Here is a 230,686-nt window from a genome sequence, read left to right as displayed (position 1 = left end):
CGGGAGAAAGTATGGCTAAGGCGCCGACACCAATGCTGGCAATCAATATCAGCCCGACAAATCCGGTAATGCCGCCAAGCACCGTATATTTCGCGGCACGGCGACCGTAATTTACCCCGTGAGTCAGGGCGAGAATGCCATTTGGGCCGGGGGCTAAGCTCACCCCAATCACTGCTACCAGATAGACAAGCCACATCTCAAATTGCATTACGTTCTCCCATTCATTGTTAACTTGATAGCCTGACGATAGCGTCAATCTTGTATTGTGACTTGGTAAAATTTGGACGTGATAAGTGAAAATATTACTTGATCGTTTATAGTGGTAGGAAGATTGCTTAGCGGAATACACACATGATCACCACTCCGAAAGTTCGATTTTTAATCTTGCCCTGCGAAAGCTTTTCCTTGCTGGCATTAGGCGGGTTTATCGACAAACTGCGCTTTACCGCAGATGAAGCCGATCTGAGTGAACAGAAACTGTGTTCGTGGACAGTGGTAGGTCATGAGCATCGCCAGCTTGCTAGCTGTGGCATTCATATCGAAGTCGATCACCTGATCGATGACATAGAGCTTCAACACTTTGACTATTTGGTTTTGTTTGGCTCACGCACCGCCAGACAAGCTCATCAGTGTGCCTCCCTGTATGCGAGTTGGTTGCGAAAAGCCGCCGCTCACAACATGCCGCTAGTTGCGATTGATAACGCAACCTTTACCCTTGCCAAGCTTGGCTTACTTGAAGGGTACGAAGCAACGATCCACTGGCGCCACGAACAAGAGTTTCGTGACCTGTACCCTAAGATACAGGTGCACTCAGACCGATTATTCAGTTTTGATCGCAAGCGAATTACCTGTAGCGGTGGCAGTACCAGTGTCGATCTGGCGGCGGAGATCCTCTCGCGTCACTTTGACAAATCTCGTGCGCTGAAAGGCCTAGCAGACATGCTGATTGATGAGAGCCGAGAACCATTCCACCAGCTTCGTTCAGACAAAGATGAGCAATATCATCACCCCATTCTTAACCGAGCTATCCGAACCATGCGACAGCAACTGGATAGGAAGCAGACCATTGAACAGATAGCCGATTCAGTAGGCCTGAGTCGACGCCAGTTAGACCGCTTGTTCGAAGTGCAAACTCAGCAGACTGCGCATCAGTACTGGCTTGAAATGAAGCTTCAGTATGTCTACTGGCGACTGCTCAACTCCAGCACACCACTGATCACAATCGCCGATGAAGTCGCGATCTGCGATACCAGTTATCTGAGCAAACTGATAACAAAACGCTTCGGCGACTCACCGAGTCACATCCGCTCAGGTAGAAAAAATAACGCCCTGGGACAAATCAGGGCGTACAGGGAAAGTTAGAGGCGCAAAGTTCACCGTTAAAACTCGTCACTCACCTCATAAGAATCCTGCAAAGTATGGAATCGTATTATTCGGTAATTCCGCGAATTCGGGCATTGCGCCTGCGTAACATTTCCAATGTCAGCAACAGCATAACGGACATCAAAATAAGCAAGCTGGCAACGGCCAGAATGGTTGGGCTAATTTGTTCTCGGATACCTGACCACATCTGACGAGGAACGGTTCTTTGTTCAACACCAGTGATAAACAGCGCCACCACCACTTCATCAAACGAGGTTGCAAACGCAAACAGGCCGCCGGAAATCATTCCCGGGCGAATCAGAGGGAACGTGACATGGCGAAAGGTATAAACCGGACTCGCGCCCAAACTGTAAGCAGCTCTCACCAGTGAGTGATCAAACCCACTGAGTGTGGCGGTCACGGAAATCACCACAAAAGGCGTCCCAAGTGCCGCGTGAGCAAGAACGATTCCGATGAAGGTTTGAGATAAGTCGAGCCGAGTGTAAAAGAAGTACATCGCGGCAGCGGAAATGATCACCGGAACAATCATCGGCGAAATCAAAAATGCCATGATGGTATTGCGAAACGGAACATTGTTAGCTGCCAATCCCATCGCAGCCAAAGTACCGAGCGCGGTCGCGACCAAAGTGGCGCAAACGGCTATCAAGGTACTGTTCTTCAGCGCCGACAGCCACTGACTGTTGGTAAACATATCCGCATACCAACGAACTGAGTACGCGTCTGGATCGAGATTGAGCATGCCTTCCGTAAAAGTGAAGTAAGGCGTCGCGTTAAACGATAACGGCACAATGATCAAAATAGGCGCAATCAGGAACAAGAAGACGAGTGTGCAAAACAGCAAGTAACCCCAATAGCCGATGCGCTCGGTTTTGCTGCAATATACAGGTAACGCCATGATCAACCTCCAACCTTAATGTTATTGATGCCAACCACGCGGTTAAACAGATAGAACAGTGCTAGAACCACGGCAAGCAGCAAGCCTCCCAACGCCGCCGCCATGCCCCAGTTCAACGAGGTTTGCATGTGGTACGCAATCATATTGGAAATCATCTGCCCACTGCGCCCACCGACCAGAGCAGGAGTAATGTAGAAGCCAATCGACAGAATAAATGTCAGTAACGCGCCAGCCCCAACGCCGGGCATCGTCAGTGGCATATACACTTTGGCAAAGGCTTTAGCGGGCGTCGCTCCCAGAGATCGCGCGGCGCGAAAGTAGCTCGGGCTGATGCCTTTCATCACGCTATACAGTGGCAAAATCATAAACGGCAGCAGAATGTGCACCATTGCCACAATAGTGCCGAAGGTATTGTGGATCATGGCAAGACGTTCCGTTGCAATGCCCGACCACAACAAGAGATCGTTAATCACACCTTGATTTTGCAGTAACACAATCCACGACGTCGTCCTCACCAATAGTGAGGTCCAGAAAGGCAATAGCACCACAATCAACAGCAAATTGGCCTGCTTGTCAGGGAGATTCGCCAGCATGTAAGCCACCGGATACGCCATAACCAAACAGATAATGGTGATCGCCAGTGACATGCCGAAGGTTTTGGTAAACAGATCGACGTAAACCTGTCGAGTTTCTGGTTGCTGAACGACCTGACCTTGCTCATCAAAACGCAGGTCCAGCGCCGCCAGATAATAGCTTAGGGTGTAAGGCTGGCTAAGGTTCTTTATCGCCGCCCAGTATTGCGGTTTTGCCCAGCGTCTATCCAGTTTAGCCACTTCTTGAGTTGATTGAGGAAGGCTTTCCAACTTGCTCAGCTTACGACCGGATTTCATCAGCAGGCTACGCATCCCAGACACTTCGATGTTCATCCGATTCGCTAGTTTGGGCAACGATTTATCCTGATATCGCACCAGCAGCTCGCTCATAAAGGTTTGCTGAATTTCAAGAGGAGGCAACTGCTGATAATCCCAACTCTCCATCGCCTCCACGGTTTGAGGAAAGGCTTTCGGGATGGCGTGATTATCGACGCTGCGATACAGCATTTCGACGATAGGAAAAGCAAACGTCACGCAGATAAAACAGACCAAAGGAAGAGTGAGTAAAAGGGAGCGGATCTGTTTATGGCGTTCAGCTCGTTTTAGCTGAGATCTAAGATCATTGTTTGAGCGCGAGAGCTTTCTCTGCAATGCGAGTACCGAGCCCAAACCTGTCAGTTCGCGGCTCATGCGGCTTCTCCTTCCACTCTCAGCGGCTCTTGACCATCAAGCGCATGGCAATCGTAACTGTGCCAACCCAACTGGCAAGTTTGTCCGGGGGTAAAACTGCGGGCATGACGGCTATCGTTAGGCACCTTTACAATCAGCTCACCCATCTCATCCACATCAATGACTAGTCGGTAATGATCGCCATGATAAATTAGCTCGCGCAGCAGGCCTGAGACATGGTTGTCGCATTCTGTTTGATTGGGTTCGACCATGATCTTTTCAGGACGAATAGACAAGGTTGTTTCCTGATACACTGCCGATACTTTCACCGCTTTTGCGTGTATCTGGTGGCCCCCGACCTCCACTTGGCAAATATCCCCTTGAAGCGATATCACCTGCCCTGTTATCTGATTATTCTCACCAATAAACTGCGCCACAAACGCATTGCTGGGAGCTTCATAAAGCTCAGATGGTGATGCTAACTGCTGGACAGCCCCATGATTGAATACGGCTATCCTGTCCGACATCGTCAACGCCTCATCCTGATCATGAGTCACATACAGCACAGTAATGCCAAGTTTCTCATGCAGGCGTTTAATCTCTAGCTGCATTTGCTCTCTGAGCTGTTTGTCCAATGCCCCCAGAGGCTCATCCATCAGCACCAGCTTAGGTTCAAACACCAATGCTCGCGCTAAGGCCACACGCTGCTGCTGACCACCAGACAGTTGCTTGGGGTAGCGAGTCGCAACGTGTTCCAGTTCCACCATTTGTAAAGCGGTAGCCACTTTTTGCTCGATCTCTTCTTCACTCATATGGCGAACCTTGAGCGGAAAGGCGAGATTCTCGGCAATGGTCATATGGGGAAACAAAGCGTAGTTCTGAAACACCATGCCAATGTCCCGCTTGTGCGGCGCAAGGTTGTTCACGGGTGTTCCATCAATGTAGATTTCGCCGCGTGTCGCGGTTTCAAACCCAGCTAACATCATCAAACAAGTTGTTTTGCCTGAGCCTGATGGGCCAAGCATGGTGACAAACTCACCGGGCTTTATCGACAGGTTGAAGTCCTTAACCACCAGATTCTCGCCATCATAGGTTTTCTGGACATGCTGAAAACTGACATATTCCTTTTGCGCAGTCATGATTTATCCCTTTGGTTGCTGTAAATGCGAAAGCAATCCAGCTAAGTAAAGGATTTAACATCTTCATAAGCCGCTTACGTAACTGGATTAAATGGGCGGTTTATACCGCCCAATTTAGAGTTAGAGTTGGTATTTAGTCAGGTCCGGACGCGTAGCAATGGCGTGCTCAACCATAGCGATCACTTTGGCGCGCTCTTCTCCTTTTAGATTCTGTCGAGGTGCTCGAACCTGCTCAGATCCCCGGCCGCAAACCTGTTCAGCCAATTTAATGCACTGAACCAGAGTCGGAATCGTATCCAGACGCAATAACGGCAGGAACCAACGGTAGATTTCCAGCGCTTCCGCGTAACGGCCTTGGCTGGCTAACTTATAGATCGCTACCGACTCTTCTGGGAATGCGTTTGTCAGACCAGAGATCCAACCAGTAGCCCCCAGCATCAACGACTCTAGTGCAATGTCATCGACACCACTGAACACTGTGAATCTGTCATCAAATCGATTGTAGAGTTCAGTAATGCGGCGCGTGTCTGTCGTTGACTCTTTTACTGCAACAATGCTGTCGTACTCAGCAAGTTTCTCCATCAAATCTAGGTTGACATCTACGCCGTAAGAGACCGGGTTGTTGTAGATCATGATGGGCATTTCCGGAGTCGCTTGCGCTAAAGTGGAATAGTAATCGACAGTTTCACTGTCTGAAGTACGGTACACCATGGCAGGCATCACCATACAACCGTCGATTCCTATCTTTTGTGCATCCTGCATGTAATCAATTGATGCCGATGTAATCGACTCCGCAGTGCCCGCAATCAGGGGCACTCGACCTGCAACCACTTCGTGTGCTGCTGCAAGCACCTGACGTTTTTCATCCGGGTACAGCGCACAGTTCTCACCCACGGTTCCAAGGCAGATAATGCCATTGACACCATCATTAATCTGATTGTCGATCACCGTTTGTGTCGCATCTAAGTCAATGCTCTGATCTTTGCGAAACTGAGTACTTACTGCCGGGTATACACCTTTCCAATCTACATTCATCAATAACCTTCCACTTGTATATTGTATGCAATTTAAAATAGCGGCCGAAACCACGTGATGAGTAGTCATGCCACTCAGAGTTAAAAAACTTGTTTCTGCGTTAAAACAAACTTCACTGCCGCCAAATCCGCCAATGCACTGCCCACGGATTTATAGAGCGTGATTTGCTGCGAGTCTTCACGTCCAACATGATGCCCGCTGCACAGCTCAGGCAGTTCCGCACTTATCTGTTGCTCACTGAAGACGCCTTCTTCAATAGGGATTAATAGGTCGCCAGCTTCCGCCAGTACGTTGATTCTGCTATCGACAAATACTGTGGAGCGAGTGACCGCTTGCGTATCACACTCTCGTTTGTCTTTGTCGTGGTTGCCAATCAGATCGATGTGTGTGCCAGCTCGAACATTGCTTCCATTAAACAGCGGCTGACTCGCGCCTGTTACACACGTCACCATATCCACTTCACTCAGCGCTTGATCAACGGAGTCAACCACTTCAACACTAAAACGTTTTGATTCAGGCAGCGCCTGATATTCACCAGCGGATAAGATCTCATCCATCGTTTGACGAGCTTTTGCTTCATCGCGCCCCCAAACCAATACCTTGCTCAAAGGTCGTACCGCTGCGTATGCCCACGCCATGTATGGGGCGAGATTTCCAGTGCCGCAAATCAGCAGCCTGCTTGCATCCTGTCTGGCCAGATAATCCGCTGCGAGCGCTGACGCCGCCGCTGTGCGCCAGAAGGTCAACACTTTGCCATCGAGTAGCGCAAGCGGCTCACCGTTAGCGCGATCAAAGGCGAGAATTTTCGACGCCAGACTGTCTTTGCCTTGCTCGGCATTGTTAGGGAAATACGTGAACGCTTTAACGGTGATCAGCGACTCGCTCCATGCAGGAAGCAGAGCAAAAGCGTCATAACTACCGTCTTCAAGCGGCATCACTCGACGCTGCGGAATGGTTGCCTGCTCAGTGTAGGTTTGGCGCATCGATTCGATAAGTCCTCGCATCGAAAGACAATTGACGATTTGCTGCGCGTCGATATTAATCATAGATCCTCCAGAAATGGTCAGAGGCCATAGCCTCTGACCTGCACGTTAGTTAAGTAGCCAAGTATTAAACTCTTCGTTGAGTTCATCGGCATAGTCAGACCACCACTCATCATCAATTAAAAATGCGGTTTTAAAGTTGTTTGGTGCGGTTGGCAGGCTGGCTAATATCTCCGGGCTGATCTGTGCAGAGGATGACTTGCGGGTTGGGCCATAAGCAACGTACTTAGCTTGATCGGCCAATGGTTTAGTCCCGGAAGAAAACTTAATGAAATCTAAGGCTTGTTGGGTATTCGGGCTGCCTTTTGGAATCGCCCAACCATTCATATAACCAAGTTGATGATCCCAGATGATTTTGAACGGCTGGCCTTCTTCTTCTGTCGCACTATGGATACGACCATTAAACGCTGACGCCATGATCACTTCTTTATCAGCCAACATCTGAGGCGGTTGTGCGCCTGTCGTCCACCAAACCACGTAAGGCTTGATGCTATCAAGTTTGGCAAATGCGCGGTGTCGGCCTTCGCGTGTCTCCAGCATCTGGTATACATTTTCTGGCTTTACACCATCCGCAATCAGTGCCCATTCTAAATTGCCCTGTGGCATTTTTTGTAAAGCACGTCGACCCGGGTATTTTTGCAAATCGAAAAGATCCACCAGCTTGGTAGGTGCCGACTTACCTTTGAAAGCATCTTCGTTGATGGTAAGTACTGTAGATACGACGATGGTGTTCACTGCGCACTCATGGATCGCACCGGGAATAAAGTCCGCTTGCGCTGGAGTACCATCTGCGCCCGCTGGCAAAATGCTTGGATCAACGGGTTCGAGCAACCCTTCCGCACAGCCGCGAACGATATCTGGTTTATCCAGAGACACCAGATCCCAACGAACGTTATCCGCTTCTACTTGGGCTTTGATTTCCGCCAAACCGCCACTGAAGTCTTCGGACACCAGTTCGACCCCAGTTTTCTCAATGTATGGCTTGTGATAGGCCTCTACCTGACTCTTTGTAAACGCGCCTCCCCATGAAACGATCGTCAACTTATCCCCCGCCACGGCAGAACCAGCCGTACCTAACAGCGTTGTGGTTATCAATAAAGCCAGTAGTGTAAATGTCTTGCTTGACATGATGTTGTGCTCCTTTGTTGTTGTCTTATCGGGTTTAACCCGAGTTTTTCAGACGCCTGAATACCGCTGTTAGGCACCAAATTCACATTAACTTTTTATTAACATAATACGACAGTATATTTTATACAATATTAAATTTTAAAATTTTTTAGCCAAATCGATTTAGGCAGAATGGCGCTAAATTTATATGTGGTTGCTCGCCACGATGAAGTTGAACAATTAAATCTGCAGTCACCGCTGCTTGAGTCAGCCCCAGATGTTGATGACCAAAAGCAAACAGCATTTTTCCGTTTTTCAGGCTATCAATCACAGGTAAAGAATCCGGTAATGAAGGTCGATTTCCCATCCAGGATGTTCCTGTATTTTCCAGATTACATTCTGGATTAAGCACCGATTTCGCGAGATCTTTTAGCATGGTTGCGCGGCGCATATTGGCTGGTGAATTCAGGTCGGCATACTCGACAGTACCCGCTAATCTCAACCCATTCTGCATGGGCGTCATGATGAACTTTCTGTCGGCTGAGCTCACCGGAAACGGCAGAGTTTTCGCCAGATCTGGCATCATTAGATGGTAGCCGCGTTCCGCTTGTAGTGGCACTTTTATTCCCGTCATTTGCTTAACCAGGGAAGCGGATTCTGCCCCTGTGGCAACAATGACCTTATCAAAACTCTGCGAATGTTCCTGAACAGTGACGACCATTTTCTCGTCCTTTTCTTGGATGTTTTCGACCTCTCCTTTTCTCCACTCCCCCGATAAACTTTGAAAGTAAGACTTAAGCTCAACGCACATATCATAAGGGCTCAAGCTATGTGAGGTTTTTGGAAAGAACACACCGTGATTCACCGAACGAGAAAGTTTAGGCACTTTTTCTCGTACCGTATTTCTATCCCAAACCTGATAACTCACTCCTTGCTCATCCATAGTATTCAAAGTGGATTGGTAAGCCGAAAATAGCTGAGAGTCTTCGAAAACAAGTAGTGAGCCTTCATCCACGATCAGATGACTCAGCCCAATCTCTTCTAACAAGCGTTGCCAACTTTTCATCGCCGAATGATTAAGTTCAGTCAATGCTTGAGTCGCATGTTCAGTGGCTGATTTTCTCGCTTTCATCAGAAAGCGAATCATCCATGGCAGCGTTTTGTGGATGTCTTGAAAACGGATAGAAACCGGACTTGATGGGCTCAATAACATCTTAGGAAGTTGCGGGATAAGTGCCGGTGTTGCTAATGGGAAAATTTGCTCCGTTGCGAAGTGGCCAGCGTTGCCTTTGGAGCATCCTTCTCCCGCATTGTCTTTCTCAAATATCGTGACTTTTTCACCATTCATTTGCAGCTTGAGCGCAATACAAAGTCCAATAATACCACCACCAATGACCGCAATTTTTTGCGCTTGTGAGGAATTTTTGTTCACCATTTATTTTGCTCCTTATCACGTTTCAAAAAAGAAATTGTATAAAATATACTTAACATCACGATAACATCCCTCCAAAGCAGTTCAACCAATTTCGTATCCAAGGAGCGAGAAATGAGACAAGGAACCTTCTTCTGCATTGATGCACACACCTGTGGTAACCCAGTGCGTCTGGTTGCGGGTGGCGTACCGCCACTGCAGGGCGAAACAATGAGTGAGAAAAGGCAGTTCTTCCTTAAGCATTATGATTGGATCCGCCAATCCTTAATGTTTGAGCCACGCGGTCACGCCATGATGTCTGGTTCTGTTGTCCTGCCACCCTGTAGCGAAAACGCTGATGCTTCGATCTTGTTTATCGAAACCAGTGGCTGCCTGCCCATGTGTGGGCACGGTACGATCGGTACAGTCACCTCAGCATTAGAACAAAAATTGATTACTCCACGAGAAGAAGGCCGACTGCTCCTTGACGTTCCAGCAGGTCAGATAGAAGTGCACTACCAACGCGATGGCGAAAAGATCACTTCTGTGAAGATCTTCAATGTGCCTGCCTATCTTGCTCATCAAGATGTCACCGTCGATGTGGAAGGCCTTGGCGAGATCACCGTTGACGTCTCTTATGGCGGTAATTACTACGTTATCGTTGATCCTCAGGAAAACTATCTGGGGCTGGAGCATTACACCTCAGACGAAATCCTGATGTTTAGCCCTCGGGTACGTAAAGCCGTATCCGATGCCGTTGAATGCATCCACCCCGACGATCCAACAGTATGTGGTGTCTCACACGTACTCTGGACTGGCTCACCAACTCAGCCCCAAGCTACCGCTCGCAACGCCGTCTTCTATGGTGAGAAAGCACTCGATCGTTCCCCTTGCGGCACAGGTACCAGCGCCCGAATGGCACAATGGCACGCCAAAGGAAAACTAAAGCAAGGTGATGATTTTATTCATGAAAGCATCATTGGCAGCCTGTTTACTGGCCGCATCGAAGGCATTACGGAAGTCAATGGGAAAGCAGCCATCTTACCCAGTATTGAAGGCTGGGCGCAGGTTACCGGACACAACACCATCTGGGTGGATGATAACGACCCATATGCATTTGGATTTGAACTTAAATAGCCCAAGATCAACAGGACACGACCATGAATAAAACCAGCACTTTTTCTGCCCTCAATCCTGCAAACGAGCAGGTATTGGAAGGACAATTTCCAGAGCATCAGCAATCTAATGTCGACTTTGCGGCCAATGCAGCGGCTGAGGTGGCTAAATCATTTCGCCAAACCTCCCCAGTGATTCGAGCTCAGCTGTTACACAGTATCGCCGACCAACTGGAGCAAGCCAGAGAAGGTATTGTGGAACGAGCTCATCTTGAATCAGCCCTGCCGCATGCAAGGCTTAATGGTGAGCTAAGCCGTACAACTGCGCAGCTTAAGTTGTTCGCCAATGTCGTAGAAAGTGGCTTGTGGCAGGAAGCAATTTTCGACACTGCAGATCCTCAACGTTCGCCACTACCAAAACCGGATATTCGCCGTCAGAACATTGCTCTTGGCCCGGTTGCGGTTTTCGGTGCCTCTAACTTTCCTCTCGCTTTTTCCACGGCCGGCGGGGATAGTGCATCAGCATTGGCAGCGGGTTGTCCAGTGGTCGTCAAAGGGCACCCTGCACACCCTGGCACCAGTGAAAAAGTCGCTGAATGTATTGCCAAAGCATTGGATGAGATGAGTTTGCCTCAAGCGGTGTTTACTCTGCTGCAAGGAACCAGCCATGAGTTAGGTCAGTCCGTGGTTTCTCATCCTAAAATCAAGGCGGTCGGTTTTACCGGATCGATTGTTGGTGGACGTGCACTGTATGATATTGCGCAGCAGCGCCCAGAGCCAATTCCGTTTTACGGTGAACTGGGCGCTTCCAACCCTGTCTTCATCCTCCCCCAACGTATGGCGCAGCATGGTCAGTCTTTAGCCGAAGAATACCTGCTGTCGATGAATATGGGCTGCGGTCAGTTCTGTACTAAGCCTGCGGTGGTGTTCATCGTCGATGATAACGCTGGCACGCAATTCCTATCGTCGGTACGCCAAGGGATTCAAAACCAGCCTGGGCAGATCATGCTTACAGAAGGGATCAAACAGGGTTACCTGCAACAAAGTGAGCTGCGATCTCGCGAGCAAGGGCTAACACTCACCCAATCCCAGCCTGAACAAGGTGTACCCGCGTATCTATTTGAAACCACCAGTGAACAGTGGCGACGCAACCCACAATGGCAGGAAGAAATTTTTGGTCCTCAATCGATTATCGTCAAATGTGAAAGCGCCGAAGACATGCTTGAGTTGAGCCAGAATCTGGCCGGTAGCCTGACGGCCACCATTCAGGCAGAAGAGGCAGATTATGCACTCGCATCGACACTGGTGACTGAGCTTGAAGAAGTCTCTGGTCGCTTAGTGTTTAATGGCTGGCCCACCGGAGTTGAAGTCAGCTATGCCATGGTGCACGGCGGTCCTTACCCAGCTTCAACCATGCCTGCAAGCACATCAGTGGGGGCGGAAGCGATAAAACGTTGGTTGCGTCCGGTCGCTTATCAGTCCATGCCGGACGAGTTATTGCCTCAGGCTCTACAGCAAGCAAACCCACTTAACGTGCGTCGGACTATAGATGGCCAGTAGTCACTGTTCAAAAAGGTACCAGCTGGTACCTTTTTGTTTTGACCCATCCCAAAAAACAAACAGGTGAACGGCTGCAAGGGTCGCAATGCCGGACGCTAATGGTATATTGAATAAAATATTGAATAAGAATGATGTGAGCGGAGACTTGGATGTCGCAAAAACCTGTTTTTAAAACTCGAACGCAGTTGGTCGAAGAAGCGATCCGAACCAAGATCCTCAAAGGGGAATTAAAGACGGGCCAACCCCTACGTCAAGATGCCCTCGCCAAAGAGTTCAACGTCAGCCGAATTCCGGTGCGTGAAGCTCTGATGCAGTTAGAAGCGCAAGGATTGGTTGCGTTTGAAGCACATAAAGGCGCCACTGTTACCGAGCTATCGCCTGAGAAGATTGATGAGCTATTTGAACTGCGCGCCGTCGTAGAATGCTTTATTCTGGAACATGCTATCCAGAAAATGACCGATGAAGATCTCGCTAAAGCGAATGAAATTCGTCAGCGATTTGAAGATGTTGTCAGCCGCGGAGACGAAGTGGAAGAGTGGAGCAACTACAACTATGAGTTGCACAAAGCCTTGTATGAACCCGCCGAAATGCCGGAAACCATGGATGTGATCTACAACCTGAATACAAAGTGCGACCGCTATATTCGTATGCAGCTTCTGTTTACATCAGGCATCGTCAAAGCCGACAAGGAGCATGTTGCCCTTCTGGAAATGTGCCAGAACCGTGATATTGAAGGGGCGAAATACATGTTGAAGAAACATATCCTCGAAGCTGGTGCTGATATTCGCAACTTGCTTATCGAGCGCCAAAACAATCAGGGCTGAAATCCATGCATATAGGACCAGAATTTTTGCTGGCTGCCATCCGCCAGAAAATCAAGAACGAAGGTTTGTGCTATAGCGAATTGTCTGAGAAAACCGGCGTGCCGCTTTCGACTATAAAGCGGCATTTGCATAATCCTTCATTGGGTCTGGACAAGATCCTGATGTACACCAACCATCTCAATAGTGATCTGATGGAGCTGACGCAATTGGCGGTGCAGATCCAACGAGACAATGAGCAGTTTCTCTCTGATGAGCAAAACGCTCTGTTTGTTGAGCACCCTTACCTTCTAGATTTTATTTACCTCATCACCTCACGTAACCAAACACCGCAGCAAATTGCCGAGCAGTATCAACTCTCAGATACCAGCCTGAGATTCTATCTGAGCATTGCTGAAATCCTTGGCTATATGGAAGCGCACGGTGACAAGATAGTGTATCGCTCTGGCAGGCGATTTATCATGGAAGAAGGCACTGCACTCGATACCTTATTCAAGCGCCGTTTTGAAAGGATCTCGATGGAAGACTCAACCCTTTCTCAAGTTTGTCAGGCCAGAGTGCGTTTGACCCAAGAGCAGAGGCTCAAACTCGAACAGGAAGTGGATCGTAAAGTCAGTGAAATGCACGCGGCGAATTGCGCTAACGAAGAGGGTGAGTTCACCAATGTGCTGTTTCGAATGACGCCCGGCCAGCAGATCTACTTCTCGGACGGATTACCAGAGATAGATGGGGAGCTGCTTAAACAGGTTTCCGCAAAATTCCGCAGACGCTAGGGCCAGAGCGAGTTTGACGTATCATTTTCATCAACTTTCTGTGACTCTGGATTCATTCTCAGACTTTCATTTGTACATTTTTCGCTCAGTCTCATTTTATAAGACCGCAAGTCTCTGAAACCGCCACCTTGTTACAACAATGTTAAATATCGATTGTTGAAAGATTTTATACAATATACATTTTCTCTATCCCTTTCACTCTGTGCAGTACTCGCCACTCCGGTCGTTTTGAGTGTCTGATTTCCCTCCCTTCAGATGATAGGGATTTCATCCGATAAGGACATTACGAGGAAGCTATGAAAGCAAAACAACTGATCGCACTGAGTGCTATTGCAACGGCATTATTTGCCAGCAATGCTCTCGCCAAACCATACCCATCAGGAACGCAGCTCGCTGAAAAACAAGAGATTGTTTTAAACAATGGAGCGGAGGTCACTTCAATTGATCCGGCAAAACAGGCCGCAGAGCCAGCGTTCAACCTAGGGCGAGACTTGTTTGAAGGTCTGACAGTACAGGATAAGCAAGGCAAAACCATTCCCGGCATCGCTGAAAGCTGGCAAGCGAATGACAACAACACTGTCTACACCTTTACGTTGCGTCAGTCGCAGTGGTCGAATGGTGACTCGTTAACGGCACACGATTTTGTTTATAGCTGGCAGCGCCTTATCGACCCGAAAACCGCGTCACCTTATGCTTGGTTTGCCGCGATTCCCGGAATCAAAAACTCCGCCAAGATTATGAAAGGTGAAGCACCAGCTAACACCTTAGGCGTGCGCGCCATTGATGATCACACCTTTGAAGTGACATTAGAAAAGCCGGTACCGTTCTTCATCAAACTTCTGAGCCATCCTGTCCTTGCACCAGTTCACCAAGCCACGGTAGAAAAATACGCCAGCGAGTGGACTCAGCCAAAGAACATCGTCACCAATGGCGCTTTCACCGTGTCTGAGTGGAAAGTAAACGAAAAAATGGTGATGACAAAGAATGAGAAATACTGGGATGCTGACAACGTCATACTCGACCAAATCACTTGGCTACCTATCGGAGATGCCAATGTTGCGCTAAACCGCTACTTAGCCGGCGAAATTGACCAAGCTCTATCGATTCCCGCGGCTCAAAAGAACAAGCTTCTAAAACAATATCCAGAGCAAGTGGCGGACACCAGTGCATCACTTGGCTCGACGTTCTACTATCTCAACACCAGTAAGGGCCCGACCAAAGACCTTCGTGTCCGTCAGGCACTCTCCTATGCTATCGACCGAAACATCATCACAAAAGCCATCGCCAAAAATGGCGGCATTCCAATGTTTACTCTGGTTCCCCCTCAAACCGATGGTTTCAAATCTCACACACCGGAATTCGCAACTTGGACTCAGCAACAACGTAACGCCAAAGCTAAAGCGCTGATTAAAGAGGCCGGTTACAGCAAGAGTAATCCACTTAAGCTCACTTTCACCGTGCCGACTTTTTCTAAAGACGTCAAAATGGCCACCGCGATGGCGGGCATGTGGAAAAGTGTGTTAGGCGCACAAGTCGAAATTAAGCAACTTGAGCCAAAGGTATTCTATGCGCTGAAAGATCCGGGCAACATTAACCGTGGTGGCTGGACGGCTGACTATAACGAAGCCTCAACCTGGCTGGACATCTTTGTCTCGACCGGTGAATACAATGACTCAAAGTACAACAACCCAGAATATGATCGCCTGATGGCTGAATCGAAGAGCCTCAGTGACCCGTCACAGGAATACATTGCTGCGGAACAGCTTCTGATTCAGGACATGGCGATCATCCCTATGTACCGCAATGGCAACGATCAATACCTGATCAAGGATTACATTGGTGGCTATGAGCGTACCAATCCAGAATCCTCTTACTACCGCAAAAATGTCTATGTGAAAGCACATTAACCCAAGTTTGCCCGAGCCTGTCACTTATCCCTAGCACAGGCTACGGGCTTTTTTCTACGCAAGGAAATGTCATGTTGTTGTACATATTGCGCCGCTGCCTGATTGCCATACCGACATTGCTGTTTATTGCACTGGTGTCGTTTTGGTTAATGCATATCGCGCCCGGTGGCCCATTTGATATGGAACGCCCAATGCCAGAAGTGGTACGGGCAAATATCGAAGCCAAATTTCACTTGAACGAACCCTTTCTGGTTCAGTTTTTCATTTACATCACCAACTTCCTTCAAGGCGATCTCGGCCCAAGCTTTGTCTATCAGGATTTCACCGTCACTCAGCTTGTTGCTCAATCCTGGCCAGTATCGGCGATCCTTGGTGTTATCTCGTTTTGTATCTCTGTGCCATTAGGTATGTTACTTGGCACTATCGCCGCTTTGAACCGTAATGGAAAAGTTGACTATTTACTTATGTCGCTTTCAATGACAGGAGTGGTCATCCCTGCGTTTGTGTTGGCTCCGGTGTTAGTCACGATTTTCTCGATTCAACTCGGTTGGCTACCCGCCGGTGGGTGGGAAGGGGGTGAGCTCTCTTTCTTGATCTTACCCGTGTTGAGCTTGGCGATTGGATCCGTTGCCAGCATTGCGCGCGTGATGCGCGGTGCCATGATCGAGACGCTCAATCAGCCATACATCCGCACTGCAAAGGCGAAAGGCTTGTCGACCAGCTACATTCTGTTTCATCACGCGCTGCGCCCTTCACTCATCCCTATCATTGCCATGCTCGGCCCCAGCTTCGTCGCGGTAGTAACAGGTTCGGTCATCATCGACATCTTTTTCAGTACTGGCGGCATGGGGCAGCATTTTGTCTCAGGTGCCCTCAACCGCGACTACGGTTTGGTGATGGGCATAACGCTGATCGTCGCCTCTTTGACCATCTTCTTCAATTTGGTGGTCGACATCCTTTACACCATCATCGACCCACGCATTCGAATTTAGGAGCGTCGCTATGTTAACCAAACGCATTGATGCCACGGAACTGACAGAGCAAATGAGTGCTCAGATTGAAGCGGTTGAAGGCAGGAGTCTATGGCAGGATGCCTGGACACGTTTTCGCAAAAACCGCGCCGCTATGACGTCGGTTTATGTCTTAATGTTTATCATCGTATGCATCATTTTTGGCCCGCAGATCGCGGCATTCGGCCATGATGAAATCGACTGGAATGTCGTCGTCGATCCCTATGAGCTAGGTAAACCGTCGTTTAGTTCAGGTCATTACTTTGGTACCGATGATCTTGGTCAGGACATCTTTGCCCGCACCATGCAAGGTGGGCGTCTCTCAATCATGGTCGGATTCATGGGCGCACTGGTTGCCGTGATTATCGGCACAGCTTGGGGAGCATTATCCGGATACATCGGAGGCATGGTCGATAGTGTGATGATGCGAATCATTGAAGTACTCGACTCAGTACCCTTCATGTTTATGGTCATTTTGTTTGTCACCTTATTCGGCAACAACATCTATCTGATTTTTGTTGTGATTGGCATGGTGTCTTGGCTCGGGATTGCCCGCGTTGTTCGCGGCGTGACCTTTAGTATCAAGAAACGTGAGTTTATCGAAGCCGCCCATTCCATTGGTGTCTCCCGTTTCACTATCGTTCGCCGCCATGTACTGCCTAACGTCCTGGGCATTGTGATGGTGTACTCCTCACTTATGGTACCCGGTTTTATTATGTTTGAATCCTTCCTTAGTTTTCTCGGACTCGGCGTTCAGCCGCCCGATACAAGCTGGGGCATTCTGATTGCGGAAGGCGCTAAGACCATTGATGTGGCTTTGTGGCAACTGATGTTCCCTTCCATATTCTTAGTCGCCACCCTGTTTTGCTTCAACTTCATCGGTGACGGGCTACGAGACGCCCTCGACCCTAAAGATCGCTAAGGAGGCCCCATGAGTATTTTATCGATCACAGATATGAATGTGCGTTTCAAAACGCCTGATGGTGAAGTTCATGCCGTCAGTAATCTGTCCTACAACATCCACAAAGGTGAAACACTGGGTATTGTTGGTGAGTCTGGCTCAGGGAAAAGCCAGTCTGTTTTTGCCTTAATGGGGCTGACTGCCGATAACGGTATTGTTTCTGGTCAAGCGAGTTTTCATGGCGAAAATTTACTCAGCATGTCCAAAAAACAGCTTAACCACATTCGCGCGGAAAAAATCGGCATGATCTTTCAAGATCCGATGACATCACTCAATCCATTTATGAAAGTCGGCAAGCAACTTTCTGAAGTGTTAATGGTTCACAAAGGCATGAACCGCAGTGATGCCAACCGTGAAGCGATCACCATGCTTGATGCCGTGAGGATCCCTTCCGCCGCCACACGTATGGCTCAATACCCTCACGAGATGTCTGGTGGCATGCGACAACGTGTGATGATCGCGATGGCCTTATTGTGTAAGCCGGAGCTTCTGATTGCTGATGAGCCCACCACCGCTTTGGACGTGACGGTACAAGCGCAGATTCTCTCTCTATTACGCGATCTGCAGTCTGAATTTCACACGGCAATTTTGTTGATTACGCACGATATGGGCGTGGTTGCTGAGATGTGCGACCGGGTGTTGGTTATGTACGGTGGGCAGAAGATGGAAGAAGCGGATACAGATTCGCTGTTCAACCATCCTGCTCATCCGTATACCCAAGGCCTACTCGAAGCCATCCCTTCCATCACTAAAGATATGGACAGGCTTCCCACCATTCCCGGTAACCCACCGAGCGCTCTCACAGAACGTAAAGGCTGCCCATTTAAAGAGCGCTGTAATCAATATCGACCAGAATGTAACGCCTCAGTGCCACCATTTCGGTCACTATCTCAACATCAGTCTCTGGCTTGCCATGTTAATGGACCTCAGGCAGTTACTCAGATAGCGCGTCGAGCATAGGAGAGCGACATGGAACAGCAAGTATTGCTTTCAGCGCGTGATTTGCGCGTGCACTTTAACATCAACAAACACATCCTGCCGAGTAAGCGCAAAGTGGTCAAAGCGGTGGATGGCATCGACCTCGATGTTTATCGTGGCGAGACACTCGGTATTGTTGGCGAATCGGGTTGCGGTAAATCAACACTGGCGCGGGCGCTATTAAGGCTCATTGAACCTTCAAGCGGGCAGTTGCATTGGAAAGAGCAAGATCTGTTAGCGTTGGGGAAACATCAACTCGCCGATAAGCGGCGTGAGTTTCAGATGGTCTTTCAAGACCCATCGGCCTGCCTCAACCCTAGACTCACTATCTCAGAGTGTATTGCCGAGCCTCTATTGACTCACGAGCCCAGCCTGTCGCGCTCAGAAGTGGAGCAGCGCGTGATTAAAATGATGGATAAAGTTGGTCTTTTAGCCAGCCAACGTAACCGCTACCCCCATGAGTTTTCAGGCGGCCAGTGTCAGCGAGTTGGGATTGCCAGAGCGTTGATTCTCAAGCCCGATCTTGTGGTTTGTGATGAACCCGTTAGCGCACTGGATGTTTCTATTCAGGCGCAGGTCATCAATCTTCTTGATGATCTTAAGCAAGAGATGGGATTAACCATGGTGATGATCGCTCATGATCTTAGTGTGGTGCGTCACATCAGTGACCGAGTCATGGTGATGTATCTGGGTAAGCCGATGGAGATTGGCCGATACGACAAAGTCTTTGATGACGCTCATCACCCTTATACCAAAGCCTTGTTATCTGCAGTCCCGGTTGCCAACCCTACCTTGGCAAGACAGAGGAACGTTCAGCTATTGCCCGGCGACCTTCCCTCGCCTCTCAATCCGCCAAGTGGTTGCGTGTTTAGAACGCGCTGCCCGGACTCCAGTGACCAGTGCGCTCAACAAAAGCCCACACTTAGCGGACATTCAGACCATCAGATTTTCTGTACTCATACACAAATAGGAACTTATAACCCATGACCTTAACAACCGTTCCTCAGCGCCTTAATGCACTCCGCGAGAAAATGACTGAGCACCAATTTGACGCCTACATAGTGACAAACAATGACCCACACTCCAGCGAATATTCGGCAGATTACTGGCTGGCAAGAGAGTGGATTTCTGGCTTCACTGGCTCAGCGGGTAACGCCGTCATCACGACACAGTCCGGCGGCCTGTGGACAGATGGACGCTACTATATCCAAGCTGCCGAGCAATTACAGGGCTCGGGATTAACCTTGTTTAAAGCCCGTTTACCGGAAACTCCTACCATTGCACAGTATCTCGCGGACAGTTTAGATCAAAACAGTCGAGTAGGAGTTGATGGACGGAGCATCAGCCAGCAATTTTATCTGGAGTTGAAAGCCGCCTTTAAAGCCAAGTCGATACAGCTGGTCCTTGATCAAGACTTGATCAGCCCAATATGGGACGACCGCCCTGCAAGACCGAGCGCGCCTTTGTTCAATCATCCACTCGAAGTTGCGGGACAAACAGCGAGTGAAAAAATCACAAAAATTCGTCGCGTGCTCGAACAAAAAGCGGCTGATGCCCTGCTCGTTTCCACGCTTGACGATGTAATGTGGGCGCTCAATATTCGCGGCGGGGATACCCTGTACTGCCCAATTTCTGAAAGTTATTTGCTGATTACCCTTAACAGATGCCAACTCTTTGTCGACAAGCAAAAGCTGACAACTGACGTGCTCGCTACTCTGACGGAGCACGGTATAGAGATGGAAGACTATACACAGCTTAGCAAGGCATTAAAGGAAATTACTCCTGATTCCGTACTCACTTATGATTGCAGAAACACCGACAGTTTGTTGATCAGTCACATTCCTTCTCAAGTACGTTTGCTCAATATGGCTTGCCCAGTCACTGTTATGAAAGCACGTAAGAATCGCACTGAGCTTGCCAGCATGGAGGAGACGTTACGCAAAGATGGCGCCGCCGTCGTCAGGTTTATGAAATGGCTAGACGAACAAGTGCCCAGCGGTAAGGTGACAGAGCTCAACGCTGAACAAACCTTAATGGTATACCGCAAGGAAATTAACGGCTATATTGGGGAGAGCTTTCGAACCATTGCTGGTTTCGCCGAACATGGTGCGAAAATGCACTATGCTGCCGACGATAAGAGCAATTACCGCGTTGATGAAAGCCAGTTCTTTCTAGTCGATTCAGGCGGTCAATATCTAGGGGGGACGACAGACATAACCCGCACTTTCCATTTTGGTCAACCATCGGAGCAACAACGTCGCGACTACACCTTAGTGCTCAAGGCCGTGATTCGTCTCACCCAAACCCGTTTTATGAAAGGCTCTACTGGTGCTAATTTGGATATCATGGCACGCGGCGTTCTGTGGCAACACGGTATAGATTACAAATGTGGTACTGGGCATGGCGTTGGCATCTGTCTGAATGTCCATGAAGGACCGCAGAACTTCTCTCAAAACCCAGCAGAAGTTGCTTTAGAGCCGGGGATGGTGATCACCAACGAACCGGGCGTTTACCGTCAAGATCAATACGGGATTCGCATTGAGAATATCCTCAAAGTGGTTGAACTGGAAGAAAACGAGTTTGGGACGTTTTATGGTTTCGAAACCATAACTTTAGCGCCCATTGCGACTAACATGTTGGATAAATCCATGCTGTTAAAAGACGAGGTGCACTGGCTCAACGCCTACCATCACCAATGCCTAGAACAACTCAGCCCATATTTGGATTCAGATACCCAGAATTGGCTGAATTCGGCCACAAAGCCGATTTAACCATTTGTCCTTTGTAACTTCTTTGCCAACCGTAAGGTTGGCTTTTTTACGACTAACCATTTGATAGATTTGTGATTTATCAATATCGATCAGCATAACCAATACTGATAGAATTCCAGCAAATAAATAATCAATACAAATACCAACACACTTCCACTGATGTATTGGGTCGGAATATTAAAATCATGAAATCGCTATCTATTCTAATCGCTACGCTTGCCATATCCGGCTGCGTTACCACACCAAAGTTTGAACAAGACATCTCTGGTCAGTGGCAATGCTCCGCAGAATCGACCATCGAACTCGTTAACCTCAAGTACAGTGACAACGTCCATTACTTCGAAGATGGACACTATGAAAAAGAGTCACTTCTGAAAATAACCAATTTAGACACCGACATCACTTATGACGTCAACATACTCAGTAGCGGGAAGTGGATGAAACGCAACGCTTCGTTACTAGAAGTGATTGATAAGCTGGAGACTACTTTTTCAGACAACTCGCCTGAAGAATTGCAGAAAGTTATCACTGATAAACTTTTTCCTACCGTCACCGAAAAATGGAAATTGAAGGCAGTGAATGAAAGTAAAATTTCAATGACGGCGCAATCGGGAAACCAGCTTTCTTGCGAAAAAGGCTAATAAAAAAAGAGTAAATACGCAGGGTATTTACTCTTTTTAATCTCAGGTGAGGTTAGTCATTACTGAACGGTAATTGTTTGAGTCGCTTCGTTTGCACTCACGTTTCCATTATTCTTTCCTGTTACCTGAACATTAAAGTCTCCGGTGTTCCAACTTGAAGCATTGATCTTTCCGGTAGACCAAGAGCCATCTGACTCTACTGTCACAACTTCATCAAGCTTGGTACTAAAGTTCCGCTTAACTTTCACGGTTAGCGTGCCATTGTGTTCGATACCTTTGGATTGCCCTGTGATATAAAACTCGCTAATTTCGTCTGATTCAATAACGTTATCGCCTGTTACTGACTCGATTTCGATCAGTGGTTTAACAAAAAACGATTCTTTATACTCTCGCACTGCGGCATTACCTGAAGCATCCTCAAAAGCGTTTAATATGAACTCTTCCGTCGCACTGCCCGCCGTCAAATCAATCCCACTTTCCGTTTCGGCCATCCACTGATCAGATAACTCACCAATCATACCAACTTTAGTGAAGTTCATCGGCACGCCAGCAAAGGTCCCCGACAACTCTTTCACAGGTTCATCAAAATGGATGGTTAAACCCACTGTACTATCAAACTCTGGTTCAGATGGCGTGAGAGATTCCACCCTCGTTACGTTTGGGGGCAAGGTATCCACAATAGATACCTTATCATTCATCACAGGCTCTGCGGCTATTCCTTTTTGGTTCAAACCAGTGACTTCTACAGTAATGAGTCCTAATGGCCAATCGGACATATCCTGACCACTACTGTTTGTAGTCCAAACTCCACCTTCGGAAATAGACACAGTTTCTTGCCAATTAAAAGATGACTCTTCTTGCGAGGTCACTTTAACGGTAATCATTTGTGAATCTCCAGCGAAGCCAATACCCGTTCCATGGATAACAACATGCTTAGCTTCTTGAGAGTCGATCTGATTGTTATCTTCCACGGTATCTAGAGACAGTACTGGCTTCACCCCAGTTGCTGTCTCTTTATCACTGCCCGCTTCATTACCCGAGAGGTCTTGATAGCCCCTATTCACCACCGCGATAATCGTGTCTTCATTGGAAGATAGCGTAACAGCTTCATCCGTTTGTCCTACCCACTGCTGAGCTGGTTCGTCACCAGTGAAAGTCACACCCACACCACCTACGGTCGCTGTCACGCCTGTCACTAGCTCACTGAAGTTCACCGTAATCGTTACGTTCTGACCATCCACAGGAAATTCTGGACTAAAGACTATCTCACCGACCACTTGGGGTAGTGTGGCATCGGTGTAAGTAATAGTGTCTGTTGCGTTATCCGCCGCCACACTATTATTGTTCTGACCAACAACCGTGAGATTAATATCACCACTTGGCCAATCACGAATGTTTTGCTCTGAAGTATTCCATGTTCCACTTCCTGTCACGTCTACCGTTTCATTAAAGTAGTGTGTATTTGGGGCTGATTCTAGGCGACCTACAACCGTCACTTTATCGCCCGTTTTAAAGCCTCTTGCAGTACCAGAAATCACCACTCGACTCGACTCGTCTTCACCAATCGAGTCACCTCGCTCCGTAATCTCAATCACGGGTTTCACGGGCGCTTCAGTTGAGTCCACCTGCCCCATACTACCTTGCGCATCCTGATATTGCGTTACGGTCACGGTTTTGAACATCTCATTGGCGTTCAGCGTCACCACTTCTGACGTGGTCCCTTCCCATACCGTCTCCGCCGCATCTCGAGAGGTAAACAGCACCTCCACACCGTCAACGTCTGCAACAACATTCTCCACGCGCTCGCTGAAGGTCAGACTGACAAAGGCCGTTTGGTTATCGATGATAGGGTCTCCTGAGTTCACGGTAATCCCATTCACCTTTGGCTCAATATCATCCTCTAGAACGACTTCCTGAGACGCTTGTTCCGCCGCCTGCCCACCATCATTCGCGCCGTCCACCGTGATGGTCAAGGTACCGCTTTCCCATGATGAAATGTCCTCTGGTGCCGTCGTCCAAATCCCGTTGGTCACTTTCGCGGTAAGATTAAGCTCCTCATCTTCATTAATTGGATTGTCACTCGAAACCACTACGCTTAACTGAGCGTTATTTTCAAACCCTCGCGCCGTCCCTGATACCACAAAGTCCCTCGCCTCGGTGGTCGTTAAGTCTTCAATGTCCGAGAGAAGGATGATTGGTTTCACTACTGTTGATGTCTCTTTATCACTGCCCGCTTCATTACCCGAAAGGTCTTGGTAGCCTCTATTCACCACCGCGGTAATCGTGTCTTCATTGGACGATAGCGTAACCGGCCCCTCTGTTTCACCTACCCACTGCTGGGCGGGTTCATCACCAGTGAAAGTCACACCCACACCACCTACGGTCGCTGTCACGCCTGTCACTAGCTCACTGAAGTTCACCGTAATCGTTACCTTCTCACCATCCACAGGAACTTCTGGACTAAACTCTATCTCCTCCGTCACTGTTGGTGGCGTGGTATCCTCGTAGGTAATGGTGCCTTCCGCTGCACCCGCCTCTTGGTCGTTAGCGTTCTTACCCGTCACCGTGAGATTAATATCACCGCTTGGCCAGTCACGAATGTTTTGCTCTGAAGTCGCCCAAGCACCATCTTTAGCGACCTCTACCGTGTCATTAAAATTGTAATTAGAGTCACCATCCAGCTGAGCAACGACCCTTACTGTATCGCCCTCTTGAAAACCTCGTGCAGTACCAGAAATCACCAATCGACTCGACTCGATTTCACCAATCGGGTCATCTCGCTCCGTAATCTCAATCACTGGTTTCACTGGCGCTTCACTTGAGTATTCCTCACCGCTATTGCCTTGCGCATCCTGATATTCCGTTACAGTCACAGTTTTGAACATCTCATTGGCGTTCACTGTCACCACACCCGACGTGGTCCCTTCCCAGACCGTCTTCGCCCCGTTTCGAGAGACAAAATTCACTTTCACACCGTCAACGTCTGCAACAACATTCTCCACGCGCTCGCTGAAAGTCACACTGACGAAGGCCGTTTGGTTATCGATGATTGGGTGGTTTCCTGAGTTCACGATGATTTTACCCACCGTTGGCGCAATATCATCCAGTAGCTCCACGTCCTGAGACGCTTCCGCCTCCTGACCACCGGAATTCGAGCCGTCCACCGTGATGGTCAAGGTGCCGCTTTCCCATGAGGAAATGTCCTCTGGTGTCGTCGTCCAAGCCCCGTTGGTCACTTCTACTGTCTCATTGAAATCCTCACCAAGCGGGCTGCTGCTTGAAACCACTACCCTTAACTGAGCGCTATTCTCAAACCCTCGCGCCGTCCCTGATACCACAAAGTCCCTCGCCTCGTTGGTCGTTAAGTCTGAAATATCTTGCATGAGGATGATGGGTTTAACGTCAACCGTCTTCTCATAAGGAGCTCCTGAATTTGGTTCGCCCGCTGTGTCTGTGTAGTTTGTAACGACTAGCTTCGATGTCGATTCACTCTCAGGAAGGACAAGCTCTGGGCTCGTCCCCACCCAAGTTTTGGCCACATCACCATCGGCTGGCTGGTTAAAGGTTATTAGTTGTCCGTTTAGGAGCGACTCAGGTTGACTCACTCGCTCACTGAAGGTCAGCGTGACCGTCGCGATTTCCCCATCAATCAGCACTTCTTCCGAATTAGCAGGAAGTAAAGTCACCGCGGAACCGGACATTGAGATTTGAGATTGGATAACTTCCGGGGCAATACTATCAACGTACTTGGATTCCTTTTCTTCAACCACATACTCAGATTCTTCGCTATTTCGGCCTGTCACCTCAATCGTGAAGTCCGATTCTTCCCAGCTGGACATATCTTGATTAGATATAGACCAAACACCCTCTTGGTTTACTTTGACCTCAGTGAATTCAAACTTATCGATGTTCGGGCGCTTGTCTGAAACCACATTGACTGAAAGCTCACTATCCTTTAAAAATCCTGTCGTTGAACCACTAAAGCTGATGTTATTAACGTTATCATCTGCGCTGTTAACTTCGTTGTCTTCCGTCACATCATCAATGGTGATAGTTGGCGTAATGATGACATCTTCCGAGAACGCTTCACCAATATTATTGAGTTCATCGTGATAGGCACTCACCACTAACTTTTTTGAATTCTCATCAGGGTTGAGTGAAATGACTTCCGACGTTGTCCCAGTCCAGAGCTCTTTGAAGTCTTTAGATTCACCAAAATCAATATCGATGTCGTCAAATGTTGCAGCGACCGCGGTTACTGGTTCGTCAAACTGTAGTGTTACCGTTACATCATCTGCTTCAGTTGGATATTCAGGAGCCACTGTAGTAAGACTGCCAACAGGCGGTTCGTTGTCTACATAATAGGTTGACGCAATATAAGGGCCTTCGCTATTCCCAATTCCATCTTCGACTGTCGCTTCGATTTCAAACTTCTCTACTCCATCATATTCGGGTAACAACGAGTTAATGATGAAGTCGTAGACCTTTATATACTCTGTTGATTCGGCATCATTGAGAGTAAACTCTATACTGGTTGGCGTCTTTTTTTTTGAGTTACCTATCCAATAGGCAGATAATACGGTCTGTTGATCATTTACTGTTGCAATGTCTTCAATCGTTACCTTGGAATGAATGATGCCAGCGATATTGTAATCAGTATCATTGCCTACTTCTGTAAATGATCCATGTGTTTGCTCCTCATTTGGAGCAACGACAACCGAGGGAGCCTGCTGATCGATACTACCGCCTTCATCTTCAAAGACATTTTGGTCGGCAAACTCCGGATATGCGGTCGCAAAGTGATCTGCCTGTTCCAACGCTACTTTGGACTCTACGCCGTGTATACCATACGCAACATCATAGTAGCCCTGAGCAAGTTCATTGCGATACGTGTCAGAAGATAGTGTGTAGTTACCGATTTTTATTGGACCGCTTGCGTCTTCGCCATTAGCCAAACCATCATAGGACAAGTCGCGATAAAAAGCGGAAGCATAGTCAAAGGTACTCGAATTCGTTGCCGAGTTATCCTCTGCCATGTTAGTTAAGCTTTCCAGTAAGAAACGGTAGATAAACTTATCGGTCAATGGATCGGGTAGTTGCGCACTTAACATTCGATTAGTCGCATACTCCGTTGTAACAGGATCAAATCCAAGCATTGAACGTTCCTGCGTATCTAGGGCAGAATTGACTTCATTCAGAATAAGGCGGGCTTTTTCTGCAGTTTTGTCAGCACCGTCTAAATTATTCCACTGACTATCAAATAGCCCTGTGTGGTAGCTAGAAAACTCTGTTATGTATAGAGTATTTTTATCTACTTCTGAAAAGTAAGCTCCAACATTGACCGATGCGGGAATGTAAACTGAAGCACTTTGGTCTAGGCTCCATTGATAATAATGTGTATTACTCTTGCTACCTAAATACACCCTAAAGAACTCATAACCTGACGAGTCGTAAGGAATTGTACAACTCGCTACATCCTTTTGACCATCAACTTGTACTGTGTCACATGAATTCAAATAATTGAAGGAACCCGATGAGCTTAAACCTTCTAACCTTACCTGAGCATCAATAAACGGAGTAACGACCGTCACCTCAGGCATGTCAAATGAAGTACGGTAGTAGACTTCTTCCGGCTCACTTTCATTGCCAGAAGCATCCAAAACCGAGATAACCAATTTTTGGATGTCTTCCGATGTTTTATCCCCATAGGTCAGCCCTAGTACTTCTTTAACATAGGGAATAATGTACGTCATACGAGGTACGGTATTATCATCTTCAAATTCTAATTTTTCGAAAGGAATCCCTTTGTTCTCACCTTCCACAGCGTCGCTGGCGACTTGCTCTGCGGTATAGTGATAGCGATACTCCTCGTCGCCTTCTTTTTTGGAATAATACTTCACTCTCAACGTCAAGTTTTCCGCTGAAGAGCCATACGTTTCCCCATCACTTTGATCACTTATCGTCGCAGACACGTATGGTACGGATTGATCAACTAAGTCTTGGCCTATGAAATCTGTAAATTCAAGATCAGGGTCAATGGCACCTAGTGTGGCGGCCAAACCTTTAGAAGCGTAATCGTAGAGCACTTTTAAGTACTGAGTCGCACTTTCTACTGACTCATGATTGTAAGTAGTATCAGAATAATCAATTTGGTACACATCCCCCACTTCATCTTCGACGTAAAAGAGCTTGTTGGGGTATGTTAGATATATCGTAGGCGGAGTGTTATCGTTATATAATGTAAAGTCCAAAACACCAACGTTACCGTGAATGTCTTCTGTGGTAACTCTGAAGTTGGCTTTGTCGCCAAAATTTTCGGTCAAATAACCAATAGTTTCAAATTCACACCAGATTTCATCTCCAAAGATTTTGGTGCAAGGATAAGATTCTGGTTCTCCATTCGACAACGAAACATGTACGTTTTTGTCTTTCAAATATTCAGGGTTTTCTTTGACCAGTCCTTTGAGGACATAGGTTTTCATCTCACTATTAATAGTTTCAGCTGAGGTTATTTCAATGATTGGCGCAATGTTGTCCCACTCAAATGGAATCTCAGAACCTGATAGAAAGTCACTGCTGTTACCCATAACATCCGTGGCTTGGATTAACAAATATGCCTCTGGCGATTGTTCGGCACCAACAGGGTCAAGCTGCTCTGTATCAATATGGACTGTTAAGCTTGTTTCTCTTGTTCCTTCAACGAACTCACTAGTATCAACCCAACATATATCACCGTCATTAGGTGTCGAAGAGCAGGCAAAATCACTCCAACTGTCCCCTTCGTCAAATTTGTGTCTTAAAGTTACGCTCGCCGACTTTACTCCCACCGCATCAGTTAGAGCTACGTCAATAGACGCTATACCTTTCAAAACACCTTCATCAGATCGTGTTGCGACCGGAGGTTGATCATCAATCACTGTTTCTTCACGTTCTGGAATGGCACCATCAGCAGAGCCATTTGTTCCCAATGCATTAAGGTGCTCAGTCATCGCGAGGTAATCATCAATAGGTGTTTTGGAAGCATTAAGGTTTGGATCACTGACGACAACTAACGTATGCTCGGCCATTTGGTTGGTATACGTATCAGGTGTGACTTCCTCTAAACCAAAATAAATTTGTTCGGCAAATGACCCCGTTCTATCCAACTCCTGACCATCGAGATAACCATCAGCAGAAATATCTCTATAGCCAATATCGGACAGGTTCAACGAACTATAGACATTACCCGCGTTACCATTTTCATCAATAAAGTCATAAGCATAAGAAGAGTAAGCCGTCAATAACGCACCATAGCGATGCCCTTCGCTAGCAGACCCACTAATTCCGCCTCGGGTAATATCGATTGGTTTAACAGAATTGACATTAAATCCATACATAGCGTTTATGGTGTTTAACGCTTCATCAATTGCAGAAGACGCTTCAGTGCCATTCTTGATCTTATATTCGGCTAGCCCTGTCACCATGTAGGTTAAAGGTGTGATCATCACATCCTGATCATTTCCTTCACCATAATTAATAACACTGACTATACGTATCGGCTTACCTTCACTCGTCTCAACAATATCGTCAGTTAAAGGGTCTTTATAGGCCCCACCTTTAGCCTCGATATACAAAGGCATTGACGATGCATCAACTTCGATTGAGTACTCGCCGTATGGTGAGGTAGTCGTAGAGCCGAGTTTACGCCCCACCTTGCCATTTTGATATTCGTAAGCCGTAACCACAGCTTGCGAGACAGGCGCATCAAAAACGATTCCAGATATCGTTCCCTTGTCTCTCGCCCTCGGTGATGAATCACCACCGCCTCCACCACCACAGGAACTCAGTGACAGGATGACTAGGATCGTGAGAAATAGCTTAGCTATATTTTTGTATACCAACATGGTGCCGATGTGACGTTGCAAAAAAGTGGCTAAAGTATATTTCTCGATTTAATAATGACAACGCGGCAAAATAACCAGAGATAATAAGAATAAGAACGGCGATCTATATACAAATAGATAAAAAATAGATTTATATACAAATAATTTTGACTATTAGAACAGTAGAAATGATTACTAATGAATATTTATAAAAATTGCTTATAATGTTTTTTTTGAAAAATTAGAAGTGAGTAACATAATTCAATTTGCATTTAAAATAAATAAATGAAAACCAATTCATTTAAGAAATAAAACAGAAAATTTACAAATATAAACTTCAAATGAAATCAGATGTATCAATCATCAGAGTTATAACTGGTGATTATTAATTAAAAATAATAATATTACTAGAGAAATAAATCCATATTGATGATGAATGTTATATATAAAGGTAAATTAATCTAATAATTATTAGTATAATTTAAGTGCAAGAGATTAATTTATAAAGAAAAAGAGTAATCACATAGGTGATTACTCTTTTTCATATTTACAGCGATTAGGTGTTAGGATGCTAAGGTGAAATTATCTCCACATTCTCATCAACCGCGTTCTGACTGACGACATTGTTTGCGTTCGTGCCCGATGCCACCACCTTAACGCTACCCAAAGGCCAAGCAGACATGTCTACGCCCGGTGTAATCCAGTTACCATCCTCGCCGATGTTCACCGTCTTCGTCCAGCTGTCATTGGCGCCGTCCACCGTTGACGTCACTGTGACTGTCACTTTGTCATCTTTGACCAAACCCAAACCAGTACCCGATACCGCAACATTGCTCACTTCCAGTGAGTCAATCTTATCCAGCGCGGTGATCGACACCGTTGGCGTTACCATCACCGTTTGTGAGACATCCGTCCCCACATTTAGCGAGGCATCCTTAAAACCACTCAGCTCCAAGGCCATTGCCAGTTCACCTACACCAACATCCACCGTAGATGTGCCAACCCATACCGATTTCGTCTCTGATGGCCCCGTAAAACTCAGCGCCTGACCATCCAGTGTCCCTGTCGTACCGCTCACCGGCTCACTGAACGTCACCGTCACCGTCACCACCTCACCATTGGCAGGCTTTTCTGGGCTCAGTGCCACGTTCTGAACGCTTGGCTGTATGTCGTCTGTAAATGCTATCGCTAGGCTCGCCTCTTCCGCTGCTAGTTTTTTATCGTTTTCACCATTTACAGTGATTCTTATTTCACCACTTTCCCACGACGAGATGTCTTTCGGTTCAAGAGTCCAAACACCGTTAGTAACCTGGACATCTTCATGTTGATATTTAAGTTCATCTTTCAAATACACTTTAATGGTCAGTTTCGCACCATTCTGAATACCTTTCGATGTACCTGAAATCTCGAAGTTTTTTGCTAGATCAGAATCTGAGTTGAATGAATCAATATGATTGATAGCAATAACCGGCTTAAGATCGATATCTTTGCTAAAAGAACCAGGGTTTGGTTCACTTGCAGTGTCTTGGTACGATACTTCTAACTTTGCAGTTGATGCATTGACAGGTAAGTCTAATGCTGCTGTCTGCCCCACCCATTGGTCAGAAACACCTCCTTGAGGTTGGTCAAAAGTAATACTCTGACTATTGAGAGATGCCGTCGGCTCAGTAACTCGCTCACTGAACTTCAGGGTTACTTTGGCAGTTTTACCATGAACCAGTACGCTATCTGCCAGAGACGTTTCCGCTCCACCGGACATTTGGATCATACTGCCGCTTTCAATAAGTGAGGGAAGAACCTTATCTTTATACGAAACCTCCTCTGCTTTAGGCTGAATCGTATTCCCACCCTGATCATTCGTGCCAGACACAATGATAGACACCTTTGCTTCTTCCCAAGTTTGGAAGCTGACCGTCTGAGACCAAGTGCCGTCAATTTGTACCTCTAGATCTTTAAAATCGTCAGGCTCATACTTATCAATGTCCTTACGACCACCTTTCTCTGAGGTCACCGCCAAAGACAGCTTCGCACCAGACTCTATGCCCTTGGTGGTACCACTGATCACGACAGCACTGATATCTTCATCACCATGCTGGATAACATTGTCGTTCGCTACGTCATTGATAGTTATGACTGGTTTTACACCGACGCTGGCTGTAAGTTCTGCTCCAACATTACCCAATGCATCAGCATACCCACTGGCTACCACAATCGATTTAGATGTTTCATTGACCTTAAGCTTAATTTTCTCTTGAGATGTACCAACCCATTCAGTTTTTGTCTGACTTGACTCGCCGAAATCAATTTTGATGCCGTCAATTGTAGCTTCTACAGCATTAACCGGTTTATCGAAATTAACCGTTACATCGGCTGTACTGTCGTCAACTGGATTTTTAGGGATTGTGTTGCTTACCTGTCCAGTTGGAGCAACGTTATCGACATTGAATGTGGCAAGTAACGCCTCTTCGTTAGTCGTATTGTTTTTTACGTCTTTCAGTACCGTTGCATAGGCCTCAAAACGAGTCACGCCCAGATGGGCGTCACTTGTAGAGTCGATGGCGAACTTAAGTACCTTTTTATAAGTATCACCACTCGCCTCCTCAAAAATTATGTTGGCCTCTTTTCTTTCCGTTGGATTGTCAGAATGGTACCAATAGATTTTGAATTCGGAAGCGGCTAAGTCCACACCAGAGATATCAGTCACCGTTATTAGCGAATGGACTTTGCCCGCAATAGTGTAAACATTTTCTCTCACCGCAACGTAAGCACCATCATCCTGAGTGGTATCCATTGACACTATTGCTACTGGTGGCTCGTTATCAATACTCCCACCAGCGTCTTTAAATATCGGTGTGTCATCTATTGTCGGGTTAGCGGTTGCAAAAACGTCTGCCTGAGCAACAGCGATTTGAGAATCAACACCATAACTAACTGCTAGGTCGTAATAGCCTTTAGCTAGATTCTTTCTGTAAGTGTCCGCATTAATATCAATAAATTTGTCGCCAACTTGAATTGGCTTCTGAGCATCACTTCCAGAGTCGCCCTCTGCATTACCGTTCGCCAAGCCATCCGCTTTTAGGTCTTTGTAAAAAGCAAAAGCGTACTCTAAAGACGTCGTTTCACTCGATAAGCCCGCTAATGATTCCAAAAGAATGCGGTACTTATAAACAATACCAGGGTTATTGGGTACTGGTTGGTCAGCATTGGTAGCATATCTATTACTGAAAGGATCAAAGCCAAGTAAAGGGTTACTGTCACTGACTATGGCTTTTGTCACTTTAGTTAGGATGGCTTCAGCATCATTTACCGTTCTGGCCGACTTATTCCACAGATACTCAAATAACCCTGTGTGATAGGCGGAAAACTCAGTGAGATAAATAGTTTTAGTTTCTGCTTTCGTAAAATACGCTCCAATAGCACCTGCTGCATCCGCAAAGTCAACCTTATACCTCGCAGCATCGTTTTTAGAACTCTTAGACCACTGGTGATAATAAGTATCCTGACCATTTTGCAAAGTCACTCTGAACAGGTTGTAGAATTGAATACGAGTGTTGTAAGGCATAGAACACGTAGCAACGTTCGCAGTAACGTTCTTCGGATCATGCTCGAAGTCCGTACACGATTGTATTTGTTCGAACTTTTTATCTTTCTCATTCCAGCCTTCAACTGTGGCTATCGCGCCTACAAAAGGAGTGACGATTGTTAACGTCGGTCTTTCAAAAGTGGTTTTAAAGTAGTACGACTGTGTCGCACTCGCATTACCAGCGGAGTCCTCCACGCTAATTTGGATTAGTTGTGAATCACCTTCTGATGCGTTGGAGAAACCACTAAGTAGATCCGCCGTTAACGGAAGATAATAATCCATAGAGAACACGCGGCCATCGGAGTTAGGCTCTAATCGCTTGAAAGGAATTCCGCTATTATCGTCAAACGCCTCACTGGCTTTCTGCCTCTTAGTACTTACTGTCGAGTACTTAGTTTCCGTCGCACGCTTACGCATATACTCTACAACTAAGGTTAAGTTGTCAGCTGATGAGCCAAACGTCTTTGTATTATTTGTGTCCTGAATAGTTGCGTGTAAATAAGGGATCGGGTTGTCTTTGTCTTCCAAAACACTTAGGGAAGGTTCAAAATCTTTATAATCTAGCCCTTCATGAACTGCGTTTAAGCCAGAGCTTGCGAGAGAGAAATCAATATCTAGATAATAATCTTCGATTGCATCAGCCTCTGAAGGAAATGAAGTTTTCCCAAACGTGTCAGGATATCTCGTTCCAGAACTGTTTTTGTAATAAACAATAGCTTCAACGGCATTCATCAGTAGATCAGGCGCTGTATCGTCTTTGTGGACTGTAAAGCTTCCTTGACCCTTATTACCATATTTATCAGTCGTAGCTACAGTAAACTCAACGTTGGCCGCAAACTTTGACAGTTCATAGCTGTAATTGAACTCACAAAAAGCATTAACCTCTTGGCATAAAAGCTGAATTGGTTCTCCAGAGTTTGCAATGGTTAAGTAAACTGACTGGTCAACCAAATCGCTTAATTTTTCTTTTACTCTTCCTCTAAGAACATACGCTTCGATGGGTTTAGGTTCGTCCTCTTGAGTTGTTGTCCGTGTACTCTCACTGGATATAAACTCAATCACAGGCTTAATGTTGTCCCATTTAAATGGAAGTTCGATACCTGAGTTATCTTCATTGTTTAGGACATCCACTGGTCTAACAATTAAGTTTGCGTCTACAGTGCCTGTAACAACGTTCTCATCAAGGGAAGTTGTATTGACGAAGACTTTCAAAGTCGTTTTACGTGGCCCCTTAACAAAACTGGTTTTATCCAACCAACAAATTGAAGCGGTATCCTGCTCACACAATACTTCTACTTCGGTGCCAGTGCTTGGATCGCTTGTATTTTTCGCAAGATATTTAACAGTCACACTTAAGCCTTCAACACCCGTCTCGTCTTCCAGAGTGACTTCCATTGATTCCGTACCAACCAAAACACTAGTGTCTGAGCGCTTTGCAGTTGGTGCGTTTTTATCCATTTCTTGTGGCTGACGCGACGGTATTGAGCCTTCACCACCGCTAGTCCCTAAATTATTGAGGTGGTTGACTGTTGTTTCGTACTGATTAACTGGCGTACCTGAAACATTGACATTTGGATCACTCACCACGATCAGTGTGTGCTCAGCTACCGAGTGAGTGTAAAAGTCGGAAGTGATGTATTGAGTACCAAAGCGCGCGTCTTCTAAGAAGTCTCGGCTATCATCAAGTACTTTTCCGTCTAGTAAGCCATCAGCAACAATATCGTCATAGCCAATTCTGGCTAAGTTTATAGACGTATAAGTATCGGCACCCGTTGAGTCGTTTTCCAAAAATGAATAGGCATAGGAAGAATAGGCAGTTAACAGCGCACCGTATTTATGGCCATCTGTCGCTACAGCGTCGTGTCCGCCTGTAGTAATATCAATAGGGTTGACCGTATTAACGTTAAAGCCATACATTGAATTAATAGTACTTAGCGCGCTATTGATTGCAGATGAAGCGCTTTGCCCTTCCTTTTTAATTTTGTACTCCGCTAACCCTTGAGCCATATAGGTCATAGGGGTGATCATCACTTGCGCAGTTTCACCTTCGGAAAAATTAATCACACTGGCCAGTTCGATAACACCGTTAGAGCTCGTCCTAACAACATTATTTGAGAACGGGTCTCGATACCCACCACCCTGAACTTTTATGTAAACAGGCATGGAGGCAGAGTCTACGTTCAGAGTGTATTCGCCACTCGCGTTCGTTTTAGTTTGGCCTAACTCTCGACCTAACACGCCGTTTTTATATTCGTATGCCGTCACTACACCACCAGAGATAGGTGCATCGAATACAGTACCGGTGATAGTGCCCGTTTTACGTGACTGTGGTGAAGAGTCCCCATCTCCACCACCGCCGCCACAGGAACTTAGTGACAGGATGGACAGGATGGTGAGAATGAGTTTAATTTTATTAGTGAATCTCAACATGGTGCCGAAGTGACGTTGCAAAAAAAGTGGCTCAAGTATATTTTTGGCACTAATAATAACAACGCGGCGAATCACCACTAGATATGGAAAAATCGTCAGGGTTGTGGCGAACTTTTGATAAGAAAAAAGAAATTCAGAGAGGTATTTAGCACTGTTGTAGTAGTCAAAATGCCGTTCAATTGGCATTTCTTATACATCAATAGACAATATTTTTTTTATTTATGAGATCTAGATCACCCATAAATCTTCTGTGGCAAGGTTTAAAAATGTCACGCATTCATGTATTTGAAAATGGTTAAACTTCAATCAAAACATTAAGTTAATACAGAATCACTATAGTTCACTTAGTTGATTTATAAAATACGACCAGTTCACAAACACAGAATATCAATTCATAAAGTGACTATTTGAGGCTTCATGTAACAACCATGTTTATCATATTACTGATGGCATTTTGTCGCCAAAGGATATATCTGGAGTGCCACTCCATAACTGATGATACTCAGTGCGGATTGCGCCGAGATGGATAAGAAGAATAACAACGAAAAGAGCGTATATCCTTTCGAATATACGCTCTTGAATGTAGATGGGTTGTCGCTAATTATTCAGTCGGTGAAATTGTTACTGGCTTGAAGGTCGCCACAGCATTGCCACCAGCTCCAGGACGATCGACATAAGTTGTGTTCTGCATCAAGGTGTAATAAACATCAACGTAGTCGTCATCATTGGTTAGTAAGCCATCTGGAATCACGTCAATGATCTTACCAGTAATCTGAGCAATGATAGCGTAGCCTTGAACTTCAGGATCTGGAATCATTTTAAGGATTTCTTCAGCGGCTTTGACCAATAGCTTCGCCAGTTCTTTGTAGTCAGTACCATCGTCTTGCTCCATCAGGATCATGTCGACAGCGCCCCAGCGGTAACGTGGCCAAAGCACCATTGTCTGTCCTGGGTAATAGTCTTGACCATCGTAGTCAAGATAAGGCATTTCAACTAAATCAATTTCCGGTTCAACGCGACTTGGATCGACACCAGTAATGATAGCGTAGACTTCAGCTTTGCCAGAAATCCAAGGCTCTTGGTCATCATTTAAACGAATTTTGGTCAACTGAGTGGTGTTAAGAGGCTCAACATCGGCAGCCATGACCGAGCGGCTCATTTTACTCATCTTAGCAGCCGGTTTTGGTGCAGAATCATTGGTTGTCAGCTCCGTATCCTGACCTAAACGCTTCATTTCCGCTTGCATGGCCATTAAGCCAGCACGTAGTTCTTCTGCACCATTACTGTCGACAACCAATACAGGCACATCTGGCATCTCATAAACATCCAGTTGATGCACCTGACCATAAACATCATATGCCTCGATAAATTGCCAGTTAGAGTCATCACCTGAAGGTTCGAACGCGAACAGTGGGCTTTCACCCTCTTTCCAGTTTTTCACCATTGAAGCGTCCGCGATACGCAGCTCCATGATTGAATCACTGTACTCACTAATGCCTTTCATGGCGCGATAGCTACGATCCGCTTTTTGCATTTTTTGACTAAACGCAGAATATGGCTGAGCAGACTGTAGGTTGTTCAGAGGTGCTGATAGATGCTCTTCGTTAATCTGTGACTTGATAGAGGATTCAAGATCAGCATAGCGAGCACTGATCTGCAAAGCGATGGATTGTTTCTGTTGTGCAATCGCCTCAGCCTTAGATTGAGCATCTGTTGTGTCTACAGTCTGCGCATTCGACTGGAAGCCAACCACCGCCGTTGCAAGCATCATGCTAATAGATAGATTTGGTCTCATAAAAATGATCCTTATTTTAATTTTTATCATTATATAGAGCATTTGCCCTACACATAAAAACCTATCAGCAATATCAATAAGTGGAAGTAAAACGATTGCTTTTTGTTCCATTTTCCAGCTCAAGATCACTTTTTAACCAAATTGTATGATATTTAATCTCATCTAAATTAGAATGTGCGAATTAATAATCCAATCAATAATTAATTCATAATATTATTAGCTAAAAGAGCACCTTAAGTGCTCTTTTGTCTTTTCTAATAAGTGGCGTAAAGTTCGACTTCTCCACCTTGCTGTTCAGCGCTTAACGTAAAGTGAACATAACCCGCTTTCTCTACCTCAAACTGGACACACTCATTGCTACCAGTTTGCTGACTAGCTGCATCAAAGTCTTCACGTGTTGCCCAAGAATGTTTGCCTATAAATACGTCCACATTACTTGGAATGTCGTCTAACGCGTTTATCCAAAGCCGAACCGTGGCTGGTCTTTCAACATACATACCCACATAACGTGTCTTATTCACCTTTACTCGCAGGGGTTCATTCGCTGGCATCAGTTTTGGCGTCAGGTCATCTTGCTCAACGGTAGGGGATTGAGTGACTGTTTTGCTTGTCACCCTGACAGATTCAAATGATTCGCGGGCTGTTAAGCTGAAATAGTAGCGACCCGGCGTAATGTACCCGTTTGGCTGTGGTTCAATCTCGATTGACTCTTGACTTCCTCGCTGAAAGTCCGAAAGCTGGTACTCATAGTAGTGCGCAACACTCTGGTAACTTGCATATAGATCAGCGTCCCCATCACCTTCAATCGAAACGGAGAATTCTGTCACTTCCGCAGGGATATCGATGTAAAACAGATGCTCCTCGTAGGCGTTAGCGCTAAAGATCTGAGAATGGTTGGCGGCAAAACTCACTATTTCTGCTGAGCCTTGGGGCGATTGTTCTTTCTCACCGTCATCGTTGTGAGAGTCAGAATCGGCAGATGAGACTGCTTCTAGCCACAATTCAAACCCGTCATTGAACTCAACACCCAAACGCTTCGCTTGTTCGCTCCAAGTCACATAGTCTCCTCTCCTTGCAGACTCTAATAAACGAGCCATGTGTTGAGGGTGCTCTTCCAACATAAACCGAACCCCGAGATAACCCCAGCGGTAGATGCGGTTTACGTCATCATCATACTTGGTTTCAATGACTTCGCTGAAAGACAGTGGCTGATGTTCAATCAAATCTACCGCCGCTTGGTAACCTTTGCGGTAGTGCATATACTCTGCGAATCCTTCCAGCCACCAGACCATACGACCACGGCTTAAAGTGTCACTAAAGTTACCATAGAGGTTAAAACGGCCATCTAAATAGTGAACATATTCATGCTCAAGGTTTAGGATGGCAAGTTCATCACTGGAGTCGTAGCGGTAAGCTAAAAAGCGAGCCACATTTTCAGGCTTGGATGGCTCACCCTCTAGATATTGCCCTCCATTGTCTGTGCTGTTGCCGAACAGAAAATTAGAGTAGGTAACGTAAGCATCGTTGTCTCTCCAGACCACCACTTCAACATTATCATTGTGATCATCATCGACCGGAGCCCAACCAGAGTTCACCACTTGATGAAAATCGGCTTCAACCGCTGACAGAACGTCACACGCCTGTTCAGATTGTTGCTCTGATAAGTTTTGCGAACGTATGATCGCGGCACCCTGACATTCGTAACGGTATGGAAGAAGGCTAAGTTCAAGTTGCGACTTGCTTTTCTCAAGCTTTAATTTTTTGCCTTCTTCTGGCGCATAAAACAAAATCATCTCCGCAGCCGCAATCCATAAACGCTCGCCTTCACTGCCGATCGCATTACGTTCTAACGTACGTTTCATAAACGCCATCACCTGGTTATGTAGCTTCTCATCTCTACTCGCCAATAGCCGGCCAGATTCACGTACCGCATTGTAGATAAGAAACTCAGCATCTGTGCCCAGTGCCCAGCGGTTCTGATCAACAAACCGTTCCAGCCTCACCAGATAGTCAGGGTGAGCTGCAAGATCTGCATAAAAATAATCTCGCGCTACGTGACCACTCATCGCTCTGAACAAATTGTTTAATCCATCCACATACTGCAGCCGCTGGCTATTTTGGCGGTTGAAGCTCTCAAGCAGGTCCAGCATGGCAGGCATCGCACTAGGCAATTGTTTCACACTATCGACCATTATGCTCATCGTAGACATTGCACGTACCTGTTCGCGCCCCAGCGCTTGAGCATATTGGCTACTTAAGAATCGAGCTGAAATTTGGGCAAGCTCACGACTCAACTCTTCAGAATAATAGCCATAGCTTGATTGAGTTGAGTAACGCGCAAAGTACGCTGCTTTGATAAATTCGCTAAGGTTAGCAATCCGCTTAGCCTGCTGCTCATCTCCCTCATACTGCGTCACTTCTTCAAGCAACTCACGCTGTACTTGTCTTATTGATGTTTCGCTGTAGATGCCCGTCGCAGCTTCTTCAGGCGCATTGAACCATGAGTGATAACACGACGAATCGGCGAGTTTGATCTGTTTCACCCAGTCAGAAGAGTGCGAAAGTAACTCATATTCACACTCCGGAGCAGATAAGGCATTGAAACTGATGCCAGCTAATAGCAAAGCGCTGGCAATTTTCTTGGGAATAAACAAACGTTGATTGTGCTTCATACGCAACACCACACTTATTGTAATGATTTGGAGCTGCGTTATATCAATGATCTATAAGTCACATAAGACCGATTGATGAGCAATTTAGAGGCTGGTTCCGATAATTTCTTAGATTAAATCTTCGCAAACGATTAAATAAAACACTTATTTAACAATTAGTTATAGTTAAAAAAGTTAATACGAAAGTCGCTAACCTGCTGCTCAACGTACTGTTGCCACTCAAGATCAGACATTGCTGACCCTGCCGTTGAACGTTGCTGGTCGAGTGATTGTTTGAGATCAGATAACTGGCTTTGATAGCTTGCGACTTGTACCTCCTGACTCGCGACTTGCTGTTCTCGTTTAGCAATGGATGCCGACTGTTCAGCATTGAGGTATTTGGCAGCGAGTTGTGCTTTTGCTTGATCCTTTTGCTGCTGCGTAAACGTACTTGGTATTAGGCTCACGCCTTTTTCATAACGTGCAGCACCGCTATCTAAAGACAGCGACTCTTCATTGGGTTGCCATTGATTCAGCAATGCTTCATAGCTTTCAACATAACTCTCGGCGTTATCAGTCGCTAAGTCCTGAGATGCCAAACTAAAGTCATAGAGCGCATATTCTTCAGCAAACATAACACTTGCGAGCTCGCCCCAAATTAACAATGCCTGCCGCTTCATTTCTGCAATTCGATCAGCTAACGAGTGGTATTGATTGAGCTCCAGCTCTCCCATTACCTCTTGCCACTGCGCTTTCAATTGAGGGTAACGAGCAAGGAGGTGATACCTAGCATCCGACAGTTCAGCTTGGAGCTGAACCAGTAGCTGTTCACAATCGTTACGCTGTTGGCACTCTTGCCAGAAAGATTCCAACGCTTCAATCAGCGCGTTTCCTGAGGCTTCCGCAAGAGGGTTTAACACTTTGCCTTGATGGGGGCTAATCGTATTTTCGGACTGGCTTCCACCCTCTACCACCGTTCGAGCAAGATTCAGGTTAGCAGCAACAGGTTGGTCAGCATACTCCCTCTTAACCTCCGACCGAGGATTAACAACCTCATCAGCAGGCCAGAGAAAGATGCCCGCCGCAACTGCGAGCATCAACAGCAGGTAACGATAAACCATTACTTAATCGCCGCCGAAACAGGGAAATGGTCGGATAGATTGTAATGCTTCCACAAGCGTTCATCTGTGCTGCGTGGTACATCTACACGATTATCGTTGAATGCTTTCACCGCGTACTCGTCACTCACCATCACGTAGTCAAGATATTCGACATTCTCACCACCTGACATGGCTTCGCCAGCAAAATCATTAATGCGTGGATCGAAAGTCGATTCCGTATAGCCTGAGTATTGCGGTTCAATTGCGCTGAGATTCGCAATCATCTGCTGATAATCACCCGGGAACTTACGCTTGTTAACATTGAAATCACCGCTGTAAACCACCGTTTCACTGGACGGAATATGGAGTGACGTCGCCAGTTCACGGATCTGTTTGAACTGACGCTGGCGATAATCGCGAGCGGTGTCTGTATCGAACGACGCCGTATGCGTAGCAAACACGTGATAAGCCTTACCGCCTTTAATCACTTCTGCGTAGTTGACACCTTTGTCCGCAAAGCAATCCGTTCCAGTACAATCAGGGAATACATACTGTGCTTGATTGACGATTGGGTAACGGCTGACGATAGTAACACCGCCGTCGTAAATGTTGATGCCATCTTTATCTAACATCTTGGTCTGATAAGGATACTCTTTTGCCAATTCGCGTAGAAACTCCTCTCGACCGCTAGCAAACACTTCCTGCAAAGCCAACACATCGTAACCTTTGACGTATTCAGGGATCAGTGCGTAGCGATCGCCAATGTGCGAAGCAATAACAGGTAACGCCCAAATGTTGTAAGTCATTAACTTAAGCGTGTTTTCATCTGGTTCAACCGATTCATCAATTTTGGCAGGTGTGATGGTGTAGTAAAGGTCATCATAACGGGCGGTATTCGCAGACTTAAACGCCAACTCCGCTTGTCGCTCACCAAATGCGGCTGTATTAAAGCGATGTACATTACGGTCATCTTTTAAAGCCAGTTCAACATCAGAGGAAGAGACCCCATATTCAATAGTAGAGTTATACCAATGACCTTCCATCACTTGGTTTAGTACGACGCTTTCACCTACAGGATTGGAAACCACGGTGTTGAATTGGTATGTCTTGCCCGATTTCACCCCTTCCCAGCGATTAAAGCTGAGTACTTGCTTGGTCTCCCATGGCCCAAGCGTTTCTGTGTGTTGTTTCCATTCTTCCCCATATTCAAGTAAATCGGTACCATCATGGCTCACCTGAATAGTCAGAGACTGGTCTGAATTGTTGGTCAAATATACATCTGTGTCCGCTAAAACGGGAAGCGCAATCAGAGACGCTAACAAGATATTCCACTGCTTAAGATTCATGTTTTGTTCCTTAGTTTTTGTTTGAAGGCTAGAACTTAAAGCAAACAAGTTGCATATTTGTTATAAATATATGAAAAGATAAAAATCACGTAAGTTAATGAAAATATGTGATGAAACGTCTATTTTTTGATCACTTATTGTTCGAAATTTAACATTTGCCCACACCTTACTAGATTCGATTTAGATCAATAATTTTATCAGTAGAGATGAGATAATTTCGGCACATTCTCCAGATGTTTTCGACGATGAGCGGCGCTGAAATCCAACGAAAAATTGCCCAATTATCCTCTATAGAGGAGGCGTTAGATTATTTCGAGATCGGTTACGATCCAGCTTTTATAAGCGAGTATCGAACACCACTAGTGAAGCGGTTTAACGGCTACTTACTTATGGTAAAACCTGAAGATTGGTTTGCAGCGCGACGCTGCCTGAAAAGTGCCTACTGCAAAATTCAGCGTAGCCGTCTGGATCCTCATTCCCGCTCCGCATGTCGAGGGTGCACCACTTGTCAGCGACGTTAATCCCTCAGGGAAGCTAAAAACGAAAAAGCTCAGCGAATGCTGAGCTTTGTTCGAAGTCACGACCTATTGACGGCAACCTGATGTATTGAAGTCAACCACCAGTGCTGCGTTGCTGAACTCTCCAGAGACTTTCAAGTACCCCCAGTAATTCGCCTGACCATTAATAGTGATACATTCTGAGTTTCCTGAATTATCAGACCATCCATGAAGATTGGAGCCTTCATCATTTGGCCAGCCAAAGTTACTGTACTCCAGTTTGAGATCACCAGTACCATGCGCCGATGTAATCGACATCGACTGATATTCATTAACCCCTTCGATACTCAGCCATATTGGCGACTGAGACGCCAAACATACTGGCTCTCCGGCCGTCAATCGCCCACCACTGACTTTCGGGCGAACAGCACAATCGGTAGGCAAAGAGTCGTTGTCACCTTGGCTGCGAATATTTATCGATGCGTTGGTATTGGCTGTTAGACCATCATTATCTGTGACCGTTAAGCGGACCGAATAACTCCCCTCACTACTGTATTGGTGCGTCGGATTGGCCTCTGAACTGGTCGCGCCGTCACCGAATTCCCAGAGGTAACTCGAGATTTGACCGTCGGAGTCTGAGCTACCTTTACTGCTGAATGAAATGGATTCACCTACTTGTCCCTCACTATTGACCGATATCACCGCTGTTGGTGGCTGTTGTTCCGAACCACCATTCACCAACTCTTGCTGCCATTGTTCAAACTCACTTTGGTAAGCCGTAGACCAGCCGTTGATGATGGTTTTATATTGCGACCAGTTACCTTTACGCGTTTCCACCAGCATCTGATTTACGTCGTCCATGTGACGCTCAAACATGAAGCGGACTGCCAGATAACCCCAACGATAGATTCTGTCGACATCAAAACCATCGTACGTTGTTTCAAACACTTCACTCAGTGTGTAAGTTGAGCCGTCTTTGATCGTATCTATGGCTTTCTGATTGTTGTCTTCGTTGGCGATATACTCCGCTACCCCTTCACTCCACCACACAACCTTTTCAGTTGGATGACCAAAATCGCCATACATATCAAATCGTCCGTCCAGATAGTGGACGTACTCATGTTCTAGGTTCCAGACAAAATGATCAGGATTAGCGTAGGAGGCTTCATAAGCAATGAAGTTAGGCACGTTGCCTTGTTTGGAAGGGTCACCTTCGAGGTACATACCGCCGTTGTTGGTATTAATGCCAAAGATCGGTCCGGCGTATTTGCCGTAGTCATTACTGCTGTCGAAGATGTTCACTTGCAATTGAGTATTGTAGTCATCAGCCACCGGTTGGTTACCCGTTTCTAAGCGCTGATGGAAATAACCTTCCTCGTAACCCATTTTGTCACAGGCCGCTTGGTGTTGAACCTGAGTCATATTCTGGGACAAAATACGAACCGACGGGCCACAGGTATAGCTTTGTGACAACACTAATGCCTTCAATTCTGTTTTGAAGTTGCATATTCCCAGCTCTGTACAATCTGAGTAGTATGAAGCAGTATCCGCCGTTCCCAGCCACACCGAATCACCAAAGCCGTACATCTCATACTGATCAAAGATCTGCTTCACCTTAGCTTTGACATTGGCCTCAATAGGCGTGTTTTGATAACGCGTTAATCGACCGAGTTCACGGCCCGCATTTGCGGTCATAAACTCATCATCACGACCAATTGAGTTACGGTTTAGCGCGAAACTCGATAACGCATTCACTAGGTCAGTCTGCTCACCAATTTTCGCCTTGTATTCATCATTCCAGCTGCCACCAAACAACACGGTGAAGACGCTGTTTACTGCATTACGCATGTACCAGCTTTGCGCGTAGTCGGCGTTCCAACGGTTGAGCCATTGCGTGACAACATCGATGTAATGATGTTCTAGGCTGGCGCTGTCCATAGTGATGATCACTTCTGCTAACACCTTACCGTGAGCATCACTGTTTTCGTAGAAATTGCCGTTAGCAACAAACGCATCTACTGCCTCTTTCACCGCTGGGCGCACCCAAGTGGTGAAGCTGACCTTATCGTTGTAAAACTCCGCGTAATAGCCAGCACGTAGATAGAGGAACAAAGCTTCCAGCTCATCGCTTCCTCCACCTTGGTAATTCTTAGCTAAAGTTGTAGTGTGTTTGGCCACGTTAAACATGTTGCCAGATTCAAACGTTGTCTCCTGAATACGGCTTTCAGCAGAGAACAGCTCATTAACACAGCTAGCACCTTGAGCTGTGATGGTGTTAATCAGGCTGGTGCTGTTTGATGTCGCGAACGCTTCAACGTCACACGGTACAACCGCTTCATCAGCCGCAATCATATTGAACGCTTTGATTGTTGGTTGAGGCTTTTGGGGAGTGAGTTTCGTTGGGGCGTATTCGAGGTGTTGATCTTCTACACCATGGTGATGTTCGTGATTGTGTTCTGCATCGAGTTCGACAACCTGTGGTACGGGCGCGCTGATGGCGTAGGCATTCGCACTAAGTAATACACTAGCCACTGCCACTGTTATTTTTTTAAGTTCCATCTTTTTTTTCTTCTGTCTGTCGTTAAGTAGGAGCACTCCGAGGTGAAGTGCCATATGCAATCGGTCACCCGATCACTACTCACTCTAAACAGAGAAAAATGCGCATAGTAAGCAAAATATAAACACTGGATGTTGTGGTCTCAGTTTCTAATCTTGCTGGTTTCAGAAATGCGCTCTCAATTATATTTTCTGGTGGAAAAGCTATCTTATGCTACTAATTTAACAACCTTTTTAACGGCACAAGTTCCGTTAAATGCATACAAAAAAGCCACCTATTACAGGTGGCTTTCTTATTACTCGTCGTCGGCTTTCGGGGCGACTTTCTTTTTCGGGATAAAGACCGAATCACCCACAGCGACATTCTGATAGAAACCTTTATCACGCTGCGCAGGTTTCTTCGCTGTTTTCTTCGCTTGTGGTTTGGCTTTCTTAACCACTTTCTTCTTACCACGGTAATCAGGTTTACGTGGTTTGATTCCTTTGAACTTACCTTTCAAACCTTCCAGTTCAGAGAACGTAAGATCCTGCTGAAGGTAAGCCTCTACACGCTTAAAGCTATCCCAGTCTTTCGGGCCAACCAAAGACACTGCGTCACCTTTATTACCAGCACGGCCAGTTCGACCAACACGGTGAACATATTCTTCGGTGTGCTTAGGCATATCAAAGTTCACAACGTGTGTGACGTTCGCAATATCCAGACCACGAGAAGCGACATCTGTTGTGACCAGAATCTTGAACACTGCACGCTCAAACTGGCTCATGATGGTGTTACGCTGAGTTTGATTCAGGTTACCACTCAGAGCGATTGCTTTAAGCTTCTTCTCATTGAGCTTGTCCGTTAAGCGCTCCGTGTCCACTCGAGTCGCAGTAAAGATGATCAACTGCTTGTATTCAGCTTCTTCTAGAATGCGCTCAAGGATAGCTTCTTTATGGTCAAGGTGGTCACACAAATAGAATTTCTGTGTGATGTCTTTATGCTCTTCATTAGAAACACCAATCGCGATACGTTTTGGAGCATCTAGCATCTCAAAAGCAATCTCATTCACTTCCGCGTGATCAAGAGTTGCTGAGAACATCAGCGTTTGGCGGCGACGATGCTTAGCCGCGTTGTGGATGCGACGTAGCTCAGGCGCGAAACCGAGATCCAGCATACGGTCAGCTTCATCAAGGATCAGAGTCTCTAATCCGTCTAGGTAAAGCGAGCGGTGATCAAGGTGGTCCGCTAAGCGACCCGGTGTAGCGACAATAAATTTCGGGTAGCGACGTAGCGCTTTCACCTGATCATTGAAGTTTTCGCCACCCACAATTAGAGTCGCATCATAAGACAAACCACCCAGCATAGAACGCAGCTCACCGTAAACTTGCTTCGCCAGTTCACGGGTCGGAGCCAAAATCACACCACGAGGATCTTTCGCTGAAAATGCTTTGTTCTTTAACGACTTGTGTAGCATAGGTAGCACAAACGCCAGTGTTTTACCTGAGCCAGTTTTCGAAGAAGCCAACAGATCTTTACCAGCAATCGACACCGGGATGGCTTGTTGCTGTATCTCTGTCGCTTGCTTGAAGTCAAAGTGCTTCAGGTTTTTCAGTAAGCGATTGTCTAGGCCTAAATCTTTAAAGTGCAAAGTATTCTCCAAGTTCATAGATGTGTCTCAGCCCTGCTCTAGGTTATAGCTCAAACACGAAAGTTTTCAAAAACGCGCTATGATACCGTGAAAGATCCATACTGGATAGAGATCACAGAAAATTATCTCATTTCGCCATGTTTACATCCCTCGATATAGTTAGAACATTGACACTTATAGCTCTCGTCAGTGAGACATATATCAACTAATTTGATAATTGCTTAAATTCTTGGGTTTTTTTGACTTTTTTCTGCTTTTTGAAGCCTAGATTTGAGTCTACACTTTAGGAACCGTCACTATATGAGCAGAAATGTATAGGACGTCATTTTGATACTTACAATGCAAGGAGTTCATCTATGAACAAAATGTTGATCGCAGCTGCGGCGTCTTCTGTACTTCTTCTAGCTGGCTGTGCTTCTGGTCCAGACGAAGCATCTTCAGCAAAAATTGACGAGCTAAGCAATCAAGTTAGCCAGCTAAGCCAAGATGTACAGGCTCTACAGTCTGATGTACGTAAATCAGGCGATGCAGCAATGTCTGCTCAAGAAGAAGCAGCACGCGCTAACGAGCGTATCGACAACATTGCTCAGTCTTACACTAAGTAAGACAAAGGAATGGATTTGGCCTTTTTAAATCAATGATTTAAGTAATGGTCGAACGATAATTGGCGATGAAGTGGCGACACAATTTTGTGTCGCCACTTTTGTTTTATAGCTGACTACAAATTTGGCTTAGGTGTCTGAGCAGGTACATGTTTTCGTAGAATGAACTCCTCCCCTTTATACGAAAGATAAGGGAATGGATAGGAAAAATAGGCTTCTTTTTCACAGTTCGAACACGTATGCCGCCATTGGTTATCTCTTGGGGCTTCTGTTTTGTCTACTCGGTATACACCACCACTGCATCCATCACATTCAAACTCTACTAACTCTACCGTAATAGGTTTACTTTTCTTCATAATCAGTTAACAAAATCCGCTTTTTTGTGGTATCACTTTGTCTAATATTACCGTAAAGATTTTCTTTTTTTCCTCTGCTCTATTTTGAAAAAATGTAAATCTACTTAAATTCGCTTTCAAGCCTTGTCTTATCTAGCTTAACAAGACACAAAAGAGATCATTACAAATCCCTTTCAGATCATCAAAACAGTGACAAAAAACATCCCAGCCATTATTTATCAATGGCTTACAAACAGACACTAGATCTTTTCTGATCGTTATTTTTTCAATTTGCTGAAAAAAACTGAAATGCCTGAAATTCTATATTGGGCTATATAAGCCATTTTGAGAAGGCGTGCCCCACCCCGAAGCCCCTTATATCAAAAGGCTTTGCATCTTATCCGCTTGGCTTTCTGACACCTTGATTTTTCGTAACTCAAAAACTGTAAAAAAACTGATCGAAAAACCGCGCAGGCGGGTGAGGAGAGTGCGGATTTTGTCATCCGGTCGTTGTGTTTCGTCGCTCTGTGGTCGCTCTTTGCCCAATAGGGGCGTTGTTCTGGTTTTACCTTGATGCAGGCATAAAGAAACGCAGCCGTTTGGCTGCGTTAATTGTGGGCGTATCTGTGGGCTAACTTGTTTGTGTAATTGTGTCTAGTCGCCCTTTAAGGTTGGAACTATCCGAGCCATGACCACTAATGGTACTCGCTTGAACTGGTGCTTTAGTTGTTGCCGGGCCAGCTACTACACCACTATGCGTATGAGTCGCTAATGTGTCGGCAAGTTCTTTCACTACCTGCATAAGCTCAGACAGAAGAATTAAGACATTCTCTTGCTTAGAGCCTACCCACGTTCTTGGTGACTGCAGCCACTGGTGATCAGCTGCAATACTTCGGCGAACTTTGCCGATAGTCTCCACCAATTCGCCAGCAGTCGCGGTTTGCATGTTGCCCAAGCTGCCTAGCACAATGTCATCACCTGCTATGAAGTTAATTGCGCCTAGTGCTTCAATAAGCTTTTTGCCGACCACTTCTTCAATGCTGTGCTCATCAACCAAAATATGGTGCTGACCAAATTCACCACGATAGCGTTCTACTTGGTCTAGCTTTTCGAATGCTTTTTGGTTTTGCGTTTGGTCGGTTTGTTGGGTGGTGTTTCCTGCTGCATCAATTCGATTACTTACCTCTTCACGTTGCTGCTGCAGTTGTTCCCCTGGCTCTATTGACGGCAACGCATATTCACGGCCATAAATACCACGAATGATAGGTCTGTCATTCCGACCATATGCGAAAGCGATTTCAACCAATGTTCCCTCTAGAGGGTAAGACAGCAATCCAGATTCGTGCCCACTCATATGAACAGGCAATGGGATCGAACGGTAGACAGGCACATTAATGTCTGGGTTTAAGTTTTCATCAAGCACCTGAACATCTACCGCAAACTTTGGGCGGAATGGGTCAGCAACTTGCCCGGCTGTCGCTGTATCTCTTACTACCTCAACACGGCCAAACTTAGGCAAATGAAAACCTGCTGCCAACTCTGGGAAGTTCTGCAGCGTTTCGCGCTTCTTTGGTGACACTTCTGATTGCTCAGTCTTCCAATAAGCGGTCATTTCATCTTGAATCAAATCAACTCGATTAACTCGCTTGTCGTTCATGACTCTTCCCGGCCTTAGCATAGGGAACGGAACAAAGGTAACACTGTTACCACTTTGGCGACTGGTGAACTCTTCTGGCATCGGCATCGGTTTGTTGTTGAAGTGGCTATCTTGATACGAACCGAAGTAAACCACCTGATTGATATGTTGGAACCAAACACAGTCTGGAATAGAAAACGCCTTGCCGATCTGCTCTAAACATTGATAACCCGTTCCTTGGCAAACAAAGTTTGGAATCGTGGTTTTTATGTAATCAGCATCAGGCAAATTGAATTCAAGCCCTGTCAAATCTGAAAGAACGTCGATCACCTGCTCTGCGGTTGGGTGCTCTAAGCTAACCGACCAGCGTTTAGACAAAATACCAGCCAGTTCTTTAACCGTAATTTTGTGGTAGCCATTAGCTGCAGGTTGAACTTTGTCGATATACCCCTCAAACCAAGGGGCGGTTTTGTTCTCATAACCAATATCAAACCGAACAGATGCAATTTGCTCTGGTTTTTCCTTGGTTTCAACTTCGAAGATAGCCACACTACCGAGTGATAGCTTTAGGCTCACCATGTGACTAACCAGTTTTACTTCTTCACCACTGATAAACAGGCGTTTTTCTAGCTTCATTGCGTTGCTTCCTCTGCGTTATTCAGTGCCTGTTTTAGTCGGGTGTTTTCTCGCTGTTGCGGTTTGCTTTGCTCTTTGGCTCGTTGCTCTTTTTGCTCTGCCACACTGTTGTGCTCTCGCAGCTCAAAAGAGACATTCCAAGCTTGCAAAGTTTCATGCTCTCTCGCGTTGAGACGGCCAGTGAATTTCACATTGCGAATCTTTAGTGCCAACGCTATGTCGTTACCAATTCTATAAACCCGGCGTGTATTAGTGTCATCTTTGTCCGAAGCCAGCGAATACAATTGAGTGAGTGTTTCTACACGAGTGAAAGGAACGCGACCACTAAAGGTCAGTTTCTTGCCTTTATCGCCTTGCTCTGCCGTATCGGTACCCGATGATTGACCGCTCATGTCTTGGTCTTTTAACTCCATCGACATCTCAACTTTCATCGAGTCTAAGTTAACCGGCACACCATCGAGAGCTAACATAGCAACTCCTCAAAAAAGGTCATTGGTTCATGGCTAAGCAACAGACTCGCCACGGTGAATTGATGATTGTTTGGCGCACCTGCTTGGCTAATCTGCGTTGCGATACTTTCAGCATTGCCATTAACAGAAAAAGCGTAAACACTACCTTTTAGGTTTTTAAGTGCATTTATCTGGGCTTTGACATCGTCCAACTTACTGGCTCGTTTTGCTGCCAGTGCCTGCAACTTACCGATCGCATGGTTTGCATCATCAGCTAACGATTCGAGCGTGGCGATTTGTGCCCCCTGCCAATGCAAAGCGTCATGCAATGGATTGGCATTGCGTTTCGCCATAGGTTTAAAGCGAGGTTGGACGATTGCAGCAGGTTGGTGAAACTTATCGGTTTCATTGGTCACTAATGCTTGAGTTTGCCTAGTTACCTGACACCAATCTGGCAAAGGAAACACGGAAACAAGATCCGCCAACTGATTAGCGAACTGTGCTAATTGCGAAGCAGTCACCATAAGCGCGACACAATGAAGATTGCCATTTGGTCGGTACTTGTCAGTATGATCACGGAGTTTGCTAGATAGCACTTTGACTGCTGCCTGTGGGTTTAGGTAACACCCCGAGTCCAATTTGGTACCAACTTGAAACTGGTAAGGTGTGGCGGTTAGTACAGTGCCAGTTCTTAACAAAGATTCAAGATCTCCACGCAAACCAAGTAAAGCACTCGCTTTTTCACTTAAAGAGTGACGCCCATAATTGGCGTCACTTTCAAGGTTAGTTAAGCGGCTAACTGCATCATTCATCGTTGTGCCGATTTGGTCAGTTACCCGCTCAGCACTGGTTTGAATTGCTTGCGAACTGCTAGGCCAACTTAATGGGGTTTGTTTCCACATAGATTAGACCTCTGGCGAAGTCGGCCAAGGGTTTTCGGTTTGAATCTCTTCACGCTCTTGGACGGCTAAGTCCATCAATCGAGTGTATTCGGCTTGGTCGCCCATGTGCTTTTTGATTTCTGCTTCTTCAAGATACGGTCTGACGCGTTGGGTATATTCCATTTGACGCTTATCATCCACAGCTTTGTATTGCTCTTGATAAAGATCTTGTTCTGTTTTCAATCGCCATGCTGAACCATCTTTAACAAGCACATCAGAATAACCGCACTCGATTTCCTGCCACGTTTCATCATAGCGTTCGATGTGCTTAACCCCAACTGCATCGATGTAAAAGCAAGAGTAAACCGCCGCATCAACGAGCTCACCGTCAACCACTCGGACGCGATCTAGTGACAACGCATTTATCAAAGCATCCGGCACAGTCAACAAGTTAGGCATTGAGCCAGAGGCTAGATTGGGAATATCACTATTCGATTGAACTTGTACTGTTATCATGCTCTCACCTCTTGTTTAAATCGAGTGCCAATAATTCCCCCTTCCCAACTTGGATTGTCATCCATCGCTCGGTATTTATGATGAACCTTGTACCTATCAAGCGCTACTAGCATGACATCAAATCCGGTGAGCCCTTCACGGGCAGAGTTGTTCCAATCTTCAAAGGCAGCCAATGAGTGACCGTTAATACCAAGCAATAAACCCTCAGCTTGAATGGGCGTTCTTGCCCAATTGAACGTAAAAATTCGAGCAGGGTGCGTCGGGTTATTGTTTTCACCTTTCATCTGGTTTCCTGCATAAAGTACAGGCTTATTGATGAGAGGGACCAGCGTCCCCGCTTCAATCTTGGCAAGCAACATGTCGTCATAGGTACTATCAAAGCTCGCGTCCGTTTCTGCTTTCGATGATGGATTATAAGTCGCATCCGTGACGTCTTTTAACTTAAGTCCTGATTGGATAGAAAAGCGTAAATGATAGGTTTTCGACAAATCGAGCGTGAACTTAGTGCCCGTTGGATTGATTCGGTGTAATTGCCAACCATAAAAGTACACGGGGTTGTTATAAACCGTTAACTCTGTTCCTGTGAGCTTTAAACCTACCACATTGCCATCGGTTTTTATTTCAGGGTAAATCGGCAGTTTAAGATTCCCTGAGTGGGATAATTCTACCCAATCAGACCACACATTGTTTGCATTACTCTTGTGAAAAATCCGAGGTTCGTTCGCATTGCCGTAATCAACTGCTATCAGCGCAGAACGACCGTTTATTGTCCCCGTCACAATCACATCAAACCAATGACCTTCCAAGCCAAACGGCACGTTTTTCGTCGACGAATTAGTGTGAACCCTGAACTGTCCCGCTTTCGTCAGCAAATGAAAATCATCACCGGAAAAAACAACCCCTTTACCTAACCCGAATTGGTTAAACGCTTGGTGCGTGGTTAAGGGGGTCATCCAGTGATCGACACTCTGACCAGCTTCAGCAACCAGTTGGGTAGCTTTTAGCTTTGCTATTTCACCTTTAACACGCCAATCAACCACAGAACCGTCAGCATTGATTCCGGCCAGTTTAGCGACATAGTGCTGATTACCGTTTCCGTCCACATAATCGGTTAGCTCAGTTTCAGAAACTGCAATCGTGACTTTGTTTTCCCACACTGATAGCGCGGTACCTTGGCGAACGACATCCACATACAAACCATTGGGTTTATTGACTATGGTTTGAATTACTTCTTGAGCCAGTACACCACGTAAGCCACCGACATAAACAATACCAGGAATCACTTTGTATTTGTTCGGGTCGGCTTGTTGGGTAACGTCAAACCCATCAACAAAAGCCGTGTGACCGTAGTTATCTAAGCAGGCCAAACGGTGGTCTTCTTCGATGCCTTTTAAACGAGCTTGATAGTCAATCTGCCAAGTCGAAGCATCAACGGTAATTCCAGCGATTTGCGCGGCTCCGTCATAGGCTTGCACCAATGACTTAGTGCTAGCCATACCGTTTTCTTTGGTCTCAATGGCTTTGTGCACCACCATTCCGCAAGAATTCAGCACATTTTTGTCACGTAGATAAATCGCGTTAAAGGTGAACTCATCAACGGTACCGGGGATCACAACTGAATACGCCAGTGCGTTGTCACCAAGTTTGCCCACTTGGTCGATGTCTTGTTGGTGTACCCATAGCGAAACATCAGGCAAACCATTTTCACGGTTAATTGGCTGGCTTGGGTCTAGCCCCGGAATGTGCGCAAAAATCATTTCATTCATGTCTGGTGCATCACCGACACTAATCTGATTTTGCAAGTAACGCTCAAATTCGAGCGGGATTGCCGTTTGGCTCATTGGGTACCTCCCAGATACCTGTACAAATTTTTACCAACTAAAGGCTGGCAATAAATACTTGTTGTTGATGTTCGACTGGCTGCGGTTTCATGTTCATTTCAACGGCTTGTTTAGTCTCTGCTAGAAACAGGCTGAAATTGTGTGAGAACTCACCACTGGCAACGGTTAAGGTTGTCGGGAACGTCACTTGAAAACGGTAGCGGCGACATGTCCGGCCATACTGTTCGATTAGTGTTTGAACCAACTTGGTGTTATTGGAAATATCACCGTCTGTTAACTCAATGGTGCAAACGTCCCACTGCACTGCATCTTCACGTTCTTTAAACGCAACGATACCAATGCCCAACCTTTCAAAAATTCGCTTAAACCCTGCAACGCTGCCTGCGTCTTTGGCATTCACGGCAGCGTATTTCACTCGCTTGCGAAACAGCGAAAGCGGCTCACCCTCAAAACGTTTGATGTCTCTATCCCAAGCCATTAGCTCCAAGGTATTTTCGCTGCATGTCAGCGCATCCATTTGGCGAAGCGGGAACAGTAGCCAACCCCAAACCATTTGGAAAAATGCGAACACGCCTTTTGATAGAAAGTGCGGCTCTTTGACTTCTTCCGATGTGGTGCTGCCGTCTTGCCACCATGGAACAACCGTTTCCGGTAACTCTGGTGCATGTTGCTCTTGGTTGTAGCTTTGAGGTTCAGACATGGCTTACTACCTTACCGTTAGCGTCTTCAAACGTGGCTGCTCTAGATCGCTCATAATGTCCTCTTGAACCTTTCCGCCTACGGTAAACTTTACCGATTCGACCTGCGCCATATTGGTGTGAATTTCAGTACCAAGCAGAGAAAGGCTAAAGCGGCTTTCTGGTTTGGCGCGGGTCATTTCTGGATAAGCTGCAGTCTCACGAAATGCCGCCCTGATACGGTCTTCAACTTCTAGCAGCTGATTAACTTTGGTTGCTTCGTCTAAGTTCGCCACCAAAACAACATCGGCGATCACATCGTGCTCAGTATCTGAAATAGCTTTACAAGTCAGTACATCACCGTGGCCGTGATGCCCTTTAGCCATAATGTGGTCATTTAACTGGTCAAGAACGGGCTGTGGTGTTGCTCCGACTTCCATCAAGATCAATGCTTCTGCAGTGCCCGGTGTCACTTCACCTGTATTGTTGAAATAGATGTTATCGCTACGAATCCCAGCAACACTGGAAATAATGGAGCGGTAAACATCATCAATGTGCCATTCACCCGAACTGGTGAAAGCGTTCTGAATACGCAGTGCCAGTTCTTCATTGCTTTCAGCGTCTGCGCCTAGTTTGGTTATCCAGTTAGGTTCGTTAACCGCATCGACAATGCCCGGAATTTCCTCTGGAATGATATTGAAGTAACCTGCAGGTAAGTTAAAAGCTGCGCCTGCCTCTAAAGCTTCAACCAGAACGTTGCCCGTTAACTGCCCAGCATCAATCACGGTTTCAGCAAGCACTCGAACTTTATACACCACACCATCTATCGGCAGGGTTTGAACCAAGTTACCCGCTTCTATCGTGACAGCATCAGCAGCGTTCGCCTTGGTTAAGGTAATATTGCCTTGTGTTTTCTCTGCGTCTTTCGGCTCGATGTCGTGTTCCCAAGCTTTCAGATCTAAAGCCCAACGTTCTGCAGTTGCCACAAACATATTTGGCATAACATGTTCAGCTAGTAGTGTTCTGATCAGCCACACGCATGGCGTAACTACAGCGGCGCGAACCCATCGCCAAAACGGTGACATTTCAGAGTCGTTAGATACCTTGCTGCCAGCTCCCACGACTTCTTGTTTTAGCTTCGCTTCAAATTCATCTTCGGTAACAGGCACACCCGATTCACTTAGAATCTCAACAAAGTCTGCGTTTGGTCGTTTGCTCATGCCTCGTTCTCTCCTACAGAAAGTTCTAGATCGCCATATTCATAAGCGGTTGCCGTTAAGGTGACTTCACCCGCTTCTAGCTCTGTTGCCGTTGCAGTGCCGGGAACGACTCTCACATCACGCTCAGCTAACTGCTCAATCTGCACCATCACATCAGCGCGTAATGCTGGGTTACGTTCAGCAACCAATTGACGGGCCAAACCCGACTCCATAATGGCGTGCTTAATATCTTGTGCGATGCTGTATAAATCACTGCATTCGGCAGGCTGCTGACCTGCGTCCATATCCCAGCCACCGTCAATCACTTTAATGTCGATGTACTTCTTACTATCCGGCATTGAGTTCATCCCATTCGGCTAACTGATCTGGTGTAATTCCATTCGGCGTAGTGATGTAAACATCACCGTATGAGTTCATCTTGCTGCCTTGTGGTTTATGGGTAGTCGTTACGTTTTGAACCATGCTTGGAGGTAGTGTTGGCATTGCTCCCGGCTGTTTGTATTCGGCAATGCTGCCACCCTTACCCGTTGGCATTTCTGGAGCGTCGAACGCCATTGGCTGAATTGATGTAGGTGCGTTTCGCTCGGCTTGAACTGCTGCTCTCACTTCTGGCGTATCAACCTTGCTACCCAGTTCAATATCCACACCAGGGATCATGTTCAGTAAGTCAACAATGCTCTCAATCGCGACGGCAATAACATCAAACCAATCCGTATCTTTGAATGCTGCGGTTAAGTCATCCCACCAATAGATTGCAGCAGCCACACCGCCAATAAGCAGTGCAATACCAGCCACTACCCAAGTGATTGGGTTCGCCCATAAAGCGGCATTAAATAGCCAAGCAGCGGCAGTGCTTGCAATTGTGGTAATGCGTAGCAGTTTCATGATGCTGTTTAAGCCTGTCATGGTGACGGCCCAACCTGCAGACATCATTTGCCCAATACCCATGGCAAGCGATAGTGTTGCGACTACGCCTCCAAGGGATAAACCCGCAATAGCGACATAACCCAGAATTTCAGCAAGCCAAGGAAATTCATCAGTCCAACCTACAACGACCATTAGACCATCAGCCATTGAACCCACCACCGCATTAATAGACGGCAGGACAGCGCCAAAAACCGCAGCGCGAACGGCAAACCAAACGGCTTGAAGTCGTTCCCACTGGTCAGTCATCGCACTGGCCATCTTTTCGGCTTTTGACATGCCTTGCACTTGGCCAAGAGTATCAATGCTCCCAGCTAGCCCTTCTGTATCAGCCATAAGTAACTTGATCATGGCGGTAGCTTCTTTTGTGCCAAACGCTTTATCGAGTTCTGCAGACTCTGCAACTGATAAGGTGTCCCCGTACTTCCCTTTTAGCTCTTCAAGAATTTCGAGCATTGGAAGCATATTGCCGTGACTATCCGTAAAACTGAGCCCGAGTTCATCTTGAGCCTTTGCTACCCCACCCAAGAAAGCACGATACTTAGTACCCGCTTCACTGCCACTCATCGTCGCCTGCAGAGTACCCAAAATCGCCATTTGCTCTTCCATGGCGATACCTGCCGCCGTTGCATTCGCCCCCACACTGGTAAATGCACTGCTCATTCCTGCGCCTGTGGTCTTGAACATCTCAACAGATTGAGCGGTCATGCCAGCGACTTGCTTAGACCATTCGCCTACACCTATTTCATCAGCGGAGTTTTTAAATACTCCATACATGGTACCCATGTAGTCAGTGATGGTTGCTGTATCGGCTTTAGTCGCTGCGGCTAATACAGCGGAACTTTTAGTAATATCAGCAAGGCTCTCACCATCAATGTCGCCAAAAGCTGATTTAATATCGTAAGCTGCACCAACCATCTCTGTGGCAGATTTACCATATTGAACCGACGTATACAGAGCCGTTCTAGATAGCTTGGTTAAGTCTTCATCAAGAACACCAAGTGATTTCACTTCCCCTAGTTTTCTGTCCATTTCAATCGCAGGCATCAACGCATTTTGGATAGCAAAGCCAGCAGCAACCAAACCTGCGCCACCTGTCGCCATGTTCTGCATGCCTTGTTTGCCTGCTTCCATGGAAGATTGCACTTCTTTGGTAATGCCTTGTAATGGTTGGGTGACTTGGTCAACCAGTGCCACATGCATTAGTAGCTTTTCCATACTCATGCGTGATGCTTACCTTACTTACTAAACAATCGGCTAATTGCGCTCATTACTGCTCGCTCGCTGCGTTCGAACTGGTGTTTATCCAGCCAGATAGCGCGGCTTAAACTTTGTTCGTCGTCTGGTTCATTGGGGAGAAAATGACGACGCAGGGCAAAGGCTTGTTCAAGTGGGTTATCTTCAATCCGCTTTGCCCTGTCAGTTATTTTTTTAGTGAGATTTCAATGCCACCTTTAGAGGCATTACTCACGGTTGCATATAGCTCGATGGTTAAACCGGGAACGCTATCAAGCAAATCGATCAGCGCATCTTTCTGCTCTGTTTTAACTGTGCGAGTCAAATACGTATATGCAGGAGCCACTTTGTTATTTGGCATCATGTCATTGGTATAGTTATTCGCATCTTGCACCGTTGGTGTGAATTCGAAATCAGTACCACCGATAGTCACTTCTACAGGTTTTGATGTGAAAGCAGGTTTAGTCATGCTGCGTCTCTTCCTTTCAATAAGTTGTATATTCGATCAAAGCCCGATGCCATGTTGCGTTCCATTCTGTCGCCCAACTCTTTTACATCGTCTTTAGTTGCGTAGGTTTCAGCTACGTGGGTTTTGTGTTCTGCCAAATCTTTAGAAACGGCTGTTAATCGAGTGATAACCGCACCCACTACTACGGCAATCAGCATTCCTACTGCTGCGAGTGCAGCCACCCAATCCGCCATTTAGCCCCCTTTAACCGCTGTTTTTAGGGTGTTGAATGTACCTAATGGTGTTTTTCCCATAGACACTTGCTTGTCTTGCGAACGTTTATGAATGTTGATACCAAGCACTGTCAGCCCAATACCAAACAATGGCGTCATTGCTACCACGCTATTCACGACATTGGCTGCATGCTCTGGATAAAACATCATGACCACTGCAAGGCTCAAGAACAGCAATACCCAAGCGGCACACATCGAGTAACCCCAAGTTGGACGCCAACGGCGCACGTAAGGGTCATTGCTGGCAAGCTCGGCCTGCATCGTTGCGTGTTGTTGAGTCATAGCCAATTTACGCTCTTCACTCTCAAGTTTTGCATGTTCAAATGCCAACTGTTTGAGTTCAACTTCATGTTCTACTTCTAACTGTTTGAGTTTCAAAACGGCTTCTGGATTTGCAGCTAACTCTTGCTCTATTGCTTGCGGTGTATTTTCAACACCTAGAGCACTAGACACCAAACCACCTACAGCGGTACCAACAGGGCCACCAATTAGCGTTCCAATCAAAGGGGCAGAATTACCGATCAGCGATTTAACCTTATCCCACATAGTCAGTCCTTAATGATGGTAAGTTGCGCAGCTTCGCCGGCTAACTCTTTCATTAACGCATTGAATGCAGCAGTTGAGTTCACCACCGCCCACTCACCATTCACAAACCCAAAATCAACACCTGGTGCTAAACAGCCTTGTAACTCTTTAGGTGAATTAGCTTTATGAATCAGAATGTGTGTGCGTAAGCTTGGCCCTTGTCGAGTTACACCCAACGTGTCAGCTTCTAAGGCATAGCAATCGCCAAATCGTGGTGACTGATGAGGGAACAGACTATAGGTACCCTCAACAATGCAAGATTCACTGGGTTTGTTGTTCAGCATTGGGCGTTCTACAACACAGCACACTTTGCTACCGTCTTCACGGTGCAACGTCGAATACGTTCCGTGTTCAAAGTAGCGGCGTTTCATCAAGTACTTTTTCATGGATTAACCCTAAATTAGACCTTTCTCTGCTAGCTGCTGACAGCTAACGCAATACTTACAACCTGCGACGTTAATACGGCGCAGCTCTGGGATTTCATCACCACACTCGTGGCACTCTTCCGCGCTTTCTTGGTGGCCTTTCTGCACTGACCGTTTAAGTTGGCTTGCAATAGCAATTTCGGTGAATTTGGCTTCATTACTACTGGCATGGTCGATAAAATCCGGCATTCGTTATCTCTCTAGTTAGGCTTAAAGCAGACCGCGTGTGTCGTCTGAACTCAGGTATGAAATACCATTGATGCGGACAAAGTGCGGACTCGTCACAAAACCTTTAAGTTTGCGTTTGGTCTTATCACTGCTGTTAGGGTCGACACTCAGTAGATCAGAGATTTGGAGCTTCACACCAAACAACTCAACTTTGTCTTCATCGTCACCTGTATTTGCATAGAACATGCAATCGTGAGGCTTGATGCCACGCCAGCTACCTGCTTCACGTGCTTTTTGCTGCAACTTGCGGAAGTTGTTTAAATCCAACTCATATTCCACATCACAGCTAACTGCACCATGAGTAAAGCCCGTTGGAATCCCACGCTCTTTATCAACGGCTGATTCGTCATTGATGGTTGCGGTTGCCGATTCCACATGAACCAGAACACCCAGCATGTTTACGTCGAAGCTTCGACCTGTATAACGAGAAGTCATTGATTACTCTCCTAGACGTTGGTTAAGCATGATGCCGATTGTGATTTTCACTGGACATTCATAAGGCGTAACAGCTAGCAGAATTTCCACTTCTTCACTGTTAATCCAAGTGATGGTGATGTCTTCATCTTGTGGCGGTTTGATTTCACCGGGGAACTCGTAGTCACCAATTTTCGTTACTACCGCCATTTCGCGCAGGTCTTGGGTAAAGTAGAGTTTTGCGCTTGCTTCACTGCCCGGCGTTGAATTGAACTCACGATCAGCGATTCGAGCAATCGCACGTACACGAACTTTACGGGCTGCTTTCATCGCAACACGGATATGGCGAATATCTTGAAAGTCACCACCCGGAACATCTAAAGTACGGCCCGTTGTCCAGTACTGCCCCGGATAATCTGGGTACCACATTGGAACCGCAATTCGGGCGGTTTCCAGTGCTTTAAGGGTTGCCAACTCCAACGGTTTGCCGTCTTTATCCGTTGCTAGAGTCATGCTACCCAATACGCTGCCTGTTTTGACTCGTGCAGGGGAATCAGCAATAGACACTTCTTGGTTTGCTAAGCGGCCAGCGTAAATACCTACTGTTGAATTTTCTTTGTGAACTTGAGGAACGACGGTGATGTACTCACTTGCGATGCTGGTTGGTACCGCAACTGTCGCAGCCAACCACTCCGCCCATGTTTCACCCGTCACCGAATCATCATTGATACCCGGCAAGGTGCAGATCATGAACACTTCACGGCCTAACTTGTTTTTCAGTTCAGTGCGGAAAGCAACAGCATCTTCAAGCGTCGATGTGCCTGTATCTGGCTTATCAAGCACTACGGCTTCAAAGCTTGATGTTTCATTGGCTTTAAACACTGCGGCTTGCCAACTGTCTGCGGGGTCTAAGACGATCACACCTGCAGTCCAGTTCTGTTTCCCGTTTAACTGGGCGGCTTTTAGCGTAAGTATGTGCACAGGGTCGATGTTATCGAACGTGCTATCTGCAAAATCCGTGGTGTTGTCCACCATGATTAGGTTGCGCTCTGTTCCTGCGACTGTGCCGTACACAACAAACAGAAAGTGAAATTCAACGCCCGGAATCGGTCCGCGCATCATGTTCAGAATGTTAATAATGACGGTAGGCCATGCCATGTTTAGTTGCTCCTGTTTCGATTCAATTCCCGCTTGATAATCATTGCTGCCCGTTTGGGACTAATGCCTATCAATCGGCGTTCTGGGCGATCTACTTCCCACTTACGTGATGGAGTTTTGTTTTCCAGATCACTAATCAGTTTTGCGGCTTCAGCTACGGTCATATTCTGAGTAATGAATTTGAGCGTTGGCTTTTTGCCTCTCTTCTGCCTGCCTTGGGGCGGAAGTCTGTAACCTAAATCGCGTAGCTCTTTGGCTTGCTCTCTAGTTGCTGGGTCGGTTTTCTTTGGCTCTTTCGCTTTCTTGGCTTGCTTGAATCTCTGTTGCAAACCGCTTTTCTCCGCTTCACCTGTATGATGAGCCAGTGCTACGGTTCCTCGTCTTGAGGGCCAACCAACAACCAAAACCCGGTTATTGTCTTTTTGAAAATGCTTTAGCTTCTTGGTGAAGCCTCTAAGCATCTTGCGCCTACCTTTTTTGCGCTTTGACCATGATTTACCGTCTGGGTCACGCTGTGCGCGAATGTTCTTTTTTGTCGTCTTGGTGATGTATTTACCAAGCTCTTTAAGCACTCTGGCTCTGGCTTTTTTATCAAGCTTTAACAGCTCGAATTGCTCTTTAACTCGCAGATAACTGCGCTTATCTGCTCGTATCTCATACATTGCGAATAACTACATTTGATAGCCTTTCCGCCTGCCAAATTTCGTACTCTTCAATCTTCCAGCGTTGACCATTCCAATGGATTGGCCCGTCTGGGTCAGCAGCCACTTTGACTGGTTCTTCAAACATCACTGAGATCAGCACTTCGGCGTTTTTCTCATCTTCCAGCACTACATCTACGTCTGGGTCGTCTAAGTCTTCAATGTGAAAGCGTTCGGAATCGTTATCCATCAACCAAGCCCCAACATTCGCAAACAGCACTGCAGGGTCGTATTCTTTGAAAGGAAATTTGCCAAAGTAGAATTCAGCAACGTAACGCTGATAAAGCAGCTCAAAACCATGGCCCATGTGCTTGGTTTCGAGTTTCAACTCAACCTTGCCCATTTCACATTCCATGCGCTTGGCTATCTTGTCGCCCACAACGCTGATTAAAGATTCCTTTAGGTCACGCAGCTTGTAACCTGCTTGATACTGCGTACTCATAGCAAATCCACCGATGAACGGTTTAGTCCTTTCATATTTCGAATAATGCGCTGGCTTTCTGAAAGCAGTTCAGTGCGCACCTCTGCGCTTCTGTCTGCCATATGGTCGCCTTTATCCTTGGTATGAACAGTTGCAATGTCTGGTAGCAAGTCAGCTTTGGCTCTCGCAAATACTGCTGATTCGTATTGATATACAACACGGTTTTTACCAAGCATTTCCGGAAAAGCAGGAACATCGCGAGCAGTTGCATATCCCTCTTCCTGATACTTCGCTTTTAAGTCTTCAAGTTGCTTATTAACTTCCGAAACAGCATTAACCAGAGCAATAGCGATACGTTCTGAATCTTGAGCTGCAGGAATACCGCGACGTTTTTCAAAGTCACCGGCATTGATGTTCGGCCAAAAACCGTCATTGGTGATTTCTGTCGCTTGGTAATCTGAACCGGAAGATCCCGTAAACATCGTTATTCCTCTTTAAATAAGTGAGCCTCTAGCCACTGGGTCGACGGTATTGAGTTAGCCGATTGGCACTCTTACCTCACCAGCCGAGGCTCGGCGGCGTAGGAGTCTTTAAAGATTCTTGCCATCTTTGATGGCACGAATACGTTGCTCGATTTGACCAATCTTGGTTTTCACACCCACTTTGTCGTACTTGTCGTGAGCGTGTTGCAGAAGCACCAAGGCTTTTTCTAGTGTTTCTAAACACCCGATTGCCGTTGGTTGTGGTTGGCCCTCTTCATTTCGAATAAGGTACAAGCCTGCGAATCGGTACCACTTGGCATGAACTTCTTCATGCAATCGCCACTCTTTTTCGACCTTTTCAAACACCTTGCTGAAATAAGGTTCAATTGAGTGACCACGGCCAGATTCTTTTTCTGCCCACGCAAGCACTGCATCAGCGCAGACAGTCGGCCAATCTCGAAGGAAGTTGTCAGGTGTAGGCAAGTCCAACTCAATAGCTTTCAAACACCAATCAATAGCGGTTTCCATGTCGTTGACATCGAACAGCCAAATCACCATATTGGTAAAGATTGGATTTTCGAATACTTCGCCTCTTTCCAAATACGCTTCCACGTAAGGTTTGTGCTTAGGTACTAAAACGTCTCGCTTATGCTTCACTTTGTCTTCAATAGCATTGAGCTGTTTTAGGTACTTACGGTCTGCTTCAAAGTCGATCAGTTTGATGTGCAGGCTTTCGGCATCTGCACCGGAATTCATTTCCGATGCAGACGGGTTAGCTTGCTTCTCAAGAATTTGTTTGCGCTGTCTTGCTAATGGGCTAACCATATTTCACCCCTTATGCTGCTGGCGCAGGGTCAACAACCGTGACCGCTTCTATAGCAGCAAACTTGTGCAAGTTGCCGATGGCATAACCTTCCATACGTAGATAAGACGTTTCGTAACGTTTACGGTCTTCGACATTGCCTGACTTACGCCACTGGGTACCCTTCTGAGTAAGAATCTGCAGGTTCTTAAGGTTCGTCACCCAGACCATGTTTTTAGGGAAGAAAGGTGGAATGTAGGCTCTCTTGCCTGCAATCGTTTTAGCAAGTTGCTGCGCCGCTTTGTGTTCTGTGGGAACGTCGGCCGCTTCTAGCAATCGGTGTTGCTCTGCTGAAACTAGGTCTCGCCCGATTAGCACCACTAAATCCGCATCTTCAGCATGCACCTCATGAATGGTGGTATTGACCAGATCATTCACCAAGGAATCAAGGTTTTTGTAACTATCGGGAGTTTGAGCAGACGGGTCTAAAGTCGCAGCAGACAAAACTTGCTCACTGGCTTTTTCTTTCGCTATCGCCAGCCAACCTTTATTGACATCCTGCCCTAGCTTGTTCGTTGATGGATTGGTCGTATCTGCTGTCGCAGCGGTACCATGAAAGCCAATGCGCAATTTATCCAAAGCAAAGCTTCGAGTAATTGCATTGTTCATCAACTTAGACCACTGCCCCTTAGTGCCTGAGTTGGCCCAAATAGTTAAGGTAATCCAGTTGATATGCGCACCTGAGTCGGTTTCAATCAGTTCATAGGTATTACCCGATTGGGAGAGCTCAGCACTGAAGCGACCATCTTTAACACGGCCAGTGGTTAAGCCACTGTCACCCACATCAATCACCTGACCTTTAATCTGGTCGACAAGAATGTTAGAGATCAGGTTAAGGAATGAATCGGACTCAACAATCGCCTGCTGAAGCTTGGTTTCCATTACTGGAGAAATGTTAAACTGCTTAGCCGCATCCTTTACTTCAGCCGCTATGGCAATTTCTTGGCAGTACTCTTCGAGATACTCAGTAGATATAGCGTTCAGCATTTACACCACCTCCATTCGGGTTTCACCTGCACCTGCTGGGTCTGGCAGTTGTCCCGGTACTTCTTGTGAAAGTTCTGCGAACTTAGTTTCCAAACCCGACACTTTTTCGAGGATTGGATTGAGTTTGTCATCCAAAGCTGCAGAGAACTGTTCAACAGTTGTCCCTGTATTTACTTCCGGCTCTGGCTCTGGTTCTGGGTTTTGCTGAGAAAACTCTTGCTTGAGTTCATCTTTCAGCTCGGTTTTTAAGGCACTAAATTTTTTATCAAATAGTGCTTCTAGTTGCTCTGGAGTCACGTCAATGTCCTCTGGTTCAGGCTCTACAGGTGTGATTTCTGGCAGTGCCCCGCCAGATTGGAAATGTTTTGCCAAATCTGAGAAAAACTTAGAGATAGGATTTGTTGTGAAGCATTCAGACACGTCTAACTCTTCAAGATCACTACATTCAATCTTGGTCACTTCACCTTGCTTGCGTGAGAACTCAAGGCGGTCTGTTCCTGTAGATGCTGGGGAGTCAGTCACAGCTAGGCCCATCAGGTAACATCGCCCCTCGCCTTTGTAATCAGGATTCGGCTCAATAGATGTAAATAGCTTTTGTCCGTCTTGGTTAGCATCAAGCAAATATTGGTTTGGCGTAATCTTGGCGAATAGCCTCAACTTGCCGTCTTTCTTTTCGGCTTTTAGCTCTTCAACTACACCCCAGTTTTTACCCTCAAACACATTCCAGTGAGAACGTGCGTGTTCAGGCCAGATCATCGCGGTGTACTCAGATGTTGAATACAGCGCTGCCATGTCTTTAATCCATGCTGCAGTTATTTGGCGACCATCTACAGTGGCTCCATCAGTTGCAACAATTTTCCAATCACTGGTTTTGCTCATGTTTGTCGTTTGCCTAGCTAAATCACGTCAAATAAATCTCGGTCACGGCAAACAATACGCCTTTGAATGGGTGGTTTCAGCCACTTCAATTCCTAGGAATTCGGATTTAGCCCATATCCGAATTCATCCGAATTTCGGTTAGTCATTTGCGAGATTTCGGGGCGTATGATGCGCTTATGGCATATTCTCCCGAAGTACGACAAGCCGCCCGAGCACTCTATTTGAAAGCTTGGACGCCACGTGAAATCGCTACCGAACTGAACCTGAATAATGAGCGCATCATTTATTACTGGGCAGATAAATTCGGTTGGCGCGATATGTTGCGTGAACAAACTATTGATGAAGCAATAGCAAACCGCATTCAAACGTTGCTCGAATTGGAAGACCCAAGCAAGAACCAGCTAGACATGCTCGATAGGCTTATCAAGCATCACGCAGCTTTGAAGAAACAAAGGGCACAAGAAAAGCAGCAAGGTGAACAGCCTTTAAATGCTGGCAACAAAAAACACGAGAACAAAAGTAACCGTGGTGATCAGCAATCTGGCAGCAACTCAAAATCGAATAAGAAACGTAAAGGCAAAAAGAATGACATTAGCGAACTGAGTGAAGAAGACTTTGCCACGTGGCACGATTCGCTTTTCGCCTATCAGCACGTAATGCGCAACAACATCAAACAGCGTATTCGAAACATTCTTAAATCCCGCCAGATTGGTGCAACCTACTATTTCAGTGGTGAGGCTTTAGAAGATGCGATTCTAACTGGTGATAACCAAATCTTTTTGTCAGCATCACGAGCACAAGCCGAAGTTTTCCGCAGTTACATCATTGCGATTGCAAAAGAGTTCTTAGACATCGAGCTGACCGGAAATCCGATCATTCTCTCTAATGGTGCTGAGCTTCGCTTTTTATCGACCAACAGCAAAACCGCGCAGAGTTACCATGGCCATGTTTATGTTGATGAATACTTCTGGATACCGAAGTTTGACGAACTAAACAAACTCGCTTCGGCAATGGCGACCCATAAAAAATGGCGTAAAACCTACTTTTCGACACCCTCATCAAAAATGCACCAGGCATACCCATTTTGGACGGGCGATCAATGGAGAAAAGGCAGAGATTCACGCGCCAAGATTGAGTTTCCAACGTTCGAAGAATACCGCAATGGTGGTGTGCTTTGTCCTGATAAGCAGTGGCGTTATGTCGTTACTATTGAAGACGCCGCAGCAGGCGGTTGTGACCTATTTGATATTGAAGAACTGCAGGACGAATACAGCAAAGACGATTTCGACAACCTGTTTATGTGTGTCTTCGTCGACGGCTCTTTGTCTGTCTTCAAATTCACTGACCTCGAAAAAGGTATGGTTGACTCTGCCCAATGGCAGGACTTCAAGCCGAAAACAAAATCACCGTTTGCTGGACGTGAAGTATGGCTGGGTTATGACCCTAGCCGAACACGCGATAATGCTTGCTTAGTGGTAATAGCGCCACCTGCAGTTGCGGGGGAAAAGTTCCGTGTTTTAGAAAAGCACTACTGGAAAGGGCTTAACTTCCAGTACCACGTGAGTGAAATTGAAAAAGTGTTTAAACGCTACAAAGTCACTTACATAGGTGTTGATACTACGGGGATTGGCGGCGGTGTTTGGGACTTAATCAAGAAAAAGCACCCACGTGAAGCCCACGCCATACATTACAGCAACGAAAACAAGAATCGCCTTGTGATGAAGATGATCGACATTGTAGAAGCCAAGCGACTGCAGTTTGATGCGCAGCACAAAGACATTGCTATGGCATTCATGGCGATTAAGCGTGTACCAACCAACAGCGGTAACGCTATGACCTTTAAAGCCGAGCGAAGTGAAACAACAGGCCACGCAGATGCGTTTTGGGCTATTTCACACGCCATTATTAACGAACCGTTAGATCACGATACTCCAACTAAATCAACCTGGGCCACTGCAACATGACCAACACAACAGAAACACTCGTTACGCAAGAAGAACAACATGCAGAATCTGTTTACCACATTGACTCTTCGCCAGAAGCTATCGACTCTAGCAGTTGGATGACGTCATACAATGAGCTTTTTTATAACGAAGATGATGACTACTGGGAACCACCAATCTCGCGACAAGGTTTGGCGGAAACATCACGCGCCAACGCCTACCATTGCTCACTGCTCAAGGCACGCGCCAACTATGTAGCTGCTCGATTCATAAATGGTGGCGGCATTCGACGTAGACAGATGCAAGCGTTCTGCAATAACTACTTTACCTTTGGCGATGCAGCATTCTTGAAAATCCGTGACGGCTTCGGCCGTGTAGTTCGACTGTTTCCACTACCAAGTATGCATTCACGACGACGCAAAAATGGTGACTTTGTGTTACTTGAACGAGACAACAAACAGCGAGTATACAAACAGAAGGACGTCATATTTTTACCCCAAGAGGACCTGCAACAACAGATATATGGCTTACCGGACTATTTGGGTAGTTTACAAAGCAGCTTACTGAACAAGGACGCGACGCTGTTCCGACGCCGATACTACAAGAACGGGGCTCACATGGGCTTTATCTTCTACGCGACCGACCCAAACCTGAGTGATGATGACGAAAAGATGCTCAAAGACAAAATCGCCAGCTCTAAAGGTGTGGGTAATTTCCGCAGCATGTTCGTCAATATACCCGGCGGCCATGAAAAAGGTATTCAGTTGATACCTGTTGGCGATATTGCTACCAAAGACGAATTCGAACGCATCAAGAATATTACAGCGCAAGACATCTTAGTAGGGCATCGTTTCCCAGTTGGTAAGGCTGGCATTATTCCGCAAGGAACAACTAGCCTAGGTGACCCGATCAAGATTGGCAGTGAATACGCTAAAGATGAAATCATTCCCGTCTGTGAATTGATAATTGACGAGGTGAATAGCGACCCTGAGATACCACGAAGCATGCATTTATATTTCAATACAACGCTATGAGTGGGCTCGAAACAAATCGGTCGAGCTGTTTCTTTCATCAATAAAACCAATCGTAAGCCGTTTCAGTTCCTTATGATCTCTAAAACTCTGTTGATGAGGGAAGCACATGAAAAAGGAACTGATTAAGGACTCACCAAAAACCTATAAAATTGAAAGCGCTAAATATAGTGCTATGTATGATAACTGCCAAATTATTCTGCATCAGGAAAACAAAAACCATCGATTTGATAACTATAAAAACATATGTGATTCACTTGAATCGACTCATAAAAACATAGATGACGCAACAAGCAATAGTTCCTGTTTTTGTATCGTTCAATACGAAACCGAGAGAGATTCGTACATCGCTCACGGTAAAACAGGGGAAGGTCATGCAGAGTTTATGGCACTCAAATCTCTAGCAAAAATGATGTTTGATAACAAGGAAAAAGATTTTGACTTTTCAAAGGTACAATTTATATACACCAACATGAATAGCTGCATTGGGTGTTCTTATCTTCTTGAAATTTTAGGAGTGGACCATGATTGTATATCCCGAGTTGCTCCCAGTACATTCTCCGAATCAAAGTCATACAAGTTTCCCAAATCATTACTAAATACCCCCCTAATCGGCGCTAAAATCATAAGCGAACTCGAAGAGCATGGACTGACGAAAGGATCTGCAATATCAACTGAAAGAAACATCGGGGACAATGTTTATAAAAAAAATCATTTAGACGCGGCAATTTCAAATGAGAAAAAAACACTTAGAAAAAAAATAGGAAAGAAATCTCTTGCAGCTCCGCTTTCACAATTTAGTCATCAGAAAATTACTGTTCGCAAACCCAAACAACCCAAACAACCCAAACAACCCAAACAACCCAAACAACCCAAACAAGTAGCATCACGAAAGTCGGCCCGTATCAAGCAGAAAGATCAGGACAAGATTGAGATTGAATAGACACTGTACAAAAGAACAGCACTTATTCTATTATTGAACCGTCAGTCAATCAGTTAGGTCAATGTATGCGAGTTTATTGCAAATGTGGTGAACGCGCGATTGTAAGTAGAAGCATCGCTAAAGATGCCAATTGCGCAGATTTATCTTGTTCTTGTTCTAACCCAGAATGTGGGCATACCTTTGTGAGTTCTATCGGTTATCGCCACTCACTAAAACAGTCAAAGCTTCATTTCGGAATTGGTGCGACTAGTAAGCCGTCTTTGTTTGGTAGTCGCATTACTTGCGGTTGTGGCGAACGGGCGGTGATTAATAAAACCAACCGCCTATCGAACGATTGTGCAGATCTGTATTGTGAGTGTAAGAACCCAGCGTGTGAACATCAGTTTGTTATGTCTTTGTATTTTAGTCACACACTAAGCCCGTCATCGAGAGATACCAGTGAACTGGCTAACTGCTTAATCAAGGTGCTAAAGCCTGATCACCGTGACCACTTAAAGCAGCAGTTAGCTTTGTTTTAACCAATTCATTCTCGCATTCAGACCCCGCAACATGGACAGCTTTTAGCTGTCCTTTTTTGTGGGCAAGAATCAGCGAAAGTAAGAATAATCCTGTATCTTGATTCTCTTGATGGTCACCACTTGTATTCTCCGCCATTGCACATAATACAAATGCCTCCGCATTATTATGTAGTTCAGACATTTAGGCTCCTAACTGACGATTTTACTGTATATTAATACAGTAGTTTTTATCTAACAAATTTATTGTGGAGTTTTGTCGCCTATAATTTTTTGTAATGCGACGCTAACTCTTACCTAGCCTGCGCATAATACATAAGGTGCATAACCACAAAGTTTATGTGGATCACCATTATTAGAAACCTCGTCACCGTTGGCATATTAATAGCAATAACTAGTCAGAACTGACTTGAGAAAGTGATACTGTGCCACGAAAAAACAAAGCTTTAGAGCCAATAGTTGAGTATTTAGTCCAACTCAGAATGACAAAACGCGAAACCCAAGAGCAAATTGCAACTCAAACTGGGATATCGCTGTCATCCTATCAACGCATTGAACAAGGCAATCGAGACCCTAGGCTAAGCGAGCTAAAGGGGTTGTTGGAGTACTATAATGTAACTTGGTTAGATGTTGCATGGGCAGAGCTCAACAAGAGAACAGCAACTGAATCAGACTTGGCGGCAGCTATGAAGCATGTCCCTGCCCATATCCGCCAACCAATACTTGAGCTGATAAAAGCTGTTAGTGATTAATGATCAACTTCATGCTGGTAGATAAAATCTCTCATACAGGCAAAATGTTCATAAAGTGCCAGTCTTTCTTCTGGGTCTTGCTCTAGGGCAATAAACTCAGATTCTATCAGTCTTAGTAGTATCTCAAGTTTCATGTTTTTGTAGCTCATTTGCTCTCCTCTCATCGGTTTAGTACTCACAATACTCAGACGCACGTAAGGCAAAGTTCTGACCATATTTCCGCCAAAAATGCGGTTAACTTTTCCAAGTTATCACGGCTTTTAAATTTCCAAAGCTTGCCGTCACAGCTGGGGCTAGCGAGTTGATAAACACCATACACACCTCAAAACTAACCTAGCGAATCTCGGCTACGATTTGAAAAAGGCGCAATAGTGCTTAAACAAAAAATGACTTTGGGGAGATGAGAAAGGAGGGTGTATTTATAGTGCCAATTCTAACTTTACTGTCAACTGCAATAAAAATGCGCCGCGTAAACATGTTTTACGTGCAAAAGAAACATTGTTTCGTTAATCGTACTGGATAAATTTACATGACTAAAACCAGAGCAATAAAAAGCAATTAATTTCAATCAGTTACAAAGCCAGACGTGTTATAAATCCATAAATATTTACCCATTTACAATCAGAAATCGGCACTTGATAAAATGTCTAAAAACGTGACATTGCTCAAATCGTAACATCATGCTAACGGCCAGTCGTCCCCATCAGGGAAAATCGACAGGTCGGGTTGTTGATAATCTTGCTTTTCTGGTTGGGCGAATAAGTTGTCCCAACCTTCGAAATCCATCCAATTCGTGTCGTCCGGACGTTGACGGCTCACTTCTACAAACTGGGCAGGACGTTTATTGCCGTGTTCGTCTAACTCCGCAGGCCGGATTTGAATACTGGTTGCATCGTCGATGCGAATTGAGCTGCCTTTTAGCAGTGCGGCCAGTGCCGCTTCATCAATATTTGGAGATTTATTCACCCGTTTATTTACTGGGTCCAATAATCGGGTTAGCTGATCGCTGACCTGTACTTTCTCAGGCTCCGTACAGTTATTGACAGAACTCCGAGAGGAGCCAGAGGCTCCAAAAGCGGTCGCTTCGCTCCCAAGAGCGCACGCTTTAGCTTCATCGTTAACCTTTGATTTCTTCTGAATCGTCCAAACTTTGGTGCGTGTTTTGATGGTTTCTTCTGGTGTAGTGAAACCCTCAATTTTGCGGACGTCTTCGCCATGTGGTGAAGCGAACGGCAGTACTTCATAAGAGTTCACGATCAGCAAATTTTCGCGCTTAACGAATGGGCCACCTTGCCCCATGATGTAACCTTGCCAGTTACCATGGTCAGCAGCTTTTAAAGTGTCTGTGATGCTTGCGTCTTCGGTCTTCATGCGTGACTGGTAGCTATCACCAATCACTTTCATTAACTCTTCATTGGTGATCAGCTTGCTAGGTTTAATAGGCCCAACAAGATCACGCTGCAGCATTGAGTAGATAGTGAGTAGGTCGACACGCTCTTGCATGAAGAGGTATTCCATAAACGCTTTTTTGTTCTGGTTAGCGAAGCGGCGTAGTTCACGGTAAGTCGTAACTGGTGCACCGCCGAAGAACTGGAACTGGCGAATGTTCCAACGGCTTTTCCAAGCACTAACATTCTTCGCCATGTCTTTGACTGGCTTGCCTGTTTCGTCCGAGATCTCCCCGTCCATTGCAAAGCCGTCAATGTTCTTTGAAATGTATTTAGCGATGTAGCCCGTTGCAGTGCCTTTCTCTGGGTCAATAAAACCAAAGTCACAACGTGGGCGGTAATCTAGCGGCCCAACGTAAGCACCTTTTCGGAATGGCTTTTTCTTCTCTTTCTCAAGTTCTGGGTGCAGTTCGCCACGGTCTTCTTGCGTGGCGTAAGAAATGAAGATGTCACGCACTTGCATCACGTCTTCTGGTTTTACCCAGATAAGCAAATGCCAGTGTGGTGTGCCGTCATGGTGTGGCTCAGCGACACGAACACCAAACCAACGGATTTCATCACGACCTAGTTTGGCGCGGATTCGCTGCCAAACGTTGTTTAGGTAAGATTGCGCATCACGTGGGCTTGCACCGTTCCAGTGACCAATAAAGCCGCCTTTCTTGTATGAGTTGTGATACTTAGATGGAGTGGTCAACGTTAAGAACAGACCTTGTAAACCCAGCTCATTGCCAATGTCTTCACAACCACGGCAACGCACCATCAATTCATGACGACGAATGGCAGGGTTAGCCACACTCTTTTTGACCATATTCCATAGATCAGCCTCTTCGCCTGTTTCTTCATCTAATAACTGGCATTGCTTGATGTATTCATAGTTAGCAGTTTGCTGCGCTTGGTGCTCTCGAACACAATCCCATGACGCATAAGGTGATGCTTTTGAAGAGACTTGCCCCATAGCAATGGCTAGGTGCTCACGCATGATTTTGCGTGTTTTGTTAAGGCGCCCATACCACCACTTTTCATCTAACATGCGTGAAATGTCATTCAGTGCGGTTAAGTCGGTTTGTTTCCTTTTCTTGCGCGGTGGAGTCATACCAAAGTGGCAGACAAATTCGGCTAATTCTTCATAGCCGATCACCTCTGGAATTTCGTCTTCATCCAGATCACGGTTAGCCACACGTGCAGCGATAAGAGGGAATTTAGCCTTAGTGATTTGGCTAATCTTGAAAGCCATGTCTTTAACTTCTGATAGCTCTAGTTCTGCCAGTAGTCGGCTTTTAACTGGCTTGCGGTTGCGCTCTGCCTTTTCGAAGTCAAAACACATTTGCTCTTTTTGTGCAAAGTCGCTTTGCTCAGTGTCGCTAAGCTCTTCACTAAGCAAAGAAACCTTTTGGGTTGTCGGTAACTTTTTGTATTTGCGTAAAACCATCAGCGCACGTTCAGCGGCTGGTCCCATACGCTCACGCAGAAATATGTTGGCGTCTTTACGACCTTTCTTTTCGAATACCGAAACGTAGCGAGTAACAAAGTACTTGGTTAGGTAGTCCGGCAGGTCTTTAATCTTATCTTTCGCCCACTCGAAGTCGTCTGGGTTAGCGTCAAATAGCTTACGTTCCAGAACACTAAGATCATCAGGTTCAATAATTGAGTTGTATCGACGCGAACCAAAGCAGCCCGCTTCAACCTCAGTTAAAGGGGCTTGCCATGGAAAATCGTATAGGTCGATTTCAGTTGGTTCGATTAGATTGTTCATTTAGTGGCTTTCGTTCTAACCTGAAATGGAAAGAAACAGTGCCTTTCAGCAGGATATTGACCACCTGCTTGAAAGCAAATCTTCATCAACAGGCGCTCTTTACCACGAACAGCTTTCTTTACATCACGATTGCCTAATGTTGCTTTCCAAAGGTCAATACCTAAAACGCGCTCAATATCTGTAATATCACCGCTAGAAAAACACACATAACCTTTGCCCTCGGGATTCTTTATCGCGTCAAGAATAGATTGCATATCCTCAATCGCTTTCACTTCTTGTTTGTTCAACTTCATGCTGCCACCTCATGAACTACTGGTACGCCGCAACCTTGGCACACTAAGTCTTTCTTCTTGATTTCATGTAAGCATTCATCACAAACAACTAGACCTGCAGAAATGATATTGCTCAGACCATTAGGCAAATCGAAGCGGTTACCTTTATCCCAGATAAACCACATGTATTCGCATGAGTCAGAACCACCACCAACAAAGCGAGGACGTGGAACGATAACTGGCGTTTTTTGAGGGAATCCAATTTCACGCCAAAAAGGTAGGCGTTTCGTTGAGCCTAAATAGTTAACACGTTGCAGGTATGCCATTGTCCCATCTGGGGCTAACTCACTTAGGCTCTTACGAATAAATTCTTCCGTTAGTGAAAAAGGTGGATTAGTGATGATCACGTCTTGGATACCGAAATCAGTAGTTAGGTAATCAATGCCCTTTTCGATTTCAGCAAATGACTTTTGGCTCTCTGGCAACATGACTTTTTCAAAGATCGCACCAGTGCCATAACAAGGTTCAAGAAACTTATCAGACGGGCGAAACGTCAACTTTTCCAACAGAGAGATCACACACTCATCTGGCGTTGGGTAAAGTTCGCGTGGTATTACTTTTCCGTTGGTAGAACTCATTTTGAACTCTCCCCAAGAGTGCTTAGAAACTCATTAGCCATATCAATAAATGCACGAGCATCATTAGCCGTCATTTCAGCGTCTGCAGTCGTATGCCCTGACCGTTTTATGATGTCGTGGCTTGCATCAATGCAGTCGCACGTTTCCTGCAGACGATCACGTAAGAAGCAGATCAGGTTTAGAGCTGATTTTCTGGTACCGCTTTTTAGGGACAAAACACACCAACCTTCCGCAATACCAAACTGACCACCATGTAAAACGTGGCTAACTTCGGCATTCGCTTCTTGTCCGGTGTATTCCCCGTTTGCATCAATCTCACGTAGGTTTAAGCAGTCACCTGCTCGGTAATCACGATCATTGATTCGAACTTCATGTGTTTTGCGGTGTGCAAGAACGTCAGCGAAATGAACTGATTGAATTTTTAATTCATGGATAGTGCTGCTCATGCCACCTCCTCCGCTTCCTGTTCATAGCGGAGCTGTGCGACTCGCTCGATAATCATGTCTTCCACTGCCAACAAATCTTCCAATGCTTTTTCGTTGTCCAGCAGCACTAGGTTATGGGCGTGATGTGTAGTGGTATCCGAAAAAATGACAATATTCATCAGCTTCATTTTTGATGAATACTCAATTCGAATACTGATTACATCCGCACTCTCTATAGCTAGTGCATACAAGCTGCTGATGGTTGATAGAATTGCGCGCTTAATAGCGACTTCGGCTACGGTCTTATTCATATTCTATGCTCCTACGCTAAGACGAAAAAAAGCCCCCTGTTACAGGGGCAAGGCTGGCTAGGTTTAATGTGTACTACTGAATTGGAAGTGCTTGAGGCGACGAACATCGCCCAACTTGTTGTCGAACTCGACAATGGCATCTTTTAGATACCCCATACCCTTGCGCACTTTGTGCAGCTCAAGGTCTGTGAAATCGTCAAAGTTTCTTTGATAGTCTCTAGCGGGCATACCGCCTGCGATCAGAATTAGGCCGCGGGTTTTATCCGGTAGAGAGTTATAGAAACTGCGAATCTTGCAGCGTGTCGCGGCGCCATTGAACAAGGCCCTGCAAGACTCAATGCTCTCTGCTGCATCTGGTGTTTTTTGGAATTCTTCTTGTTGTGTAATAGCTAACTGACTCATGGTTGTAACTCCTTAGGCGATGCCGGGGATTGGAGCACCATTAGCCAGAAAGTCTGTGCCCATTTGAACTAAGGGCTGCAGGCCTGTGGTGCGGTTTTCAAGGTCATTGATTAGCAAAACGAGGTTGCCCAAAGCAGCTTGTGCTTTGGCGAGTGTTTTGCGTTTGGTAGATCGCGGTAAACGCTCTGCGGTGCACATGGCTAACGCATCGCTAGAAAGCTCACCGGAAAATGCCGAGTGTTTTAAAACTCGTTCGAGTAGGTTCAGTTCATCTTCTGCTTTAGGAAGTGGGATAGTGACCACCCCATCATCTGCAAAAAGCGTGTTTACGATTGAGTAATCACCAGAGTCGCGGCTAATCAGACTAAGCACTACAGGTGTAAGTACTCTCGACTGCGCAGGATTAAGCATGTTTCGAATGACTTGCCCATCAACGCCGATTCTGCGCCCAATCGCTTCACAATCGTGATTGACAACAAAATCGCAACAAGCCGCATCAAAAGCTTGTTGTTTGCGTTCACGTAATACATACATTGCGTCATTTACGTCCATAACTAATACTCAAATGAAGAGAAACGGTACGAAAACGAATACCCAACCAACGAAATTAAACCATAGCGGGCATTTGTTTGGATACTTATCTTCCCAAGACTCACTCATTGCATCTTGCAGGGTGAGTTTGGTTTTAGGTGGGATAGCCCCAAGCATAGAAAGGCTCATACTTGTTGCGCCGCTAGCTTTTCCATGAACTTAACCATGTTGACCATGATCAGGCCTTTGGCTTCTTGTTTTGGAACGACTGGAATATTGCCAAGGTCTTTTTGGCGGTCGAACGTAGAAGAAGACATTCCAGTACGACGTAAAAATTCTTTTTTTGTGCAGATAGGCGCATCAATTGCTATTTGTAGCGTTGCCATAAGTGATATCCTATTTGTTTGAGATTATTTGATGGCTATTGAGTGACATTGATTAGCCATGTTCGCTGTTTGACTAATTATTAGATCAAAGTTAGTCGTATAGCAACCCCAAAAGTTAGCTAAAGGGATATTTTTAGATCTTTGGCTTGTTTTTATGATGCTTACAGATGAATTGGAAGTTTACCCAATGACTAGAATACCAGCTAAAGTTCCGCCATTTGAATATATAAATGGACGTGAGTTCACTGAAAAGCTAAAGGATGTCACTGAGTGCAAAACATATGAGTTGCTTGCTGACTACTATGGCATTCCGAAATCTACCTTTTCGACTTGGCACACGCACAATCGAACTGGCTGGGAACTGATAGTTAGAACTCATTTAGCTACTGGGGCATCTATTCGTTACATGGCTTTAGGTGAAGGGAAACCGTTCGGTGAAGATTCCTCAAGCGCTCTAACCTCAGAAGAAATGCAAACATTCCACCTCGTTGATGGTGCTTTAGTTGAAGCAGGGAAAACCGCTCTGGATTTAGTCACGCTTGATAAATTCGGGCTTAAGCCCTCTTTTACCCATGTTATTGAAGACGATTCCGGTATCTACTACATCAACAAAGAATCCACTGATCCAGTAGCAGGTGATTACCTTATTGATGTCGATGGTCGCCTATCCCTCAATTATCTGCAGCGACTACCGGGCAAGAAGTTGGCTATTGCATTTGGCGCGTCAACCATTGAAGTATCTGAAGAAGACATCAAAGTGCTTGGCCGTGTTGCGATGGAAATGAGGAAGAAGTGATGGGTACATCAACTAAAGAAAACCAACGAAGTTCTGATGAATATCAGATCTTTGGCTTCAGCTCACCAAATAAGGTTTGGGAATCTTTAGGGAAGAAGTTAGACCAAGGTTTTTATATATTCCTCACTGTAGCAGGAACTGTACTCCTCACTTTAGGTGGAGCATTTGCAAACGGCTATTCTTGGTTTGGTACCGAAGGGGCTTGGGCAACATCAACTGGCTGTTGGGATTCTTTATGGGCCATTGTCAGTAACCCTTACATTCATTTGGTAACTGGCCCTCTACTTTTCGCATGGGGTGCTATCGGAACTTACAAAGACTTTGCGCAACTTGATAAAAAGAACCGCACCTTAGAAAGGTACAAAAGAGTGATGTCAGGTAAGAAACTAAGACTGGTAAAATCTCTCGAAGAATCTGAACTAGAAAACAACACGCTTAACGCGAAATTAAAATCTAAGCATGCTCAGTTAGTTGAAACTTGGCTAAATGGCGCATTCACCCAACTTCTCGATGTAAACACTAATGCGAGAGTATCTATTTACTACTATTATCAGGATGCTTTCTTTATTCTTGCTCGTTTCTCGCCTAACGGTCATATTGGGCGTATTCACAATCAAAAATTTGCTTTAAATAAAGGCGTAATTAGTCAAGTATACAGACACCTTGAATGCCACGAAGTGAAAGCACCTTCTAATGGTGAGTCGCCTGAAGAGCACAAAAAGTACATGATGGAAAACTACGGATATACTGAAGAGCAACTATCTGACTTTAACATGAAGAGTTGTCGCTATTTTGGCCAAGCAATTAGAGAGGCCGACGCAGTAATCGGAATAATTCTTTATGAAAGTGAGGATCATGAAGACTTGATCGACAAAGATTTAATAATCAGAATTAAAGATTATAATAAAAACTACTGGAGCCACTTGTGTCAGTTTGTAAGGCATGGGTTAGAATTAGACTTATCTGCACAACAACATGAAAGTTCAAGCCCTGACCTAGATGCCTTAGAAGAACTAGGAGGTAGACGTAAATGAATGAACTTCAACGCATCGTTGCTTATTTGTGCAGCAACTACCCACACGGGTCAGAGCTTTCAAAAGCTCGCCTAACGAAGCTAGTTTATCTTGCAGATTGGTTCAGTGCACTATCTGATGAAGAGACACTTACTGATATTGATTGGGTTTTTAATCATTACGGGCCATACGTAGATGACGTCGTAGATAGCGTAACACGGCATAAAGACTTTAGTGTAGATCACACAAGGACAATGTATGGCTCCGACAAATGGGTAATCTCTTATCATGGTTCAAAAAGAGAAGTTAATCGCTTGAACGAAAGAACAAAAGAAATCTTAGATTTGGTAATCAAAAAAACCAAGAATATGTATTTCAATGATTTTATTGACTATGTGTATTCAACTTACCCTGTTCGAGCCCAAAACCGCTATACAAATCTGAACCTAGTAGAGCTTGCCGATGAGTATTTAGAGGACCATGCAGTATAACTGCACATGTATAAGTATTATAAAAAAGGCATCTATATGATGCCTTTTTTAGTCTTATCTGAAAACGTATTACGCATTTAAAGGGCTAGACTCAAGCCTTACAATTACTTTCCTAGGTAAGCGAACTAACTCAAAGCTATTTTCGCTTAGCCCCGCTACTGAGGAGTTAAATGTGTCTTCATTTTCATCAAAAGATGCTGCCACAATGCTCTGTAACCCGCGAGTTTTTGCCAAGGTGTCTAGCATCTGATTCACACTCTTGGTACTCATAGAGTGCTGTGCTGGCTCATCAAACAATATTAGCCCCGGATGGTTCCCTCCTTGAGATGCCGATGCTTTATACAGTGCAATCAAGTAAGACCAAATAAGCCTTACAAAATCACTCGCTGATGAGTCTGATTTGATATCAGCCACACTTGCACTTTGCTTTTTCTGAAGCTCCGTAGGTGTTTCTAGCTGCTCTCTTAGCTCTATGTCACTTAGATAAGGGAGAAGTGTTCCTGGTTTCACTTCGATTTCGTCGACTTCAGCGCTTCGATAGCCAAATTTGGATGCTAATGACTTAAACTCAGTCGAGAAAGCGTTAATCTTGCCCCAGTCATTTCCTGTAAAGCTATGTTTTGAAAGTGAAGCTATCTCTGAATTTAACTTCTTATAGTGTTTAGCTAAAGACACCAGTGTTTCTAGGTACCCCTTTACTTTCACTTCAAGCTTTTTCAGTTCTGCCTGACGGTTTTCTATAACGATTTTCTTTCTAATATCAGCTTCTTTGATGCTGTTCGTTGATTTGATGTCTCGTTTAAGTGAGATGAGCTCTTTTCTAAACTTAGCCACCTCTCGATTTATGGTTAGTAGTTGACCTTTATCTCGCTCAATTGTTTTTTGGAGGCCATCAATTAGCGACTTAGTCATCTTCTTCTGATTATCTAAGTGAGTGATATTTTCTTCTAATGACATCGGCATAGCTACGCTATCCGGAGAAATTAAAATATCATCAATTAGATTAAGACAGGTATGGCATCTACCTTTGGCAAAATCCAGCTCTGCTTCATCCACACCAAACTTGACTAACTTTCTGGTAAGTTTGTTGCCTTTCAAGTCTTTTTCGATGCTCTCTAAGCTTTCTTTATATTGACCAAGCTGAGACTCATTAATTTTAATCTGGCTTCCACACATTCCCTGCATGAGCAAAAGCTCATCGATTCTATCTTGAACTGATTCGATTTTGACTACCAAGTCCTGTGAGTCGTCAGAGAGCTGTGCCTTCTCATTTTTCACAACCTCATACATTTCTTGGTTTAGCTCAGCTTTGACCTGTTCAAAAGGTTTAACCTCTAAACCTACTCTTTCACCTATGGTTACCAATTTCGGGTCAAACTCGACTGATGGTGCTTTACTCACCCCAGAAACAGACAAGTCTTTATTCTCTACTGAAACCTTAATTTCAGTTGCAGACTCAGACCACTCACTAAGTAACCTAGCTCGCTGTGATTGCAGTTCATTGAGCTTTTTGGTGTTCCTGAAACTATCGAGATCTAGCAGAAAACTAGCGACCTTTTCTCGCATCCCACTTACCCCATAATATGGGATATTGGCAATGTAATCTGTCCAGCCTCTTTTCTGTTCAATAAGTAAAGCAGAGAAGACTGATTGCAAATACAGCTTGGTCTCTTTACCTTTATTATCTGACAAACTAGGAAGATCAAAGCCTAAGAACTTTTCAAGGTATGCAAAGAACCCTCGGTATTCATCTTGGGCAGAACCCGCATCATGCAAAAACGTATATTGGCTTCTGAAGTTTGATAAAGATTCGTTAGTCAGATATGCACCTTCAATAATCTGAATCAATTTTGTATCAACAGCTTCCGATTTGATAGCGCGTTTTAATGTTATGATTTGCCCCTGTTTGTTCTCTAGCTCCAAATAGACCGTAGAACTTGCAACTCGCTTTTCTTCACCATCTAAATCAAATCTATCTTTTAGTGCATATGGTAGAGCTGCACTTCCTTTAGACCCGATGATCTCTTCCATACCAAGTGCATAAATTAACGAGTTAACGAAAGTACTTTTTCCTGATGAGTTGTCACCACGAATAATGTTTAGGCCAGGACTGAACGGAATTCTATACCCATAATCTTCGTTGTCTGTAGCGGATAACGTTACAAATAATTGATTAAACTTCATCTACCCACCTTTTAGATGCATTACTTACCATTTTTTCAGTGATCTTTTTTGCAATTACTTTTAATTCTTTCGCTTCTGAATCAAACAACTCAACCAGTTTAGTCCCTGATATAAAGTTCTCTGACTTCGCTGTTAGCTGATATGCTCCATTACTGGTCCTTGCGAGCAAACCTTCTGAGGTTGCATAGCTAAGCGCCATATTGAGTGACGGATCAATTCCCCATACACCTAATAGGAGCTCTTTTTTCTCAGCGGACACCTGTAATGCTTTCATTCGTTGAGGCTCAAGCATTGCCCAATTAAACAAGTGCAATTTAAGGAGACTCGCTTTACCACCGCTACAACACAATTTTAAAATCAAAAGCAACTTTCCAATTTTGTACATTGGTCTCAGCTCAGGAATCACTGCCGATTTTTTTCGGTTAAATATCAGTTTGCTCACTACTCAATCCTCATTGGGCATTCTGCAATCCACCTCGCCACCATGTGCTTGGTAATCGACACCAAATCTTCGTATTCAATCGTTGAAATGTGAGGGTCTTTTTCAAATCGACCAATCAGCTTTTCTTCAATTGAAGAAACTAACCTTTGAGGACTGTCTTCCCATGTCATCGACACTTCTTCTACCTCATCCTCAAACTTGTTTACAAGCTTTGCTATACGCTCATAGAGCTCTGGTGATTGGATAAAAATACGTCGTAAAATATCGTACCCATCGAGGTATAGCTTTTTGGTCAATTCATTAAGTCGTTGATGTGTTTTAGGCTTATAAACATTATTGATGGAGCTTCTGACTTCATTTTTTTCGTCAATATTTTCGTCATACTCTGTCGTTAGTTCAGGTTCTGGAATCACTTCACCTTTAGCACTCGTGAAACACAATTGCTGACCGTTCACCACCTGCTGCTGTCTTATATCCTGAATAAAGTAATCTAGGTCTTTTACTAGTACTTGGAAGTCATCAGCTATAAATGCCAACCCTTGCTCTTTGACTTTAGCTTCTTGCTTTCTCGCATGCGCATGAATGTCATGTTTTCCGATACGAGGAGTAATGAATAACCACTGAGAAATCTTGCAATCACCTATATGTTTTATTAAAGCTTCTTCGTTCTTAGCAAGCTTACCAATATCGGTCGTCATCTTGTCTCGCTGCTTCTCATGAAGAATCCCAGCGCTATATTCTTCATCAGGACAATAGCACTGAATCATAATGCCTTCGTCCAGAACAAAGCCTTCAATACCTAGATCACCCGGAGACGCTACCATGTCTTGATAGGTGTCATATCTCTTTTTAAAGACCGACTGGATCAACCGTTCCCATCTGTCACCGTCTAATAGGCCAACATCAGTATGAATCATATATTTTGAGCACCCATCGCATATAAATAATACTCATGATACGTGCTCGGTTGCATCCAGTTAATCCATAAGTTTTAGAGGGTTACAAGTCATCACCATATATGTGATTAGCACCTCGGCGCGAACCACATTAATTAACTTGTTTATCATTACAAAAAACAAACAATGGATAATCAGGACTTATCAATATACTGTACACATAAACAGTATAACGCAGCAATTATAATGTCCATTAGAAACTTAAAAGACGGCCACAAAAAACCTTGGCTCTGTGAGTGCTACCCACAAGGCCGAACTGGTAAACGCATTCGCAAACGCTTCGCAACTAAGGGCGAAGCACTTGCGTTCGAAAAGTTCACCATGGCCGAGGTTGACGACAAGCCTTGGCTTGGCGAAAAGAAAGACTTACGCACACTGCAAGACTTGGTCGAACTCTGGTACAAACTGCACGGCCAATACCTCAAATCTGCTAAAAAGGTTTACCCTCGCCTCCGCACCATAGTTGAAGAACTCGGCAACCCATTTGCCATTAAATTTACTGCAAAAGACTTTGTTCACTGGCGCTCTAACCGAATAGCAAAAGACCGATACGGGAAAGAGACTAGTGCGGGTAAAATGATTTCCGCACCTACTAATAATCTCGATTTGAGATATCTACGCTCTGTGTTCAATGAACTCATTTCACTTGGTGAGTGGACGCAACCAAACCCTCTTGCCAGTGTGAAATCGATTCAAGTGACCGAATCAGAGATGGGCTTTTTTTCAAATGAAGATATAACTGAGCTATTTGAGAGAATCAGTAAAAGCAAACGAGCCAAAGAGTTTGAACTCGTCTGTAAGATTTGCCTGTCTACTGGTGCTCGAATTTCCGAAGCGAATAACCTCCGCCTTTCACAGATTACGAAATACAAGATCACGTTTCTTGATATCAAGAGCAAAAAGAACCGGACTGTGCCCATTACAGAGAAGCTGTATGACGAGCTGATGGCGTTTCAGCGAACGGGTGAAAAGGACAAGTTATTTAAAAGCTGCCTTCATGGTATTGCGTATATTATTAACCAGACGTTTCCTGACTTACCTGAGGGACAAAATACACACGTCTTTCGCCATACCTTTGCAAGTCGATTTATGGGGGCAGGAGGAAACATTCTGGTACTGCAAAAAATCCTTGGCCACAGTGACATAAAAATGACAATGCGTTATTCACATTTCTCGCCTGATCACCTTATTCAAGCAGCCGAATTGAACCCTATTTCCAGCTTAGGATTGTAGCCATGTATTCACAAAAAATGGCGGCAAGTTTTATTAACATTGAAGGTTATTGGGTTGCATTGATAAAACGGGTTCTTTATAAGACTTTGAAATAACAGTGAAAGCCTTGGTTTTACTGAGTTCCCAAAATAACTATGCATTATACTAAGTAATTCTGTCAATTTTCGATAAGAAAGGGCCTGCAACTGCAGGCCCTTTCTCTTATATAACAAGACTCAATTCACGTATGAATAACTCGGGGAGACCACTTCTACTGGTACACCATTTTGCGCAAGAATCGCCGCTCTTGCTTTAGCATCCGATAGATCAAACTCTTCCAACCACCACTGCAATTCCTGAGGGATCTTCAAATCCTTCTTACTACCATCGCTTCGTGTTAACGGTTCATGAGCTTCCAAAAACACACTGCGATCCGGCTCTAGCGCAATTTTTACTGGCTCATTAATCACTCGAACTTTTTCACCCAACTTCACTTTTGGAAACAACCAATCAATGTCCTTGGGATTCATACGTATACAACCTGAGCTGACACGCAGCCCAATACCAAAATCTTTGTTGGTACCATGGATAAGGTAATCGCCAACACCATAGGCTAGCCTCATCGCGTATTCCCCAAGTGGGTTTTCTGGGCCAGCGGGTACAACACGCGGAAGCTCGATGCCCTTCTCAAGGTATTCTTTGCGAATAGATGCGGGTGGTGTCCAAGTTGGATTGGGTCGTTTTTGACTAATGCTGGTCACCATCTCAGGGGTATCGCGGCCAATTCGGCCAATACCAACCGGGAAAATATGTACTAAGTTCTTCTCCGGCTGAAAGTAATACAGACGCAGCTCTGCCAGATTGATGACTATCCCTTCTCTTGGCACTTGAGGAAGAATGATTTGCGTCGGAATCGTCAGGACCAAATCTTCAGCAGGTAGGAAAGGATCCACACCTTTGTTTGCAGCCATCAAGGTAAGAAAGCCGACATCATATTGCTTAGCGATATCCGCGAGGCTCTCACCACTTTCCACTTGATGATATTGTGTGCGCCCAACCATGCTGCTTCCCTCTGGAGGTAGTTCGTAGGTTGCAGCAAATAGTGAGGTACTAAAGCAGCAACAGAGGGAAAGTATTTTTCGCAGCATTCTAAGCGTCCTTCGCTTCCTTATAGAGCCGTAAGGTTACTTCTCTTTCCACCTTATGATCAACTATTGGCGGCGGATATGACAAGCTTCTTACACCACTCCATTTCCAAGGTTGGTGCAGGTATTTATCTGGTACTTGTGCTAATTCAGGCAACCACTGACGGACAAATTCTCCTTGCGGGTCAAATCGCTCACCCTGCGTAATAGGATTAAAAATTCGAAAATATGGCTGGCCATCACAACCTGTCGACGCACACCATTGCCAACCTCCATTATTAGCCGCGTAATCGCCATCAATCAGTTTATTGATGAAGTACCGCTCACCAACCCGCCAATCAACGTGGAGGTCCTTAACCAGAAAGCTCGCGACTATCATTCTGAGGCGATTATGCATCCACCCTGTCTGGTTAAGTTGCTTCATGGCAGCATCGACTATCGGGAAACCAGTTTCACCCTGCTTCCACGCCTCAATATACTGTGGCTCATTCTTCCATACCAAGCGATCCCCCCAATCAACGAAAGACCTTCCTTTACTCAGCTTAGCTTCAAAATAAATCAGATGCTGATAGAACTCACGCCAGATCAACTCACTCTGCCAGACTTCTCTACCTTGGCTGAGAGGGGGAGCTTGGCCAAACATCAAACGCGCCATACATTGACGAACAGATAAAGCACCGATAGCTAAGTAAGGAGACAGTTGGCTCGTTCCAGCAATAGCGGGAAAATCTCGGTTGCTGGCATAGCCTTCTACGTCTTGGCTATCAAAATCTCTCAGCGTTTGGATTATCGACTGGGTATCCGCAGCAAATTGGTCGCTCGGCTCTCGCGGGTAGCTGAAGGTCACATCATCAGCGACTAGTAGAGAACTCAAGTGCTCAGGTAACCCACTCGAACAAGCCACTTGTGGTTTGCGAACTTGAAACGAGCACTCGCCAAGTTTAGCAAGGTAGGCCTTCTTGAACGGTGTGAACACTTTGAAATAGCTACCTTGCTTGTTCACTATGCTACCGGGAGCAAATATGCATTTGTCATCGCTGGACTTAACTTCAATGGCAGTGCCATTCAGACAAAATTCAAGCGTTGCATCTCGACGCTGCTCATTAACCTCGTATTCCTTGTTAACTAACACCCGATTAGCTCTTAGCAAAGTAGCAATCTCAGCGACACGCTCTGCGCTCTCAGTATATGTATCCACTTCCTCATAAAGCAGTGGAATACGTAAAGACTCTAGGTCCTGCTTTAATGCCTGTAATCGACGGTAAATCAAATCTGCCTGAATAGGTGCTAAACCATGCTTATGCCAAGTCTCAGGAGTTGCAGTGTAAATGCAGACAACCGGCTCACCAGTCTCTACAGCATTAACTAATGCTGAGTTATCTTCGATTCTTAAATCGCGTCTTAGCCACACCAGATTCATGACTTTACCTCTTTAGGCGTTGTAGCAGTTCCGGCAATATCAGCTCTCCGGAAATCATGGTTTCCAGTTGTTGGATCGCAGCCATTTGCGACTCATTAATCGCACGTGCGCTGTAAATCGCTAAGGTTGAAAACTCTTCAAGGCATGGATGACCAAGCAGTCCAGATAAGTCTTCAACCTCATCGATGATGGTCACTTTGCACCCTTTTTCTACCAGTGAAAGAGCCATTATGCGAGATGGCACATCCACACTTCCTTGAACGCTGATAAAGAGCGCTTTACCTGAACGAGCGGCCTTGTTTTCTGCTTCAATAATCGCGTTGAGTTTGGTTAGCATCAATGTTTGGAATAAACCAAATTGAATTGATCGTAAGTTCTGTCTGACAAGTCCTAATGCCTGCTCCACAGGCTGAATAAACTGAGTTTCCACAACATTGAGCGGGTACTCTTTGAGCACTGAATGAATCAGAGTTTCTGCTTTCCCTTTATTTAGGCTTGCCAAAGCATCTAAAACAGGTTCAACATCATCTAAATGAGCCATATTGGTAGAGACATCGGATTCAGCCTGATCTCCTGATTCCAATAACGCTTTCACCTTGCCAATCGACACTCCTTTAGCTAACCAGCCTTGAATGTCATTGATTAAGTCGATGTGCTTTTGTGTATATAGGCGGTGGCCTTTCTCTGTCCTTTCAGGCTCTATCAAGTTGTAGCGGCGCTGCCAAGCTCTGAGAGTGACAGGTTTCACCCCCGTCAGCTCTGATATTTCTCTGATCGCGTATTTCTTCATTCTATAATCCATATCTCAAGCGCATTTCCTGAGGGTGAGGCTGCAAATACTTCTGCTCGGATAAATAAGCATCCGGGTACGCAGCCAAGTAATGTTTAATTAATGTGATAGGTGCTAGTAGTGGAAGTGTGCCTTGACGGTACTCATCAATCACACCACACAATTCCGCTTTCTGGTCCTTGGCGAGGTTTCGCTTGAAGTATCCTTGGACATGCATAAGCACATTGGTGTTGTTCTTACGACTGGCTCTGTGCGATACCGCATTCATCAAACCCACACGGTACTCTTGATAAAAAGTATCTATGTCATACTCTTTGATATTGGCGACTAAGCGACCTAACTCTTTGTATGACTGAGGGTGATGGGCCATCAAAGTAAGTTTGTAGCGAGAGTGAAATGCAACAATTTTACCGGCTGTCGGAGCACCACCCATGGAGTCGTAAAAGTCTCTCAGCGTGTAGATTCGACTAATGAAATTCTCTTTCAAAACCGGGTCGTTCAAGCGGCCATCTTCTTCAACTGGTAGCCATGGCATTTGCTTCATCAGTTCTTGAGTGTAAAGGCCCACACCAGTGTTGTCAGCCCCACCTTTTTTGTACACTTTCACCCGTTCCATGCCACAGGTTGGTGATTTGGCACACACAATATATCCGCACAGTTCTGTGTCACGCAGTTCAGCCACTTTATTTTTGGAGTAGTCCACCATCTTGTCTGTGTGTTCTATGGATGCGTCTTTTGTTTCTACCAAAGCAATACGTTCTTGGTCCGACACCAAACGGATAGTCGGCCTTGGCACGGGCATCCCCATTCCAACTTCCGGGCAAATTGGAACAAACTCGAAAAAGGGTGCGAGTTCTTTAGTGACGAACTTACTAATCTTATGCCCTGAGTCGAAGCGAACTTTTTCACCTAAAACGCAAGAACTAATGCCGACTTTAATTACGTTGCTCATATTGTGCTCCAGTATTCTTGTTGAGGTGTACAAAAATATCTTTTGTATAAGTTTTAGCACAACATCTCAAAGTTATACAAGAAATAAAAATGTACAATTTAATGGAGTGTTACGTAATTGATACGATTTCGGTTTAATTCTGAGGCAATCGTTTTTCCAAATCGATTGCATTAACCCTTTCAACAAAAAACGTTATAAATACTTACATCTATAGTGAAATGGATTACTTTTGTGACGTACTTCTCATGGGGCCTTGCCATATCTAGCTAGTATTGCTTCAACAGATTTTTGAGAATCAACAAAATTAGTAATCAGAACACAGAATTACTAATAAACTTGGAGTAACAACTATGGCAACCCCACACATTAACGCTCAACCAGGTGATTTCGCTGAAACGGTTTTGATGCCAGGCGACCCACTTCGCGCTAAATACATCGCGGAAACATTCCTAGAAGATGTAAAACAAGTTTGTGATGTTCGTAGCATGTTCGGCTTTACAGGCACTTACAAAGGTCAACGTGTTTCTGTGATGGGTCACGGCATGGGTATCCCATCAGCTTGTATCTATGTTCACGAGCTAATCGCTGAGTATGGTGTGAAAAACGTAATTCGTGTTGGTAGCTGTGGCGCAGTACGTGATGACGTAAACCTGATGGACGTTGTCATCGGTATGGGTGCATCAACAGATTCAAAAGTGAACCGTATCCGTTTTAACGATCATGACTTCGCGGCAATTGCTGATTACGGCCTTCTAGAAGAAGCGGTAAACCAAGCACGCGCTCAAGAAGTACCTGTAAAAGTAGGTAACGTATTCTCTGCAGACCTTTTCTACACTCCAGAGGCCGACATCTTCGAGAAGATGGAAAAACTAGGCATCTTAGGTGTTGATATGGAAGCGGCAGGTATCTACGGTGTTGCTGCCGATTTAGGTGCAAAAGCACTGACTATCCTAACAGTTTCTGACCACATCATTCGTGGCGAGAAGTTGAGCTCAGAAGAGCGCCAAAAATCTTTCAACGACATGATGAAAGTTGCGCTTGAGACAGCCATCAACATCTAATCGCCATTCCTTCGCTGCCAGAGCCAATAGCCTGGCAGCCCAGATAATCCCGAGGGGGAGATAGTGACAACTGGCAAACTGCCACAGGAAGCAGACGGGTTACAACTCAACTTTTGTAAAACATTGGCGTGTGACAACTTTGGATTGAGTGATGCACATCGATACGTCGTGCAACATGCTAACCCTAAGCGACCTGCGATGGTATGTCGGGAGTGCGGCGCTTTCCCCCCCTTACTTAACAATCAGGAAGTGTTAAACGAACTCCATCGTTTAAGACAACTCCACAGTGACGGTCTGCCAACCTGTCGCAATACCGATTGCGAAAATTTTGGCTTATCTGTCCATACTCATAAACACCTGTATCATGCCTTTGGTTACAGCGGTGACCGCCAACGTTATCGTTGCAAGCTTTGCCAATCGACGTTCGTTGATAAATGGTCAGGTGCCAATAAGAAACTCGCCTTTCAGGAAAACCTCCTCGGTCTGCTCTTTATGGGCTACTCAGTACGTGAAATCTGCCGTAAGTTAGAGATCAACCCGAAGACGTTTTACGATCACCTCGATCATATTGCTAGCCGATGTCGTCGCAAGCTGGCTATGTTTGATGCACGCTGGGTCAATCATGCTGAGAAATATGAACTGGCGTCCTACTACGTGCCTCTGCAACCTAAGAGTAATAATGGCGTACTATGGATAGCGACTGGTGAAGCCAACTCAGGCTACATCCTCTGCCAGCACGTCAACTATTCTGGTAATGAAGAACCACTAGGCAGTATTGACCACGATCCGTATCAGGAAACCGCTCGATTCGTTTCGCGCGATCACTCATCTGAAGCCAGCATCCCAGTTCCAGAGCCATCACCTGTACTCAGAGAACGTATTGATCAGCAATATCAAACGATCCTCGCACGTGGCAATGTTGAAGACCCGATGGGTAACCTGACCGTGTTCAACTACCCATCAAAAGGAGCACTGATCAGACCGCCATATACCTCTTACGCTCACTTCCTCCATGTACTGGATCTGTGTAACAGTGAACGTCAGGTTTCTATCTATCTACCCCAAGATCCCGTTTTGCGTTCTGCAGCACTGAGTGTTTGCTTATCACGCATCCAGCGTCAAAATGTCGACCTTATGTATGTCGAGGAAGATGAAAGCTGGAATGAGCACAGTCTGGTCGGAAAGATCGATATTGTTCATATGGGTTGGTGGCGTGATCGCTGGGCTATAACCTCTTTTGCAAATTCATCAAAAGGGATTTGCTACCTTGCAGGGCAGAATAACGAGCCGAAAGAATGGCTTAGAAAAGCAAGCGTCCGCCAGACCGAATTCTACCAACAGCGCTTTCAAACTCTGTTTGAGAGCTTTATCAACGAACCTCGTCGTAAGCTTCGCCCTGGTGGTTTATTACCAATGTTGGATATTTTCCGAGCATGGCATAATTTGTGCTATCAAGATAAGAGCGGTATGACAGCGGCGCAAAGTCTTGGTTTAACTCAATCACCTTTGACTCTGCGGGAACTGCTTTCATAATTACCATTATTGTGAAGTACGCCATTAAACCTTAGGCGTATTAATGCTTTTACTAGAGTTACATCAGTCACTATTTTTATAATACTTTTGAATGATATTAAGAATGGCTGTTAAGGGATTGATTCATTGGATAAAAGCCAGCATCTGCTAGATACAGAGATTGAACAGCTCAAAGCACGAATTGAAAGTGAGCCTGAGAAGGTTTTAGCCATCGCTGAACAGTGCGCGACGCGCGCCAGTCAGATTTTGTACCCAGAAGGGGCTGTACAGTGTCTGATTATCATGTCTCGCTGTGCATGGAGCCTGATGGATTATCGGCGTGGGCTAAAATACATCAAAGAAGCCCATAGTAAACTCAACTCCCTAGATACCGACGACTTTCTTCCTGAGATTCTTCATATCCATGCGCTCCACTTCTGGGGCCAAGCCAAATATTACTCTGCCCAACAGTTCTGGATTAACGCCCTTGAGCAATCCGCTCTAGTCGATGAAATCGAAATACAAATCGAATGCTTAATCGGGCTAGGCAACGTCTGGCGAATCACGCATGAATATCAGCTCGCCAAAACGACTCACGAATTGGCTGTGACCGTTGCGAATAATACACGTATCGGTTGGCTTGAAGGTAAAGCGAGAATTCTACTGGCATGGGACCTTTACCTACTCAACAACTATGTTGAGATGCTGACAGTACTTGATGGCGCGACCGAGGCACTCAAAGGCCACGAAGATAAAACCTGGCAAGCAGAAGTCTGGGACTTCAGAGGATTAGCCCTGTTAGGGCTTGAGCGGATTGAAGACGCAGAAATTGCAACGGGTAAAGCGCAAGACCTAGCTGAAAAACACGATCTGGTGTGGATGAAAGCGCACTCGTACATCAGCCAGGCAAGACTAGAATTGTTGAGAAAGCGCCCGGAAGAAGCCACCAAACTACTAGTACAAGCCGAACGTTCAGCATCGTCTTTCGATAACGGCGAACTGTTGTCGCAGATTTGTTTTCAGCAGTCACGTGTGGCTGAAGAGCAAGGTAACTTTAAAGAGGCGCTGCACGCGTTTCAAAAGTACCGTAAACACTCAACAGATATGCTCAGAGAGCAAACCGCCCGAGTAAGTAATGACAAAGCCCGAGCATCGAAGCGTCAACTCGAACAGCGCGCGCGCAAATTGATTAACCGCATTCGTGGCCAACACGAATACGACCCAGAAAAGCACCTTAATCAGATGGTGTCTGAGATTTACTGGTGGGAGCAACTGGTTCTGTTCAAGACCGAACTCAAACGTTCTAACCATGCAGTCGTTATCATTCAGCACAGCGACCCTGAATACATCGAAGTGTGTGCTGAACTCGCACACTCTTTGTGTACACAGCAAGACCTCCTTTCTCGACTCAGTAGTGATCGTCTCGGTGTCCTGCTGGCAGAGAAAGACGATGCCGCTTTGCAAGTGTTTCACGTATTAGCAAAAATGATCGAAATCTACCCGTGGCACCGAAAAGGACTCAATAAATCACTGCCTAAAGTGGTTTTTCAAGACATCCTGACGTTCCCATTTACTTTAGAACAACTAGAAGAAAGCCAACCATTGGAAGTACAGAATGGAAACTTTGCTTAATAAAATCTCCGAATCGGGTTTAGATGCTTCTTCTGTTTCAGGTGAAGAGGCGATTATTTTCTGGAACCACATTCGTCAGCATATTGCGACCACGCCTCAGGAAAAAGCGCAAAGCTTAATCATCAGTGCTGAGTATCGCAATGAGCTCAAACAGCCCAAAATCAGCATTGAAGAGTTAAGAAGCGCCCTCGAACATCTCTCTCTGCCAAGCGACGCAGAGTTGATTCTAGAGGTGAAAAACAGCTTAGCTGATCGACTGGTGGAAGGGGGCGATTACTCAGGTGCATTGCAGGAGTACATTTCTTCATCAACCATAGCCGTCGATACCAGCCATATCGATGCTTATGTACTTGCGGTATTGGGCATGGGCAACCTATGTGATGCCTACGGCGACCATAACCGGGCATTACGCTACTATCAAAAGATAGATGGTATCGATCATGCCATCTCCAGCCGTTCACTGCGTCTGCGCTACAAGCTGTACATGTTATCGTGCTATATCGAGCTTAATCGCACCTCGGCAGCAAAAGACCTACTTAAAGAGTGCTCTGAGCTGGCGATTCTGGTCAGCGACAAGGTACTTGCTGGGCAAATCCTGCTCTATCAAGCAAAGCTGTATCGTCGACAGGGCAAACAGGATAAAGCGATAGAGTGTTTAGGCAATGTTCAATACACCGCCGGGAATATCCACTCGATCTGGCTGTCGAACATGATTCGCCTTGAGCTGGCGCACAGTCTCAACGAGTCAAACAAACCCCATTTGGCTAACTGGGTATTAGAAAGCGCTCAGAAGAAGATCAGACGTTACGCTTCTCCTGTACTCAACCTCAAGCTGAACACGGCATTAGGTGATATCTACGAGCAACAAGGCGATTTCCAAAAAGCACTGGAATGTCAGAAGCGGGCATTTCGTATCGAAAGTGACTTGATGAAGCAGATCCCAATCGGTGAACTTGGTGCGGCACAGCTGCGGCGTTTATCGCGATTTGAACTGCAACTCAAACTGATTCTATCTGAACTTGAAAATCGTGAGCTCAAAGAAACCACGGAAAGCCAGAAGCACACCGTGGCTCAGCTCCAACAAGATGTGTTTACCGATCCGCTGACCAGCCTGCACAACCGACGCTGGCTGGATGTGAAGCTTAAAGACCTATTGCTGCATGACGTGCCTTTTGCGCTCATGGTTATCGATATTGACCATTTTAAATCCATTAACGACGAGCTGAGCCACTTAGTTGGCGATAAAGCCATCGTGAACGTCTCTCATGAGCTGTCTGCCTACTTTAAGTTCCGCGGTGCATCGAGCGTACGATTTGGTGGGGAGGAGTTTTTGGTTATTCTTGAGCGTACCACACTGGAACAGGCCACGATGCATGCTGAAAATTACCGTGAGCGTATTTTTAAGTTTGGCTGGCAAGATATTCTCGGTGAACGTGGCCTAACCGTCAGTATTGGTATAACCCTTCACCGGGAGGGCGAGAATACTCAACGTACATTCTACCGTGCAGATAAAGCTCTATACCGAGCAAAAGCCAATGGGCGTAATCAAGTCTGTACGGAATAAGATTTAACGCAAAAAGAACAACGATATCCCACCAACCGCAGCCAAAGTACCGATGATGCTTTTGGCTGTGACTTTCTCCCCTTTCAACATATAGATAAACAACATAAATAGTGGACTGGTTGCAATCAGAGTTTGAGCGATGGCAGGGCTAGCGTGTTTCAATGCGATTTGTTGAAGCCACAATGCTAAAAACGTCCCGACAAAGATCGCACCTAGCAACCAAAGAAAGGCCGACTTCGTAAGTTGCCCTAAATGCTTTCTCATTGACGAGAAAGGTTTTTGCTCAAATAACACGATCACCATAGCTACCGCCAGCACACCAACAGAAAGCCGGATTAACGCTCCCAACAGAGGCGGTAAATCTCCTGCTACCAACGCGTAATGTGAGATAACCACTCCCGACGCCTGACACACACTCGCAAGCAAGCCAAAGCCTACACCTGACCAATTCGTTTGTTCACCACTAGCATCAGGCTGAAAAATAACGAAAGTGACGGCTAACGTTGTCAATAACACACCGAGCCAACTTTGCAGAGGCAGAACCGAACCTAGAGCGACCAGCGCCAATACACCTGAAAGCGGCGGTGCTAAGGACTCCAGTAATAGTGTTTTATTGGCGCCAATTCGCTTTAAGGAGGCGAAATAAGCGCTGTCTCCGACGGCAATACCAATGATTCCCGACACTGCCAATATAGCCAAATGGATAGAAGATATCGCCATTGTGGGCATCTCAACCCATGGCATCACCACCAGCATCATGCCTGAAGCGGCGACACCTTTGACAATATTGAGCTGCATAGCTGAAAAGTGATGACTGAATTGACTGTAAATCCAAGTCGCCAGCGCCCAGACCACTGCAGCCGACAACGCGGCAATCTCTCCCTGAAACTCCATCTATTGACCTTAGTATTGATTTGAAAAAAAAGAGGCAGACTTACAAAGTCTCTCTAATATCTTGTTTTTATTTCTATACTTAGCTTTGTACCACCGTACGTTTTATTGAATACAAACACAATAACAGGACGCATTTATGTTTTTGGACTATTTCGCGCTAGGTCTACTCATCTTTGTTGCTCTGGTCATTTTCTACGGCATTATCGTGATTCACGATATTCCGTATGAAATAGCCAAAGAGCGAGAGCATCCACATCAGGATGCGATTCATTATGCTGGCTGGGTGAGTCTCTTCACACTTCACGCCATCTGGCCTTTTCTCTGGATATGGGCCACCTTATGGCGTCAGGAACGAGGGTGGGGCTTTCAAAAGCTGGAAGAAGAACAACACGATATTCATCACCGTGTTGATTCACTGATTGATCAAGTAAGTCAGCTACAAAAGGAAGTCCTTGAACTTAAGCAGCAACACAACAATCAAACGACTGTAACACCCCGTATCGATGAACATGAGGAGGAGCAATAATGGATTTACTTCTCATTCTGACCTACGCCGCTTTGTGCATTGCAATTTTTAAAATCTTCAATATTCCTCTCAATAAATGGACCGTCCCAACAGCCGTATTGGGAGGTGTGGTTTTAGTCGGCACCTTAATTTTGTTGATGAACTACAACCACCCCTTTACTCAGCTTGGCAATCAGGTCTTTTCTAGCACTCCTATCGTTTCAGGAGTAAGAGGTCGTGTTATCGAAGTACCTGTTGAGCCCAATAAACCACTCAAACAAGGGGACATTCTCTTCATGATTGACCCTATCCCGTACGAAGCTGAAGTTGAAAAGCTTGAAGCACAAATTAAAGAAGCCAGCCAAGGCGCACTGGGACTAGAGTCTAATGTGCAAGAAGCGCAAGCCGCTCAAGCTCAAGCCATCGCAGATAGGGATAAGGCACAACGTGAATACGCTCGTTATCAACGTGGCTACAATAAAGGCGCCTTCACCGAGCAAGAACTGGACACCAGACGCCAAGAATACAAAGCTACTGAGGCTGCAGTCAAAGTTGCGGAAGCCAGAGTGGATCAAGCCAAGATCGCACTAAACTCTGAAATTGGTGGAGAAAACACCACAGTAGCGCGTTTGCTAGCGGAGCTGCGTCAAGCTGAGTTCGATCTTGAACAAACCATCGTCAGAGCTCCCACCGATGGTTTTGCAACGCAGTTAGCTCTGCGACCTGGGGTTATGGCAGTTCCACTGCCGTTAGCACCTGTGATGACCTTTGTTCATACCGAGGAAACGCTTTATGCAGCCGCATTCAGGCAAAACTCCCTACAACGCTTGCAGCCGGGCTATGAAGCAGAATTTCTCTTCAGAGCGCTTCCAGGCAAGGTCTTTAAAGGGGAAGTAGTAGATGTGTTGCCCGCCATTGGCGAAAGCCAATTTCAGGCCCGTGGTGCCCTGCTTGGCACGGAGGCATTGCGCACCAGTGGGCGAGTCTTTGTCACTCTAAAGATCACTGATGACTTATCCGATTACCACTTACCCATGGGGACGGCGGTCGAAGTTGCGGTTTACTCAGATCAATTCACTCATGTATCCATTATGCGTAAAGTACTCATTAGAATGAAAAGCTGGCAGAACTATCTCTACCTAGACCATTAAAATCCGTCAGAAAGCAAAAAGGCCTCTTAAAGAGGCCTTTCATTTGTATAGGAGCGTATTAGCCGATAAAGGAGATATACCCTTGAAGGATAATTAAGTTAACAATGTCGATAAAGAAAGCACCAACAATCGGCACCACCATAAACGCTTGCGGTGAAGGGCCAAACTTATTCACCAGAGAACCCATATTCATAACAGCTGTCGGTGTTGCCCCAAGGCCAAAGCCGCAGTGACCACCCGCAATAACAGCTGCATCGTAGTTTGAGCCCATCACTTTGAACGTCACAAAGTACGCAAAAATACCTAAAATGACAGACTGAACCGACAGAATGATTAGGAACGGAATCGCCAAGTCAAAGATGTTCCATAGTTTCAGGCTCATCAGTGCCATAGCCAAGAACAAAGATAGCGAGACCGTACCCAAAATATCAACGGTTTCTGCGTCTACCTTGTGTGTCTTAGTAACTTCCATAACGTTGGTAATGAAGACACCGATGAACAAAGCGTAAACAAAGTCTGGAATCATCAGCCAACTGATTTCCAAGCTACTCACCCACTGTTCAAGGTATTTAGCACCAGTTACACAGATAAGAAGAATAAACAGGATTTCAATGACCTTTTTCGCGGTCACCTTGTCTTCTTCGTATTCATTATACGTCACGACTTCAGGGAACTTTTCATGGGTTTGTGTTCCACGTCCGTATTCAGATTCGAAGTTATGTTTAGTAACCAATTTCTGAGCGACAGGGCTACCGATAATACCGCCAATGATCAGACCAAAAGTCGCAGATGCCATTGCAATTTCAAGTGTATTACTCAAACCGTAAGTGTCAGTAAAAGTCTGAGACCATGCTGCACCCGTACCATGCCCACCCGACAATGTGATGGAGCCAGCAATTAACCCCATTAGAGGATCCAAACCAAGCGCTGTCGCCATTGACACACCAACACCGTTTTGAATGATGATGTAAAAAGACGCAACGGCTAGGAATAGAAAGACTTTAGCGCCGCCTTTCATCAGTTGCGTGTAGTTTGCAGCCAAACCAACAGTGCTGAAGAACATCAACATAAAGGTGTTTTGCAACGGTAATGAGAACTCTAAGCTAACCCCATTAAAATGCATTCCCGTGATGATCATCGCAACGATTAAACCACCAACAATAGGCTCTGGAATATTAAACTTCTTCAGAATAGGGAGCTTTGAGTTTACAAAGTGACCAAGAAACAACACGCTGATTGCGATTAAGAAAGATTCTAGTGGTCCAACCGAAATTATCTGATTCATATAACCTCTTTATTGTCTGTCACTCATCTTCCCTAACGAGTTAAGAGCATACTGCTCTGGGCCATTTTGCTACCAAGGTCTCAGGTAACAATTGCAGGCACTGATTGAGATATTCTCTATTGAAAAACGTCCTCTCTACAGCGGGTCTCCCCACTCCATTTCAACAGCGAAACCCTACGGTGTACTTTAGGGCTATAAAAAGAAAGCGGACATTATTAATAAACTCGCAGGCGTTTGTCGAGTATAGACAGAAAATTCGTGTCATGAATCCGTGTAAATTGACCAAGAGTTAACCAAAGGACAAAAAAAAAGCCAACCGCAATGAAGGCGATTGGCATATATATAGTGTGAACAAATTCATTCACTAACAACGTCAGTTGGCTAGGTGACCCTCGGCTTAATAAGGGTCAATCACACTAATGCATGTAGCGTGCCAACTTTAAAACCCATAAAACCACAATATTGATCCAACTTTTAGCCAATTTATTATATTGAATATGCAAAATGAAAATTGCATTTTGCAAATAAGTGCAATTCGATATTAAACAAGTATCTTATCAACTAGTTTATCAATGCACTATTTTCATACTTTTTTTACGTTATTGTCGATATACTTCCACTACCTGAATTGAACCGCTGTATCGAATGAATTATCTATCCACTTTCTGTAAAGGCTTAGCCATGGGCGCGGCCGACGTTGTACCAGGAGTTTCTGGTGGCACCATCGCCTTCATCACAGGCATTTATGACACATTGTTGGAAAGTATCCGACGCATTAATCCCAGCCTGATTGGCGTATTGAAACGCGATGGCGTTAAAGCTGCGTTTAACCATATCAACGGCTTCTTTCTCATCGCCTTATTCGGGGGCGTTCTCACCAGCATTGCAACGCTAGCTAAGCTGATTTCGTGGTTGCTGGTGACACACCCTATTCCGTTATGGTCTTTTTTCTTTGGTCTGATTCTGGTTTCCGTTTTCCATATATTGAAACAAATAGAAAAAAGAAGCTTCAGTCGCCTTATCTTCCTATTACTTGGGGTCGGGTTTGCTTACAGCATTACCATCCTCAAACCCCTTCAAATGGATCCGACCAGCATTAATGTCATGTTTGCTGGAGCGATCGCCATTTGTGCGATGATCTTACCCGGTATCTCTGGCAGTTTTATCCTGCTGCTCATTGGTATGTACAGCCCTGTACTTGGCGCAGTCAAATCATTGGATATCACCATTCTGCTGTTATTCCTCACGGGCTGTGTCATTGGTTTACTGAGCTTTTCCCACGTCTTATCCTGGCTCCTAAAACGATTCAGAGACATCACTCTTATCTTCCTGACTGGCCTAATGATTGGCACATTGCCAAAGATCTGGCCTTGGAAAGAAACGTTGACGTGGCGTACTAACTCAAGTGGTGAGCAAGTCCCGTTGATTGAACGCAACCTATCACCGTTTGATTTTGAAGCCATCACCTCACAACCTGCTCAGATAGGCATCGCCATCGTTCTCATGTTGTGTGCCATTGCGCTGGTCCTCGGCCTGGAAAAATTTGCCGAAAATCGCGATATCTAATTGTTTTAAAAGCAGCCTGTTGGCTGCTTTTTTTTTCATCTCTGTATTCTCAACCTCATTCCAAAAACTCATAACGGTCAACTTTTAATCGATTGCGCGTCTAAGCTTTGTTGTACAGGATAAGGCTAATGCGACCACCGAGTGACCTGTTATGTCTCACGTATTCCACCGACATTGCCATACACAACTACCTACTATCAGCCACGGCGAAGGTGTTTATCTTTATGATAAACATGGAAAAGCTTATCTAGATGCTTGTGGCGGCGCTGCAGTTTCTAATCTTGGCCATAGCCACCCGATGGTCAAACAAGCCATCGCTGAACAACTTGAGCGTATTCCTTTTGCTCACACTGGTTTTTTTACCAACGAGCCCTGTGAACAATTGGCCGATGCACTGTGTGCTTTGATGCCTTCGCAATTCAATCACGCTTACTTTGTCAGCGGAGGTTCTGAAGCCGTGGAGTCGGCGCTAAAAATGGCTCGACAGTATTTTGTTGAGCTAGGAAAACCAAGCAAGACTCAGTTCATTGCGCGTAAACAGAGTTACCACGGCAACACGCTAGGAGCACTTGCTGTCGGTGGAAATGAATGGCGTCGTGAGCCATTTCAGCCACTTCTCACCACCAGTCACCATATTGACCCCTGTTACGCGTACCGATTGCAGAAGCCACAAGAGTCAGAGCTGGACTATTCGCTTCGCAGTGCCAATCAGCTTGAAGAAAAAATCCTCGAACTAGGCGCAGACAACGTCATGGCGTTTGTGGCTGAACCTGTTGTTGGCGCGACTGCTGGCGCCGTGCCTGCGACAGAAGGCTACTTCAAACGAATTCGAGAGATTTGCGATCAATATGAAGTCTTACTCATTTTGGATGAAGTCATGTGCGGAGTCGGTCGCAGCGGCAGTTTCTTTGCATTCGAGCAAGAGCAGATAGAACCCGATTTGGTCTGTATTGCAAAAGGACTGGGAGCGGGTTACCAACCTATCGGTGCCACCATCGCCAATGATCGGATTTACCAAGCCATTGCCGATGGCAGCGGCTTCTTCCAGCACGGTCACACCTTTATGGCGCACCCGATGGCATGTGCCTCTGCACTGGCCACAGTCGAAGCTATTCAACAACAATCTTTGTTGTCTGCGGTGCAATCTCACGGAGCAGAGCTTAAACAAGCCCTGTCGAGTGAGTTGGGCAATTTGCCTTACGTGGGCGATATTCGAGGCAAAGGACTCTTCCTTGGCATTGAGCTCGTCAAGGATAAAGCAAGCAAAGCTCCGCTCAATATCGCCACAAAAGCCCACACTGCGGTTAAGTCTCAAGCAATGAAAAATGGCCTGATGTGTTACCCAATGTCCGGGACGATTGACGGAAAACAAGGTCATCACATTCTGTTAGCGCCACCTTTCATCATCGAACCAAGCCACATCGACGAGATTGTGACTAAACTGAAAACCACATTGACTGAGGTGTCCGGAACATGGATTTAGCAACAGGTGATGCTGGCCACCAGCAAACCAGCGCAATTATCGTGGCACCAAATGGAGCGCGTAAAACCAAGCGAGATCATCCCAATCTTCCAATGACCGAGGAAGAAATTATCTCTGAGGTCATTGCATGTCGTGATGCCGGCGCTGCAATGATTCATCTTCACTGTCGAGATGAACATGGTCAGCACAGCCTAGAGATCGAACCCAATCGCCAACTGTATGACAAGGTGAAACAGGCCGTCGGTGACAGCATTATCGTCCAGCTGACAACTGAAGCCGTAGGGATTTATAGTGCAGAGCAGCAAATAGCACTGACTAAAGCGGTCAAGCCCGAAGCTGCCTCATTCGCACTGCGTGAATTGATACCCGATGACAACCACATTGAGTCAGGAAAAGCCTTTTTCCACTGGGTCGCGGAACACGGAATCATCAGCCAAATCATTCTCTACGATCAACATGATATTGACCGCTACTTCCGGTTTCGATCTCAAGGAATCTTGCCGACCGTAAATCAACACGCTCTCGTCGTTCTTGGCCGATACCATAACGAACAGCAATCCAGTCCGTGGGATTTAAAGCAACTCGACTTGAGTCAGTTTGTTCAACAGAGCGTTCACCTTGCGGTATGTGCGTTTGGCCATCGTGAGCAGGACTGCCTCATCAGTGCCATGCTACTCGGCCTCGATGTACGAGTGGGGTTTGAGAACAATCACCTTGATCCACAAGGAATTCCAGCCATTAATAATGCGGAACAAGTGAGAAACCTCAAAAAAACTAACAAATTATTAAACATTTGCATTCATGATGCTTATAGTTTCCGAAAGGCACTAAGCAAAAACTGATTAGTGCCTCTGGTAAGTAAGATAGGATCGTTACACGCAATAAAAAGGAATTATTATGACATTGCTAAAAAACGTACTGACTGCCGCCTCAGCAACTGCACTTTTAGGCGCCACTTTTTACGCTTCGGCTGCTGACAGATTTGTAACCATTGGTACCGGTGGTGTAACAGGCGTTTACTACCCAACAGGCGGTGCTATTTGCCGTTTGGTAAACAAGACGAAAAAAGAACACGGCATTCGTTGTTCTGTTGAGTCTACCGGTGGCTCCATCTACAACATCAACACGATTCGTGCGGGTGAACTGGACTTAGGTATCGCACAGTCTGACTGGCAATATCACGGCTACAACGGAACAAGCAAGTTCTCTGAAGCGGGCCCATTCAAAGAGCTACGCGCTGTGTTCTCTGTTCACCCAGAACCGTTCACCGTTGTTGCTCGCGCCGATTCGGGCATCAAGAGCTTTGAAGATCTGAAAGGTAAACGCGTCAACATCGGTAACCCAGGCTCAGGCCAACGCGGCACAATGGAAGTTCTGATGGACCAGTATGGTTGGACAACTAAAGACTTTAAGCTGGCTTCAGAACTGAAAGCGGCTGAACAGTCGAAAGCATTGTGCGATAACAAAATTGACGCGATGGTTTATGTGGTAGGCCACCCAAGTGGTGCGATTCAGGAAGCTACAACGTCATGTGAAAGTAATATCGTTCAGGTAGCAAGTCCACAAGTCGACAAGCTACTGTCTGATGCCAGCTACTACCGTACTGCAACGGTTCCAGGTGGCATGTACAAGGGCAACCCTGATGATGTGCAAACATTTGGTGTTGGCGCAACGTTTGTCTCTTCCACTGCGGTACCGGAAGATGTGGTATACAACATTGTGAAAGCAGTATTCGAAAACTTCGATAACTTCCGCAAACTACACCCTGCGTTCGCAAACCTGAAAAAAGAAGAGATGGTCAAAGACGGCCTGTCTGCACCGCTTCACCCAGGGGCACTAAAATACTACAAAGAAGTGGGGCTGATTAAGTAACCACGTCATAAGTAACAAACCCGGCAAACGCCGGGTTTTTTATTTGCTTTCTTCGAGTTCGTCTCTGAGCCACTGGTGAAAGAGCTGAACTTTCCTTGAAGCCAAACGGTAATTCGGCACACTCAAATAGTAGCCATAGCCACTTAGCATGGAGAGCCCAAGCAGATTGCTCACTTGATCATTTTCCAACATTTCACTCGCCATAAAATCAGGCACCAAAGCCAGCCCTTTGCCCCGCTTCACCGCCTCCAGTGACAAGTAAAAATGTTCGTAGCCAACACCATAGTAGTTGAGCGACTCCGCGCACTGATGTTCTAACTTAAACAGCTCCCACAGCTGTGGTCTAGTAGTGTGAGGAATCAATGCATGCTGCGTTAAAACAGAATTGATGTCGCTACAGGACGCGGATTGTTCACCAATCAAAAGCAGTTTTTCCTGACACAATAATTGACTGTGCTCGTAATGCTGGGATAACGGCAAACAACGTAAGGCGATATCCGATTCACCCGCAAGTTTAAGCTGGGTATTCTCGCGAGTGCGAATTTTAACCTGCAGTTGAGGATGTAAACGACGGAACTCTTCTATCTTAGGCAGCAACCATAAGCTGGCAAACGAAGGCGTCACATCAATAGTCAGTAACTCTTGCTGAGTGTCACTTTGAATCAAGCTGGCGGTTGCGTGTTGGATGATCTCTAGCGCTTCAATAACTTTAGGTAAATATTGCTTTCCAGCAATCGTCAACTCAATGCCATTCAACTGGCGCTCTAAGAGTGGCTGACCAACCATTTGCTCCAGTATCGCTATCTGCTTACTAACAGCACCCTGAGTGACATAAAGTTCTTCTGCTGCTCTTGAAAAACTCTGATGATGAGCAACAGCGATAAAGGATCGCAGTGCTTTAATCGATGGAAGTTCGCTTCCTTTGAGCATAGGTGTGAATCTATTCCTTTAATTCATACATGCAGAATAAGAGGCGTGACGGGCAGTTGTAAAGGGAAGTATCAATCGAAAACAAAACAGCCTGTCGAGTGACAGGCTGTTGTAAGATTATAAGTTGTTCTTGCGGCTTGGCAGGAAAACCTCACCCAACATACAACGAACACTGCCACCACCGATTGACTCAATGGTCTGGACGTTGAATGGAAGAAGCTTACCGTGGCTCGACAGCTGGGCACGCTGTGCTGGTGAAAACGCATCGTACGCCGATTGCGACATTGCAATCACTTTATCACCATTGACCGTCTCAAGCTCCAAGATGTTGCCACAGAACTGGTTCATCTGTTCAAGGCTGATTGAAACGACCTGCTTATCTTTCGCAAGAGATTTGAGTACAAAACGACGCTCAAATTCAGGAATCACTTCATCACAAATCACGCAAAAATGCTCGCCAATCGCCATCATTACATTGGTGTGGTAGATAGGCTTGCCCGATGGAAGTGCCGTCTGGAAAGAAACCACACGCTCGTAGCCAATTCGCTGTGCGTAATCTTCCAACACTTCTCGATCACAGCGTTGTGACAGCGCAGCATAAATGGTGCGATTGACATGATCAATCACCATCACACCGGTACTTTCTAGGTGGGCATTCTCTGCTAAGTAATCCGTCAGCGAATCTTCGCTAGATACAGCTCGACCTGCTGCTTCTAATGCTTCACGCAGCGCCTCAGGGCGAACTTCTTGTTGACGGTTCTCACACGCCATTGGGAACGTATACAGAGCACCGTCAGCAGTGGTGCTAAACCAGTTGTTTGGGAATACTGCATCTGGCGTTTCCACGTCTCCGAGCGGGTAATCAAATTCGACCACTTGAACACCGACCTGACGTAGTTGCCCGACCATTGTCTTGAACTCTTGCATCGCCTGTTTGCGAACTTGTTCAGTGGACTCAGTCACCTGATGTTGAAACTCATTGTCTCGAGCGGTTTCAGCATTAAACGCAAATTCCTTTGGTGGCACCATCACCACACAGTTAGCGTTTTGCACTGTAGAAACTGACTTTTCTAGTTGTGTTTGCTGTTTGAACATTGCGATAGACTCGTTATATCTCACTCACTTACGTTGAATTGTAGACATATTGTTAAAATAACAATTGCTGAATTCACCCATTTCAATAGATATAGACCGTGTATTTTTACTGTGAATTTCGTATTTCTCAGTAAATTTTATGGTCAGCATGACTTTTAAAACTTATTGCCTGAATAATATGCAGCAGTTCGTATAACAAATGGTTGATATATGGTTACATTTCAAACATTAACCAGCTACCATATGACACAAGAGCAATTGCCATGTCTGGCTCTCCCCTGCGTTGTGATATTTAAGGCGAGATATGTTTAAGAAATTTGAAGGCTTTACGAAACCTTTTCCCGATGAAGAACCCTCTCAGCCACCGAGTGGGATCTTTGCTTTTTGTCGCTATTACACCCGTGGATTTGAGGTACCTCTGATCCTGATGTCATTGATGGCCACTGTGGTTGCGATAGTGGAAGTATCTCTATTCGGCGCCATGGGTAACCTCGTTGACTGGCTATCAACCAGCAATCCAGAAACCTTCTGGCAGGAAAACCAGTCAGAACTGATGTTGTATGGCGGCTTGCTATTAGTAGTCATGCCTATCTTGGTCGTTGCGTATTCCCTTTTGGTTCACCAAACACTGCTTGGCAACTACCCAATGTCTATTCGCTGGCTCGCACACCGCTACCTGCTCAAACAGAGCCTGAACTTCTATCAGGATGATTTTGCAGGCCGTGTGGCAACGAAAGTGATGCAAACTTCTTTGGCCGTGCGTGAAACCGTGATGAAAACCATGGACGTTTTCGTCTATGTATCGGTTTACTTTACCGCGATTGTTGTTCTGCTGGCGCAGGCTGACTGGCGTCTAATGATCCCAATGGTGATCTGGCTGATGTGTTATGTCTGCATTCAGCTTTACTTCGTGCCGAAATTGAAGAAGGTCGCGTCAGAGCAAGCCGATGCACGTTCGACCATGACTGGTCGTATCGTCGATAGCTACACCAACATTGCGACGGTTAAGCTGTTCTCCCACAGCAAACGTGAAACGGTGTACGCAGAAAATGGCATGCGTGGTTTCCTTGATACCGTTTACCGCCAGATGCGCTTAGTGACCGGTTTTGACGTCGCTGTTGAGATCACCAACTACCTATTGGTCTTCACTATCGGTGCGCTTTCTATTTATCTGTGGATGGACAACTCGATCAGCATCGGTGCCATCGCTATCGCAATCGCTCTAGCGCTGCGTATCAACGGCATGTCTATGTGGATCATGTGGGAAGTCGGGGCCCTATTTGAAAATATGGGTACCGTTGTCGATGGTATGAAAACGCTCTCCAAACCGATTGATATTCAGGACAAAGACAATGCTAAGCCTCTTGTAGTTGAACAAGGTGGCATTGAGTTTGACAATGTTAGCTTCCACTACGGCGATGAAAGCAAAGGTGTGATCAGTCATCTCAATCTCAATATCAAGCCGGGTGAAAAGGTTGGCTTAGTTGGACGCTCTGGTGCAGGTAAATCGACCTTGGTCAACTTGCTGCTGCGCTTCCATGATGTCGAAAGTGGCAGCATTAAGATTGATGGTCAGGTAATTTCTGATATCACTCAGGACTCACTGCGCAGCAATATTGGTATGGTTACGCAAGATACATCCCTGCTTCACCGCTCTATTCGCGATAACATTCTTTATGGTAACCCTGATGCCACAGAAGATGACCTACTACGCGCGACCAAACAAGCTCATGCTCATGAGTTTATCGAGTCACTCAATGACCCGTTTGGCAACAAAGGCTACGATGCTCAGGTGGGTGAGCGAGGCGTGAAACTGTCTGGCGGTCAACGACAGCGTATCGCTATCTCACGTGTGCTGCTTAAAGATGCCCCTTTGCTTATCTTGGATGAAGCGACCTCTGCTCTGGATTCAGAAGTGGAAGCGGCTATTCAAGAGAGCCTCAATGAACTGATGCAAGGCAAAACGGTTATTGCGATTGCACACCGCCTATCAACCATTGCCGCTATGGATAGATTAATCGTGCTCGATAAAGGCCAAATTGTTGAACAAGGCACTCATCAGGAATTGATCCAGAACGAAGGTATCTATGCTCAGCTTTGGGCCCATCAAACGGGCGGATTCATCGGCGATGAAAGCGAGCAGAAACAAACAGCCTGATCAAAGCCAATAACCCTAAACAAAAGCAGAGGTATTCCCTCTGCTTTTTTGTTTCCGATATTCAATCTCTACTAGCAATTGAGATATACTCGCGCCATTCCCATTCAATATTTTTCCACAAATCTAATGAATAAAAGCTTACTGACAAATTTGCTGGCACTAGCGCTATTGGCTGGTGGCTATCAGACAGACAACCAAATTGCTTTTTACGCAGGCCTATTCGCTTTCTCTGGCGCAATCACTAACTGGTTAGCGATTCACATGCTGTTCGAGAAAGTACCCGGCTTATACGGTTCTGGCGTGATCCCTGCGCGTTTTGAAGAGTTTAAGGCCGCCATCAAGAACTTGATGATGGAACAGTTTTTTACGGCAGAGAACATTGATCGATTCCTCAACAAAGAAATGTCGGGCAAGACACTCAATCTTGAGCCTGTACTAGAGAAAGTCGATTTCAACCCAACGTTTGATTCTCTGGTCAATGTCATTGCAAACTCTTCTTTTGGCAGCATGCTGGCCATGTTTGGCGGCGCGGAAGCCCTGCAACCACTTAAAGAACCGTTTGTCGAAAAAATGCAGGAAGCAGTGGTAGAAATCAGCCAAAGCGATGCGGTTAAAGAAGCGCTAAAGGGTCAACTAGAATCACCAGCCATGATGGAAGAGATTCAGGCCAATATTGAAAACATTATTGACCAGCGCCTAAGTGAACTGACGCCAAAGCTGGTCAAAGAAATCGTCCAGAAAATGATTAAAGAGCATTTAGGCTGGCTGGTAGTTTGGGGCGGCGTGTTTGGCGGTCTAATAGGTATCGCATCATCATTCATTGCCTGATGTAGAACCCAGCAATTGACGAAAAAGGGAAGCGAATGCTTCCCTTTTCTTGTCCTAGAGTGTTGCTATCAAATCCGCGTTTACACCAAAGCTGGTTTTATGCTCTTCAATCACCACTTCACTTCGCGTCTGGATCACACCTGGCAGTGTCCCAAGCTTGGTCGACATAAAGCTCTGATAGGCTTTCATATCTTTAACTCGTACTTTGATCATGGTGTCGAAATCGCCGGATAAAGAATAACACTCTTCGATCTCTGGCATGTCTTCCACTGCTTTGGCAAACTTTTCAAAGATAGAGAAACTGGTTTGATCAAGGCGAATATGGATGAAAACCTGAACGTCCAAGCCGAGTTTTTCCGGATTCAACTCTGCGTGATAGCCCTTAATGTAACCCTCTTTTTCCAATCGTTTGACGCGATCAGAACACGGGGAAGTAGTCAGGTTCACTTGCTTAGCAAGCTCGACGACAGGAAGACGCCCTTTAAGGTTTAGGGTGCGAAGGATTTCACGGTCAATTCTATCTAAGTCCATTTAACGCTCTGATTAGATGTCTTTCTTTATGCTTATCATAATCGAAACGAGTCAATGAAACCTAATAAAGGAACCGACTTAGAAGAAATTTTATTGAGAGGAATGGAAACTTAAGCGGCTTCAACGTTCGAGAGCTCACGCTCTTCGACTAAGTCTGCCTGAGTGTTGCACACTCGACAAAACGTCTGCTTTTCCATTTTCACATAGTGTGCGCCCTGAAAGAGGGTCGCAAAGAAACACGCCAAACTCTTTTTCACCGAGTCATGCTCTTCTTGGCATCGCTTCATAACAACTTTGTGGGCAGTCACTTTTTGGCAGCAATGGCAATATACCTGAGGCATTTTATCTCTCCGTGAGCGATGGCGTTATTGATAGTGGACATATTAGTAAGGCCTTAGTTCCAATTGCTCAAATTTTCATTTTCAATTTGTGAACCAAGTTCAATTATTAACCAACTTTATTAAAAAAGCCCCGAATATCGGGGCTTTATGTTTCGTCAGTTTACCGCTTACTCAAGCTCAGTAAGCTGTTTTTCAAACTTCGCGTGCTGTGCTTTCACTGATTCTTCTGGTTCACCTGTCATCATGCTCACAACCACAATTGCGATAGTAGAGAAGATGATTCCCGGAACGATTTCGTAAACATCGAACCAACCACCTGTTAGCTGCTTCCATACCACGATAGTCACACCACCAATCACGATACCTGCAAGCGCACCGTTGCGGTTCATACGAGACCAGTACAAGCTAAGCACCAATGCTGGACCAAATGCAGCACCAAAGCCTGCCCAAGCGTAAGACACTAGGCCAAGAACTGAACTGTCTGGCGTCATCGCTAGGATTAGCGCCACGATAGAGATAGCCACTACCGCAATACGACCAACCATCACAATCTCTTCAGACGTAGCATCTTTCTTCACAAGCTGCTTGTAGAAATCTTCTGCCAATGCTGAAGAAGAAACCAAAAGCTGTGAGTCCGCAGTACTCATGATTGCAGCCAAGATCGCCGCAAGAAGAACACCTGCAACCACTGGGTGGAAGATAGAGTTCACCAGTAGCATGAAGATCTTCTCGCCGTCATCAATGGATACGCCAGAGTTGGTAACGTAAATCAGACCAACCAGACCAACCAGCATTGCGCCAACCATAGATAGTGCAGTCCAAATCACAGCAATACGGCGAGCCGTGGTCAAATCTTTGTTGCTACGCGCTGCTTTAAAACGAGCCAGAATGTGTGGCTGACCAAAGTAACCTAGGCCCCACGCAACCAAAGAGATGATCGCAATCGCTGACAGCGGCTCACCTTTAGTATCATTCCACAATGTCAAAAGCTGAGGGTTGATGTTAGTTAGATCAGTGCTTAGTTGACCCAAACCACCTTCCATCGCTGCAATAGGCACAATCATTAGCGCCGCCGCCATCAGAAGGCCTTGTACAAGGTCAGTCCAAGATACCGCTAAGAAGCCACCAAACAATGTGTAAGAAACCACACAAACAGTACCAATAATAACTGCTGTGGTGTAATCCAATCCGAATACCGTTTCAAACAGTTTTCCGCCCGCTACCAGACCAGAGCTGGTATAGAAAAGGAAGAATAAAAGGATAAAGAAAGCAGAGATAACCTGAATCAGTTTCGAATTATCGTTAAAGCGACGTGACAAGAACTCAGGCAGAGTCAGAGCATCTGTCGTAATACTATATGTACGTAGACGTTTTGCACTGATTAGCCAGTTCAGCCAAGTACCAACTAGCAGACCACCAGCCAGCCAGAAAGCCTCAATACCCGCTGCATACGCATAGCCAGGCAAGCCAAGTAGCAACCAGCCACTCATGTCAGATGCACCCGCTGATAGCGCCGCAGGCCAAGGGCCCAATGAACGACCACCTAAGAAGTAATCGGTCGAGTTTTTCGTTCGTTGATAAGCAATAACGCCTATCGCCAACATCAGAATAAGATACGCAATAAACGTGGTCGTAATAGCAAAGCTATTTTCCATGTGTTTGTCCTCTATTAAGATCGCCTTCCATGAACGCCCTCACTTACACTGAGTGAGGGCTCTCTGAGAAAGGATTAGTGGGCCTCACTCCCAAGTTCTAACAAGGTCGCGTTGCCGCCCACTGCTGTTATATTTATTGTTCTCGTTCGCTCTGTGATAAAGCGAAGCGATAGATGTGGATCATGTGCTACCGGAATAGCCACAACATCCGTCTCCGAAACTAGGCCAACAATAGCACCCGTACGCTTCGACAATTGGCGGTTGATTGTTTGTTCAACCTCTTGATTCCCTATGTATCCGACACTACGTACATCTGACTCCAGCAGCTGATGATAAGCATCAAGAGAGGCAAATTGTAATAGGTTCATAGGTAAGGAAGACTGCGTGTAGGCAGCTTCCAGATTTTGAGTAAATTGTGTGTCATCACTACACAAGATGACACTGTTACCCGCAACTAACGCAGCAGTGACCTGTGCAATCGTTGCTTGTTGTGCTGACTCTGAAGATTCATCTTGAATAATCAGTGCCACACCTCGACCTGCGGTATACAGTTCGTTTGTTTCCCCAGTAGGGCCTACCAGTTGATGCGTTTCAGCCAATAGTGCTGACGCATGTTCCATGTGGTATGCCACAACAGAAGCTAAATTCGGCTGTACTGATCGCAGAGCCTGTTTGAAAGCCAGTAGACACTCGCTTTTTGAATCAAAGTTAGTCAGATTCCAGTTTTCCCACGCTGAAAAAGCATCAGAAAAACGAGTTACTTGATGAACCATAATCTTTCTCCTTGCCTACAGATTAAGAAAACGAAGTTTGTGTAAAGCGGAATAGGTAGTGCGGACCACCAGCTTTTGGACCCGTACCAGAAAGGCCCTGGCCACCAAACGGTTGCACGCCAACAACCGCACCCACCTGATCACGGTTGATGTAGCAGTTACCCACACGTGCGTGTTTTTCAATCCAGCGGTAAGTGGTTTCGTTGCGGCTATGAATCCCCATAGTCAAACCAAAACCTGTGCTGTTAATGCGATCAACAATCTGGTGAAGTTCGTTCGCTTTAAAGCGGACAATGTGCAGAATCGGACCAAACTGTTCTTCTTCAAGGCAAGAAATATCGCGAATTTCAAAAGCACTTGGCGCAACGAAATCACCGTGTTGATGTTCTTCACCCAAAGTAAGCTCAGCCACTTTCTTTTCCGTCGCGGTCATACGCTCAATATGCTTAACCAGTTTGGTTTTTGCTGTCGTATCGATAACCGGCCCCACATCGGTGGAATGAAGATAAGGAAGACCGACACTCAGTTCCTGCATCGCACCTTGAATCAGTGCAACGATGCGATCAGCGATGTCTTCCTGAACATAAAGTACACGCAGAGCACTGCAACGCTGACCTGCTGAGGCAAACGCAGAACGAATAACATCGCGCACAACCTGTTCAGGTAGCGCTGTACTATCCACAATCATTGCGTTTTGACCGCCAGTTTCTGCGATGAAAGGCACAGGTGCCGCGTCACGAGACGCCAATGTTTGATTGATGCGTTGAGCTGTTGCCGTTGAACCCGTAAAGGCAACACCAGCAATGGCAGAGTGAGAAGTTAATGCAGAGCCAATTTCAGCACCGCGACCTGGCAGCAATTGAATCGTACCTGCTGGGAAGCCTGCTTCATTCATCAGCTCGACGGCACGTGCAGCGATCAAACTGGTTTGCTCTGCCGGCTTCGCAACTACTGTGTTACCCGCGACGAGAGCGGCTGTAATTTGACCAAGGAAAATTGCCAGTGGGAAGTTCCAAGGGCTGATACACACAAACACACCGCGACCTTGACGAGACACTGTACGCGCCTGTCCATCAAAACCGTTTAAGTGAATCTCGCCTAATGCATCGACCTGCTTAGCGTAGTAACGACAGAAGTCCACGGCTTCACGAACTTCATCAATGCTATCGTGAATAGTTTTACCCGCTTCCTGATGACACAGAGCCACAAGTTCAGCAAGATTGGCTTCCAGTAGCTCTGCCAGTTTGTCCAGCATAGCGGCTCTCTGAGCTTTATCGCTGGTCTGCCATTTGGCAAACGCTTGCTGTGCACCATCGATGGCAGCGGAAACATGATCAAGAGTCGCGAAGGCAACCAGACCCACTTCAATGCGGCGGTCATAAGGCGCTGTTACAGCTTCAACATTGATGTTTTCCTTGATCATGCTTTCGGCATAAGCCTGACCATTGATGATCGGACCTGCCTGCCACTGATTCTTCAGGAAGCTCTCGACAGAGTGCTCAAATGGTTTGGCCTCTGATTCAATATCAACGTTGACACCATAAGAGTTTTGACGCTCAGGGAAGACCTGTGGTGGCAGTGGTATCTTGGCATTGTTCAAGGTATCGAACGCTTTTAGCATATCGACTGGGTGCTGAGTCAAAGTCTCTACCGGGCAGCGAGCATCGACTAAACGGTGTACGAATGAACTGTTTGCACCGTTTTCAAGAAGGCGACGAACCAAATATGGCAATAGATCTTTGTGGCTGCCGACTGGTGCGTAGATACGCACAGATTGCTGATAAGCTTCCATCGCGTGGTTGTATAGGGAATCACCCATACCGTGCAAGCGCTGGAATTCGTAATCTTTGTGCTGAGACATGACTGCAATAGACGTCACCGTCTGAGCGTTGTGGCTCGCAAATTGAGGGAAAATGTTGCCACGAACATTCTCAGAAAGTAGGAATCGTGCGCAAGCTAGATAAGCAACATCCGTTGCCTCTTTGCGAGTGTAAACTGGGTAGTTATCGTAACCAGCTTGTTGAGACCATTTGATTTCACTATCCCAGTATGCACCTTTAACCAGACGCAGTGGGATCAAATCACCTTGCTCTTTTGCCAGGCCGTTAATCCAAACCAACACAGGCAGTGCGCGTTTTGAATAAGCCTGAATAACCAGACCAAACTTACCCCAGCCTTTCACTAAATCGCTGCGATACACTTTCTCGAACAATTTTAGTGAAAGCTCAAGACGATCAGCTTCTTCCGCATCGATTGTGATAGCAACATCCAGCTCAACAGCTCGGCGAAGAAGCTGCATCAGAGTATCAGCTAATTCAGTTAGAACGCGCTCTTCGTTTGCTACTTCATAGCGTGGATGCAAGGCTGACAACTTAATAGACACTGAAGGCGCAGGGCTTGTATCTAAGCCATATTTGTCACGGCCAACCGCTTCAATCGCCATCAGGTAATCTTTGAAATATTTATTCGCATCTGCTGTCGTCAGCGCGGCTTCACCCAACATATCGTAGGAATAGGTAAAGCCTTTATCACGCATGGTGCGACCGTTTTTCTGCGCTTCGGCAATACTACGCCCAAGAACGAACTGATGGCCCATCACTTTCATCGCCTGGTGCATCGCTTTGCGGATAACCGGCTCTGACATTTTATTAACCAGGCGGTTAACCGCAGAAACAGGACTTTGTGACTCGGCTTCTGACAAACCAACCACTTTACCGGTCAGCATTAGGCCCCAAGTCGAAGCATTCACGAATACAGAATCAGAGTTCTTTAGGTGAGATTTCCAATCGGCAACACTCAGCTTATCTCGAATCAATGCATCGGCCGTCGCTGAATCAGGAATACGCATCAAAGCTTCTGCCAGACACATCAATAAGATACCTTCTTGAGTATCTAGACTGTATTCAAGCAACAAGGCGTCAATCATCTGGATTGATTTCTTATCAGCACGAATCGATTCGATTAGCTGGGTGGTCTTATCGCTAATTTGTGCTTTTTCAGCATCAGTAGGGATTGCCAGAGGCAACAGTTGTTCAAGCCATTGGGATTCGTCCACCATGTAAAGTGGCGAGATCAATGACCATAACTTATCAAGCGGCTGCTCGACAAACTCGGCATTCAACACATCAGTTGCTGTAAACATGCGTTTTCCTCAATCTCAACCTGACAATTTCATCAGGATTCTTACAATGGCTTGCAGTGTATTTTGAGCGGGAGAGGATTACTTGTCAAAAACTCCGAGTTTTTTGCTAAAAACTCTGATTATTAACAAAACAAAAACAGAGTCACATGCATATAAGCAAAATAATATATGGTTAATCTTTTCTTATTTAACCAAATTGTTTCTTGTAATGAGATGGAGACATGCCTTGAAGACGAGAAAAGGTATGAGTAAAAGCACTTTGGCCGGAGAAGCCCGTCAGCTCTGCTACTTGACCTAATGAAAGGTGGCCTTTTTCAATCAATGACTTGGCCATATCTATCCGCTTACCCAACACGTATTGGTGAGGTGTAATGCCCATCTGTTCTTTGAACAAGTTGTGAAACTGACTCTCACCAAGAAACACGCTACCTGCTAACTGAGCAACGGATATCTTCTGACTAAGATGTTGTTCAATGTATCTGTCGATGGCTTCAAGGTCGAAGCGTGAATCTTTACGGGATGTTGCAAAGTTCGACATATGACGCTGCATCAAAGCAATCACTGTGTCATTGCAAGCCCGGCTAAGAAGCAAGTCCTCAGGGCTAGACTGCATTTCCGCAACGAGCATTTGTATCAGCTTTTGAATTTGTCCATCGAGTTGGAAATAGGTATCGCGCTGGTTGAGTTCGTTGAGTTTTTGCAGCATTAACGGGTCATCCCCTGATGGCGCGGGCATATTCAACACCAGAATATCGGATTGCCCAACTACACCGCCAAACGCATGACCAGAGCCAGACGTAACCACACAGCCTTGACCAGGCCCAACTAAATTACCAAACCCACTTACTTCAAATTCCGCCTGTCCCTTCAATCCAATCACAATTTGGGTATAGCTGTGATCGTGACAGTCCATATAAGATGGCAGTGTCACTAGCTCTGCGGGCTTGGGTGACAAAAGTTTGGCATGTTCACCAATCAATTGTGTGTACTTAGATGCTGTCATGGCACAATTTGTGATCTCGAATGGCACTAGAGTCGCATGTTATACCAAAATCCCTTCAATTCGAAATTTATCGATTAATATGCAATTGGGTACAGCATCACATTATTGAAGAGTGAAAAAAGTACCGAACATAGGTTAAAAAGCACACTTTCAACCGCTCCGGAAGAATGATCAAGTGCACATAAATTACGGTATATGTCACTTCTAGCAACTTTTCTTTTTGAAGATGCCCAATCTTCACTTGCATATTTCCCCAATCAACTCAAAATGATAGATAGCATCCAAGTTTTATATACTTAAGTTAGATTAATCTGATTAATCTGTTAAAAAGAAAGATGCTAGGTTAAAAGAAAACTTGGGAGAGGCAGGGAAACAAGGACTGTCAAAAGTTTGTCTTTTTTTGGTTTTTACGTTGGTAAAATGAAACGTTAATTGTTGCAGGGAAATATGATAACACGTCGCATCCCAGCGCTTTTACTTGCGCTAAGCCCTATGTGGGTATCGACTTCGGTTTTTGCGGAAACGGCAACCTCTGCCGATCCTGTCGCAGCTATCGATGGAAAATTAGAGAACAAACAAAGTGAACTACAGACACTTGGAGCTGAGTTTGAACAAGAATCTGAGCGTTTACAGCAGCTAAGGGCTGAGCTGACCAAGTACCAGCGTGAAGAGCAAGAGCTAAACGCCAAACGTAACCGTGCCAAGTCTGCACTGGACAAACAATATAACCGCCTTCTAGACGATCCAGATGTTGACCTGCTTTCTTTCCAGCAGGAGTATCAACAAGCTTGGGCTTCGGTTAAAGAAAACCAAAGTCAGATTCTTGAGCAAGAACAAACCATTACCGAACAGGAAATGCGTTTGTCGCAAATCAAACAGAAACGCTCTCGCATTAACTCAGAGTTATCTTACCTAAAAGAGCAGAAAGTCGAAGCGCGAGTGAAGCGTCTTGACGCTGAATTGCGCGAAAGCGATGTGCTCAACACAGCATTTAAGACCACTTGTTCTGCGACCATGACACTTGGTGAATGTACCAATCAAGGTAAATACCTAACTAAGCAGCGCGCTGTAAACACGTTCAAAGCGAAACTGCTTGATGGTTTAACTGAAGCCAATCTAGCTAAGCAGAACCTTAAAGGTGTGCAGCTGAATGTGTTTGTTCAGGAAAGCCAAATCATCCGCTCTGGTTTTGAAGGTAACAACAGCTACTACACTGAAATGCAGGCGCAACTTCAGGCGCGTCCTGAAGCTTCTGCAGCGTGTAAGCTATTGAACGTGTCATCTCGTTACTGCCTAAACGGCACTGAAGTTGTCAAAAAAGAACAAGGCAACAAAGAGAAGAGTTGGGCCAACATTACCATTCGTTCAGATCAGTACGAAGATCGTGTCACCATTAACGGTGTCAACTACGGCAGCACACCTGTTGAAGTTGTGTTACCAAGAGGCAAACACCAGTTTACTGTGTCGAAAGATGGCTACCAAACCTACAACCGTACAATTCCAGTCAATGGCAACGATACAGTATGGGTGAAGTTGCGCCCAGATTCAGATATTTAACCCACTTCTCTTTTTGGAAAGAGGGGAATTGCACAAAATTGACCTAAAACGCCGTTTTGTCGTAAGTTATCGCTTTATAACTTAAGACAAAATGGCGTTTTCGTTTAGAATAAGCCCATTAGATAGAAAAGAATTGTAGATATAGATAATGCGAACTGGTTTACCAACGCTTCTTCTTGCTTTATCACCATGCTTCATCACGGCTAATGTTGCGGCACAGGATACTCGTGATCCGATTGTCGAAATTGATCAGCAGTTATTTGATAGGCATGGAGAGCTGAAAGCGGCAACTCAAGCTCGGGATGAGCAAAAAGCGACGTATGAGCAACAGCAACAATCTGTCTCTGAGTTAACCAAGCTGGCCAAATCGCTTGATGAGGCACTGACCGAGGCAAAAACACGCCTTGAAAGTGATTACTCACGGATGATTGAAGACCCGAACATCGATCTCGCCGCTACTCAGAAAGCCTACCAAGATGCCTGGTCAAAGGTAAAACAAAACCAGAAAGAACGCCTATCAGAAGAACAGCAACTGCAAGAGCTTAAACACCAGCTTGATCTCGCGAACAATGAAGTTGAATCGATTGAGCAAGGCATTGATGCTCTCGACCAGAATAAGTTGCGTGCACGCGCCGAGCGCCTTCAAGAGGAGCTTCAGCAAGCTCACTCCTTATCTGTGAGTTTCACAAATCGTTGTCAGGCAGACATGACTATCGCCCAGTGTGATCGCCAGACTCGCGATCTTGCTTTGCAAAAGGCGGTTAAGCAATTCCAGTCAGAACTTGTAGCAGGTACCAGTGAGCCTCAAGTGGTGAAACTGCATGCCAATAAGGTTCCCTTCAACATTCACGTTTTGCGCTCAAAAGCGAAAGAATCTGGCTTCTATGATGGTGTTCGTTACCGCAGCTTAATGGACGTTGAGATGCAAGCCAGACCAACCCAAAGCGCAGCTTGTACCCTATTGGGCATCGATAAGAAATACTGCTTCGAACCTGAAGCTCTCAGCGATAAAGATCAGTTTGTTAGCAATAAAGAAGTGGCTTGGGTCACTTTGAATATCCGTTCTAACCTTTACGATGATAACGTTGAGATCAACGGCGTAAACTATGGCAGCACCCCTGTCGAAGTCATGTTACCCGTTGGGCCACATATGATTACCGTCCAAAAAGAAGGCTACCGCTCTTTCCATCGTGAGCTGACCGTCAGACGTGATCAAAACCTTCGTGCCGTTCTGGTCGAAAAAGAGAACCCATTGCGTGAAGGTGACAAGTTCGCAGACTCACTGGGCTCTGGTTATCAAGGCCCTGAGTTGTCCACTATTCTATCCGGCCAGTACATTCTTGGTGAACATGGCTCGAAGCAACTTCAGTTGAAACACCCATTCGGCTTTGGTACGACACCTATCACCGTTGGTCAGTTTAAAACGTTCGTTGACGCCACTAACTACCAGACTGACGCGGAGCTTAAGAACACCTGTACCGCTATTGTAAAAGGCGAAGTGACACCTATCTCGAAGGGCTACTGGCGAAACCCTGGCTTTAAACAAGCAGCAAACTCTCCTGTGGTTTGTGTTAGCAGAAACGATGCTCAAGCCTACGTAAACTGGTTAAGCACAAAAACCAAACATACCTATCGTCTACCAAGTGAGGATGAATGGGAGATCGCCGCAAGAGCAGGCGCGGAAACCAACTATTGGTGGGGTGACAGTTTTATCCCCAATCAAGCCAACACGGGTTGGGGAGGAACGCCTTGGTCAAACAAGAGTACCTCTCCCGTCAATGCGTTCAAGCCAAACCGTTTAGGTATTTACGATACCGTAGGCAACATCTGGCAATGGACCAGTGACTCACGCGGCCTGCTAAAGGGTGGCGCTTGGAACTTTTCACCAGACATGGCAGCGGCCCATCAACAGCTTTCGCTATCAAGTTCTTCTGCTGCAAACTATGTCGGATTTCGTGTCGTGAGAGACATCAACTAAATAAACAATACACATAATGGTTTAGGGGGGATTTCCCCCCTTTTTTGTGCGTCATTTCCACGTAGAATTTCTCCTGAGCTCACCCAACAATGGGCTCAGTATCGATTGATACGTCTATGCTCAGTTCCTCGTACTGAGTGCATAGAACCTCTTCTACACGTCGACAAGAATTATTCTTGTATTTGCCAGCTATCCTGTCGATCGCTGGCTTTTTTTTTCGTTCGATACTTGTCGATTTGCCGCAAAAATTCTTATTTTTAAACCCCTTACAGCAAATCTGGGATGGATTGACAGATTACTCATCTGATATCATAACCGGAGTACTGTAAAAGGTAGACATCGCTTTGGAACCGCACCTAATCTCTTTATTCAATCAACTCCCGGGTTACTGGGGATGCAAAGACCTCAATTCCGTTTTCGCTTACGCTAACCACTCTTATGCCAAACTAATTGGCTTTGAACTGCCAGAGGATTGTATCGGTCTCACCGATCATCAGATGCCTAGCCCAACCACTAAGTGTGCCAGTGACTTTCAGGAGCAAGATAGGTTCGTGATTGAGACTAAACAGTCAATTAAGGTACTGGATGTTCACCCCTACCCTGACGGCAGTTGGCGCACACACATTTTCAGTAAGTCCCCTTGGTATGACTCTCAAGGAAACGTTCAGGGCACTATCTTCTATGGTCAAGAGCTGACTGACACCGCAGTGTTGGAGGTCGGTCATTGGATTTGTCGGGCGACGGGTTTACACAGTGAAGAGCGAATCTCGTTGAATCAATTGTCGCCGCAAAACCATCAAATCAAGCTGACAACAAGAGAGTCAGAAGTATTGTTTTTGTTGCTGTACGGTAAGAAGCCGAAATACATAGCCGATGTCATGAACATCTCGACTAAAACGCTGGAAAACTACGTGTTGCACCTAAGAGGGAAATTTGGTGCCCACAGTAAAGCACAACTGATTGATATGGCTCTAGATGCGGGATTTGGCTCGCACATCCCTCAAACCCTGCTGAGAACACAGCTTTCAGTGGTATTGAGTAATGAATACGCCGCATAGCACGGCGTATTCAACGTATGTGTTGTAAGCGGCTAACCTATGGGGCTAAACGATCAATCTGCCACTCGTTATCTGACTTGGAGAATAAAAAGCGGTCATGAAGGCGGTGATCGCCACCCTGCCAAAACTCAATGCTTTCAGGTTTAATACGAAATCCTCCCCAAAAGCTAGGAACAGGAATCTCGCCCTGTGCAAACTTTTGCTTTAGCTCGAGAAACTTACCTTCCAGTACGCCGCGTGTAGAAATGCGGCTACTTTGTCGACTTGCAATCGCCGCCAGTTGGCTTTCTTTTGGACGTGAGGAGAAGTACTTAATATTTTCTGCAACACTCAGTTTTTCAGCCACACCCGTAATATGCACCTGACGCTCCAATGGATGCCATGGGAAATGAAGGCTAACTCGTGAGTTAACTTCAATTTGCTGCGCTTTGCGGCTACCTAAGTTGGTATAGAAGACAAAGCCCTGTGTATCGACGTACTTCAGCAACACGATTCGCTGGAAAGGCTGACCGTTTTCGTCTACCGTCGCCACTGTCATTGCGGTTGGGTCAGTGAGTTTAGCGTCAATCGCTTGCTGCAACCACAGATTGAATTGATCTACTGGGTTGGTTTTGAGGTCTTTCCTACGCAAACCACCTTTACTGTATTCACGGCGGATATCTTCGAGTTCCATCTTCTCTCCTGCGAAATTTTTATGCCGATTGTGCGCTCATATATACATGAACACAAGCTCATGTACCAGATTGTCTCGGGAGATTTGATGCACGTAAAGCGCTATCGATTGGTAGAAAGCAAGTTATCAAGAAAAATCACCGTATATACTTAGTACAACTGATTGATTGTTTTCTATTATTTAAGTGTTTGATATGGCACACCGTTCTAACGACTACAGCTTAACATTTATCATTTTGGATAATAGAATCAATCAAATACGTGGAAGTAACAAGGATCATCAATGAGTCAGGACAATTACAACAAGCTCTCTGGCAACGAGCTTGAGTATGTGGATGACAAAACGGCAGCGCTTTTGCTCAATACGCCTAGTAGTGCGCGCGTTATGCTGTGGGTAATGGTCGTGTTTTTCATTCTTGCTGGCGTATGGGCATCATGGGCTCAAATCGATAAAGTTACCGTCGGGCAAGGAAAGGTTGTACCTTCTTCGCAAATACAAGTAGTACAAAACCTTGAAGGCGGCCTCGTCAAAGAAATCCTCGTCCGTGAAGGCCAAGTCGTTCAAAAAGGCCAGCAACTACTTTTGATCGATGACACCCGCTTCCGCTCTGATTTTCGAGAGAGAGAGCAGCAGGTCGCAAACCTGACTGCGAGCGTACTACAGCTATCTGCTTCCATCACAAGTGTCACTATCAATGAAGACTTCAGTGAAAAATCTTGGCAACAAAGTGTTCAGCTCGATTTCAGTAAGCTTGCTTTTCCCCCTCAGCTTGAGGAGAAACAACCCAAATTGGTAGAACGCCAACGAGCCGAGTATCGTCAAGACTTAAACAATCTACGAAATCAGATTTCTTTGATTGACCAGCAGGTCAAACAGAAACAGCAGGACTTGGTTGAAATTCAGGCAAGGGTACGCAACCTACGCGAAAGCTATAGCTTTGCTCGTAAAGAGCTGGAGATCACCAAGCCCCTTGCTGACGAAGGCGTTGTACCTAGAATTGAACTCCTAAAATTACAACGTCAGGTGAACGATACCCGTCGAGAAATGACCTCCAGTGAATTGAAAGTACCGGTACTCAAGTCCGCTATTAAAGAATCGATGCTTAGCCGTATAGACGCTGCTCAAAAATTCCGCTCAGAACAACAAGAAAAGCTCAACGAAGCACAAGACAAACTTTCTGCACTCACTGAGTCGACTGTTGGTTTGGAAGACCGAGTGAATCGTACGGTTGTGATTTCACCTGTAGCAGGTACGGTCAAAACACTGAATGTAAACACCGTAGGCGGCGTTATTCAGCCAGGTATGGACATAGTCGAAATTGTTCCTAGTGAAGATACATTGCTTGTAGAAGCGAAGATAGCTCCCCAAGACATCGCATTCCTTCGACCAGATTTGCACGCTATTGTAAAATTCAGTGCTTACGATTTTACCAAGTATGGCGGTCTGGAAGGGGCACTGGAACACATCAGTGCTGATACCACGACAGACGAAGAAGGCAATAGCTTTTATCTGGTTAGAGTTCGAACCAAAGAAACTAGCCTGAACAACGATACCTCTTTACCCATCATTCCTGGGATGACCGCTTCAGTAGATATCATCACAGGCAAACGCACGGTAATGGAATACTTACTTAAACCAATTTTGGGCGCCAAAAACAACGCACTAAAGGAATAAAGATGCGAACAACTGAGACTGCAAGTAAGGTCAGAGTATAGCCAACATGAAATACTGGCTCCCAGCTCTATTTATCATTTTAGCTTCCACAGCTTCACAGGCGCTCAATACTCAAGAGCAGCGCTGGGTTGAAGCTGTGCGTAATACTTATGGTGATCGAGCAGGCAAACGTGTCGAAACATGGCGTCGTGAAATGGAACAGTTTAAGGGGCTTTCGGAAAGACAAAAGCTCACTGAAGTCAATAGCTTCTTTAACCAGCTGAACTTTGTCAACGATGACCGTTTATGGGGAAAGAAAGACTACTGGGCTACTCCGTTGGAATTTCTCGGCAGTAATGCCGGAGATTGCGAAGATTTTACCATCGCAAAGTATTTCTCTCTCCTTGAGCTGGGTGTCTCAGATAAAAAACTGCGTTTGGTATACGTTAAAGCTATCACGCTTAACCAGTTTCACATGGTGCTCGCATATTACTCTAAGCCCAGTGCGGAACCAATTCTGTTAGATAATATCGATCCACAAATCAAAAAAGCATCCAAGCGCAGAGATTTATTACCGATTTACAGCTTCAATGGTAAAAACCTGTGGCTAATGAAATCAAAACAAGGACAACTGGCAGGAAAATCTTCCCGACTCAGTCTGTGGAATGACCTTCGTGCCCGTGAAAAATCACTCAAACTGAACAAACCAATAGTGAATTACGATGAGTAGGCAATATGACTTTATATAAACAGCTTGTCGCGGGAATGATTGCTGTATTTTTGATGCTGATGGCCTCGGTCTTCATCATTGAATTTAATACCACGCGCAACAACTTAGTGCAGCAGCAGCGCTCAGAAGTGAACAATACCATCAACACAGTCGGCTTGGCTTTGGCTCCATATTTGGAGAACAAGGATCATGTCGCGGTGGAGTCTGTTATTAACGCCCTGTTCGATGGCAGTAGTTATTCGGTTGTCCGACTAATCTTCTTAGACAACGGCGAAGAAATCCTACGCTCATACCCAGTCAAACCTTTGGATGTACCTGATTGGTTCACCAGCCTGCACCTGTTTGAGAAAATTCACGATCGCCGAGTCGTCACCAGTGGGTGGATGCAATTGGCTGAAGTTGAGATCGTCAGCCACACTGGGGATGCCTACACCCAGTTGTGGAAGGCTTTCGAACGTCTGGTCATTGCTTTCAGTCTGATTTTCACTATCGGGCTTCTGGCCATCGCCTTCATCCTTAAGCGTGCACTTCGCCCTCTTCAACTCATCGTAGAGAAAATGGAGCAAGTAGCTCGTAACCAGTTTGGTGATCCATTACCGCGACCAACCACAAGAGATCTGATCTATGTCGTAGATGGTATCAATAGCATGTCTGCTCAGGTAGAAAAGTCCTTCAAAGCGCAAGCCAAAGAAGCTCAACAACTTCGTGAACGTGCCTACATCGACCCAGTATCTGGGCTGGGTAACCGAGCTTACTATATGAGCCAATTGAACTCTTGGCTTGGCGAAGGTGGCTTTGGCGGTGTGGCAATTCTGGAAGCCAGTTTTATCCATGAGCTATATGAAGAGAAAGGCTACGAAGCCAGTGATGGCATGGTACGAGAACTGGCTGATCACCTTAAAGTTTCTCTAACTTCGCCGGATGTTACGCTTGCTCGTATTTCTTCTGCTGAGTTCGGCTTCATCTTACCGAATATGGATGAAGCGGACCTTAAACTCGTATCCGATAGCATTGTTACTTACGTTCAAGATATCAATGCTGACCCTACAGGCATGGCGACGTCGAACTTATCGCTTGGTGTGGTCTACAGCGAAGCAACTAAGAGTGCATCTGAAGTACTCACCATGCTAGATAATGCCTTGGCGACGGCTAAGTCTGACCCAGAGATAACCTATGGCTACGTCACTGGCGACAACTCTGAGAACTTGATGGGTAAACAGCAATGGAAGACGCTTGTTGAAGAAGCAATGAGCAATGACTGGTTCCAGTTCCGCTTCCAGGCAGCCAATGACGGTTGGGGAAAAACCTATCATCGTGAAGTATTCTCTGCGATTGAGAAAAACGGTGAGCGTTTTAGCGCCAACCAATACTTATTTGCCCTTGAGCAACTTAATGCCAGCCATCTTTTCGATGAGTATGTCATCAAAGCCATTGTGGAACGTTTAGAGAATGGGGAGTTTTCCGAGCCCATCGCGATCAACGTGTCGCAAAGCAGTATCGCTCAACCAAGCTTTATTCGCTGGATCACTCAAATGCTCAACCGCCACAAATCGGTCGCACACCAACTGCACTTCGAAATTCCTGAAAGCTGTTTCGTTAATACACCTCACCACACTGCTCTTTTCTGCAATGCCGTGCGTAATGCGGGATCAGAATTTGGTGTTGATAACTATGGACGTAACTTCCAGTCTCTCGACTACATCAATGAGTTCCGTCCGGCTTACGTGAAACTCGATTATCTATATACGCACCATCTAGATGATGAGAAGCAGAAATTCACCCTGACTTCTATCTCACGTACCGCGCATAACCTTGGTATCAAAACCATCGCATCCCGAGTTGAGACACAAACCCAGTTGGATTTCTTGTCTGAGCACTTTATTGATGTCTTCCAAGGCTTTATTGTCGATAAGTAAAAAGGTTATAGATGCAGGATCCTTTATTAAATTCGCTGATTTACGTCAGCCGCTATTACGGTCTGGCTAATTCGCCGGAAGCCTTGATAAATGGCTTGCCTCTAACTGAAGGCAAGCTGACACCATTTTTATTCCCTCGCTCGGCTGAGCGAGCAGGTCTGGTCGCAAAAGAAAACCGTTCCAAGCTCGAAGATATTTCGGATTTAGTTTTGCCTGTGGTCTTACTGCTAAAAAGTGGTGATGCGTGCGTGCTTAACACTATCAACAGTGACAAACAGGAAGCAGAAATCGTCACGGGCGAATCTGGTTTGGTGCCGATTGCTATTCCTATTGAAGAGCTCGAAGAACTCTACATTGGCCGTTACTTTCTGGTTAAGAAGCAGTTCCGTTATGACGAACGTTCTCCTGAAGTCCTCAAAACCCGTGAAGGGCACTGGTTCTGGAGCACGATTTGGCAGTCGAAGAACATCTATCGTGACGTGTTGATCGCTTCTATTCTGATTAACCTGTTTGCCGTTGCAGCACCAATGTTTACCCGTTTGGTGTATGACAAGGTAGTGCCTAACCTCGCCTTCGAAACCTTGTGGGTGCTGGCAAGCGGTATCTTTGTCATCTTCCTGTTTGATCTGACACTCAAGATAATGCGCAGCTACTTTATCGACGTGGCAGGCAAAAAATCCGATATTCTGATCTCTTCCAAGCTGTTTAGCAAAGTGCTTGGCATTCGAATGGAAGCGAGGCCACCATCGGTTGGTGCGTTCGCTCGTCATTTGCAAGAGTTTGAGTCCATTCGTGAGTTCTTCACTTCAGCCACCATTGGCTCACTGATTGATTTGCCTTTTGCGCTGCTATTCCTTGTTTTAATCTGGCTAATGGCGGGTAACCTTGTTCTGGTTCCAATTGCAGGCGTGCTGATCCTGATCATCTACTCTGCGCTGATTCAGGGACCTTTGCGACGCACAATTGAAGAGGGTTCACGCCTAGCCTCACAAAAGTACGCTAACCTGATTGAGAGTCTGTCAGGGCTAGAAACCGTCAAGCTATTTGGTGCGCAAAGCCAATTCCAGTTCCGCTGGGAGGAAGCAGTCGCTCACATGGCAAACTGGAACATCAAAAGCCGTCGTATCACAGATGGCATTCAGAACACTGCAGGCTTCGTTCAGCAGGCATCCAATGTTGGGATGATCATTCTTGGCGTGTACTTGATTGCAGAAGGTGACCTCACCATGGGTGGCCTGATTGCAGCAACCATGTTGAGTGGTCGAGCCATTGGTCCTATGGTTCAACTTTCTTTGCTATCTACGCGATACAACCAAGCCAAATCTTCAATGACTATCATCGAGCAAGTCATGGAAATGCCGGATGAGCAGGAGGAAGGGAAGCGCTATATTCACCGTCCAATTGTTCACGGTAAGATTGAATTGGATAAGGTCACCTTCCACTATCCTGACTCGCCGATAGCTTCTATTCGAGACCTGAGCATTACCATCAATCCTGGTGAAAAAGTCGCTATCATTGGTCGAATTGGCTCAGGTAAAACTACGCTTGAGCGTTTGATCCTTGGATTGTTTAAACCGACGGAAGGCCATGTTCGTATCGATGATACCGATATCGAGCAGCTGCATCACATCGACATCCGACGCAACATTGGCTGCGTGCCACAAGACAGCCAGCTCTTCTATGGCTCCATTCGCGATAACATTACTTTGGGTCGCCCATTGGCCGACGATCGTGATGTGATGGATGCGGCTAACCGCGCTGGTGTGACCGTATTTACTCAGCAGGACCCAGCAGGTCTAGAACGTCAGGTCGGTGAAGGAGGCTTATTGCTTTCCGGTGGTCAACGTCAAGCCGTTACCATTGCACGCGCCTTCCTTGGTCGCCCACCAGTGCTGTTAATGGATGAGCCAACCAGTGCTATGGATAACCGCTCTGAAATGCACATCAAGCAACAGTTAGCGCAACTAAAGCCATCGGAAACGCTGATCTTGATTACGCATAAAACATCTATGCTAGATGTGGTAGATCGAGTCATAGTGATGGAGAAAGGCTGCGTCATCGCTGATGGGCCTAAAACTGAAGTACTCAACAGTCTTAAGCAAGGCAAAGTCAGAGCCGCTAACTAAACTGACAGAAACAATAAAGCCGCTCAATATTGAGCGGCTTTTCTTTATCTATGATAAGAAGAGTTGCCTAGATTAGCAGTTTGCTGGGCCAACTTCTTTCCATACACCCCACTGACCAGATTGAGCTGGATCATCACCTTGTGTCCACCACTTCGCTTCCCAGACTTTACCATCCCAAGTCACTTGGTCACCACCATTGTATACTGCGCCAGAATCCCAAGCGTTGGTACATGTACCACCACCAGTATCTTTCTTCGCTACAACGACAGTCGCTGAAGCAGAAGACGTCGCTTGAGCATCGCTGACTGTTACAGTAAATAGCAATGAAGTGTCTTGCGTATACTCAGAAGCCGTGAACGTCACCGTTGCGCCATTTATGGTAGCATTAAGTCCAGCAGGCACATCCCAGCTGTACGTTAGTGTGTCATTATCTGCATCACTAGAACCAGAAGCGTCAACCACCACCACGTCTCCAGCATTCGCTGTTGCAGGCGCTGATACTGCCGCAACTGGCGCAGTGTTTACAGGGCCAGTGTCTTTCGCCTGTACTGTCACTACCACAGTGTCGGTACCCGTAGCCCCTTCATTGTCCGTCACAGTCAATTTGAAAGTAAGCGTTTCAGTCTGAGCAACTTCTGCCACATCGAAGCTCGCCTGTGCAGTGTTTGCTCCTGTTAGTGAAACGCTAGTACCTGAGAGCTGTTCCCACGCATAGCTTGCAACACTGCCATCCGAGTCGCTTGAGTTGCTGCCATCCAATACAACCGATGCTGGACCTGTCACTGAAACATCTGCGCCCGCTGCAGCAACTGGAGCTCGATTCGCTGGTGTTCCACCAGCTAGCCCTTCATGCATAGCATTGAGAATGTCACCGTTATCAGCGTCAATCTCCCAAGAGAATAGACCGGCAAGGCCTAAATCACGTACATATGCACCTTTCGCTTTCACAGATCGGTCATCGTCAAACGTAATCAGCTGACCTGTAGAGCGATTCCAAACCCAAGGTGCTTCAGCTTGCGCGTCGTAGCCATATTCAAAACCGTTGATGCCAGTATTGTCCGCGCCAAGCATAAAGGATTTCACGCCTTTATAATCAATCACACCATCTTCCCAGACACCTTGTGCTGTGCTGCCTTTCAGCTTACCCGTACCTGTGCCTGTCATTGGGTCGTTAGGATCGGTTAGCGTATCAGGTGTCACACCTTCCCAACCACGACCATACATGGCAGTACCCACAACGAGTTTATTCGCAGGAACACCTTGTGCTAGAAGAAGCTGAATACCGTTGTCCGTGGTGTAAGCAGGACCTTTATACGCTTCGCCATTTTCATCTACGCCAGAGCCATCACACTGACCTGGGCGCATGAATGTACCGCAGTACAGTGCCGTCTGATGACCAGGAACATTGTTCCAACCGCCGTAGAAGTCATACGTCATGGCAAAGATGTAATCCATGTACTGAACTGCATCCCCGTAGTTCACATCTTCAATTTTGTCGTAACCCACACCGATTGCTGACGTAAGCTCATACGTTCTGCCGGTGTCCGCTTCCAGCTGGTCAAGCATAGCGCGAAGCTCTTGCATTAGCGCAATATAAGCTGGGCCATCATTCACAGGGTCTCCTAAATCAGGAGCAGCACCGCCGCCACCTGGGAATTCCCAGTCAATGTCCACACCATCATAGAACTTCCACGTCGTCAGGAAGCGCTTAACAGAAGCGACAAAGGTGTCTCGGTTCGCTTTGGTAGTAAAGTCAAAGAATGGGTCTGATAACGTCCAGCCACCAATGGAAGGGATGATTTTCAGGTCTGGATTGCGTTGCTTAAGCGCCATAAGCATCGCGTAGTTGCCTTTGATAGGAGAGCTGTACTCATGGCCCGCTTGAGGGAAGCTCTTCTGATAAGCCGCCCATGGGTCATGAATCACGACTTCATAGTCTGGAACCCCTTTGCATGCGGTCATCAGTGCGTTGTAGCTGTTACCACCGACTGATTTCACTGATTCGTTCGGGCCACAAATTGGAATAAAGCCGTATAGAATATGGGTCAGGTTATCGGCAGGAATATTGTCTACCGTAAAGTCACGGCCATAGATACCCCACTCAACAAAGTAAGTACCAACGACCGTGTTAGGGTCCGTGTTGTAACTCTTGTTGTTTGGATCAACATTCATCGCCAGCGGTGCAAGGTGAGCACCATCGGTGTCAGCAACCACAATTTCAGCAGGCGCACTCGTGCTACAACCGCTTGCGTCACACGCTTCAATCGTCATTTGATAACGACCGCCATTTGCATATTTGAAGCTTGCTGTGGTCTGGCTACCGGTAATGTCTCCGGTTGCTACCTGAGCACCGTCAAAGTAAACCTTGTAGGTGTCCCCCGTTGTGCCACTCCACTGATTAAATTTAATGGTGATATCCGCTTCATCGAAATATTTCACCATGTCGTTGTAGCCAGAAGTGGTTTCCATTGCTAACTCAATCTTCGAGAACTGAAGATTGTTTGAGCCGTAAACATCAATACTAGGGGCTGTTGGTGCAGCCATCGCGGTGCCGGATAGCGCCAAAGCGATACTAGCGGCGCACAAAGTTATACGATTCATACCTATTTCTCTCATTCCTTGTACATTTACCCGAAAGTTGGGAAGTGATACCTATCATCGTAAGCCGCGTTTAACTGCCTGCTGGCCAAGTATTGAGCCGAAAGACTTATCGAGGATCGGTATTCGCTGTTCTACGGATACGTCGTGAAGAACATCACTTTCAGTATTTGAGAGACTTTTTTTTTGATGAAAAAAATAAAGGTTGTTTTCGAGGCAAGATCAGAAAATAGTTGTATATACGAGGTCTGTTACATTACAAATTGGATTTCGACCCATAATTTATAAAATACCACCAAGCCGAAAAACATACTTATCTGTCAATAATTTAAAGAATGAGATACCAAATATTAGAGGATTGCTATTACAAAATACTGCCCCCTAAAAATTTTAGGAGGCAAGTTTTAATTAAGGATTATTTGGACTTAAATCGCGCCGTGAAATGACGTAGCACAGGTGGTTCGTACTCAAACGTTAAACCTTTAAGTTCGTGAGCACGCTCTTTGAGCGCAATGATCGCATCGGCTATGTAATCCATGTGATCATTGGTATACACGCGACGAGGAATGGTCAGACGCATCAGTTCCAATTCCGACGGTTTTTGCTTGCCTGTTTCCGGATCACGCCCTAGTAGCAACGAACCAATCTCGACCGCTCGAACACCGGCTTCAAGGTATAGGGCATTACACAAAACATGGGCTGGAAACTCTTCTGGTGGAATGTGAGGAAGAATCTTCGCTGCATCGACAAACACTGCGTGCCCACCTGTTGGATACTGAATGGGAATGCCCCCTTCACGCAGACGCTCACCAAGATATTGCACCTGACTGATCCTATAGTGGAGGTAATCTTCGTCTGCACCTTCATAAAGGCCACGAGCCAACGCTTCCATGTCTCGCCCTGCCATACCGCCATAAGTGACAAACCCTTCCATTGGCACACAACGCGTTTGTACGGCTTGGAACAGCTCTTGGTGATCACGAATACAGCACAGGCCACCAATATTGACCATAGGGTCCTTCTTAGCGGACATAGTCAGCATATCACCGTATTGATACATCTCTCGGATGATTTCGAGGATCGACTTATCCTGATATCCCTCCTCACGCTGTTTAATGAAATAGGCGTTTTCACAATAGCGTGCAGAATCGATAACAACAGGGATGTCATTCTTGCTTGCCAACTCATAAACCGCACGCATGTTAGCCATAGATACGGGCTGACCGCCAGAACTATTGCAAGTCACTGTGGTGATAATGGCGCAAATGTTATGCGCGCCATACTGCTCAATAGTGGCTTTAAGTTTGTCGAGGTCGAAATCTCCTTTCCAGTCATACGGGGTCGTCGTATCGAAAGCATGTCTGTCGACGACATTAATGGCCTTGCCCCCATTTAACTCAATATGCCCCGCCGTGGTATCAAAGTGATAGTTGGAGATGAAAACTGGCTCCGTCCCGCCGCGAACACTGCGCATACGCTCAATCAATGCCGGGAATAGAATTTGCTCCGCCCCGCGACCTTGGTGAGCGGGTACCGTTAGCTTATAGCCAAAAAAGTGCTCTACAGCCTGACAAAGATTGTAATAGTTGCGACTCCCTGCGTAAGACTCGTCCCCCATCATCAAACCAGCCCACTGGTTGTCGCTCATCGCACCTGTGCCCGAGTCAGTCAGAAGGTCAATATAGACATCATCACTTTTTAACAAGAAAGGGTTCAGACCGGCTTCGTCAAGCGCAGCAACTCGGTCTTGATAAGTGGTCATTTTGATCGGTTCAACCATTTTAATGCGAAAGGGTTCTGGAATGCGTTTCATATTTAATTTCCTATAGATAGATCGATCCCTGCAGACAATCTGCATCGGATTTAAAGCGTCAAATTGCGAATAGATGGTGCGAGTGCACCTAGGAAATCAAAGCGAAGGGGATTCTTTGCTCAAAAGCGATAGGCAAAAGTCTAAGTTGTACCATGACGACAACACAAAACGGCTGTCTTGCATCCAAATGCAGTTCATAGCGTTATCCTTCTCGTAGGTTATAGACATAACCATCAATATAGTCGTGATCTCACCTATTTACCGTGAAATGTCACTCAAAATTTATAAATCACACACCCCAAAATCATTATTTAATAAACCTTAGCAAAATAGGTCATCCGTACCCTTAAACACCTGTCACACTTAGCTTGCGCTTAGTTAGTGGTTTTTCATCACTGAAAGTTAAGTTTCCGTGAAATCTTATCACTTTGACATTCATCTAATTGAAATATCTGGACTTGCTAGGCAAAGTGTTGGCTAACCAAATCAAATGGATCAAGTCATGAAAATCAAAACAACATTATTGGCCGCCGTTGCATTAAGCATCAGCGGTATGGCGGCGGCTGAAGTAACCATTACCGTCCCAGACACTGTGGATGTATTGGTTGCGAACGACGCAAAACCAGAGCTCTCTGGTGGCTTCTTTTCAGCAAACAAAACGCTGACTTTACCTGACGGCGAAAACCAAATTTTGTTCCGCTACCAGCCATACTTCACGCAAGGTAATGACCGTATTATTCTTGAAAGCGATCCCATTATTGCCACGTTTGATACCAACGATACTGAACTGACATTCGATATGCCTAAATACCGCGATCAACACGAAGCGGAGAAGAAGATTAAAAATGTCGACTGGCAGCTTACAACTGCAAGTGGCAGCGCTCTAGCAGTTACGCAGGATAAGCTCGTAAAAGACGGTATGCAGATCGGCCGAAACTTCCAGATTGAACTGGCAGATTACAACCGCCGAGGTGGTGTTGCAGCTGTCTCTGCCGCCGCTATTGGCGCCACGGTACAACCAGTAACTCTACCTGCTAAAGTCACCAAAGAAGGCGTCAAAGGCGACTCGACTGCCGAGGAGATGCTGCATTTCTGGTATAACAAAGCCGACGCGGAAACACAGGCGCGCTTCAAACAGTTCTTACTGGAAAAGTAATCAAGCTCAATAAGCCAAAAGCCAGCGCATTAAGCGCTGGCTTTTTCTATGGCAGGGTGACCTGTTGAAATCTGATAGCACTCAAGATCGTTCTCCATCAGACACTCAAACACGACAGAATCCAGTTTCGATTCATCTACCAATTCCTGCAGTATTTGCATTGTTTCCTCAAGTGACACGCCTTGTCGATAAGGACGTGATTGAGTCAGAGCCTGAAACACATCGGCAATGGCCACAATTCGGCTTGGTTGATCGAGATCTTTGGCTGTTTTCCCTAACGGGTAACCAGACCCATCCAGCCTTTCATGGTGATTCGAAGCCCAATCAATAACTTGGCTAGAGCGAAACATATTGGTCAATGCGTGACGGGTATCGGTCGCATGGCGCTTTATGCACGCATACTCTTCATCCGTCAGCTCTGCAGGTTTATGCAAAACCGCGACCGGAGTTTTCAGTTTTCCAATATCGTGCACTAACCCTGCCAGATACAACATTCGTTGTGCTTTGGTCGAGTACCCCAGTTGTTTACCCAGAAATGACGTTAACTCCGCAACATGACGAGAGTGCTGAAACGTGAAAGTGCTTTTTGCATCGACAATCTGGGCAAAGAATTCCGCTACAGCAATCGTGTCTTCCAATCCCAATCGAGATGAAAAGAAAGGCACCGACGGAAAGCGACTTGCCATTGTCTCGATATAGCGAGATTCCATTGAAAACCAGAAGTCATCGTTGTCTATCAACTCACACATGTGCTGAACCATATTAGGCTCAAACAAGATCCCAGCATTCGCGGTCAATTCCCCGATGATCGACTTTTTGTTGTTCTCAGTGATATTGCCGTATTGGTCTGGGTAAAAACGTGAGTAGAGATAGTCAACCCGATCAGAGATGAATAGCAATCCGGCGAGTAGTTTATCGTTTTCTGAAGCTCTGGTTTCGCCGCTCAGCTGCTCCCACCAGGTATGATGATACAGAACTGGCAATGCTAATCCAGCCAGAGGCGGGCAAGCGCTCAACAGCCCATAACCTTTAATACAATGCTTTTTGGTGTTCTCCGGAGCCATCGACTTGAATAGGTAGGAACGCTCATTAGACTGCGAAACACCGCAATCATGGATCAATCCCAGGGAAAAAGCGATTTGAGCCTGCTCTTCCTCCCACCCCATTCGTTTAGCACATTGATAAGCAATGTATGCAACTCGGTGACCGTGATTTATATCATCGATCCCGACTGCATCGAGGGCTGAAGCGATTTCAAATAGCACCTGACGTAAATCTACGCTTACGTTATCAAGCGGCTCATCCATTAGTAATAACCTAACTGACTAATTTTTCTTATTTTAGGGCTGCAAGGCTAAACGATTTCCTTTCATAAAAACCACAAATTATTTAAGACTATTTATATAATTGTGATTTGCATAACGTCTTGGGTGAATCCCGTGCTACATGGAAAATGTTTTTTGCAACAAGTGTTTATGGTCATACCAGTCTTACTCTGTTAAGTTAGCTCTTCATATTCAACTTGTTTAGGTTCCTTATGTTCACAATCTCTATCGACTCTGAACTCGAACTCGCTCTTGTTCAGGAATCATTTGCCACTCAATACAGTGAATTAGTATCCACTCAAACGGAATATTTATCACAATGGTTAACTTGGCCTCCCTACTGCCAGTCTGAGCAAGACTTCCGTATGTTCGTTCAGCGTGTATTACATGAATATGCAGATGGGAAATCAATGACCTGTGCGATCATCTATAACAGCAACATCGTAGGAAACTGCAGCTTCAACACAATTAATTACGACACAAAAACTGTCGAGATTGGTTACTGGTTATCGCAACACCAGCAAGGCAAAGGCATCATTACGCGCGTGGTGAACAAATTGATTGATATTGCGTTTAATGAATACCAGATGGAGAAGGTCCAGCTATCTGCCGCCAAAGATAACCTACCGAGCCGACGAGTCGCCGAGCGCGTAGGTATGACCCTAGAGGGTATCATTACCAATAAGGAGAAAGTTGGAGATCGAATTCTGGATCATGCTGTCTATGGAATTCATCGCCAGAACACCCATCATTGAGTAGATTGATTCCAAGCACAGATTTATTTGTTGGCTGAGGTATTTAGACTCACTTGGTGCTAGGATTGCGGCTTTAGAATCAAAGAGAGAACACCGTGTCTTCAATGTTAAAGCTGCTCTTGGTCGTCGTAACGCTTGGTGCAGGCTTCTTTGCCGGTGACATTTACCAGTGGTTTAAAACCCGTTCCCAAGTCAAACCTTTGTCAGAATATTGCTTACTCACTACTGAAGCTTGTGAAAGCAACGATGTTCGTATAAAAGTTGATCGCGACATCAGTCAGCCATTGGTACCCACTGAAATCGTCGTCGACTGGCCCGAAGCTCAACAGGAAAGTCTGTTACTGACTTTGGAAGGCCACGAGATGGAAATGGGTACCGCCGTATTTAAACTCAATAAAAGCTCAACAGGTCAGTTTACAGGCCAGGTTATTCTGCCGGTATGTACGACTGATGCCATGACTTGGGTTGGCGAACTCACTGATGGCCAACACAGTGTGAGCACCTCGATTAGGATGGAACAATGAGTAAGAACTGGTCTTTAATTTTAGTTGCCGCGTTTGCACTAGGCTTTGGCGTGAAAGCGTATCTGGATTCACAGCCAACGACCGAAGCTCCTGCTGCAACCAGTAAAGAAGTCGTCCTGTTCGGTGAAAACGACAAACCGGTCAAAATCTTCGATCAACAAGACTCTCGCGTACGCATCGTTTACTTTGGATTCACACGTTGTCCAGATGTCTGCCCAACCTCGCTAGCCATGTTAGCAGGCGCGCTGAATCAGGTGGATGATGAAGTAAAATCTCACTTCAGGCCTATGTTTGTTTCGCTCGATCCTGAACGTGATGCCGCGGCAGACTCATACAAATACGCCCAGTACTTCCATCCAATGATTGAAGGCTTGTCCGCGCCACTCGATGTCACCACACCTTTGGCACATAAATACGGCGTTATATTCCGTAAGACCAAATTAGAAAACTCGGAGCTGAAATACACCCTTGACCACAGCTCCTATTTTTATTTCCTAAAACCAGATGGCACATTAATTACTAAAGTGCCACACACGCTGACACCGGCTCCTTTGGTTGAAGCGATGAAAACACTTACGTCACAAGGAAAATCCTAATGAAGTTAAAAGCCCTCATTTTAGCATCTATCGCACTTAGCCCACTTGCTCACGCTGCTTCAGACATCATGCTATCCCATACCTATGCCCGTGCGACACCACCGAGTGCAGCCACTAGTGCTGTGTTCACCGAAATCATGAACCACAGCGCAAAAGACCGCGTTATCGTATCAGCCAGTACAGACGCTGCAGGCAAAGTTGAGCTGCATGATGTGATTAAAGATGGCGATGTCATGAAAATGCGTCAGGTAGAGCAAATTACTGTGCCAGCCAATGGCATGGTCGAGCTAAAACCAGGTAGCCTACACATTATGTTATTTGACCTGAAAAAGCCGCTGGTCGAAGGTGAGAGCATTGATGTGAAACTGACCTTCGCAAACGGTGAGGAGCAGACTGTCTCAGCACCCATCAAGAAAGTCATGAGTGGAATGAGCCACAAACATCATCACTAAGTTTTGTTGATTAGCCCGGCCTTCGCTGGGCTTTTTATTGTTCACTCTTTAGCGAGTTGGGTAGAGGTGAGCAAAGTTGTCCACCTGCTTTTCCCAGATTGGTGGTGTACCAATATGTGCCTGCACCGCAGAAATAAACTCTCTAACCAGCGCCGTTTGCTTACGATGTGGGTACAGAGCATATAGGGCCAGGCCGCGATTACATAGAGTGTAATGCGTCAGGATCGGTTTCAGATTCATCTCAGCAACTGGGCGGTATAGGTTGGAGGATGAAATCATGGCATAGCCAAGCCCATCTTGGACGGCCGCCAATAAAGTCAGCACATCATTGACCTTGTATTTACCCGTCATTTTGTGATTTATGAACGTACTGCCACCCGGTACTTCACTAATACGTGCCGTATCTACGGTTAATGGCCCATTACTATAGACGACAGAAGGCAAGCTCATTAGCTCCTCAGGAGTCTGAGGTTCTCCGTGCTGATCGATAAAGCTTTCAGACGCCAAAATCACCGGCCTGATGTCAGCGATTTTCTTTGCAATCAAACTCGAATCTTCTAGCCGACCAAGGCGAAATGCGACATCAAAGTGATCAGAAATAATATCTGAACGCTTATCATCCATTTGCAGGTTAATTTCCACCTCTGGATAACTGCGCATAAATTGCGTAATCACGGGCTGAAGGTAGTGCTGGCCAATATGCAAAGGTGCGGTAATGCGTATGCGTCCTTTCGGCCTTGCCTGATAAGAGTCTGCGATGGAGTGAACATGCCCTAAAGTCCCAACCAGATTATGTGCCTGCTCGAGAATTTCTTCACCCGCTGGCGTTAGGGAAAAGGAGCGCGTTGAGCGATTAAGAAGCTGCACGCCTAGTTCTACTTCCAGTTTTTTGATCTGTTTTGACAACGATGAGTTGTCCATATTGTGTAAGGTTGCAGCTTTGGTAAAGGAGCCTTGCTGCACCACATCAATAAACAGCGCTAACTGGTTAACCAAGGACATCCACTCCTCCTATTTTTGCGCCCTTTGCCACTGCACTAACCATTTGTCTAAATGGTTAGCAAATTGCTGTCGGTCCGCTTGGTTCAGCGGTGCTGGGCCACCTGTTTGGACACCACTACTGCGCATGGTTTCCATAAAATCACGGATATTGAGGCGTGACTTTATGTTCTCTTTGGTAAACTGCTCCCCACGAGAACTCAACACGTGGCCGCCTTTGGTGATGATCTCATCGGCCAATGGGATATCGCTGGTGATCACCAGATCGCCAGCTTCACAGCGCTGAACAATCTCATTATCTGCGACGTCAAAGCCAGCCTGAACTTGTAGCATGGTGACTTTTGGAGAAGCAGGAGTCCGGATAAACTGGTTAGCCACTAGAGTGACTTCCACGCCAGTGCGCTCAGAGGCTCGAAAAAGAATGTCTCTGATAACTACCGGACACGCGTCTGCATCAACCCAAATTTTCATCTATTACTTTCCTAAATCTGCAATTGGCGCCATTACACCGCAAAAGCGCCTTGCTGAATAGCCTTATTTGAATTTCACCGCGGTACCACTGACGCTCACCATCATCATGCTGCCGCCACTGCCAATCACTTCGTAATCTATGTCGATCCCCACAATACCATCGGCACCCAGCTCACGTGCCCGCTCTTCCATTTCAGCAAAAGCTATCTCACGAGCTCGGCCCATCTCTCTTTCATAGGCGCCAGAGCGGCCACCGACGACATCTCGAATTGCGCCGAACATATCTTTAAAAATGTTTGCCCCTAAGATAGCTTCACCAACCACAACACCTAAATAATCTTGTACAGGTCGGCCTTCAACTACTGAAGTCGTTGTTTTAATCATAATCTTTCTCCTTTTGAATCACTGTTATCCATATTAGCAGTGGGTTTAGTCAAACACTGCGCTCACAAACTAATCTTGCTACAAGGTTAACTTCGGCTGAATAAAGTCGATAAACGCGGAGATTCGCCGTGCCACTGCTGAAGATTTGTAGTACACAGCACTCACCTGCTCTCGACCAGTATCAAGACGCTTAGCATCATCAAGCAAAGATACCAGCCTACCTTGTTTAATATCTTCGCGAACCATAAAGCCAGACAAACAGGCAATACCATTAGATGCCAATGCCAACTGCCGAACCGTTTCACCATTACTCGACGTGATATCTGGCTCTATGACATCAACACCTTTTAGCGGCCATTGGTTAAGCACTTTAGGTGATGTAAAACCTATCAATTGATGCGACTGTAATTCTGACGTTGTACGGGGCGCACCAGCAGATTCCAGATACTGGGGAGAAGCAACGATGAAGAGATCACTTTTACCTAGAGGACGTGCATGCAATGTTGAATCTTTTAGTTGTCCGATACGGATAGCGACATCGGTGCGCTGCTCGAGCAAATCAACAAAACCTTCGTTAGAGGTTATTTCCAACTCAATCTCTGGATAAGTACCTTTGAATGACTGTATCAGCGGTACAAGCTGATGGAAAACAAATGGACTGGCGGCATCCACTCGTAACTTGCCTCTAGGACGTTCGCTTCCAGAAATCAGATCTTCTTCAGCCTGATGAATAATGTGAAGACCCTTACGCACAGAGTCAACAAAAGTCCGACCTTCTTGGGTTAACTCTACCCGCCTTGTTGTTCGGTTCAATATCGAAACACCTAGCTGTTTCTCCACCTTGCTTACCGCACGTGAAATTCTGGCAACTTGTATGTTTAACATTTCAGCTGCCGCTGAAAACCCGCCGCTATCGACAACCGCGAGTAGCATTTCTAACTCATCTGAACGTGTGCGCATGTCTTCGTCCATTAAATCCAATTACCTTTATTTATAGCAAAAGTAATTTGATAAAATCACCATTTTTAACAAATAAAAGATTTTCAATAATGGCAGCCACGACATCATTATTGGAATTTATTATGCCAATTGCACTTTTTGCTTTAACCCTCAGTGCCTTTGCTATCGGCACTACTGAGTTTGTTATCGTCGGATTAATTCCGACTATGGCAAGCGACCTTGCAGTATCCCTACCTTCCGCTGGCTTATTGGTTAGCTTATATGCGCTTGGCGTGGCAATTGGAGCTCCCGTCATAACTGCGCTTACTGGCAACTGGCCAAGAAAAAAGGTTCTATTGTCCGTAATGAGCTTGTTTGTTTTAGGGAATGTACTCGCGTGGCAAGCTCCGAGTTATGAAACTCTGATCATCGCTCGCATCCTGACCGGACTGGCTCATGGTGTTTTCTTTTCCATCGGTTCTACTGTTGCTACAGGACTGGTCAGCAAAGAAAAAGCCGCCAGCGCTATCGCGATCATGTTTACAGGCCTTACCGTTGCTTTGGTTACCGGTGTTCCTCTTGGCACCTATATCGGGCAAGCATTTGGATGGCAGGCGACATTTCTCACCGTGGCTATTCTTGGCGTCATTGCCTTGCTTGGCAGTGCCCTGTTAATTCCTGCCAATCTCAAACAGCCACCAGCAACCAAAATTTCAGCCCAGCTAAAGGTTCTTACCGAACCTAGGTTGCTACTGGTTTATGCGATTACGGCACTTGGATATGGAGGAACTTTTACTGCTTTCACTTATCTCGCCCCTATACTGGAAAACGTTTCTGGATTTAGCTCTGGGACCATAGGGTTAATCATGTTGGTGTATGGTGTTTCCGTTGCCATTGGCAATATCTGGGGAGGCAAAATGGCCGATAAACTTGGCCCTGTCAAAGCACTGACCGCCATTTTTATTGGTCTTGCGATGATTCTGTTTGTCTTCAACCTTGCGGCTTACCATCCTGTTAGTGCTGTTATTACGATTCTAATCTGGGGGGCATTCGCCTTTGGTAACGTCCCTGGGTTACAAGTTTACGTGGTTAATCTGGCAGAAAAACATACGCCTGATGCGGTTGATGTCGCCTCTGGACTTAACATAGCGGCGTTTAACGTCGGCATCGCTTTAGGCTCATGGGGAGGAGGATTAATCGTTGCAAAACATGGCCTAATGAATACACCTTGGGTCGGCGCTTTGATTGTCATCATTGCCCTACTTCTCACCCAATTCAGCGGTTTGCTCGATAAGCGTGAAACAACATGTCAGGGCGCAGAAGTAAACTAAAGTCGCTGATCCAGAGTTTATCTCGTTCAATTACTTCAATTTTAGAGTGCTGCTCTTGGCAGCACTCACATCGACGTCTAGCTGTACGCTGCTACTGGTTTCGCTGATCTTGATATCCGAGACAGATAGCTCAAACTCATTCGACTCTGGAGCATCACTACAGCCAGACAATGCAAAAACGGCAAGCACTACGACAACACCGTGTACGACTTTCCTTATCATGAGTTACCTCCGTTCCGTTGTGGTATCGCAACTCGCCAGCCCCGTAGGGCACTGTTTGAATTGATAGGTGATGACCAGATGTGTATCACCCGAGCTCAATTGCAAAGGAGTGGATAGAGTGAATTCAAGCTGACCGTCATCTTGAAGGTAGATACCACTGGCAAGCAGGGTATCACCCTCGCCATTGGCATCGGTATCTTGATAAAGCGCGACCAAACTCAAATCAGTTTGCTCATTCAGATCACCCGATGAGGATATTTGTAAACTATCCAATTGGGCACCTGCCAAACTGGCTGTGACTTTCAAGCGTAATACCACTTGTTCTTGGTCGTTACGACTAAAGGTATTGGCGTTATTACTAACCACCGCAATGCTGACTTCTGGCGTCGTCGAGGCAACAGCGATGCCACCTGGGTCGCTGACAATACCATTGACCTTACCATCGGCGTCATTAGGACCACCATCTTCAATCGTGAGCTGAATGCAGTCATCCCCTTGATTCAAACCGCTTTTGAAACTGGCATTACCCGGCGCGGGGCAATCGTCACTCACGCTCGCCGCACTGGCAAGCGAGTTATTTGCATCCTCGACAAACGTAAACCACCCTTTTGATTCAATATACTTACGATAAATCGCGTTTGCGGGAATAGCAGAACTCAGTCGCAGTACAATCTGCGCGGAAGCCTTCGCTGAGATCATCGTTCCCATCCCCATCACTGTCTGTTAACGCACTCAAGGTCGGCAGTGTCGAGCGAATACTAATTTCCCTGCTAATAGTGACCGTTGTCCCGACAGGATCGGTCACCACAACACTCAACTCATGGCTACCGACATGTCCTTGAGGATCAAAGCTGAAGGTTTCGCTATTGAGACCTTCACTGGGCTCAAGGTCAACGTCTGTTTGGCTCCAGACAAAACTGTAACCCGCAGTACTGCTAGCGCTGTCCACTTGGGCCGTTAGCACTGCTGTTCCTTGATCTGCAAAAAATACGGAAACTGAACCACTTCCTTGGCTCAAGACAATACGAGAACTCAAAGCCGCATCATCCAAGATATCAAAACTGACGTTCACATCATTCGCTGCTTCATAGTTGGTATCTCCTGACTGACTCGCGACTATAGTACATGTGCCTGATGCGACTAGCGTCACCACAGCATTTGTCACAGTGCATATGGCTGATGTTGAGGAGGAAAAGCTGACGGATAGCCCAGAGGTTGCTGTCGCGCTGATAGCCAGAGTGCTGGCCGATAAAGCTTGAGGGCTGATTGCAGCAAAGTTGATAGTCTGGTTTGTCTTATCGGCATTGTCTCCGATGCCATCTCCATCAGTATCTTTGGTCTCTGAAGCATCCAGTGGAAAGGCATCATTAACGTCATCAACGCCGTCACCATCACCATCACCATCCGTGTCAGTAGTTTCAGAGGCATCGAGTGGGAACGCATCACTACTATCATTGACGCCATCGCCATCATCATCTGTATCAGCGTTGTTGCTCGTACCATCACCATCCGTGTCAGTAGTTTCAGAAGCATCTAGTGGGAAGGCGTCGCTGCTGTCATTGACGCCATCGCCATCGTCGTCCGTGTCGGCATTATTCCCTGTACCGTCACCATCCGTGTCAGTAGTTTCAGAAGCATCGAGTGGGAAGGCATCGCTGCTATCATTGACGCCGTCGCCATCGTCATCTGTATCAACAAGATCACTAATGCCATCACCATCGGTATCAAGGTCATTAATCAACTTTACGAATAGCGCCTGCTCAGTGGTATCTGTCATCTCCGCATAACCAGCAATCACGATATCATTGTCACTGTCCAGCACCATATCTCTGGTAATGAACCTATCGTTACCTGGGTCGAGTTTAATCTGGCCATTGCCACCAAAGTAGGTATCTAAGCTCCCGTCACTCTTCAAACGAGCAACATGAAGATCACCATTTGAATCATAGCCAGAAACAACAATGCGCCCATCGCTGCTTTTCACAAGATCAGCGGTCTGCAGCGTCTGATTGAGTGTCTGTATTCCCCCATCACCAAAGCTTTCAGCAATATCGCCATCCTCATCCATGGCGATGACTTGCGACGCAGAGTTGGCAAAAAGGATTTTGTTGTCTGCAGTGCCTAACATAGCGTAAATGGTACCAAATACGTTGGGGTTAAGGCCTGTTACACCTAAATGAACAAAACTGGTATCGACGCTACCATCCGTTTTGTTTAACCGGACAAGATAGCGAGAACCGTTATTTTGCTGAAGAATGGTAAATAGGTAATTGGTTGTTTCGGCTACAGCAACCGACGTCACGGCGACAAAGCCCGTTGGCCGCACATCCGCAGATCCTGCGGTACCAAAGCTGGTATCCACCGTCAGATCACTTTTAAAGCGAGTGAAATAAATTGTTGAGATGGGCACGCTGCCATTAGTGCTGCCAACCACAAAACCACCATCACTGAGCGGTAGTATCCCGATTGGAAACTGAGCTGGTAAAGTATAGATACCAGAAGAAAAAGCACTGGTCAGGCTGCCGGTCGAGTCAATATTGACCAACCTAGCTTCAGAGGAATTACCCTCTCGGCTTATCGCCACATAACTACCATCGTTAGCGACGAAGACATTGCCAAGAATTTCGTTACACCCAGTAGTACAGGAAGTCGAACTGAATTGAAGCTTACCGTCACCATCAAAGCTTGTGTTGAGCGTTCCATCTGAGTTGACCGAGATAACCGTGCCAAACTGGCCACTGAATCCCCCTGCATTAATCTCATTTTGACCCGCCGCAATAATCCCGTCTGTCGACGTGACATCCACTCCATTTTGATAGGTATAGTCTTCATTCGCTTCAGTAGTGGTGACCAACCAACCCTGGCTATTAAAACTAAGATCCCAGTCACCGGCATCATTCGTATCAGCGTTATTCCCTGTCCCATCACTATCGACGTCGAACGATTCACTGGCATCATTGACGAACGCATCCAACTGGTCGATCACGCCATCTCCATCGGTATCATTGTCAATGTACAATGACAGTGTGACCCGATTGGCGGCGTTATTGTTACTGTCACCCGCTTGGTCAGCGTAGACAGTACACAGACCGCTGGTCACAAAGCTCACTGTTGTGCCAGAAACAGTACAGACACTGGTCGTATTAGAGCCAAATGTGACACTTAAATTGGCCGTGGTCACTGCCGATAATGTTAATGAGCTATCTGCCAGATTTTACGGGCCGGGGTTAGGGAAGAGAATACTTTGCGTATCTTTAGCTATCGTGGTTGACTGAGAGACATCCGGCGCTGGATCGTAAGTACCATCACCAGCCTGTGAAGCAACAATAGTACAGGTCCCCGTAGCGCCAATCGCAACATAAGGACCTGAAATCGTACAGACAGAAGGGGTGGAGGAGGCAAAACTGACCGTTAAACCAGAGGTTGCCGTTGCGCTGATGGCAAATCTTGTATCCCCCACATCATAGCTACCCGTCAGCGTAAAATCTATTGTTTGGCTAAGCCCTGCCATAGCAAATAGTGGTAAGAAATAAAGGCTAAACCCAAAGCCAAAGTATCGCCTTTTTCTGCACCTGCCCTTCATTCACTAAATCCCTGTATTATCTGGATACGGAATACATAGCTAATATCTGACTATTAGCTAAATCGCTTCCCTTCCATGTATAGACATATCTATTAATAATAGTCGATAAACAGGGCTAGCATTTAGGCGTACGTTCTTGAAATACCTGAAGAGTTCTTATTCTTTGCTTGGCGATAGAGCACTTGGAATGACTTTAACATTCAACTCATTGGGTAGGTGATCTTTATTGGTGTAAATACACTCAAAGTGAGCAAGAGGCGCAACCTTGATCGCAGTAGTGCGCTCCCATTTAGTGGCATCCGCCACCAGCCAAGTTTGGCGACTGTTACGTATGATGGATTGAGACAAGTCCGACTCTAACTTCTCGTGCTCCATTGCGAAGTGACTGCTTGTCACCGATGCACAACCGCATAGGCCGATATCGGCTTCAAAGCCATCGAAGAAGTGAACTACACTACTTCCCACCAGATCTTGATGCTCACGGCGAAACAAGCCGCCGGCAAGGTAGACTTCGATGTTTTGGTTAGCTTCTAAAATTTTTGCGACTTGCAGGTTATTGGTGACCACACGTAAGGTGGTTTTACCCAGAAGGAACTGAGCAATGCGTGTAACCGTAGTACCAATACCCATCATCACGGTCGCACCGTCTGGAATGGCTTCCGCGACCGCCATGGCGATGTCATCTTTGGTGGTCGACTCCACCTCTGAACGAAAGCGATAGCTGGTGTTTGTTAAGGTAGCAGGCAAACTGACCCCACCGTGAACTCGACGCGCTAGCCCTTGTTCGCACAAGTTGTTTACATCGCGCCGAATGGTTTGCGTGGTCACTGAAAACAACTCGGCTAACTGGTCGATCTGAACATCCTGATCCACTTTAAGGGTCGCGAGAATCTGTTTTTGACGTTGGTTCAGTTCCATAGTTCCTACTAAAATTCGTCTGGCTTATCCGTGATGATGTAATCCACACCCAAATCGTAAAACGCCTGTGCTTTGTCTGGAGCATTCAACGTCCAGATCTTTAACACCAAACCCGCGTTTTTAATCGACTTCGCAATCTTAGCATCAAGAATTTTGTGATCAATGTGGATGCTGAACAAGTCCAAGTCTTGCAACGACTCTAAGCTAAAATCATTCCACACTTCACAGATGAATCCGCGCCTTACTTCTGGTATCTGCGCTTGGCAAATGGCCAGTGCCTCTTTGCTAAAACTTGATAAAAGCAGCTTATCCAGCGGGTAGTTTTTCTGCTTCACTACCTTAACCACTTGCTCGACCAGGGTGTCGATGGTTTTGTCATCATAGGTTTTCAACTCAAGATTCAGCGTGAGCCCGAGTTCGACACATTTATCCAACGCCTCTTCGAGAGTGGGAATGGATATTCCTTCGAACGATGCACCGAACCAACTCCCTGCATCAAGTGCTTTAAGCGCCTTAGTATCAAGGTCTGATACTTTACCTTTGCCGTTGGTACAACGATCAACTGTCTTATCGTGAATGATAACTGGAACGTTGTCTGCGCTGAGTTGGGTATCGATTTCTACCCATAGGGCACCTGACTTAGCTGCGTGTTCAATGCTCACCAAAGTATTCTCTGGTGCTAACGATGCCGCACCGCGATGGCCTGTAATCATAGTGTACTCTCAATGTTCATTTGAAAACCAAGCGACAATAGATTGGTTTTATTACAGTTTTATTATCTATAACGTTCTAGCCTTTAATTTAGCTGAAAAATGACATCATCGGCAATGGTTAATGTTACTAAACAATTGTGAGATCTCATTCAAAATATGTTCATATTAATAATTAAAATATTCATATGAGTGTAATAATTCACTCGCATACTCTACAAATATTACATATCACTCTCTAATTTTTATAAAACAGCCATCAATAAGGTACTGACAAATGAAAAAGCTATTAGGTGCGGTAATTACAGCGGCAGCGCTACTTTTAGTAGGTTGTGGTGAATCGAAAAAGCCTGAAGCTGAGGCAACTGCTGATCCAATCAATATCAACATGAGCCTGGTATTTACGCAAAATGAGTTGCTGACCAAGGAGCTCATTAAGGCAACAGACAAAATCCGTGAACGTACTGACGGTTCAGTAAACATCAAAGTATTCCCAGGTGGGCAGCTACCTGTATACAAAGATAACCTCGAGCAAGTTGTGAACGGTGCAAACTGGATCGCGGTCGAAGATTTAACCTACCTAGGTGACTACGTGCCAGACTTCGCGGCGCTTGCCGGGCCAATGCTTTACAACACGTACGATGAATACCTAGCAATGATGGACACAGAGTTTGTCGCCGGGCTAAAAGCGAAAGCAGAAGAAAAAGGCATTAAAGTACTGAATGCAGATTACATGTTCGGCTTCCGCCACATGATCACCAACAAAGAGATCGTGAACTCTGCAGATATGAAAGGCATGCGTATTCGCGTACCACAGAGCCAACTGTTCATTAGCACGCTATCTGCGATGGGCGCAGCACCAGCTTCTCTGCCATTCCCAGAAACTTACGCGGGTGTTCAGCAAGGTGTGGTTGACGGTCTGGAAGGTTCTATTCTGACGATGTACTCGACTAAGATCTATGAAGTCGCGAAGAACATGTCACTCACTAAGCACTTCCTTGGCACAGTCGGCATCTATATTTCTCCTGTGTTATGGGACAAGTTCACTCCAGAGCAGCAGCAAATCATTAACGAAGAGCTGGAAGCGGGCGCGATTTCAAACACCTCTGAGCTGATCAAGCTAGATACGGAATACACCCAGAAACTGGAAGAACTTGGCGTAACGTTTAACGAAGTCGACTCTGACGAGTTCAACCAGCTAACGGCTGATGTCTACAACCAGTTCCCTGAATGGAGCGAAGGCATCCACGCTAAGATCATGCAAGAGCTAGAAACGATTCGTGCAGCTCAATAACTAACAAAACACTAACTAACCTAGATGCGGCTTGATGTTTTTCAGGCCGCATTGTTCGTAAATTATCTATGGTTAGTAGGTAATTTACCGGAGAAGATTTTTTGTTTTTACTAAGAAATATTGAAGAGTTCCTCGCTTCGATTGCTATTTCAATCACGGTACTGGTTGTGATTGTGAACGTCGTTTTACGTTACGGGTTTGGCTTTGTCGTCCCTTGGAGCGAAGAGCTGTCTGTGATCTGCTTTATCTGGGCGGTCTATTTAGGTATCAGCTCTTGTTACAAGCACAAGCTGCATATGGGCGTCGACGTCATGGTCGCTATGCTGCCAAGCAAAGCGAAACCTGCATTTAAGCTCGGTGTGTCCGTGTTCTTACTGGCCCTCAATATCTTGATGACGATTCTGAGCTATCAATACCTGATGCTTTCTAACAAAGTCACGCCTGTAATGGGCCTATCGTACTTCGCCATTAATGGTGTACTGGTACTTTGTTTTGTTCTTATGGCTATTCACACAGTGAAGTTCATTGTGGATGACGTCGCGTTACTTAAGCGTTCACATAAATAGGTTCTGTCGATGGAAAGCTATCTGCCAATCATCATTCTATTTGTCCTTTTTCTGCTCAATATTCCGATTGCTTTTTCACTGATCGCATCATCGATGGTCTACTTCTTATTCATCAATGATTCGATTCCCGTGAGCTTGGTTATGCAGCGTTTCATCAGCTCCGCTGAATCTTTTCCGCTATTAGCGATACCGTTTTTCATTATGGTCGGCTCGGTCATGAACTACGCCGGGATCAGCCGAAGCTTGCTGACCTTTGCTGACTCTATGATTGGTCACAAAACAGGTGGCCTAGCACAGGTTAACGTAGCATTAAGCACATTGATGGGCGGCATCTCAGGCTCTGCTAACGCTGATGCTGCGATGCAGTCGAAAATACTGGCGCCAGAAATGACCAAACGCGGTTATGACCTACCCTTTACCGCAGCGGTAACCGCAGCTTCTTCAAGCATCAGCCCAGTGATTCCGCCGGGTATCAACCTGATCATTTTTGCGTTGCTCGCCAATGTTTCTGTTCACCAGATGTTTATTGCGGGTTATGTACCTGCGCTTCTGATGGCGGCTTCCCTGATGCTGACCATCGCGTTTATAGCCCGCAAACGTAAGTACAAACCGTCTCGTTCAGAGCCTGCAACAGCGAAAGAGCGTTTCCATTACTTCCTGAAAGCCGTGCCTGCATTGCTGATTCCTTTCGGCATCATTTTGGGGATGCGCTTTGGTTTGTTTACCCCGACAGAGGCAGGTGCGATTGCGGTTCTACTCTGCACCATCATTGGCGCATTTGTGTATCGCGAGCTTGGCTTTAAGCATATTCCAATGATCATGCGTGAAACGGTTCAAGGCACCAGTAGCGTCATGTTCATCATTATTGGTGCCATGGTGTTTGGTTACTACATGACGCTGGAGCAAATCCCACACAATGTGGCCTCAGCGCTAATTGAACTGACAGACAACAAACTGGTATTGCTGCTACTCATTAACGTTCTGCTGTTGGTCGTAGGGATGTTTATTGAAGGTGGTGCGGCGATGATAATCCTCACGCCATTGCTACTGCCAGCCGTACTGAACTTGGGCGTCAACCCAGTTCACTTCGGCATCATTGTCATTGTAAATATCATGATTGGGGGTGTGACACCGCCATTTGGCTCAATGATGTTCACCGTATGTTCCATCCTAAAGGTACGTATGGTTGATTTTGTACGAGAAGTGGCGCCACTACTGTTGGCACTACTGACGGTATTGATGCTGCTGACTTTCTCAGAAAGCTTAGTGATGTTTTTGCCGAATTTACTTTAACACGATGTATTGAAAGAATTTTGAGGTGTAGAAATGAATTCGGTAACGAATGATTTAAACCAAAACTGGAAACAGGTCGACTGGGTACTGACGGATGTCGATGACACCCTGACTTGGGAAGGCCGTTTGCCGCCAGAGACCTTAATCGCGCTACAAAAATTAAGAGACTCAGGTAAGAAAGTGGTCGCTGTAACTGGCGCTTGTGCGGGTTGGTGTGACCATATTGCCCAGCTTTGGCCTGTGGATGCCGTATTAGGTGAAAACGGCGCGTTCATTATGGAAAAGAAGGGGGGCTATCTTACCTTACGCTCTGGTGTTCAGCTCGAAGCTATCCGCGACAACCAAACAAAGCTAAAAGCGCAAGTTGAAGACATCCTGCGTGACTACCCAGATTTGTCACTGACACTGGATCAATCCTATCGCTTGTGTGAAGTGGCGATTGATATCGGCCAGAACCGCCCCCGTGTAGACGAAGCCGTGATCGAAGAAATTGTCGCTAAAATTCATGCTTTAGGTGCCCACGCCACCGCCAGCTCGATTCACATTAATGCATGGTATGGCGAGCACTCGAAAAAAGCGACAGCCACAGCATTCCTTACCGAGAAAGGCCTGTCTAGCCAAGAAATCACAACGCGCGCCTGTTATGTCGGTGACTCAATGAACGACCAGCACATGTTTGAAATTATGCCAAACAGTGTTGGGGTCGCGAACATTAAACACTATTGGGATCGATTGGCGTTTCATCCTTCGGTCCTAATGACGCAGCCAGGCGGCTACGGTTTTGCAGAATTCACACAGAAACTGCTCGCTATAAAATAGCTAAATATCAAAAGCTAATAGTGCCTAAACAAACCAAAAGCGCTGACCTGATGTCAGCGCTTTTTAATTTATCTGAACTCGCTAGAGCTACGGGGCTCGCTATACAAGCGCTTAAACCCTTGTTAATAGAATATCTTAGGCGCAATTCCTGCGCGTTGGAAGAGAAACAGACTTTAACTTTAACAAGCTAAGTTCAGCGGGAAAGTTACACTTACTTAGCTGTCGAACCACAGTTTCTGTAGCGATAAAATCCCAGCGCTGTCCATTTCTAATCCGTGCAGTGAGTTTGACACATCATAACTTTCTGAGTCACGCCATAGAGGTACAAAGACACCATTTTGAATCAGCCAATCCTCACATCGATGGAGTTCATTAAGGAACTCCTCCTCGCTATCACTCACCATCATCAATTGATCAACAATAGAGAGAAACGCTTGTTGTTGCTGAACGGATAAACAAGAACTGAATACGGAGCTGCACAAAAGCCATTTGTAGTAACCAAATACGCTATTTTCGGAGAACACATAACCCCCAAGCTTGATATCAAACCATGTGTTTTTTGATTGCTTAACTGAGATAACTTCAAATTCCAATCCTTGCTGCCGAAGATATTCAATCAATTGAACTCTTGATGCGGTCTTCCTCGAAATACACACTCGCATTGGCCGACTTGGCTTAGTTTGGTTGGGGTGATACAGGAAAACACTTTTGTTTTGATGATAACCCGTGATCGAATTTGCTTGCGACAAAAATTCGTTTTCCCCGCGACGACAGAACTCTCGCGCTTGGTGAAAGATCCAAGCCTTTTCATCCATCGACAGCTCTGACTGATGATGTTGAAATTCCAGTACGTCACAGCCTGTTTGCAAAGCGATCTTATCGGCTCCAGCTTGCGGAGACGCCGGACACCTATGGTGTACGATATGACCTTGAACATTACTATCAACGCCGTCACTGGTCCAAAACTCCGCACGCTCAATAAACCCTCCTGTTGCAAAGTAATTTGGATTCTTAGCCAATACCCAGTGATGTTCAGAGCTCGATAAGAGCATAAAAGGCCCCGTTCCAAGCGGTATACTATGAGCGCTAGTATCCAAATAGATTGCGGAATGCCCTTCTGACAGCAAATGTAGGATCGATTCATGCTTCTGAGACAGCTTAATTACAACCCATAGCCCCTCGGCCACCACTTCCAATATATGGCGATAAAGAATTTGGTAAGAGTGTGATTCAGCGACTCGGTCTTCGATACATTTCGCCACATGGTAAGCTGTCAGTTTTTCACCATTATGAAAACAAACATCGGGCCGTAATCGCAGCCAGAGCTCGTCCCCTCTAAATTCGTAATGATGCGCTAAATGGGGCCTTACCCTACCTGTCTCATTATCATACCTGAGCAAAGTGTCGAACATGGCATCTAAGTACAAGTGTGAGTTTGCTCTGTACGCCCACAAAGGATGTAAAGTCGGAAGAGAATAAGGAACTAAGGTCACTAGGGTGTTCAGGTTTTTTAGGCTTTCTTGTGCCTGGGTTAACCAGTTGGGCAGCTGCTTACGAAATGTTTCTGCGTAACCAAAATAATCAGCATATCTCGCTGCTTCACTTAGGCTCCCCTTTTTGCAATGCTGTTCAAGCACATGCATCAACGCCGAATCAAAACTCTCCAGCAGAATGATTTCAGACTTATTACCACGCCCTCTCCCTGGTTGCCAAGAAATCCAGCCTATATTCACTAAGGTTTTCATCAATTTAGCAATATTGCGTTCAGAGCAGCTAAGTTGTCCTGCCAAAGTTTGAACGTCCGTTTTATCAGCGCTGTTCAGAGGGTAATAGCGACTTAGTTGCTGTAAGCGCTGTAAATGAATCTGAGTGATAAAAGATGAACTCCGATTTTCTACCATATCATTATTACTTCCTGTTTATTTAACAATAATAACCAGCAGAGACAAAGAGAGCAGGAGACGTTTTTATGGACCCTTTAGGCTATACACTTTACACCTTGAATGGGAAGGAATATTTAGTCAACCCAGACGTGAAGCATCCCATTGTTTTCCATTCACACCGGCCCTCAACGCGTACGCAGTTATTAAGTGTCTTCTTCGTCGGTGTGTTGGTTGGGATGTTGTTCTGATTGAGCACAATAAACTGGAAAAAATCAAAAGCCATGGATTGGCTGAGGCAGGTCAATTTGGACGCTTTTACAGAGCTTTCAGTCGTTGATACAAAGAGGGAGAGACTTCTCCCTCTCTAACAATCGTACTTACTGATGCGCGCTCACCAAACGTTTATGAAGGACATCCTTCATCACTGCGCGATCATGTTTCATCTTATGCATTTCTTCATCACTTAGTGGAGAATCCATCAGTTCAAGCTTGCGGATTTCTTTATCCAACGAGTCATAGGACTTCATCTCAGACAGAAAGCTGTCATCCATTTTGGCCAATGCACGAATGGTATCTTTATATTGCGGGAATTCGCTTAATAGAGAGTGATCTTCACCTAGCATAACAACCCCTTTGTTTATCTTGGTGGATTTTACTGGTCAAATTTCATACAAACATAGCACCATTATATGTCCGTATTTGAGATCCAAATCGACAACTTCACTCTGAGAACCAATTCTGACGGATTCTTAACTTTTCCTTCTTACACCCTTTGTTCATCGGTCGCGCCGAAAATTCCCTGACTCTGCCCAATTAGTCACACCTCGATTCCAGTAGCGTTTGTAGGGATCAATCAAACCAGAATACATGGAGTCAAACATGAAAGAACTCACCCTATCCTCGTCGGTTGGAATTGGCGCGGACAACACACCTGATGATGTACTCAACGTACAAAAAGCCCTTAATCAATTGAGCGACAAAATTGGCCTGAGCGCACCACTGAAAGAAGATGGCGTCATCAGCTCAGAGCTTGGCCAATCACCAACATGTCAGGCGATCGCCGCTATGCAGAAAACAATTCTGGGTTTTCACAACCCTGATAGCCGTATTGATGCCAACGGCAAAAGTCATCGCACGCTCAATAAAGAGCTGAGCGCAGGTCAAAGTGCACTGAGTTCGTTATTCTTGCCAGCGATTGAACCTATCAAAGGGCTAACTGACGATGACTACAATGACGCCGCCGACTCCCTTGGCTGCGAAGTCGCCGCGATTAAAGCCGTCTCAGATGTTGAATCATCAGGCAGTGGTTTCTTTGAGTCTGGCGCACCCTGCATCTTGTTTGAAGCACACCAGTTCTCCAAATACAGCAACCATCAATTTGATGACTCACACCCAAATATCTCATCTCCAAAATGGGATCGCTCACTCTATGTGGGTGGTGAAAAAGAGTATGACCGCCTGAAGCAAGCCATCGACTTGGATAGAACCGCCGCTCTGAAATCTGCTTCCTTCGGCCGTTACCAAATCATGGGCTTTAACCATCAGGCTGCGGGTTATGACGATGTCGAAACCTTCGTTCGTGACATGTTCTTTGCTGAGCGTCACCACCTGATGGCTTTCGTGAATTTCATCAAGTCAAACTCGAAACTGCACGAAGCGATCCAAGCACTCGACTGGCCGACCTTCGCCCGTTACTACAACGGCCCTGGCTACGCTGAAAACCGCTACGACGAAAGACTGGAGTCCGCCTACCAGACTCACTCAGCTTAAACGGCTTGCGCAGGGCGACCTGCGCAGCATTCATTCAGGCGAAGAAAGGAGTCTATTCATGAACAACGTCCAATCTACAACTATCGCCCAATCCTACGACGATTATTATCGCATCGGCCTGTATACCTCTCGCTATCCAAAAGCCAATATCCGAGTTCTCAACACGCTCTTTCAGCATGCGCAATTTCTCGCTCAGGACTCATTAGCACTGGACTATGGGTGCGGAAACGGCCGCTACAGCTATCCAATACTCAAACAGACCAACGTACATCTCTATGGCTTTGATATCAGTGAAATCGCCGTCCAACAAGCGAAGCAAGCAACACAACCATTCTCCGAGCGTGTCGACTGGTTCAGTGACCAAAATCAGCTTCATCAACACATTGAAGACCGAGATGAGAAATTCCAGCTAGGCATGCTTCTTTTCGGTGTCATGAGCCATATCCGAGAACAGAAAGAACGCGCTAAGCTACTGAAATGGTTTTACAAACACATGAAGCCCGATGGGTCGCTGATCTTATCCGTGCCCAATCGACGACGGCGTTTTCTCACACTGCAATGGCGACAGAGAAATCAACAGAACTTGCCCGGAGATATTCAGTACCAACGCTTTCAATCAGGCCGAAAAATCCCTCTTTTTTATCATCTTTACACTGTAAACGAGATCAGAGCAGAGCTGATTGAAGCAGGGTTTGACATCGAAAAAGTCACTGCAGAAAGCATTTTTCCAGAGCGTTTTGTCATTCAAAACTCCGCCATGGCCTTTTTAGATAACCTGCTGTGTAATCTCCTACCCGCTTCGCTGGGTTACGGCTTACTGGTGGTCGCAAGGAGGCGTGCATGATTCGTTTCTTTACCCTCCTTATAAGTTGTTGCCTATTGTTACCCAGCGTTCAGGCGCAAGATTTACTGAGCAAAATTAAACAATCTGGACGGATTGTAATCGGCGTTAAAGCCGATTACCCACCTTGGGGAATGCTGGACAGCAACAATCAACCTGCTGGTTTTGAACCCGACTTGGCGCAAATGATCGGCCATGCGCTCAATGCAGAAGTGGAATTCAAAACCGTCACTAGTGCCAATCGTTTTCAAAAGCTTAACGAAGGGCAAGTAGATATGCTGATTGCGACTGTCGGTGACTCCATGCAACGTCGACAGCGTGTCCGTATGATCACACCCCACTATTTCCGCAGTGGTGTCACCGCCCTGACTCACAAATCGAACACCGTCGAAAAGTGGACTGACTTAATCGGCAAGCCGGTCTGCCTGACCGCTGGAGCGTATTTCAATAAGTCGCTGGTACAGAACTATCGCATCAAACCAATCATTCTGATGAGTAACCGAGATTCAAAACTGGCGCTATTGACCAACAAATGTCAGGCATGGGCCTATGACAGTGGCATTCTGTTCCACTTATCAAACCAAAAGGAGTGGAGTGACTATAGCGTTGATGTGGAGACCATCATGCCAATCCATTGGTCGATGGTGACTCGTAAAGATACGGCATCGCAATCTTTAGCGAGCTGGCTGTCCCGTTTTATCGCTAGCCGTATCAGAGATGGTCGTCTGAAGAGTCTCGCCCAACAGTGGCAGTTGCCAGAACAAGACTACCTTGCTCAGCAACACAAAAACTGGAACTCAGTGGATGAGAATGGCGATGCCGTGTGTCAGGCAGATAGCGACAAGGTCAGCAAGAAAAAGCTCTGCTTTGATACCGTCATCTCACTAGGGCAACAAGGGGATAAACAATTTTGGCCTTTTGACCAGTTCGATACAGAGCGGCTGATTCAATCTATGCTCCACACTGCTCTGTTTACTGTGGTTTCGATCCTAACCGCCATCGCGCTGGCGTTAGGCTTTACTCACATGACGACGAGTTCCAAACACTGGGTCGCAAAACCAGTCGCGTTTCTCACTCATCTACAAAGTTCGATTCCACCCATTTTGATGCTCTACCTGATTTACTTCGGTGCGCTGTCTTTCTGGAACGAGCACGGCCAGCACTGGCTATTAAGCGGAGCCAGTGTTGCCTGGCTGGTACTGGCGCTGTACACCGCCTCTGGTATCAACAACCTAGTCACCGCAGATGTGACGTCACCGCTTTCCTTAACTCAACGCTATCTTCATCACAGTGCTGGGGTCAAAGCTAACTTGGTCAACCTTGCTAAAGCTGCCGGCATGGCGAGTGTTATTGCTTCGCCCAATGCGGTTCTGGTGGTCAACACCTTAGTCTCCAGTTCAGGCTACCCCGTTCTGCTCATGACACTTCTGGCTCTGTTTTATTACCTTGAAGTACTGCTGTTTGCCTATCTCGTCGGCAAGCTGTTCACCCGCTATTCCGATTATCTGAAAAGACAAACATCGCCCGACATCAACAACAAAGGAGCGTTGCAATGATTTTATCGGACATGACTTTATGGCTGTCGCTTACCTACTCCTTCAGCCTCAATATTCTTATTGCTATATCAGCGATGACGATAGGTTTTCCTGTCGGAGCTCTGCTGAGTCGCGGAACCAATCACACTCAAACACCAATCAAGTGGCTGGCGAAAGGGGCTCAGTCTTTACTTTGTAATGTCCCCAGTTTCGTGATGCTGTTTTATCTTGCGCTGATCGTCCCCTCACGCTGGGAAATGATGGGCTTTGAAATGTACGTACCTGCGCTCGGTAAAGCCATTATCGCTCTGGCGATCCCTGTCATGGGTTACAGCTGTGATTTAGCCACACAAAAACGTACCAGCGGTAAGTCCTTCTCGCTATCAGCAGTGAATCAGTTCTTTCTAGTGATCTTAATGGCCTCGACCACAGCATCGGCCATCGGTGTGGATGAAATACTGGCGACAGCAAACTCTTACATTGCCTCTTCCGGCCAAGCCGATGCGATATTGCCGATTTACACCATGGTGGCTTGCTTTTTCATCGTCAGCGGCGCTTTGTGTCAGAGCTTTTTGAAGACCTTTATCACGCTCACCGAAAAGCGCCAAAATCGGCATATTGAAGCGAGGGACGAATCATGATCAAACCTTCCGAACTTCAGTATTACCATTTGCGCTGGATTGCAGCGCTTATCTGGTCTGTTGCGGCCTTTATCACTATCACGCTTTACCAGTTACACGCTGATATTGATACTGACATTCGCCATCACTTGGTCGAACAAAGCCAAGAGGCTACTCAGGCCATCAACAAGCGCTTAGCGGAGCTATCGCAGAAAACGGAACTGTTAGCGGCCGCAATCAACCAAAAGCAACGCGATGATAAAGAACTGCGCCACTTGATCACTCAGTCGGTGATGACAACCCAAGGGGCGCACCGAGGTGGTGTGGCCTTTCGTAAAAATCGTTATTCGGATCCTGCTAATCCTTTGTACTCACCCTACTTTCAGAAGAACGGAGACAATCGCCAAAGCCAGCAGATTTCGGAACGTTACGACTACACCTTGCCAGACAGGATGAACAACGGTCCACGGACTTTTTGGTTTCATCAGCCAATGTCAAAAGGCAGTATGTGGATGGAGCCGTATTTTGGTACCAATGCCAATACCTGGCTGGCTGAATTCATCGTACCCTTTGAGTCCAATTATGACGGGCAAATGAACAATGGCTTTGACGGTATCGTGTTCCTCAACTTCTCGCTCAATAGTCTGACCAAGCAAGTTTTGAATCTCAATCTGGGTAGCCAAGGTTTTGGCATGCTGATTTCACGCACAGGTCAGATATTGGCCTACCCGAACAAGTCGGTTCTTGGCAAAGACATATACAGCTTAGACCCGACTGAGTACCCGCTGCTTGCTTCTATCTCGGAGCAGCTGACTAAGGGGGATCTATCCACTTTTTCTCATCCGGTCACTGGTCGTGAGGAGTGGATGGTACTGAGTAATATCGAAGGACTAGACGCTCAGCTTGGACTAATTATTGATGCAGATGAGCTCAGGACATCAACCACGTCTCATGCTGGGTATCAAGATCTGATCTGGTTTCTCAGTATTGCAGGTTTAATCATTTTTGTCGCTTCACTGCGTTTTCCCGATGCGTCGCGCGCCAAATTAAGACGCCTGTTTACTGTCTTGTCACTGTGCCTGTTGTCCTACCTGCTCCTGCTTTGGTATCAGGCTTTAGCACCCAAGCCACTGAGCAAAGGCGAAGCTCTGTTGGTCAATGAAGAAAGCGCGTACCTCGCTTGGCAAGCCCAATATCCACCGGGGAAAAAAGCCTCTTCGGAGCACATTCATCAGATCAACTTAACCGTTGAGTCACTTGATTTAGTTGAAGCGGATCAGGTCAGTATTGTCGGCAAAATCATCACCTCTGATCAGGCAACCGATGAGCCGCCACTGCACATAAATAATTCCCTGAATACCTCTTGGTCTCTGATTCGGGAGAGTGAAGGATTCCAGCTGTGGCAGTTTGTCGCTCTCATCAAACAACCTTTTGATTACGAGTCTTTTCCGTTTGATCGTGAAGTCATTGAACTGACGATGATTCCGAGGCCAGACTCGGGCTACCTAATGCTGGTACCAGAGTTTGACAGCTACCCTTCCATGCGGCCCGAAGACTTACCCGGTATCAGAATGGCTGAACATGATTTTGGCAGCTGGAAGCTACTACAAAGTTACTTTAGCTATCAAACTGACAAGCTCTACAATGGCCATCAAACCGTCAATTTGAAGTACAACATGGTCATACAAAGGAGTATTACGGGGCCTTTGATCAGCCACATCATGCCACTGCTGGTCGTGAGCTTTCTTACTTATTGTATGTTGCTTCTTTGGACCAAGGACGAAAAGCAGCAAGCGCTGTGGGGCTTTAACACTGCCACCGTTCTCCAATATTGTGCTTCGCTGTTTTTCATCTTGGTCATTGCGCATGTCGCACTTCGTGAGGAGCTGAATGCTCAGGGCGTTATCTTTATCGAGTACTTCTATTTCCTCGCTTACCTGCAGATTATTTTCACCTCCATTGGCGCTCTGGCGTACACCACGGAGATGAAAATTCACGCGTTGGAATATCAGCAAGGGCTGAGGGTTAAACAGTGGTACTGGCCACTACTCCTCATGCTTTCGCTGATTATTACCCTGCTGTTTATCGAAAAATAACCGAGCGTCGATTAGCGGCAATTCTGGTCAGAAATCCCCGAGTATCTTTCGGGGATTTCGCTACATTGGACACGTTAAATGCCTCAATCAACAAGGAGTGACACGTGTCAGTGAATACCCAATACATTCAGCAGGAAGTGCTTAAGATCCTCAACCAAATAGCGTCTCCAGAAAAGCTATCTAAAGAGGAGATGGACGAGTGTTGGCAACAACTTAACCAGCTTCAAGTGCTTAGTCAGGTAGAGATTTCATCTCTAGACTTTAAAGGGACCACCTCACCTCTGGACGAGTCGATCACGATTAGAAATCGTGGCGATATGACTGCAGACATTAGTGGCTGGCACATACAGGCAGGTTCGCCAGATCAGCAATATATCTTCCCAGAACATACCTTCCTGTCGCCGTTTGAGTACATCAAAATTGATACATCAGGTAAGTCGGAGCACAGTTTTGGTTCCAATCAACCCGTGTGGAATAATCGAGGCGACCTTGGCACTTTGGTCAACCACCACGGCCAGACGGTTTCAAGCTTCATTTATGGCGATAAAGCTCACCCTCATGCCATCATCAGCCACGTCAATTATGACGGTAAAGAGTTTCGCAGCGAAGGCGATGAGTACGTCGAGATTCACAACACGTCAGAGTATACGGTCGACCTTAGCCAGTGGCGTTTAGAAGCTCTGCTCAATGACAATTGCTTTGTGTTTCCTGAAGACACTCAGTTAGCGCCGCTCACTTCCTTACGCGTTTTTACCAACAAAGCGTCGCTTGAAGATAACGAATACAGCTTTAACAGCCCTACAGCGCTTTGGAACAACGACGGTGGCGGCTGCAAGCTGATTGATTATCAGGACAGAGAAGTCTCCAGTTACAACTATTAATCAAAGGAGATAGCCGTTGGCGAGTGACTCATTAGTAAAATCACGGACTCACGAATCGATCCCAGAGTCTGATTTACAACAACTGATCCGTGAAGGTATTCAGCTGCTGCAATACGTTGCTCGCCACGGTGATCTCACGATTGACCCAGAGATTGCCCAGGGAATATATCGCGCCAAATATCGCATTGATACTCGGCACTGGAGCGTAGAAGATGAAACTTTGCTGCTGCAATGTTACGACCGTTTAGCCAAACAGGTGTACCCAGTGACAGTCGAGAGCATCAAAGCCGTTGTGCCCGACACTAAAGATGGCAAGCTTGAATTACCAGGCGCTTCAAGGGTGATCACCTGGTATCGGCGCTACACCGTTTTAACCCTGATTTTCCTGCTCATTGTGCAGATGTACTACTTGTTTGGCTACGCACTGACGCAAAATCTTCTCACCTCTGTGGGGTCAACGGACGCCCTCAATTCTCCTATGCCCCCAGATATGGAGGCCAATTACCAGTTGCTGCGAAACTGGAATCACATCTGGCTAGGTGGACGTAACATACCATTGGATGCCGAAAGGACTGCCAATGAAGACTCACCCGTTGAATATTCCGCTAACCTGATCGCCGCTCAGTCGGTATTGCAAATGCTACAAAACTACATTCTGCCGCTGATGTATGGCCTGCTCGGTGCGTTTATTTTTGTCCTGCGTAGCCTGCTGCAACAGGTACGTACTCTTACATATACCGCGAGCAGAGAAGTCGGCTATCGACTGCGCCTCACACTAGGCTGTTTAGCAGGAATGATAACCGGCTGGTTACTCAAGCCGGAAATGGGCGACATGGCACTGTCTCCAATGGCGTTGGCCTTTATCGCAGGCTACAGCATTGAGGTGTTATTTACTTTGCTTGATCGTCTGATTGATGGGATTCGTCGTCAGCCTGACTCTGCTCCTGAGGCTTCTTCAACGGGGCGAGCGCCTGATTAGCCATCGTTGGTGCCTGCTCAACAAACGTTTTAACCAATTTAGCGACCAGTTCGAGAGACTCTTTTTGGAGTGATTCCAATTTGTCCATTCCCTGAAGTACACCGGAGACTTTCTGGTGTACTTTGACCTTCTGCTTCACTTGTTCTGGCGTCATCTTCAGTTTTTGCAATTTCGGCTTGTAGGCTTTTTTGACCAGTTTAAGCACATCGATTAAATCCGACATAGCATTTCCTTGCTGACTTCTCCTGCTTTTAACTTATCACTCAACAAGAAATAATCACGGCCAAATAACCCAATTATTCAGCCAATTAGCCTGAGCTACTCACCCTCTTTTCAAGTCATCATGGAGTGAAACCCGAAAAATAAGGACACACAATGAAAACTCGTTACCTCGGCTGGATCGCCGCCTGTTTGATATTACTGAGTGGCTGTACGTTGCGCCTGGTGGCTCCCTACGATCCTCAAACCGTTCAGCAGGCACAAAGTATCGAACGTGATATCGAATACCTCTACCTGAGCATGCAGGCACTTCCGGAAAGCGAACGCCTCTACGCGAGATTCACTGAGCAGTACCTCAAAATCGATGTGAGCGTGCGTGGATTAGAGCGCAGACAGGCAAGGCGAGAGCAAAACCAAGAGACCTTAACGCAGGCTCAAACACTGGTGCAATTCTGGCAGCAGGACATGAAAACTCATCAGCAAAAACAAACCTTGTCAGATTTTCTCATCAAGCGTCGCTTAGATCAGTACAAACGGCTTATTGATGCGTTAATTCGTGGTGAACTCGCCAAACAATAAATCATTCAAGGAGCAGAAAGATGACGGAAAGCATAGATAACATCATTGAACAAATTACTAGCCAAATTGAAGACTCACCAATTAAGAACCTGCTGACCAGTGCGCTGACAGTCACACTGGATAAGCAAAAGGCCACCTTGCAAGAGCTGATAGAGGCTAGAAACAACGGCGACTTAACCAATGAAGATTTTGAGCTAGAGATATTACGTGAAAAGCAAATCGCTGAGGCCGAAATGCTGACGTGGCAAATCAGCGCAAAATCCGAAGTGCAGAAAATCGTCAATAAAACCTTTAGCACACTAGTCGATACGCTGGTGTAACTGTTTCTGGCGGGAGCTTCCCGCCAATCTTGCTCATAAGGGGGAAGCATGGGCAAATATCGACGCCGCAGAGTCGTATGGGTTCCTCGTGGCTACCGACTCAAATCCCGCTATCGCAAAGCTAACAAAACTCAACCGGTAGAAGCGACTGTGCAGGAAGAGTCCGTTTTTTCGTCACCGGAAGAGTCGGAAAATACACCACCCGTTTCCCAGGCTAACCAAGATTCACCTTCACCAAAAGAACCACTAATGCAAGAGACGGCAGAAGTAACAAGCACGACAAACACCGAAAGCAAACTGGCGGAATTTGACGCTAGCTTTAACCCTTATCAAAGCTATGTGCAGGATCTGGCGCGCTGCCTGACCAGCATGCCTAAAAGTGTGTTTACGGCCAGCTCGGAAGAGAAAGCTGAGGCTTCTAACGATGCCTACCATACAGAAGAACCTGTCGACCATCTAAAAAAGCCATCCGAGCCCGTGCGCCCAAAATCTGGTAGTGAACGCCGCAGGCTCGAATCACACGCTGTCTCGCAGGACGATTCCAAGCCCAAAGCCAAGACTCAAACAACCAAAATCAGCTGGTCTCAGCCTTCAAGCTATCAGGGCCATTCAAGTTACCCGTATCAATTTAAGTTTGTGGCTAATGGCGCATCAGATCATAAACTGGAACCTGCAATACCAGAAGAAGATAAGCATGGCTTTCAACATGCTGAAAATAAAAGACAAACCGTGGAGAGCTCAGCTCACTCAAAGCCTCAAAGCGCGTCTCGACAACCGAATCTTCGCTGGCTCACAGGCGTGCGTTCCTGCATGCGTGCAACGGATCGTCAATAACCCCAAAAGAGTGAACTATTGCACCAAGTATACATAGCCTGAAAAACCTATTCTGCGGAGGTAACTACTCAACAGGAGAAACCAATGAGACAACTACTATTTCGCCTTTGCGAAGCTTCTGACGGACGTACCTTCGCATTCCTGACTGACCAGCCTGATGTTGAAGATTATTTTGATAGCGGCTACAAGGTCGCTTACAAATATCGAGACGGGCACAAAGGGAAACAACTCCTAGCCCGCTGGCGAAGCTCCTATTCGGTGAAATCACAGAACTACAGTCAGGTTCCAGAGCAAGATGAACTGCCTGAAGGCGTCCAAAACGCGTTCGATACTATGATCTCCAGCCTGATCCCAGGTGTCGATGTCTTCTTCTGCGATTACAACTTAGCCATCGAAGCTGACCTGCCTATTTGCAATCAGGTCATGGATAACTACCGCTCTACAGACTTCGTCCTCTTCTCGTGTGAAGAGCTGATCGGTAACGATCCAAATACCCAGCCTTACATGGTGTCTTATGCAGCCCCTCGCTACCCAGAGTCGGGCAACACAGGCAGCCAGCACCGTATTTACAGTAAAACGGATGGGTTTGCTTTTGCTCAGGCCGTGAATGCCATCGTCAACCAAAGAGATCGTGATGCGTTAAACGGTGGGCATATTCGCTCAGAAGTGGATACCTACATCAGTGAACCTTCCGTCAAAGAGTCCGTCGCAGAACAGGTCATCAATCGCTTTGTCGAAACGCTGCCGCAGTTTAACAGCAACGTGAGAGCCCTTAGCGCACCCACTGAATAATCCCGACCGGGAGGACTCTTAATGCGATCAGACCAAATGTATTATGCGGCCTTCAGCGCCGCATTAATGGCCGGAGCAGAGCCCGGCCTCGCCCAACGGCTGGCGTACCAACTGGCTTATCTGGCTCTTTCCTCCCCAGTGCAAGAGGAACCGCCCGCTTGTGAAAGCTCATCAGATTTACCTGAATGGTCACAACACTCACAAGCTGGTAAACCCATGTCGATACGCCCGATTAACCCTCTCAGCCATGTAGACTGGCTCAATGGTGGTGCACTGAATGAACGAGGTTCCAGACTCGGACAACACGGTATTTCCGGTCACTACCATTACTCTCATGAGCCAAGAGAGGTCAATCGACCACCCAAGCAGCCAACACCTGAGGAGAAATACGCTGGCAAGATCAATCGTGCCATCTTATTGGCAATGACCAATGCAGATAGCCTCGCCACCAGCAAATTTGTTGCTGCACTGTACCAGTACATGAGAGTCGCCAAACCGAATGGAGCGGATGTTCAGCACGATTACTGGCTACTCATGCATACCATCCGCTGCTTTTTGTTTGGTACGACTTTTCAATGGCAATCGGGTTATGCCAAAAGTACCGATTCAAGGCAGCAAAGCAAACCTATGTATCCGGTCATCAAAGCATTGTGGTCATGCTTTGAAGGGGGAATTGAAGAGCCTGAGCTTTCCGATATTTTGTCTGAGCAGCTCAGTTATTTTTCCCCCACTCAGCAAGTTCAATGTCTGTCTTTGGGCACAGCTTTTCGTCCAGAACTATTGAACGATTACAACCTTGCTAACCATGCCAGCCAGAGCAGAGTGTATCTACATGAATTGGATGATGCACAGCTATGGCTAGAGAACGCATAACCCCAACCTAACGCCAGCATCCCCTATTCTATGCTGGCTTATCCCGAGTTTCTGCCCACTTCGATTGATACTCTGAACGCATCGCTCTTTCGGAGAAACCTTATGATTCAGCAATCACTACTCAGCCATCTCGCCGGTCAGCACGATTTCAGCAAAGCGAATCAGGTCATCGCCATGCCTCAGGCAAAGCCTTTTGTACATTCCTGGCTCACGCTCGATCTCAGCCTGTCGCTGGCTCAATCTTCAGATATCGAGGATATCCATTTCGCCTCCCCCTACAGTCATAATGACGAGTACCTCAAATTTGTTAGCAAATCGGCTTCCGTCGAACCTTGCGACAAACGCTACGCGTCAAAAGCGGATCTGCGTATTTCAACGCCGGGTAAAAACCTTTGGTTTGAATTTCACGTTCTGCATCAGGACGAATTAGCGTCAAAAAAAGATCGCAACAAACTCTATGACGATACCAAACGTGTCGCATCCTTACGTAAGTCTTTACCCGAAGATGAAGTGATGCTGCTGGTCGGATTATGGGGAAGCTTCAGTGGCGAAGACATCAAGCATTTCGAGCCATTGGATAACAACACTCAGTGTGCGTATGTGCTTGATACCAGCTTAACGGGCAGCACTCAGATTGCGCGGCTCAGTCATATGAAAAAAGAAGGGGAGCCACGTTTTCTGCTGGCTGCATTTTAAGGCGGGACCTTAGTCCCGCTCCCAACATCATGGTTATCACGCTATGTAGCTTTCAATCGCGGCACGCGCATTATTTTGAATATGAACGTTTGCAAGATCCTTGAACAACTTACTCTGCTCGCCCAGAGGACCCGTTAACCCAGACTCACTGGCATAGAAAGCGCCACTCTTGAATTTGTCATCCAGCAGCCCATCAACAAAGCGCTGTGCACCCACTTCCAATTTATGCACTTTTCCCAACATCAACATGACCTGCATCATTCCCTTCATCATGTACTGACGCATTGGGCTAAGAGTATCAAAGCCTTCCGTACCTGTTGTCGCGCCTGGGCTCATGGTCACAAAGCGGATTTGAGGATACTCACGAGCGATGGACGACATCCAAAGCGCCGCCATATACTTCACAGGCCCGTAAGGGACCGTCGCATCTTTTTGATGGTTGTATAATCGCCCTTCACAAATGTCTGCGAATTCCTGAACTGATGAGCTTTTTAGCTCAGGGCGTTTCATTCCCATCGACTTCACACCACGTGCCGCTTCAGAGCCGGCATACAATGCGACCTTGTTGAGTTTATTGGCTTTTAGCAGACCGTTCGTCAGCGCCACATGACCGAGTAAATTCACCGCAACGATTTGGGTTACGCCAGCGCTGTTACGCTCATGAAAGCGGGCGCCACCTGTGCCACCTGCATTCATCACCAGTGCATCCACCGCTTCAGGTAGGGCTTCAACCGCCGCGTTAACCGATGCAAGATCAGAAACGTCGATATCCACAATATCAAATATGGCTCTTCCGGTTTGCTCCTCCAGCTCTCGCTTGGCAATCAGAGCTTTAGTGTAATTGCGGCATCCTAGATAGATCTTCTCTATGTTTTGATTGGCCGCTAGCTGTCTCGCTGTTTCTTTACCTAAACCAGCATTCGCACCGGTAATCAATACACTCTTCACCATGTTTCACCTCTAAATTTCGACTATTGTGGCGGCTAATGCGCCGTCTTGATGGTGAAACTCTATCAACTCAGATGAAGCCGTTTTTGATATTTCTTGCGCTCTTTGAGGTGATTTCAATTTGACTCCCCTCTCCTGCACAAACAAAAAATCCGCCGTTAATGGCGGATTTTTGTTTCCTTAAATCGACTAGGTTCTCGCTTTCAACTGACGATACAGCTCCATCAGTGGATAGCGCACTTGGACCAGCATGATCGTTTGCAAATAAATACCCAACAAATCTTCACAATTGGAAGACTTGAGCTTGTACGGCACACATGAATCCAACGCTGCCCACGGCCCGTTGTTCTGATCACCAACCGCTTCGTAATACCTGTTAGAAGGGTTGTTCCCATCCAAATCATCATCAAGAGTAAAGCAGATGTAAGTCGTATGAGCCCGGTTATTCTGATTCAATACTCGTTGGTTCATACCTTGTTGTATCTGGCTATTAAAACTGACCAGAATCTCTTTCGAGTCATCTGTTTCAATCACTCGAACATTATGGATATTGGTAGTGCCAAACTTTTTGCTCTTCAGATCGACAGCTCGACCTTTAATGTCGTTATACGCATTAGTATTAACGGTAAGATTGACTAGCCCCAGAGGGAAATCCACATTCTTAAAGAAGTCCTTACTGTCAAGTTGCAACCAAGCACTCAACAAAGCATCGTTAACCACTTTGAATTTGTCGTTTGGATTGACCTTTTTCGATTTTGGCTTGAGCAGTATTGATAGTGCGGTGTTGACTTGAGAGAAGGTTAAAGGATTAAGAATGCAGGCTTTAAGGTTAGGCAGATTTTTCATTAGCTTGTTTACATTACTTTGATCACAAGCCGCGGTGAGCTGCAAACCCGACCCCGTGATCGCTAAGTCATAATTACCTTCTACTGCTTTATTGATGTAACCAATCACGTCACCGGTCGGCCCTTGCTCATTGACGGAAGCCGCAAAGTGATTCACTTTACCGAGCAGGTCATATTTTACCTGTGGGATGATACCTCTACGATGTGTACCGTTTTGCTGGTTGGGAATTTCTTGAATGGTTGCCGCGTTTCCAAGAGCTTTAAGATTCGCTCGGTTGTTGTTCAAACCTGCAATGGCATACATGGCAGCAGCTGCCCGTTTCTTTCTCTTTGCTTCTTTATGTGGGCTACCACTCACCCCTAATTCAATTTCACCAATAAGCAGTAGGTTTTCAAACAGCATATAGCGCCAACCCGGGATCTTAAAATCGCCGTTCTGGTCATCGTGCAATACCGTCACTTCATCCTTAGCTGAAATATAGGATTCAGGGTTGCCCATACGCGGTGTCGATAAGTCGACAACTTCAGATTTAAATCGGATATCCTCAGTATTACCGCCATGGGTGATCCTGAAGTCATACACAATGGCCAAACGGTAGAGCAAGAAGCCGGGGATGGTATGGTTAACATAGATGGTTGGAGTACACTGGGCCTGATATCCTAGCCCACTGATATTATCGGTCATCGCGTGTGAAACCGTATCACCAAGGCCAAATTCAATTCTCTGAGTGTTATTGTTGAACAAACGATGGTTACGCATATCCCATTCAGGCAGATAACGCATATCGCGACCGACTTGGTAGCATCGACTTTGGTTATCCCGATACGCCACAGTTATTGGCCCGACGAGCCCGGTCTCTTCTCTGACCACATTTTCAATGATTCCCAGTAACTCTCCAGTTAGCCAGTTATTCATCGTGGTATTCATACCCACAGTGACATCATTTGGCCCTACACCCGCTCTCAGAGCTTGTGCGGCATCCTCTAGCACTTCAATCATTGCATCATGGACAGTATTAAGCTCCGCGTTTGGATTAGCACCTGTCGCCCACTTGGTGTAGGTGGCCAAATCCGGCATCACCTGAAAATCCCAGTCACTCGTCGGGTGTCCACCAGTATCCAACTTGGTTAACGCAGCCCCGCCCTTTAGGTAATGGTAATAAATGTTATTAGTGTTGAGACCCGCTTTCGTACGCAGCGCCGCATCGGCTCTTAACGCCGCAGCTTCCGTAGGTACTGCTACAACTTCAAGAAACTTCTCGGTAATTTCACTATCAACACGACGCTTGATTTCACGCGCTTTTTGCTGAATGGCATTAATTGGCATCTTAGATTCCTGTTTACTGAACTAAAGGTTGGAAGCGCGCCTTTACGTGAATTTTATTGACTAATCACGGCTCAAATGTTGAGCAGTTATGAAGACGCACGGCTTCCTCCACTCTAGCGATGCGATGGCTCCAATACTTTGGCGAACCGATGTGAAACCTAGGCGAACCAATGACGAGTTTTGTTGGTTTCATAAGTCAGCGAGTCGCTTCCATTTCTCAACTCAGCATTGCATACCCCGAGAAGATCACAGCTAAGCCTGAGTGAATCCACCGGTAGATTCATATAGTTGAACCACTTCATGTGTGATTCGTCAGCACAACGTCTGACGTTTTTTGAAATTCCACGCCTTGGACGCTTCGTCCAGCCATTCAACCTAATTGGAGTGACAACAATGCCAACCAACACTAACCCGTTAAGACAGGGGGCTTCAGGCAGCTCAACTGACAACGAGAGTGCCCCTCTCACAACCAGCCAACAACAAGCTATGGATGAGTATCTGTGGCAGCAACTCACAGAGTTAGAAAACATTAACTCTGAAGAACAGTAAGGAGCCCGTGATGACCATTAGAAATAGAGCATGTAAGCATTTGGCTTCAATCCTCAAAAGCCGAGGGGATTGGGAAAATGGAATGAGAAAAATGGACGTAGACACCATACCTGAGAAAGTTCAGTACCGAGATTGGACGCATTCACTGCTCAGTAGCGGCGACTTCGTGTACTTCCTATATCAGGACTTTCCGACTGTTTTAGCTCACATGCAGACTGTGCTGTCAGATTTACTCGCCGACAAAAATGTGAGTACACACTCCTCCTTCTTGGATTCGCTTATCAACTCAAGCTCGAAAGAATCCGTTAAGAGCTTGAGTGGCGCTCAAGTCCACCTAGCCAAAGCAAGTAAACTATGCCCCAGCCTTGTTTCCCCTCTTGTTTTAGAGAAATCCAATGCTACCGCGATGGCTCAAGCTTTGTATGCCGATCTCAAGACCAGCTTCAATGGCATTAAAACCGAGATATCGGAATATCCTAAAAAGCTCCCGAAAGATATCCTTGATACTAACCCCGCTTCCACAAACTATGCCGATTGGTTAATGCAGCTAATCAGCTCAGATTCCTTTAACCTGTTCTGCAACGAATACTCTCCGCAAACCATCACAGCGATGAACTTTTTGTGGCAGAAAATCAAATATGACACACATGATGTCACCAGCACTGCGGAAGCACCTTATGTAGTATGTAGCGGATTATTTGGTAGCGACACCCCCGCGAGCAAGGATGATTTCGTCAAATTCTTTGAGAAACAACTGGAAGTCATCACGAAAAAGCTTGATTTTCCGACACCTGAAATCAAGGCGCCTGAATCAATCCATTTCGTCTCAATTCCATTTGAGAAAATGCCACTCGCAGGCTTCCATTCGATAGATACACTCATTACTCAAGTAAACCCAATGCTTGATTTAATTAAGGCAACTCAACGTCAGACCAGCGAAGAAACCTGGCTGGAATGGTTCACTAATAAAATCACCAGCATTCCATCAACACTAAAAGATAATGCCCGCAGTATTTTGTGGTTTGCACTGGGCCAGATTGCCAGTAAAGGCGGAACGGCGTTGGGTCTCCATTTCGGTGGAAACTTGCTGACTCCGTTAACCGCAACGGTCGATTTCAATGTGTACATGGCCAAACAGCTGCTTCTATACGATCTCAAGCAACATGGCAAAGAGACGCTCAAACTCAAAGACGACGATCCTGTTATGGCATCCATCATCTTGGCAATCGACAATATTGATTGGGCGGCCGTGCGCTACTCATTCAAAGTCACGCCATTCGGTCTGCTTATTTCTGCTTACAGTGGATTTAAATGGGTAGCGAGAAAAACAGGTGTGAGCGATGGTGACAAATCTCAGGCACAGAAACTATTAGAAGTAGCCGATTTGATTCACAATAAAGATCACCACAATGATGCTCAGGTGCGCCTAGCACTGATTACAATCTTCCACTTGGTGGAGCAAAAACCGCACAAGTTTGTCGAAATCATGACGTGTAGAAAAGACGCCGCTATCAGTACTCTCGCAGGTAAATTGAGAGTTTAGTTCTTTCTATATGGTTCGCCTCAAGCCCATAAACCATTATGGGCTTTCCTTCTTCCCACAAGGTGACTTTTCTTGCCTTTCCGAGTTGAACTTTCATTCAATCAACGCCAAAATTTTTGTTCTTAATTATTGATAATGATTTTCATTCGTATAAATTATCACTCTGATGATATCAAGCTAACGGCGGAGGCCAACATGAATCAACCAGACATCACTGAACTGCTAATTCCTCAAAGCGAGTGGGCTTCACCGGAACTTTACCTTTATGAAAACGATGACCGTCTATGCCTAGATTTAGCGGGGGCTATTCAATACAGCGGTATTAATAGTGTCGGTGGATTGGTGTTAGGTTTCAGGTTGGTTCAATACGCAGTTCAGCTCGGCGCAGGTAGTGAAGTATTACAGCGAGATGGAGTCAGTATCTATACTGCCTTCCCCGGTCGCGGCACACAGGATGCTTTTGAATACACCTGCCGAGCGCTACGCGATAAGCGCTATTGCTGTGACACCACCTTGCACCACCCAGGTGCTCAATCGGGTCAACGAGGCCAGTTCTTGTTTACGATGCGAGTCAATGAGCAGTCCATGGTCATGACGCCTGCCGACGGTTTACCGAGACACAGCTATTTTGAGGCAGACAGAAGGTCCAAGGAAAGCCCAGAAGCTGGGCTGCAGTGGCGCAATGAAAAGATTCACTTTGCGAATACGCTGCTCAGTCTTCCGCCAGAGCAATGTTTGAGAGTGTTGTAGAAGACTTGATAAGCCACTTATAAAGTAAAAGCCCATAGGGACTGATCTCTATGGGCTTTCTCTATAACCAACCATCAACAAGCAGCTGGAACAATGTATTGAACTGATAAAGCGTTAAAAAGCTCAACCAAACAATGAAAATTAAGTCTAAAATCCGCATTCACTTTCCTACCTTTCGAGTTTCAATCCAAACTCTACAAGGTATTCACAAGTCATTCTTCGTTTAACCGAGGCATCTTTTTGGCTTAGGCATTAAGTCATGCTTTATCTTGGTTTTTTGGGTGGTGGCGTCGGTAGGTGACGTTTGTTAACCGCATCTTCCATCGAGTAAGTGGCCCTAGCTCGACGAACCGCTTTGACTATCTGAGGTCGTTTTTTCGTTTCAAAAAGAGCCTCCAAGTCGTCCTCCTCTTCCACGCTGATAGTCAAACTATCATTCAGCGTTTTCAATATTTTGTCGAATTGAGCTGAACTTTCAGGGAAAAGGTATAATTCTCCCTTTGACTGAGCACGAAATACAGAATCTTCTTCATGCGGAGAAGGCATACATACATCTAGCTTAGAAAAAATACATATTACATTACGCTTCCGGTTATATTTAACCATTAGATATTGCTCTGCAGGTACGACTCTTCGTGTTGGCTCATGAGGCTTTCTAGACACTAAAGCAAACGATACTAGCATAAAACCGCCAAGCCCAACCAAAGCGGCAGGCCCAACAACAGCAACTAAAATGATACACCCGACACTGCCTATAATGCCCATACCTTTCACAGCAACAGGTACCCAATCGGGTTCACCAAAGCGTTGAAAAACAACTGTTCCTCTTTTAGAGAAAACATAGTCAAACCGGTCATCAGACGCGTAGCTAATATAAGTAACGAAACCTACCACAGGAATAACAATCATAGTAGCAAGCGCAAGGCCTTCCATACGCATCCACATTTCAAAATCAGCGATCATACCAACTACAATAAGTAAGGTAGACACTAAACAGTGGCCGAGCAACCACCACCTTTTTCTCAACCATCTATCTTTTTCATCTAGGTTGTAACTAGTCCAACAAATTGAGCCTTCTTCTTCTCGGAACTCTGACTCTTGTTTATCTTCTAACTCGGTAAATTCTTCTGGAGTTATATAGAATGGTAAATATGCCACTAACGAAACCTCAATAAATTACTGCCAGACTATTGTTTGTCAATTCAGGTTTATACAAGCCTATCTTCACAGTGTCGAACTCTGATGTATAGGTGATATTTTCTTTTATAACATGTTGATAGAAATAAGCATCTCTAATAGTTTTTCCATTTGATAATCCTTCAAAAACAATATATTCAATTTTCAAAGTGAGATATTTTTCAAGCGCTGAAACGGGTAATTGAAACGAAAGTGTTTTAGAACCACCGTCTTGCTGGTCAACCGACCATTTATTATCGAATGCGAGAGACATATCGATATTACTGAATACATTAAAGGAATCAATATTAATCCCCTTAGGTAGGATTACATCTACTTTAACCGCCTTTTGTACAACACTTGCGGCAGCAGGCCCATGGTAATTGGGCTCAACAACATTTATTGCTGTTTGTTTAACAACTGGCTGTTGGATAACCTTTTTCAAGCTATTCAACGCTTTGTCTACAACGGCTACATTCGTAGAAACTTCTGACTCTAAATCAGCGTCTTGACTCCATTTCAACCGATTTTCACCACGCCCCCAAGGTAGTTCTGATAACCACTTTTGATAAGCATCTTTCTTATAAACCTCCAAAAGAAAGTTAGTCGCAACATAAATGATCACGGCTACGGCTAGAATACCTGTAGCAAGCGCCCCAGCAGTCAGAGAAACTGATAGCATGCCTGTATAGCCAAATGCTTGCGCCCCAAGAACAAGGGTAGATGCAAGAATGGAAATGCCTTGAGTCATAAGTAAGGTTTTCTCAACTCCAGAACTTACCACGTATTTTTGATATACGCGGTAACCTTCAATTACAGTTGCTATCAACCCAATAGTGGCTGTTGCTGCTAACCACTTAGTGTACCTACTCAAGCTTCTAAGCTCGCCAGCTTTAACTCCTGATTCGAAGCGGCTTCGAATCAAAGTTCTAATGGATGATTTTCGAAGATGATCTCGACCACTTACCTCTGTCCATGCTGTGCCAACCCTAATTCCTACTGCTGCAGAAAGCGAGTACATCCCTGTTTGAATAATTGCCAGATACTCATCTGTCTGAACAAAATCATCCTCAAATGCGTCTTCCAAGGCGTCATGAAATGAAATCAGGTTGAATAACAAACCGATGAAGCCGAGCCCGCCTACCGATTTATAGTAATCTCCGAGCCTGTCAATTTTACCCTTAAGGATGTCCATATGTGCGTTTGCCATCGCAGATGCGAAATCTCTCGGTAAGACAATCTTTTGTGGGTACTCCAACATGCTGGCTCTGAGTACTTTTTTAGCGTTGGTGTATTTTTCCCGAGCTGCCTTGAAAGCACTCTTGGATACTGATTTATCATTACGATTAAACGCATCCACCATCTCTTTAGATTCTTTTAAAGTTGCCTCATTACGTTTGATCTTATCTCGCCACTCGACAAATTTCGTTGAATAGTCATCTGGCACTTCCAGCCCCATCTTGAGAGCAAGGCGTTCAGCCATGGCCATTCTAATGTAAGTTGTATTCGCAGTGGCAGTCGGGGCAACTGCAGATAAAACCAGTACGGATGACTGAGCGATGAAGCTGGCACTCGTTTTTGGCGCAGCAAGTGACAGCGCTTCAACAAATTCGTTGATAAGCAGGTGAATATTCTTGGCTCCGTCACTCAGAGGTTTAAGCAGTTCACTGCTATAAACATCTTCGTTGGTTAGAAAATCCACCAGCTTGCTGTAAATACCTGTAGCGCTTCCCCAGTTTGAAGCTGCCGAAGCAAACTTGTCCTGCATTGAAGGTTCTGTTTGCTGATCCGCCGAAATCGCTGATGCATCATCGATACTTAATGGAATAGCGGAACCCAGAATACTGAATAGCTCACGGCTAAAACCACTGGTGTTTAGTGGGATAATCGTCGTCGGGTTATCAAATTGTGCGGCAACAAATTCTTGATCTTGTTCACTTTGGATAAAAGTGACTGCCTCGACTATTTGCATGTGATAGTGGAGTAACTCATCCTGAGTTTCCCTATCCCATAAGTCCATCAGCCACTCAATACGGTGCGGGGAAAGTTTCTCTAAGTTCTTGTGAAAATCTTCTCTCACCTTTGCCACCGGTTCGAAGAGTTCCTCGCGCTTCTTGGTCAGCTCCTCCATTTCAGAGAACATTCGCTGCCAGTCCAGCATTTTTCTCCATTTATCTGTTGCTGCCCATGTATCGTAGCTTTTTAGTTTGGCAGGCGAGACATTGTATTTTTCTTCAAAATACGCCTCTTTTGACTCCATGGCTGAAGACATATCGGAGCCATAAAGTTTATTCAGTTCTTTATTAAGCGCATCAAAGCGTTCAGAACTCCCCTCCACACTTTTGGCAATGTCATAGTAGCTCCGGCTCGAATAATAGCTAGAAAGGTCTTTATAGAACTCAAGCTCTTGGCCTCTTCGCTTGACGATAGATGGCATCTTGAGATCATCTTTTGAGCCAAACATGCAAAGCTGCATGGCGGTTTGCATCAGAGCCCATTGGTTGGTGTATTGTTCTTCGAACAACCGATAAGGAGACGCAACACCTACAAAATACGCAGACACATCCCGCCCTTCTGCCAAGTAATCATCAATTGCCATGATGCAAGCTGCTTCTTCAGGTGGTAAAGCACTTTTAATCTCGGCTGCGGATGCCACAGGTTTCACTTCTAGATCTGGGTACTCACTATCCACCGAGGTTAGAACACTGCTGTTAGCAAAACGCAGGTCCTCAACCGCACTCTCCTCTATATCCGCCACTTGTGATAACAGCTCAATATCGCCGACATCAGAAGCATCTGGCAGCTTTAATGCCCGAGTAGACATAAACTGGCCGTTCTTCGCTTCGCCAGCACGGACTCTTTCGTAGCTTTCCCAGCTCCAACGATGTTTTGAGAACACACATGAAATGGCGGTTTTCGTAGAATAAGTGATATAAGGCTTTGCTTCTTGTGCCTGACCGCGGCTGTCTTTGCCTAGTTCAGGATCTTCACTTTCGCCCATCAGATACTGAGTGAAGTTCACGCCCTTTACTTCGTATTCATCGAGCTCTTTTGTCATGTGGTCATAAACGTATAGCCAACCATCACGCAGTTGTCTTAGCGTATAACTTAAGCCTGAATCTGAACTGTATTTTGTTGAGCCTTTCCCCTTCCACTCTTCAGGCAATCCAAATGGCTTTGTAGCAGGCTCAGCTTCCGGGTCTTCGATTTCATCTATCGCGTAACGCACAGGAACAATATTAATCGTTTCCCCTTCTACCTCTTTTTTCTTAAGGTTGAGTTTTTCTTCGGGGACGCCTTGTTCTGGCGGCTCAATTTTTTCCGTCCCCCCTTCCCAAAACATGCTGTGCTCAGGTGGTGAACCGGCAAGATCATCAGATTCCAAGTCAGACATCTGATTAAAGGATGTAAGAGTGCCATCTTGCTCATACGCTGTGACCGCATCATCATGGCTGAATCTCTGATCGTTCCAAAACATGGATTTCTTAGGAGGAAGGGGGTTGTGGTTGCTCATAGTTACACCAGACGGACAAAAATTATCTGGATTAAGCAAATAGCGTACCTAATAAAAAGTTAACTAATTCAAATGATTAAAATGTTTCTTTTCTTGGTTACACAACATTTTGCTAATTTGAACAAGAAGTTGTGTTTTTAAACAAATTCTTGAGCGCCTGACTAACCAAACTTCTTTGCCACATCAGCCGCTTTTTCACCCAATTCGGCAAAGTTAGCGGTGCCTTTTTCCATGATTTTCTGAGCTTGCTCGATAACCTGAACGTATTTTGGGTCACCTGTGGCAAGAAGTTCGGACAGAGCAACACCGATAGCGGTGGTACTTATCGTGTTGAGGTTACGCAAGTTGTCGGCAGCGTCTTGCACTGCGATGGCAGTAGATTGAGCGACCGATTGTTTGGCCTTGTCAGTCGTGCTCTCATTCGACATGAGCGGCTACCCGTTAGCCGCCTTTTTTGAGGATCAAGGCGCAAGCTGTCGAGGTTGAAGCATTGCTAATTGCCTGCATACCTTGCTGTATGGTCACGGCATTTTGCATGTGCAGACCCATGGTGTCTGACATGGCTGACTCTGTCAGCTGATCGATCATCTCTGACACTTGTTTGAGGTCTTCCGCACTTTTTTTATCACTCATGGTTCACTCCTAAAACAAAAGGCCAATGTCATTAACTGAATTGGCCGTTGGGTCAAATGGTACTTTTGGCAAGAAAATCAAAGTGTGCTGGCGTTTATTCTTCGTCTTTTTCGACGATCGCTTCTGTTGCTCGACCCAAAACTGCAGTGCCTATAGCCGTTAGTGCGTTGACACCTTGTACCGTCGCTGCCTGCATACCAATGTTTGCCTGTTGCTGTGCTGAAGTCGCATTATTGTTCAGGTTCGACATCGCCAAGCCCATAGAGGTAAACAGGTTACCCATCGCATTAGCCGGTGATCCCGCCAGCACTTGAGTATTGGTTTGAGTTACAGAGTCCGTGATCTGCTCGTTGACTTTTTTCGGCATGATAACCTCACTTATTGAATTTCATTTGGCAGCAGCTCCTGCAGCTGCTGATTGATTTTGCTGATTTCCTGCTCAAGCTGGCCTTCGATGTTATCCAACATCCCCGTAACCGCGCTTTCCACTTCATCGATGGACTCAGTCACCTGGCCTGAACCAAAACGCTTCTGTGACTCTGCAATCAACTTTTGCACGTCCTGTTGTTGCCGCTCGGTGAACGACTCAATCTGTTTGAGCTGTTCATTGACATCAAACTTCATCGTGTCATTGCTGGTCATCGTTCGCCCCTTTGTTTCTCTTCAGAAAACGTAACAAGCTGAATGAGCGTTTTTTATCTTCAGCCTCTTCCTGAATGTCTTCACTGCCACCGTCCTCTCTTCCTAACCGATGACTGGCATCGACAAAAATGGCGGGCTCGGTTTTGGGCTCAACTTTCGCCTCAACCGTCGGTCGAGTTTGAGTCTGAAGTAGTCGGGCGCAGGCGTTCGTCACCGAAGCCGCGGTGGTCATTTGAGACTGTTGCTGAGTGCTGACCGCGTTATGCATGGACAAACCTAACGTGTCAGCCAATGTGGTTTCCAGCAAGCTGGTTGGTTGCGACGAGAACGCCTGCAACGTATTAAACTGGTCGATAGCGTTTTGCGAGAGTTCCTGTTCGAACTCGTTTTCGAATCTTGTATCCTGCTCTTTCATGTTCACTCCTTGTGATGCCTTCAACAGGCGCTGAAACGAATGCTGAACTCACAAACCTGAAATGGAAATGAGAAGAACAGCAATAGTTACTGAGAGCGATCGTGTAGCACAGTCGCTACTTTATCGCCGACCACACCGAAGTTTTCGGCGCCGTTCGTCACCACTTTTTGCGCCTGGTCGATAATGTCCATGTACTTAGGATCACCCGTTTCCAGAAGTTGGCTTAACGCCGTACCAATCGCAGTGGTACTCAATGTGTTCAGGTTGCGCAGATTGTCTGTTGCATCCGCAAGTGCCATGGCGGTGGACTGAGCCACAGATTGATTCGCCGCGTGGAATGCTGACTCTGCCTGATCAGGGGGTGTGTTTACCGTTTTCATTCACATCTCCTTCAAATACACCTTTGCCAGTCATCAGACTGACAAAGGTGCGTATGGCATTACGAGTCTTTTTCGATGATGCCTTCTGCACTTCGGCCAACAACCGAAGAACCGATAGACATAAGCGAGTTAACGCCTTGGACCGTTGCTGCCTGCATAGTAATTTGTGCTTGCTGCTGGCCGCTTGTCGCGTTGTGAGCTGCAGTGCCTAACGCTTGGCTGGTAGACATTAGCAAGTTACCCATTGCCATTGCCGGAGTTTCACCAACCACTTTTGTGTTCACCTGTGTTACTGAGTCTGTTACTTGTTCATTAACTGGCATTGTTTCGTTCCTTATTTGTTGTTAACAATTAGTTTTTTCCAACCTGGCTGTAATTAGCCTTTTTCGATGATGCCTTCAGCACCACGGCCAATGACCGAAGAACCGATTGCCATCAAAGAGTTCACACCCTGTACTGTTGCAGCCTGCATAGTGATTTGTGCTTGCTGCTGTGCAGCCGTCGCGTTGTGAGCAGCATTACTCAAAGCGTGGCTGGTAGACATCAACAGGTTACCCATTGCCATTGCTGGAGTTTCACCAACAACTTTCGTGTTCACCTGTGTTACTGAGTCTGTTACTTGTTCATTAACTGGCATAATTTGCTCCTAATTTCAGTTAATTAGCTTGCGCTAGGTTCTAGGATGAGTTCGACACTACGGCCTATAACCGCGGTACCTGTAGCGAGCAAAGAGTTCACTCCCTGCACTGTCGAAGACTGATGGACCAAAGTCGCTTGTTGGTTCGCCCCTGTACTGTTGAGTGCGGAGATGCCCATTGCCTGACTGGTAGAAAGCAACAGGTTTCCACTCGCAACAGCGGGGGTATCACCCACTACCTCGGTGTTTACTTGCGTCACGGAATCGGTGACCGCATCATTTACTGGCATATCAAATGCTCCTTTGCTGGTTAAGAAGTGCCGCATTGCACCTCAAAACTGACTAAGACCCTTTTGCTGCAATGGAATAAATCAACCCGGAACCTAACGCCGTATTGGTGACTACTATGGTCTGAATCTGCTGCTGAGCATGAGTTGCATTTTGTGATGCTTTCCCTAACGAATCGGCCACCATGTTGAGGTACATATTGCGCGATGTTGTCGGGGTAAATTGACTCAGCATTTTCTCGATGTTGATTTCCATTTCAGAGGCTCTTGATGTTCGTCTCTATGCTTTCCATATTAAGAAGAAGTCCGCTTTATAACTTGGTCGAATCCATCAAGAATTGCGGCCTTTTCACCAACTTAATTCGTCGCAAAGAGACGCGCTTTTTCTCGTTCTTTCTGTCGGTACTGACGTGGTGTGCAGCCAACATTTCTCTTGAACATTTTTTCGAAATGACTCAGGTCACCGAACCCGGATTGCAGGCATACTTCCGTCACTTTCATCATCGGTGATTCATCAATCAGCTGCTTGGCATAACAGATACGCACCTGTACCAGTAATGATTTAAATGAGTAGCCAATGTGCTGGCGGAATAGATAAGAGAGGTGGGACTGGCTAGTAAACGCCGCGTTAGAGAGATCGGCTAGCGTCAGTTCTTCGGTGAAGTTCTCGCTCATATAGTTGAGCGCTTTTAGCAATCCTGGATGAAGATGACGGAATCCACTGAACTCTTGGCTTAATACCGCTTCAACAATGTCGAAGGTTTCACTTTCGGGGAAAAGATCGAGATTCTGAATGTCTTCAACATCAATGTTGTTATTGCAACAGGACGCTAGAGTCACAATGACGCGCTGCAACTGCTCAACATTGCCCGGCCAGTGGTATTTATGAAGAAGCTGAATCGCTTCGGGGGTAAATCGTGTAGTAGTAAAGGATTGGAGTTTATTGAGTATATGGTCGATGTGGTTGGAGAGGTCTTGTTTACGCTCCCTGACTGGCGGGATATGAAGCTCTAGGTGCGGAACCTCTGTCCCCAGTAACTTAGCCAAAAATTGCCGATTTCCTTCCGCACTGTTGATTGACTCGGTACAGGAGACGATCAGCTGGACCTTTTTTTCAGTCAAGCAACTTTGAAACTCCTCCTGACTGAATAAGGTGGTCAGATAGTCCTTCTTTTCCTGTGGCAACACATCGACTTCAGAGAGATACAAAGTGCCTTGCTTCGCTCGATTGAGGCTACTCTCTAGATACGCTTTAAATTGTGACTGATTATGGATGGTTGGCGGGATAAGAATAAAACGGCCTTTACCTTCCAGTCTGTTGAGATGAATAAGAGAGGCGATGGAGCGTTTTTCCGTCCCTGTCTCTCCGCTGATAAATACCGGATAGTTGGTTCTGGCAGCAAATTCAATCTGACTTTGGATTCTCTGTATTGAAGGGGATAAGCCTAGCAGAGGGTACTCTGCTCCACTTCTATTGACAGGGTTATGTGGGAACGAATTGTAATTATTAAGTACCATAGGAAGGCCATTTCCGGCCGCTCCTGTATTGGCGTAGCTTAGCTCTGACATTGTAATTATTCCTTTATTTTAATGTAGTCTCTGACGTCGAGCTTCTATGCTAAGGGGAACATCCCTAGGTAAATTGGTGTTATTGGCTAAATTCACGGTTAAAGCAGTGAGAAACCCGTTGAATATGAAGTGACTAGCATTTACAAAGGAATAATTAACACGATAACTGTTGTTATCCACGCCCAACGCACGAGAAACAAGTGATGGCAAAGGAAAACCGTGCGTCATTTCGATGAAAAGGGCTTAACATCTCTCTATCAGGCACACTAAAAAGTGCATAACTATTGATTATCTATGCAAGCATCAAGTCATCCGACCTCCATATGCACCTAATTCCACAGGTAATGAGAATGACTTGTTTTTTAACACCTCCCAAACAAGATGTGAAATTTGAAAATACTTAGATAAAACATTTAACTAAAATTGTTATCACAGAGTTAAAACCCAATAATCTCCAGTGATAAAGATCACATCTATAAATCTGATAATGCATTTTACTTTCGTATTTTCCGGTTCGACTGATAACCTCCTGCACGCCTTGAAGTGAACTCAAGGTGCATAACTATAAGGAGTGTTCACTATGAATACCAAGAAACCAATGTCGCTAACCAGCCGAGTAATTCTGGGCATGGTTGCGGGTATCTTGACAGGTTTTGCGATTCGCAGCCTTTTTGCCGACAACGGATTTGTCGACACATACATCGTCAATGGACTGTTTGAAGTTGGTGGCCAGATTTTCGTTGCCAGCTTAAAAATGCTTGTTGTCCCACTAGTTTTTGTTTCACTGGTTTGTGGTACAAGCTCACTGAAAGACCTATCTACTTTAGGCCGAATGGGTGGTAAAACACTCGCTTTCTACATTACTACAACCGCTGTTGCGATTACGCTTGCACTGACTATGGGTAACCTATTCCAGCCAGGTGCAGGTGCTGATCTGACCGCAGCGAGCTCATTCAAATCCGCAGAAGCACCGTCTCTGGGCCAAGTCATTATCGACATGTTCCCAACCAACCCGATCAGCGCCATGGCTGAAGGTAAAACACTTCAAGTCATCGTATTTGCTGTACTGTTTGGTATCGCGATCAGTGCCGCGGGTAAACCAGGTGAGCGTATTGCCGCTGTATTTGCTGACCTTAATGAGGTCATCATGAAGCTGGTTGCGCTACTGATGAACCTAGCTCCTTACGGTGTGTTCTTCCTAATGGCGAAGCTATTCACGGGTCTAGGTCTGAGTGCAATTCTGAACTTAGCAGAATACTTCCTCGTTCTGGCGGGTACACTTGTAATTCATGGCCTAGTTACCTACAGCGTGATGCTAAAAGGCTTCACTGGTCTTAGCCCAATAACCTTCCTGAAGAAGATGGAAGACGCCATCATGTTTGCGTTCTCGACTGCATCTTCCAACGCGACAATCCCTGTCACGATGGAAACCGCAAAAAACCGCATGGGCGTTGATAACCGTATTTCTTCGTTCACGGTTCCACTAGGCGCAACCGTAAACATGGATGGTACGGCCATCATGCAAGGTGTTGCGACAGCCTTTATTGCTCAGGCATTCAACATTGACCTGACTATGGGTGATTACCTGATGGTGATCATGACAGCAACGCTTGCGTCTATCGGTACGGCTGGTGTTCCGGGCGTAGGTCTGGTCATGCTAGCAATGGTACTTAACCAAGTAGGCCTGCCACTAGAAGGTATCGCACTAATTATGGGTGTAGACCGTCTACTAGACATGATCCGTACTGCTGTAAACATCACAGGTGACAGCGCGGTAACAGTTATCGTCGCTAAGTCAGAAGGTGCTCTGGATGAGTCACGCTTCAACGACCCAATGGCCGGTGCGAAAGAAGAAGAAGTTCATCTGAAGCGCTCTGAAGCCTAGTTCCTCTGCCGAAGCAAAATAAACCCGGGATTATTTCCCGGGTTTTCTCTTTATGGGTCAAACAGTTCTATTTTTTATTCCTTAAACCCCTCCAAATACCTACGCAAACTATCGATTAACCAACCATAATTGACACTAATATCAATAAACTTTCAGAGGAGTATTGAGTTATGCAGTTCAAACATTGGTTTATAAAACTGATTGCAATATCAATCAGTACACTATGGTCTTTGATAGCCCTCGCTGCTCCTCCATTTGAAATTCCCCCCGGACTCGCTGTCGCCGCAGCAGCTCAGGAAAAACACAATGAGTCTCTCATGCAAACTTCAGGTGTGGTCGGCCATGGCTTGTCTGTAGATGAAAGTGGTGCCGGCGTAATAGTGGTCTTTACTGATACACCAACGCCAAAAGGTATACCAAAATGGTTAGATGGCGTTACCGTGAAGGAAGTCTATACTGGCCGCTTTTATTCCTTTGCTCCTCCAACCTGTGGAGGTCCACCATCTCAACGCCCTCCTGAGTGTTTTTCCGACCCCGAGCCAGACCCAGATCCTGTTGACCCTACGGCACGTTTTGATAGACCAGTGCCCATTGGAGTATCTACTGGCCACCCAGCGATTACGGCAGGCACAATTGGCGCTCGTGTAACAGATGGTACAAATGTGTTTGCACTAAGTAACAATCACGTTTTTGCCAACTCAAATGACACCAGTATTCCAGAAAACATGCTACAGCCTGGACCGTATGATGGTGGTGTTGAAAATGGTGATACCTTTGCCACACTCACAGACTATGAGCCTATTCTATTCGGAGGGGCTGAGAATACTATGGATGCCGCTGTCGCTCTCACCAGTACTGGAGAGCTCGGTACCTCTACTCCGGAAGACGGGTACGGAATACCAAATTCACAAACTGTGAATGCAACGCTCAATCAATCTGTGAAAAAGTACGGTAGAACAACTGGCTTTACTCAAGGTATCGTTGCGGCAATCAACGTGACAGTTGACGTGTGCTACGAGGGCAGCACGACATGTACCAAATTGGCTCGTTTCGTAGGACAAATAAGTATTTCAGATGGTTCGTTCAGTTCTGGCGGTGATTCTGGCTCTTTGATAGTAACAAGTGAGGGAAATAACCCTGTCGGCTTGCTATTTGCTGGTTCGTCAACTCGCACTATAGCTTCACCAATCGATCCAGTTTTAGCTCGATTCAACGTGACAATCGATTCTGAAGCTCCACCACCGCCACCTCCAAGTGGCGATATCTCACTAACAACGTCAGGCTACAAAGTTAAGGGGCTCCAAAAAGCGAATCTTGAGTGGTCAGGCAGTGCCGCAACGGACGTTGATATATATAGGGACGGAAACGTTGTTGCTACTGTAGGAAACACTGGGTTTTACACAGATAACATCAACAATAAAGGTGGTGGGAGCTACAACCATAAGGTTTGTGAAAAAGACACGAATGTCTGCTCAAATACCACGACGACTAACTTTTGATATCTAAAAGGCCCAGAGAACTCTCTGGGCCTCATTTAGGATGAAAAAACTCACAATAGAAGAAGTACAAGCTAAGTGGCAAGATGAGTGGATGAAGGTAGACGGTGTCATCGGTGTTGGTATTACCGAGAGCAACAAAACACCTTGTTTAGTGGTTTATTCCGCTTGCCCAGAAGTTGCAAACAGAAAGCTCCCCTCCTTTATAGATGGGATTAAAGTAATAGTTGAAAAAACCTCTCGATTTGACTCTTTGTAAAGTCCGTTGTCATTCATGCCATTTTGAATAGCTCAATATGAAAGGCCCCAACCAAACTCATGGTTAGGGCCTAGTGCGATTTTATGAGGCTGTTCGGAAAAACTGTAACTGCAATGACTGGTTTTCTGATAACTCTAGAGAATAATTAAAAGAATTCATGGCTCATGTCCTAGCTATAGAGGTAGCCTTGCTGAAATCGATAGCCAAGTTTGCACAAGATTTCCTGCTGCTCGATGGTTTCAACACCTTCTTGTATGATCTTACAATCCGACATGGTGCCGATATCCGATAGTGTCATGAGCAGCTTTTTTTTGACTTCATTCGACTCAATACCTCGAATAAATTCTTTGTCTACTTTGAGATAATCTGGAGACACTCGCTGAACAATCTGAACGTTATTGTTTCCGGTACCAAAGTCATCTAATGCTATATGAAAGCCCAGCGATTTAAGGTGAGTGATATTGGCGTAGATTTCTTTGCTATATGGCTGGTTCGAGTTCTCGGTCAGTTCTAAAACCACCTCATTGGGTTCCAAAATCTGGAGGTACTTTTCCAAAGCGTAGAAGTTCTTGTTTAACAGTGAGCTTGGACATAAGTTCATACCATATACCCCAACGACTCCGTGAGCTCGGGCGTTGGCTATCGTTTTGGCTATCAGAACAGTATGAAAAGTGACGAGCTGGTTTTGCGTTAGGTTTGCGATATATTGCAGTGCCGTGCGGTGCTTCACTCTAGTTAACACTTCATGATAAAGGACGCTTTTGCAGGTGGTATCAATAATCTTTTCGAGCTTGTAGCGCAGTGTTGCCCAGTCGTGACAAAACTTTCCAAATCGCAGCAATCGATTGCCATAAAAGCCAACCAAAAACACAACAAATAGACTTAGCCATTCGCTCAACAAATTGTGACTATAGAAGGCGACACTAGTACCGTTGTCAAAGGTCGCACTAAATACCCTATGCCCGACTGACTTCCCGTCGTAAAGACGTTAGAGACTTTATTGTTTATAGTCACGGCATCGATGAGCACAGGCCATAGGTTATTTCGATAGCGGTTCTCAATTGCACTGACAGAAATTCGGCCGATCACCACCGAACCGCTTGGTAAGTTCTCTCTAATCGTGTAAACAAATTGAGGTAACCCCAGAAACTCTTCTACCTGCTCTCTGCTAAGCGTTTTGACGGCATCTCGATCGACAAGGCAGGACTGAGATTCTGCAAGCAACAGCGCTGAATCCAGATTCAACGATCGGTTAAACGCCGTCACGGTTTCACGATCATGACAACCAAGAGTCATAAGTGCCTGTGCCACTTGATCCGTATTATAACTGTACTTCCCAACAATGGAGCTCAAGTGCCAAATTTGGAAAACATAGAGAAGTGCAATAACAAAGCCTGCGAGTGAAAGAGCCTTCGTCGCTCTGTTTAACACCGTCAAATGGTAGATTTTCAGAAAGAGCCAAAGCATCTCCAGATTGGAAGGCTTATAACTATTGAAGTTAGCAACGATGCTTTCTTTAATTTGATTGTTTACAATAAGATCTAGGTCAACGTAGTAGCCCTTTTTAAACACATTAACAATCAGTTCTTTGTCTTCCATAGAGCCACTGTATTCAGCAACAAGGTGTTTATACTTTTTTCTCAATGATGCAATTGTGTTTTTAAGTGCATATAGACCAAATTCACCCTGATAATAATCTTTATATGCGGCTTCGATATCCCTCGGGCTTGACGGAAATTCCCTTGATGAATTCTCGACTAAAAACTCTAAAACAAAACGTTCCTTATCGTTTAAATCAAATTCCAGTTTCTTTGCTTTATCCTCAACGCTGTATAACAAGCTCCCATTAAGAATTAAACTTAGCGATCTATCATTACTTAAGTTAAATGAATAGAACATCCCTTACCCCGTTAATGTTTTTATTAGACTTTTTATTCGAGTTAAAATGAGCTTACGGATATAACCAACAGAGTTAATTAAAGCTATTTAACCATTGATGTCACAAAAGTATCCATGTGAATTCATAAGATTAATGATGCATATTTTGTAACTGGTTATTTATATTTTCTAAAGTATGGCGATTAACTATCTAACCTTAGACAAAGTCATAAAAACAAGAAAAAAGTAGGATAAAAGCAAAAATAAGATCGATTATCACTGTGATACCTCAATCACCACTAGTTATCTTTCTATTATTAACGAACAAGTAAATAAAATCATTCAGTTCTTATTACACCTCCTTAGCACCATATCCACTACTGAAAGTAAATTATTAAAATATAAATAATCATTATTATTAATAATAATAATAAAACCAATTTCTGACTAAACAATCATTAATAACTTAGCTACAAATTAAAAAGCTTCAACAGCGGAAGTTTCAATTTCAAGACTCTAGAACAATTTCGCTCTAATACACCGTACATAAGGAAATGAAAAATGAGGATTAAATCCAGAATAGCGCTTTCTATTTTATCAACAGCATTATACTTCCCAGCCCATGCTGATGTGAATGATACGTATATTGTGGTTTTAAAAGATATTGCAGCCCAAAACAATTCACCTCACACCAAGGTGAAGGATATCGCGCAACAGATTATCGACGAAAGCCCTACTAGAGAAGCACGGAACTCGGCTAAGTCCAAGGGGCAAATTTCCCGTTCTTTCGAAAACTTAAGGAGTTTTTCAGCCACGTTATCCGAAAAGCAGGCAGAGCAACTCAAGAAGCACCTCAAAGTAAAAGGGGTGTATAAAAACGTGACATTTACGTCGGATAACGCTACTCAAATTCAGGGCAGCTCAGCCCCATCGTGGGGGTTGGATCGTTCAGATCAAAGGAACCTTCCACTCGATGGAACTTATGATGTAGGACAATATACGGGGAAAGGTGTTTCAATCTATATCGTCGACTCAGGAATCGATCTCTCCCATTCAGACTTTGGCGGTCGGGCAGTGTCTGGTTGGGACTTTGTAGATAACGACGGTGACGCGTCTGACTGTCGTGGACATGGTACTCACGTTGCTGGAACAGCAGCCGGGAATCGCTTTGGAATTGCCCCAGAAGCTGACATTTATTCAGTGCGGGTGCTCAATTGCGAGGGCAAAGGCAACGGCGAAAAGATTCTTAACGCATTTGACTGGATTCTCGATCATGCCAAACAACAAGGTAAGCCTGCTGTTATCAATTACAGTATCTCTCGTGGTTCTCGTTGGGAGGCCATGGATACCGCAGTGGATGAAATAGTACAAGTACACAACATTTCGTTTGTCGACTCCGCTGGGAACAGGGATAAGGACGCCTGTAACAAAAGCCCTCATTCAGACTACTCTATCACTGTCGGCTCCTCCACTAATGACGATTACCGCGCCCACAGCTCTAACTGGGGAAACTGTGTTTCACTTTTCGCACCCGGTGATCACATCACTTCAGCGGCAGATGGAGGTGGTTCCAAAATAATGAATGGCACCTCAATGGCAGCCCCACATGTTACCGGTCACATAGCTCGTTTACTACAAATGAACCCGCAAGCCACAACAGAGGAGCTCAAACAAACGCTTATCAACCAGACAACCGAAAACGCCTTGTTTGATGTGGGCTCAGGTTCACCAAATCGCTTGCTACATACGCAGATAGAAAGCAATAACATCAATACTGCACCTATCGCGAAAGCGACAATAAGCCATACTGAAGTCAACCAATCTGGTTACGTTGAGCTGGATGGCGTTCAATCTTATGACCCTAATGGTGATACGCTCAGCTACCGATGGAAGGTCATCTCCCCCAGTTCACACGACGTAGTAATTACTGACCAATATTCAGTCTCTACCCGAGCTTATATTCCTGAAACAGCACAAGATACGCGCTATACCTTCGAGCTCACAGCTAATGACAGCAAACTCATTGATACGGCACAAGTGCATGTTGATTATGTTGCCGCCAATGAATCTCCCTGCGAAGTCTGGAGTGCGACCAAGACTTATGATCTACCAGGCAATTTTGTAAGCTGGAACGGTAAGTTCTGGGAGAACCACTGGTGGACCAAAGGAGATACAGCTGGCATCAGAGGGGAATGGGCGTATGGCGAGAGGTACAAGCCTCAGCATGTAACTAGTATTAGGAACAAAGAATAGCAGCCAGTTTGGCTGCTTTTCTACTCTCTATCAGGAATTAGAACTCGTATTTAACGTTCACTTCTATGGTCTGTTCAGCACCATACCAACAGTTATTGCTGTCATAACAGGTATAGTATTCTTCGTTAAACAAGTTGTTGACAATAATATTAGCGTTCGCGCCCGTTAATGACTCGCTGACTCTGCCTAAGTCATAGCCAAGTGACAAATCCGCAATAGTGTAGGATGGAACCTTGCCAGTGTTCTGAGCATCAATTTGCATTTCACCGACATAACGCCCTCCACCACTCACTCTAAGGCCATTTAACGCGCCGTTATAGAAGTAGTAGTTCGCCCAAAGATTTGCCGTGTGGTCTGGTACATATATCGGTGTTTTACCCTCAAATTGAACATCTTTGCTGATTGTCATATCCGTATACGTATAAGAGGCGCTTACATCCAATGCTTCATCAACAAACCATCGCCCTCCAAGCTCAATACCTTTAGATGTAACCTCACCGACCTGAATCTTACTTTGATATGTCGGATCCGATGGATCAGCCACAAGCATATTTTCTTTTACAATCTGGAATAAACCCAGTGTGGCCGCTTTCGAGTAATCCTCTGACTCGTATTTGATACCACCTTCAATCTGCTTACCCTCTTCTGGCACAAACTGTTTGCCATCATTCCCACCTGTAACAGGTTCAAAGCTGGTCGCGTAGTTAACGTATGGCGAGAAACCGTAAGGCAGTTCATATAAAGCCCCAACTCGATAAGAGAAATGGTTTTGATCCGCTTTTGAGCCATACCATTCGCCTTCATACAAGTCATAACGTCCACCAGCAATCAGAACCAGTTTATCCAAGCGCACTTGATCCTGGAGATAGAAACCCAGTTGTTTTACTTCCACTTCATCTCGCGCAGTAGAAGATGCTCCCATGTTATCGCGATCAATCAAATTACTGTTTGGATTGAAGATGTTCGTCATAAATGGAGTCGAGAAGTAGACTTGATCGGAGGTACCATCTAGATTCTGGTAGTCAACGCCAAGCAAGATGTTATGCTCTGCCCCAGCAAGATCTATGGTGCCAGAAAGTTGGTTATCAATCGTAAAACCAGTTGATTCCTCATCCGTACTATAAGCCAACTGTGCAATATTCCCTGTCGATGGATCAAACCCGCCACTCGGCATATAGGTATTTTCCTGATAGAGAGATGCATCCGTAAAGCGAGCATTTTGCAAGAATGTCCAGCCGCTCTCAAACTCGTGATTGACCTTGTAACCCAGCATCAGCACTTCACGTTCGAATGTGTTCCAGTCTGTGTCACCAATGAATGTCGAAGGTGATGTTGAGCCATTTGGATTGCTAACAAACATACCTGACGACGGCAGGGAAGAGTTCATCCCCATTTCAGGATCATTTTGATAATACATATTGAAGTTAATCAGAGTGCGCTCAAACACTTGCCAATCCAGTGATGGTGCAAACACATAGCGCTCTTCTTTGGTATTGTCGACCTGACCATCCTGAGTGCGTGCAAGTGCGATAATGCGGTAAGAAAGTGGACCATCTCCAATTTGACCCGTGGTATCAATGGATGCTTCAACAAGGTTACGCGATCCCGTTGCAAAGCTGACTTCGGTCGCTTTTTCTTGCTGAGGTGCTTTGGCGATCATGTTAATCATACCACCTGGAGGCATGGTACCGTATAGAACGGACGTCGGACCCTTAAACACTTCTATTTGTTGTAACGCAACCGGATCAATTTGTGGTTGTAGATTCCAACCAGCCAGAGACTGGAGCACTAGGCCATCATAGTAGCTTTGGTTAACTTTAAAGCCACGAATCGAAAAGGTGTCATACATGGTGACAGCCGCACCTTTCTGCTCTGTCACAACACCTGGCGCATAACGTAGCGCTTGATTTAAAGACTTCACACCACGCTGTTCAAGCTGCTCTCCCTCAATAATCGAGATACTTTGTGGTGTTTCTTCAGGTTCTAATGATGTCTTGGTTGCCGTATTCCGATAGGCTTTACCCATCACAGTGATGGTTTCTAGTTCAGTTGTATCTTGACTGACTTCATCCGCAGCCATTACAGGGGCTGAAAAGGCGGTAAGCAGCGCTAAAGTAAGTGTTGAGCGCTTAAAATTTGTTGGAGTTGTCATGTGTCCCTCAAGTACCAATGCTTTCTTATTAAGAATAAATCTCATTTGCATTCTACAAACCTGAGAAACAGGAAAGTTAACAATTTGGTGCATCTTACGCGAAATAATTTAGTTAACTATCAGTAGTTCATTCATTTGATCATTGAGACAGGCGTTCAACAGGAATCCAATATTCCATAACTGCATCGGTATCATGTTGATTGTAATTAGCGGGATAGCATTCGAGTTCATAGCCATCAATACCTCGATAGCCAGAATTAGGTAACCAATTAAGCAGAAACCACTCCAGCGTTTTTGGCAAATGAACCACCGGGCCACAATGTTTAACAACCGCGTACGTTTGCGCGGGCACCACTAAGGTACTGAGTTCAGAAGAGATAGCAGAAGGTAATTGAGGCAACAACAGGTCATCGGTTAATTCCACCCCTGCCCAATATTCCATATTACTGCCGTCAAAGTGGCTTTGGGTGATATCAATGACGCCTGTTAAAGCAACCGGCCGTTCAGATTCATTTGGGAGGGTTTGCTCTAATCGGTGCCACAATGCCGGGACTTTTTGCTGAAAATCAGGGTTGAGTGCGAATAAGCCATTAATTTCACCGTGAAGCCCTTTTAGGAAAAACTCATTTTTGGATTCCACTCTCACTTCAACGAAAAGCGTGCTGGCCTCTTCTGTCGTGCGTTGAGAAACCTGAATGGGCTTACGTAACCCCGTTCTGAGACCTTGTTTACGATAAGCTCTGGGACTGATGCCAAACACTTGCTTAAACGAGCGACTGAAGCTGATTTCTGAGCTGAAGCCAAGCTCCAGAGCGATATCAATCACCCTATCAGAAGTGTCTATCAACCGTTCTGCGGCCTGACTGAGTTTGAGTTCTCGAACATAAGTGGCCACCGCCATGCCTGTTTCTGTCTGAAATACACGCTGCAGTTGCCAGCGTGACCAACAGCTTTGGCGGGCAATATCATCCAGCGATAACGGTTCACTGATGTGCTGATGAATAAACGACAGTACCTTGCTTATCCGACTAAACGCGTTAGAAGGTCGTTCTGTGGACTTGCCTGTCGTCATGCTGTATCTCAATCAAATTAAGAGGGAATCCGACTATCCTAGCAAATTCATAAATGAGAATTAATACCAATTGACAAAATACCCATCTAATATAAAGAGCCTCAGTGAAATTCCACTCACAAATACCGACTAAATATTCACCTCAATGCACAAAGATAAAAAAAGGTTGAAAAAGGTAAAATTAAATACATTTGCTGCCTTTATATGCTTCATATAAAACAATATCAATATTAACGACAGCGTACAAAAACAAAAGGATTCACTATGCAAACACTTTAATGATCAAAAATTAATCACAATTTAACATTTGAGAAACAATCAGCTGTAATCAACGATATGGGAGCTAACTAACCAATGAAATACACTTAATACACAAGGAAGAACAACATGAAAATGATCGGTGTAGCTATCGCTCTCGCACCCTTTATCTCTCCAATGGCAATAGCTAACTATCAAGAACAAACTGTAGAACCCAACAACATTACTTTTGAATTTAAAAAGGTCGCTGATATACCAGACTACCCAAGAGTCGTAAGCGATAGTAACCATGTTATTGGATTTGTGGATAGCAATAGCACATGGCCAGATACCCCTGACTTTTACGTACGTGCGATGTTTCGATGGAGTGAAAGCAATGGTGTAGAGTGGCTTATCACCGACGATATTATCAGATCTGAACCATTAGATATTAACAATAGTGGTGATGCTACCGCTAAAGTCTGCGACTCAAACACTTGCTATTCCGCGATATGGACTAAGAAAGGAGAAGTCCAGAGTTTACAAGACGAAGTAGACACCCCTATTCAGAAGTTCATTGAAGAAAATGAGCTTGGAATGGCAGATCAGATGATTCAGGAATCCATTAGTATCAACGAAAGTGGAAAAATTGCTGGGACCTCAGTCTTTCCAAATACGGTAGGGGCTCGCTCTACACTTGCTTGGCGTTGGGATGAAAAGTCAGGCTTAGAGATCCTAGAAAGCACTTCTGATAATTCTATGTCGGAAGCGACCGATCTTAACAACAAGAGCCTTGTGGTCGGGAGTAGCCATGGCAGTGAGATCAATAATGAAACAGCAACTTACTGGGATAAGAAGGGTAAAAGGACACAAGTAATCCTCGATCAAACCGACTACCCTTGGGGAACACTCGCCACGGCCGCGAACAATTCAGGTCTAATGACCGGTGTCGACCGCATGAGTTATGCAAGCCCTTGGAGGTATAACATCAACTCGAAGCAAAGACTGCCTATGGAAGAATCTCCTTATGGTGGAACGAGAACCACTCATGTTCTAGAGAATGACTACATTGCAGGAGCAACCTCATCATCTTTCGATAGTGGGGACCTATTCCTAAGACCTGTACTTTGGGATAGCAAAGGCAACATCTATGATCTTAACGATGAGTTCAATGATCCAGAAAACTACTTAGCGGGCTGGTTTGGAATTAATACAAGTTTGCTAATGGCAACATCGTTACGCCCAAAAAGCGGAGGATATTATGAAGGAGCAGCTCTTTACCAGTTAGTGGTCGTACAAAAATAAACAAACTCCCCTCAACCTAAATTTGGTTGAGGGGAGTAGGCATTACAAAAGAGCCGTTTATGTTCTGAACACGCCTGGTATTAATCCACTAGTGTAAGGAACCGGTACTCCATATGCGTCAGCGAAGGAGCTCAGTCCCCCTCCTATCGGCCCTACATCACGAATGATGTTCCCTCCAGTCTGAGTTGCCTCCTCCTTCTTGAGAGCCGAATAATTGGCAGAAAACAGCATCATGGTCTTCATTTTGTGATAAGCCAGCCCCCTCAACAGGTGTTTGCAAAAATGCTCTTTGAGATACATTAGTCACTGCATTCATTCTGCTAATCCTCTCGCTCAGATACAACTTGGGACATCACCAAATCCGAATTACAACTTTAAACAGCTCAAACTATGTGTATTCAGGCTAAAGTGGGGGGATCATCAAGATTTTCTTAATTCAATGATTACGCCATCTGACTAGCTGTGGTGATATTACTGGAATGAAAAAGCCAAAGCGGTATGGCACTTTGGCTTAAATACTTTAATTTGTTCAGTACACTCAAACAAATAGATTCATAACCAGCATCGCACCAAATGCATTAAGCACTGAAATGATGATCATGACTGGAATATAGCAGCCTTCTGTACCAATTGGCCCCATAATACGTCCCATATACTGAACTTGTGAGCCCATCAGGTAGATCGCTGGGGCCAAAATAGCAATGTGCGCGCCGTTAAGAATACCTTGATCAAATAAGGTTATGACTACACCAACAGCACCTCCCATCGACATCCACGCTCCAATCAATACGGCAGCAGCTTCACCGGGCAAACCAAATATCGCCATAACGGGGGCAAAGACCGTCCCCATCATGTCTAACGCTCCTGTTATTTGCAGTGCTTTGATGATTACAAACGCCATCAGAACATTTGGCACGGTTGAAGTCGTTGCAATCACCCAACCTTTCTTTGCCCCTTCGACAAAAATATCCGTTACCATAGGTTTTCTCGTTTTCACTTCACTCATTGGGCTGCCTCCTGCTGTAAACGTTGCGTATTTTTATCTTGTTTACCTTCAGTGATGTTGAGGTAGACACGAAACAGATTGGCGCCAACAAACTTAAAGACAAACATAATGGCTACAGCGAGACCAATTGACGACGTCACGGCCAGCGACCCATCAACCAAAGTCAGGGTGAACAACACAGCTCCAGAAGAGAAGAAATTGACAATAGTCGCCCCCGCAGTGAACTGAAACATGGTAAATACATCGGTTTCACGTTTGGTCAGACGACCTTCATCCTTGAGTTGGCGAGTCATGGCGGCTCCGGCATCAGTGCTTTGTAGTGACGCAATCAATGCAAGGCCGGAGCTACCCGGTATTCCCATCAAAGGTCGTAATAAAGGAGTAAGCAATTTACGAGCAGCATCTAGTGCACCGTAATGCTCAAGGACATTAATCACACCCAGTGCGAACATCACGGTTGGAATCAAAGTTAATGCAAAGATAAAACCATCACGTGCACCACTACCGCCTTTACCACGCAGTGACGTCGTTGCAGCTTCAACGCCATCCGCCGTTTCAGTCACGTTATACGCAACCTGCCCGAACGAGCCATTGAGAGTTGTAAAATCAAGCACACCATACCATTCACCGGATTTCATCAAGCCAGAAAAGAATATGACAGCAAATGCGAGAGCAACGTAGCATCCCCAGGTTACTTTGCGCTGCTTTATGTTTGGATCGGACATATATCACCTATGTTTTATGTGGAACAGGACACATAGGATCTTGTTTTAAATCGTACGCTATAGTGATGATCCGTATCAATTACTTAGAAGGGGCAACTCTGACCAGAAATCTATTATCTTATTTTGTGATTATGTTCATAATCAGCGCTTTTATCTGCACATTAAATTCAACAATGCATATCAACTTTATTCATAAATCATTCATTTATTGATAAAAACTGGCGACAATTCAATCAGATCAAACCTATCTCACATACCCATCGCCAAAACCTCTTTAGAATGGCTCCACCATAACAACAATCTTCTTTCAAGGAGTGAAAGTATGAAATTGCAGTGGTCCGCTTTTGTCGCCCTTTTATTACTTCCCTTTTCGACTTTTGCAGCCAACAGCCCCCAAGAAACCTTACCTTTAACTCAATCTACCATCGGCTATGTGGCCATCCTGATTTTCACCTGTGCGTATGCGTTGGTGATGCTGGAAGAGTATCTGTCGCTGAGAAAGTCCAAACCTGTCCTGCTCGCGGCGGGCCTCATCTGGGCCATGATTGGTTACGTCTATTCGCAACATGGTCAAATTGAAGTTGCCAAGTCAGCGCTAGAACACAACCTGCTGGAATACGCAGAATTGTTACTGTTCTTACTGGTGGCTATGACCTATATCAGCGCAATGGAAGAGCGGCGATTGTTCGATGCGCTGCAAGCGTGGATGGTCGGGAAAGGCTTTAATTACAAGTCGTTATTCTGGTTAACCGGTATTCTGGCTTTCTTTATTTCTCCGATAGCCGACAACCTCACTACCGCTTTGTTAATGTGTGCCGTAGTGATGAAAGTCGCCGGAGATAACCCCAAATTTATTAACCTGGCGTGTATCAATATTGTGGTCGCCGCCAACGCCGGTGGAGCTTTCAGTCCATTTGGTGATATCACAACATTGATGGTATGGCAGGCGGGCTATGTCTCATTCTCTGAGTTTTTGCCTTTATTCTTGCCTTCCGTCGCCAACTACGTTGTACCGGCGATCATCATGTCGATGTTCGTGCCAAGTACCACGCCTGATGTTGTCCACCAGCACGTAGAGCTAAAACGTGGTGCACGCCGAATTGTGGGCTTATTTATCCTCACTATTGCTACTGCCGTCGCCTTCCATGCCGTACTGCACTTCCCACCCGTGATTGGCATGATGATGGGTCTGGCTTATTTACAATTTTTCGGCTTTTTCCTTCGTAAAACCCTTAAAGCTTCGCTGCATAAGAAAGCAGCGCTTGCGATTGCCAATCGTGATGACATCGCATTGAAACGTCTAGGCTCCGTTGTACCGTTCGATGTGTTTAGACGAGTCTCTCATGCGGAGTGGGATACGTTACTTTTCTTCTATGGCGTAGTGATGTGTGTCGGTGGCTTGAGTCTACTCGGCTACCTAGGTTTAGTATCTGAAGTGATGTACACCCAGTGGGATCCGATCTGGGCGAATGTCATGGTGGGGATCTTGTCTGCCATTGTCGATAACATCCCAGTTATGTTTGCCGTCCTGACCATGGAGCCAACCATGTCGATGGGTAACTGGCTACTGGTTACGCTGACCGCAGGTGTGGGTGGCAGTTTGCTATCAATAGGCTCTGCTGCTGGGGTTGCGCTGATGGGGGCTGCGCATGGTAAGTATACCTTCTTCGGCCATCTCAAATGGGCACCTGTGATAGGTATCGGCTATGCCGTCAGTATTGCGCTCCATCTGATGCTCAACTCTGCATTGTTCTGAAGCACCTAAGCACCCTACAACAAAAAAGGACAGCCAAATGGCTGTCCTTTTCAATTGCATCTAAACAAGTACGTGGTTATTCCAAGCGCTTCTGCCACACACTTGCCAGTTGGTATCTTGCACAGGTGCTGCAAGTGAGCGCCTCATTTTCCCCATGAATGCGCATAACAATGTCTTCGCGTTTCTCTTTAGAGTTGTTGCGCATTGTTATGGTAAGAAAGTTATCGTCCACCACAAAAGGTTTGGTGACATCTGGCGCACCGACGCGACTAATCGTCACCATCGCATCTTTAAACATCAGTAAATCTTGGGTATACAAATTTTCATATACCCCTTCAAACTCATAGGTTTGTTTGTTGATCATTCGATCAAGCTTTTCTTCAAAACACCCTTGCAGCAAAAGCATTACTAGCAAGGAGAAAATTCCTTTTTCTAACCGCATCACTCAGGTTCCCAATGCTCTATCTTTAACAATGCCGCCTTCCTTTCCAAGCCACCAGCATAACCAGTTAGCTTACCGCTTTTACCAATCACTCGATGGCAAGGCACAATCACAGAGATAGGATTCTTACCATTTGCTAGCCCCACAGCTCTAACGGCTTTTGGGTTGCCAATGGCATCGGCAAGCTGTTGATAGCTCCAAGTTTCTCCAAAAGGTATGGTCGTTAATGCCTTCCATACCTGCTGCTGAAACACCGTTCCTTCTGCTGCTAATGGTAGATCAAATTCCTTTCGGCTACCGGAAAAATACTCGTCTAACTGTTTGATTGCTTTAATAAGTATAGGATGTTCTTTATCGTTTTTGCCTAACTCTTCAGGTTGTGTGGTCTGAGTCTCAAACCAAGCACCTAACAAACCTTGCTCATTAGCTTGAATCGTCATCTGTCCAAGCGGCGTTTTAAAGGTGGTATAACTCTTGTTCATGCGTGACTCCAGCAATGGAATGTGGCGTAACTCCCCCATGGAGATACACTTTCAGCATTCAGTTCAGGGAATTGATTCAGGGCCTTCTTGACCACTAAATCACCCTCTAGGAAACAGTTGGGTTCAGAGGCGCCTCTCAATCTGGCGTAACTTACCGTCCACGGGCCAACACCTTTCACATCAAGCCATTGCTCCAGACTCGCTTGAGGGTTTTCTACAATAAACTGCGCAAAGCGTGCCAATGTTTCTTTGCGACTTTGCGGCATACGTAGAAAAGAAAGGTCCGCAGTAGCCACCTCTTGTGGTGTGGGAAAATGCGTAACACCCTCTGGTTGTAGGGTTTGAACCAAAAGATTGAGTTGACCAATGGCAGCTTTGATCGATACTTGCTGGCCTAAAATGGCTCTGACACCACCTTCCCAGGTGCTCCAGACGCCAGGAATACGAATCCCGCTACGCTGTATCAGGCTTGGATTCAGCGCATTCAGTTTCTGTTCAATGGTCAAAATGTCCGTATCTAGGTCAAACATTCTGCGCAGTTGATTTACTAACGCTTTCAAGCGGCGGGTATCAGATAGCTCAAACTCTACCCGCATGATTCCGGGTTTATGATAGCGAATCGCAAACCAGCCTTTCGCCCCTTCAATCTCAAACTTTCTCTGATAGCTTTCGTCGCTAATTTGCTCTAATCCGTTAATGGCTCGCAGGCGATAAAAATCCAGCATATGTTGCCAATCTAAAGGCCCTTTAAACGCCAGATCGATATAGCTACTTTCCACCGTAGAGGCGACCTGCTCTTTTCTGACCTGAGTCGGTGTCAGCTTAATAACCTGCTTAAAGGCATCATTAAAGCGACGCACACTGTTGAACCCACTGGCGAACGCGATATCCGTCACCGACATAGAGCTGGAATGGAGCAGTTGTTTGGCAAACATCAGTTGATGGTAAAGGGCGTATTGTTTTGGTGCCATCCCAAGGTGGTCTTGAAACAGCTGTCTTAAATAGCGGTCACTGATCCCAAGACGTTCAGCCAATTCAGCCAGACTGGACGTCTGCAACTCCCCTTGCTCAATCATTTTCAGAGCACGAAGAAACGTAGTTTCGACCCCTTTCCATGCCCAAGAACTTGGCGCACTGTCAGGACGACAACGCAAGCAAGGTCGATAGCCCGCCTGAAGCGCCTGCGCTTTCTCGACAAAATATTCTACATTTTCTTCTTTTGGTAAATTGGCTGGGCATATGGGGCGACAAAAAATGCCCGTGGTTTTAACCGCCACATAGAAGCGACCATCGAAGCGTGCATCCCTTGCCTGACGGGCGCTTTGACACTCTTGCAGCGATATTGATGATAATCCGTTCACACTCTTAATCCCGACATCTTTCAAACTCTTAAAACGAGTCTAATCGGCTCACTTTTTAATACTAGCCATTTTCGGAAGTTAATCGAATTTGCTATCAGTTTAAACTCTTCTAGAGTTAAAATGCAGATGATACAAATAATAAGGAAGTTGGCTATGAACCTGCACACATGCACGATAGTGCTAAAAGATAATCTCACCCTTACGTATGACAGCGTCGAACAAAGCCTCAGCGTCATTGAACAACATGGTCAGTCAGGTATCAATAATATATTGATTGATGCGACTGATGGTCAGACCATCCGATCCTACCATAATCTATCGATTGAGGAGTCAATTGAAAGCCTGATGGACTTGTAATACACAACTTCACTTCAGGAACATTCATTCAATCAGACAAAGAAGTGGACGTATCCTTCATTCATTGATTCAATTTATGTAAACAGTGAACTGGAAGGATACATAAAGCATGAAATTGCTGCTGGTTGAAGATGACGCAGAGATTGCTGAGTTCATACATAAAGGCTTAACAGAACAAGGCCATTCTCTTTGTCACGAACCTGATGCGAAAACGGGACTCGTTCGCGCCGCGAGCGAGTCTTTCGACGTTATCATTTTTGACCGCATGCTTCCCAGCATGGATGGTATCGACGCGATACGCGTACTCAGGCAAAGCCAAGTTCACTCCCCCATTCTCATCCTCACCGCCAAAGACAGTATTGGTGACCGAGTCGCGGGCCTTGAAGCCGGTGCCGATGACTACATGGTCAAGCCTTTTGCCTTCGAAGAATTAAACGCGCGAGTCAAAGCTTTAGCGAGGCGCCAACCAGTCAGTCAAGCCTCCACTCAGTTAACCGCCGGCCCACTCACGCTCGATAAGCTCAGTCGCAAAGTGACTCATTCAGGCACAGAAGTAGACCTGTTGCCCCGTGAATACCAAATTCTGGAATTGCTGATGGTTAATCAAGGTGAGTTGGTAACCCGAACCATGCTGCTGGAGCAGGTTTGGGGCTTTCAGTTTGACCCCAATACCAGTCTGGTTCAGACCCACGTAAGTCGCCTGAGAAACAAAGTCGATAAAGCCTTCAATACGGAACTTATCAAAACGGTGCGCGGGGCTGGCTATGTCCTCTCGTTCTAATACCAACCCAACCACACTTTGGCGTTCGTCCATTTTTAAATATACGCTGATTTCCTCTGCGCTGTTTTTTGTGTCGGCGTTGATTTTGTTAGGGGTGGTTGGCGGAACCTTCCTGTACAACACCAATCAGATCGACAAGCAAGAACAACGCGACACGTTACATTGGCTGGCGGAAGAAATCAGTGACAATGGCATAGACGGGCTAATCGAAGAGTTGGGGCTGGAAATCGAGGAAATCAACGAACCTGACTTTTGGCACAACCGGATGGAACGTAATCTCTACGTGATGTACCTTAAATACGGCGACCAAAGTTACGGTTTTGAACCTCTCCACCAAGCGCTTCCGGGTTGGAACTGGCAGCCTCTTGAGATCACTCACTATGACGAAGAGGATCAGCCATACGAAGAAACGTATCAGGTCAGAACTTTGCGCCAAGATCTCGACCAAGAAGTCACACTGATCGTTGCCACCAGCGAGAGTTACGATTACCAATCCATCTTCAACACACTGTCGAGTGGGTTGCTCTGGGTCTGCCTGACCGCTCTGCCTCTGTCTGTCCTGATTGCCTACCTGTTGAGCCGCAAAGTGTATCAGCGTCTTGATCTATTGTCGGACGAATTAGAGTCCATCGGCGCCACCAATCTTAGCCAACGTGTTCCTTTATCCATCCATGCCGATGAGTTTGATCGTCTTTCAGAAAACATCAACCAGATGCTAGAAAGGATCGAAAACCTCCACACCAATATCGAAGACGTGACAGTAGGTATCGCCCATGACTTAAAAACACCGCTTACCCGATTGGCCAATCAGCTCCAACTAATGGCAATGGATAATGACCACTCAGAGCAACACATCGAGAAGGCTCAAGCTCAAGTCGCAGAAATGCTAAAAACATTTAACAGCTTGCTACGTCTGAGCGAAATTGAATCGGGCAAACGTAAAGCGCATTTCACCCCCATCAATTTGTCCGAGCTTGTTGAGGATCTGGTGGAGAGTTATCAGCCTGTCTTTGAAGATCATCACTTACAGCTCACCAGTGCTATCGTGCCCGGAATAATGCTTTCTGGGGATAACGAACTGCTGAACCAGATGATCATTAATCTGTTTGAAAACAACCTCAAGTACAGCCAAGAAAATGGCCAGATATGGGTGCACTTACAGCCTTCTGAATCGGGTTTAACTCTGCAACTGGGAGACGATGGCCCGGGTATCGCCTCTCAGCACCAAGCAAGAATTTTCGAACGCTTCTACACCGCCGACACCAGCCGAAGTAACGCCAGCAATGGTCTCGGGTTGAGCTTAGTTCAGAGTATCGCTCATCTTCATGGCGCCTCAGTTACTTTGTTACCCGACACTCAAGGGACAGTGTTTAATATTCAGTTTTTCACTAACCATACAAATTTGTAAGGTTAGCTGCCCTGATATGTAAACCGCGCTAGCACGCCAGATACATATACTCCTTTCAAGCCTTATGGAAAGGAGTATTGGCCATGCCATTGAATTACAAGTTATCGGTAATACTGTTACTGAACGTATTGCTGACGGCTGCTTGTCAGAGCTCAGAGGATGAACAAGCAAACGAGGGCGCGCTATCAACGAACACCCATCAAAACTGGCATTGCCAGAATTCCGATACCTCGCACCAAGTGCGTTTTCTGAATCAATCAACGTTTGGCGCAAACCGCACCGAAGTGGCCCGTTTATGCCAGCTTGGGCAGTCGCAGTGGTTCCTAAATCAGCTCGATGAGCGCCCAAGTTATCTGATGCCCTATGTTCAGACTAAACTGGCACAAACCGACCGAGAGTCAGAAGACGAGTTGAGCGCTTTTGTGTTTGAATCGCCTACGTTTGGTTTCTGGACGAATGCGATTGCAGGCAATGATCAGCTTCGACAGCGCATGGCCTTTGCGCTGTCTGAGATTTTTGTCATTTCGACGAAAGGGGGCGAGGTGCTGGCTGAAACGCCAACCGCAATTGCCCGCTATCAGGATTTGCTGATTAAACACGCTTTCGGCAACTATCGAACGCTATTGGACGACATAACCTATTCCGCCACCATGGGCTACTACTTAACGTATATAGGCAGCAAAAAAGCAGACCCAGCAACGGGGAGAGTACCAGACGAAAACTACGCTCGTGAGCTATTGCAACTGTTCAGTATTGGCGTCACCTTACTCAATCAGGATGGGACGCAAAAAACTGATAGTCAGGGAAAGCCTGTTGAAGCCTACAACAATCAGGATATTACCGGCCTAGCCAAAGTGTTTACGGGCTTTGACCTCGACGTGCCAGCGACACTGGATGAAGATGAACGCCACGATGCATGGATGGACGCAGCGCTCAAACCAATGATCATTCGCAAAAGGGAGCACTCTCAGGTAGAAAAACACTTTCTCGGTAAGACCCTCGCGGCCAATACTCCCGCCAGACAAACGATTCAGCAAGCACTCGATCATATCTTCGCTCACCCAAATGTCGCACCATTTTTCAGTACTCAACTGATCAAAAGATTGACCTCCAGTAACCCGTCCCCTGCTTACGTTAAGCGGGTTGCCGACAGCTTTGATGCGGGTTGGTACACCTTACCCAATGGGCAAGTTGTCGGCACTCGGCAACGTGGCGACTTAGGAGCAACGTTGGCGGCTATCTTATTTGACCCTGAAACACGCCAAGATCCTGCTTCTCAATATGGCAAACTGAGGGAGCCCATACTCACTTTCACGCAATGGGCACGCGCTTTCGAGATAAGAAAAGTCACTCCTCAATTTAAGCTCGATCTCTGGTCAACCGACAGCGCAGACGCGCTCTCTCAACACCCCTATCGTTCGCCTTCGGTATTTAACTATTTCCGCCCCGGCTACGTACCTCCGGGCAGTCACAGTGCCGATATGGGCTTAACCGCTCCTGAAATGCAGCTAATTAATGCCTCTAGCCTTCCCGGTTACAGCAATTTTCTCACTCATTTTATTTTCAACAATATGGTGGAGGAAGATATTGACGACGCACAGGCTGAGCTGGCTGAAGAAGGCAAAAGAGTCAGCCGCTCACAAGTAAAACAGAGCTTTCACGCTCGCTATCAATACGAGTATCAACTTGCTCGCCACCCCGACAAACTGGTCCAACACTTAGACCTGCTTCTGACTGGTAACCGCCTGTCGACCGATACTAAGCGCTCTATTACCACCAGCATCAACGAACTCGACCCAAACGAGGATCGCTTACTGCGAGTCCAGCTTGCCATCCTGATGGTCATGACGTCACCGGACTACCTATTTCAGTACTGAGGAGTAACGGATTATGAACCGTAGAAAATTCTTAAAAGGCGGTATAGCAGCAGCGGCTATGACCCCATGTATGGCTTCATTTGCTAGTCTACTGTCATCGCTAAACAGCTCAGTGGCAAAAGCTGACACGCCCAGCGAGTACAAAGCCTTGGTGTGTCTGTTCCTCTACGGGGGCATGGATAACCACGATACTGTGATTCCTTACGACGCACCAAACTATGAGCGATGGGCCAAAGTACGCCGGCCTTTACTGAGCAGCAAAACGAAACGTGCCAGAGAAGATCTTAAGCGACTCAGCGGTACTGAAGGCCAGCAGCAATATGCGCTCCCCCCAGAATTATCCGGTATTCACTCGCTATACGAGCAAGGACATGCCGCGGTGATTGCCAACGTGGGCCCTTTGACTCGGCCGACCAATGCCAGCAACTATGACAGCGTTCCAAACATTCAACCTGCTCGGTTGTTTTCTCACAATGATCAGCAATCTACATGGATGTCGGGACTTCCAGAAGGTGCTCGCTACGGATGGGGAGGCCGCCTTAGTGATGCTCTGGCCCGAAGTGGTCACTCGCCAGACACGCCATTCAATAACATTTCAACTGGGTCTGGTGAGCTGCTGTTAACCGGAGCTCGCAGCTACCCCTACCGAGTAGAGGGTGGGCAAGCAAGGCAACCTTACATACTGGAAGAAGCCGATGGCGAACTGAGAAGTCACCTTCTGCGACATTTTCGTTCCTCCCATTATGTTTCATCAAACCCCATTCAACAGGATCTAGCTCGTAAAATGATGCAGTCCTTTGATGCCAACCAAAGTTACAACCGTGCCACTGGTGGTGTCCGCATTGCGACTAAATTTCCTGATACAGAGCTGGGCAGTCAGCTGTGGAGCGTCGCCAATACGATGGCCGCGCGGCGTCAACTGGGTGTGGCACGTCAGATATTTTCGGTAGATTTGGGGGGCTTTGATACTCACTCCAATCAAGCGACGACCCTGCCACAGTTACAACAGCAAATGAGTGCAGCGATCACCTCATTTTATTCCGCACTGCGAGAGCTCGGGCTGGAGAATCAAGTCACCCTATTTACGGCCTCAGATTTTGGTCGAACCTTGGCCGTCAATGACGACGGCACGGACCACGGCTGGGGCGGACATCACTTTGTGATTGGTGGCGCGGTGCAAGGTCGTCAAATCATCGGGGCTATGCCACCCCCAACGTTCGGACATAACCAAGATGCAGGCAACGGCAGGCTAATTCCAACCACTTCCGTTGACCAGTACGCTGCGGCACTCGGAAGTTGGTTGGGAGCATCGGACAGCGCGCTATCAGAGATCTTCCCTAACCTGAAAAACTTTACGAAGATTAACGGCTTATTTAAGAGTTAAAGTGCCCAGTAAAGGTCATTTGAGCAAGACAGCCCTGCTGTTTTGGGCTGTCTTGCAATTCAAACTTCCAGCCATAACTTTGGCAGATACGGTTAACAATCAACAACCCTAAACCGTGCTCTGTTTCAGGCTTATCACTCAAGCCAGGCCCAGTATCGGTCACTTTTATCGAATGTGAATCAATGGTAACGCTAATCTCGCCCTGCTCGGTAAACCTCAGCGCGTTTTCAATCAGGTTTTTTAAAACCATATTCAAGACACTCATCGGCAAGTTTATCTGGCACCCGGTTTCGATCTCCAGAGTCAGTTCAACGCCCGGCTGCAGTTTTTGGCGATAACGCTCCATCACAATATCTTTCTCAACCACATAGAAATACTGATCGTTGCGATTGGCGTTTTCCTGCTTAACGATGTTAAGCAGCACTTCCACCGTTTCCTGCATTCCGGTTGCCGCTTTCAGAATGCGCTCTCGCTGCTTCGCCTGAAAATCGGTATCGGATTTCATGTTTTGCAGGTTTGCGGCACCAAGCACCACTGAAATGGGTGTTTTTAATTCATGACTGGCGTATTTGGCGAACATCAGTTCCTGCTTTGCTAAGCGCTCTTTCTTCTGTTTGTAGCCGTTAAGATGACGAGTCAGTTGCTTGATCTCATCGATCGCCTGTTCTGGCACATCAAAATCTTGATCCTTTTTCTCTGCTAATTGGTCAGACAAGGTCGAAATGGGCGACATCAACCCATCAAATACGCGTTTCAGAGATGCTCTCAGCACTAACAGTAAAAAAACCATCAGCAGCATCGAGATACCCATCAGCGTATCCCAATTATCATCACCAAAGTCGAGGGCAAAAGAATCAATAGCAAGATAGGTCGGAATCACCGCCCCTTGATATTCAAACTCAAAGTAAAACGCGACGTTACCGTGAAGGTCATAGGAATCTAATAGAAAGTCGGGAATATTCGGCTTGATATCCCGCTTGATTTCATTGATGTGGTAATCGCGTTTAACCTGATTCGGCGCGAAAGGCTTCATTCTTTTCACCGCGTCACTCAGATAGCTTTCTCCATAATAGGCAATCACATGTTTGCTGAGATAGGACATCGGCACCTGTTCTAGCTGATAGTGCTTTATCGCAACTTGCTGAAAAGAGCGAAGGTGATCTTCAAGCTGTTCCTCTTCTTGTAGTACCAAACCAATCGAGAACGCAAAAAAGACCAAAAATGATGTGGTCAGCGCAATTGCTGAGAAATTAAACAGCAAACGAAGTTTGACATCTTCTATGGAGTTGCCGCGCGGCTTTCTGAACCATTTTTTAATCGACATGATCGGTCACCAATTTGAAACCAAATTTTGGCACTGTTACCAGCATGGGGTAATCGAATGGCTTGTCGAGGGCATTCCTCAGCAGATAAATGTGACTGCGCAGAATATCTTTATCTGGCGCGTCTTCTCCCCACAATTGCTGAATCAGCGAATCACGAGATACCACTTCTCCTTTGGCTTTCACCAGCATCAGCAAGATTTGATAGGTTGCCGGTGTCAGGTCAAGCTCGATACCAAGGCGGGTCACTCTATGGGTCTTTTCTTCAATCGACAGATCGCCGTAGTTTAAGCGTGTACGGGTAACATTGCCTTTATAACGCTTAATCAACGATATCAACCGGACTTCCAACTCTGGAAACTGAAATGGTTTACTGACGAAGTCATCGACACCAGATTCAAATCCGGCCAGCAGGTCTTGCTGCCCATTGAGTGCGGTCAGCATCAAAATCGGCGTAGTGATTCCATTCTCTCTCAACTCTTTAGCAACTTGCATCCCGTCTTTTTTCGGCATCATCACATCAAGAATAATCGCGTCAAATTCATGCTTTAACGCAAGATTAAGCCCTAACAAGCCGTTACTGGCAAAATCGACTTCAGCTTCTTTCACTTCAAGAAAATCAGCCAGAATCCCCTGCAACTCCTCGTTATCTTCGACGACCAGAATTCGACTACCTACTAACATATCCAGCTCCGATGATGGTGTTTCATTCATGGTGAAATCGCTCTTGTCGAAAAAATGTCAAATTGAGTGTGAAAGAGAATCTTAGTGCTGTCGAATACATTTCGACAAAAAGTCGACATCCCCAAATTCAGACTTTCTGTCATAGAACACGGGGAGACCACCATGAACATAAAACTTTCGATTCTCGCCATCGCAGGCATTCTCATTACCGGACCCGCTCTCGCCATTGAGTTGATTGGTCAGGTGCAAAGCAAACACAGACAAAGCATCGTTGCTGAAGTCGACGGTGTGGTGGAATCTGCACTGCTCGAACCGGGTGACTTAATTGGCAAAAATCAGGTTCTAGCCAGAATCAAAGTGCAGGATTTTCGCTTTGAAGTAGCCAAAAAGAAAGCCAGCCTAGAATTAGCCCAAGCCAATATGCAACTGACCAAAGCCACGTTTGAACGTTATCAGGAGCTGGTCAGCAAAAAGAGCCTATCTGCCAATGAGTTGGACATCGCCAAAGCGGAATACCTCAATGCCAGAGCCAATGTCGATCTGGCTAAGATCGAGCTAGAAGAAGCGGAACAAGACCTGAGTAACACCAAAATAACGTCAAACATCGAAGGTTTTGTCGTCAGCCGTAGCGCAGAATCTGGTGATTGGGTCAGTCAGGGCGACCTACTCTATCAACTGGTCAATATTGATACCTTGACCATACGCCTGCTTGCCAGTGAGCACGATATGAAGGAGCTCAATGTCGGGCAACCCATTGAAGTCTGGACCGAAACAGTACCGGGCAACCGCATCCAATCCACCATTAAACGCATCGGGGTGGAAATGGATACCGAAACCCGCGCCTATCCGATTGAAATTGAAGTCGACAATCCGGGTTTCCACCTCAAGCCAGGCATGTCTGTCTACGCAACGACTTCACTTCCATCAAACTCAATCAGCGCTAACGCGCAAGATTAAGATCGGGAGGAACAATGGAATCACTGATTGCTTACTTTGCCACGCGCCAGTTTTTAGCCCGCATCATTACCATCATGGTGATGCTGGCCGGAGCCGCTTCTCTCTATACTCTTAAACTTCAAGAGTACCCTGATATCGCTTTTGACTCAGCGGATATAGAAACCTTTTACCCAGGCTCCACCGCTCAGGATGTTGAGCTCAACATTACCAATCCGATAGAAAAGGAGCTGCGTAGTGTTGAAGGTATCAAATATTTTTCCTCTCAGTCGACGGATGGTGTGTCGGCGATAGAAGTAGAATTCTTACCCGGCGAAGACGCTGCTCGCATTCTGCGCGACATTCAGCAGGCAGTTGACCGAGTTGAAGGGTTACCGGAAGACATCACCAATCCTCCGGTCGTCACTCAGATGCAAACATCCTCACTCGATATATTGCGCTTTGGTGTTGGATTATCGAACCCAGAAGACGATGAAGCACAGCTACAGAATTACGCTTACCAGCTAGAAAAGAGCCTCAACAATGTGTCCGGCGTCGGCAAAGTGACGATGTTTGGCTATAACGAGCGTGAGTTCTGGGTTCAGATTGATCCTGAAAAAGCCAGTCGCTATCAGGTGACGTTTGACGATCTCAGTCAGGCAGTAGAACTGCACAACCTATCCCAATCCGGTGGTGTGGTGGAGTCTTGGAGTCGAGAGCAAAAAATCGTCACCATGACGCAAGTACAAACCGCGCAAGACATCAGCGATATCGTAGTCAAAAGCCTCGGCAAAGGCACCTTAGTCAAAGTTGGGGATGTCGCTACTGTGGTTGATACTTTTGCCAAGGCCACGCAGAAGGGCACAGTCAACGGCTCAGATGCGATTATTTTCTCCGTCACCAACAGCAGCAATGCCGATATCATTGCCACGGTTGAAAACGTCAAAGCACTGTTAGAGAAAGAGCAAACACGTCTTAACGGTCAGTTCCAGTTCGAGATCAGTGAGAACATTGCCGATGACATGAACGATAAATTTTCGATTGTCGCCACCAATGGCGGGATCGGACTGGTGCTGGTTTTACTCGTCTTAAGCCTGATTCTTAAGCGTCAAATCGCGTTCTGGGTGTCGGTGTCGATTCCATTCTGTGTGTTTGGCGTCATGATGGTATTGCCTGCCATCGGGCTTAACTTAGACAGCATCACGTTGGCCGCACTGCTGCTGGTTGTCGGCATTATTGTCGATGACTCCGTCGTGGTGGCAGAAAGTATTTATCAGGAAAGAGAAAAAGGGAAAAAAGGCGTCGAGGCCGCAATTTCAGGCACCAAAAAGGTAATGAAGCCCATCATTGCCAGCTTAACCACAACCGCTCTGGTCTTTATCCCGATGGCCTTTATCCCCGGCGTGATGGGTAAAGCGGTCTTGGTGATTCCAATCACCGTGATTGCTGCGCTGCTGTTTTCCATGGCGGAATGTACCTTTACCCTGCCCGCGCATTTATCTGGCTCATTAGAAAGTAAAGAGGGCAACGACAAACCTGACCGCTTCGCCGCTATTAGCGTATTTTACACCGCACTTCTCACACGTTGTCTGAAATTCAAGAAAACGGTCTTGGTTGTGGCCATTGTGTGCTGTGTTGGCTCACTGGGATTAATCAGCACCTTGAAGCTCGATATTTTCCCTTCAGAATCAGCGAAATACATCGAGATTTATACAGAAATCGAACCGGGCACACCTCTCGACAAAGTGCGTGAAGCCCACAGCGCCGTTGAGCAGGCCATTACTTCTCTGCCTGACAGCGAACTGGTTTCCTGGGATATGACCTACGAAACACCAGTCAGTGAAGGCGTTGTCACACTGACCAGCTATGATCAGCGCGAGCGCAGTGCAGCTCAGATCATTGAAGATCTCAATCATCAGTTGGAAATGAAGAAAAAGGGCTTGTTCGTTAAGTTCTCTATTGATGCAGGCGGACCACCTCCGGGAGAGCCAGTCGAAATCCGTGTTCTTGGCGGAACCACCAGTGAACGTGATCAGGCTGTCGAACTGGTCAGCCAATGGTTAGAACAGCAAAACGGCGTTGCAGACATCACCAATAATGAAGCCCTCAAAGATCCGCAGCTAAACATAGTGCCGCAATACGACTGGCTCGCGACCTACAATCTGACCGTGTCTGACTTAGCCAACACACTACGCCTAGCATTTGATGGTGATAGCGTGACATCAACCTGGCTCGGCGATCAGGAAGTCGACATCCGACTTTTACTTGATGCTCCATATCGAGATATCGAAAAGTTGAGTACGACCAAAATCTACACCTCGGATGGTGACCGAGTTCCACTCAGCCGATTGGCGACGGTTGAGCAGATTGAGGCACCGCGATTGATTAAGCACTACAATGGTGAGCGTGAAGTCACGGTCACTGCGCAAATAACCAGCGACGACGTCAGCCCAGTCGCACTCTCGAATCAGCTTTTGAGTGACCTCAATGGCAAATACGCGTCGAGCATCACAATTGATGTCGGTGGTGAAGCGGAAAGCACCAACGAAACCATGAGTGGCTTTGTTGTCGCCTTCCCTGCGGCGATTGTTGCGATCTACTTCGTCTTAGCGATCATGTTCAATTCACTGCTACAGCCATTGCTGGTGATGTCGGTGATCCCTTTTGCGGTCGTTGCAGCATTAATGGCGTTGGTGGTTCACCTGCAACCTCTGTCTATGTTCGCTTTGATCGGAGTACTGGGCATGACAGGCGTCGTGGTCAATAACTCACTGGTCTTGATTAACCGCATCAACGAACTCAGAGCGGAAGGGCTTGCGGCCCTCAATGCAGTGATTGAAGCGTCAGTGAGTCGACTGCGCCCGATTTTGCTCACCTCCATCACCACGGTAGCGGGCCTATTACCATTAGCGTATGGCTTGGGCGGAACCGATGTTTACATGGGGCCAATGTCACTCACTCTCGGCTATGGCTTATTGTTCTCATTGCCCGTGGTATTGATTGTTGTTCCAGCGCTCTACGCGTTATGTTTCGCTCGAAAGCAAACCCTCGCAGAATAATAGGGTAACCAAGAAAATAGCTAAGAATAAGGCTCACTTTGACCACTGCCATGGGGCTCAGGCTGAATATTTTCATCTGGGCTAGTCTCAAGGTGAGCCGCTTTACACATCAAACAAAGTCATTCAAAAATTTCGAATGTCTCCCTCGAAGAGAGTGGATTTTTTCTCGCCTCCGTTAAACCTAAACTCAGTTGCAACAGACACAAAGGCTCGATTGAATCCAGCCTGACTAGACAGAGAAACATGATTATGACGAATACACTTGTTCTTAAATCCAGCATTCTGGGCCCTCACTCTCAATCGAACCAGCTGATCGATCACGCTCTTGAAGACAAATCGGGCATTATTGAGCGCGACCTAGCCGCGACACCTGTACCTGTGCTTGATATGAATGTCGCAACCGCTCTGCGCAGTGACGGCAATGACCTATCAGATGATCTTAAAGCGGTATTGGAGCTATCTAACCAACTGATTGATGAGCTCAAAGCTGCAGATACCGTTGTCATTGGTGCACCTATGTACAACTTCATGGTACCGACTCAGCTTAAAAACTGGTTTGACCTAATTGCTCGTGCTGGCGTGACCTTCTCTTACACTGAGACAGGCCCGGTTGGTTTAATCGAAAACAAGAAAGTGATCGTCGTGACTACACGTGGTGGCTTGCACAAAGACTCGCCACGTAACTCAATCGAAAGCTACCTGACGACAATGCTAGGTTTCATTGGCATTACCGATGTTGAGTTTGTCTACGCAGAAGCCCTGAACATGGGTGAAGATGCCGCAGCCGTAGCGCGTGAAGATGCACTAAAGCAATTGGCTAAATTGGTTTAACCCGATTTAGTAAAGCCCTCGGCACACCGAGGGCTTTTTGTTTATTCATCTAATGGCAAATCCGCCATTTGTTGTAATGAGTACGCGGTAATTGGGTCAATGTCTTTCACCAACTCCTCCACCTGTTCAATCGCTTCAACCGAAGAGCTCGCCTTGCGGTAACTTAAGTAGATGGGTCGGTGCCAGTCCTCAACACCCACCACTTTAAACAGCTGCCCACTGGCAATAAATGGTTCCACTAGCGACGCAGGTAAGTAAGCACTTCCTCCCTTTTCAAGAATGAAATCCATTGCAATACGTGCAGTTGAAGTTCTCAAATAAGGAGCTGGAATTTTCGGATGTCGCTCAGCATGTTCAGACGCAAACTTGGTTCCCCAATCAACATAAGCATACTTATCCTCAAATACGCTCTCTAGCGTATGCTCTTCTGTTGAGACCAGAACCAAAACGATATCGGCGACTTTTTTACAGTGCAGTTCGTCCGCTTTAATCTGGTCAAACGCGAACGCCATATCCAGTGTTCTCTCCTGCAAGCTGCGATTCAGCGCTTCTCGCCCCATCACTTCAGCCATAAACCCGTAACCACCAAACGAATCCGTCACAATGCTCAGGCAGTTTTGTAAATAGGCATCCCAAACATTTGGCGTTCCACCCATCGTCAGTTGTAACGCTTTACCACTTTCCAAAGACAACTCTAACTTTGCTTGTTGAAGAGTAGCCACCATAACTTCGGCGTAACTTACCAAACGCTCACCAGATGACGTCAGCTTGATGTTGTTCCTGTCACGAATAAACAACTGGGTATCAAAATAGCTCTCCAGTTGCTTAATTCGCGCACTCACAGCCGCCTGAGTGATGTATAAGTTTTCCGCCGCACGCCCGAAGTGACGCACATTGGCCAGTTCTAAAAATGTTTTGAAGACTTTGACGTCCATCGACATACCTCAGTAAAGAGCATTAAAGGATAACAATAATGGATTGCACTTATTTTCCCGTTAAACAAACTGTTATCTAACCTTCATAAAAGTGTTTAATTAGGACGATAAAAAGGTTTTGTTTTTCTTTTGTTAAATTTACGCCTACTTTTCGTTTTAGTTCAACCAAGTAGGTTTATAGAGGCTACCAAAATGTCTGACACTCTATTTCGTCACGGCAAAAAACGTTTTTATGACAACACCAAATTCCCACGTGGCTTTGCCAAGTCCGGGGATTTTACGCTTGCAGAAGAGGAAATCCTAACGCTTTATGGGGATACGATGCAGGGTTTGGAAATGCGAATACTCGAGCCAGAAAATGCCGAGGAAAAGCACTTTATTAAGGTGATAGAAAACCCAGGTAAAGCGAAATCAAAACTGGAGCGAGTCTGGCTGAAGTACGTGCAGTTAGCGCGTGGCCGTAAGCGTTTTCACACTCTTAATGGTCGCAATAAGCCAGATACCATTGAAGATTACTCTGAAGATGTCAGCCTAGCCGAAGAAGATTAGCCATAACGACATAGCCCCGAACCAAGGGGCTTTTCATATCGCTAATGCATTACTTCGCGAGTGTCGCAACTTTCTTCAGGAAGGTGTCACGCAGATGCTCCTGATCGTACTCCAGATGATAGGTATTGTGAAAACCGATCTTCAGCTCAACGCCGTTGCCACGTAGATACACACTGTATCCGTCGTAGTCGGAGAAGGCTTCTACCCCTTCATACATCTTGCCGTATTCAGTCGGCGTTCCGTTCGCCATCACCGTCTCATACGCGTGAAGTATCTTGGTCGGGTCGAGTTCATTTTTCATCACTTACTCTCCGTGTTTATACCTCTTAAGTATGAGTAGCACGTCTCTTTTTCGCCATAACCAACTTTGAGCGAGGTCAAAAGTTAGGCAACTTTTCTTTCACTGTATGCCCCACAAAACATTCATCGCCCGCATGAACAGTTAGATGAATTATTTGTAATGTTCAGGTCAGAAGGGATTTAGGTGCGTCACGTAATCTTGTTTGGGTCAACACAACATCCCTTACAGATCGAGGATTACATTATGCTTAAATCATCCATTGCTTTCATTTGCCTTTCACTCACTATGATCACGCCAGCGATGGCAAGCGAGAGCCAAAGCGGCCCCACCATCAGCGCGGTCGAAGCACTGCAACAAATCAAACGTGAACACCCAGCCAAGTATGAGTACATCGCTTTGGCGGTCGATGACAACGGTAAAGATCAATACGTTGCTCAGGTCGAAGAATCCAATCCACCACAATTGGTCAAACTCGGCGGTCAAGGCGGTACAAGCCAAGTCGTCGACACCAGCTCAGCCAAATACAGCCTTTTGGACGTACTGACATTTGTTGAGAACAACTTTCGTGGACAGGTTGGCGAAGCATTTAAAGAATATCAGCCGGTCGGTGTCGTTTATCAAGTGATGCTGATGGACAAAGCTTACGCTGAGGAAGCAACGATGCTGCAAATCGACGGCAACACTCTCAAAGTCACCTCCATTTACCAAGAGTCCTTTGAAGACATGGAAATGTATGACGAGGATGTCGAAATGCACAACATGGCAGAACTATAATTTAAGATTATCTCATCATCAGCGTATATTAAGTCGATGATATCTAACGCCCTGGCAATCGTCAGGGCAAAGCAGTGGGTATATCCATAGATGAAACTATTACTCGTTGAAGACAATCAGGAGCAGGCTGACTTTTTGCGTCAGAGCTTTAGCCAAAGCGGTCATCAGATAGACGTTGTCGAGAATGGCAAACTGGGCCTGATCAGTGTCATGCAGTCTGACTACGACGTCATCATCACCGACCGTATGATGCCAGAAGTTGATGGCTTACAAATGGTGAAAGCGATTCGTTCCAGTGGTAAAGAGACACCTATCCTAATTCTCAGCGCCTTGGACAGTGTTGAAGAGCGCGTCAACGGGCTGCGCAACGGCTGCGACGATTATCTGGTCAAGCCGTTCGCCTTTTCAGAGCTACTGGCTAGGGTTGAACTACTTGCCTTAAGAGCAAATAGCAACTCTGATAAAACCGACAACCAAATTTTAGTGATTGATGATTTAGAACTAGATCTGTTGTCCCGTCAGGCCAAGCGCGGCGACACTGTGATTAGCTTTAACAATCGCGAGTTTCAGATCCTCCAGTACCTGATGAACAATGCAGGGCGAGTCATCACCCGAGCCATGTTGCTGGAAAAAGTCTGGAGCTTCAGTTTTGACCCGCAAACCAACGTCATAGATGTTCATATCAGTCGTCTAAGAAGGAAAATCGACCTTGATGGCCACACTCCTCTTCTCCACACCGTGCGCGGCGCGGGCTACATTCTTCAGGTAAAAAACGATGTTCCTGACTGATCCGTTTAAGAAACTTCTCTCACTTTATGGTGTTCTGGTGATGGCCGGAATTCTGATCATTCTGTTTGCCAAAAAAGAGCTCAGCAACTGGATATTGGACGTGGGTGCCTACACCTTACTGGAATCAGAAGCCAGAATGGTCGAAGACCTATGGTATGACGACGGGCAGTCTATCGTGCTCAAAGAGCTGGTTCGGCAAGAGAGCAACCCCCTGTTTTATTATCAGCTTGGTCCCAAAGTCAGTAATGAGCAACTCAGCAGCACACTCGGTGAAGAATTGATTCGAGAAGGTTGGGATGTTGCCAAAGGTGAAGCCTCTCTGCTCGATGATCTCGGTATGCTGCCAGATGATGAAGACGCCGACGCGCTCTCATTATCGGATGTCCATTTTAGTATCACCTTCAGTGGCTTAGATGATGCTGAAGCCGAAAGGAAAATGATCGAACTACTGCAAAGCGACCCTAAAATTGAGCAGCCTGAACTCGCTCACTCAATCAACAACGACACGACAATCATGCTACTGCTGCCTAACCAGTCACAGTGGCAAGTCATGTATATCTCGCTAAATTTGGACTACTTCGACTCCTTTACCAACACGATCAATTTGCTATTGATGAGCATAGGGGCCGTCCTGGTTGTGGGTTATCTGATCACCATGCTGATGCTGCGTAACATCAAAGCGCGCCTTACCGACATCAATACCACCAGCCATAAAATTCAGCAGACCAACAGTCTCAGTCAGCGGATTGAAATCAATCAGCTCAGTGGGCCATTGGCAGAAACCAGCCAACAGATTAACTTGATGCTGGATAGCATTGAAGAGCAGGTCAACACCAGTCGCGAGCAAGCCAATAACATTGCCCATGATTTACGCACTCCGATTACAGCGGTGTACAACAAAGTTCAAAGGTTAGCGGCTGAAAACCCTCAGTTGGTTGATTTGGAAGTCACACTAGGAAAGCTGGTCCACACCTTTAATACGCTGCTGCGAATAAACCGTCTTGAACGAGGTAGTGAAACACTAGACCTTCAGACCAATCATCTCAGTACCGTCATCAACAGTGTTCACGAACTGTATGAACCGGTTATGGAAGAAAAACAACTCAACCTGACTCTAAATCTGGTGCCCGATTTACAAGTCATGGCAAACGATGAGCTGCTGTTTCAGGTGTTGTGTAACCTGATCGATAACGCAGCAAAATTCTCCCCAATAGGAGGAGCGATTGAAATCAACACTTATGCCGACAATGATCACACCATACTGACCATTGCTGATCAGGGCGGCGGCGTCGAAGCGCAGAGCTTAGCTAAACTAGGTCAAAAGTTCTTCAGGCAGGAAGCTAGCCGCTCAACAGAGGGCAATGGATTAGGGCTAAGTTTCGTCACCAGTGCCATAGAAAAGATGTCCGGTGAAGTTAAGTTCAGTAACGCGACTCTCAACCACCAGCGTGGGCTGAGGGTGGAGGTTAGGTTGAAGAGGGCAAAGCAAGTAAGAAAGTAATTAAGGACACTCACCTTAGCGCTACTTAGCATAAACAGTCTCACTACCAATCACCTAGTGCCCATACTCTAGGTGGCTGGTACTCCTATTCACTTATGCTGAAACATAGATAAGTCGAAAACAGGTGGCTCTTGATTGAGCATTGCTAGGCTAGGGCCTTCGCCTTTAATTAACCACAAAGGTAAGAATGGAGACTCAATATCCACGACTTGCCATTTCTGTTGGTAAATAACACGTAAAAATGCCAATAGATGAACATGCATTAGCGCGTAATTATCATTTAATTCCACAGTTTCAGGTCCAGTAACCTCCCCAGGTTGAGGCGCTATCTGACTAAAATAATCGTAATTGGCTTGCATCGCGGCTTGAGCGATTTCCTCTAACGATTCCTGCTGAACACCCCATTGATAACCTACCAACTGAAAAAATGGTATTTTCATAAACCAAGCATAAGTTTCAGCCAATTCCGTATCAATTGATGTAATGACACCAGGCTGAGCTAAAGCATTACAGCGGTTAAAAACGTCACTTTTTACTTCAATATCCTGCTCTCGGCCAAAAAACGCTTTGAACAGGTCAACAAAATGAACTGTTGTCTTAACGGGCGAAATACTGCCGACATTAAGAAAGTTCTCTGTAGGGTAAGCCAATAAATCCACCAGTGCTGGTTTATCATCGACGAGTTCAGCAAGACAGACAGCATTTAACCATAGAGCATCACGTGTATGGTGTGACTTTTCTTCGCTGGTAGCTCGGCGAGTCTGACCAAACAGTTCAAAAGTGACTTCCTTACCTGGCAGGCGCTCCATATTAAAGTGGGCACGGTAGGCATTAACCGCCTCTTTCAGTAGCCATTTGACTTGGTTGTGTGCGCAACCAAAAATTTCACATTGAACCGCATACCCAACCAGATCATCAGCTACGCTATACATAATAAATGGATAGCGTTCATTGCCTAATAAATTAAACGTCTCTATACGGCGATGTACTTGAACTATCAGGTCCTGAGGGCGACCTTCCAGCGCGCCAGACTCTTTTAATCGCTCCGGAAAATAATGTTGAGAAAAATCGTACATAGACATGCTTTTAGTCCTAAGTTTGCGCGCTAACACGTTTGGCTATTCCAAAACCAAATAAGCGATTTATTTTACAAAACTCTGCATGCTACTTTTTACTAAACAATCTTCAATACGTTCCCGTCAGAGCTAAGATATTAATCACACGAATCAGAGCAACCGCTAAATTTGCAAAGTAAATGGTATAAATCATTGTCTCTTATTATCAAGAGGCGATGATTTTTTAAGGGAAAAGCCTAACCGAGATACGCTCAAGACTTTAAGATAGGCACGTCGTTGACTTACGCCCAGAATGTCATGGCGATAAAGGTAAGAGCGACAATACACGCGATATTGAGGATCAGGCCTACGCGCATCATTTCACTTTGCTGAACATGCCCGGAGCCAAACACAATGGCATTAGGCGGGGTGGCAACGGGCAACATAAAGGCACAAGATGCCGCCACGGCGATCAATACAGACAACACCACTGGCGATAATCCAAATGCTTCCGCTACGCTGGCAAATACAGGGATAAGCAGCGCCGCACTGGCGGTGTTACTGGCAAACTCGGTCAGGAAGACTACAAATACAGCGATCACCGCAACGATGAAGAAGATGCCTAGGTGCGAAATTAACTCACTCAAACCATTAGCTAAGAAAACGCTGGTACCGGTTGCCTTAAGCACATTGCTAAGACAAATACCACCACCAAACAACAGTAATACGCCCCAGTCAGCCGTCTTCTCGATGTCTTTCCAATGCACCACGCGAGCAAAGTTAACCGCAACAATCGCACCCAAAGCGACAACCGTATCGAACTTAGCATACCCGCCAATCAACGCATTGATTGGCTTACTGAAAATCCACAGGCAAACCGTTAAAGCAAAAATACCCAAGGTGACAATTTTGCCTTTGTCCCAGTTTACTGGTTCATTGTTAAGTTCAAACTGACCTTTCAGGTCTGGCTTAAGCACCATAAACAACACAGCCACAGCGATAGGCAGCAAGATGATGGCAGTCGGCAGGCCAAAACTCATCCAGTCTGTAAAGCTCAGCCCCACTTCTGCTGCTGCAATGGCGTTTGGTGGGCTGCCAACGATGGTCGCAATTCCGCCGATACTGGCGCTGTAAGCGATCCCGAGCAGGACAAACACATAAGTTTTGTGGCCACTTTCGGAATTCACTTTGCTCAAGACACCCAGCACTAACGGCAACATCATCGCAGTGGTCGCGGTATTACTGATCCACATTGACAGCGCAGCAGTCACGCCGAACAGCATAAACACCGCGACACTCATCTTTCCTTTAGCGATGAGCAACACTTTATCGGCTATGACTTTATCTAGCCCCTGACGGTGCATCGCTGCAGCCAATGCAAAGCCACCAAGAAACAGAAAGATGATGGAATTGGCAAAATTATTTAGGGCCGTTTGAGTATCAAACACACCAAACAAAACGGCCATAACAGGCACCAAAATAGCGGTAACGGTTACGTGCAGTGCTTCAGTGAGCCAGAGAATGGCGATAAATGTTAACATGCTCAGACCAAGAACGACCTGAGGTTCGAAGGGCAGTGTAAAGTAGAGGGTCGCGAATAAGGCGACATTGGCAAGAACAATCAGGCTGTTGCGGTTTAACAGCCACTCCCGAGTGTTTGTGGGCAATGGAACACTATCATTTCTATTCATTATTATATTTCCTCATGAGGGCCAGATGGCAATGCAAATGGTCCCACATAAGCTCATGAGGAAATATTTTTCATTTCGAAATTGTTAACCATATCAAAAACGAGGTTAACCCTGTTAAAACAATGAAATAACTGGAGTTTTATTTATAACCAATTTGTCTATTACGCAATCAACTCATCAAAACTTTGCATGACTTGAGGGCATTTCATTACCCGCCCATGGCCTTGTCCCTGAGTCGCGACCAAGGTGACATTTTCCATGTCCTGTGCCGCTTTCTGCGATACAGAGAACTTAGTAAATTTATCCCCTTCGTCATGCACTATGATGGTTTTCGACTGGCGTAATTTCAGTTTGTTGTATGGGTCAATCGACTGAATCGGGTAGCGGTATTGCTCCTCCACTTCAGAGACGACCGCACTAAACAAACGCATTGAGTAGCCTGAGCGAGCGACGCTGCCAAACAGGTTATCAAGGTAATCCAATACCGGAGCGATAAGCAGTAATGGCTTGTCGACCAGTTTCTGATGGTGGCACTCAATCGCTGAAGCAGTTCCCATACTGTGGCCCACTAAACCTGCCACTTCATCAACGCTATCAAGAATTGCCTCCAAACCATGCACAAACGCCGGAATATGTCCGTATAAACCGCCACTTTCACCATGTCCGGGATGATCGTACGCCAGTGCGGTATAGCCCTGTGAAGCAATATGCTCCATCAATGGGAAGAACTGGCTCGCTGTACCAGACCAACCATGAGTGAGCACCCAAACCGGGCCTTGACCGAGTTGATAGGTCTTAAGTGGCCCTTCTTGAGATTGAACTTCGCCCATGACTAAGCCTTCCGGTTGAGCATTCTTTGGTTTCGTTCTCGCTGGCGTCAGCAGCAATTTGCGAGCGGTCTGCTTTGCGTGACTCGGTGCCAGCGTGTGATGCAAGCGTGTCGTCAGGTTAACTAAGCTCTTCTTAACACTGAACTTGTTCGAGGTATTAAAATAAATCTTCTCACTCATGGTCGTTATCCTTTTCGGGTTCGCCTCACTAAAAAGCGAACGACCGTGCTATTTTTAGTTGATTTATTGGCCGAGCCCAGTTCATGTTCAGACTAGTGGCTCAGCCAGCTAATGATTACTTCCAGCTTGTTATCATGCGTTCAACGCCTTGCCAGAAATGTTGGTAACTCTCGTGCTCTCCGTGAATCGAATAGAACAAGTGAGCACTCAAATACAAGCCATACAACTCAAAGGTAGCCTGTTTCGGGTCAAGATCTTGGCGAAACTCACCATTTTCTACCCCTTTTGCGACCTGAATTCTCAAGTACTCGACCCAAGTCGCGATGGTTTTTTTCAACGCTTGTTGCGTTGGGTTCGCTTCTGGATTGGTCTCTTTCCATGCATCCAAAAACATGCAACTGCCCTGAAATGAATGATTCCAACCAAGCCAATTATCCAGCAGAGTACGAATCTTCTGCTCCTGACGAAGGGCGCTGCTTTGCTCTCTCGCTGGTGCAATCACCCGTTGGGTAAAAATCAGGTTTGCATACTCCAAAACCGCGATCTGTAAGTTATCTTTGGAGTTAAAATGAGCAAACAAACCACTTTTCGACATACCGCATTGCTTGGCCAACTCACCGATCGTAAGGCTTTCCAGCCCGTTCTCGCTCGCCAATTCAAATGCCTTACTCAGGATATTGTCTCGGGTTACTTTACCTTTGCTCATCATACTCTCACTTATTCACTCTTTTTATTTTTAGCACGTTCGTACTTTTTTGCAATCTATAAATGTCTCGATAGTTACGAATCCAGCCGATAAGTGTAACAATTGTAAGGCCTCGACCCGACTCGCAGAATTGGCTCAATATCCAAGGAAACGCCCGAGTAGTTTGACCTGACACCGCTTATCGGCATCCCAAAACTGTTAGCGTAAGCGCAAATTATTCCTTATCCATATTGCGATGAAAAAAGATAAAATTCACAGTATTGAGCTGGGTCGCGTTATTGCTATTTTTGCGATTCTCGCGATGCACTGTCAGATGTTCCTCACCTATTGGCAATATCAAGGCACGCCTTGGTTTGGCTACATTTTTAACCAGACGACGCGCTTCGCTGTGCCACTGTTTTTCCTCATAGCCGGTTACCTGATTCAACCTAAGCTCAGTGCCGCACCAATAGAAACGCTCAAGCGCTACATAACACCATTATTTAGAATTTTTGTAGTCTGGAGTCTGATATGCCTGCTGATGCCATTCAACTTCGGTGTTTTATTCGAGCATGGCTACCTAGCTGAAAGACAAGGCTATTGGCACTTTCTGGCACAAAACCCGATAAACTCGCTGATGGAAGGAGGCTTGGTACACTTGTGGTTCTTGCCTGCCTTAATGCTGGCGGCTACCCTGTGTGCGTTCTTCATTCATAAAGACATGCTTGGCTGGATGCTTCCTGTCGCCGCTTTGCTCTACTTATATGGCACGCTTGCAGGCAGCTACCAACTGGTCACTGAGATGTGGGCGCCCTTTTTTACTCGTAACGGCCCGTTTTTCAGTACATTGCTGTTTACCGCTGGCTTACTCATTCGCCAGCAAAACGTTTCTGTCACTGCCAGACAAGCCTTGTTCATAGCGTTTTCGGGTATGGCGATTCATTTCGGTGAAGCTTACTGGCTATCAAGTTTAGGCCATACGTTTAACGAGAACGATTACCTGTTCGGCACTCTACTCTGGAGCCTCGGCTGCTTTCTCTGGCTACTCGCCAAGCCAGAACTAGGCAAAGGTTGGGCGATAACATCGCTGTCAAAATATGTGCTGGCGATTTACGTATCACATCTTCCAATGATTATTTTGATGATGAATATCACCGGGATGGCAGGCATGACTGGGGCAAGCAAAGATGCGGCAGTGTTGATCGGGACTGTTTTCTTAACCTTAACTTTCGTCACCACAATGAGCAAAACACCTCTCAGGCGCTGGCTATTCCGCTAGCCATGCACTGAGTTGGCCTTGTTTTTTCAATCTACAAATGCCTCAATTAAAAAAGAAAAGCTTCAGAATCATCGATTCTGAAGCTCCGTTTTAGGTTAACTCTTTTTCTGGATTCCACGTTAAGCACATCAATTGAAGTGAGTCTTTAAACTGTTGAGTATGCTTACGACGGAGCTTTAGGACATGTCGCTATGTATTACCACCGCAGTAAATACCAATACCTGTTGGGATACAGATTGGGGAGCTCGGTGCACTACTAACTGCACATCCAGACAGAAACAAAACATAAAATGTAAGAATCACTCTCGCCAAGGCAAACCTCATTCTATTTAGATACGTTTTGTAATTAGTTAATGCAGATTCAATAAAGTTCCATGATACTAAGCTACTTAGATGCATCCATGGAAAAATATAAAAAGTCTCTTATTTAGGTCACACCTAGTTGAAGATCGGCTTAATCAGGGTTTTCTGGCCAAATCTCGCGCCAGAATCAAAGCCAGGCCAAAGACTTGCAAAAACAAACCGATGTTTTTGTACCAAGCGATTTTCTCATTCAAAGCCGCCATGACTTCGGTAATGGTAAGATTCTTCAGATAATAATCATCAATCTGATTACGATAGCCCTGCTGAGCCTGATTAATCTGCATCATTAATGGACTCAGATTTTCACGACTGATCAGCGGAACACTTCCACCTAACCAAGCGCTGAGTTGGCCTTGAAGCGCGGTTTGTAACGCATCATCGATCTTATCGACTCCGACCTGACTCAAGTGCAGCAAAATAGCTTCGCGTTTACGCTCCAAGGTTTCGACACTGCTCCAGGCGAGCTGAATCGAATAGATGTTTTCGTCTTTCTGCTCTGCCAAAGTCGCGATCTGAGCACTCAACCTATCCAACACCACACTCGACATGACAATCGCAAGAATATTGAGAACTAGGCCAACCAGTACCAGAGACCAAGCGGGCGGAACTTTGAAAGGCATTACCATAATTTTCCAAAAGGCAGATAAACGAGGTTAAGGGCAATAAGCACCGCCATAACCAGAAAGGTCAACTTCATACCAGTAATTCGACCTTTGAGCTTCTCAGCTAATACCGACTTAGCGTGCATGAGTCGGCCAATAACAAATACAACCCCAGCCAGATGGATCATCCAAGGGCTGGCACCGTTAAATTCAACCATCGCCATTAAGAACAAAGTGATTGGGATATAGTCCATCGCATTGCCCTGAGCACTGCGAGCAACCTGAAGGGCATTCACTCCACCATCTGCATAGGCAACTTTAGCACTGCGACGCTGTTTGATTACCTGTATCGACAGCCATATCATCAATGCGGCTAATATCGACGCGTAAAGCGCTGTAATCATAAGTATTTCTCCTTGTTACTCTGATTATTGTAGAGAATAATTTCAGAAGTTATGGAGAAAATCTTTGACGTACAACGACTCCTCAAAAGAAACTCCAAGAAATAAGATACTCTTTCATAGCTTCCGTCAGTGAGTCCGCTTCCAAAGCATGCAAAAACTCTAACTATGTTTCTCTTCAGTGAGTTGACGCTCTTTAACTCTCCCAATTGCATATATATCGTATAGAAAACGATAAAAATCATTACGTCAGTGTACTTGGGAAATGTATGAACCAGCTATTAGAACATCAAAAACCACATCTATCCTCTTGGTGCCGACTTTTCGGCCTTAGTGGTATAGGTATATTTGTCTTTTTTGCACCCATCACCATAGGTGGCTTACAGAGCATTCCGATCGACCACATCGTGAAGATTGCGCAAAGCCAACTAGGAGCCAATACCTCATGGTATGCGTTGTTGATGATAACTCTAGGTGCCTTGTACCCACTATTTAACTCGGGCTGGAGAAACAATCGCACCGAGCAAATTTTTCTAATATTAAAGTGGATTGGAGTGATCGCTGGATTTTTAGCAGTCACAAAAATTGGGCCTACACAATTTCAATCTCCAGACATGCTTCCCTTTTTATTTGAGAAGTTAGTTATTCCTGTCAGTCTCATCGTCCCAATTGGGTCTATATTTCTCGCTTTTCTGGTCAATTACGGAATGATGGAATCGATAGGCGCACTAATGCAAAAAGTCATGCAACCAATTTGGAGAACCCCTGGTCGCTCTGCAATTGATGCACTTGCCTCATTTGTTGGTAGCTACTCAATTGGACTGCTTATAACCAATCGAATGTACGTTTCTGGACATTATTCACTTCGCGAAGCAGCCATTATTGCTACAGGTTTTTCTACTGTTTCAGCAACTTTCATGCTTATTATCGCAAAAGCCTTAAGTTTGATGGATATGTGGGCTACTTACTTTGCGGTTACTCTAATCATCACATTCCTAGTCACAGCCATAACAGCCAGGCTCCCTCCCCTATCAACGCTAAATAACGAAAAAAGCACCGAGATTCCAACTAATCGAACCCAAGTAACACTTAGTTCTGCTTTAGAGGTTGGTTTGAAAGCAGCCGATGAAGCACCCAGCATTCGCGTAAGCATTATGACCAACCTTAAAGATGGCCTAATGATGACGCTTAACATTCTGCCTTCAATTATGTCAGTAGGTTTTATTGGATTACTTGGAGCAAAATATACACCGATCTTTGACTGGATAGGTTTCACTCTTTATCCGTTTATTTGGGTATGGGGTATCGACAATAGTCAGGAGCTCGCCAGCGCAATTGCAGCGGGGCTGGCAGAAATGTTTTTGCCTGCGTTGATAATGCAAGACACAGACCTAGTTTCTCGGTTTGTTACGGGAGTCGTGAGTGTTTCTTCTATCCTTTTTATGTCCGCATCTATCCCATGTATCCTATCGACAAAACTCCCTCTAAAAATTAGTCACCTGATTGTAACTTGGTTCTTAAGAACCGCTTTGAGCCTCACAATGGCTATCCCAACAGCATTGATCTTGTTTGGATAATGCGTTGGGCAGACTTAGCATGAAAAGTGCCCCGGTTAATGATCCGGGGCATAGCGACAAACCAATTAACAGCAATCCGTGCCGCAACCTGAGCTGGCAGTGCAATCTTCACCTTTACCTAGGAAAGTCTGATCAGACAGGTAAAAGCCGGTAAATGCTTCTTCAAAATCTTCTGCAACGGTTTTTTCTACCAAGCCAGACTCCAGAATCTTGTTCTGCCATGCTTGAACTTTTGGTAAACCTTCTAACATGTCAAAGCAGGTACGTAACTTGATAATGTGCGCTCGGTGCAACAGCGGCAGCCAAGCCATATCCACATTACTCATCTGATCGCCTTTAAAGAATGGCCCAGCTAACTGCTTCTCCGCCTTGGCAAACGCTTTTGCCAGCTTCTCGACACGTTCCGTCAAGGTCGCTTCATCCGCGCTGCGCATTGTACTGCACTGAACCAAATAGTGTTTTGACGCTAGATAGCTCCATGCACGATCCAATGCACGCTGCTCGTTTGTTACCCCTTGCTCAAGCGGGCCGAATTCATCTTCGATGTATTCAATAATCGCATCCGATTCAAACAGCGCCGTACCGTTTTCCGCTACCATGACCGGAACCTGACCATTAGGTGAGATATCAAGGAACCATTGCGGCTTGTTTTTCAGATCAATGTACTCAATCTCGTACGGGATCTTTTTCGCTTCCAGCGCAGCAGTCACACGTTGAACAAACGGACAAATTTTGAAGCTAACTACTTTAATCATCTTGTACACTCTCTTGTATCTTAAGAATCGATGCTTTTGCATCACTTACACCCTTAAGACGAGGCTAAGAAAAGGAAGACGATAAAAAGGCGAAATTATTTTAGAAAATCCAGCCAATAGGTTTAGCAACGACCACAACTCTCTGATTTTTCTTCACAATCGATCACGTTGCCGTGCTTGTCTAAAGAAAGAGAACAGCAGCCTTCGAACAATTTACGCAGCTCTGTACGGCCTTTCTGTACGCGAGATTTCAGCGTGGAGTAGCTCACACCGGCCTTCTCAGCCAGCTCTTTCTGACTTGCACCTTGCAGTTCCACCGCATCCAATAGTTCCGATTGATCGGCAGGTAACGCCTGAATGAAAGGCTTGATGCATTTCATCATGTCCTGCTCGATGGACTTTTCTTGCTCTTCAAACCACAAATCATTGGCTTCCAATTCACCGTCACGCTGCTGGCGGGCTCGCTTGCGGTAAAAATCAATGATGGTTCGGTTGGCGAGCTGAAACAGCCAGGATTTGACACTCTCAGCGTCTTTGACTGTATTCAGGTTCTGATAGGTTTTGATCAGTATCTCCTGCTGAAGATCATCGACATCATCGGGGTTACTGACTTTGGAATGAAGAAAGGATTTGACCGCTTGCTGATACTGAGTCCAGACATCTTCAAGCTTTAAGGTGGGGTTAGCAACGTTCATCAGCACAACACTCATCTTGTAAGAAACCAATCACTCCTTCTAGGCACTCGTACTCTGCAACACAATAAAGTGTGCGGCCTTCACGACGCTGACTGATTAAATTTGCCGATGCCAAACTCGAGATATGGTGAGACAACGTCGAACCGGGAATATTCAGCTGTTCCTGAATCGCACCAACGGCGATCCCCTGAAACCCGGCTTTGACAACACTTTTATAGATGGAAAGACGCGTTGGGTGGCCTAGCTCTTTCAACGCTTTTGCGACAACTTCAAGTTCCATCAGTCACTCCTACATAAAACATTATTTCTAAAATAATCGAAATATATGCATTTTGCAATGTACTCAACAGAACATCCTAATATGGGGATGCTATTTTTCAACAGTGACTCATTAAGAGTAGCCACCTAATCCTCGATTCCTGTTTGTTCGAAAACAAATCCTGAAGTGAATTTTACATTTAGCCAACCCGTTTTTGATATAGTCACAAGATAACGTGCTAATTAAGGGATAAAACATGAGAGTATCATTGATTGTAACGGCCATTGCTCTGCTGATTGGCGGCTGTTCCAACACATGGCAAGGGGTTAAAGATGATTCATCAAAAGTGTGGGGCGACACAAAACAAGCCATTCACGAAGCCACAGCAGAAGAGTAAAACCACGTCCTTTCTCAAAGCCAGAGGCTCAGCGTATCTGGCTTTTCCTTATCTCCCCCAATACTTGGACTACAAACCGATAACCCCATTGTTAGGCTTAGAAACCTCCAATTTAACTATCTGGTTTGACCATATTTTAGCCAGTTCATTCTCCTCCCCTCTGTCTATATGATGAGTTTGCTCGGCTCATATATTGAACTAACGCTTTGCGATATTTATCCAAACAAGTGCTTTGAGGAGAAATGAACGTGTCAAACTTTCTGTTTGTAGGTGACTTGCGATTGCAATTTCACTTTTGCGAATACCCCCACCGTATCAAGCTGGCGGAAGGTGATTTCTATATGGATTTCAATTGCCTTCAACGCAAAACTACTAATATCCCCATCACTTTCCGCTTAAGTAAGTGCTACGAGCTTTCAGCTAAAGATGATGAAGGTTACCTACACAATATGATTAAAGAATGGCGACGCAATACATTAGCCCTCTACCGAGGCTTCCCCGGTTGTCACTTTTGCTGGCCAGACTTACTCATGGGGGAACTAAAATCAGAAGGCACTAACGACTACCCAGAGTTCACTATGAGTGACACTGGTAAAGGCACGACTTGCTGGCTACCTGCCGCTGAGAAAAATATTGCCCAAGGTGTCTCTATTCAATGTTGTGATCAGTTCACACTAGGTCTTTCCATGCAGGAGGATGTCGCTATTCCAATTGGCTTCACGGTCAGAATTCCAGTCGGGAAATCTCAAGGTCAGCGTATATGCTGGCTAAACAGTGGCGAAATATTAGTGCGTGGCCCGCTGATGAGCGGTCAGTACAACATGGACTCCATCACTTGGATGAAAAATGGTGGCCCTTCATTCACTAGTTGGCCTGCTCAGTTTCCAAATCTATTCTTACCGCCGCAAAGACCTTTTCAACCTGCACACAAGCCGCAGATTGAAGACTGGTGGAAAACATGTAAAAGATGGATGGACGAGGTGCCCAGAAGCTTGAAAATATAAGGGGGCGACCAGCGCCGGAGACAGGCTTCCGGCGTGACGCCATTTATTCAATGTCGATGAATAGTATTTATGTATCTATTTAGGAATAAACAACGCCAATAAAGTATGGAAATGATCGTATCTGCCGCATTCTTGTGAACTCGTCACCAGAATAAGAAGAAACATAGGCTATCCATAAAATGTCACGCTGGTTAGCTATGCACCCCAAGTGGAATATTCCAAAAGAAATAACCAATATTGCCAGTAGGAATAATTATTTCTGGATATTTTCTCTTTAAGTGAATAAAAATCCTAATTTTCTAAACTCTACCTGCCAAATTGTATTTTGATTTTTATCACAATTACCCACTGATTATTCACCTACTATCTCGTCACTCTCATCCAACACATAAACCCTACCAAAGATACAAAGATATCTACGGACAACAGAGAAGGATAAACATCGACATGAGTGGCGGTATCATTAAAGTCTCCAGAAACACCGAACGTGCGCCGATCTGCGAGCTATCTTCGCAAACTGTGGCGTTTTCTCACTACAACAATATTTCGGCCCAATTGCCTGTCAGCCCAGAAACAGGAGAGATAATTGTTGGAGATATCAAGCAACAGGCGAAACAATGCCTAGAGAACATCAAAGCGATTGTTGAAAGCATCGATCACACGCTTGAGGACGTCGTAAAGATTAACGTTTTCCTTAAAAATATAAATGACTTAGACGCGGTTGATGAGGTTTATGCTAACTACTTCCAGCAACATCTACCTACACGCACAGCGCTCGCGGTTGAAGCCTTGCCGCTAAGTGATGCGTTAGTTCAAATGGATGCCCTGATCTCAAATGGTGAAGGTACGGCACCACAAGCTCCTTGCGACTTGATTAAATTGTCCAGAAATACTGACAAAGCCCCAACGAGTACGATATCGACACAAACAGTGGCCTTTTCTCACTACAACAATTTGTCGGCGCAACTGCCGATAGACCCAGCCACTGGCAGCCTTATTCAAGGCGGAGTGAAAGAGCAGGCTAAGCAATGCTTAACGAACATTAAAACCGTGATGGAAAGCATTGATGTCCCATACGATGATATCGCTAACGTACGAGTCTACCTGAGTGATTTGGCAGATCTCGACGCCGTCAATGAAGTTTATACAACCTTCTTCCCCGACTCAGCCATTGCCCGCAGCGTCGCTTATGTGCCAGCTCGAACTATCATTTCGGCAAAAGCATTACCAATGAATGCCTTGGTTCAGATGGATGTTGTCGTTTCGCATGGTGACGGCACACCACCACAAGAAGTCGAAGACAGACACGGCATTGTCATTCGGGCCCACAATACTGACGGCGCTCCTTTCAATGCATTACACACTCACACCGTTGCGTTTTCTCACTATAATCACATCGCGGCTCAGTTACCCCTGAACCCCATGACTAATCAACTGGTAACTGGTGGCGTGAAAGAACAGGCACAGCAATGCTTGAACAACATTAAAGCCATTATTGAAAGCATTGATCATGTGATGGATGACATTGTAAAAGTGAATATTCAATTGCGTAATATTGAAGACCTGCACATCGTAGACGAAATCTACGCAGCGTATTTTGAAGGAGATCTACCAGCAAGAACCGTCGTTGGAGTCTCTGATATTGCCATGAATGCACTGATGCAAATCGACGTCGTTGTTTCTAACGGCGAAGGGACACCTCCTAGAGGGTAACCGATAAGAACGATGCGTTTGAGAAGCCGACTAAACTAGTCGGCTTCTTATTTTAATGCGAAGACGGTACTTAGCGTCCATACTGAAATTGGTTCAAAAACGCACCATAAAGGCGCATTTTTATCTATATCGTCACATTTTTAGTCCACATATACTGATTGAACAATCTGATATGTCAGACCTAGAGGAATGTGATTATGAATATCTTAAAAGTCGTTGAAGTCAATCGTAAATCATCTGATGTGTGGAAAATTGTTGCAGATCAGTTCGAACATGCGCACACGTGGATGGGGTTTGTTGTCGACTCCTATGCGCTGAAAGAAGGCAATGTCTTAGATGGCGCACCTGTTGCGGGTCGTGTCTGCGAGTTCACAGACAAGCCAAATGGGCTCAAAGCAAAAGAAAACATCTTGTACTTTTCAGAGCAGGATATGCGCTTTCAGTTTGATGTCGTGCCATTCAACGCTCCAAAAGTATTTCCGGTAAAGAAAAACATTGTCACGCTCTCTGTTAAAGAAGTGTCCGCAGAAAAATGTTTGGTTACCTGGGAGTCTAATATTGAACTGTCCACATTTGGCTACCTAGCTTACCCATTTCTAAAATTAGGGCTATCAAAGAACTTTGGGCAAGTGTTAGATGACCTTCGACACCACATGGAAAACCAGAACCCAAGCTATAAATCCGTACATGCGATATAAGGCTTAGTTCGTTTATCTAAGACTCAACTGTTCAGCTAATTCAGCCAACAAAAAAGCAGCGCTATACACGCTGCTTTTTCACCTACCCCACAGAATCTATCCCGCTCGACAGCCATTTGGCACTTCAGATTCTGGCATGGCTAGACACGGCGTTATCTTATCCTCGTAGCCAATATCAAACAGCATGCCTTGCGAGATTTCACCGGCCATTTTTCTTTCAGGAAGATTAACAACAAACAGAGCTTGTTTACCTTCAATCTCACGTGGATTTGCTCGCTCCTGTTTGATCCCCGCCAAAATTGAGCGAG

216 protein-coding genes (2 of these 216 cut by a window edge) are annotated in these 230,686 nt (G+C 45.8%); 92 read left to right on the top strand and 124 right to left on the bottom strand.

Annotated features, from left to right (window positions below):
* Positions 1-208, bottom strand: the start of a protein-coding gene (locus IX95_RS05135; protein WP_038157385.1) for a LysE family translocator. It extends 401 nt beyond the left edge of the window; 208 of the gene's 609 nt are visible here — the first part of the coding sequence; the start codon lies at positions 206-208; its stop codon lies off the left edge, out of view.
* Positions 209-351: 143 nt separating this feature from the next.
* Here IX95_RS05135 and IX95_RS05130 point away from each other — a divergent pair, with 143 nt between their 5' ends.
* Positions 352-1,362 (top strand): GlxA family transcriptional regulator, encoded by a 1,011-nt coding sequence (locus tag IX95_RS05130; protein WP_038157382.1) that lies wholly within the window; start codon positions 352-354, stop codon positions 1,360-1,362.
* Positions 1,363-1,429: 67 nt separating this feature from the next.
* On the opposite strand, the gene IX95_RS05125 is transcribed toward IX95_RS05130, so the two are convergent.
* From IX95_RS05125 to IX95_RS05095, 7 genes are all read right to left on the bottom strand, one after another.
* The gene (locus IX95_RS05125) at positions 1,430-2,278 is read right to left on the bottom strand and encodes an ABC transporter permease (protein ID WP_038157380.1); all 849 of its coding nucleotides are present in this window, start codon (positions 2,276-2,278) and stop codon (positions 1,430-1,432) included.
* A 2-nt stretch (positions 2,279-2,280) separates the two neighbouring features.
* Positions 2,281-3,561 carry an ABC transporter permease gene (locus tag IX95_RS05120; RefSeq protein ID WP_038157378.1) on the bottom strand — a complete coding sequence of 427 codons (1,281 nt, stop codon included), beginning with the start codon at positions 3,559-3,561 and terminating at the stop codon, positions 2,281-2,283.
* Entirely contained in the window at positions 3,558-4,679 is a 1,122-nt protein-coding gene (locus IX95_RS05115) for an ABC transporter ATP-binding protein (protein WP_038157375.1), read from the bottom strand. Before IX95_RS05115 ends, IX95_RS05120 begins: the two co-directional genes overlap by 4 nt.
* A 120-nt stretch (positions 4,680-4,799) precedes the next feature.
* Positions 4,800-5,714, bottom strand: coding sequence for a dihydrodipicolinate synthase family protein (locus tag IX95_RS05110; RefSeq protein ID WP_019275367.1), 915 nt, complete (start codon positions 5,712-5,714; stop codon positions 4,800-4,802).
* Positions 5,715-5,794: 80 nt separating this feature from the next.
* Complete coding sequence (locus IX95_RS05105) at positions 5,795-6,760, bottom strand: ornithine cyclodeaminase family protein (RefSeq protein ID WP_038157372.1); 966 nt, start codon at positions 6,758-6,760, stop codon at positions 5,795-5,797.
* Positions 6,761-6,805: 45 nt separating this feature from the next.
* Positions 6,806-7,885: a polyamine ABC transporter substrate-binding protein gene (locus IX95_RS05100; protein ID WP_038157370.1), complete on the bottom strand. Its 1,080-nt coding sequence runs from the start codon at positions 7,883-7,885 to the stop codon at positions 6,806-6,808.
* Between the two features lie 148 nt (positions 7,886-8,033).
* Entirely contained in the window at positions 8,034-9,299 is a 1,266-nt protein-coding gene (locus IX95_RS05095) for an NAD(P)/FAD-dependent oxidoreductase (RefSeq protein ID WP_038157367.1), read from the bottom strand.
* A gap of 111 nt (positions 9,300-9,410) precedes the next feature.
* On the opposite strand from IX95_RS05095, the gene IX95_RS05090 reads away from it, so the two are divergent.
* The 11 genes from IX95_RS05090 to IX95_RS05040 all read left to right on the top strand — a co-directional run bounded on the left by IX95_RS05090 (position 9,411) and on the right by IX95_RS05040 (position 21,812).
* Entirely contained in the window at positions 9,411-10,412 is a 1,002-nt protein-coding gene (locus IX95_RS05090; protein WP_038157363.1) for a 4-hydroxyproline epimerase, read from the top strand.
* A 23-nt stretch (positions 10,413-10,435) separates the two neighbouring features.
* Positions 10,436-11,950 (top strand): aldehyde dehydrogenase (NADP(+)), encoded by a 1,515-nt coding sequence (locus IX95_RS05085; RefSeq protein ID WP_038157361.1) that lies wholly within the window; start codon positions 10,436-10,438, stop codon positions 11,948-11,950.
* A gap of 149 nt (positions 11,951-12,099) precedes the next feature.
* Positions 12,100-12,774 carry a GntR family transcriptional regulator gene (locus IX95_RS05080; RefSeq protein ID WP_038157359.1) on the top strand — a complete coding sequence of 225 codons (675 nt, stop codon included), beginning with the start codon at positions 12,100-12,102 and terminating at the stop codon, positions 12,772-12,774.
* Between the two features lie 5 nt (positions 12,775-12,779).
* Entirely contained in the window at positions 12,780-13,544 is a 765-nt protein-coding gene (locus IX95_RS05075) for a hypothetical protein (protein ID WP_038157358.1), read from the top strand.
* A gap of 296 nt (positions 13,545-13,840) precedes the next feature.
* Positions 13,841-15,451, top strand: coding sequence for a peptide ABC transporter substrate-binding protein (locus IX95_RS05070; protein WP_038157357.1), 1,611 nt, complete (start codon positions 13,841-13,843; stop codon positions 15,449-15,451).
* Between the two features lie 71 nt (positions 15,452-15,522).
* Positions 15,523-16,443, top strand: coding sequence for an oligopeptide ABC transporter permease OppB (gene oppB, locus IX95_RS05065; RefSeq protein ID WP_006960248.1), 921 nt, complete (start codon positions 15,523-15,525; stop codon positions 16,441-16,443).
* Positions 16,444-16,453: 10 nt separating this feature from the next.
* A complete protein-coding gene (locus IX95_RS05060) occupies positions 16,454-17,383 on the top strand; it encodes an ABC transporter permease subunit (RefSeq protein ID WP_038157356.1) in 930 nt (309 codons plus the stop codon).
* Positions 17,384-17,392: 9 nt separating this feature from the next.
* Positions 17,393-18,382, top strand: a complete 990-nt coding sequence (locus IX95_RS05055) for an ABC transporter ATP-binding protein (RefSeq protein ID WP_038157354.1) — start codon at positions 17,393-17,395, stop codon at positions 18,380-18,382.
* 9 nt (positions 18,383-18,391) lie between these two features.
* Positions 18,392-19,387 carry an ABC transporter ATP-binding protein gene (locus tag IX95_RS05050; RefSeq protein ID WP_038157351.1) on the top strand — a complete coding sequence of 332 codons (996 nt, stop codon included), beginning with the start codon at positions 18,392-18,394 and terminating at the stop codon, positions 19,385-19,387.
* Complete coding sequence (locus tag IX95_RS05045; RefSeq protein WP_038157348.1) at positions 19,384-21,171, top strand: aminopeptidase P family protein; 1,788 nt, start codon at positions 19,384-19,386, stop codon at positions 21,169-21,171. The genes IX95_RS05050 and IX95_RS05045 overlap by 4 nt, the downstream gene beginning before the upstream one ends.
* 185 nt (positions 21,172-21,356) lie before the next feature.
* Positions 21,357-21,812, top strand: coding sequence for a hypothetical protein (locus IX95_RS05040; protein WP_038157345.1), 456 nt, complete (start codon positions 21,357-21,359; stop codon positions 21,810-21,812).
* A gap of 59 nt (positions 21,813-21,871) precedes the next feature.
* Here the strand turns inward: IX95_RS05040 and IX95_RS25680 are convergent, their stop codons facing one another.
* The 6 genes from IX95_RS25680 to IX95_RS05010 all read right to left on the bottom strand — a co-directional run bounded on the left by IX95_RS25680 (position 21,872) and on the right by IX95_RS05010 (position 42,579).
* The gene (locus tag IX95_RS25680; RefSeq protein ID WP_152562003.1) at positions 21,872-29,716 is read right to left on the bottom strand and encodes a tandem large repeat; all 7,845 of its coding nucleotides are present in this window, start codon (positions 29,714-29,716) and stop codon (positions 21,872-21,874) included.
* Positions 29,717-30,245: 529 nt separating this feature from the next.
* Positions 30,246-35,873 (bottom strand): tandem large repeat, encoded by a 5,628-nt coding sequence (locus IX95_RS05030; RefSeq protein ID WP_038157343.1) that lies wholly within the window; start codon positions 35,871-35,873, stop codon positions 30,246-30,248.
* Positions 35,874-36,288: 415 nt separating this feature from the next.
* Entirely contained in the window at positions 36,289-37,482 is a 1,194-nt protein-coding gene (locus tag IX95_RS05025; RefSeq protein ID WP_006960238.1) for a DUF3103 domain-containing protein, read from the bottom strand.
* A 254-nt stretch (positions 37,483-37,736) separates the two neighbouring features.
* Positions 37,737-40,154, bottom strand: a complete 2,418-nt coding sequence (locus IX95_RS05020; RefSeq protein ID WP_038157341.1) for a M9 family metallopeptidase — start codon at positions 40,152-40,154, stop codon at positions 37,737-37,739.
* 155 nt (positions 40,155-40,309) lie between these two features.
* On the bottom strand, positions 40,310-41,254 hold the full coding sequence (locus IX95_RS05015; RefSeq protein WP_038157338.1) for a hypothetical protein: 945 nt from the start codon (positions 41,252-41,254) through the stop codon (positions 40,310-40,312).
* Positions 41,254-42,579, bottom strand: coding sequence for a sphingomyelin phosphodiesterase (locus tag IX95_RS05010; protein WP_038157335.1), 1,326 nt, complete (start codon positions 42,577-42,579; stop codon positions 41,254-41,256). The genes IX95_RS05015 and IX95_RS05010 overlap by 1 nt, the downstream gene beginning before the upstream one ends.
* A gap of 245 nt (positions 42,580-42,824) precedes the next feature.
* Here IX95_RS05010 and IX95_RS25805 point away from each other — a divergent pair, with 245 nt between their 5' ends.
* Positions 42,825-43,100: a nitrogenase-stabilizing/protective protein NifW gene (locus IX95_RS25805; protein WP_081261456.1), complete on the top strand. Its 276-nt coding sequence runs from the start codon at positions 42,825-42,827 to the stop codon at positions 43,098-43,100.
* A 63-nt stretch (positions 43,101-43,163) separates the two neighbouring features.
* On the opposite strand, the gene IX95_RS05005 is transcribed toward IX95_RS25805, so the two are convergent.
* Both IX95_RS05005 and IX95_RS05000 read right to left on the bottom strand, forming a co-directional pair.
* Entirely contained in the window at positions 43,164-45,635 is a 2,472-nt protein-coding gene (locus tag IX95_RS05005; protein ID WP_038157333.1) for a collagenase, read from the bottom strand.
* Positions 45,636-45,928: 293 nt separating this feature from the next.
* Positions 45,929-47,272 (bottom strand): DEAD/DEAH box helicase, encoded by a 1,344-nt coding sequence (locus IX95_RS05000; protein ID WP_031343167.1) that lies wholly within the window; start codon positions 47,270-47,272, stop codon positions 45,929-45,931.
* A gap of 344 nt (positions 47,273-47,616) precedes the next feature.
* Here IX95_RS05000 and IX95_RS04995 point away from each other — a divergent pair, with 344 nt between their 5' ends.
* Positions 47,617-47,865: an Lpp/OprI family alanine-zipper lipoprotein gene (locus IX95_RS04995; protein ID WP_006960232.1), complete on the top strand. Its 249-nt coding sequence runs from the start codon at positions 47,617-47,619 to the stop codon at positions 47,863-47,865.
* Positions 47,866-47,978: 113 nt separating this feature from the next.
* Here the strand turns inward: IX95_RS04995 and IX95_RS26220 are convergent, their stop codons facing one another.
* The 24 genes from IX95_RS26220 to IX95_RS04885 form a co-directional block, all read right to left on the bottom strand.
* The gene (locus tag IX95_RS26220; protein WP_152562002.1) at positions 47,979-48,218 is read right to left on the bottom strand and encodes a hypothetical protein; all 240 of its coding nucleotides are present in this window, start codon (positions 48,216-48,218) and stop codon (positions 47,979-47,981) included.
* 610 nt (positions 48,219-48,828) lie between these two features.
* Positions 48,829-50,469, bottom strand: coding sequence for a hypothetical protein (locus IX95_RS04990; RefSeq protein WP_038157331.1), 1,641 nt, complete (start codon positions 50,467-50,469; stop codon positions 48,829-48,831).
* Positions 50,466-50,939: a baseplate complex protein gene (locus tag IX95_RS04985; RefSeq protein WP_038157329.1), complete on the bottom strand. Its 474-nt coding sequence runs from the start codon at positions 50,937-50,939 to the stop codon at positions 50,466-50,468. The genes IX95_RS04990 and IX95_RS04985 overlap by 4 nt, the downstream gene beginning before the upstream one ends.
* Complete coding sequence (locus IX95_RS04980) at positions 50,933-51,820, bottom strand: hypothetical protein (protein ID WP_038157327.1); 888 nt, start codon at positions 51,818-51,820, stop codon at positions 50,933-50,935. The genes IX95_RS04985 and IX95_RS04980 overlap by 7 nt, the downstream gene beginning before the upstream one ends.
* 3 nt (positions 51,821-51,823) lie before the next feature.
* The gene (locus IX95_RS25675; RefSeq protein WP_051912467.1) at positions 51,824-52,315 is read right to left on the bottom strand and encodes a hypothetical protein; all 492 of its coding nucleotides are present in this window, start codon (positions 52,313-52,315) and stop codon (positions 51,824-51,826) included.
* A complete protein-coding gene (locus tag IX95_RS26795) occupies positions 52,312-54,156 on the bottom strand; it encodes a phage tail-collar fiber domain-containing protein (protein WP_235202582.1) in 1,845 nt (614 codons plus the stop codon). The genes IX95_RS25675 and IX95_RS26795 overlap by 4 nt, the downstream gene beginning before the upstream one ends.
* A gap of 37 nt (positions 54,157-54,193) precedes the next feature.
* The gene (locus IX95_RS04965; protein ID WP_038157322.1) at positions 54,194-54,856 is read right to left on the bottom strand and encodes a phage tail protein; all 663 of its coding nucleotides are present in this window, start codon (positions 54,854-54,856) and stop codon (positions 54,194-54,196) included.
* Between the two features lie 6 nt (positions 54,857-54,862).
* Positions 54,863-56,053, bottom strand: coding sequence for a baseplate J/gp47 family protein (locus tag IX95_RS04960; RefSeq protein WP_038157319.1), 1,191 nt, complete (start codon positions 56,051-56,053; stop codon positions 54,863-54,865).
* Positions 56,050-56,391 carry a DUF2590 family protein gene (locus tag IX95_RS04955; RefSeq protein WP_038157316.1) on the bottom strand — a complete coding sequence of 114 codons (342 nt, stop codon included), beginning with the start codon at positions 56,389-56,391 and terminating at the stop codon, positions 56,050-56,052. The genes IX95_RS04960 and IX95_RS04955 overlap by 4 nt, the downstream gene beginning before the upstream one ends.
* Entirely contained in the window at positions 56,381-58,201 is a 1,821-nt protein-coding gene (locus IX95_RS04950) for a phage tail tape measure protein (protein ID WP_038157314.1), read from the bottom strand. The genes IX95_RS04955 and IX95_RS04950 overlap by 11 nt, the downstream gene beginning before the upstream one ends.
* Positions 58,202-58,215: 14 nt before the next feature.
* Positions 58,216-58,350, bottom strand: a complete 135-nt coding sequence (locus IX95_RS27050; protein ID WP_443082992.1) for a DUF6890 family protein — start codon at positions 58,348-58,350, stop codon at positions 58,216-58,218.
* A 50-nt stretch (positions 58,351-58,400) separates the two neighbouring features.
* On the bottom strand, positions 58,401-58,682 hold the full coding sequence (locus IX95_RS04945) for a putative phage tail assembly chaperone (protein WP_038157312.1): 282 nt from the start codon (positions 58,680-58,682) through the stop codon (positions 58,401-58,403).
* Positions 58,679-58,915 carry a hypothetical protein gene (locus tag IX95_RS04940; RefSeq protein ID WP_038157310.1) on the bottom strand — a complete coding sequence of 79 codons (237 nt, stop codon included), beginning with the start codon at positions 58,913-58,915 and terminating at the stop codon, positions 58,679-58,681. The genes IX95_RS04945 and IX95_RS04940 overlap by 4 nt, the downstream gene beginning before the upstream one ends.
* The gene (locus tag IX95_RS04935; RefSeq protein WP_038157308.1) at positions 58,916-59,500 is read right to left on the bottom strand and encodes a 3TM-type holin; all 585 of its coding nucleotides are present in this window, start codon (positions 59,498-59,500) and stop codon (positions 58,916-58,918) included.
* 2 nt (positions 59,501-59,502) lie between these two features.
* A complete protein-coding gene (locus tag IX95_RS04930; RefSeq protein WP_038157305.1) occupies positions 59,503-59,925 on the bottom strand; it encodes a DUF5675 family protein in 423 nt (140 codons plus the stop codon).
* A 9-nt stretch (positions 59,926-59,934) separates the two neighbouring features.
* Positions 59,935-60,153, bottom strand: coding sequence for a TraR/DksA C4-type zinc finger protein (locus IX95_RS04925; protein ID WP_038157304.1), 219 nt, complete (start codon positions 60,151-60,153; stop codon positions 59,935-59,937).
* A gap of 21 nt (positions 60,154-60,174) precedes the next feature.
* Complete coding sequence (locus IX95_RS04920) at positions 60,175-60,627, bottom strand: phage protein (protein ID WP_038157303.1); 453 nt, start codon at positions 60,625-60,627, stop codon at positions 60,175-60,177.
* A 3-nt stretch (positions 60,628-60,630) separates the two neighbouring features.
* The gene (locus IX95_RS04915) at positions 60,631-61,764 is read right to left on the bottom strand and encodes a DUF2586 domain-containing protein (protein WP_038157300.1); all 1,134 of its coding nucleotides are present in this window, start codon (positions 61,762-61,764) and stop codon (positions 60,631-60,633) included.
* Positions 61,765-61,766: 2 nt separating this feature from the next.
* A complete protein-coding gene (locus IX95_RS04910) occupies positions 61,767-62,426 on the bottom strand; it encodes a phage virion morphogenesis protein (protein WP_038157299.1) in 660 nt (219 codons plus the stop codon).
* Positions 62,419-62,907, bottom strand: coding sequence for a phage tail protein (locus IX95_RS04905; protein ID WP_038157297.1), 489 nt, complete (start codon positions 62,905-62,907; stop codon positions 62,419-62,421). Before IX95_RS04905 ends, IX95_RS04910 begins: the two co-directional genes overlap by 8 nt.
* Positions 62,904-63,368, bottom strand: coding sequence for a head completion/stabilization protein (locus tag IX95_RS04900; protein WP_038157295.1), 465 nt, complete (start codon positions 63,366-63,368; stop codon positions 62,904-62,906). The genes IX95_RS04905 and IX95_RS04900 overlap by 4 nt, the downstream gene beginning before the upstream one ends.
* A 108-nt stretch (positions 63,369-63,476) precedes the next feature.
* Complete coding sequence (gene gpM / locus IX95_RS04895; protein WP_038157293.1) at positions 63,477-64,193, bottom strand: phage terminase small subunit; 717 nt, start codon at positions 64,191-64,193, stop codon at positions 63,477-63,479.
* A gap of 10 nt (positions 64,194-64,203) precedes the next feature.
* The gene (locus IX95_RS04890) at positions 64,204-65,217 is read right to left on the bottom strand and encodes a phage major capsid protein, P2 family (RefSeq protein ID WP_038157289.1); all 1,014 of its coding nucleotides are present in this window, start codon (positions 65,215-65,217) and stop codon (positions 64,204-64,206) included.
* Positions 65,218-66,096, bottom strand: coding sequence for a GPO family capsid scaffolding protein (locus IX95_RS04885; protein WP_038157286.1), 879 nt, complete (start codon positions 66,094-66,096; stop codon positions 65,218-65,220). It lies immediately after the preceding gene.
* 176 nt (positions 66,097-66,272) lie between these two features.
* Here IX95_RS04885 and IX95_RS04880 point away from each other — a divergent pair, with 176 nt between their 5' ends.
* The 4 genes from IX95_RS04880 (at position 66,273) to IX95_RS27045 (ending at position 70,531) form a co-directional block, all read left to right on the top strand.
* A complete protein-coding gene (locus tag IX95_RS04880; protein ID WP_038157283.1) occupies positions 66,273-68,060 on the top strand; it encodes a terminase large subunit domain-containing protein in 1,788 nt (595 codons plus the stop codon).
* Complete coding sequence (locus IX95_RS04875) at positions 68,057-69,073, top strand: phage portal protein (RefSeq protein ID WP_038157279.1); 1,017 nt, start codon at positions 68,057-68,059, stop codon at positions 69,071-69,073. Before IX95_RS04880 ends, IX95_RS04875 begins: the two co-directional genes overlap by 4 nt.
* Before the next feature lie 106 nt (positions 69,074-69,179).
* Entirely contained in the window at positions 69,180-70,013 is an 834-nt protein-coding gene (locus IX95_RS26495) for a hypothetical protein (protein ID WP_038157276.1), read from the top strand.
* Between the two features lie 65 nt (positions 70,014-70,078).
* Positions 70,079-70,531, top strand: coding sequence for an ogr/Delta-like zinc finger family protein (locus IX95_RS27045; protein ID WP_081885402.1), 453 nt, complete (start codon positions 70,079-70,081; stop codon positions 70,529-70,531).
* Here the strand turns inward: IX95_RS27045 and IX95_RS26215 are convergent.
* The gene (locus IX95_RS26215) at positions 70,473-70,712 is read right to left on the bottom strand and encodes a hypothetical protein (protein WP_038157274.1); all 240 of its coding nucleotides are present in this window, start codon (positions 70,710-70,712) and stop codon (positions 70,473-70,475) included. The genes IX95_RS27045 and IX95_RS26215 overlap by 59 nt on opposite strands.
* A gap of 241 nt (positions 70,713-70,953) precedes the next feature.
* Here IX95_RS26215 and IX95_RS25670 point away from each other — a divergent pair, with 241 nt between their 5' ends.
* Positions 70,954-71,280, top strand: a complete 327-nt coding sequence (locus IX95_RS25670) for a helix-turn-helix domain-containing protein (protein ID WP_051912465.1) — start codon at positions 70,954-70,956, stop codon at positions 71,278-71,280.
* Here IX95_RS25670 and IX95_RS26490 read toward each other — a convergent pair.
* From IX95_RS26490 to IX95_RS04820, 10 genes are all read right to left on the bottom strand, one after another.
* Complete coding sequence (locus IX95_RS26490; protein ID WP_160174993.1) at positions 71,277-71,429, bottom strand: hypothetical protein; 153 nt, start codon at positions 71,427-71,429, stop codon at positions 71,277-71,279. The genes IX95_RS25670 and IX95_RS26490 overlap by 4 nt on opposite strands.
* 529 nt (positions 71,430-71,958) lie before the next feature.
* Entirely contained in the window at positions 71,959-74,481 is a 2,523-nt protein-coding gene (locus IX95_RS04855) for a replication endonuclease (RefSeq protein ID WP_038157273.1), read from the bottom strand.
* Positions 74,478-74,774, bottom strand: a complete 297-nt coding sequence (locus tag IX95_RS04850; RefSeq protein ID WP_038157272.1) for a hypothetical protein — start codon at positions 74,772-74,774, stop codon at positions 74,478-74,480. Before IX95_RS04850 ends, IX95_RS04855 begins: the two co-directional genes overlap by 4 nt.
* Complete coding sequence (locus IX95_RS04845) at positions 74,771-75,391, bottom strand: DNA methyltransferase (RefSeq protein ID WP_038157271.1); 621 nt, start codon at positions 75,389-75,391, stop codon at positions 74,771-74,773. The genes IX95_RS04850 and IX95_RS04845 overlap by 4 nt, the downstream gene beginning before the upstream one ends.
* Positions 75,388-75,837 carry a DUF3850 domain-containing protein gene (locus tag IX95_RS04840; protein ID WP_038157269.1) on the bottom strand — a complete coding sequence of 150 codons (450 nt, stop codon included), beginning with the start codon at positions 75,835-75,837 and terminating at the stop codon, positions 75,388-75,390. The genes IX95_RS04845 and IX95_RS04840 overlap by 4 nt, the downstream gene beginning before the upstream one ends.
* A complete protein-coding gene (locus IX95_RS04835) occupies positions 75,834-76,127 on the bottom strand; it encodes a hypothetical protein (RefSeq protein WP_038157268.1) in 294 nt (97 codons plus the stop codon). The genes IX95_RS04840 and IX95_RS04835 overlap by 4 nt, the downstream gene beginning before the upstream one ends.
* A gap of 63 nt (positions 76,128-76,190) precedes the next feature.
* The gene (locus IX95_RS04830) at positions 76,191-76,529 is read right to left on the bottom strand and encodes a hypothetical protein (protein ID WP_038157267.1); all 339 of its coding nucleotides are present in this window, start codon (positions 76,527-76,529) and stop codon (positions 76,191-76,193) included.
* A gap of 12 nt (positions 76,530-76,541) precedes the next feature.
* Complete coding sequence (locus IX95_RS04825; RefSeq protein WP_038157265.1) at positions 76,542-77,081, bottom strand: phage regulatory CII family protein; 540 nt, start codon at positions 77,079-77,081, stop codon at positions 76,542-76,544.
* A 9-nt stretch (positions 77,082-77,090) separates the two neighbouring features.
* Complete coding sequence (locus tag IX95_RS26485) at positions 77,091-77,249, bottom strand: hypothetical protein (protein ID WP_160174992.1); 159 nt, start codon at positions 77,247-77,249, stop codon at positions 77,091-77,093.
* Positions 77,246-77,446, bottom strand: coding sequence for a hypothetical protein (locus tag IX95_RS04820; protein ID WP_038157263.1), 201 nt, complete (start codon positions 77,444-77,446; stop codon positions 77,246-77,248). The genes IX95_RS26485 and IX95_RS04820 overlap by 4 nt, the downstream gene beginning before the upstream one ends.
* Positions 77,447-77,633: 187 nt before the next feature.
* Between IX95_RS04820 and IX95_RS04815 the strand changes: the two genes are divergently transcribed.
* The 3 genes from IX95_RS04815 to IX95_RS04805 are packed head-to-tail and all read left to right on the top strand — an operon-like array spanning position 77,634 to position 79,746.
* Positions 77,634-78,242, top strand: coding sequence for a phage repressor protein CI (locus IX95_RS04815; protein ID WP_038157636.1), 609 nt, complete (start codon positions 77,634-77,636; stop codon positions 78,240-78,242).
* Positions 78,242-79,276: a hypothetical protein gene (locus IX95_RS04810; RefSeq protein ID WP_038157261.1), complete on the top strand. Its 1,035-nt coding sequence runs from the start codon at positions 78,242-78,244 to the stop codon at positions 79,274-79,276. Before IX95_RS04815 ends, IX95_RS04810 begins: the two co-directional genes overlap by 1 nt.
* Positions 79,273-79,746: a Panacea domain-containing protein gene (locus IX95_RS04805; RefSeq protein ID WP_038157260.1), complete on the top strand. Its 474-nt coding sequence runs from the start codon at positions 79,273-79,275 to the stop codon at positions 79,744-79,746. The genes IX95_RS04810 and IX95_RS04805 overlap by 4 nt, the downstream gene beginning before the upstream one ends.
* Positions 79,747-79,815: 69 nt before the next feature.
* Here the strand turns inward: IX95_RS04805 and IX95_RS04800 are convergent, their stop codons facing one another.
* From IX95_RS04800 to IX95_RS04790, 3 genes are read right to left on the bottom strand one after another with little or no spacing between them, the layout of a single operon-like run.
* Positions 79,816-81,930: an ATP-binding protein gene (locus IX95_RS04800; RefSeq protein WP_038157258.1), complete on the bottom strand. Its 2,115-nt coding sequence runs from the start codon at positions 81,928-81,930 to the stop codon at positions 79,816-79,818.
* Positions 81,920-82,372, bottom strand: a complete 453-nt coding sequence (locus IX95_RS04795; RefSeq protein WP_038157257.1) for a hypothetical protein — start codon at positions 82,370-82,372, stop codon at positions 81,920-81,922. The genes IX95_RS04800 and IX95_RS04795 overlap by 11 nt, the downstream gene beginning before the upstream one ends.
* On the bottom strand, positions 82,372-83,289 hold the full coding sequence (locus IX95_RS04790) for a hypothetical protein (RefSeq protein ID WP_038157256.1): 918 nt from the start codon (positions 83,287-83,289) through the stop codon (positions 82,372-82,374). The genes IX95_RS04795 and IX95_RS04790 overlap by 1 nt, the downstream gene beginning before the upstream one ends.
* Positions 83,290-83,514: 225 nt before the next feature.
* On the opposite strand from IX95_RS04790, the gene IX95_RS04785 reads away from it, so the two are divergent.
* Positions 83,515-84,561: a phage integrase gene (locus IX95_RS04785; protein ID WP_038157254.1), complete on the top strand. Its 1,047-nt coding sequence runs from the start codon at positions 83,515-83,517 to the stop codon at positions 84,559-84,561.
* A 215-nt stretch (positions 84,562-84,776) separates the two neighbouring features.
* Here IX95_RS04785 and IX95_RS04780 read toward each other — a convergent pair whose 3' ends face one another.
* The 4 genes from IX95_RS04780 to IX95_RS04765 are packed head-to-tail and all read right to left on the bottom strand — an operon-like array spanning position 84,777 to position 88,847.
* Positions 84,777-85,688: a L,D-transpeptidase family protein gene (locus IX95_RS04780; protein WP_038157253.1), complete on the bottom strand. Its 912-nt coding sequence runs from the start codon at positions 85,686-85,688 to the stop codon at positions 84,777-84,779.
* Between the two features lies 1 nt (position 85,689).
* Positions 85,690-87,105, bottom strand: coding sequence for a deoxyribodipyrimidine photo-lyase (gene phrB, locus IX95_RS04775; protein ID WP_038157252.1), 1,416 nt, complete (start codon positions 87,103-87,105; stop codon positions 85,690-85,692).
* A 4-nt stretch (positions 87,106-87,109) separates the two neighbouring features.
* Positions 87,110-87,895, bottom strand: coding sequence for a MerR family transcriptional regulator (locus IX95_RS04770; protein WP_038157251.1), 786 nt, complete (start codon positions 87,893-87,895; stop codon positions 87,110-87,112).
* Between the two features lies 1 nt (position 87,896).
* Entirely contained in the window at positions 87,897-88,847 is a 951-nt protein-coding gene (locus IX95_RS04765; RefSeq protein ID WP_038157249.1) for a YbgA family protein, read from the bottom strand.
* A gap of 350 nt (positions 88,848-89,197) precedes the next feature.
* Here IX95_RS04765 and deoD point away from each other — a divergent pair, with 350 nt between their 5' ends.
* The 4 genes from deoD (at position 89,198) to IX95_RS04745 (ending at position 94,616) form a co-directional block, all read left to right on the top strand.
* On the top strand, positions 89,198-89,908 hold the full coding sequence (gene deoD, locus IX95_RS04760; RefSeq protein WP_006960227.1) for a purine-nucleoside phosphorylase: 711 nt from the start codon (positions 89,198-89,200) through the stop codon (positions 89,906-89,908).
* A gap of 63 nt (positions 89,909-89,971) precedes the next feature.
* A complete protein-coding gene (locus IX95_RS04755) occupies positions 89,972-91,441 on the top strand; it encodes a hypothetical protein (protein WP_006960226.1) in 1,470 nt (489 codons plus the stop codon).
* A 126-nt stretch (positions 91,442-91,567) separates the two neighbouring features.
* Positions 91,568-93,052, top strand: coding sequence for a hypothetical protein (locus IX95_RS04750; RefSeq protein WP_006960225.1), 1,485 nt, complete (start codon positions 91,568-91,570; stop codon positions 93,050-93,052).
* Complete coding sequence (locus IX95_RS04745; protein WP_006960224.1) at positions 93,036-94,616, top strand: GGDEF domain-containing protein; 1,581 nt, start codon at positions 93,036-93,038, stop codon at positions 94,614-94,616. Before IX95_RS04750 ends, IX95_RS04745 begins: the two co-directional genes overlap by 17 nt.
* Before the next feature lie 3 nt (positions 94,617-94,619).
* On the opposite strand, the gene IX95_RS04740 is transcribed toward IX95_RS04745, so the two are convergent.
* Positions 94,620-95,510, bottom strand: a complete 891-nt coding sequence (locus IX95_RS04740) for a DMT family transporter (RefSeq protein ID WP_038157247.1) — start codon at positions 95,508-95,510, stop codon at positions 94,620-94,622.
* Positions 95,511-95,646: 136 nt separating this feature from the next.
* Between IX95_RS04740 and IX95_RS04735 the strand changes: the two genes are divergently transcribed.
* Both IX95_RS04735 and IX95_RS04730 read left to right on the top strand, forming a co-directional pair.
* Entirely contained in the window at positions 95,647-96,036 is a 390-nt protein-coding gene (locus IX95_RS04735; RefSeq protein ID WP_006960222.1) for a DUF3302 domain-containing protein, read from the top strand.
* Positions 96,036-97,166: an HlyD family secretion protein gene (locus IX95_RS04730; RefSeq protein WP_038157245.1), complete on the top strand. Its 1,131-nt coding sequence runs from the start codon at positions 96,036-96,038 to the stop codon at positions 97,164-97,166. Before IX95_RS04735 ends, IX95_RS04730 begins: the two co-directional genes overlap by 1 nt.
* Positions 97,167-97,224: 58 nt before the next feature.
* Here the strand turns inward: IX95_RS04730 and gltS are convergent, their stop codons facing one another.
* Entirely contained in the window at positions 97,225-98,451 is a 1,227-nt protein-coding gene (gene gltS, locus IX95_RS04725; protein WP_006960220.1) for a sodium/glutamate symporter, read from the bottom strand.
* Between the two features lie 645 nt (positions 98,452-99,096).
* On the opposite strand from gltS, the gene IX95_RS04720 reads away from it, so the two are divergent.
* The 4 genes from IX95_RS04720 to IX95_RS04705 all read left to right on the top strand — a co-directional run bounded on the left by IX95_RS04720 (position 99,097) and on the right by IX95_RS04705 (position 103,372).
* The gene (locus IX95_RS04720) at positions 99,097-100,017 is read left to right on the top strand and encodes a DUF368 domain-containing protein (protein ID WP_038157243.1); all 921 of its coding nucleotides are present in this window, start codon (positions 99,097-99,099) and stop codon (positions 100,015-100,017) included.
* Positions 100,018-100,168: 151 nt separating this feature from the next.
* Complete coding sequence (locus IX95_RS04715) at positions 100,169-101,500, top strand: aspartate aminotransferase family protein (protein WP_038157241.1); 1,332 nt, start codon at positions 100,169-100,171, stop codon at positions 101,498-101,500.
* Positions 101,491-102,342 (top strand): 3-keto-5-aminohexanoate cleavage protein, encoded by an 852-nt coding sequence (locus IX95_RS04710; RefSeq protein ID WP_038157239.1) that lies wholly within the window; start codon positions 101,491-101,493, stop codon positions 102,340-102,342. The genes IX95_RS04715 and IX95_RS04710 overlap by 10 nt, the downstream gene beginning before the upstream one ends.
* Before the next feature lie 55 nt (positions 102,343-102,397).
* Positions 102,398-103,372 (top strand): TAXI family TRAP transporter solute-binding subunit, encoded by a 975-nt coding sequence (locus tag IX95_RS04705; RefSeq protein ID WP_006960216.1) that lies wholly within the window; start codon positions 102,398-102,400, stop codon positions 103,370-103,372.
* Between the two features lie 39 nt (positions 103,373-103,411).
* Here IX95_RS04705 and IX95_RS04700 read toward each other — a convergent pair whose 3' ends face one another.
* Entirely contained in the window at positions 103,412-104,302 is an 891-nt protein-coding gene (locus IX95_RS04700; RefSeq protein WP_038157235.1) for a LysR family transcriptional regulator, read from the bottom strand.
* A 117-nt stretch (positions 104,303-104,419) separates the two neighbouring features.
* Positions 104,420-105,397, bottom strand: coding sequence for an arginine deiminase-related protein (locus IX95_RS04695; RefSeq protein ID WP_038157232.1), 978 nt, complete (start codon positions 105,395-105,397; stop codon positions 104,420-104,422).
* 304 nt (positions 105,398-105,701) lie between these two features.
* On the opposite strand from IX95_RS04695, the gene IX95_RS04690 reads away from it, so the two are divergent.
* Together IX95_RS04690 and IX95_RS04685 are read left to right on the top strand one after the other, a co-directional pair.
* The gene (locus tag IX95_RS04690) at positions 105,702-107,555 is read left to right on the top strand and encodes an ABC transporter ATP-binding protein (RefSeq protein ID WP_038157230.1); all 1,854 of its coding nucleotides are present in this window, start codon (positions 105,702-105,704) and stop codon (positions 107,553-107,555) included.
* A gap of 126 nt (positions 107,556-107,681) precedes the next feature.
* The gene (locus tag IX95_RS04685; RefSeq protein WP_029236235.1) at positions 107,682-108,383 is read left to right on the top strand and encodes a DUF445 domain-containing protein; all 702 of its coding nucleotides are present in this window, start codon (positions 107,682-107,684) and stop codon (positions 108,381-108,383) included.
* A 54-nt stretch (positions 108,384-108,437) separates the two neighbouring features.
* On the opposite strand, the gene IX95_RS04680 is transcribed toward IX95_RS04685, so the two are convergent.
* The 6 genes from IX95_RS04680 to IX95_RS04655 form a co-directional block, all read right to left on the bottom strand.
* Positions 108,438-108,914, bottom strand: coding sequence for an Lrp/AsnC family transcriptional regulator (locus IX95_RS04680; RefSeq protein ID WP_019276970.1), 477 nt, complete (start codon positions 108,912-108,914; stop codon positions 108,438-108,440).
* Positions 108,915-109,024: 110 nt separating this feature from the next.
* Positions 109,025-109,255, bottom strand: a complete 231-nt coding sequence (locus tag IX95_RS04675; RefSeq protein WP_006960210.1) for a hypothetical protein — start codon at positions 109,253-109,255, stop codon at positions 109,025-109,027.
* Between the two features lie 167 nt (positions 109,256-109,422).
* Complete coding sequence (gene putP / locus IX95_RS04670) at positions 109,423-110,910, bottom strand: sodium/proline symporter PutP (protein ID WP_038157227.1); 1,488 nt, start codon at positions 110,908-110,910, stop codon at positions 109,423-109,425.
* 74 nt (positions 110,911-110,984) lie between these two features.
* The gene (locus tag IX95_RS04665; RefSeq protein WP_038157226.1) at positions 110,985-111,683 is read right to left on the bottom strand and encodes a 1-pyrroline-5-carboxylate dehydrogenase; all 699 of its coding nucleotides are present in this window, start codon (positions 111,681-111,683) and stop codon (positions 110,985-110,987) included.
* 22 nt (positions 111,684-111,705) lie between these two features.
* On the bottom strand, positions 111,706-114,825 hold the full coding sequence (gene putA / locus IX95_RS04660; protein WP_038157223.1) for a bifunctional proline dehydrogenase/L-glutamate gamma-semialdehyde dehydrogenase PutA: 3,120 nt from the start codon (positions 114,823-114,825) through the stop codon (positions 111,706-111,708).
* Positions 114,826-115,012: 187 nt separating this feature from the next.
* Entirely contained in the window at positions 115,013-115,828 is an 816-nt protein-coding gene (locus IX95_RS04655) for an AraC family transcriptional regulator (RefSeq protein ID WP_038157633.1), read from the bottom strand.
* 447 nt (positions 115,829-116,275) lie between these two features.
* Here IX95_RS04655 and IX95_RS04650 point away from each other — a divergent pair, with 447 nt between their 5' ends.
* The 3 genes from IX95_RS04650 (at position 116,276) to IX95_RS04640 (ending at position 120,421) form a co-directional block, all read left to right on the top strand.
* A complete protein-coding gene (locus IX95_RS04650) occupies positions 116,276-117,385 on the top strand; it encodes a PEGA domain-containing protein (protein WP_021457741.1) in 1,110 nt (369 codons plus the stop codon).
* Between the two features lie 148 nt (positions 117,386-117,533).
* A complete protein-coding gene (locus tag IX95_RS04645; protein WP_006960204.1) occupies positions 117,534-119,363 on the top strand; it encodes an SUMF1/EgtB/PvdO family nonheme iron enzyme in 1,830 nt (609 codons plus the stop codon).
* 344 nt (positions 119,364-119,707) lie between these two features.
* The gene (locus tag IX95_RS04640) at positions 119,708-120,421 is read left to right on the top strand and encodes a helix-turn-helix transcriptional regulator (RefSeq protein ID WP_006960203.1); all 714 of its coding nucleotides are present in this window, start codon (positions 119,708-119,710) and stop codon (positions 120,419-120,421) included.
* A 37-nt stretch (positions 120,422-120,458) separates the two neighbouring features.
* Here IX95_RS04640 and pdxH read toward each other — a convergent pair whose 3' ends face one another.
* Positions 120,459-121,094: a pyridoxamine 5'-phosphate oxidase gene (pdxH, locus tag IX95_RS04635; RefSeq protein WP_006960202.1), complete on the bottom strand. Its 636-nt coding sequence runs from the start codon at positions 121,092-121,094 to the stop codon at positions 120,459-120,461.
* Between the two features lie 282 nt (positions 121,095-121,376).
* Here pdxH and IX95_RS04630 point away from each other — a divergent pair, with 282 nt between their 5' ends.
* The 4 genes from IX95_RS04630 to IX95_RS04615 are packed head-to-tail and all read left to right on the top strand — an operon-like array spanning position 121,377 to position 127,519.
* Positions 121,377-122,768: an HlyD family type I secretion periplasmic adaptor subunit gene (locus IX95_RS04630; protein ID WP_038157219.1), complete on the top strand. Its 1,392-nt coding sequence runs from the start codon at positions 121,377-121,379 to the stop codon at positions 122,766-122,768.
* Between the two features lie 46 nt (positions 122,769-122,814).
* Positions 122,815-123,477, top strand: coding sequence for a transglutaminase-like cysteine peptidase (locus IX95_RS04625; RefSeq protein ID WP_038157216.1), 663 nt, complete (start codon positions 122,815-122,817; stop codon positions 123,475-123,477).
* Positions 123,478-123,482: 5 nt separating this feature from the next.
* On the top strand, positions 123,483-125,393 hold the full coding sequence (locus tag IX95_RS04620) for a bifunctional diguanylate cyclase/phosphodiesterase (RefSeq protein WP_038157214.1): 1,911 nt from the start codon (positions 123,483-123,485) through the stop codon (positions 125,391-125,393).
* An 11-nt stretch (positions 125,394-125,404) separates the two neighbouring features.
* Positions 125,405-127,519, top strand: coding sequence for a type I secretion system permease/ATPase (locus IX95_RS04615; protein ID WP_038157211.1), 2,115 nt, complete (start codon positions 125,405-125,407; stop codon positions 127,517-127,519).
* 72 nt (positions 127,520-127,591) lie between these two features.
* Here the strand turns inward: IX95_RS04615 and IX95_RS04610 are convergent, their stop codons facing one another.
* Complete coding sequence (locus IX95_RS04610; RefSeq protein ID WP_038157208.1) at positions 127,592-130,120, bottom strand: glycosyl hydrolase family 18 protein; 2,529 nt, start codon at positions 130,118-130,120, stop codon at positions 127,592-127,594.
* 412 nt (positions 130,121-130,532) lie between these two features.
* Positions 130,533-131,930 (bottom strand): tryptophanase, encoded by a 1,398-nt coding sequence (locus tag IX95_RS04605; protein WP_038157205.1) that lies wholly within the window; start codon positions 131,928-131,930, stop codon positions 130,533-130,535.
* A 502-nt stretch (positions 131,931-132,432) separates the two neighbouring features.
* Here IX95_RS04605 and IX95_RS04600 point away from each other — a divergent pair.
* On the top strand, positions 132,433-133,086 hold the full coding sequence (locus IX95_RS04600; RefSeq protein ID WP_038157203.1) for a DUF2057 family protein: 654 nt from the start codon (positions 132,433-132,435) through the stop codon (positions 133,084-133,086).
* A 29-nt stretch (positions 133,087-133,115) separates the two neighbouring features.
* On the opposite strand, the gene IX95_RS04595 is transcribed toward IX95_RS04600, so the two are convergent.
* Positions 133,116-134,393, bottom strand: a complete 1,278-nt coding sequence (locus IX95_RS04595) for an HD-GYP domain-containing protein (RefSeq protein ID WP_006960194.1) — start codon at positions 134,391-134,393, stop codon at positions 133,116-133,118.
* 230 nt (positions 134,394-134,623) lie between these two features.
* On the opposite strand from IX95_RS04595, the gene IX95_RS04590 reads away from it, so the two are divergent.
* From IX95_RS04590 to IX95_RS04575, 4 genes are all read left to right on the top strand, one after another.
* Positions 134,624-135,166, top strand: a complete 543-nt coding sequence (locus tag IX95_RS04590) for a GNAT family N-acetyltransferase (protein WP_021458231.1) — start codon at positions 134,624-134,626, stop codon at positions 135,164-135,166.
* A gap of 104 nt (positions 135,167-135,270) precedes the next feature.
* Entirely contained in the window at positions 135,271-135,690 is a 420-nt protein-coding gene (locus tag IX95_RS04585; RefSeq protein ID WP_019276986.1) for a hypothetical protein, read from the top strand.
* Positions 135,687-136,286 (top strand): SCO family protein, encoded by a 600-nt coding sequence (locus tag IX95_RS04580; protein WP_006960189.1) that lies wholly within the window; start codon positions 135,687-135,689, stop codon positions 136,284-136,286. The genes IX95_RS04585 and IX95_RS04580 overlap by 4 nt, the downstream gene beginning before the upstream one ends.
* Positions 136,286-136,738: a copper chaperone PCu(A)C gene (locus IX95_RS04575; protein ID WP_019276988.1), complete on the top strand. Its 453-nt coding sequence runs from the start codon at positions 136,286-136,288 to the stop codon at positions 136,736-136,738. The genes IX95_RS04580 and IX95_RS04575 overlap by 1 nt, the downstream gene beginning before the upstream one ends.
* 48 nt (positions 136,739-136,786) lie before the next feature.
* Here IX95_RS04575 and IX95_RS04570 read toward each other — a convergent pair whose 3' ends face one another.
* The 4 genes from IX95_RS04570 to IX95_RS04555 all read right to left on the bottom strand — a co-directional run bounded on the left by IX95_RS04570 (position 136,787) and on the right by IX95_RS04555 (position 139,552).
* The gene (locus IX95_RS04570) at positions 136,787-137,740 is read right to left on the bottom strand and encodes a LysR family transcriptional regulator (RefSeq protein WP_038157202.1); all 954 of its coding nucleotides are present in this window, start codon (positions 137,738-137,740) and stop codon (positions 136,787-136,789) included.
* A gap of 9 nt (positions 137,741-137,749) precedes the next feature.
* Positions 137,750-138,208 (bottom strand): YaiI/YqxD family protein, encoded by a 459-nt coding sequence (locus IX95_RS04565; RefSeq protein ID WP_006960182.1) that lies wholly within the window; start codon positions 138,206-138,208, stop codon positions 137,750-137,752.
* Positions 138,209-138,271: 63 nt separating this feature from the next.
* Positions 138,272-138,592: a heavy metal-binding domain-containing protein gene (locus tag IX95_RS04560; RefSeq protein ID WP_019276990.1), complete on the bottom strand. Its 321-nt coding sequence runs from the start codon at positions 138,590-138,592 to the stop codon at positions 138,272-138,274.
* Positions 138,593-138,670: 78 nt separating this feature from the next.
* Entirely contained in the window at positions 138,671-139,552 is an 882-nt protein-coding gene (locus IX95_RS04555) for a LysR family transcriptional regulator (RefSeq protein WP_038157630.1), read from the bottom strand.
* Positions 139,553-139,674: 122 nt separating this feature from the next.
* On the opposite strand from IX95_RS04555, the gene IX95_RS04550 reads away from it, so the two are divergent.
* A complete protein-coding gene (locus IX95_RS04550) occupies positions 139,675-140,862 on the top strand; it encodes an MFS transporter (protein ID WP_038157626.1) in 1,188 nt (395 codons plus the stop codon).
* Between the two features lie 30 nt (positions 140,863-140,892).
* On the opposite strand, the gene IX95_RS04545 is transcribed toward IX95_RS04550, so the two are convergent.
* From IX95_RS04545 to IX95_RS04520, 6 genes are all read right to left on the bottom strand, one after another.
* Positions 140,893-141,084 (bottom strand): hypothetical protein, encoded by a 192-nt coding sequence (locus tag IX95_RS04545; RefSeq protein WP_038157201.1) that lies wholly within the window; start codon positions 141,082-141,084, stop codon positions 140,893-140,895.
* A 3-nt stretch (positions 141,085-141,087) separates the two neighbouring features.
* A complete protein-coding gene (locus IX95_RS04540; protein WP_038157200.1) occupies positions 141,088-141,783 on the bottom strand; it encodes a choice-of-anchor U domain-containing protein in 696 nt (231 codons plus the stop codon).
* Complete coding sequence (locus IX95_RS25665; protein ID WP_160174991.1) at positions 141,707-144,265, bottom strand: beta strand repeat-containing protein; 2,559 nt, start codon at positions 144,263-144,265, stop codon at positions 141,707-141,709. The genes IX95_RS04540 and IX95_RS25665 overlap by 77 nt, the downstream gene beginning before the upstream one ends.
* Before the next feature lie 33 nt (positions 144,266-144,298).
* Complete coding sequence (locus tag IX95_RS04530) at positions 144,299-144,667, bottom strand: hypothetical protein (protein ID WP_038157199.1); 369 nt, start codon at positions 144,665-144,667, stop codon at positions 144,299-144,301.
* Between the two features lie 156 nt (positions 144,668-144,823).
* Positions 144,824-145,585: a DeoR/GlpR family DNA-binding transcription regulator gene (locus IX95_RS04525; protein WP_038157198.1), complete on the bottom strand. Its 762-nt coding sequence runs from the start codon at positions 145,583-145,585 to the stop codon at positions 144,824-144,826.
* An 8-nt stretch (positions 145,586-145,593) separates the two neighbouring features.
* The gene (locus IX95_RS04520) at positions 145,594-146,298 is read right to left on the bottom strand and encodes a glycerophosphodiester phosphodiesterase family protein (protein ID WP_038157196.1); all 705 of its coding nucleotides are present in this window, start codon (positions 146,296-146,298) and stop codon (positions 145,594-145,596) included.
* A gap of 274 nt (positions 146,299-146,572) precedes the next feature.
* Here IX95_RS04520 and IX95_RS04515 point away from each other — a divergent pair, with 274 nt between their 5' ends.
* The 4 genes from IX95_RS04515 (at position 146,573) to IX95_RS04500 (ending at position 150,267) form a co-directional block, all read left to right on the top strand.
* Complete coding sequence (locus IX95_RS04515; protein ID WP_038157194.1) at positions 146,573-147,589, top strand: C4-dicarboxylate TRAP transporter substrate-binding protein; 1,017 nt, start codon at positions 146,573-146,575, stop codon at positions 147,587-147,589.
* 101 nt (positions 147,590-147,690) lie between these two features.
* On the top strand, positions 147,691-148,155 hold the full coding sequence (locus IX95_RS04510; protein ID WP_038157192.1) for a TRAP transporter small permease: 465 nt from the start codon (positions 147,691-147,693) through the stop codon (positions 148,153-148,155).
* A 9-nt stretch (positions 148,156-148,164) separates the two neighbouring features.
* On the top strand, positions 148,165-149,448 hold the full coding sequence (locus IX95_RS04505; RefSeq protein ID WP_038157190.1) for a TRAP transporter large permease: 1,284 nt from the start codon (positions 148,165-148,167) through the stop codon (positions 149,446-149,448).
* 33 nt (positions 149,449-149,481) lie between these two features.
* Positions 149,482-150,267, top strand: a complete 786-nt coding sequence (locus IX95_RS04500; protein ID WP_038157188.1) for an HAD-IIB family hydrolase — start codon at positions 149,482-149,484, stop codon at positions 150,265-150,267.
* Between the two features lie 215 nt (positions 150,268-150,482).
* Here the strand turns inward: IX95_RS04500 and IX95_RS04495 are convergent, their stop codons facing one another.
* Together IX95_RS04495 and IX95_RS04490 are read right to left on the bottom strand one after the other, a co-directional pair.
* Complete coding sequence (locus IX95_RS04495; protein ID WP_038157186.1) at positions 150,483-152,168, bottom strand: SgrR family transcriptional regulator; 1,686 nt, start codon at positions 152,166-152,168, stop codon at positions 150,483-150,485.
* A gap of 359 nt (positions 152,169-152,527) precedes the next feature.
* The gene (locus IX95_RS04490; RefSeq protein WP_006960152.1) at positions 152,528-152,773 is read right to left on the bottom strand and encodes a YdcH family protein; all 246 of its coding nucleotides are present in this window, start codon (positions 152,771-152,773) and stop codon (positions 152,528-152,530) included.
* A 256-nt stretch (positions 152,774-153,029) separates the two neighbouring features.
* Here IX95_RS04490 and IX95_RS04485 point away from each other — a divergent pair, with 256 nt between their 5' ends.
* The 7 genes from IX95_RS04485 to IX95_RS04455 all read left to right on the top strand — a co-directional run bounded on the left by IX95_RS04485 (position 153,030) and on the right by IX95_RS04455 (position 160,872).
* Positions 153,030-153,920, top strand: coding sequence for an N-acetylmuramidase family protein (locus tag IX95_RS04485; protein WP_038157185.1), 891 nt, complete (start codon positions 153,030-153,032; stop codon positions 153,918-153,920).
* 58 nt (positions 153,921-153,978) lie between these two features.
* Positions 153,979-154,764 (top strand): class I SAM-dependent methyltransferase, encoded by a 786-nt coding sequence (locus tag IX95_RS04480; protein WP_038157183.1) that lies wholly within the window; start codon positions 153,979-153,981, stop codon positions 154,762-154,764.
* Positions 154,761-156,317, top strand: a complete 1,557-nt coding sequence (locus IX95_RS04475) for a transporter substrate-binding domain-containing protein (RefSeq protein ID WP_038157182.1) — start codon at positions 154,761-154,763, stop codon at positions 156,315-156,317. Before IX95_RS04480 ends, IX95_RS04475 begins: the two co-directional genes overlap by 4 nt.
* Entirely contained in the window at positions 156,314-156,937 is a 624-nt protein-coding gene (locus IX95_RS04470) for a hypothetical protein (RefSeq protein ID WP_006960143.1), read from the top strand. Before IX95_RS04475 ends, IX95_RS04470 begins: the two co-directional genes overlap by 4 nt.
* Positions 156,934-159,012, top strand: a complete 2,079-nt coding sequence (locus IX95_RS04465) for a PDC sensor domain-containing protein (RefSeq protein WP_038157180.1) — start codon at positions 156,934-156,936, stop codon at positions 159,010-159,012. The genes IX95_RS04470 and IX95_RS04465 overlap by 4 nt, the downstream gene beginning before the upstream one ends.
* Before the next feature lie 104 nt (positions 159,013-159,116).
* Positions 159,117-159,893: a lamin tail domain-containing protein gene (locus tag IX95_RS04460; RefSeq protein ID WP_019277208.1), complete on the top strand. Its 777-nt coding sequence runs from the start codon at positions 159,117-159,119 to the stop codon at positions 159,891-159,893.
* A 16-nt stretch (positions 159,894-159,909) separates the two neighbouring features.
* Positions 159,910-160,872 carry a hypothetical protein gene (locus IX95_RS04455; protein WP_019277209.1) on the top strand — a complete coding sequence of 321 codons (963 nt, stop codon included), beginning with the start codon at positions 159,910-159,912 and terminating at the stop codon, positions 160,870-160,872.
* Here the strand turns inward: IX95_RS04455 and IX95_RS04450 are convergent.
* Positions 160,784-161,095 (bottom strand): hypothetical protein, encoded by a 312-nt coding sequence (locus IX95_RS04450; RefSeq protein ID WP_038157178.1) that lies wholly within the window; start codon positions 161,093-161,095, stop codon positions 160,784-160,786. The two genes, IX95_RS04455 and IX95_RS04450, sit on opposite strands and share 89 nt — an antisense overlap.
* A gap of 152 nt (positions 161,096-161,247) precedes the next feature.
* On the opposite strand from IX95_RS04450, the gene IX95_RS04445 reads away from it, so the two are divergent.
* From IX95_RS04445 to IX95_RS04420, 6 genes are all read left to right on the top strand, one after another.
* Positions 161,248-161,670, top strand: coding sequence for a hypothetical protein (locus IX95_RS04445; protein WP_038157176.1), 423 nt, complete (start codon positions 161,248-161,250; stop codon positions 161,668-161,670).
* Between the two features lie 20 nt (positions 161,671-161,690).
* Positions 161,691-161,990: a hypothetical protein gene (locus IX95_RS04440; RefSeq protein WP_006960134.1), complete on the top strand. Its 300-nt coding sequence runs from the start codon at positions 161,691-161,693 to the stop codon at positions 161,988-161,990.
* A gap of 48 nt (positions 161,991-162,038) precedes the next feature.
* Positions 162,039-162,824 (top strand): hypothetical protein, encoded by a 786-nt coding sequence (locus IX95_RS04435; protein WP_038157175.1) that lies wholly within the window; start codon positions 162,039-162,041, stop codon positions 162,822-162,824.
* Between the two features lie 84 nt (positions 162,825-162,908).
* A complete protein-coding gene (locus IX95_RS04430) occupies positions 162,909-163,616 on the top strand; it encodes a hypothetical protein (protein ID WP_038157173.1) in 708 nt (235 codons plus the stop codon).
* 21 nt (positions 163,617-163,637) lie between these two features.
* Complete coding sequence (locus IX95_RS04425) at positions 163,638-164,489, top strand: hypothetical protein (protein WP_038157172.1); 852 nt, start codon at positions 163,638-163,640, stop codon at positions 164,487-164,489.
* Positions 164,490-164,591: 102 nt separating this feature from the next.
* Complete coding sequence (locus tag IX95_RS04420; RefSeq protein WP_038157170.1) at positions 164,592-165,185, top strand: hypothetical protein; 594 nt, start codon at positions 164,592-164,594, stop codon at positions 165,183-165,185.
* Between the two features lie 36 nt (positions 165,186-165,221).
* Here the strand turns inward: IX95_RS04420 and IX95_RS04415 are convergent, their stop codons facing one another.
* Together IX95_RS04415 and IX95_RS04410 are read right to left on the bottom strand one after the other, a co-directional pair.
* Entirely contained in the window at positions 165,222-166,136 is a 915-nt protein-coding gene (locus tag IX95_RS04415) for an SDR family NAD(P)-dependent oxidoreductase (RefSeq protein ID WP_038157167.1), read from the bottom strand.
* A 186-nt stretch (positions 166,137-166,322) separates the two neighbouring features.
* Entirely contained in the window at positions 166,323-168,305 is a 1,983-nt protein-coding gene (locus IX95_RS04410; protein ID WP_038157165.1) for a hypothetical protein, read from the bottom strand.
* A gap of 300 nt (positions 168,306-168,605) precedes the next feature.
* On the opposite strand from IX95_RS04410, the gene IX95_RS04405 reads away from it, so the two are divergent.
* The 3 genes from IX95_RS04405 to IX95_RS04395 all read left to right on the top strand — a co-directional run bounded on the left by IX95_RS04405 (position 168,606) and on the right by IX95_RS04395 (position 171,147).
* On the top strand, positions 168,606-168,854 hold the full coding sequence (locus tag IX95_RS04405) for a hypothetical protein (protein ID WP_038157162.1): 249 nt from the start codon (positions 168,606-168,608) through the stop codon (positions 168,852-168,854).
* A gap of 10 nt (positions 168,855-168,864) precedes the next feature.
* Positions 168,865-170,397, top strand: coding sequence for a hypothetical protein (locus IX95_RS04400; protein WP_229629425.1), 1,533 nt, complete (start codon positions 168,865-168,867; stop codon positions 170,395-170,397).
* Between the two features lie 195 nt (positions 170,398-170,592).
* Positions 170,593-171,147 carry a hypothetical protein gene (locus IX95_RS04395; RefSeq protein WP_038157621.1) on the top strand — a complete coding sequence of 185 codons (555 nt, stop codon included), beginning with the start codon at positions 170,593-170,595 and terminating at the stop codon, positions 171,145-171,147.
* Between the two features lie 264 nt (positions 171,148-171,411).
* On the opposite strand, the gene IX95_RS04390 is transcribed toward IX95_RS04395, so the two are convergent.
* The 13 genes from IX95_RS04390 to IX95_RS04330 form a co-directional block, all read right to left on the bottom strand.
* Positions 171,412-172,305, bottom strand: coding sequence for a hypothetical protein (locus tag IX95_RS04390; protein WP_038157159.1), 894 nt, complete (start codon positions 172,303-172,305; stop codon positions 171,412-171,414).
* A 10-nt stretch (positions 172,306-172,315) separates the two neighbouring features.
* Positions 172,316-175,837, bottom strand: a complete 3,522-nt coding sequence (locus IX95_RS04385) for a T6SS effector BTH_I2691 family protein (protein ID WP_235202581.1) — start codon at positions 175,835-175,837, stop codon at positions 172,316-172,318.
* Between the two features lie 161 nt (positions 175,838-175,998).
* On the bottom strand, positions 175,999-176,265 hold the full coding sequence (locus tag IX95_RS04380; protein ID WP_006960116.1) for a hypothetical protein: 267 nt from the start codon (positions 176,263-176,265) through the stop codon (positions 175,999-176,001).
* 13 nt (positions 176,266-176,278) lie between these two features.
* Entirely contained in the window at positions 176,279-176,470 is a 192-nt protein-coding gene (locus IX95_RS04375; RefSeq protein WP_006960115.1) for a RebB family R body protein, read from the bottom strand.
* Between the two features lie 94 nt (positions 176,471-176,564).
* Positions 176,565-176,837 (bottom strand): RebB family R body protein, encoded by a 273-nt coding sequence (locus IX95_RS04370; RefSeq protein ID WP_019277222.1) that lies wholly within the window; start codon positions 176,835-176,837, stop codon positions 176,565-176,567.
* 11 nt (positions 176,838-176,848) lie between these two features.
* Positions 176,849-177,112, bottom strand: a complete 264-nt coding sequence (locus IX95_RS04365; protein WP_006960113.1) for a hypothetical protein — start codon at positions 177,110-177,112, stop codon at positions 176,849-176,851.
* Complete coding sequence (locus tag IX95_RS04360) at positions 177,099-177,527, bottom strand: RebB family R body protein (RefSeq protein WP_019277223.1); 429 nt, start codon at positions 177,525-177,527, stop codon at positions 177,099-177,101. Before IX95_RS04360 ends, IX95_RS04365 begins: the two co-directional genes overlap by 14 nt.
* A gap of 86 nt (positions 177,528-177,613) precedes the next feature.
* Positions 177,614-177,907 carry a RebB family R body protein gene (locus IX95_RS04355; RefSeq protein WP_006960111.1) on the bottom strand — a complete coding sequence of 98 codons (294 nt, stop codon included), beginning with the start codon at positions 177,905-177,907 and terminating at the stop codon, positions 177,614-177,616.
* Positions 177,908-177,966: 59 nt separating this feature from the next.
* Entirely contained in the window at positions 177,967-178,230 is a 264-nt protein-coding gene (locus tag IX95_RS04350) for a RebB family R body protein (RefSeq protein ID WP_006960110.1), read from the bottom strand.
* 53 nt (positions 178,231-178,283) lie between these two features.
* Positions 178,284-178,544 (bottom strand): RebB family R body protein, encoded by a 261-nt coding sequence (locus IX95_RS04345; RefSeq protein WP_006960109.1) that lies wholly within the window; start codon positions 178,542-178,544, stop codon positions 178,284-178,286.
* Positions 178,545-178,567: 23 nt separating this feature from the next.
* Positions 178,568-178,834, bottom strand: a complete 267-nt coding sequence (locus IX95_RS04340) for a RebB family R body protein (protein ID WP_006960108.1) — start codon at positions 178,832-178,834, stop codon at positions 178,568-178,570.
* 52 nt (positions 178,835-178,886) lie between these two features.
* Positions 178,887-179,087: a RebB family R body protein gene (locus tag IX95_RS04335; RefSeq protein ID WP_006960107.1), complete on the bottom strand. Its 201-nt coding sequence runs from the start codon at positions 179,085-179,087 to the stop codon at positions 178,887-178,889.
* Positions 179,088-179,188: 101 nt separating this feature from the next.
* Entirely contained in the window at positions 179,189-180,400 is a 1,212-nt protein-coding gene (locus tag IX95_RS04330; protein ID WP_006960106.1) for an AraC family transcriptional regulator, read from the bottom strand.
* A gap of 580 nt (positions 180,401-180,980) precedes the next feature.
* On the opposite strand from IX95_RS04330, the gene IX95_RS04325 reads away from it, so the two are divergent.
* The 3 genes from IX95_RS04325 to IX95_RS04315 all read left to right on the top strand — a co-directional run bounded on the left by IX95_RS04325 (position 180,981) and on the right by IX95_RS04315 (position 184,040).
* Positions 180,981-182,285 carry a dicarboxylate/amino acid:cation symporter gene (locus IX95_RS04325; protein ID WP_019277299.1) on the top strand — a complete coding sequence of 435 codons (1,305 nt, stop codon included), beginning with the start codon at positions 180,981-180,983 and terminating at the stop codon, positions 182,283-182,285.
* Between the two features lie 170 nt (positions 182,286-182,455).
* The gene (locus IX95_RS04320) at positions 182,456-183,784 is read left to right on the top strand and encodes a hypothetical protein (protein ID WP_038157152.1); all 1,329 of its coding nucleotides are present in this window, start codon (positions 182,456-182,458) and stop codon (positions 183,782-183,784) included.
* A 40-nt stretch (positions 183,785-183,824) separates the two neighbouring features.
* A complete protein-coding gene (locus IX95_RS04315) occupies positions 183,825-184,040 on the top strand; it encodes a hypothetical protein (protein WP_038157149.1) in 216 nt (71 codons plus the stop codon).
* Positions 184,041-184,209: 169 nt separating this feature from the next.
* On the opposite strand, the gene IX95_RS26780 is transcribed toward IX95_RS04315, so the two are convergent.
* Entirely contained in the window at positions 184,210-184,938 is a 729-nt protein-coding gene (locus IX95_RS26780) for an EAL domain-containing protein (RefSeq protein WP_235202580.1), read from the bottom strand.
* Positions 184,935-185,939, bottom strand: a complete 1,005-nt coding sequence (locus IX95_RS26775) for a hypothetical protein (RefSeq protein ID WP_235202579.1) — start codon at positions 185,937-185,939, stop codon at positions 184,935-184,937. The genes IX95_RS26780 and IX95_RS26775 overlap by 4 nt, the downstream gene beginning before the upstream one ends.
* A 540-nt stretch (positions 185,940-186,479) precedes the next feature.
* Between IX95_RS26775 and IX95_RS04305 the strand changes: the two genes are divergently transcribed.
* The gene (locus tag IX95_RS04305; protein ID WP_235202578.1) at positions 186,480-188,171 is read left to right on the top strand and encodes a S8 family serine peptidase; all 1,692 of its coding nucleotides are present in this window, start codon (positions 186,480-186,482) and stop codon (positions 188,169-188,171) included.
* Between the two features lie 37 nt (positions 188,172-188,208).
* On the opposite strand, the gene IX95_RS04300 is transcribed toward IX95_RS04305, so the two are convergent.
* Together IX95_RS04300 and IX95_RS04295 are read right to left on the bottom strand one after the other, a co-directional pair.
* On the bottom strand, positions 188,209-190,323 hold the full coding sequence (locus tag IX95_RS04300; protein WP_038157617.1) for a TonB-dependent siderophore receptor: 2,115 nt from the start codon (positions 190,321-190,323) through the stop codon (positions 188,209-188,211).
* A 139-nt stretch (positions 190,324-190,462) separates the two neighbouring features.
* Positions 190,463-191,395, bottom strand: a complete 933-nt coding sequence (locus IX95_RS04295) for an AraC family transcriptional regulator (RefSeq protein WP_038157147.1) — start codon at positions 191,393-191,395, stop codon at positions 190,463-190,465.
* 387 nt (positions 191,396-191,782) lie between these two features.
* Between IX95_RS04295 and IX95_RS04290 the strand changes: the two genes are divergently transcribed.
* Positions 191,783-192,937: a hypothetical protein gene (locus tag IX95_RS04290; RefSeq protein WP_038157145.1), complete on the top strand. Its 1,155-nt coding sequence runs from the start codon at positions 191,783-191,785 to the stop codon at positions 192,935-192,937.
* Positions 192,938-193,094: 157 nt separating this feature from the next.
* Here the strand turns inward: IX95_RS04290 and IX95_RS26480 are convergent, their stop codons facing one another.
* The 3 genes from IX95_RS26480 to IX95_RS04275 form a co-directional block, all read right to left on the bottom strand.
* Positions 193,095-193,253 carry a hypothetical protein gene (locus IX95_RS26480; protein ID WP_160174990.1) on the bottom strand — a complete coding sequence of 53 codons (159 nt, stop codon included), beginning with the start codon at positions 193,251-193,253 and terminating at the stop codon, positions 193,095-193,097.
* A gap of 222 nt (positions 193,254-193,475) precedes the next feature.
* Positions 193,476-193,943, bottom strand: coding sequence for a YjiG family protein (locus tag IX95_RS04280; RefSeq protein ID WP_038157141.1), 468 nt, complete (start codon positions 193,941-193,943; stop codon positions 193,476-193,478).
* A complete protein-coding gene (locus tag IX95_RS04275; protein ID WP_038157139.1) occupies positions 193,940-194,668 on the bottom strand; it encodes a nucleoside recognition domain-containing protein in 729 nt (242 codons plus the stop codon). Before IX95_RS04275 ends, IX95_RS04280 begins: the two co-directional genes overlap by 4 nt.
* Before the next feature lie 322 nt (positions 194,669-194,990).
* Here IX95_RS04275 and nhaD point away from each other — a divergent pair, with 322 nt between their 5' ends.
* Positions 194,991-196,424, top strand: a complete 1,434-nt coding sequence (nhaD, locus tag IX95_RS04270; protein WP_038157137.1) for a sodium:proton antiporter NhaD — start codon at positions 194,991-194,993, stop codon at positions 196,422-196,424.
* Positions 196,425-196,500: 76 nt separating this feature from the next.
* Here the strand turns inward: nhaD and IX95_RS04265 are convergent, their stop codons facing one another.
* From IX95_RS04265 to IX95_RS04255, 3 genes are read right to left on the bottom strand one after another with little or no spacing between them, the layout of a single operon-like run.
* Positions 196,501-196,866 carry a hypothetical protein gene (locus tag IX95_RS04265; protein ID WP_031342621.1) on the bottom strand — a complete coding sequence of 122 codons (366 nt, stop codon included), beginning with the start codon at positions 196,864-196,866 and terminating at the stop codon, positions 196,501-196,503.
* Positions 196,866-197,348 carry a methylated-DNA--[protein]-cysteine S-methyltransferase gene (locus IX95_RS04260; RefSeq protein WP_006960095.1) on the bottom strand — a complete coding sequence of 161 codons (483 nt, stop codon included), beginning with the start codon at positions 197,346-197,348 and terminating at the stop codon, positions 196,866-196,868. Before IX95_RS04260 ends, IX95_RS04265 begins: the two co-directional genes overlap by 1 nt.
* Positions 197,345-198,709, bottom strand: coding sequence for a DNA-3-methyladenine glycosylase 2 family protein (locus IX95_RS04255; RefSeq protein ID WP_038157135.1), 1,365 nt, complete (start codon positions 198,707-198,709; stop codon positions 197,345-197,347). Before IX95_RS04255 ends, IX95_RS04260 begins: the two co-directional genes overlap by 4 nt.
* Before the next feature lie 153 nt (positions 198,710-198,862).
* Here IX95_RS04255 and IX95_RS04250 point away from each other — a divergent pair, with 153 nt between their 5' ends.
* The 5 genes from IX95_RS04250 to IX95_RS04230 all read left to right on the top strand — a co-directional run bounded on the left by IX95_RS04250 (position 198,863) and on the right by IX95_RS04230 (position 204,516).
* Positions 198,863-199,066: a hypothetical protein gene (locus tag IX95_RS04250; protein ID WP_038157134.1), complete on the top strand. Its 204-nt coding sequence runs from the start codon at positions 198,863-198,865 to the stop codon at positions 199,064-199,066.
* Between the two features lie 109 nt (positions 199,067-199,175).
* Positions 199,176-199,847 carry a response regulator transcription factor gene (locus tag IX95_RS04245; RefSeq protein ID WP_006960092.1) on the top strand — a complete coding sequence of 224 codons (672 nt, stop codon included), beginning with the start codon at positions 199,176-199,178 and terminating at the stop codon, positions 199,845-199,847.
* Entirely contained in the window at positions 199,831-201,255 is a 1,425-nt protein-coding gene (locus IX95_RS25660) for a sensor histidine kinase (RefSeq protein WP_051912461.1), read from the top strand. Before IX95_RS04245 ends, IX95_RS25660 begins: the two co-directional genes overlap by 17 nt.
* 83 nt (positions 201,256-201,338) lie before the next feature.
* Entirely contained in the window at positions 201,339-203,132 is a 1,794-nt protein-coding gene (locus IX95_RS04235; RefSeq protein ID WP_038157132.1) for a DUF1800 domain-containing protein, read from the top strand.
* A gap of 13 nt (positions 203,133-203,145) precedes the next feature.
* The gene (locus IX95_RS04230) at positions 203,146-204,516 is read left to right on the top strand and encodes a DUF1501 domain-containing protein (protein WP_038157129.1); all 1,371 of its coding nucleotides are present in this window, start codon (positions 203,146-203,148) and stop codon (positions 204,514-204,516) included.
* Here the strand turns inward: IX95_RS04230 and IX95_RS04225 are convergent.
* Positions 204,506-205,840 (bottom strand): sensor histidine kinase, encoded by a 1,335-nt coding sequence (locus IX95_RS04225; protein WP_038157125.1) that lies wholly within the window; start codon positions 205,838-205,840, stop codon positions 204,506-204,508. The two genes, IX95_RS04230 and IX95_RS04225, sit on opposite strands and share 11 nt — an antisense overlap.
* Complete coding sequence (locus tag IX95_RS04220) at positions 205,830-206,552, bottom strand: response regulator transcription factor (protein ID WP_051912459.1); 723 nt, start codon at positions 206,550-206,552, stop codon at positions 205,830-205,832. The genes IX95_RS04225 and IX95_RS04220 overlap by 11 nt, the downstream gene beginning before the upstream one ends.
* 132 nt (positions 206,553-206,684) lie before the next feature.
* Here IX95_RS04220 and IX95_RS04215 point away from each other — a divergent pair, with 132 nt between their 5' ends.
* The 3 genes from IX95_RS04215 to IX95_RS04205 all read left to right on the top strand — a co-directional run bounded on the left by IX95_RS04215 (position 206,685) and on the right by IX95_RS04205 (position 211,345).
* A complete protein-coding gene (locus tag IX95_RS04215; RefSeq protein WP_038157123.1) occupies positions 206,685-207,479 on the top strand; it encodes an efflux RND transporter periplasmic adaptor subunit in 795 nt (264 codons plus the stop codon).
* A 14-nt stretch (positions 207,480-207,493) separates the two neighbouring features.
* Positions 207,494-210,514 (top strand): efflux RND transporter permease subunit, encoded by a 3,021-nt coding sequence (locus tag IX95_RS04210; protein WP_038157121.1) that lies wholly within the window; start codon positions 207,494-207,496, stop codon positions 210,512-210,514.
* Positions 210,515-210,763: 249 nt separating this feature from the next.
* Positions 210,764-211,345: an FMN-dependent NADH-azoreductase gene (locus IX95_RS04205; RefSeq protein WP_038157609.1), complete on the top strand. Its 582-nt coding sequence runs from the start codon at positions 210,764-210,766 to the stop codon at positions 211,343-211,345.
* A gap of 41 nt (positions 211,346-211,386) precedes the next feature.
* On the opposite strand, the gene IX95_RS04200 is transcribed toward IX95_RS04205, so the two are convergent.
* Positions 211,387-212,280, bottom strand: a complete 894-nt coding sequence (locus IX95_RS04200; protein WP_038157118.1) for a LysR family transcriptional regulator — start codon at positions 212,278-212,280, stop codon at positions 211,387-211,389.
* A gap of 192 nt (positions 212,281-212,472) precedes the next feature.
* Between IX95_RS04200 and IX95_RS04195 the strand changes: the two genes are divergently transcribed.
* Complete coding sequence (locus IX95_RS04195; RefSeq protein ID WP_019277321.1) at positions 212,473-212,829, top strand: DUF413 domain-containing protein; 357 nt, start codon at positions 212,473-212,475, stop codon at positions 212,827-212,829.
* Between the two features lie 49 nt (positions 212,830-212,878).
* Here the strand turns inward: IX95_RS04195 and IX95_RS04190 are convergent, their stop codons facing one another.
* Positions 212,879-213,130: a DUF3081 domain-containing protein gene (locus tag IX95_RS04190; protein WP_019277322.1), complete on the bottom strand. Its 252-nt coding sequence runs from the start codon at positions 213,128-213,130 to the stop codon at positions 212,879-212,881.
* A 243-nt stretch (positions 213,131-213,373) separates the two neighbouring features.
* On the opposite strand from IX95_RS04190, the gene IX95_RS04185 reads away from it, so the two are divergent.
* The 3 genes from IX95_RS04185 to IX95_RS04175 all read left to right on the top strand — a co-directional run bounded on the left by IX95_RS04185 (position 213,374) and on the right by IX95_RS04175 (position 216,194).
* Positions 213,374-213,904 carry a hypothetical protein gene (locus tag IX95_RS04185; RefSeq protein ID WP_038157115.1) on the top strand — a complete coding sequence of 177 codons (531 nt, stop codon included), beginning with the start codon at positions 213,374-213,376 and terminating at the stop codon, positions 213,902-213,904.
* Positions 213,905-213,994: 90 nt separating this feature from the next.
* Positions 213,995-214,693 carry a response regulator gene (locus IX95_RS04180; RefSeq protein WP_038157113.1) on the top strand — a complete coding sequence of 233 codons (699 nt, stop codon included), beginning with the start codon at positions 213,995-213,997 and terminating at the stop codon, positions 214,691-214,693.
* Positions 214,680-216,194: a sensor histidine kinase gene (locus IX95_RS04175; RefSeq protein ID WP_038157110.1), complete on the top strand. Its 1,515-nt coding sequence runs from the start codon at positions 214,680-214,682 to the stop codon at positions 216,192-216,194. The genes IX95_RS04180 and IX95_RS04175 overlap by 14 nt, the downstream gene beginning before the upstream one ends.
* A gap of 89 nt (positions 216,195-216,283) precedes the next feature.
* Here the strand turns inward: IX95_RS04175 and IX95_RS04170 are convergent, their stop codons facing one another.
* The 4 genes from IX95_RS04170 to IX95_RS04155 all read right to left on the bottom strand — a co-directional run bounded on the left by IX95_RS04170 (position 216,284) and on the right by IX95_RS04155 (position 220,656).
* Positions 216,284-217,276 carry an immunity 49 family protein gene (locus IX95_RS04170; RefSeq protein WP_235202577.1) on the bottom strand — a complete coding sequence of 331 codons (993 nt, stop codon included), beginning with the start codon at positions 217,274-217,276 and terminating at the stop codon, positions 216,284-216,286.
* Positions 217,277-217,551: 275 nt separating this feature from the next.
* Positions 217,552-218,940 carry an SLC13 family permease gene (locus IX95_RS04165; protein WP_038157108.1) on the bottom strand — a complete coding sequence of 463 codons (1,389 nt, stop codon included), beginning with the start codon at positions 218,938-218,940 and terminating at the stop codon, positions 217,552-217,554.
* 161 nt (positions 218,941-219,101) lie between these two features.
* On the bottom strand, positions 219,102-219,950 hold the full coding sequence (locus IX95_RS04160; protein WP_038157105.1) for an alpha/beta hydrolase: 849 nt from the start codon (positions 219,948-219,950) through the stop codon (positions 219,102-219,104).
* 115 nt (positions 219,951-220,065) lie between these two features.
* Positions 220,066-220,656: a TetR/AcrR family transcriptional regulator gene (locus tag IX95_RS04155; RefSeq protein WP_038157101.1), complete on the bottom strand. Its 591-nt coding sequence runs from the start codon at positions 220,654-220,656 to the stop codon at positions 220,066-220,068.
* A 235-nt stretch (positions 220,657-220,891) separates the two neighbouring features.
* Between IX95_RS04155 and IX95_RS04150 the strand changes: the two genes are divergently transcribed.
* Positions 220,892-221,914, top strand: a complete 1,023-nt coding sequence (locus IX95_RS04150) for an acyltransferase (RefSeq protein WP_038157098.1) — start codon at positions 220,892-220,894, stop codon at positions 221,912-221,914.
* A gap of 458 nt (positions 221,915-222,372) precedes the next feature.
* Here the strand turns inward: IX95_RS04150 and IX95_RS04145 are convergent, their stop codons facing one another.
* Together IX95_RS04145 and IX95_RS04140 are read right to left on the bottom strand one after the other, a co-directional pair.
* Positions 222,373-222,897: a hypothetical protein gene (locus IX95_RS04145; RefSeq protein ID WP_038157095.1), complete on the bottom strand. Its 525-nt coding sequence runs from the start codon at positions 222,895-222,897 to the stop codon at positions 222,373-222,375.
* Positions 222,897-223,283, bottom strand: a complete 387-nt coding sequence (locus IX95_RS04140; RefSeq protein WP_038157093.1) for an MAPEG family protein — start codon at positions 223,281-223,283, stop codon at positions 222,897-222,899. Before IX95_RS04140 ends, IX95_RS04145 begins: the two co-directional genes overlap by 1 nt.
* Before the next feature lie 266 nt (positions 223,284-223,549).
* Between IX95_RS04140 and IX95_RS04135 the strand changes: the two genes are divergently transcribed.
* A complete protein-coding gene (locus IX95_RS04135) occupies positions 223,550-224,857 on the top strand; it encodes a YjiH family protein (protein WP_038157092.1) in 1,308 nt (435 codons plus the stop codon).
* A gap of 65 nt (positions 224,858-224,922) precedes the next feature.
* On the opposite strand, the gene IX95_RS04130 is transcribed toward IX95_RS04135, so the two are convergent.
* The 3 genes from IX95_RS04130 to IX95_RS04120 all read right to left on the bottom strand — a co-directional run bounded on the left by IX95_RS04130 (position 224,923) and on the right by IX95_RS04120 (position 226,587).
* A complete protein-coding gene (locus tag IX95_RS04130; RefSeq protein WP_038157090.1) occupies positions 224,923-225,612 on the bottom strand; it encodes a glutathione S-transferase family protein in 690 nt (229 codons plus the stop codon).
* A 122-nt stretch (positions 225,613-225,734) separates the two neighbouring features.
* On the bottom strand, positions 225,735-226,307 hold the full coding sequence (sigZ, locus tag IX95_RS04125) for an RNA polymerase sigma factor SigZ (RefSeq protein WP_038157089.1): 573 nt from the start codon (positions 226,305-226,307) through the stop codon (positions 225,735-225,737).
* Positions 226,294-226,587, bottom strand: a complete 294-nt coding sequence (locus IX95_RS04120) for an ArsR/SmtB family transcription factor (RefSeq protein ID WP_019277332.1) — start codon at positions 226,585-226,587, stop codon at positions 226,294-226,296. Before IX95_RS04120 ends, sigZ begins: the two co-directional genes overlap by 14 nt.
* Positions 226,588-226,822: 235 nt before the next feature.
* Here IX95_RS04120 and IX95_RS04115 point away from each other — a divergent pair, with 235 nt between their 5' ends.
* The 4 genes from IX95_RS04115 to IX95_RS04100 all read left to right on the top strand — a co-directional run bounded on the left by IX95_RS04115 (position 226,823) and on the right by IX95_RS04100 (position 230,378).
* Positions 226,823-226,963: a hypothetical protein gene (locus IX95_RS04115; RefSeq protein WP_006960052.1), complete on the top strand. Its 141-nt coding sequence runs from the start codon at positions 226,823-226,825 to the stop codon at positions 226,961-226,963.
* A 248-nt stretch (positions 226,964-227,211) separates the two neighbouring features.
* Complete coding sequence (locus IX95_RS04110; RefSeq protein ID WP_141650583.1) at positions 227,212-227,967, top strand: hypothetical protein; 756 nt, start codon at positions 227,212-227,214, stop codon at positions 227,965-227,967.
* A 447-nt stretch (positions 227,968-228,414) separates the two neighbouring features.
* Positions 228,415-229,680 (top strand): RidA family protein, encoded by a 1,266-nt coding sequence (locus IX95_RS04105; RefSeq protein WP_038157085.1) that lies wholly within the window; start codon positions 228,415-228,417, stop codon positions 229,678-229,680.
* Positions 229,681-229,877: 197 nt separating this feature from the next.
* Positions 229,878-230,378 carry an SRPBCC family protein gene (locus tag IX95_RS04100; protein ID WP_038157084.1) on the top strand — a complete coding sequence of 167 codons (501 nt, stop codon included), beginning with the start codon at positions 229,878-229,880 and terminating at the stop codon, positions 230,376-230,378.
* Positions 230,379-230,474: 96 nt separating this feature from the next.
* Here the strand turns inward: IX95_RS04100 and IX95_RS04095 are convergent, their stop codons facing one another.
* Positions 230,475-230,686 carry the 3' portion of a tRNA-binding protein gene (locus IX95_RS04095; protein WP_019277337.1) on the bottom strand. 142 nt of this gene lie beyond the right edge of the window, so 212 of the gene's 354 nt are visible here — the last part of the coding sequence; its start codon lies off the right edge, out of view; its stop codon occupies positions 230,475-230,477.

The sequence above is a fragment of the Vibrio sp. B183 genome (assembly GCF_000740665.1).
In the GTDB taxonomy this organism is placed as follows: Bacteria; Pseudomonadota; Gammaproteobacteria; order Enterobacterales; family Vibrionaceae; genus Vibrio; species Vibrio coralliilyticus.
The sequence above is the reverse complement of the archived record's forward strand: the minus strand, read 5'-3'. Positions and strand labels throughout refer to the sequence as shown.

What these genes read in the sequence shown, in the direction of transcription:
- IX95_RS05130 (WP_038157382.1), top strand. Translation starts at nt 352, where the DNA reads ATGATCACCACTCCGAAAGTTCGATTTTTAATCTTGCCCTGCGAAAGC.
- IX95_RS05125 (WP_038157380.1), bottom strand. Translation starts at nt 2,278, where the DNA reads ATGGCGTTACCTGTATATTGCAGCAAAACCGAGCGCATCGGCTATTGG.
- IX95_RS05120 (WP_038157378.1), bottom strand. Translation starts at nt 3,561, where the DNA reads ATGAGCCGCGAACTGACAGGTTTGGGCTCGGTACTCGCATTGCAGAGA.
- IX95_RS05115 (WP_038157375.1), bottom strand. Translation starts at nt 4,679, where the DNA reads ATGACTGCGCAAAAGGAATATGTCAGTTTTCAGCATGTCCAGAAAACC.
- IX95_RS05110 (WP_019275367.1), bottom strand. Translation starts at nt 5,714, where the DNA reads ATGAATGTAGATTGGAAAGGTGTATACCCGGCAGTAAGTACTCAGTTT.
- IX95_RS05105 (WP_038157372.1), bottom strand. Translation starts at nt 6,760, where the DNA reads ATGATTAATATCGACGCGCAGCAAATCGTCAATTGTCTTTCGATGCGA.
- IX95_RS05100 (WP_038157370.1), bottom strand. Translation starts at nt 7,885, where the DNA reads ATGTCAAGCAAGACATTTACACTACTGGCTTTATTGATAACCACAACG.
- IX95_RS05095 (WP_038157367.1), bottom strand. Translation starts at nt 9,299, where the DNA reads ATGGTGAACAAAAATTCCTCACAAGCGCAAAAAATTGCGGTCATTGGT.
- IX95_RS05090 (WP_038157363.1), top strand. Translation starts at nt 9,411, where the DNA reads ATGAGACAAGGAACCTTCTTCTGCATTGATGCACACACCTGTGGTAAC.
- IX95_RS05085 (WP_038157361.1), top strand. Translation starts at nt 10,436, where the DNA reads ATGAATAAAACCAGCACTTTTTCTGCCCTCAATCCTGCAAACGAGCAG.
- IX95_RS05080 (WP_038157359.1), top strand. Translation starts at nt 12,100, where the DNA reads ATGTCGCAAAAACCTGTTTTTAAAACTCGAACGCAGTTGGTCGAAGAA.
- IX95_RS05075 (WP_038157358.1), top strand. Translation starts at nt 12,780, where the DNA reads ATGCATATAGGACCAGAATTTTTGCTGGCTGCCATCCGCCAGAAAATC.
- IX95_RS05070 (WP_038157357.1), top strand. Translation starts at nt 13,841, where the DNA reads ATGAAAGCAAAACAACTGATCGCACTGAGTGCTATTGCAACGGCATTA.
- oppB (WP_006960248.1), top strand. Translation starts at nt 15,523, where the DNA reads ATGTTGTTGTACATATTGCGCCGCTGCCTGATTGCCATACCGACATTG.
- IX95_RS05060 (WP_038157356.1), top strand. Translation starts at nt 16,454, where the DNA reads ATGTTAACCAAACGCATTGATGCCACGGAACTGACAGAGCAAATGAGT.
- IX95_RS05055 (WP_038157354.1), top strand. Translation starts at nt 17,393, where the DNA reads ATGAGTATTTTATCGATCACAGATATGAATGTGCGTTTCAAAACGCCT.
- IX95_RS05050 (WP_038157351.1), top strand. Translation starts at nt 18,392, where the DNA reads ATGGAACAGCAAGTATTGCTTTCAGCGCGTGATTTGCGCGTGCACTTT.
- IX95_RS05045 (WP_038157348.1), top strand. Translation starts at nt 19,384, where the DNA reads ATGACCTTAACAACCGTTCCTCAGCGCCTTAATGCACTCCGCGAGAAA.
- IX95_RS05040 (WP_038157345.1), top strand. Translation starts at nt 21,357, where the DNA reads ATGAAATCGCTATCTATTCTAATCGCTACGCTTGCCATATCCGGCTGC.
- IX95_RS05030 (WP_038157343.1), bottom strand. Translation starts at nt 35,873, where the DNA reads ATGCCAATTGAACGGCATTTTGACTACTACAACAGTGCTAAATACCTC.
- IX95_RS05025 (WP_006960238.1), bottom strand. Translation starts at nt 37,482, where the DNA reads ATGAGACCAAATCTATCTATTAGCATGATGCTTGCAACGGCGGTGGTT.
- IX95_RS05020 (WP_038157341.1), bottom strand. Translation starts at nt 40,154, where the DNA reads ATGAAGCACAATCAACGTTTGTTTATTCCCAAGAAAATTGCCAGCGCT.
- IX95_RS05015 (WP_038157338.1), bottom strand. Translation starts at nt 41,254, where the DNA reads ATGGTTTATCGTTACCTGCTGTTGATGCTCGCAGTTGCGGCGGGCATC.
- IX95_RS05010 (WP_038157335.1), bottom strand. Translation starts at nt 42,579, where the DNA reads ATGAATCTTAAGCAGTGGAATATCTTGTTAGCGTCTCTGATTGCGCTT.
- IX95_RS25805 (WP_081261456.1), top strand. Translation starts at nt 42,825, where the DNA reads ATGAGCGGCGCTGAAATCCAACGAAAAATTGCCCAATTATCCTCTATA.
- IX95_RS05005 (WP_038157333.1), bottom strand. Translation starts at nt 45,635, where the DNA reads ATGGAACTTAAAAAAATAACAGTGGCAGTGGCTAGTGTATTACTTAGT.
- IX95_RS04995 (WP_006960232.1), top strand. Translation starts at nt 47,617, where the DNA reads ATGAACAAAATGTTGATCGCAGCTGCGGCGTCTTCTGTACTTCTTCTA.
- IX95_RS26220 (WP_152562002.1), bottom strand. Translation starts at nt 48,218, where the DNA reads ATGAAGAAAAGTAAACCTATTACGGTAGAGTTAGTAGAGTTTGAATGT.
- IX95_RS04990 (WP_038157331.1), bottom strand. Translation starts at nt 50,469, where the DNA reads ATGAAGCTAGAAAAACGCCTGTTTATCAGTGGTGAAGAAGTAAAACTG.
- IX95_RS04985 (WP_038157329.1), bottom strand. Translation starts at nt 50,939, where the DNA reads ATGTTAGCTCTCGATGGTGTGCCGGTTAACTTAGACTCGATGAAAGTT.
- IX95_RS04980 (WP_038157327.1), bottom strand. Translation starts at nt 51,820, where the DNA reads ATGTGGAAACAAACCCCATTAAGTTGGCCTAGCAGTTCGCAAGCAATT.
- IX95_RS25675 (WP_051912467.1), bottom strand. Translation starts at nt 52,315, where the DNA reads ATGATAACAGTACAAGTTCAATCGAATAGTGATATTCCCAATCTAGCC.
- IX95_RS26795 (WP_235202582.1), bottom strand. Translation starts at nt 54,156, where the DNA reads ATGAGCCAAACGGCAATCCCGCTCGAATTTGAGCGTTACTTGCAAAAT.
- IX95_RS04965 (WP_038157322.1), bottom strand. Translation starts at nt 54,856, where the DNA reads ATGTCTGAACCTCAAAGCTACAACCAAGAGCAACATGCACCAGAGTTA.
- IX95_RS04960 (WP_038157319.1), bottom strand. Translation starts at nt 56,053, where the DNA reads ATGAGCAAACGACCAAACGCAGACTTTGTTGAGATTCTAAGTGAATCG.
- IX95_RS04955 (WP_038157316.1), bottom strand. Translation starts at nt 56,391, where the DNA reads ATGCCGGATAGTAAGAAGTACATCGACATTAAAGTGATTGACGGTGGC.
- IX95_RS04950 (WP_038157314.1), bottom strand. Translation starts at nt 58,201, where the DNA reads ATGAGTATGGAAAAGCTACTAATGCATGTGGCACTGGTTGACCAAGTC.
- IX95_RS04945 (WP_038157312.1), bottom strand. Translation starts at nt 58,682, where the DNA reads ATGACTAAACCTGCTTTCACATCAAAACCTGTAGAAGTGACTATCGGT.
- IX95_RS04940 (WP_038157310.1), bottom strand. Translation starts at nt 58,915, where the DNA reads ATGGCGGATTGGGTGGCTGCACTCGCAGCAGTAGGAATGCTGATTGCC.
- IX95_RS04935 (WP_038157308.1), bottom strand. Translation starts at nt 59,500, where the DNA reads ATGTGGGATAAGGTTAAATCGCTGATCGGTAATTCTGCCCCTTTGATT.
- IX95_RS04930 (WP_038157305.1), bottom strand. Translation starts at nt 59,925, where the DNA reads ATGAAAAAGTACTTGATGAAACGCCGCTACTTTGAACACGGAACGTAT.
- IX95_RS04925 (WP_038157304.1), bottom strand. Translation starts at nt 60,153, where the DNA reads ATGCCGGATTTTATCGACCATGCCAGTAGTAATGAAGCCAAATTCACC.
- IX95_RS04920 (WP_038157303.1), bottom strand. Translation starts at nt 60,627, where the DNA reads ATGACTTCTCGTTATACAGGTCGAAGCTTCGACGTAAACATGCTGGGT.
- IX95_RS04915 (WP_038157300.1), bottom strand. Translation starts at nt 61,764, where the DNA reads ATGGCATGGCCTACCGTCATTATTAACATTCTGAACATGATGCGCGGA.
- IX95_RS04910 (WP_038157299.1), bottom strand. Translation starts at nt 62,426, where the DNA reads ATGTATGAGATACGAGCAGATAAGCGCAGTTATCTGCGAGTTAAAGAG.
- IX95_RS04905 (WP_038157297.1), bottom strand. Translation starts at nt 62,907, where the DNA reads ATGAGTACGCAGTATCAAGCAGGTTACAAGCTGCGTGACCTAAAGGAA.
- IX95_RS04900 (WP_038157295.1), bottom strand. Translation starts at nt 63,368, where the DNA reads ATGTTTACGGGATCTTCCGGTTCAGATTACCAAGCGACAGAAATCACC.
- gpM (WP_038157293.1), bottom strand. Translation starts at nt 64,193, where the DNA reads ATGGTTAGCCCATTAGCAAGACAGCGCAAACAAATTCTTGAGAAGCAA.
- IX95_RS04890 (WP_038157289.1), bottom strand. Translation starts at nt 65,217, where the DNA reads ATGCTGAACGCTATATCTACTGAGTATCTCGAAGAGTACTGCCAAGAA.
- IX95_RS04885 (WP_038157286.1), bottom strand. Translation starts at nt 66,096, where the DNA reads ATGAGCAAAACCAGTGATTGGAAAATTGTTGCAACTGATGGAGCCACT.
- IX95_RS04880 (WP_038157283.1), top strand. Translation starts at nt 66,273, where the DNA reads ATGGCATATTCTCCCGAAGTACGACAAGCCGCCCGAGCACTCTATTTG.
- IX95_RS04875 (WP_038157279.1), top strand. Translation starts at nt 68,057, where the DNA reads ATGACCAACACAACAGAAACACTCGTTACGCAAGAAGAACAACATGCA.
- IX95_RS26495 (WP_038157276.1), top strand. Translation starts at nt 69,180, where the DNA reads ATGAAAAAGGAACTGATTAAGGACTCACCAAAAACCTATAAAATTGAA.
- IX95_RS27045 (WP_081885402.1), top strand. Translation starts at nt 70,079, where the DNA reads ATGCGAGTTTATTGCAAATGTGGTGAACGCGCGATTGTAAGTAGAAGC.
- IX95_RS26215 (WP_038157274.1), bottom strand. Translation starts at nt 70,712, where the DNA reads ATGTCTGAACTACATAATAATGCGGAGGCATTTGTATTATGTGCAATG.
- IX95_RS26490 (WP_160174993.1), bottom strand. Translation starts at nt 71,429, where the DNA reads ATGAGCTACAAAAACATGAAACTTGAGATACTACTAAGACTGATAGAA.
- IX95_RS04855 (WP_038157273.1), bottom strand. Translation starts at nt 74,481, where the DNA reads ATGAACAATCTAATCGAACCAACTGAAATCGACCTATACGATTTTCCA.
- IX95_RS04850 (WP_038157272.1), bottom strand. Translation starts at nt 74,774, where the DNA reads ATGAAGTTGAACAAACAAGAAGTGAAAGCGATTGAGGATATGCAATCT.
- IX95_RS04845 (WP_038157271.1), bottom strand. Translation starts at nt 75,391, where the DNA reads ATGAGTTCTACCAACGGAAAAGTAATACCACGCGAACTTTACCCAACG.
- IX95_RS04840 (WP_038157269.1), bottom strand. Translation starts at nt 75,837, where the DNA reads ATGAGCAGCACTATCCATGAATTAAAAATTCAATCAGTTCATTTCGCT.
- IX95_RS04835 (WP_038157268.1), bottom strand. Translation starts at nt 76,127, where the DNA reads ATGAATAAGACCGTAGCCGAAGTCGCTATTAAGCGCGCAATTCTATCA.
- IX95_RS04830 (WP_038157267.1), bottom strand. Translation starts at nt 76,529, where the DNA reads ATGAGTCAGTTAGCTATTACACAACAAGAAGAATTCCAAAAAACACCA.
- IX95_RS04825 (WP_038157265.1), bottom strand. Translation starts at nt 77,081, where the DNA reads ATGGACGTAAATGACGCAATGTATGTATTACGTGAACGCAAACAACAA.
- IX95_RS26485 (WP_160174992.1), bottom strand. Translation starts at nt 77,249, where the DNA reads ATGAGCCTTTCTATGCTTGGGGCTATCCCACCTAAAACCAAACTCACC.
- IX95_RS04820 (WP_038157263.1), bottom strand. Translation starts at nt 77,446, where the DNA reads ATGGCAACGCTACAAATAGCAATTGATGCGCCTATCTGCACAAAAAAA.
- IX95_RS04815 (WP_038157636.1), top strand. Translation starts at nt 77,634, where the DNA reads ATGACTAGAATACCAGCTAAAGTTCCGCCATTTGAATATATAAATGGA.
- IX95_RS04810 (WP_038157261.1), top strand. Translation starts at nt 78,242, where the DNA reads ATGGGTACATCAACTAAAGAAAACCAACGAAGTTCTGATGAATATCAG.
- IX95_RS04805 (WP_038157260.1), top strand. Translation starts at nt 79,273, where the DNA reads ATGAATGAACTTCAACGCATCGTTGCTTATTTGTGCAGCAACTACCCA.
- IX95_RS04800 (WP_038157258.1), bottom strand. Translation starts at nt 81,930, where the DNA reads ATGAAGTTTAATCAATTATTTGTAACGTTATCCGCTACAGACAACGAA.
- IX95_RS04790 (WP_038157256.1), bottom strand. Translation starts at nt 83,289, where the DNA reads ATGATTCATACTGATGTTGGCCTATTAGACGGTGACAGATGGGAACGG.
- IX95_RS04785 (WP_038157254.1), top strand. Translation starts at nt 83,515, where the DNA reads ATGTCCATTAGAAACTTAAAAGACGGCCACAAAAAACCTTGGCTCTGT.
- IX95_RS04780 (WP_038157253.1), bottom strand. Translation starts at nt 85,688, where the DNA reads ATGCTGCGAAAAATACTTTCCCTCTGTTGCTGCTTTAGTACCTCACTA.
- phrB (WP_038157252.1), bottom strand. Translation starts at nt 87,105, where the DNA reads ATGAATCTGGTGTGGCTAAGACGCGATTTAAGAATCGAAGATAACTCA.
- IX95_RS04770 (WP_038157251.1), bottom strand. Translation starts at nt 87,895, where the DNA reads ATGAAGAAATACGCGATCAGAGAAATATCAGAGCTGACGGGGGTGAAA.
- IX95_RS04765 (WP_038157249.1), bottom strand. Translation starts at nt 88,847, where the DNA reads ATGAGCAACGTAATTAAAGTCGGCATTAGTTCTTGCGTTTTAGGTGAA.
- deoD (WP_006960227.1), top strand. Translation starts at nt 89,198, where the DNA reads ATGGCAACCCCACACATTAACGCTCAACCAGGTGATTTCGCTGAAACG.
- IX95_RS04745 (WP_006960224.1), top strand. Translation starts at nt 93,036, where the DNA reads ATGGAAACTTTGCTTAATAAAATCTCCGAATCGGGTTTAGATGCTTCT.
- IX95_RS04740 (WP_038157247.1), bottom strand. Translation starts at nt 95,510, where the DNA reads ATGGAGTTTCAGGGAGAGATTGCCGCGTTGTCGGCTGCAGTGGTCTGG.
- IX95_RS04735 (WP_006960222.1), top strand. Translation starts at nt 95,647, where the DNA reads ATGTTTTTGGACTATTTCGCGCTAGGTCTACTCATCTTTGTTGCTCTG.
- IX95_RS04730 (WP_038157245.1), top strand. Translation starts at nt 96,036, where the DNA reads ATGGATTTACTTCTCATTCTGACCTACGCCGCTTTGTGCATTGCAATT.
- gltS (WP_006960220.1), bottom strand. Translation starts at nt 98,451, where the DNA reads ATGAATCAGATAATTTCGGTTGGACCACTAGAATCTTTCTTAATCGCA.
- IX95_RS04720 (WP_038157243.1), top strand. Translation starts at nt 99,097, where the DNA reads ATGAATTATCTATCCACTTTCTGTAAAGGCTTAGCCATGGGCGCGGCC.
- IX95_RS04715 (WP_038157241.1), top strand. Translation starts at nt 100,169, where the DNA reads ATGTCTCACGTATTCCACCGACATTGCCATACACAACTACCTACTATC.
- IX95_RS04710 (WP_038157239.1), top strand. Translation starts at nt 101,491, where the DNA reads ATGGATTTAGCAACAGGTGATGCTGGCCACCAGCAAACCAGCGCAATT.
- IX95_RS04705 (WP_006960216.1), top strand. Translation starts at nt 102,398, where the DNA reads ATGACATTGCTAAAAAACGTACTGACTGCCGCCTCAGCAACTGCACTT.
- IX95_RS04700 (WP_038157235.1), bottom strand. Translation starts at nt 104,302, where the DNA reads ATGCTCAAAGGAAGCGAACTTCCATCGATTAAAGCACTGCGATCCTTT.
- IX95_RS04695 (WP_038157232.1), bottom strand. Translation starts at nt 105,397, where the DNA reads ATGTTCAAACAGCAAACACAACTAGAAAAGTCAGTTTCTACAGTGCAA.
- IX95_RS04690 (WP_038157230.1), top strand. Translation starts at nt 105,702, where the DNA reads ATGTTTAAGAAATTTGAAGGCTTTACGAAACCTTTTCCCGATGAAGAA.
- IX95_RS04685 (WP_029236235.1), top strand. Translation starts at nt 107,682, where the DNA reads ATGAATAAAAGCTTACTGACAAATTTGCTGGCACTAGCGCTATTGGCT.
- IX95_RS04680 (WP_019276970.1), bottom strand. Translation starts at nt 108,914, where the DNA reads ATGGACTTAGATAGAATTGACCGTGAAATCCTTCGCACCCTAAACCTT.
- IX95_RS04675 (WP_006960210.1), bottom strand. Translation starts at nt 109,255, where the DNA reads ATGCCTCAGGTATATTGCCATTGCTGCCAAAAAGTGACTGCCCACAAA.
- putP (WP_038157227.1), bottom strand. Translation starts at nt 110,910, where the DNA reads ATGGAAAATAGCTTTGCTATTACGACCACGTTTATTGCGTATCTTATT.
- IX95_RS04665 (WP_038157226.1), bottom strand. Translation starts at nt 111,683, where the DNA reads ATGGTTCATCAAGTAACTCGTTTTTCTGATGCTTTTTCAGCGTGGGAA.
- putA (WP_038157223.1), bottom strand. Translation starts at nt 114,825, where the DNA reads ATGTTTACAGCAACTGATGTGTTGAATGCCGAGTTTGTCGAGCAGCCG.
- IX95_RS04655 (WP_038157633.1), bottom strand. Translation starts at nt 115,828, where the DNA reads ATGACAGCATCTAAGTACACACAATTGATTGGTGAACATGCCAAACTT.
- IX95_RS04650 (WP_021457741.1), top strand. Translation starts at nt 116,276, where the DNA reads ATGATAACACGTCGCATCCCAGCGCTTTTACTTGCGCTAAGCCCTATG.
- IX95_RS04645 (WP_006960204.1), top strand. Translation starts at nt 117,534, where the DNA reads ATGCGAACTGGTTTACCAACGCTTCTTCTTGCTTTATCACCATGCTTC.
- pdxH (WP_006960202.1), bottom strand. Translation starts at nt 121,094, where the DNA reads ATGGAACTCGAAGATATCCGCCGTGAATACAGTAAAGGTGGTTTGCGT.
- IX95_RS04630 (WP_038157219.1), top strand. Translation starts at nt 121,377, where the DNA reads ATGAGTCAGGACAATTACAACAAGCTCTCTGGCAACGAGCTTGAGTAT.
- IX95_RS04625 (WP_038157216.1), top strand. Translation starts at nt 122,815, where the DNA reads ATGAAATACTGGCTCCCAGCTCTATTTATCATTTTAGCTTCCACAGCT.
- IX95_RS04620 (WP_038157214.1), top strand. Translation starts at nt 123,483, where the DNA reads ATGACTTTATATAAACAGCTTGTCGCGGGAATGATTGCTGTATTTTTG.
- IX95_RS04615 (WP_038157211.1), top strand. Translation starts at nt 125,405, where the DNA reads ATGCAGGATCCTTTATTAAATTCGCTGATTTACGTCAGCCGCTATTAC.
- IX95_RS04610 (WP_038157208.1), bottom strand. Translation starts at nt 130,120, where the DNA reads ATGAATCGTATAACTTTGTGCGCCGCTAGTATCGCTTTGGCGCTATCC.
- IX95_RS04605 (WP_038157205.1), bottom strand. Translation starts at nt 131,930, where the DNA reads ATGAAACGCATTCCAGAACCCTTTCGCATTAAAATGGTTGAACCGATC.
- IX95_RS04600 (WP_038157203.1), top strand. Translation starts at nt 132,433, where the DNA reads ATGAAAATCAAAACAACATTATTGGCCGCCGTTGCATTAAGCATCAGC.
- IX95_RS04595 (WP_006960194.1), bottom strand. Translation starts at nt 134,393, where the DNA reads ATGGATGAGCCGCTTGATAACGTAAGCGTAGATTTACGTCAGGTGCTA.
- IX95_RS04590 (WP_021458231.1), top strand. Translation starts at nt 134,624, where the DNA reads ATGTTCACAATCTCTATCGACTCTGAACTCGAACTCGCTCTTGTTCAG.
- IX95_RS04585 (WP_019276986.1), top strand. Translation starts at nt 135,271, where the DNA reads ATGTTAAAGCTGCTCTTGGTCGTCGTAACGCTTGGTGCAGGCTTCTTT.
- IX95_RS04580 (WP_006960189.1), top strand. Translation starts at nt 135,687, where the DNA reads ATGAGTAAGAACTGGTCTTTAATTTTAGTTGCCGCGTTTGCACTAGGC.
- IX95_RS04575 (WP_019276988.1), top strand. Translation starts at nt 136,286, where the DNA reads ATGAAGTTAAAAGCCCTCATTTTAGCATCTATCGCACTTAGCCCACTT.
- IX95_RS04570 (WP_038157202.1), bottom strand. Translation starts at nt 137,740, where the DNA reads ATGTCCTTGGTTAACCAGTTAGCGCTGTTTATTGATGTGGTGCAGCAA.
- IX95_RS04565 (WP_006960182.1), bottom strand. Translation starts at nt 138,208, where the DNA reads ATGAAAATTTGGGTTGATGCAGACGCGTGTCCGGTAGTTATCAGAGAC.
- IX95_RS04560 (WP_019276990.1), bottom strand. Translation starts at nt 138,592, where the DNA reads ATGATTAAAACAACGACTTCAGTAGTTGAAGGCCGACCTGTACAAGAT.
- IX95_RS04555 (WP_038157630.1), bottom strand. Translation starts at nt 139,552, where the DNA reads ATGCGCACACGTTCAGATGAGTTAGAAATGCTACTCGCGGTTGTCGAT.
- IX95_RS04550 (WP_038157626.1), top strand. Translation starts at nt 139,675, where the DNA reads ATGCCAATTGCACTTTTTGCTTTAACCCTCAGTGCCTTTGCTATCGGC.
- IX95_RS04545 (WP_038157201.1), bottom strand. Translation starts at nt 141,084, where the DNA reads ATGATAAGGAAAGTCGTACACGGTGTTGTCGTAGTGCTTGCCGTTTTT.
- IX95_RS04540 (WP_038157200.1), bottom strand. Translation starts at nt 141,783, where the DNA reads ATGATCTCAGCGAAGGCTTCCGCGCAGATTGTACTGCGACTGAGTTCT.
- IX95_RS04530 (WP_038157199.1), bottom strand. Translation starts at nt 144,667, where the DNA reads ATGAAGGGCAGGTGCAGAAAAAGGCGATACTTTGGCTTTGGGTTTAGC.
- IX95_RS04525 (WP_038157198.1), bottom strand. Translation starts at nt 145,585, where the DNA reads ATGGAACTGAACCAACGTCAAAAACAGATTCTCGCGACCCTTAAAGTG.
- IX95_RS04520 (WP_038157196.1), bottom strand. Translation starts at nt 146,298, where the DNA reads ATGATTACAGGCCATCGCGGTGCGGCATCGTTAGCACCAGAGAATACT.
- IX95_RS04515 (WP_038157194.1), top strand. Translation starts at nt 146,573, where the DNA reads ATGAAAAAGCTATTAGGTGCGGTAATTACAGCGGCAGCGCTACTTTTA.
- IX95_RS04505 (WP_038157190.1), top strand. Translation starts at nt 148,165, where the DNA reads ATGGAAAGCTATCTGCCAATCATCATTCTATTTGTCCTTTTTCTGCTC.
- IX95_RS04500 (WP_038157188.1), top strand. Translation starts at nt 149,482, where the DNA reads ATGAATTCGGTAACGAATGATTTAAACCAAAACTGGAAACAGGTCGAC.
- IX95_RS04495 (WP_038157186.1), bottom strand. Translation starts at nt 152,168, where the DNA reads ATGGTAGAAAATCGGAGTTCATCTTTTATCACTCAGATTCATTTACAG.
- IX95_RS04490 (WP_006960152.1), bottom strand. Translation starts at nt 152,773, where the DNA reads ATGCTAGGTGAAGATCACTCTCTATTAAGCGAATTCCCGCAATATAAA.
- IX95_RS04485 (WP_038157185.1), top strand. Translation starts at nt 153,030, where the DNA reads ATGAAAGAACTCACCCTATCCTCGTCGGTTGGAATTGGCGCGGACAAC.
- IX95_RS04480 (WP_038157183.1), top strand. Translation starts at nt 153,979, where the DNA reads ATGAACAACGTCCAATCTACAACTATCGCCCAATCCTACGACGATTAT.
- IX95_RS04475 (WP_038157182.1), top strand. Translation starts at nt 154,761, where the DNA reads ATGATTCGTTTCTTTACCCTCCTTATAAGTTGTTGCCTATTGTTACCC.
- IX95_RS04470 (WP_006960143.1), top strand. Translation starts at nt 156,314, where the DNA reads ATGATTTTATCGGACATGACTTTATGGCTGTCGCTTACCTACTCCTTC.
- IX95_RS04465 (WP_038157180.1), top strand. Translation starts at nt 156,934, where the DNA reads ATGATCAAACCTTCCGAACTTCAGTATTACCATTTGCGCTGGATTGCA.
- IX95_RS04450 (WP_038157178.1), bottom strand. Translation starts at nt 161,095, where the DNA reads ATGTCGGATTTAATCGATGTGCTTAAACTGGTCAAAAAAGCCTACAAG.
- IX95_RS04445 (WP_038157176.1), top strand. Translation starts at nt 161,248, where the DNA reads ATGAAAACTCGTTACCTCGGCTGGATCGCCGCCTGTTTGATATTACTG.
- IX95_RS04440 (WP_006960134.1), top strand. Translation starts at nt 161,691, where the DNA reads ATGACGGAAAGCATAGATAACATCATTGAACAAATTACTAGCCAAATT.
- IX95_RS04435 (WP_038157175.1), top strand. Translation starts at nt 162,039, where the DNA reads ATGGGCAAATATCGACGCCGCAGAGTCGTATGGGTTCCTCGTGGCTAC.
- IX95_RS04430 (WP_038157173.1), top strand. Translation starts at nt 162,909, where the DNA reads ATGAGACAACTACTATTTCGCCTTTGCGAAGCTTCTGACGGACGTACC.
- IX95_RS04425 (WP_038157172.1), top strand. Translation starts at nt 163,638, where the DNA reads ATGCGATCAGACCAAATGTATTATGCGGCCTTCAGCGCCGCATTAATG.
- IX95_RS04420 (WP_038157170.1), top strand. Translation starts at nt 164,592, where the DNA reads ATGATTCAGCAATCACTACTCAGCCATCTCGCCGGTCAGCACGATTTC.
- IX95_RS04415 (WP_038157167.1), bottom strand. Translation starts at nt 166,136, where the DNA reads ATGGTGAAGAGTGTATTGATTACCGGTGCGAATGCTGGTTTAGGTAAA.
- IX95_RS04410 (WP_038157165.1), bottom strand. Translation starts at nt 168,305, where the DNA reads ATGCCAATTAATGCCATTCAGCAAAAAGCGCGTGAAATCAAGCGTCGT.
- IX95_RS04405 (WP_038157162.1), top strand. Translation starts at nt 168,606, where the DNA reads ATGTGTGATTCGTCAGCACAACGTCTGACGTTTTTTGAAATTCCACGC.
- IX95_RS04400 (WP_229629425.1), top strand. Translation starts at nt 168,865, where the DNA reads ATGACCATTAGAAATAGAGCATGTAAGCATTTGGCTTCAATCCTCAAA.
- IX95_RS04395 (WP_038157621.1), top strand. Translation starts at nt 170,593, where the DNA reads ATGAATCAACCAGACATCACTGAACTGCTAATTCCTCAAAGCGAGTGG.
- IX95_RS04385 (WP_235202581.1), bottom strand. Translation starts at nt 175,837, where the DNA reads ATGAGCAACCACAACCCCCTTCCTCCTAAGAAATCCATGTTTTGGAAC.
- IX95_RS04380 (WP_006960116.1), bottom strand. Translation starts at nt 176,265, where the DNA reads ATGTCGAATGAGAGCACGACTGACAAGGCCAAACAATCGGTCGCTCAA.
- IX95_RS04375 (WP_006960115.1), bottom strand. Translation starts at nt 176,470, where the DNA reads ATGAGTGATAAAAAAAGTGCGGAAGACCTCAAACAAGTGTCAGAGATG.
- IX95_RS04370 (WP_019277222.1), bottom strand. Translation starts at nt 176,837, where the DNA reads ATGCCGAAAAAAGTCAACGAGCAGATCACGGACTCTGTAACTCAAACC.
- IX95_RS04365 (WP_006960113.1), bottom strand. Translation starts at nt 177,112, where the DNA reads ATGACCAGCAATGACACGATGAAGTTTGATGTCAATGAACAGCTCAAA.
- IX95_RS04360 (WP_019277223.1), bottom strand. Translation starts at nt 177,527, where the DNA reads ATGAAAGAGCAGGATACAAGATTCGAAAACGAGTTCGAACAGGAACTC.
- IX95_RS04355 (WP_006960111.1), bottom strand. Translation starts at nt 177,907, where the DNA reads ATGAAAACGGTAAACACACCCCCTGATCAGGCAGAGTCAGCATTCCAC.
- IX95_RS04350 (WP_006960110.1), bottom strand. Translation starts at nt 178,230, where the DNA reads ATGCCAGTTAATGAACAAGTAACAGACTCAGTAACACAGGTGAACACA.
- IX95_RS04345 (WP_006960109.1), bottom strand. Translation starts at nt 178,544, where the DNA reads ATGCCAGTTAATGAACAAGTAACAGACTCAGTAACACAGGTGAACACG.
- IX95_RS04340 (WP_006960108.1), bottom strand. Translation starts at nt 178,834, where the DNA reads ATGCCAGTAAATGATGCGGTCACCGATTCCGTGACGCAAGTAAACACC.
- IX95_RS04335 (WP_006960107.1), bottom strand. Translation starts at nt 179,087, where the DNA reads ATGGAAATCAACATCGAGAAAATGCTGAGTCAATTTACCCCGACAACA.
- IX95_RS04330 (WP_006960106.1), bottom strand. Translation starts at nt 180,400, where the DNA reads ATGTCAGAGCTAAGCTACGCCAATACAGGAGCGGCCGGAAATGGCCTT.
- IX95_RS04325 (WP_019277299.1), top strand. Translation starts at nt 180,981, where the DNA reads ATGAATACCAAGAAACCAATGTCGCTAACCAGCCGAGTAATTCTGGGC.
- IX95_RS04320 (WP_038157152.1), top strand. Translation starts at nt 182,456, where the DNA reads ATGCAGTTCAAACATTGGTTTATAAAACTGATTGCAATATCAATCAGT.
- IX95_RS04315 (WP_038157149.1), top strand. Translation starts at nt 183,825, where the DNA reads ATGAAAAAACTCACAATAGAAGAAGTACAAGCTAAGTGGCAAGATGAG.
- IX95_RS26775 (WP_235202579.1), bottom strand. Translation starts at nt 185,939, where the DNA reads ATGTTCTATTCATTTAACTTAAGTAATGATAGATCGCTAAGTTTAATT.
- IX95_RS04305 (WP_235202578.1), top strand. Translation starts at nt 186,480, where the DNA reads ATGAGGATTAAATCCAGAATAGCGCTTTCTATTTTATCAACAGCATTA.
- IX95_RS04300 (WP_038157617.1), bottom strand. Translation starts at nt 190,323, where the DNA reads ATGACAACTCCAACAAATTTTAAGCGCTCAACACTTACTTTAGCGCTG.
- IX95_RS04295 (WP_038157147.1), bottom strand. Translation starts at nt 191,395, where the DNA reads ATGACGACAGGCAAGTCCACAGAACGACCTTCTAACGCGTTTAGTCGG.
- IX95_RS04290 (WP_038157145.1), top strand. Translation starts at nt 191,783, where the DNA reads ATGAAAATGATCGGTGTAGCTATCGCTCTCGCACCCTTTATCTCTCCA.
- IX95_RS26480 (WP_160174990.1), bottom strand. Translation starts at nt 193,253, where the DNA reads ATGAATGCAGTGACTAATGTATCTCAAAGAGCATTTTTGCAAACACCT.
- IX95_RS04280 (WP_038157141.1), bottom strand. Translation starts at nt 193,943, where the DNA reads ATGAGTGAAGTGAAAACGAGAAAACCTATGGTAACGGATATTTTTGTC.
- IX95_RS04275 (WP_038157139.1), bottom strand. Translation starts at nt 194,668, where the DNA reads ATGTCCGATCCAAACATAAAGCAGCGCAAAGTAACCTGGGGATGCTAC.
- nhaD (WP_038157137.1), top strand. Translation starts at nt 194,991, where the DNA reads ATGAAATTGCAGTGGTCCGCTTTTGTCGCCCTTTTATTACTTCCCTTT.
- IX95_RS04265 (WP_031342621.1), bottom strand. Translation starts at nt 196,866, where the DNA reads ATGCGGTTAGAAAAAGGAATTTTCTCCTTGCTAGTAATGCTTTTGCTG.
- IX95_RS04260 (WP_006960095.1), bottom strand. Translation starts at nt 197,348, where the DNA reads ATGAACAAGAGTTATACCACCTTTAAAACGCCGCTTGGACAGATGACG.
- IX95_RS04250 (WP_038157134.1), top strand. Translation starts at nt 198,863, where the DNA reads ATGAACCTGCACACATGCACGATAGTGCTAAAAGATAATCTCACCCTT.
- IX95_RS04245 (WP_006960092.1), top strand. Translation starts at nt 199,176, where the DNA reads ATGAAATTGCTGCTGGTTGAAGATGACGCAGAGATTGCTGAGTTCATA.
- IX95_RS25660 (WP_051912461.1), top strand. Translation starts at nt 199,831, where the DNA reads ATGTCCTCTCGTTCTAATACCAACCCAACCACACTTTGGCGTTCGTCC.
- IX95_RS04235 (WP_038157132.1), top strand. Translation starts at nt 201,339, where the DNA reads ATGCCATTGAATTACAAGTTATCGGTAATACTGTTACTGAACGTATTG.
- IX95_RS04230 (WP_038157129.1), top strand. Translation starts at nt 203,146, where the DNA reads ATGAACCGTAGAAAATTCTTAAAAGGCGGTATAGCAGCAGCGGCTATG.
- IX95_RS04225 (WP_038157125.1), bottom strand. Translation starts at nt 205,840, where the DNA reads ATGTCGATTAAAAAATGGTTCAGAAAGCCGCGCGGCAACTCCATAGAA.
- IX95_RS04220 (WP_051912459.1), bottom strand. Translation starts at nt 206,552, where the DNA reads ATGAATGAAACACCATCATCGGAGCTGGATATGTTAGTAGGTAGTCGA.
- IX95_RS04215 (WP_038157123.1), top strand. Translation starts at nt 206,685, where the DNA reads ATGAACATAAAACTTTCGATTCTCGCCATCGCAGGCATTCTCATTACC.
- IX95_RS04210 (WP_038157121.1), top strand. Translation starts at nt 207,494, where the DNA reads ATGGAATCACTGATTGCTTACTTTGCCACGCGCCAGTTTTTAGCCCGC.
- IX95_RS04205 (WP_038157609.1), top strand. Translation starts at nt 210,764, where the DNA reads ATGACGAATACACTTGTTCTTAAATCCAGCATTCTGGGCCCTCACTCT.
- IX95_RS04200 (WP_038157118.1), bottom strand. Translation starts at nt 212,280, where the DNA reads ATGGACGTCAAAGTCTTCAAAACATTTTTAGAACTGGCCAATGTGCGT.
- IX95_RS04195 (WP_019277321.1), top strand. Translation starts at nt 212,473, where the DNA reads ATGTCTGACACTCTATTTCGTCACGGCAAAAAACGTTTTTATGACAAC.
- IX95_RS04190 (WP_019277322.1), bottom strand. Translation starts at nt 213,130, where the DNA reads ATGAAAAATGAACTCGACCCGACCAAGATACTTCACGCGTATGAGACG.
- IX95_RS04185 (WP_038157115.1), top strand. Translation starts at nt 213,374, where the DNA reads ATGCTTAAATCATCCATTGCTTTCATTTGCCTTTCACTCACTATGATC.
- IX95_RS04180 (WP_038157113.1), top strand. Translation starts at nt 213,995, where the DNA reads ATGAAACTATTACTCGTTGAAGACAATCAGGAGCAGGCTGACTTTTTG.
- IX95_RS04175 (WP_038157110.1), top strand. Translation starts at nt 214,680, where the DNA reads ATGTTCCTGACTGATCCGTTTAAGAAACTTCTCTCACTTTATGGTGTT.
- IX95_RS04170 (WP_235202577.1), bottom strand. Translation starts at nt 217,276, where the DNA reads ATGTCTATGTACGATTTTTCTCAACATTATTTTCCGGAGCGATTAAAA.
- IX95_RS04165 (WP_038157108.1), bottom strand. Translation starts at nt 218,940, where the DNA reads ATGAATAGAAATGATAGTGTTCCATTGCCCACAAACACTCGGGAGTGG.
- IX95_RS04160 (WP_038157105.1), bottom strand. Translation starts at nt 219,950, where the DNA reads ATGAGTGAGAAGATTTATTTTAATACCTCGAACAAGTTCAGTGTTAAG.
- IX95_RS04155 (WP_038157101.1), bottom strand. Translation starts at nt 220,656, where the DNA reads ATGAGCAAAGGTAAAGTAACCCGAGACAATATCCTGAGTAAGGCATTT.
- IX95_RS04150 (WP_038157098.1), top strand. Translation starts at nt 220,892, where the DNA reads ATGAAAAAAGATAAAATTCACAGTATTGAGCTGGGTCGCGTTATTGCT.
- IX95_RS04145 (WP_038157095.1), bottom strand. Translation starts at nt 222,897, where the DNA reads ATGCCTTTCAAAGTTCCGCCCGCTTGGTCTCTGGTACTGGTTGGCCTA.
- IX95_RS04140 (WP_038157093.1), bottom strand. Translation starts at nt 223,283, where the DNA reads ATGATTACAGCGCTTTACGCGTCGATATTAGCCGCATTGATGATATGG.
- IX95_RS04135 (WP_038157092.1), top strand. Translation starts at nt 223,550, where the DNA reads ATGAACCAGCTATTAGAACATCAAAAACCACATCTATCCTCTTGGTGC.
- IX95_RS04130 (WP_038157090.1), bottom strand. Translation starts at nt 225,612, where the DNA reads ATGATTAAAGTAGTTAGCTTCAAAATTTGTCCGTTTGTTCAACGTGTG.
- sigZ (WP_038157089.1), bottom strand. Translation starts at nt 226,307, where the DNA reads ATGAACGTTGCTAACCCCACCTTAAAGCTTGAAGATGTCTGGACTCAG.
- IX95_RS04120 (WP_019277332.1), bottom strand. Translation starts at nt 226,587, where the DNA reads ATGGAACTTGAAGTTGTCGCAAAAGCGTTGAAAGAGCTAGGCCACCCA.
- IX95_RS04115 (WP_006960052.1), top strand. Translation starts at nt 226,823, where the DNA reads ATGAGAGTATCATTGATTGTAACGGCCATTGCTCTGCTGATTGGCGGC.
- IX95_RS04105 (WP_038157085.1), top strand. Translation starts at nt 228,415, where the DNA reads ATGAGTGGCGGTATCATTAAAGTCTCCAGAAACACCGAACGTGCGCCG.
- IX95_RS04100 (WP_038157084.1), top strand. Translation starts at nt 229,878, where the DNA reads ATGAATATCTTAAAAGTCGTTGAAGTCAATCGTAAATCATCTGATGTG.